The sequence below is a fragment of the Rhodococcus sp. WS3 genome, from assembly GCF_003797085.1.
Classification (GTDB): Bacteria; Actinomycetota; Actinomycetes; order Mycobacteriales; family Mycobacteriaceae; genus Rhodococcus_F; species Rhodococcus_F globerula.
This window is the reverse complement of the sequence record NZ_RKMA01000003.1, coordinates 1,217,501-1,414,746: the sequence shown is the minus strand read 5'-3', so window position 1 is coordinate 1,414,746 and position 197,246 is coordinate 1,217,501. Positions and strand designations below refer to the sequence as shown.

Genomic DNA, 197,246 nt, shown 5'->3' with positions numbered 1-197,246 from the left:
TACTAATAGGCCGAGGACTTACCACAAAGAAGCTACGCGTCCACTGTGCGGTATCTGAAACAACACACAGATACCTTGAATTCGATTCCCCATCATTCACCGACACTTGTCGGTGGGTGTGTGGAGGATCTGGTTCACGGTTAGTTACTGTGACAGTTTCATAGAGTTACGGCGGTCATAGCGAAGGGGAAACGCCCGGTCCCATTCCGAACCCGGAAGCTAAGCCCTTCAGCGCCGATGGTACTGCACTCGACAGGGTGTGGGAGAGTAGGACACCGCCGAACACAACTTGAGAAAGCCCCCCAACATTGTTGGGGGGCTTTTTCGTGTCCCCGAAACACCCCCCCGGGATCGAGCGAACGGTACACCCGTCGCCTCGGATCGACCGAACGTACCGTTCGCACCATCACTGGCGGGTTAAAACTCCGCAAACAGGGTACGTAGCGACGACAAAACTCATGGGATGTCAGTAGTTCGTGGCATAGTGAACAGCTATGGTTGGCCTCCGCAACTCCAGTGGCTCGCACCTGCGACTTGTGCCGACAGGATTGGATCAGCAAGAACCCGCTGCTTCACAGCAGACTCCCGCTGTGCCCGAACATCCCTCGATGAACTCGCGTGGACAGCGCCGTTCACTGCCGGCAGGTCTACGAATCTCGATTCGGCTTGAAGAGGTGTCCACGCAGATATCGCGGCGGTTGATTGTCGATTCCGATTTCACGCTCGACGATTTCCATGCCGTAGTTCAACGGGCAATGGGTTGGCACGATATGCATGGACATTCGTGGCGGAAGATCGGCACACGGTTTCCTGGTGATTTTCTGGAATACGCTCCGCGTAATCGTGTGGCTGATCGTCGTAGCCGCGGCCAGAGCGCAGTCGCCGAGAACGAGGTCCACGTTCACGAAGTTCTGATGTCTCCCGGTGACATGATCCAGTACCGGTACGGACGAGCCGGTGCGTGGCGGCATTCTGTGACTCTCGAATCGGTTGACGACGAGGCCGCGGACAAACCCGCGGTGTGCATCGAAGGTGTTGGTGCGTGCCCGCCCGAAGAATGTGCGGGACCTGAAGAATTCGAGCAACTATTGCGGGTGCTGCTTTCCGAGGAATTGCGCTCTCGGGAGTGGACTCTGGAGTGGGCACAAACCGATTTCGAGCCGAATAAGTTTGTGTTGGAGGAGGTCAACGAGCGATTGGCTCGTTGTGTCGGAACGGTGGCGCGCGAGTCCGCTATCGCGTCGTTCCCACGCACCTTCGATATCTGGAATCTTTTCGAATTGCTCGCGCCGGCTAGCGCACCTGAGTTGCATGACGTCTTTGCGATGGCGCGACTCGATGATCGGTCCGAGTCTTCGTCGCAGATACGTGTTGCTGTGGGCGCGCGGCTTCAGATGTTGCTGACGTTGATCGGTGACGATGGAATCGATGTCGAGTCATTTCTGTCGACGGTCGATGCGGCGCTGGACCAGCCGGAACTCGAGCCGGTTAATCTTCCCAAAGCTCAGCGTTTGTTTGTGCTGCTCCGAAGCTGGGGTTTGGCCAGGAAGCTGAAGGGCCGGATTGTCCTGACTCGCCGTGGGCGTTCAGCGAGTGCAGATGCAGACGTGTTGTGGAATTGCATTGTCCACGGGGTTCCCGTTGCGTCGGCGGGACCTGCGCGGGCGATTGAACTTCTTGTCTTGCTCGCTGTTGCCGCGGGGCTGGAGCCGTCGGATCGACATCACCTTGTTGCGGGAGCTCTTGGCCAGATCCGATCGTCCCCGGCGTTGGTTGCAGAGCCTGCGATTCCGGGGAAGTCTGCCGGCACTACGATCGAGGTTCTCGATCTGGTCGGCGCGATTGGATACGACCTGGTAGGGATGGTCTCGACGTCGGATATGCCCTGGGCGCAGTATCTTGCGCGGGCAGTCCTTCAGCGCTAAAAGTACCGCTGGAACGAACATGGGGTCCGAGCCTGAATCAGGCTCGAACCCCATGTTTCTGGCGCGACGTCAGATGTTGACGCCGTAGTCACGGGCGATGCCCGCTAGGCCTGACGCGTATCCCTGGCCGATTGCCCGGAACTTCCACTCGTTGTTGTGCCGGTACACCTCACCGAAGAGCATGGCTGTCTCTGTGGACGCATCTTCGGACAGGTCGTAGCGAGCAAGCTCTGATCCGGTGGAGAGGTCGACCACGCGAATGTAGGCATTGGTGACCTGGCCGAAGGATTGGAGGCGGGCGTCGGCGTCGTGGATCGATACCGGGAAGAAGATGTTGGTGACGTTGGGCGGTACCGCCGGGAGGTCGATGTTGATTACCTCGTCGTCTCCGTCGCCTTCGCCGGTGAGGTTGTCGCCGGTGTGCTCGATGGCACCGTCAGGGGACCGTAGGTTGTTGTAGAACACGAAGTGAAGATCGGAAAGTACCTTGCGTTCCGGGCCGGTGACCAACGCACTGGCATCAAGGTCGAAGTCAGCGCCACTGGTACTTCGTGCGTCCCATCCAAGTCCGACAGCGATTTTGGTCAGATTGGGTGCTGCTTTCGACAGAGATACGTTGCCGCCCTTGGCAAGTGTGACGCCCATTCAGGTTCCTCTCGTTCGAATGTGGTGATATCCGCATTCGTGAGTTCTGTGTTGTCCGTTCACAAATAACCATACCGTTCCCCGAGATTACGGGGTGGGACAAGCCTGGCGTTTACTCGAATAGCGAACGGATGTCTTCGGCGCCCAGAGTGGAACTGAGGAGTTCGTCGGAGTCCATCACGCTGGCGAACAGCGCGGATTTCTTGGCTTTGAGAGCCATCACCTTGTCTTCGATCGTGTCCTTGGCGATGAGGCGGTACACCATCACGTTCTTGGTTTGGCCGATGCGATGTGCTCGGTCCACGGCTTGAGCTTCGGTGGCGGGGTTCCACCACGGATCGAGAATGAAACAGTAGTCGGCCTCGGTGAGGTTGAGCCCGAAGCCACCTGCTTTGAGACTGATCAAAAACACTGGCGCAGCACCGGTTTTGAACCTTTCCAACACGTCGCCGCGGTCGCGCGTGCTGCCGTCGAGATAGCAGTGCTCGATGTTATCGGCGTCGAGGCGGCGGCGAACGGCGTTGAGGAAACCGGTGAACTGACTGAAGATCAAGGCGCGGTGTCCGCCGGCGATGACGTCGTCTAATTGCTCGAGAAGTGCGTCGACTTTGGCTGACGGGATCGTGGCGTGCTTGTCGTCGATCAGCGAGGCGTCGAGGCTGAGCTGGCGAAGTAGTGTCAGTGACGCGAGGATGGTGAAACGGTTCTTGTCGACGTCGGACAGTAAGCCGAGGATCTTCTGGCGTTCGCGTTGGAGATGCGTGTCGTAGAGCGCGCGATGCTTGGGGTAGAGGTCGATCTCGAGTACTTGTTCTTGCTTTGCCGGTAGGTCGCGAACCACCTGCTCCTTGGTGCGCCTGATCATCAACGGTTTGACACGTCGGCGCAGTTGTTCCAATCGCGCTGTGTCCCCGCCATTTTCGATCGGCCGACGGTACAGCTCGGTGAAGTGGGCGGAATTCGGAAAGAGTCCGGGAGCCGTGATCGCAAGCAGTGACCACAGTTCGGAAAGGTTGTTCTCCATAGGTGTGCCGGTGATGGCGAGTTTGAACGGCGTCTCGAGTTTTCGGGCGCACTGGTGGACTTTGGATTTGTGGTTCTTTGCGAACTGGGCTTCATCGAGGATGAGGCCCGACCAGCTGTTGGCAGAATAGGCGTCGGAGTCGAGGCGGAGCAACGCGTACGACGTGATGACGATGTCGGCGCCGATAACGATGTCGGTGAGATCGAGGTTCTGTCGTTTGAGTGTCCCGGTGACGATGACCGTACTGAGTTCTGGTGTGAATCTGGCTATTTCGGATTTCCAGTTGGAGACAACGCTGGTCGGGGCAACGATCAGAAAAGGTGGTGCCACCGGATCGGATTGGCGTGCACGGGCAATCATCGCCAGTGTTTGAAGCGTCTTGCCGAGCCCCATGTCGTCGGCCAGTATTCCGCCGAGTCCGTGTTCCAGAAGGAAATTGAGCCACCGGAATCCGTCGACCTGATAGGGACGCAGTGTGGCCAGCAATGTCGACGGAACATCCACGTGGTCGATGGAGGCATGGGTGAGCAACCCGTCGACCTGCTTTTTCCACTGCGCTGCTTGACGTTCGACGATTCCGAGCGACGTGAGATCGTCCCAGAGGCCGGCTTGGAACTTGCTGATTCGCAGCGGACCGTTGGGGCGGTCGAGGAGTGAGCGTGCTTCCGCGATGAGGCGTTGCAGTTCACGGAGTTCGGGTTTGTCGAGGCTGAAGTATGCGCCGTCGGGCAACAGCAGTTCGGTGGCGCCGATGCTGAGGGCGGCAAAGATGTCGGCAAAGGGTACTTCTTGGCCGTCGGCGTTGACGGTGACCCCGAGGTCGAACCAGTCCGATCCGGCGCTGTCCGGCGAAGCGCTGGTGGAGAGCCCGATGACAAGCGAATCATCGGTGGCGCGATAGTTGGCGGGTGTCCCGTCGATGGTGACGTCAGCGTCTGGATGGTCACGGAGCAACGGAAGGACATCGAGTGTGAATCGCATCGTGTCCAGACCCGCCAATGAACCGTGGACCAGTTCTCGCGTGTGTGGCCGAGTGGTGTCGGAGGGGCCGAACAGGGGGCTCACGGTGTCGAGGATGGATTGTTCCTTGGCGGGAGAGCGGCCGTCGAGTGACCCGGGATGTTCACCCACGCCTACGGTCAATCGATCGTTCCCGATGGTGTACTGCCACTCCCACGTCAGGTCAACACGATGATCATCGCCGTACTTCGCTCGCAGGTGAAGGACCGGACCGCTGATCTCGGGTGACGCGTACGAATTGTCGCTGGAGACGATGTCGGCAATTGAGCTGAGTCTGACCGCGAAGCGGGAGGTGAAGGTTTCGCGGTGTTCTGCCGGCACGTCGATGGCGTCGCCTGCGTTGATGAAGTCCTTGAGGGCGGGGGAGACGGAGGTGTTCAGCGGTGCCAACCGGATTCTGCCGTCATGGTCGACTGCGTAGATGCCGTGGACAGTGCTACCGATTGTTCCCCAGATCGGTGGGGTTGGCTCTGATGTTCTCTCGCCGTCGTTCGTGAAAAATGGGCGCGGTGCGACCTGAAGTCCGTTGTCCGGACCATGCGTCACGTCGATGCATACGTCCACTCCGTCATCGATCATGACTGGTCCGAGGCTCGGCTTGGCATGGAGGAGTGGGATGCCGGCCTTGCGCGCCTCGGCGAGCAACGCCCACAGGCCAGGACTGGGGAAGTCCGCCAGATCGAAATCGGTGGCGTTGTAGTGTCGGTACGCCGTCCTGGCACTGATCAGTAGGTGGATGTCATTGAGTATCCGGATGTGTTGCGCCGGGTGTTGGTGGAAGCTGCCCAGCTTGTTCCACGCGAGGCCCCCGGAAATCCATCCCCGCGCGCCTGGTTGCACGGGTTTGACCAGTAGTTGGTTTCGTGGGCCGTTGGTGCGCAGAGTGAATTGAATGCCGAGATCACTGGCGCCTCGTTCGACAGGATTCGGCCGAAGTAACGCCCGGATCGAGTCTTCCCAGTTCTTGGGCGCCGGTGGTTGTGAGGACCTCGCCGCGGCAGCTATGACCAGGGCAGCGACGTGCTTACAGTTCATGCGCACCGGGCACGTGCAAATGCCACGGAGGATCGTGGCGACGTTGGTGGTGTTGTTATGGGTGCGCCGGCTGAGGAAGACCGTAGATACGTACTCCTCGTTGCCGATTACCTCGCCTTCGAGAGTCTGGGTCGCCTCGTCCCACTCGAATTCGCGAACGGCTCCTTGGCGGAAAGAGTCGAGTCCGCGTTGAAATGTGGTTGTGCCGACTACAGCGCGGATTTGGTCCAGGTCGAGGACTAGGACTGATTCCGGCTGCATCTTTCCACCCTAATCCGCGAGTCCGACACCGCTGTGAAACAGCGGTAATGACCGCCGATTTTAAACTGGACGGTATGTTCACTTTGTCGGATTAGAAATTGGGAGTCTGGATGAATGTCCATGTGAACACGCGTGCCCGGATTGGGAAGCTCGGGGCCGCGCTGATCGCGGCGTGTGTCGCGACCGCGCCGCTGGTCGGTGCCGGTACGGCCAACGCGCAGCAGAGCACCGGCAGTATCGGAAGTTTCGATTTCGGATCGAGCGTTCCCGAGATATTTCGGGATGATCCCGGACCGCTTCCAGTTCTGCGCGACGACATAGTGGCACCGGCAATTGTGGGTGAAGTGCACACCGGAGCGCAGGCGTCGCGCCTGACTGTTGCGTCGCCGGCCTTGAAGCGCGAGGTGGGTGTCGAGGTGCTACTTCCGGCCGACAACTCGGTTCCGCGCCCGACGCTCTACATGCTGCAGGGCGTCGACGGCGGTGAGGGCTCGAACGGCTGGGTCACCATGGGCGGCGCCCCCGCGTTTTTTGCTGACAAGAATGCCCATGTCGTCATGATCAACGGGGGATCAGCGAGCTTGTTCTCGGATTGGGAGAACGAGGATCCGGCGCTCGGATTGCACAAGTGGGAAACCTTCATCGCGAAGGAGTTGCCACCGTTGATCGATGCTCACTTCGGGACCAACGGCGTCAATGCAATCGCCGGGACGTCGATGGGCGCACAGGGCGCGATGATGCTCGCTCATCGGTACCCGGATCTGTACCGCGGCGTCGCGGTGTTCAGCGGTTGCTATTCGACGATGGATACCTGGGGCCGAACCAGCGTGCAGGCGACGATTACCTCGCGCGGCGGTGATCCGGCCAATATGTGGGGAGAGCTCGGTGGGCCCGAGTGGGAAGCACATGATTCCGTGTTGAACGCAGAAAGCCTGCGCGGCAAGGAGATCTACATCTCCACTGCCAACGGCGCCCCCGGGGCGGATGAAACGCTGCAGACGCCGGAACTGCTCGAGCGGCTGGTTGTCGGCGGCGGGATCGAGGCTGCCGCAAAGGTGTGCACCAAGGTGTTCGATCAGCGATTGCGGTCACTCGATATCGACGCCACCGTGGACTACGAGCCCAACGGCACCCATGCGTGGGCGTACTGGCGTGAGCGCTTGCCGAAGGCGTGGCCGACGCTGTCGAAGGCTCTGGGTGTCTGACGGTACGTGCGCAGCTGTCGTTTCGCCGCTGATCAGGCGTGGTGCGATGGGCCAGCGGGTGAGTGTGTCCGAATTACACGGTATCTTTCAAATGACTGTATTTAATTGTTTGGGAGCCTGATGTCGAAGTGCCTGACCCCGCTCACCCCCGTGAGGCGGGCGGGAATCGTTGTAACCACTGCGTGTGTGTTCGGACTGCAGGTGCTCGGTATCACTTCGGTAGGCGCGACGCCGATCTCCGACAGTCTCGAGACGTTGGAATACGGTTCGACTGTGCCCGGGTCCATGCAGGGCGACCCAGGGGCACCAGCACAACTGTTGGACGGCATTACGGCCCCCGCAATTGTCGGAGAGAACGTGACTGGACCGCAGTCCGTTCGGCTGACGGTGGCATCTCCTGCTTTGCGGCGTGACGTCGGCGTCGAAGTTATTCTTCCCGCGGACAACTCTGCGCCGAGACCTACCCTGTATCTCCTGGACGGTGCCGACGCTCAGGAGAAGTCCAGTGGGTGGGTGCGGTACGGCGTCGCGCCGGATTTCTTTGCCGACAAGAACGTCAACGTCGTGATGATCAACGGCGGCAAGGCCGGCATGTACACGGATTGGGAGAACGAGGATCCGGCACTTGGACTGCACAAGTGGGAAACGTTCATTGCGAAAGAGTTGCCCTCGCTCCTGAACGCGAGATTGAACACCAACGGCGTCAATGCAATTGCGGGCATTTCGATGGGCGCGCAGGGTGCGATGATGCTCGCCCACCGAAATCCGGGCCTGTACAAAGGTGTGGCGGGTTTCAGTGGGTGCTACTCGACCACGGACACCTGGGGGCGCGCCAGCATCCAATCGACGGTCACGTCGCGCGGCGGAAACACCGACAACATGTGGGGGATTCCAGGCGGGCCGGAATGGGAAGCGCACGATTCGCTCCTCAATGCCGAGCAACTCCGCGGAACGGAAATCTACTTGTCCGTCGCGACGGGCGTGGCGGGCGAGAACGAAAATTTGCAGACGCCTGACTTGGCCGATCGTCTGGTCGTCGGTGGCAGTATCGAGGCGGTTGCACACATGTGTACCAAGGCTTTCGACCAGCGTCTCACCACACTCGGTATCGATGCCACGATCGACTACGAACCGACCGGCACGCACTCGTGGCCGTACTGGCGTGAGCGTTTCCCCAAAGCGTGGCCAACTTTGGCCAAGGCGCTCGGTATCTGACCAGAAAAAATGTCCCCACACCGATCGCGGTGCGGGGACATCTTTTGGTGTGGCCGAATTATGCGTCGACGAGTTCTTCGGCAAACGGATTACCGTTGCGAGGCGCGTTGAAGCGGGCCGTGTCGAGGATGCCTTCGCGCTTGGCCACGATCACCGGGACGAGTGCCTGCCCGGTGACGTTGACGGCCGTACGGCCCATGTCGACGATCGGTTCGACGGCAAGCAGCAGACCGACGCCGGCAAGTGGCAGTCCGAGTGTCGAGAGCGTCAGGGTGAGCATGACTGTTGCGCCGGTAGTTCCAGCGGTCGCGGCCGAACCGATAACCGACACGACAACGATCAAGAGGTAGTCGGTGAAGTTGAGCGGAACGTCGTAGAAGCCGGCAACAAAGATGGCGGCGATTGCGGGATAGATTGCGGCGCAACCGTCCATTTTCGTGGTGGCACCCAGCGGCACGGCAAACGACGCGTACTCGCGCGGCACGCCGAGATTGCGCTCGGTGACGCGTTCGGTCAGTGGGAGTGTGCCGATCGACGAGCGGGAAACGAAGCCGAGTTGAGTGGCAGGCCAGACGCCGGAGAAGAAGTTCCGAACCGAGAGGCCGTGTGCAGCAATGAGAGCCGGGTAGACGACAAAGAACACGATCGCCAGACCGATGTAGACCGCGGCGGTGAATACACCGAGCGATCCGATGGCGTCCCAGCCGTAGGTTGCGACGGCGGTGGCGATCAGGCCGGCGGTGCCGATCGGCGCGAGACGAATGATCCACCACAGCACCTTCTGGATGATTGCCAGGAGGGAAGCGTTGAACTCGAGGAACTTCTCTGCCTTGGCGCCGACCTTGAGCGCCGCGATTCCGATTGCCGCTGCGATGACAAGCAGTTGCAGAACATTGAAGCTCAGTGAGGTTGTCGCGACACCTTCGGTGACTGACGTCTTGGCACCCAGACCGAGGAAGTTGTTCGGCACCAGGCCCGTGATGAACGCCCACCACGATCCGGAGCTCTTCGGTTCCTTGGCAGATTCGACGGCAACGTCGGTACGCGAACCGGGATCGGTGATCAGGCCGACGACGATGCCGATGATGACCGCGATGAATGCCGTGATCGCGAACCACAACAGAGTCTGCACAGCCAATCGAGCGGCATTGGCAACCTGACGCAGGTTTGCGATGGAACTGACGATGGCGGTGAACACCAGCGGAATGACCGCGACCGTCAGCAGTTTGACGTAGCTGCTGCCGATGGTCTGGACAGTTCCGACGAGCCAGTTCACATTGCCGTCGGCGGCGTCAGGCATCGCGCGGGCAACCAGACCGAGAATGACACCGATAACCAGACCGGCAACAATCTGAGGTCCGAATGACGTTGCCCACGAGGGGAACCGGGTTTTTGATTCCGGCACGCCGGTAGAGGTGGAGCTGGGCATGACAATGCCTTTCAAAAAATTGAAGAGAGCGAAACGCGGCACGCCGTGAAGAAGTTCAGGCGGGGTTTCGTGAAAATGTTTCCTGGTACGCGTCTATCAGGCCGAGCGCGGACACATTGCGCTCGCCTGCAGGCGAAGGTCGACGTAGCGTCGAGAGGTCAGGAACAACACTGCGAAGACTCTACTCGCAGCTTCAACTACCGATGATTCCGGGCGGTCCATGGGTGTGCGTGAACGAGGGCCGGAGACTCGATGACTACTGTCGAGGTTCGGTAGGTGCACCGGTACCTGCGCGTCGGCTAGCGGAAGCGAGAGACCGATGAGCGTTCGACATGCCGAATATCCACGTCCGAAGCACTTCCTGGTGCATATAAGCGACACGCACCTCGTCGAGGGTGGGGACCTGTACGGCGCCGTCGACGCGACAGCTCGACTGCGGCAGATTCTTGCCGGCGTCGAGGCGTCAGGGGCGCGTCCGCGGGCGTTGGTGTTCACCGGCGATCTCACCGACAAAGGGGAGTCGGACGCGTACGAGACGCTGAAATCGATCGTGGAACCGGTGGCAGGCAGACTTGGTGCCGAGGTCATCTGGGTGATGGGTAACCACGACGATCGGGAACACTTCCGGACGCGGTTGTTGAACGAGTCACCGTCGACCCGGTCGGTCGATAGGGTCTACGACATCGACGGACTCCGCATCATCACGCTCGACTCCACTGTTCCCGGCCACCACTACGGATCGATCAGCGACGCCCAGTTGAATTGGCTGCGAACACAATTAGCGACTTCAGCGCCCGACGGAACGATTCTCGCCCTTCACCACCCGCCGATTCCCTGTATCCAGGATCTGGCTGTGCTGGTCGAACTACGAGATCAGCCGCGGTTGGCCGAAGTGCTCCGGGGAAGTGACGTGCGGGCAATTCTCGCGGGCCACCTGCATTACTCGACGACGGCGACGTTCGCGGGAATTCCCGTGTCTGTCGCATCGTCGGCCTGCTACACCCAGGACCTCAACGTAGCGGTCGGCGGACAGCGTGGCCGAGACAGCGCACAAGGCTGCAATCTCGTCCACGTGTACGCCGACACGATTGTTCATTCGGTAGTGCCGCTCGAGCGCGACGACGTTGTCCGCGACGATACGGTGGGTGAGGCCGTCAGCGCCCGCGACGCTGCGGCGCGTCTGGCGGACGCAGGCATTCGCATCGGTGAGCACAACGATATTGCCGTCGCGCAGTAGTATGCGTCAGGCCTCCCACGGCGCTTTGACGGGATAGTAGTTCTCGAGGAATTCGGTGACCTTACGGGTACGTAGTTCGAGATCGATTTCCGGTTCACTACCGTCGTTGAGGCAGAAGAAATCCATCGACCGGTCTTTGAGTAGTGAATTCATCTGTCGCAAACCGGCTTTGACAGTGGTGTCGACGTATTTGACGGTAGCCGACTTCTGTACGACGGAGCGGCCGCTCATCAGCGCGTAGTAGTGGTACAGCGAATTGGTGACCGAAATGTTGGTGCTTGCGCGGAAGGTACTCGCAGCGGTGGCCGCAAAATCGTCCGCGAATTCGCGTTCCATTTCCGCCATGACACTTTTGCGTAGCGGGGTGGCGGCATGCTCGAGGTGCCGAGTTGTCATCAATCCGAATCGCTCTTGTAGTAGACGTCGATTGACCCGGGCCGCATTCTCGAATCCGCTGCGATCGTCGTCGTTGTGTCCCAAACCTATTCGCGTATCCGCCTCGATGAACATGCTGATTCCACCGGGCGAGAAGAACATGTCGGGGCCGACGGATCTGCCGAAGAACATGTCGTCGTTCGAATAGAGGAAATGTTCGGAGAGTCCGGGGATGTGATGCAGTTGGCATTCGACCGCTTGAGAATTGTGAGTGGGCAGTACAGACGGGTCGGCAAAGAACTTTTCGCTGGGCATGAAAGTGACCCGAGGATCGTCGGCCAGCCAGGCCGGACGATCGGAATCGGTGGCGACAAAGATTCTTCGGATCCACGGCGCATACATGTGCACGGACCGTAGTGCGTACTTCAATTCGTCGATTTGACGGAATCGTGCTGCGGATTCGTCACCTTCACCGACAATGTAGTTCTGCATCCGAAGTGCGCGTTGCGCCTGAAATTCCTCGGACGAACCGTCCACCCAGGAAAAGACGAGGTCGATGTCGAAATTGATGTCGGAGGCATGGGCGGCAAACATGTTCTCGATCGTCGGCCACACCCGGCCGAAACGCTCCACCGTTCCACGAACTGCTTCTTCCGGACGCACCGTCCGCCGGGTCAGTGAATTTTCGATGGGCAGAACGATCTCGGTGTCGGACATCGACCACAGTTCGATCTGAAGTCCGATATTCGCGCCGTAGTTCAGGCCACTCGCCAGATGAACGCGCGGCCGAAACAGTCGAAAGATGCGGGCTTTTGGTGTGGAGGACAGTGCGCCGTCGGCTATCAAGAGCGCTGGACTCTTCTTCGCGTCGAGAGTCTTCGAATAGAAGGGTGTGTTCTGGCATCCGTCGATCAGCGCGCGGCGCAATTTCTTTCGGTTGGCCCAATTGACCGCGATGACTGCTCGTTCGTCGTTGCCGCGTACGAGGAGGTATTCGACACCGGCCGCGTCGAGAATATCGCGGATGAACAGCAGGTCCTCGATCATCGCTTCGAGCGGGGTTGTGGTGACGATAGGGAGGGCAAACCGATTCTTGAACCGCACAGTTTCCGGGCGGTCCTCCAATCGAGCGCGCACGGAGGACGAGACGGGTTTCACTGTGTCAGTGGTGTCCTGCTCCGGGGGTACGAAGTAGATGTCGTGCGGAGCGGGAGATTGTGTGATGACGTGCCTTTCGATGACAGGGCGCGCGGAGGCGGTGTCGTGCCAGTCTAGTCGGGAATTGGAGCGATTCGTGTTGGTGGGGAGTTTGCGCATACTCGGTACCGACACGCGAATTCGAATCCTCGAGAGTGAAAAGGATCGGGTGTCGGTTGTGGCAGGTGGCGCGTGGTTTCTGCCATCTTCTGGCATCTCGGGTTCATAGGGACCACGCGCTGTTCTCGATAGGGTCACAGCAGGTGCAGAGTTCCAGCGACAAGGACCGGCTAGCTGGACGGCAACCCTTCATGCCGATGGGGTGCCCCGGGATCACACCTGGCGACACGCGTGGTGTGTGTCGCAAGCGGCAGTTGCGGCACTACCCGTCAGTGAAAGAGGGCTGACGGTTCTGCGGCCGGCACTGTGCGCTCCCGAGTAGTCCTCGAACAGGAGTAGAAGCCGATGACCTCCACCCTTCCCATCCACCTCGCCGTAGCGCTTGACGGCGCCGGCTGGCACCCGGCGGCCTGGCGAGAACCCCATTCGCGTCCGAGCGAGCTGTTCACCGCGTCGTACTGGACCGATCTCGTTACTACAGCCGAACGCGGTCTGCTCGACTTCGTGAGTATCGAGGACAGCCTCTCCGTGCCGGGCAACCCGTTCGAGCCCGTCGGTGACGCGGTCGATCGTGTGCGCGCTCGACTGGACGCGCATCTCGTGGCGGCCAGGCTGGCACCGGTGACGCGCAATATCGGATTGGTTCCGACGATCACCACGACGCATACCGAGCCGTTCCATGTCTCCAAAGCTGTTGCAACGCTCGACTACACGTCGCGAGGTCGCGCGGGGTGGCAGGTGAAAGTCTCAGCGTCCGAAGCGGAGGCCACCCATTTCGGGCGGCGCGATATCCCCGCGTTGACCGAAGATGATCGGGCATTGCTGGTATCAGGCAACCTTCCCGATTTCGTACGGGATCTGTTCGAAGAGTCGGCTGAGGCCGTCGATGTGGTTCGGCGCCTCTGGGACAGTTGGGAGAATGACGCCGAAATTCGTGATGTGGAGCGGCGCCGGTTCATCGATCGAGACAAGTTGCATTACATCGACTTCGAGGGCAAGTACCTATCCGTGCGTGGACCGTCGGTCACTCCGCGGCCGCCGCAGGGGCAGCCCATCATCGCAGCGTTGGCGCATCAGCGCGTTCCGTACGAGCTGGCTGCTCGAACAGCCGATCTGGTTTTTGTGACTCCTCTCGACGATGGTCAGGTGCCCTCGATTCTCGCCGAAGTGCGTGCGGCGCAGGAACGGGTTGAGCGCTCGGGTGAACCGCTCCGGGTTTACGGCGACATTGTTGTGTTCTTCGATGCGGCAGGGGAATCGGGTCGAGAACGACTCGACCGCCTGGACAATGCGTCGGGTACCCCGTACCGCTCTGATGCACTGATCTTCACCGGCACGCCGGCTGAATTGGCCGATCACCTTCTCCGCTGGCAGCAGTTGGGGATCGAGGGCTTTCGTTTGCGACCCGGTGTTGCCGTGGACGATCTTGACACGATTGTGAATGACCTGGTACCAGAACTGCAGAAGCGCAACGTATTCCGTACAGCGTATCCAGATACGAATCTCCGCGGACTTCTCGGATTGCCGATCGACGTCCCCAACCGCTACGCCGCCGGCACTCCGGCTGCCTGAACAGACGAGGAATACTTTCATGAGTTCTCAGCAGCGTAAGCAGGTCATCTTGGGTGCCTACCTGGGCGGCGTCAACCATCACACGGCGTGGTGGGATCCGCAGGCGGGCAGCCAGATCGAATTCGACTCCTTCGAACACACCGCTAGAACCGCCGAGCGCGGAAAATTCGACTTCTTCTTCCTGGCAGAAGGACTGGCACTTCGCGAACGCGCGGGACAGATCTTCGATCAGGACATCATCGGCAGGCCGGATACCTTCACGGTGCTCGCCTCATTGGCGGCAGTAACCGAACACCTCGGATTGGCCGGCACCATCAACTCGACGTTCAACGAACCGTACGAGTTGGCCAGACAGTTCGCGACACTTGATCAACTGTCCGGTGGCCGCGCGGCCTGGAACGTCGTGACGTCGTTCGATGCCTTCACCGGGCAGAACTTCCGTCGCGGCGGTTACCTCGATCGCGCGCAGCGGTACGAGCGCGCCGAGGAAACCGTCGCACTCGTCCGTGAAATCTGGGATTCGTGGCGAAGTGACGACATCGTCGCAGACAAGGATTCCGGTCGTTTCCTCGCGCGAGCAGAGGCTGGTGAATTCGCTTTCCACGGATCACAATTCGATGTGAACGGTCGGTTCACTGTTCCGCGCAGTCCGCAGGGTCGCCCGGTCATTCTTCAAGCTGGTGTCTCGCCGCAGGGGCGGGATTTTGCGGCCGGCAATGCCGACGCGATCTTCTCGCCGTACGGGCAGCTGCCTGAGGCGTCGGACTTCTATCGGGACATCAAGGCCCGTGCTGTTGCAGCCGGGCGTGATCCGGGTGACATCAAGATTCTGCCGTCGGCGAGCTTTGTGCTCGGCACGTCCGAGGCTGATGCTATCGAGAAGTACCGTGACATTCGCGATCAGCAAGTAACAGGCCAGACTGCGTTGATCCTGCTCGAGCAGATCTGGAATCTCGATCTTTCGGGTTACGACCCGGAAGGACCGCTACCTGATATCGCACCGGATCCCGAAGCGCCCCCGATCATTCAAGGACGGGCATTCATCCATCAGGACCGATTCGAGACCGTCGCGAAGTTGCGCGCTGTGGCCGAGAACAAGAAGCTGAATCTGCGTGAGGTCGTGATCGATCAGTTCGAGCGCGGGCCGATAGTCGGTACTGCGCAACAGATTGCCGAAAAGATCGATTCGTTTGTGCAGAACGACGGTTCGGATGGATTCATCCTCGGTTCGCACCTTGTACCAACAGGATTGGACGAGTTTGTCGACGACGTAGTACCGCTGCTGCAGGATCGTGGCGTTCTGCGCGCCGACTACGAAGGAACGACGCTACGAGACAACCTTGGTCTGGCAATTCCGGCTGATCGTGCTCTTGTGGCGCCGCGATGACATGGGCGAGTAGCGCGTGGGGATCGGGGTACTCCGAAAACGTCGGCACCTAACGTCGACAGTCCTGGAGGAGGAAGACCATGCGTGTGAAAAGCCTGGTCGGAGCCGGCGCAGTGGCAGTTGCCCTGGTTGCCGGTCCCCTTGCCCAAACGTCTGCCCAAGCGTCCGCGGAAGGCTTTGTGGCTCCGGGCTCGGATAGCCTGCCAGACTCGCTGACCTGCGAGAGCGTCTTCGACGCCTTGGAGGATCAGAGCCCGGAGTGGACGGAGGAGGGGATCGACCAGGTCGAAGACTGGTGCGAGTCGATCACCGGTGAAGAGGACTGACCGTCAGCCGCGCGCTATGACGCGTCGTGAGAGTCGCCAGCGGCCGTCCTCCAGCTCGAACTCGTCTGCGTAACTTCCGACGCCACTGAGGCGAGGCGCCGTGGCGGTGTCGACGTAAAACGTCCACACCGCTTCGGCGCGGGCCGTGGTGTCCGACGTGACCTCGACGGCGACTGCGGTGGTCACGTGGCGGGTGAAGGTTCCCGGTCCCTGAATTCCCGCAGCACGGCGTTCGCGCACACCGGCAGCGATTTCCTCGCGGCCGCGTCGTACCTGGAGCGGCAACCCGCGGTCGGGGTTGGCCGGCATTGTCCATTCGGCCTGTTGGGTGAATTGTTCGACGTAATCGTCGACTGCTCCCGTATCGGCGAGGTGAGCGATCCGCGCGAGTGCGGTTCGGATCTGCTCGGCTGGGCTTTCGGGCTGCATCTGTCTCCTTGGTATTAGGGCGGACCTTCCGGACGCTACCGCGATGAGCTGGGAATAGTGGGCCCGGTCTCGTTGAGCGGGCCTATTATTCGTGAGTTCGAATCACCGTGAGTCCAACTATTTCCCCAACATAAGGGGAAATGATTAAGTGTGTTCACGAAGGCAAGTGCCTTGAATCTGACCGGAAGGTTTACCGTGTCCGTCCCTCTGCGATGTCTGCGCTGACTTCTTCAGCGCCACACCGGCTGGTGTAGCCCTCATTGCCCACTGAACTTCACGGTTCGGGTTCTTCGAGGCCACCAGGACGACCACTTTCCCTTTTGCGTGCCGCGCTCAGCGCGCGTCGCTGCGCACCCTCATACGAAGGACCACACCTCCGTGAACTCGTCATTTCCGACGGCCGGGCTTGATCGCCGTGCCTTTTTCCGTGGCAGCGCTATTGCCGCATTCGCAATTCTTGGTACCGGCTCACTGGCCGCGTGCTCCTCGGCTGTTGGTGAACAGCGTTCGGATGCAAGTGAATCGGTGGAACCAGTGCGCGGCGGCACGCTCACCCTGGCAATTCCGGACGATGTCAGCCCATCTGCTCTTTTGACCAGCACAACAATTGCCGGCACTACCATCTCCGGGCTTGTCTTCGAGACATTGACCCGCTACCCGATCGATTCCGTAGTGCCGCAACCTCTTCTCGCCAAGGACTGGAAGCTCTCGGACGACGGTCTGACGTTGACACTGAATCTGCGCGACGACGTCACCTTCCACACCGGCCGCCCGTTCACCTCTGCGGATGCGGAGTTTTCGCTGCGTACGTACGCCGATCCCAAGTTCTCCGCGCAGCTGCGCAGCACAGCAGCCGCCATCACCGGCTACGACTCCTCGGATCCGAAAAAACTGGTGCTGACGCTCGCGCACCGAACCGGAAACATCTTCGACCTCCTGGATCTGGCGCCGATCTTCGACTCGGAGACCTTCGACAAGGCGGTCAGCGGTGAATCCTTCATCGGGACAGGACCGTTCGTCTTCGCCTCGCGCACCCCGAACAGCTCGATCTCCTTCGATCGCAATCCGAACTACTGGGTTGCTGAGCGTCCCTTCCTCGACCGCGTCGAGGCTCGTATCGTCCCCGATTCACAAGCCCGTCTGACGTCTCTCAAATCAGGTCAGGTTGCGCTCGTCGCCCCGGGATCGTTGACCTTCCGTGATTCTCAGACAGTCGGCAAGACAAGCGGTTTCGCAACTTCAGCTCTCGACGGGGCGGAACTGCAGACGTATCTGGGCGCCAACGTCACGGCTGAGGGATTGACCGATGTACGAACCCGGAAAGCCGTGGCGTATGCCATCGATCGGGATCGCATCATGAGTGAGGTGTACCGCGACGCAGGCTACGCCGTGAACCTGCCGTGGCCGAAGTCGTCGCCCGCATACGACGCGGCCAAGAACTCCACGTATACGCGTGACGTTGCCAAGGCTCGGTCACTGGTGAGTGAGGTGGGAACACTGCCGACCATTCCGTTGACGTACACGGGTGCCAGCCCGGACTTCGAAGCGGCAGCTCAGATCGTGCAGGCCAATCTTGCTGAAGCGGGAATTCGCGTCGAGTTGGACCCAGTCGAGGCGACTATCTTCTTCAAGCAGTTGATCGGCGCAGAGTTCAAGGGGCTGTGGCTGACCAGTCACACCTTTGCGCAGTATGTTCCGTCGACGCTGACCGTCAGCGCCTACCCTTTCAATGCCGCGCACAATGCGTCGAAGTTCAGTTCGCCGGCATACTCCGCGGCCGCCGACTCAGCGTGGCAGGTGCCCGACGGCTCGAGCGACGCTGCAAAGAAGCTGTACGCGGACCTCGGCACCCAACTGTTGGAAGAGCTGTTCCTGATCGAGATCGGTGTGGTGGTTCCGCAGGTATCGGCTGCTTCCACCGTGCATGATCTTGCGTGGACCAAGGGCCGTCAGCCGCAGTTCGCCAGCACCTTCCTGGCCTAGGGGAGAACATGATTCGCTATGTTGTCGGCCGACTACCGTCGGCGGTAGTGGTTCTCTTTCTTGCATCGTTGTTGATTTTCTCGGTTATGCGACTGGTTCCCGGTGATCCGGCCTTGGCGCTGGCCGGTCCCGATGCCACGCCGGAAGCGATTGAGGCGATTCGTCATTCGCTTGGTCTCGACAAGTCGGTCCCCGCTCAGTACCTGTCGTGGATCGGCGATGTTCTGACGTTGGATCTGGGTCGGTCGTTTGTCCTCGGTGGTCAGATCTCGGATCTAGTGCTGGCCGGGTTGGGCAATACTGCGGTGCTTGCCGGCAGCGCATTGCTGTTAGCGGTAACGTTGAGCCTGATTCTCAGTGTGGCCGTGGTGGTCTGGCCGAAGAAGTGGCTGACCAGTGTGGTGAACGTGCTCAACACGCTCTCTGTCGCGCTGCCCAATTTTGTAACGGGTGTTCTACTGGTCCTGGTGTTTGCGGTGCTGATCCCGGTGCTGCCTTCCGGTGGTGTTCCTCCGGGCGGGTACCTGGCTCGCCCCGACATCATGCTGCAGTATTTGGTGCTTCCGGCACTGTGCTTGGCCTTGCCGGTCACAGCCGCTCTGACCAGATTTCTCTCGGAGGCCCTGCGCACCGAGATGGCGCAGCAGTATGTGATCACCGCTCAGGCTGCGGGAGTCACGCGCTGGAACCTGGTGACCCGCAGCGCTTTACGCAACGCGCTGCCGACCATGTTGACTGTCCTCGGAATTCAGACCGGGCATCTCCTTGGTGGAGCCGTGCTGGTCGAGGCCATCTTTGCCTGGCCGGGAATCGGTCAACTGATTCAGCAGGGAATTGGTCGGCGCGACTACCCCGTGGTGCAGGTGCTTCTGCTGCTCTCGGTCACGATCTTCGTGCTGATTCAGTTGCTGACAGACATCGTGCACGCCTACCTCGATCCGCGTATCCGCATTGGAGGACAGTAATGACTGTCGTTGATCAACGCCAGGACACGCAGACTCGACGTTCGCACCCGGTTCGTGACGCTCTGACTCACGGCCAGGGACTTGCGGGTGTCCTGATCGTGCTGGTCATCGCAGCGGCGGGCATCGCGGCCCCCTTGCTGACTAACTACGGACCCAACGAACAGATCGAGGGCGCAAACCTGTTGGGCGCCAGCGCACAACACTGGTTCGGCACTGATCAGGTGAACCGCGACGTCTTCACTCGCTCGCTGTACGGCATCCGCATCAACCTGGTCATTGTGCTTGTCGCGGTGCCGTTGGGTGCGATCATCGGCTCGCTTGCAGGCTTGATCTCTAGCATCAATCCGGTTGCCGATGTCATCGCTCAACGAATCTTCGATGTGATCCTTGCTTTTCCGCTGCTCATTCTCGCGATCACGCTGGTAGCGATTACCGGACCCGGTATTTTTCCGGTGGTCGCGGTGATCGTGGCCGCCGAGATCCCTATGTTCGGGCGCCTTGTACGTACCAGTGTGCTCAAAGTTCGCGAGCTACCGTTCGTGGAATCGGCCGAAGTGATCGGGGCCGGCCGTTGGTGGGTACTGCGTAAACATGTGCTGCCCAACGTGGTCGAACCGTTGAGCGTGCAGATCGCCCTGTCGATGTCGGTGGCCGTATTTGCCGAAAGTGCGATGAGCTTCCTGGGTATCGGCGTGCGACCGCCGGATCCGTCACTGGGGTCCATCATCTCCGATGCCATCCCCAATCTCGACGTCAATCCCGCTTACGCCGTCGGACCGCTGATCATCGTCTCCGCCTTGGTCTTGAGTTTCCTCCTGATCGCCCAGGCGCTCGGCAAAGCCCGTCGCATCTGACGCCGCCTAAACGACCACTTCAAGGACACAAGCATGAACGCAGTAAAGCAGCAGGCGGTCCTCGCCATCGAGGATCTGGTGATCCGGTTCGGTACCGCGGATACCCGACGTGAATCAACCACCGTTGTCGATCAGGTGAATCTCGAAGTGGCACAGGGTGAAATTCTGGCACTGGTCGGAGAATCCGGATCGGGTAAGTCGCTCACAGCACGCGCAGTCCTCGGCTTGTTGCCGGAAGGGGCTCAGGCAAGCGGCTCGATCGAACTCGGTGGTCAGCAGGTTCTCGGAGCTGACGAGGCAACCTTGAACAAGGTGCGCGGCACCCGCGCCGCAATGGTGTTTCAAGAACCCCAGACCGCACTCAACCCGGTCCAGAAGGTGGGGTGGCAGATTGCTCAGGTTCTGCGGGCGCACGGCAAGATATCCCGGGCCGACGCTCGGGCCCGTGCCGTCGAACTGCTGCGGATGGTGGAGATTCCGGAACCGGAGCGTCGGGTCGATTGGTATCCACATCAGCTGTCGGGCGGTCAGAAGCAGCGAGTAGTTATTGCGCTGGCTCTGTCGGGCTCGCCGGATCTGCTGATCGCAGATGAGCCGACGACTGCACTCGATGTGACGGTGCAGGCCGAGATTCTGCAGTTGCTGCGGGATCTGCGCGATCGGTCGGGGACGGCGATTCTGCTGATCACACACAACATGGGAGTCGTTGCGGATATCGCCGATCGCGTGCTGGTGATGAAATCCGGTCAGGTGGTGGAACAGCAGTCGGTTTTCGATCTGTTTGCGTCACCGCGGGCGAGCTACACGCAGGCTCTACTGGCAGCGGTGCCTCGGCTGCCGGAAGCCGAGCACGCCAAACCAGCAGTTGCGCTGGTCGATGATGTCGAGCGCGCGCTCACCGAGCCCATTCTCCGGTTCGACGACGTCTCGATCGTGTACCCGGCCCGTCTGGGTAACAAGGCGTTTCGGGCTGTTGATCAGGTGAGCCTGAGTGTGCGGCCTGGTGAAGTAGTGGGTCTGGTCGGTGAGTCGGGCTCGGGGAAAACAACTCTCGGGCGCAGCGCGCTGGGTGTCATTCGGGCTAGCAGTGGCACCGTGAGTTTCGACGGAACCGACCTGGGCACGATATCCGCAGCGAATCTTCGAGGTCTGCGTAAGGGTATGGCACTTGTCCATCAGGATCCGGCGGCGTCACTCGATCCCCGGCGGACCGTCGGGCAGAGCATCGGTGAACCCCTCGAAGTCCACCGCTTTGCTACCGGGGCCCTGCTTCGGAACAAGGTCGAGGAGTTGCTCGAAGCCGTTCGTCTCCCCAAGTCATTTGCTCACCGGGCACCGGGAGAGCTGTCCGGTGGTCAGCGCCAGCGGGTGGCGCTGGCGCGAGCACTCGCACTCGGACCACGACTGTTGGTTGCCGACGAGCCGACCAGTGCGCTCGACGTTTCAGTCCAAGCCGACGTTCTTTCACTATTTGCCGACCTACGAGAGGAATACAAGTTCGCATGCCTGTTCATCAGCCACGACTTGGCCGTCGTCCATCAGGTGGCCGACCGGGTAGCGGTGCTGCGCAGCGGGGAATTGGTCGAAGAGGGCCCCGCCGCGGAGGTATTCAGCTCACCGCGCCAGGACTACACCAGGAGATTGGTTGCAGCGGTGCCGCTTCCGGACCCGCTGCGCCAGCGCGAAGGACGGGGAACTACTCGAGTGGAGCCAAGCCTGACTGTTGCTGTCTGACCGATCCGCTCGCACGACACACAACCTTTCACTCTCACTTCACAGGAGAATTTCATGTCTATCACCGAACTCGAACGCGTCGCACTCACCCCTGAAGAGATCTACGCCGCAGGCGGAATCACCGTCCACAAGGTGGGTGAGCTGATTGGCGCACGCATCGACGGCGTTCACCTTTCGGGTGACCTGTCCGCGGAGACCGCGTACGCAATCAACTACGCACTCGCCGCCCACAAGGTTGTATTCTTCCGCGGTCAGCAGCATCTCGATGACGTGTCGCAGTATGAATTTGCCGGCACACTTGGCACGCAGACCACCACCCACCCGACGCTGAAGTCTGCTGACAACAAGCTGCTGGTTCTCGACGGTGCGGCCAGCAGCTGGCACACCGACGTCACATTCATCGACCGTATCCCGAAGGCATCGATCCTGCGCCCCACCACAATTCCCGAGTACGGCGGAGCAACGACCTGGGCTTCCACGACGGCCGCGTACAACCAGTTGCCGCATTCGCTGAAGGTTCTGGTCGAGAATCTGCGTGCGGTGCACACCAATGCGTACGACTACGCCGAGGTAGTCGACAAAGTGAAGCAAGGTAGTTCGCAGCGGGTCACCAACTACGGAGAGTTCACTCGCGAGATTTACGAAACGGAACATCCGGTGGTTCGTATCCACCCGGCGACGGGGGAGAAGACCCTGCTTCTGGGCCACTTCGTGAAGGAGTTCGTCGGACTCAAGCCGTCTGAGTCGGTTGCGCTGTTCCAGCTGCTGCAGGCACGAGTTATCAAGTTGGAAAACACAGTTCGTTGGGCCTGGGAGGCGGGAGATCTGGCGATCTGGGACAACCAGGCCACCCAGCACTACGGCGTCTCCGATTACGGAACCCAGGCGCGCAGCGTGCACCGGGTGACGTTGGCCGGCGACGTCCCGGTGGACGTCCACGGTGAATCCAGCCGCATCATCAAGGGCGACGCGTCCGAGTTCTCGATCGTCGCGGACATCGAGCGGCTCCCCGGGTTTGCCGCGAACTGATCTGATGTAGAGCGTCTGACAACGAAGCGCGTTTGGTGGCCGATTGTGTGGTCACCAAACGCGCTTCGTTGCGTTCAGGTCATTTCAGTACGTGCGGGCGAATAGCGCCGGTTCGGTGTCGGAAACCTGCGTAACCTGCTCGCGCGCAACCAGATGACGCAAATGTGCGGCGCCCTCGGACAGCGCCATGGTCTTGCCCAGCGGAGAAATATCCGACCACGGCTTGTACCACTTCATATGTGCCGCAACATCCCACACCGTCAGCTTCTGATCGCCGAATGCCTCGAGTAGGTGATCCAGACGCTCCTCGTGGTGCTCGATCAGCTCACCCGCGCGGCCACCCACGCTGTCGATCGGGATGCCGTGTGCGCCCAGGCCGCGTGTGATGTCCATGGTCTGGACGCGTCGTAGTGACGCGAAGAAGTCAGCCAGCGCGTCGCGTTCCTCGAGGGGATACGTGAAGTTGCCGACGTGCGGCGTTGTCTTCTGCAGGACGTGGTCGCCGGTGAACATGACGTTTGCGTCGTCGAGATAGAAGCAGACATGCCCGGGGGTATGGCCTGGTGTGTAGACAACGCGGAGTCCGCGACCGGTGAGGCTGATGATCTCGTTGTCCGAGAGGATCCTGTCGGGAGCGGAGTCCGCGCTCGTCGGCGGGTTTCCGTCGGCTGCCTGCCGGAATGCTTCGCGATCAGCTTCCGGGGCTCCGGCCTTGGCCATGTTGGACAGCTGGTAGGCCATCCACTCTTCGCCCTTGCTGCTGGCCATCTTGTTGAACAGGTCGTGATCGTCCTCATGCATCGCGATCCAGGCACCCGACGCCTCACGCACGCGCCCACACAGTCCGGTGTGATCCGGATGGAAATGGGTCACAACAACGCCTTCGATGTCGGTGACCGAATGACCGATCTCCGCCAACCCGGCATTGAGTCCCTGCCAGCCGTTGTCGTCGTCCCAACCCGCATCAACCAGGATCAGGCCGTTCGGGGACTCCATCGCGTACACCAGCGTTGCGCCGAGTGGGTTGTCGGTGATGGGCACCGGAATCTGGAATATGCCATCGCCGATGGCAGCTGCACCGTTCATCTGTAGTACCTCGTTTACCGATTAAGGAATCTGTTTCTATGTCCTTCATGTTTACCGTGCGCTCGATTAGCCCGTGACGCAGGTCCTACCTGACGGGAATGTGTGACCGTCGGAGTGCATTTCGGATCGGCGAGAGTTTAACCTTCCTACTTGTCGGTATTTGTGGAAAACTGTTGAAGCAGTGCATGTTTCGTTGTTCTTCCGGCTTGAGGGTTGCGCTGCCGCGGCGGTTCGCTGGAGGCAAGCGAACTAGCGTGTCGAGGGACAGGCGCCGTGCGGGGTCTCGAGAAAGACGGGTCATGCGTTTTCAGGTTCTGGACATCATCTTCAACCCACCCCATCCAGTGACCGGAGAGGAAGTAGCACCCTCTGACCGACTCAATCGCGTGGTCGAACTCGCCGTTCTCGCCGAAGAGCTGGGGATCGACTCCTTCTCGGTGGGGGAGCGTCACGCCGGCCCGGTGCTGTCCTCTGCGCCGACGGTCATCCTGGGTGCAATTGCGCAGGCTACAGATCGAATTCTGCTCTCGACAGGCGTCACCGTCCTGTCGTTGCTGGACCCGATTCGGGTGGCCGAGGACTTTGGAACCATCGACCAGCTCAGCCGCGGGCGCCTCGAAATCGTGATCGGCAAGGGAAACGAGGTGCTGCAGTACCCGCTGCTCGGACTCGATATCTCGAAGCAGTACGAATACCTGACCGAGAACTACGAACTCCTCAAACTGCTGATCAGCGAGGAAAACGTCAAGTGGGTGGGTACCCACCGGCCCTCCCTCGAGGACGCAACGACGCTACCGCGTCCGTACGACGGGCCCTTCCGCATCTGGCACGGGTCCGCGACCTCCTTCGAGGCAGTGGAACTTGCAGCGAAGTGGGGAGATCCCATCGTCACGGCCAATGCACTCCAGCCCCGCGAGAACTACAAAGTGCTCATCGACCACTACCGCGAGCAGTATCTCGCTCACGGCCACGATCCCTCCCGTGCGTACGTCGGTTCCGGCTCGGGTGGGCTGTTCCTAGCTGACACGACAGAACAAGCCGTCGAGGAATTCCGTCCCATCTACGAGGGTGCTGTCGCACAGGCTGACAAGCGGAAGCACGACCCCAAAGCAGTCGGTAAGTCCACGAGCTTCCGGACCATCGAGGAAGCCGTCGACCGTGGCCCCGCTTTGGTGGGCTCCTCGGAGCGCGTCGCCGAGAAGATCCTGGACTACTACGAGAGTTACGGTCACGACTTCCAGTCCGTGTCCGTCAATCACGTCCTCGACTTCGAGCAGCAGAAGGACACGTTGCGCCGTTTTGCCGAAGAAGTGATTCCCCTCGTGAAAGCGGAAGTGTCGACCAACCTGTGGAGCGTCGGCGACGAGGATCGGGCGAAGGGTTTCACCGCCGTCGACTGACCAGGTGAGCGTAGTCAGGTCCGACGCTGCGACGAGTCACAGCCTGCAGTAGCTTATTACCGACATCGTGGTCGGTTTTACACTGCAATGAAAGTTCTGTGAGTGGGAGTAGTGCGTTAACGTTGGGTGTGAACTCGCTACCCGCGACAGAACTGTCGGACACGCTCTGGGTCGATATTCTCCCGTGGCTGGACGACTACGTGTCTGACCGTGCCGCCTTGCTCGAACCGTTGGCACCGTCCCCGGACTGGTGGTTCAGTGAGTCGCCGTCGTTCACCGTTCTCGAGGTCGATCTCGAAAAACTGCTGTCCGAGTTGGCGTCGCTGTACATTTCCCACCACTCGTCGGCGGTTCTGAAGGAGAGTTTCCCGCTCCTCGATCCGACTGTGCCGATCAGTGCCCTCGCGCTCGATACACGGGCTGTGACGTCGCTGGCCCGTTTGGCCTCACAAGGGAACGTCGGCGACCTGCTGACTCACGCCACCGCTGAGATTTTTGGTGTTCGCGGAACCAGCGAGCAGACAGTTCACGATGTGGTTCTGAGCTTGCTGGTATGTGCGGTGATGACAGATCCGCGCTCGCGCATCGAGACGCCGGACGACGGAGCCGCCCCGCCCGCGATCACGGCCTTGCTCGACGATCTCGAGCAGCTGGCGATGTGGCGACGGGTCCGCGGACAGGATGCGCGTCCGCTCGTCACTGTCGAGATCGATGACGAGTCGCCGGAACCCATCCAGGAGCTGGCTGCCCGGATTTCTGCGTTGACACCCAACGATCTACCTGCCACGGATCGTACCGACGCGATGGACGAGATCGACAACCTTTTCTCGCAACTCGACGAACGCGAGTCGATAGTGTTGCGGGAGCGCATTGTGGCGCCGGTGCCGCAGCGACGCGGAGCGGTTGGCGCGAAGCTTGGTGTGGGTTCGGGACGGGTAGGGCAGATCGAGGCTGAGGTGAAAGCCAAGATCAACGACGCCTGCGGGTTCGGAACTGCCGTCGGAAATCTGCTTGCCAGCTTGCGGGTCGAGATTCAGCCGGTCGCGTTGCTCGAGCGCCTTCTGGAGCTGCATCCGAGCATTGCTGCCGAAGTGCCCGGGTATGGCGTTCCACTGTGGTTGGTTCTCGATCGAATCGACGACTACTTCGAGGTCACCGATGGTTGGGCCGCCGCGCCCGGCGTTGCGGCAGCAAAGAAGCGTACGCAGACATTGCTCGAGGACTTCGAATCACCCAACGGCGTAGTTGCTCTCGGCGACGTTGCCGATACGGTGTCGATGTCTGCCGGCGAACTCGAGAAATGGCTCACCTGGTGCGGAATCACCGTTGTTTCCGGGTCCGCGTTGACGAGGGCGCGTCGAATCTCCGACCTGGCAGTTGGTGCGCTGGAGGCACTAGGGACGCCGAAGACCGTTCCCGAGTTGGCTGCGCTGCTGAAGACGGATCGCACCGAACGGTCGATCGAGCGGGCCCTCGAATCGGATGATCGCGCCGTCCTCGACGCCGGTTTATGGCACCTTCAGGCGTGGGGTAGTGCGGATTCCATTGTGGAAGAGCCTGTTCCGGAGCGGAGCGAGTTCAACGTCGACGGCGACGGCATTGTGCGACGTAAGCGCACACGCGATACCGCTAAACCGCCGGAGCAGACGCGTCGCCTGTACCGCTCCGGCAATGTCTGGCGATACCGTACGGCGGTCACGGCCGAGCACTTGCGAGGTTCGAGCTTTGCGGTGCCCGCCGGCCTGGCGGTCGCAGCTGGTTGTGCGCGCGGCGAGAGCGTGGAGCTCGAGAGTCATCTTGGTGTGCAGGCTGTTCGGTGGAGTGGTGCTCAGCCGACCTTCGGCACGATCCGCCGGTTCCTGCGTGAGCTGTCTGCTGTTGTGGGCGAGGACATCTTGCTCGAATTGTGGCAGGACGGGACGTTCCGGGTGGTGCGTCCGGTTGTTGTGCATGCCGATGTCGATCCGTTGCGGCAGGCACTTGCCGAAATCGGAAACCGTGAACCGTTGCGCACCGCTGATCGGCACGTCGTGCGTATTCTTGCCGAGGCGGTGAGTCTTCCCGGGGAAGATCGGCCGCGAAAGCTGCTGCGCGCCTACGAAGATCGAGGTGAGGACACAATCCTCGATTTGTTGGAAGCGGCCTGGGTCCACTCCGACGTATCGGCGGACTCGGAGATCGGCGATGCCTGACATCTCCGAGGTCTCGATCGTCGGCACCCAGGCGCTGACGGCTGACGAATCTCTCGCCGGTGCAGTGGGACTGCACCACACCATCACCACGGCCCTCGCCGACCTGGTGGACAACAGCCTCGACGCCGGTGCTGCGCACGTGTTGATTCGCTTTGTGCAGGACGGGACTCGAATCGTCTCGATGCTGCTGATCGACGACGGCTGTGGAATGGATGCCGTCACCATCGATGCAGCGATGACATACGGGCGTCGACGCGATTACGGCGCAGCAGATTTGGGTCATTTCGGCGTTGGTATGAAGGCTGCATCGTTGAGTCAGGCGAGAGTGCTGCGGGTGTGGTCGAGGCGCTCGGGTAATTCCACCCAGGGCCGTGAGATCGACTCTGGGCAGGGACGCCAGGCGGTTTCGGTAATCGACGAGCGGGAGGCAGATGCTTTCTTCGACGCCGTCACACCTCGTTTTCCGTTCGAGGCCGGCACTATCGTCGAATGGCGCGGGATCACAACCTTTCTGATGTCTGCGAACGCGGACGAGCAGACCAGTTGGCTCGAGCAAACCATCAACGACGTGCGTAGCCACCTCGGTGTGGTGTTTCATCGATTGATCGAATCCGGCCGAGTTGCGTTGACTGTAGATGTCTTCGATGTCGAGGCTGGGCGGGCAGGGGCGTTGCGCTCGGTGGGCGCAGTTGATCCGTTTGCCTATCCGCGCACTGGTTCGCCGAATTACCCTCGACAACTGACTGTGTCGATCAACGGATCGACTCCAGTTGCTCACGCCCACATCTGGCCGGCGCGGAGCAATGCGCCGGAGTTTCGGCTGCACGGTGCACCAGGCAGGGATCAGCAAGGGTTGTACTTCTATCGACACGACCGACTCTTGCAGATCGGTGGCTGGAACGGGATTGTTCGCGGTCGTCCCGATTACGGATTGGCCCGCGTCTCGATCGACCTCGACGACAATGTGTTGCAGCACATAACGATCAACCCCGAAAAGTCGGGAGTCACTCTTGATGCCACTGCAACGGCGGCCATCGACGGCGGAGTATTCGCCGATGGAACGGCGAACTTCCGTTCTTATCTCGATGACGCCGAAAACTCCGTCCGCGCAGCGCGCAGCCATCAGCCCCGGCCCATCAGCGTCGTAGAACCTACTTCCGGTCTTCCCGAGGATGTGCTCGATTCTTTCAGCGACGCATTCGAATTCACTGTTGGCGCCGACCCTGTTGCCATTGGATGGCGAGCATTGGCACGGGATCAATTCTTCGAAGTAGATCTCAAAACCCGCACCTTGTGGATCAATGCGCGTTTTCGGCGCGACCTGCTAGGGCGCCGAAGTCTCGACAACACGGACGCACCGGTGCTGAAGTCGCTCATCTATCTGCTGGTCGGTGAAATGTTCGAGGGTGTCAGGATCAGCGCGCGGCAGAAGGAAAAGATGCAGGCGTGGCAGGAAGTCCTGATCTCTGCAATGGCGGCACATCGAGAGCAGGTAGCGCAGTGAGCGAGGAAGTCTTCCGTGCCGTGGCACGCGAACTGGGCGACGGGTTTCCACCTGAAAACGTTCTGTACCCGGTCAATGCGCGGTTGCGGGCCAGCTTTCCCGACGGGTTGACCATTGCCGACATCGTTGACGTCTTCCTGGACGACAGCGCTGTTGCCGTGCGTACGGCTCTGCGGTCACGATTGCGTCAGTGGGATGCCGAGAGTGTCGAAACGTGGGTAAGAGCCACCGCCGCGCAGAGCGACGAGCGTCGAACTCTGATCTACGAATTGCTCGGACTGCCCGCTCAGGTGCACGACGACCTCAGTGCGAGGTTTCCTCGCGACGGTGGACCAGTGGTCATTGCGGCTCAGCAGCCGTGGGATCCCTGGTACACCGCCGAGCGGCGGCGCGAGCATGACTTCTACTGGCGTGCGTACAAGCGTGTTCTGGCGGACAAGAATTGGGACGATGCGACGATCGGCAAACTGGATGTAGCCACCACTGAGGTCGTTCACAGGCTCGCCGACCCAACCCGGCCGGAGCCGTATCAGTCCAAGGGGCTGGTGGTCGGGTACGTCCAGAGTGGAAAAACGGCGAATTTCAGTGGGGTAGTGGCCAAGGCGATCGACGCCGGCTACCGATTGGTCATCGTCTTGACCGGCACGATCGAGATTCTGCGGAGCCAGACTCAGCGACGTCTCGACATGGAACTGGTCGGCCGTCAGAACATCAGCGCCGGCGTCGACGACGACTACACCAATGACGAAGATTGGCGCGCGGGGAACTTTCTCGAGCACGAAATCGATCCCAACAAGACAAACGAGATTCCGGCAATCCGTCGACTGACCACCTCGACCTTTGACTACAAGAGCCTGCTCGCGGGCCTGAGCGCATTGCACTTCGAAACCGTGGATCACTCCCTTCCGCTCAATGATCCGAAGAATCTGTACCCCAGTAATATTCGGATCGCCGTCGTCAAGAAGAACGTCTCGAGTCTCAAGAAGCTGGTCGCGGATCTGAAGAAAGTTCCCACCGAACTCGATCAGATCCCGGCCCTGATCATCGACGACGAGGCAGACCAGGCGTCGGTAAACACGATCGATCCGAAGAAGATGAAAACCGAGCAGATCGAGCGGACGGCGATCAATGGGCAGATTGCCGAGATCCTCGGACTTCTCAAGCGGGCTCAGTACATCGGTTACACCGCAACACCCTTCGCCAATGTGTTTGTCGATCCGGAAGACAGTGTCAACGTCTTCCCTTCGGACTTCATCGTCAGCCTCGAGCGGCCCGGCCCGTACATGGGTGGTGCGGACTTTCACGATCTCGACGATGTGGATGACGACGACAAGACGCCGGCCAATTCGAACGAGAAGGCATACGTACGGGATCTTCGAGCCGAGTGCGACGAGGATCGCTCAGCCGAGCAGTTGCGAGCGCTCGACTCGTTTGTCCTGACCGGGGCAATCAAACTATTCCGGGAATCGAAGGGCGCCAAGCCGTATCGGCACCACACGATGCTGGTGCACGAATCGGTGAAGCAGGCCGAGCATGACGCCGTAGCCGACGACTTCAAGGCTTTGTGGAAATCGGCCGGATACAGCCAGGCCAAAAGTCTTTCCCGGCTGGACAAGCTCTGGGCCGAGGACTTTGCGGTGGTGAGTGCGGCTCGGGGCAGTGAACTGGAAAATCCTGGTTCGTTTGCCGAGTTGGAGGAATTCATCGGCGCTGCCTACGACAAGATTTCCGAGGGTACCAGCCCCGTTATCGTGGTCAATGGTGCGGCCGAGAAGGACTACAAGCAGGATTCCCTCGACTTCCAGGAACGCGGCGTATGGAAGATTCTCGTCGGCGGTACGAAGCTGAGTCGAGGCTTCACGGTCGAGGGACTCACCATCACGTACTACACCCGCAGAACCGGCCAAGCCGACACGTTGATGCAGATGGGCCGATGGTTCGGTTTCCGCCCAGGATACCGAGACTTGGTGCGCCTGTTCATCGGTCGTACGGTCGGCGGACCAGCCGGTGCCGAGTACGACATGTACAAGGCGTTCGAGGCCATCGTGCGGGACGAGGAAGAGTTCCGGCGTGAGCTCGCCAGGTTCAGCGGCGTGAACGAGAACGGCGAACCGTGGGTCACGCCACGCGATGTGCCGCCGATGGTGTTTCAGCAGCTGCCGTGGCTCAGGCCAACGGCTCGAAACAAGATGTTCAACGCCGATCTGGTTTATCGAGGTATGGGTGGTGAAAGTTTCAGTTTCACGATGCAGCCCCCGCGAGGCGACGGTTCGATCAACGCTCGGCACTTCGACGCGGTTGCACCTTTGTTGAAGTCGTTGGACGCAACAGGGTCCTTCAATTTCGTTGACAAGGATGACGTTTCGCGATCGTTCACTGCGCGATACGGCATCGTCCCTGCCCATGTGGTGTTGGCAGCCGTCGACCAGTTCGAGTGGGCGAACGGGTGGGATTTCGGTCCCCACCGCGAAGCGCTCGCGGCGGCAATCGAATCCGGGTTGCTCGAGGATTTTGCCGTTCTTCTGCCACAGCCGAAGATGCGTGAGCCCATCGAGATCAAGGGCTGGCACGAGAAACTTCCGATCGTCAATCGCAAGCGTCAAGAGCGTGAGTATCGGACGGGCTTCACAGGCACCGCCGTTCGCGAGCGTGATGCCATCGAGCACATTGCCGGCAGCCCGAAGAAGAACGGCGGGCCCCTGGCCGGGGCACTGCACCGTAAGACTCGCGGCGCGTTGATTCTGGTTTTTGCCAATGATCCGGGTCCACGTCAGTTGAAGCGAGCACAGGCCGGTCCGGTGGACTCGCGCGATTTTGCGACGCTGTTCTCGTACGCGCTTCCGCACGCGGCGGAGCCGTTGGGGCGAATCGGTTTTCGGGTGAAGCAGTCAGGGACAGGGGCGATCGTCGATGCGAACTAGGTGTGTTGTGGTGGGAGACAGGAATGGGTTCTGATGGCTAAGACGATTGCGACGATCAACCTCAAGGGCGGCGTCGGTAAGACGACGATCACCGCGGGGTTGGCCGAGTTCATGTCACTCGAATTCGGTCAGCGCGTGCTGTTGATCGACCTCGATGCGCAGATCAATCTGACGACGATGATGATCAGTGAGGATCACTGGCTCGAACTCAACAAGCAAGGGCTGACCAGCGCAACCATTTTCCGTGACGCTGTCGATGGCACGTCGAACTTCGATCTGCAGGGGACAATTCAGAAGTCGGTCTCGCCGGTCAAGCGAGTGACGGGTGTGGATCTGCTTCCCTCATCTCTCGATTTGATCGAGCTGCAGGAGGAGATCAGTGCCCTTCGGGTTGCTGATCGGAACTCCACCAAGCCGGTCGAGTTGTTACGCGATGCCGTGGCTCCCGTGATGGATTACTACGACTACGTCTTGATCGACTGCCCACCCAATCTGGGCCCGATCACGCTCAACGGGTTGGCGATGGCCGACGGCTATGTCATTCCCACGATCCCGGATGTGCTTTCCACTTACGGCATTCCGCAGATCCAGACGCACATCGCCAAGTTCGGCAAGGAGATCGGCCGTGAGCTCTTCGAGTTGGGGTTGGTGATCACCAAGTACAAGTCCAATTCCGCCGTGCACCGGACCACCGTCAGGAATCTCCGACGCGACCCCAACGTCCCACACGTCCTGCCGGAGTATCTCGCGGAGTCGAATCAGATTGCCGCGTCAGCTGAGTTTCACCCGTACGGCACCTTGAAAGTGAAGTACGGCAACGCAGGTCAGTTCGATCAGATGCGTGCAATTACGCAGAACATTCTCACGGAAGCGCAGGCGAAGCTATGAGTGCGGGTATCGATGAAGCGCGTCGTCGGGTGCAGGTGCAGGAAACCGGTGCAGCGCTCCTGAAGTTGGGAGCAACCAACGCCTCGGCATCGGTGTTGCTGGCCAAGCTGGTTCAGGTAGTCGCGGAGGAAGCTGCCCGTACCCCGCGCTTCGCGAAGGCAATCGAAGACGCTTTTGCGGTTTCGTCAGATGGAGCAGTCGCGGTAGTAGCTGCGCCTGCGCCGGCACCTCGTCGTCGTGCTGCTGCACCGAAGGTGAAACGGGAGCCGGGGGCTTTCGACCCGTTCGAGGTCTTCAAGCTCGATGGGGAAGAGGTTCTCTTGGAGCGTCTTTCGGCCCTCGACGCAGACGGTATCAAGGACATCATCGCGGAACAGGAAATGGATACGCACAAGGAGACGGGTCGCAAACGCAAGGTTGATGTGCTCGCAGTCTGGACCGTTGAGAGGGTGAAGACTCTCACTTCGAAGGGGAATGCGTTCCGGTACGGCTAGTGACGCCTTGACTCTCTGGCCGATTCAGAATCCCCACCGACTGCAAACTTCTCCGGTTATGTACCCATCGCGGCATCCGAAGTAGGTCTGAATGCAACCCGACGTCGAGCATCCTGATTCGGCGACTCCTTGTTGGTTTTGGAGAACTTCAGCCGGAGTTGCAGGTCTCACGGTAGTAACCGGCACGGTTGCATTCGGATCTGGATATGAACCACCCGTGTACGGATTTCGGCAGACAGTCCCGTCACAATTGAAGGTATTTGCCTGGCGCTCGCTCTCCAAGTATTTGTTTCCTCCGAGTTGATCGAAGCACCACTGTGAAAACGCCATCGTTCCGTCGCTCATCCGCGCAGGGCCGGGTGTGCCCTGTAAACATTCGACCACGACCGGCGCCGCAGAAGTAGGCGCTTCGGTGGTGGGTGGACTGGATTCAACAGCCGTCGCGCCTACTGACGTGACCGCGACGTCGGATGTGCTTGGGGTAGTCAGGGGATTCGCTGTGGCCTCCGATCGAGGAGTGGACGAGGCCGCGGTCGTCGAGGGTGTGGTTTCGGCTGGCGGTGTCGAGCAGGCTGAGAGCGCCAGTAGACCTGCCAGCGCGACGAGTGTGCAGGCGTGCCGAGTCTTCATGAAAGCCGATTTGCGCCAGTATTTTTGACTCACCAATAGCTCCTGAGGTGTGGGTGCGATGCACTTGCTGAAAGTTGGTTGTGGTTGTAGTTCCTGGATCGCTGGCTTTGCGTATTTTGGCACGGTGCAAAAAAGACCAGCTAGCTGCTGAACCTCGGTGCTTGAGCCTGGATTCGCATATCGCTGAGCGTTAGGTTCGTCCGAACAACGGTCCATTCCCATCCGTTCGCCGACCGGCCGACTGAGTGCGTGAGTGCTGCTGATACGGAAGAAAACTCGCGCCCACCAGCGAAGATCGCACCGTCATGTCGAACGCGGGCTCGATGGACAAGGTTTTTCTTCGGTTCGCGATAAACAAGTTCGTCGTCGGGTTGCAACAATCCCTGTCTCAGGAGCATCTGTATTGTTTCGGTGTAGTGTTTTCGCTTGATTGCGAAATTTTGAGGCTGAGATTCTTCGGAAAGTGCTGCAACATATATCTTTTCGATTGTCAGAGGATCATGTTCGATGATGTTGAGGTAGGCAGGCAACAGTCGCAAACCTGATTCAACGTGGGACGCCCTGAGCTGACCTAGCCCGAAAAAACCTGACGGCAGGCTGGCAATTTGCACTGAGGTCAACACAGTGCCGATCGGCATTGATTCGAACACTTCGTTGACATGGCCGGCGATGTCCAACTGGGGCGGGGCAGGAGGTTGTATTCGAGGTCGACCTGTTGGCGTGGGGCGACTTGAAGGGACAGGGACGGGGACGGGGACGGAGAGGGGGTGCGGCCATTCTTTGCAGAAGGAATCGGCAAGTCTGATACTCCGCTGCAGAATTTGCTGAGGCCCGAAATCGAGTGGAAGCAGTTGGTTGATTCCAGATGGGGCGGTCTCCAGAATCAACGATCGTCGTGTCTCCCAAGACGCAGTGGAAGCTGGTGCGCCAAGCTTTTTCGGCATTAGAGTTAGGTTGCCTAGCGTGTCGAGAATTTCGCCTGGATTGTCCCGAACATTGTGCGCTAGAAGATATTCGATAGCCAGATCGGCGCCAGCAGGCTCTCCTGTAGGGGCTAGCGCTCGATTGCATCCACCGAGTACCAGTCGCATTCGTGCGCGGGTCAGTTGGCTGTACACAGGTTGTGTAAGGAGTACATCTTGAACGGCCTCGTCGGTCGGCCAATACCCGGACTCCGCGGACTGGTTTAGCAAGTACTGGCGGATCGTCGTAGTTGGAGGTTCTGCTTGGCGTTTCAACAAATGAAGGAGTTCAAGCATCATGCGGTTGTAGTTTTTACTGGTAAGTCTGCATACCATTCGACGAACCAGCCATGATTCGAGCAGTTGGAGGGCGGCACTTCTCTCGTGTGATGGATAGCTGTCAAATAAAAACAACAATACTGGCGTAACAACGGTTGTATCAAGGACATTCAGGCGGGAGAGGAAGAGTGTCTCATCGGCGCTTTCACCCCCCGATTCCGTAAGGTTCTCGTAAATTGTGCTGAATCGCTTGATCTCTGACATCAGATCCGGAATGTTGTCGCGACTAAGAGTCGCCGTGAAGCTTCGAAATTGAGTGAAGAGTGCTGGTGCCAGGATCTCCTTGCCCAGCCGCATCGTCAGATAGTGGGCGAAAAAGGCGTCGAGCCGCGATCGGTTCAGTCGGCCTTGCCGGATCTCTGATTTCCATGCCTTCGATTCCAACGGTTGCCAGTAGAGGTTGTAAAGGCTCTCGGGGTCATGGCCGTAAGACTCTGCTAGTTGGAATAGGAGATTCTTGATGAGATCGCTCGGAAGCAGGGGTGTGCCACGGTCATTGAGGCTCTCAAAGATCACTTGTGCATTGTCGTGCTGGCTGAGATTGATCACGACTAGCTGCAGCCCATCGCGGAGGACGTTTACCAGCGAATTGGCAGCGGCATCTTGGGCCTCGGATCCAACGAACTCATCGAGCCATTGGAGGGCACGTCGAAAGAAGTATCTGTATGCGTCAAGGAGTACCGAATCAGAATCGCTGTCGGTGAGTAGTTCGTCGATCTGGTGCTGGGTGTCCGCCACGATGATGTTTGAAAACGGACCACGATCGGTTAACGTCGGCCAGACTTTGAAGCGTGCATGGCGGTCAGTGGATAGTTCGTCTTGGTTACGTGTGAGCTGACGCAGTGCATTGATGTATCGGTCGGGAACACCTCGCGTCGTAAATGCATCTCTCACTGCTGCAAGTAGCACTTGCAATGTGGTGAGGCGCTGTTGACCGTCCACAACTTGACGCGACGGAATCGAGCCTTTCGTGGCCTTGAGATGATCCAGAACTACCGCCCCGAGGAAGTGAGGATTGGCGTCGTCGTCATCCGCGAATAGCGTCACCATGCTCGTGACGTCGTTCCATAGAGGCTCCCAGTTACGATCTTCTTTCCATACGTATGGTCTTTGAAAGATCGGGACGATCAGACACTCGTCCGAACCAAATATTTCTCGGATGGTGTGGGGTCGAGCATCCATTGCGCATCCTTGGTGTCGGTGTGTGGTGATATCTCTAGGGAACAAAATGACACGTTAGTCGAGCTGTCTGACATGAGGGAGGGGCGCCAAGTGCTAACCGTGTCGTCGCGCGTGCTGAACTTGCTACGGGAAGTCCCCGAGTCTTCGGTAGAGGAATTGGTAGGCCGGCTCGCGGAATCGAATTGCACGGCCAGTCTGGTGGAGCGAATATTGTTCGACCACCCGGACGTGTTTGATCATGACGGCGGCATGTCTCGCAAGTGGCATGTGCTGAGCGGGAGGGCGTTCCCGATCGCACGTAGCTACCTTGAACAGCCACTGAGAAAGTGGCAGGAACATGCGCTTCAGGAGTGGATTGTGGCGGGGCGAGGTGGCGTTGTAGAAGCTGTCACGGGGACGGGTAAGACGGCCGTCGGCGTCGCTGCGATTGCAGATGCGTATTCGAGAGGGCTCCGGAGCCTGGTTCTAGTGCCTGGAATAGACCTGATGGAGCAATGGCATTCAGTCCTTCAGCGAGCTGTCCCAAACACAAAAATTGGTCGGCGAGGTGACAAATTCAGGGATACGCTTGTCTCGCATCGCATTTTGATCTCGACCGTTCAATCCGCAGTTCGCGGTGAATCGTTCCCTGCTACTTCCGGTTGTCTGCTGGTGGCGGATGAAGTCCACCGTTACGGGGCTTCGGCATTTGCGCGGGCACTGACCGATGACTTTCAGGAGCGGCTCGGTCTGACGGCGACCTATGAACGCAGTGATGATTCGATCGATACAATACTGAGTCCGTACTTCGGATCGACCATCGACGGTTGTGACTACCGGCGTGGTTACGAAGAGGGGATCCTCGCTCCTGTCCGAGTAGTGAACATAGAGGTTCAGTTCACTCCGAAGGAGCGTCACGATTACGAAGATGCTGACGAGCGGGCAAGGTCCGCGCGCACGAAGCTGATCAACAACTGTGGCATCCCCGCCGAGACGTTCGGGCTATTCATGCAGGAAGTTGATCGACTATCGAACGACGACAATGCCGGTCCTGCGACATTTCTGGCGCGAAAGTTCATGAAGGCATTCAATGATCGACGCTCTATTCTCGCTCAGAGCCATGCAAAGCTAGATCTGCTCAGACAGATTGGTTCCGCAATGCGGGGACCTGCTCGGTCGATTCTCTTTTCTGAGACAGTGGCGGCCGCTGAAGCGGCGGCAGCGATTATCGCAGACCAAGGTGTTGCTGCCGAAGCGATGACTAGCGGGATGAAACCTGCCGAACGAGCAGCGTTGCTGGGACGATTTAGGGTCGGTGAGGTGGTTGCACTTGCGACGCCGCGACTTTTGGACGAGGGAATTGACGTACCAGAAGCAGAACTCGGGCTCATTCTCGCGGCAAGTAGAAGCCGGCGTCAGATGGTCCAGCGGATGGGCCGGATCATTCGGCCCAAACATGATGGTCGCCATGCGATCTTTGCAATTGTGTATGTCGAAGGTACCTCGGAGGATCCGGCGTCGGGTGCGCATGAAACGTTTCTTAGACAGATCTTGGACATTGCCGACGAGGTACGTTCAGTAAGCGGTGCAGATGCCGCAGCTTTGCTGAGTCGTTGGTTGTTGGAGCGCCCAGAAGACGTAGAAATGAACATTGCTGCAGAAGTATTAGATGCGGCTGTGAAAAGCGATCCGAACGAGTTCGATCCGGATCATGCAGACGTGATTGCGTCGGAGCCCAATAGCTGGACGAAGGAAGCCATCCTCGACGTTTTCGACGATTTTGAGGGGCTTGCAACTTGGGACGAACTGATTGAATTATTGCCCGATGACGAGATCCGAAAAACTCTTATGGCAGGAAACTTGGAAGGCCGCGTCAGCTGGACCTTGGTTGATGGCGTGTTGGTCGGTGACGGTGGGCAGGACCGGACGAGTCGGAAAGATCGTGTTGCGCGGTTATGGGCGCTCAGGGATGCCCGAGCAGCTCTCGCGCCCAATCCCGGACTGAAGCAGCTGCGCTGTGCTGCGAAAGGCACTCCGCTCGAGAGTGTTTCTCTTCAAAGGTTGGCAGAACTATGGGGGTCTTTGGCAGAAAGTAGCTCTCAGGTACTCGAATCACCGGTCGACCATTCGGTGCCCGGTGTCGAGGTCGTTGCTGATCAACCTCCCAAGCAAGAGGTCGAGCCTCCGAGTGATGAGGCACTTCGCGCCCTGATCCAAGCAATCGAAACTCAGGGTGGTAGAGCCACTTTGGTCGAGAACTCACGTCGGACTGCTTTGACCGTCATTGGCTCAGACGGTATCCGTCGCGTTGCGCGAGTGCTGGCCCGAACAGCCGGCGATTGGTTCGTAACGAAAGATGACGGAAATCGATCGCTCGATGACACTCATGCCACGTCGTGGATCTTTGTCGATCCCTCTGAACAGCCCCAGACTCATTACATATGTTCGGCATTCGATATCTCACGGTCAGTCCGAAACGAAATCGACGAGTGGATGATCGCGAATCCGGGACTGACACGTGAATTGCATCCGATTCCGCGATCGATCGTGGTGAGCGGCCAGGATCGCTGGGACTACATTGGCTGTGGCAGTGGTGGCATTGCCAAGACAAATATCGCAGTCCCACGAATCGCTCTGACATCGATGTCGACTGAAACTCCAGCGAAGCGTGTGACCAACTCGAATTCAGTGGGGCAGAAGTCATTGTCGCTGAGAGCAAGCACCCGGAAGGTCGTCGTACGGACGCTGACGAACAAGAACAGCATTCGCATCTACATGGATGTTGAGGGATACCGTGTTGTGGCGCTCTACGACTCGGTTGGAGGCGAAGTAAAGATCATGCGCGCTGCTGGGTTCCAAGTACTGGAAGGGCGAACGTTCGCAGATCCGGGTGGCGCGGCGACTGCTGCCAAATCAGTAATTGCCGGCGACGACGTCGAAGGCAATGGATGGATCGATTGGATAGTTGACGACGGATCCGGATTCTCGTTAGCACAAGCAGTCGGCAAAGGGCCGTGACGATGAGTAATTTGGCGAATCGCTCGGGTCGAAAACCGACGTGTCGGTCCCATGCGCGATGATATCCAGGTGAAATTGGTGCCCGCAGTCAAACAGCTGACGGGCGTTATAGGAGGTACCGAATGACTAGTGCGTTGAGCCACGCCGAGGCGTTTCGTCTGCCTGCGGACCACCGCTGGGTTGTTCTCGACGTCGAGACGTCAGGGATGCGGTCGGCATCGCACCGTGTGCTCAGTATCGCCGCATTAGTACTGCGTGAGGACGGTTCCGTAGAGCGTCAGTTCTCGACTCTGCTTAATCCGGGATGCGATCCGGGGCCCGTCCACGTTCACAGCCTCACTCCCGATCGCTTGGCTGGTGCGCCGCGTTTCGAAGACATTGCTGAGGAATTCGCCGACTTGCTCTCGGGTCGGACCATGGTGGCGCACAACGCGTCGTTCGACTACGGCTTCCTCGACGCAGAGTTTCAGCGTGCCGGTTTCGGTACCCCGATCGAGAAGCGACTGTGCACGTTGGCGCTCTCGCGTCGTTTGGAGCTCGATGTGCCCAATCATCGGCTCGCAACGTTGGCCGAGTACTGGAAGATCGAGCAACTCAACGCGCACGATGCGTACGACGACGCTCGCGTACTCGTCGAGGTTTTCGGGCGGAGCGCATCACTTGCTGACACTCTGCAACTTCCACTTCCGGTAGTCGGCTGTAAGGACCGCCGGGTCACGGCGCACCCACAACAGATCAAGAGAGTACCGTCGTCATTCGCGAATCCTGGACGTCTCGATCCGACGCGAGGGCTGGTCCAGGGCATGAAGGTAGTAATCAGCGGTCCGACCCGTACACCTCGGATTACGCTGGCAGCCCGCCTCACAGACGCGGGTTTCGATGTATTGAACACCGTGAGCCGACAGACGAGTGTTGTGGTGTGCGACAACGCGGCATCGCAGAGCGGGAAAGTGCGAAAGGCCGCATCCGACGGGATTCCCATTATCTCGGAGCAGCAGCTCGAAGACTTGTTGGCCCGTGCGCTGCCGGGTGAGATCAAGAACGACGGTGCCCTGGCGGTGGTGTCCACGGTCGTTCCAGAGCCCGAAACCGCGACGGCGCCTGTGGCTATCGAGGTCGAGCGTGGGGCTGTCCTAGTGCCGGAGATTGTCGAACCTGCGCAACCTCGTCCCGTCATCCGTCCATCGACCATTGCGACGGCATCGCCACTTGCGAATCGGAAGGCGAAGGCGTGGCAGGGGCGCCGTGTTCTGATTCTCGGCGGCAGTCATCTCGACGGCGTGATCATGCGGTCCCGCATCCTGCAGCTCGGTGCTCGCCCGTCTCTCAACTTCACAACCGCGGTCACCGAAGTTTTGGTGTTGGAGGGCGGTGAATCCGACAAGCGAATGGCACGGGTGATCGAACGAGGGCTTCCGCAGATCAAGGAAGCCGATGTTAACGAGTCCCTGGTTTCGGGCGCTGTTCCGGCGCACATGAAGCTCGAATCTCGCTTGTCTGCACCGATTTTGATGCGCGGCGAGGTCGTCGATCTTCCTGCCGCTCAATCGTCATGGTCGATCAACGTTGCGTGGCGGGCAGAGAACGTTGGAGACGAATTCGACGTTGATGTGGTGGCCTTTCTCCTGGACGGAACCAACAAGGTCGATTCGGATCAAGATTTTGTTTTCTACAACAACACCGTCGATGAGGACGGGGCGGTCGAGCTTTCCGTCGACGGTGACAGCGAGCAAAGTGTCCGCGCAGATCTCGATGCATTGCCTGAGGAATGCCGGCGTGTTGTCATTGCGGCCGCGGTCGACGGTGACAAGACTTTCGGCGACTTAGGAGCAGTCTCAGTCAGCATTGATGGTCCTGACGGAACATTTGCCACATTTGTACTCGATCTCGGAACGGTCGAACGAACCATGGTTCTCGCCGAGATCTACCGCCGCGGAGATGTTTGGCGCCTTCGGGCGGTAGGTCAGGGGCATAATCACGGACTTGGCGCTTTGGCTGTCGGCTACGGCGTCGAGGTGGACGACTGACCTCGATTTTTTTCTCTAGAAGGTGGAGTGAGGTCCAGTCGCATAGCGGCGGCTGCTTCGGCGTCTACATCCCGATGCTGGAGTAGTTCGATCAGGTCTTCTTGTCGCGGTTGCCCAAATGCCAAGCGGTAGAGGGCAACTCCGGCCTTGGATTTCTCCAGTCGAGGGCCGTCGATGCTCAACTCATAGGGCATCAGTTCGCGAATCACCTTGTGAGATCCAGAGTAGATCCAATCCGGTACCAGTCCGCCGAGATCTTCGTCCGGGATGGCGTACGCGGCCGTCCAGGGGTGGACGTCGTGAGCACCCAAAATGCTGATCCGGTGGCGCTCGACTAGGTTGCGCCGCACAGCATGGCCACGGAACCGGTTGACGCGACCGTCGCGTTGTTCGAAGTCAACGGGGTTCGACGGTGTATTCCAATGCACCACATGGTGACACCAAGGGTGGAAGTCGATTCCCTCTTGGCCAGCGCTGGTCGAGATGACGATGAACGGCCAGAACGGACTGTTGAATGCATGGCGAATAAGGGCAGGTCGAAACGACTCGTCGCTCTCTGATTTACCGCCGTACTGAACGGCAAGATGAGTTCGGAAGCGGATGTTATCGGCTTCGTCTATGGGGTCGTGCGACAGGCTCTGACCCACTCGAAGTGACATCGCCTCGGCTGCAGAATTAGCGATGGCGTAGATCTGATCGACGTCGAGAGGCTCACTGTCGTGGGTCGGCGTCAATTGTCCGAGATACTCGTCGAGGACTGCTTGGAGATTACCGTCGGCGCAGTACTGCAGAACCTGTCGCCAATACGGTAAGTCCGGATAGAGCTGCCGCAGAAGCACTGCGGATTGCCAACGATTGAACGTTGATCGGAGTCCTGACGCGATAGTGGCAGCAGCTCCCCAAATGTCGCCTTCTGCAACGCTCGGGGCAATCCGTAATCGTTTCAGCGACCGCCACGCGCAGTTCGCCGGAGAGTGCGCCGCCAGTTTGGCAGTAATCTCAACGAGGTCGGGCGGTATCCGACCGTCGGTCAGCGTTGTGGTGCTCTCGGCGAGGGCCAGGAATGGATCGAGATTAGTTGCTTCGTGGGTTGCCTCGGCATCTGAGTCATGATGCGACTGTAGGACATTGCGGAGCCATCCTTGATCGTCCGAGCTGAAATCGAACACGTCGAATTGCTCTCGATCGATATGCATCGGCCACGACCAATAGAAGTGTTGTGCCCCAGTCGCAGTCGAAGTTTCGCGACCATACGGAATAGCCGACTTAAGTCGCTCCGCCACGGTGGCTTCGAATGACACGGCATCAACCGGGTCGACGTGGTCTCGAGCAAGGGCGAGTGGATCCGACATTGTTGCGAGGTGTGGCATCGGCCAGAACAGGGCAAGTGTGGACATCTGCGGATTGGATCCGCGGTATTCGAGCGGTGAACCGATCGCCCGGAGGCTGTCGGGATCGTTGGGGACTATTGAGGAATGTCCCTGCATCAAGCGATGTTCCGCGTGATAGCTCAAGACCGACGCTACGGCAGGAGGAGTCGACGACCAGCTCGAGAACACGAGTCGCTTGGTGATCTGAGCCAGATTCGGATCTGCGAACGGACCACCGGCAGTCAGATACGGCAGGCTGGGTGGGATCCAAAGTAGTTTTTCCCAACCTTTTTCGACTGTATCGTCGCGGAACCTTCGAGTTCGTGCATTACCCGCTTCGATCTCACCGAACTTTCTGACAGAAGCGGTGTCGACGCGGCTGATGTCGAGTAGTTGCGACTCCCTATCACCCGAAGCTGCAGCGTACTTCCGGCCGAATTGGTAGTTGCTCATGAAGTTTACGAAGTAGGGCACGGATTTCCAGTAGTCCACGCTGAACTGCGCGTCGAGTTCCTTCGCGAGGCGACGCAGGGCCGCGTAGCCAAGCAGTTCTTGTGGATCGATTCCGGTAATCGTGGACCGTCGCTCCCGAACCATCGTGCTACCTGAATGTGTCGGGCGTTCCACTCGACACATCAAGGACAAGAGGATGATTCGCAGTTGATCTACCGTCTCAACGGCATCTTGACCTTCGACGACAGCATTTCTGAACTGTTCGAGCAGCCCCATTACGTCGCTGGATTCAACATGCTTCGACCCTTCTGCGAGGAAATCGATCGTCTTGGTGAAATCGGAGTAGTGATCGGCACCGGAATCGTCGGCCTCGGTAAATGGCTTGTACGGAGTCGCAGACAGAAGCAGTACCCGTGTCCCGTGGGGAGCGAACAGGTGCCGCGCAAGTTCGCCGGCGGATGTCGTCTCATCCATCAACTCTGTGAACCGCTGGAACTCGTCCATGATCACAAGATCGGGCGCGAGCGAATTTACGCTGGCATGAGCAAGTTCGTACCGCAGATCTGCAATGAGGGTCGTGATGGCGGAGTCTCGACCGGGATCGTTGATCGGCCTTTTCATCAGGTCGAACAACCTGTCGGCGATGGACGGTTCGCCTGCATTAATCGTGGCAACAAACGCTTCCAAGATCGACGGATCAATCGAATCGCCGAACTTCTCCTCGAAAACTGCGACGTCCCTTTCGAAGGTATCGAATGAAGCGACGGAACCCTGCAGGATCGTCAGCGCAGCCACGCGTTGGGTGGGGGAGAACTGGAACTCTCGATCGAGCAGTAGAAACAGCAATTGCCGCTCATCGGAACGACCAGTCCGTTGCCCCGTCTTGAATGATGTATCCGGAGTCAGCGAAACAAGATTGACGGGTACACGCAGGTTGTCTCCTACGGAGTCCAGTCTGCGGTTGTGAGTGGCAAGCAGTGTCAACCGGCTGGTGTGTGTGATTTCTTTGTTGTCGGTGACATTGAGACGTTCGAGATTCTGTCGCGCGAGGTCGATGTTGGAGCAGATGTACACGATGTTGATCTCGGTACCGGGCGGGCCTTGTTGAAGGTGTTCGATTGTGCGCGCAATGATTCCGCGCGCCACCATCGACTTGCCGAGTCCAGTTTCGTCTGCGACGAGAAAGTGGCGACTGGGATCCGGTTTGTAGAACTGCTCGAATACATGGTCAACGGTGTCCCGCTGAAAGTCGCGTAGTCCGGAGAGTATTGTTTCGGCGCGAAATTCCTGGTTCATGCGTTTCTCCGATTCAGAACGGTTGCGGAAGAGTGAATATCCGTCCAGAGCGCGGAGAATCCCGGCGGCAACAAGTCGCGACGTGTGTCGTCTCGATGGAGTCGGCGAATGAAGCCGTCCATATCGGTGAGGACAGCCGGGGCCGTCGCCAGGGCGAGTAGAAGTGACTCGAGAATGCCGGGGAGTGGTCCGGATTGGGAGCCTCGGCCGTGGACCATCTGGTCGAATGCTCCGCCTGCACCGTCCCCGCCGTTGGAGATGGACAGCATTAGCGCGATAAAGCGCAGAACATCCTCGGGCTTCTTCAGCTGCGATGCAAGGATTTCGTCGAGGCGCTCGTCAGGGTCGTTGATCAGGTTGGCAACAACCACTGTGCCGCCGGTCGATCCGCCAGGTTCGGTGACACGAACTGCGAGGAACGGCATTATGTCGACCAGCGTCAGCCCGGGGCTGATGAAGTCAACAGGATGGTCGGACGCCATGGCTACTGCCGATCCAGGGCGAGTGGTGAGTTCGATCGTGGCGGTGTAACCATCGGGAAGTGGCAGGGGCACATCAGTTTCGATCAGTAGGTCGAAGAATTCTCCGGCCGGTTGGACAGTTGCAGTGAACGGCGTTGATGCAATCGCTTGCAAGGTTTTGTCGAGTTCGCGGCGGACGGCATCGGCTTCATCCGGTTCCACGCCGCCGGTGGCTTCGTATGGGCTGATGATTGATCCGAGTCCGCTGCCGCCGAGCATGGCGCCGATTCCGAATTTCTTTTTCGCGCCGGTCATTTCGACCAGAATCTCGACGTTTTTGTTGAATGCAGCCGCGGTGGCATTGGCTGAACCTATGAAAAGTCTTGCCCAGTGATTGTATTCAACGATGTACGCCTTGGCATGCAATCCGCCCAGTACATTCGCCGAGTCTGATTCGGGTTCAGGAATACCTGCGTCAGAGTTGAGTACGTACGACGCGTTGAACCACTTCAGGGTTTCCGGGCGGAGCTGTTCCAGTGATTCCGCGCGGCTGATCACATCCGCGAACACACGTTCACCCGGAATTACAGTGTCGAACCCATCGTCGCCCAGGAACGGTGAAATCGCAAGGTGCCGAGTACCTTCGAAGTTTGGTGACGGTTTATGGCCAGGTACACCGAACACATGGAAGGCGATATCCGAGAGTCCCTCGGGTGCAGTCCATTCGGCATACCTGACGTCGTCGGCAAGTGTGTGCATACGTCCGCGTCGAGTCGGCTCCAACGGGGAGACAGTGGCATCGTCGGCTAGATAGTGAAGCAATGCCCTCAGTGGCTTGTTGGTCTTGTTTCGTGCGCTACCCATAGTGCCATCGAGTGCAACAACCATGTCCCAGGAATTGTCCCGCGTCAGGTTTCGGCTCTGAACGAGGAGCCGGAAACTGACAACTCCCTCGTCGTCGACGTACTTTGCCAACCAAATTTTCGGGTGAAAGAGAGTACCTGGGCGACTGCGGACGGCATGCACTGCGGGCTCGAGGAAGGCCATGAGTGCATTCGTCCGCTCCGGAACTCGAATGTGTCCGGCTTGGTGGAATATGTCGATAGCGTTGGCACAGATACGGATAGACGCCAGCATTGCAAGCGGATCCGTCGAATGGGACGGCGGCGCAAAGGAGAGTGCAGGTACCAACGCGGACTGTAGATCAAGGGTGAATGTAGTTCCCACCAGGTGGTCGAGCTTGGAGCCGGCCGGTGGCCGCAATTGATCCACCAGTGTGGCTCGTTCGTCAGGCGCGAGCATTCTTCAGTCCTTCGGAAATGTCGCTGAGTATTTGTGATGCTTGTGGCCAACGGAATTGGAGTCGGCTGGCACCCGACGCACCCTGCCAGAGACGCAGTTGTTTCTCGTTTGTCAGACGTGACTGCGCACCCTTGTTCTGAAACTCGCGATCGCTGATTAGTTTTCGCAAATCGACGGAATCTGCCGGAGTTCTCGCTCCAAGGTCGTTGATGCCGTCGATCCAGGTTTCGACAAATTGCTGCGTTCGCGGTGGTAGTGCTGGGAACCGGTTCCACAACCGCGACCGGTCCCAGGTCGGGGCAAGTGGGTGATTCCAGTAGCGGTCGCTCCACTGCGCGAGTTCGTCACGGTAATGCTGGGCAGGTGCCTCGACACTCGTCAGTTCGTGGTGCTCGTAGGCTTCGCCCACCATCAAGTTGTAGAGCAGTGACGCGCCGTGCAGAGTAAGCGAGAACAGCTCAGTGTCTTCGACGAGGTCACGAAGCTCCTGCGGTGCTCCATCCAGATCGAGATCCCAGAAGTAGTCGACGTCGAGGTCGGTCATCGTCGGTTGGCTCAGCAGATACGCGAGCAAGGAACCTTCACAGGTCACAACCATCCGCTCGCGAAGCCAGTTAGCCTCCGCCGTAGAGAGATCGAATCCTTGCTCCGTCACGTCCGTCGGAAACGATTCGGGTAGGGGGAGTGTCGACCACGGTGAGACGTCGCGCATTTCATCGTCGTTCGCCGAAGCCTTGCGAATCTGCAGTAGGTGCTGAGGGCGAGTGTCTTGGCGCAGGATCTTGTAGGTCTGCAGTGCATTCCAGTAGATCGCGGACGGGAGGACCCGCACAGCTGCGCCTGCGACGCGCCCGATCAGGCCCTGTGTGTGGCCGGCCTCGCGCAGTGCCAGCAGCATTTCACGCTGTTCGCGGTCTGCGGCTTTCACCAGTGCTGCACCCGACTTGCGCAGCGCTGCTCGTTGATACGTCCATGGAATCAGAACGAGGTAACGTGCCCGCGTCTGGACGGTGGAGATCCCGGGGAAGAGAAGGTCGGCAAGTCCGTCACGGAGCTGGCCGATTCCGAGATTGTCGAGAGTTCCAGGTTCGCTGAAGAGCGCAACCAGCTCGCGCATTCGTTGTTCTTCTTCAGCGGACGTATCTAGCCAGGCAATCAGCGACAAGTGAGCACTCCAAGATCAAAGTTGGGAACGAGCGAATTCACCCGATCTTGATCGGGTCGTAGTACAGAGCGGCGTCGGTTTCCTCAACTCTGACGGACACTTCATCGCCAACGCTGAGATACTCATCGACGTCGATCAATTTTGTTTCACCGAGGGTGTCACGAAGTGAGCGAGCACGAATCAATCCGCGGCGCCCATCGGGACCGACAGCCAGGGCGTATTTAGGTCCGGTCTTGGTGACTCGCGCAGATATCGTCGCAGGTAGATTGCGGATTCCATTCGAGACGGCGTCCGATCCGCGTTCTGATGGCTTCAGTGGAGAGGTTTGCTGATCGAGCTCTTCAGCGAGGCTGTCCGCCATTTCGTCGACTTGCGCCAGCAACCCTGCCATCTGTTTCGCATAGTTGTTGTGAAACTCGTTGGGTTTCAGTGCTTCTCCGGGTTTGTACATGTCTTCGTGAGTCAGCTCGCCCCATGCGTCTTGAAGTCTCGTTTTGATCTGAACTTCGACCTTCACATCGAGGTCGCCTTGGTGCGTTGGAACCCGAACCAGAAGAACGGCGTGGTACGCACGGTAGCCGCTGTCTTTTGGGTTCGAAACGTAGTCGAGGGGTTCTTCCGCGAAACGCATTGAACATTCAGGCGAACGGCAGGAAGCTTCGAGCGCTTTGCTGATTGCGAGCTGGTCTCGGGGACTTTTGCATAACACCTTGATGCCGACCAGATCGCCAAGGGCGTCGGCTATGGCTTCCGACGTGGTTGGTACTGCAATCTGGGCTTCGGCGATCTTGCGGCGCACTTTGTCGGCTGCGCGCTGGGGTGACTTGATACGTGCATTCTTGGCATTCATCCGGTCACGGTCGACATTGTCCAACAGCTCATCTGCGAGCGTTTCCAGAAACGTTTGTGTGGTGACGAGCGCGGCGTCCCAGGCTCGGGAACGCCCTTTGTAGAGCGCATTGACGAGCGTCTGAATGTTGTCTTGCTCCATTGAAGTCAACCCCCCGGTCAGTATCAAGATTGGCGTCGCCGAATCCCATTTGTGCAATACCTTAGCGACTGTGGGGCTATAGATACTGAGCGAGCAGGGTTCCGATTGCGGATGCGAGCTTGATGGGCACTGCATTTCCGATCTGCTTCGCGATCGCGGTTTTCGAGCCAACCCACTTGTAATCGTCGGGAAATCCTTGTAACCGAGCCGCTTCGAAGTGGGTGATTGCTCGATCCTCAGTGGGATGGATGTAGCGACCCTTTTCTGGTTTGAAGAATTCGGTGCGGATGGTCACCGATGGTCGGTCGGAATGGAGTCGTCCCATGACGTCGCCGGAACCAGTTGTGTGTTTTCGCCAGCACGGCGCCTTCAGCTCGTCGGGCAGATCGAATCTGTTTCCGCCGATCGGGATGCTTGCGAATCGATCCAGCGAGAGCTGCTCGAAGTTTCGAGTTAGATGCAGTTCGGTTGTTTTGAACTCACCGGGCAGCATCTTGCCGTCTTCCAATTCTACGAAGCGACCTTCTGGCAGGAGTTGTTCGGTTACATGGGCTTTGATCCCACGGAGAGCCTCGCCCACGGTGAGGTGTGCGTCGGCATGTGTTTTTTTGGGTTCGCCAGGATCTTCCATGTCGCGATGCCGTCCAATGACCACGACGCGTTTACGGGCTTGTGGCGCGCCGTAATCTGCTGAGTTCAGTGTGTGAGGTGTTAATACGTAGTCGGCGAGTTCTCCGCCGGACCCGGTAGTTTTGCAGAAGATTTGGAATTCTGGCGACTTCAGGAACTGTGGGACATTCTCCAGTACAAAGTACTTCGGACTGGCGAGGGCCACGGTTTTTGCATAGTGACGCCACATCTGATTTCTGGCGTCGTCAGCATCCTGACGACCAAGTGCGGAGAAACCTTGGCAGGGTGGCCCGCCGACAACGAGATCGACGTCGGGGACCGTGTGGGTTTGGAGCCAATCCTCGATCCGGCCTTGATGCATGACTTCACCGAAGACCTGTTTGTACGTTTCAGCAGCGGCTCGATCCATTTCGACTGCCCCTGCGACTCGGTATCTCGCACTGGATTCGTGGAGGCCCTGCGTCAGACCGCCGGCGCCTGCGAAGAGGTCGAGTACCTGGATCGTCGATTCGTTCGCGCGCACACGTGAAGGGTACCTGGTAGTGCCGACTGCGACGGCATGGCTAGGCGTCGGTCGTCTGTTCATTGGGGCTCGGGAGAATTGGCCGAGCAAGGTAATGAGAAATCGTCTGACAGGTGCCAGTGATCGATTTTCCTTGGGTCCAGGTGTTTGGCGTTGTTGCAACAGTCAGCGCTTACTGACCGATATAGATTGAAAGCGCTGCCGCGCTGGAAGCATTACTTTGATCGACGAATCGCGCACCGGGTGCGAGGGCGATCCCTTCGGAACATGACAATATTGACGCATTTGAACCCGAGATGATGATCCATCATTTCGGCTGTTGCGAAAGAGGTAGTGATGAGTGGGCCAGGGTGTGCAATGGAATTGAATGCTCCACAGCGCGAGGTTTCAGACGCTCCCATCGGTGAGCGATTGCTCGTCGTTGCGGGGGCCGGTCAAGGCAAAACCGAGGTGGTGGCGTCACGTATCGGCCGTCTGGTTGCCGAGGAGGAGTTGTCTGCTTCGACCGAAATCTTGGTGTTGAGCTTTTCGCGTGCCGCGGTACAAGCGGTTAAGTTGCGTTTGGATGCACGGGATATAGCCCGCGCGAATGTACGTACATTCGATTCACTGGCCGGCCGCCTTTTGCTGGATGCAGATATTGAACCTGTCGGTTCCTTCGAGGCGAGGATTCGCCAAGCGACGAAGTTGTTGACCGATGAAGACGACATTCCCTACGAGATCGAGACACTCCGACATGTGGTGATGGATGAGGTCCAGGACTTGGTGGGGGACCGCGCGGATTTTGTGCTGGCATTGCTTCGCAAGTTGAATCGTGATGTCGGTATCACTGCGCTCGGCGATCCGCTTCAAGGGATCTACGATTTTCAACTCGAGGATTCCAAGACGAAGACCCCGTCCTCTGCTGTCTTCGAAGCACTGCGAGATGAATTCGGGCTCAAGCAAGTTGGGCTAGGCGACAACTATCGTGCACGTGGGTTGGACCCCAAACAGGTTATCGAGCTGGGGGAAGTTCTGCGTGAGGTAGCAGACGCAGACGAAGGGCGAGCTGTCCTCGACGAATTTGAACAGAACCTCATCGACCGTGGAGACATCGAGGAATGGGCTTCATCAGTTCAACAAGAAGGCTCGCGCACCGCGATCCTGTGTAACACCAATGCTGAGGTCTTTCGGGTGTCGAGGTACCTGCGCGAAGCCGGTGTGGGCCATGTTGTTCGGCGAACTGCACAGGAATTTGGGGCCGCGAGGTGGGTCGCGCAGGCATTGGGTTCATTGGTCGGGCAGCGTATCCCCAGATCGGAGATCGAGGAGGCACTGGCGCTGTTCTGCTCACCAGAAGTTGCGGAGGATCGGTGGTATCTACTGAAGTCTGCAGAAGGTGATTCGCGAAACCATAATCAGCTCAATCTTTCTCGTCTGCGTACGTTGATTCGGTCGGGCGCAATTCCATTGACCTTGACCGAACCTGACCAGGCCGACGTCATCGTCTCGACAGTGCACAAAGCGAAGGGGCTCGAGTTTGAACGTGTCTTCGTTGTCGAACCGAATTTCTCTCGTAAGGACGAAGACCCGTGGGTAGTGATGCGTGGTCGGTACGTCGCGCTGAGCCGGGCACGCGATGACCTTTTTCTGTGCAGGATCCCGAAGACCTGGGCGAGTTTCAAGTCCGAGTTTTGGATGAGGGATCGGCTGATGGAGAAAGTGTCGAGCAAAAAGTCAAAGTACAAGCGAACGAGATCCGTCGAGTTCCGCTACAGCGATACCGATGTCGACGCTCCTGTAAGTGCAGGCCAGGTCAGTGCAGCAACAATCCAGTCGAATCTGCGTGACGACAAATTGTTGGGACAGAGACTCGAGGCGACTCTGGACCTGGACGTTTCTACGTCCGAACTGCCGATGTACTTGCTGACGACGGAAGATGGTCACACGATCGGACGGACCAGTGAGACCTTTAATGAGGAGTTCAAGAAGGCATTCAACCTGAAAGGCGGGTCGTGGCCTGCTTCGGTAACCGGCTTGTCGGTTGTCTCGGTGGAGACGGTGGCGGGAGATCCGGCGAAGTCGGAAAAGATGGATGTCAGCTTTGCAGGATTCTGGTTGGCTCCGCGAGTTTTTGGTCTGGCACAACCTGATTGGTCGAACATGGAGGAAATAGAGTGAGCTCATCAGTTGATTCCTCGCTTGACGAAAAGTATCGGTTCCGCGACGAGATGGTCGAGGAGTTGTCTCGTGACGTCATCGGTCCAGGGGGTGGTGCATCTGAAGTGATCAAAGAAGCACCGTTGGATCGGTACATCGTTGGTGTTTTGTGGCCGGCTGATGAGGTGTTGCAAGAAGAACCCGAGCCAGACGGAACTGAGCCGAGCGATCAGACTGCGACAGAAGACAGTCCGGTAGCTCAGGCGCGTATGCGATTTCCATCGTCGATGGGTCTCACCTTCTCAGTCAAGGTGGATGTTTCAACAACGGTCAAGATCTCCGCTAAGGCTGCGTACTACGTTCCGTTGGAATCGCGAGGCGACACTGGGGAGAAGCCGAAACGCAGCAGGGAAAGTGACTGGCAGCGGCATGACCTCGAGATTGCGCCGGTTGATCAGCGGGTGGATGTGCCGGGGACCTATCGGCCTGATATGCCGGAGGGGCTGGAGCTGTATGTGTATGTGCGACCCGCTCGTGAAGGTTCAGTAACGGTATCCGTCGCGTTGCGAAACACCCGCGAATCGGTGAAAGGTGAACTGCGGGACGGGAAAGCGTGGTTCCAAGTCGGGTTGACCATTGACACCGATTCGCCGGCGATCGTTGATCGCTCTCGTCAGCGCAACCTTGGACGTGACGCTGACCTTGACGGTGCGGCTCTCCTGTACCGAAATATGCGGACTTTCGCGATCGGTCACGGCTGTGCGGTCGAATGGGCGGGAGCAGATGCCGTAGGCGAGTGCATCGCGCAAGTTGCGACGACCTTCCTCCCAGCACATGAAGTTCCACGTGCGCGGCCGGGCACCCTTGATGATTCTGTCAATCTGCGTATGTCTTTCCTGTCCGACGCGCCCGATGCGGAGGTCTTGGGGAGCCTGCGCGCGATGTTGCGGCAGTATCGGCTGTGGATCGAAAACCTCGAGGCGACGCTCGACGACGGTTCCGCTGATGTCGAGACGGACCTGGTGGACATCGCACGCAACAATATGAAGGCAGCGAAGCAGGCGGCTGATCGGATCGATGCAGGAATCTCCCGCCTGCAGAACGATGCTGACACCATGCGGGCATTCCGTTTGTCCAACAAGGCTATGCAGTTGCAGCGTGCAAGACAGGTATGGGTTCGCTCGGGAGCTACTGGCATAGCTGATGAGGGCTTGGATCAGCAGTGGTATCCCTTCCAGATCGCGTACATTCTTCTTAACTTGCCTGGTCTCAGTGATTCGAACCATCCTGATCGTGACATCGCTGACCTTCTGTGGTTCCCCACAGGCGGAGGAAAAACCGAGGCATACCTCGGCCTGGTCGCGTTCTCGATCTTTCATCGGCGTCTGAAAGATCCGACAGCAGTCGGTGTGGCCGTCATTATGCGCTATACGCTGCGGCTGTTGACAATCCAACAGTTTGAGCGTGCGACCATGCTTGTGTGTTCTCTTGAAACTGTGCGGTTGGCAAACTCAGAACTGGGATCGCGCGCATTCTCTATCGGTCTGTGGGTTGGTTCAGGCGGCACACCCAATACTCTAGACGAGGCCAAGCGGTCGCTACGTGACTTGAAATCTGGTCGTGAGTTGACTGAGAAGAATCCCGTTCAACTTACTCAGTGTCCTTGGTGTGGAAGTGAATTGGACTATCAGAACTACTCGGTGAAAATTGCTCCAGAACGACACTTGCATATTGCGTGCGGATCGACTGGTTGCGACTTCGCGGGCGGCCTACCGGTGCACGTTGTCGACGAGGACATCTATCGGGCTCGCCCCGAGCTGATCCTGGGCACTGTCGACAAGTTTGCGGCAATGGCATGGAATGAGAACGTAGGCAAGCTTTTTGCTCGTGATGGAGTTGGCTATGCGCCGGATTTGATCATTCAGGATGAGTTGCATCTCATTTCAGGTCCGTTGGGCTCGATGGTCGGGCTGTATGAAACCGCGATTGACGCTGCCTGCGAGGTGAAGAATTTGGCGGAAGGGACAACTCGCGGCCGGGCTAAAGTCATCGCATCGACGGCCACTATCAGGCGTGCTGAGAAGCAGATCAGGTCGGTATTTGCCAGGGAGGCGGCGCAATTCCCGCCGCCAGGGATCGACCCAGATCAGTCTTTCTTTGCGGAACCGGCACCGCGTGACACGCACGGAACACGTCGATACGTGGGCATCATGACTCCGGGCACAAGCCACGCAACGCTGTTGGTCCGTGTCTATTCGGCGCTGCTACAGGCGGCAAAGGATCTCGAGGGAGACGACGACACACGCGATCCCTATTGGACCCTGCTGGGCTACTTCAACAGTTTGCGTGTTCTCGGAAGTGCGTATCTCCAGGTTGAAGGAGACGTTAGAGAACGTCTACGGGTTGTAGCCAATAGGAGCGAGGGAGACCCACGAGAGATTCGCCGACTGAATGAGCTCACCAGTCGTGTGCCATCCTCGGAAATTCCAGGTGCGTTGAAGCAGATGGAAAGAACGGTCAGCGACGGAACGCCAGACGACGTCGTGTTGGCAACAAACATGATTTCTGTGGGTGTGGACATCGACCGACTCGGACTGATGGCGGTGATGGGCCAACCACAATCGAGTGCCGAGTACATCCAGTCCACCAGCCGGGTGGGCCGAAAGTACCCGGGGCTGGTAGTCACAATCTTCAACTCCGCGAGATCTCGTGACCGTTCACATTACGAGAGCTTCATTCCTTACCACCAAGCTCTTTACCGGGCAGTGGAGGCAACCAGTGCGACTCCTTTCGCGGCGCGCGCCCGAGATCGAGGGCTGCACGGTGTTTTGGTTTCACTTGCGAGACTGCTGGTTCCAGGACTTGCTGCTGACGGTTCTGCGTATCTAGCGGAAGATAACTGGGACGGTCTCCGGCAGGTGGCAGACATCTTGGAGCGGCGGGTCGCAGAAGTGGCTTTGGAGGAATCCGACGATACGCGCGACCAGATCGACAAACTGCTGGAAGTTTGGGCTGAAGCCGGCGAACAAAAACCTCGCATGAAGTATCGAAATTCCAAGAATCTGGATGCGGCTCTATTGGTGGATCCCGCGACCGCATTGACCAACGACACGATCGAGTATTCGCAAGACGAGGCTCCCTGGCCAACCCTTCAGAGCATGCGCGACGTTGATGCAGAAACTGGCTTGTATCAGATTCCGATGAGGAGAAAATAATGACAACTGGCGCCAAAGCACGCCGCAGCCAGCTCCTGAGCACTTACGGAATTGGTGGTCTATTCCCTTCAGAATCAACAAGTTTCATGATCACCGGGTTGGACGACTGGAATGAGAGTCGAGCGCCGATCGTAAGTGAGCCGCGCCTTGCGCGCTCGTTGCGGGTTCGGGAGTTGAAGTCGCCGCCTGCAGGAACGGCTCGAGATGTCCCTGTCATCAGATTTCCCTACACGCAGGTATGCCCGTCTTGCCGCAGGATCGGATCGATCTTTGACCTCTCGGGGGACTGGAACGTCGCGAAATGTAGTAAATGTAAGGACAAATCTGACCTGGCGCCGTTTCGCTTGATCACTGCGTGCGTGAAGGGGCACATCGACGAATTTCCGTACCGCCGCTGGCTGCATAAAGGGCAGAGCAGTGAGGGCGATGAGCATGAGATGCATATGCAGTCTCTCGGCAAGACTTCGTCGCTGGCTGACTTAGTCCTGACATGTACCTGCGGAGTGAATCCGAAGTCCTTGGACGGAACTTTCGGCCCTAAAGCGCTTGTCGAATACGGTCCTTGTAAGGGTGCGCGGCCATGGCTTGGGGTCGAGCACAAGCAGGATTGCGCGGAGATCCCGCGGGTACTTCAGCGTGGTGCGTCGAATGTCTGGTTGCCTGCCGTGCGATCTGCGATCTCGATTCCACCATATTCGGAAGCACTTGCGAAGTTTGTAGACCGGCATTGGATCGCTCTGGCGGACCCCGAGGCCGTGACTGACAAACTTTTAGCGAATATCGCGGCTTCCTCGAACGGAAAGTTTTCGGTCGATCAGATCAACGCCGAGGCTGAACGTCGCCGAGGAGACGATGAGGATGAGGAACTTACGGAAGAAGCGCTCCGGAAGCAAGAGTATTCGGCGCTGATCGATGGCCGCGACGAGAGCCAAGGCTCCGACTTTGTCAGTATCAAAATGGATCGCGACTCGTCGCTGCCGGACTGTGTCACGGAAGTGCGTAAGGTAACCCGGCTGCGGGAAGTTCGTGCCCTGTACGGGTTTTCACGGCTCAATGGCGTGAATGAACTTGGCGCCGACGGTCTCTGTGAACTGTCGCATAGTCGAAAAAGCTGGCTTCCTGCGATTGAAGTCATCGGCGAGGGTGTGTTTGTAGCGTTTGATCGGACTCAACTCGATGATTGGGCGAAGAAGCGATTCGCTCAGGATCGTCGCAAGTCACTGAAGCGAGCCGCAGATCGACAGGCAGTCGAATTTGGGCGAACCGAGGCTGCCGAGGTCGACATCGTGAAGGTGGCGATTCATACGCTCGCGCATGTGTTGATCGATCAGCTGTCGCTTGACGCGGGGTATCCGGCGGCATCGCTGCGGGAACGGCTGTTTGTCGATGACGAGATGGCCGGGTTGCTGATCTACACAGCAAGTTCTGACTCGGCTGGCAGCCTCGGAGGCGTGGCTTCACAGGCTGAACCCGAGTCCTTCGCAAGTGCACTTCATGAAGGACTAATCCGACTGTCCTGGTGCTCGGCTGACCCGGTCTGTGTCGAGTCAGGTGCATCCGGAACTGACGCGCTGAACCTGGCAGCGTGTCATGCCTGTGTACTGGTTCCTGAGACATCGTGCGAGCTGAACAACACCTTTTTGGATCGTGCATTGTTGTTCGGTTCTCCCGAAGACAACCAGGAGAATGAAGGATTGTTCAGCACTGTTGTCGCTGCCGGCTAGGTATGCCATCACATGGTGGGGTGCTGAATGGCATCCCACCATGTGATGTGTCTGGCTGTTGCCTGGAGTGCTGCGGAGACGAGATTGTTTCGCGGGCTAATCTGATCTGGCTGTCCGATATGAGGAGTGACACGTGGCTGATATTGCCGCAGGTGAACGCGTAGTTGTTCGTGACGAGGAATGGCTCGTTCGAGCAGTCCGGAACACCGAAAGTGATGGGGCTCGCGTCGAGGTCACTGGGGTCAGTGAGTTGGTTCGTGATCAGGACGCGGTGTTCTTCGGAGCCCTCGACACGATTGACCGACTCGACCCGCGCGATGGCAAGCTCGTGATCGACGAGTCAGCGGGATTCCGACGTTCGAGGCTCTGGCTCGAATCTGTCCGACGAGGCAGTCCACTTCCCACCAGCGACACCCGTATCGCCGTAGGCGACCGGGCACTGCTTGACCGAATGGACTACCAGCTGCGGCCGGCCGCACAAGCGTTACAGAATCTCCGGCCCCGAATCCTCATCGGGGATGCGGTGGGACTCGGCAAGACACTCGAGATTGGTATCTTGCTGTCGGAGCTCATCCGGCGTGGTCGCGGCGAGCGCATCCTGGTTGTCACTCCACGAGCGGTGCTCGAACAGTTTCAGCATGAGCTGTGGACGCGGTTCGCAATACCTTTGGTGCGCCTGGACTCGAATGGAATTCAGAAGGTCAAGCAGACTTTGCCGAGTTCGCGAAATCCGTTTAGCTACTACAAGCGGGTCATCGTTTCGATCGACACACTCAAGAACCCTGCGAAGTACAAGCATCATCTGAAGGATCAGCAGTGGGACGCCGTCGTGATCGACGAGTGCCACAACTTGATCAACCGCACATCCCAGAACAACGAACTTGCCAGACTTCTTGCAGCACAGACTGATGCGCTAATTCTGGCTAGTGCCACGCCTCACAACGGGGAATCAAAGTCATTTGCAGAACTGATCAATCTCCTCGATCCAACCGCCATTGCAGATCGTGAGGAGTACACCGCCAAGGATATCGAGCACCTCTATGTCCGAAGGCACCGCAATTCACCCGACGTCAAGTTGGATGTCGCGCATCGGTGGAAGCAACGACGTACCCCACGCGTAATTGAGGTTGTTCCCAATGCGGCCGAGGTAGCTGTGTTGCGCGAACTCGAGGACGTATGGCTTCACCCGACCGGCGATTCTGTCGTCACGGGGCAAGGACGCCAGCTCTTTCCCTGGACACTGTTCAAAGCATTTCTCTCGTCCCCGAAAGCCCTCCGCGCAAGCGTCGGTCGACGGTTGAAGTCTCTCGACTCCGCATCATCTCCAGAGGCAAAAGCTCTGGTGCGCTTGGATGCTCTCGCCGAAGAAGCAGATCAACAAGGATCGTCGAAGCTCAAATCGCTCGTTGAGCATCTGAAATCCGTCGGAGTAGGGAAGGGATCTACGACCCGCGTCGTCGTGTTCTCGGAGCGAATCGACACCCTGACGTGGCTTGGGGTTGAGGTCTCGAAGGCGCTCAAACTTCCAGCCAAGGCAGTTCAGGTGCTGCATGCCGGACTTCCTGATGAGAAGGTTCAGTCGGTAGTGGAGGGCTTCGGCCAGGCCAATTCTGAGATTCGAGTCTTACTCGCTTCCGACATGGCTTCCGAAGGGCTGAACCTGCACAAGGAATGTCACCAGCTCGTGCACTACGACCTCCCTTGGTCGTTCATTCGGATTCAGCAGCGCAACGGCCGCATCGATCGCTACGGGCAAATGCATGAACCGCAGATTGCGGCGTTAGCACTCACCAGCGACTCCGATGACGTGCCGAGCGATTTGCGCGTGGTCACCAAGCTCCTTCTGAAGGAACACGAAGCCAATCTCGCGCTGGGTGACGCCGGAGTGCTCCTTGATGTGCATGACGCTGACATCGAAGAGAAGACCGTTATCCAGGCGATTCGTGAAGGGAAGGATCTGGATGACGTCGTTCCGGAGCCGACGCCTGCAGCCTTGAATCCGTTTGCGCAACTCCAAGTAACGGCCGGCAGCCATACCGGCGACCCGACACCCGAGCGCGCCCCACAGCGTTCGTTGTTCCAGGACGACGACAATTTCCTCGCGGACGCATTGAAGGACGTCGCGTCCGAACCCGGCGGCCGCGGCTTGGATATCGCTCGCGACGAAGATACAGACATGATCGCCTTCAACCCGCCGGCAGATCTTGTGCCGCGGTTTCGTGATCTGCCCTCTGAATATCTCGTCGAACAGAAAATTGTCGACCGCCTCCGAGTATCGGGGAGTGTTGAATTCGCCGAAGGCCGGCTCGATAAAGCTCGGAAGTCAACTGACAGTGCGTGGCCGGACGTCCATTTCCTTGCTCCAGTGCACCCGGTTCTTGATTGGGCGGCTGACCGATCGGTGTCTCGGTTCGGGCGCAACGAGATACCAGTTCTGTCAGGAGCTGTCAGCGAGCCAGTCTTCCTAACTCAGGCAGTCTGGTCGAATGCCAAGGGGCAAACGGCAATTGCGCACTGGGGTGCAGTTCGCGGGCTACCTGACAATCCCGAAGTCGGCGACTTCGACGAGACATTGGATCAAGCGGGCATCAGGGAAGGTGCCGCGAATGCTGGTTTTGGCGACGTGGATTTGGAAGTGTTGCAGGCCCTGGTCTCCGCTGCGGTAGATGCTGCGACTGAACACCTTCGTGACCGCCGCGACGATTTCGAAGCTGACTTGCTCCGGCGTATCGACGAGTATCGAAAGAGCCTGAAAGGTTGGGAACAAACAGTTCTCGAGATAGTGACGGACTCGGGACGGCGAACCGGATCGAAGCTCGAGATCTCCGAGACCCTCGACGAATCTTCCGCTCTCATCGACTCACTTGCTGCGAGCGGTGACCCATTTGTTCGCGTCGTTGCTGTGATTGTGCCGAAAGCAGGTCTGTAACCAATGTTCGATTCAGTCTCTAACATCAATGACTATCTATCTGAGCATTGGCTCGCCGAAGTCTTCCCCAACAAGCTGAAGGATCTTGCGAAAGGCTGGAAGGAACTCGATTCCCAGGGCAAGAACACTCCTGTTAAAGGGTTGTCGGCGATCAGCGGTAACTATCTGACCGCGCTAGGCAAACTGCCCGAGCCAGCTCAGACGGACCATGTCGCATCGGTGACAGACCTTCATCGAATGCTGCTCAGCGCAGTCGGTTTCAACTGCACCGAAACTGTTCTCGAAACCTTCCAGGGTGAAACGCCCATCGCCGTCCCATTGTTGGGACGCTTCGCCAGTGCTACTGCGACGGACGCGCTGCACATCCTCCAGGCCGTACCGGCTATCGACGCCGACGCTCTGTTCTCGGCCGATGCAGAACTGATTTCCCCTCTGCAACTGTCGATTACAGGTGCAAAGACCGAGCTGCTGGGATCAGTATCGAAGGCTGTCACTCAGCTCTTCGTAAGCGACCATGCTCCGCGATATCTCCTCGTGGTTGCGGGTAGCGTCGTACTCCTGACTGATGCCGCCCGCTGGTCTGAAGGCCGGTACCTGGCGTTCGATGTTGCAACGGCATTGGACCGTCGCGATGAGAAAGCGACTGGCGAGCTCGCACACCATGCTGGTCTTTGGTCTGCAGACGTGTTGCTCCCGAACGATGACGGTAAGACGGCACTGGACGCCTTCACCGAGGACTCCGAAAAGCATGCGGTAGGTGTCAGTGAGGATCTTCGTGAGGGACTTCGTATTTCGATCGAGAAGATTGCCAACGAAGTTCTTGATCAACGTCGTGCTGCCGGGCGGCCGGTCAATGGTATTCCTGAGCTTCCCAAGGAATTGACTATCCAGTCGTTGCGCTTTCTTTATCGAATCTTGTTTCTACTCTTCGCTGAAGCGCGACCAGAGCTTGGAATTCTGCCGGTCGGAGCACCCGAGTACGGATCCGGTTATGGCCTTGACCGCCTGCGCGAAATCACCCAGGTGCCGCTGACTGGAAAATCGGCTGGCGGACATCACCTGCATGAGTCGCTCAATCTTCTTTTTCGTCTCGTCAACAATGGACACGGTGCTGAGAATCGAAATGGCGATGGCCTCGTGTTCGAGGCGATGAGGTCGGACCTCTTCGATCCTGCGCGTACGCCGTTGATCGACGATGCGAAGATCAGCAACAAAGTACTGCAAGAAGTGCTGACTCTGCTTCTCCTGTCCAAGCCCTCGAAGAACAAAAACAAACAGCGTGGTTACATCTCCTATGCGCAGCTAGGCATCAACCAACTTGGGGCTGTGTATGAGGGCTTGATGTCCTACTCAGGCTTGATCGCCGATGACGATATGGTTGAAGTGGCGAAAGACGGCAATGCAGACAAGGGCTCGTGGCTCGTGCCGTCCACCAAGTCAGGCGACTACGACGAGGCGGATATTGTTTGGCGTGAGGATCGCCTAACCGGACGCAAAGATATCGTCCGACATCCGAAGGGCAGCTTCGTTTTTCGGCTCTCCGGCCGTGATCGACAACGAAGTGCTTCCTACTACACCCCAGAAGTGTTGACCAAGACTGTTGTCAAGCATTCGCTTGCCGAACTGATCACCGACGAGACGACTGCCGCAGAGATTCTCGAGTACCGGATCTGCGAACCAGCTCTGGGCAGCGGTGCCTTCCTCAACGAGGCGATCAATCAGCTCTCAGCTGAGTATCTGAACCGCCGCCAGACTGAGCTCGGCGAGCGTATCCAGCCGGAGGACTATGCGACCGAGCTGCAGAAGGTGAAGGCCTACCTAGCCCTACATCGTGCCTACGGTGTGGACCTCAACGCCACCGCTGTTGAACTCGCGGAGGTGTCGCTCTGGCTCAACGTGATGCACAAGGGACTGCAGGCGCCTTGGTTTGGATTGCATCTTCGACGGGGAAACTCCCTAATCGGGGCGCGTCGCGCAACGTATGACTTCACTTCGCTCGGGCGGGCAAAGAAGAGCTGGTTGAAGACGCCTCCGACTGATAGACCCTTGGCTGAAGGGCCAGTCGGTGATGGAGAGATCCACCATTTCCTTCTGCCTGCCGACGGATGGGCGGCAGTGGCCGACGCGAAGCAAGCTAAGGAATTGGCTCCGGAAGCAGTTGCAGCACTCAAAATGTGGCGTGCAGACGTAACGAAGAAGCCTAGTGCGAAGCAACTTGATCGCCTGCGTGCGCTGTCACGTCGGGTCGAACGGTTGTGGGAGCTAGCGCATAGACGCTTAGAGATCAGTGAGCGAGAAGTGTCACGGCACATTGACGTGTGGGGTTCCGAGGTCCCTGCTGTGCAGACTGCCGCAACGCGTGAGCAGGTCGAGTCCGAGCTGCTTGATCCTGAGGGTCCGTACATGCGGCTGCGGTTGGCGATGGATATTTGGTGCGCGATGTGGTTCTGGCCTTTGACAGGGTCGCTGGAAGATTCTGACAGCGGTGGGGACAACGACCCTGGTCCGCCAAATCTGGACGAATGGATGAAGGCGCTCGAAGGGCTGTTGGGTGCGGATGGAGTGGGTAGGCGTCTGGCTGACCAGGGTATGTTTCATGAGACGGTCGAGAGTTTCGATCAGCTGTCAATAATGGATAACCTCGAACGAAGTTTTTACGGAATGCTGCCGCTGTGGCAGCTAGTTTCGAAGCATGAATGGCTTGGAACGGTGCGCACCATCGCAGACGAGCAAGGGTTTTTTCATTGGGAACTGGACTTCGCCCATATCTTAAAGCGCGGTGGTTTTGATCTGCAGGTTGGAAATCCTCCGTGGGTGAGGCCTGTCTGGAGGGATGATGTTACGCTCGCTGAACATGACCCATTTTTTCAACTTGAAGAGAAAATTTCGGTCAAGGCATTTGATGCGCGAAGAGGTGAATTGCTTCGTGGTCCCAGTGTTCTTCGAAAGTATATTAGAGATTTAGTTTCGTGGGCTGGAACGGTAGAACATCTCGGTTCTGACGTAGATCATCCGGTGCTAGTGGGAATGAAAGCCAATTTATATACAAACTTTATGGAAGTAGCGTGGAACAATTCGACGAAACATGGTGTTATTGGATTGATTCATCCTGAGAATCATTTGACTGATCCAAGAGCGGGTGTACTGCGGAAGCAGGTTTACAGCCGATTGCGTCGGCATTGGCAATTCGTCAATGAGCTAATGCTCTTTGAGGAGATAGGGCATCCCGTGACCTACGGTATCCATATTTATGGGTCCCAGTCCACGGTAAATTTCCTTCAGATCTCCTCGCTATTGCACCCCAAGACGGCCGACCAGTCAATTGACCACGACGGATCTGGTGAGATACCGGCGATTCAGTACCCTCGGGGCGGATGGGACCTGCGACCTCACGCCGCTCGCGTTGTACAGGTAGATGAATCGGTATTGGCATCTTGGGCGACATTGTTTGATCCCCCGGGGACGCCGGCACTTGAGGCTCGAATTGTTCGACCATTGACTCGTGAGCATGTCGAGGTTTTGACTCTGATCGCCCAGCAGGATACGCGTCTCAGTGATCTTGGATATTCGATGATGCTCTGCTTTGATGAGGCGAAAGCGAAGAAGGATGGATATATCGAATGGCGGACTGAGCGTCAATTATCATGGTCTGAGGTTATCTATCAAGGTCCTCATTTTACCGTCGGAAACCCGTTCGCGAAGGATCCTAATGAATTCTGCAAGAGTAAGGGGGATTATTCGGCATGGGATCTCGAATCTCTTCCTGAATCTGCTATTCCGCGAACAAATTATCAACGTGCGTGCAGTCGAAGTGCGTATGAAGTCGGGATTCCCCGTTGGGGAAAGCGATTGGCAACGGACTATTGGCGCGTAGCTTGGCGTCGAATGACTCAACCTGGAGGTGAGCGATCTTTGCATGCCGCTATCGTCCCTCCGGGAATGGCGCATGTCGATGCTGTTAATTCACTTGCAATTTTTCAAACTGATTCCAGATTTGAGAATTCAAACGGTCCGGCGGTATCGGACATCCTGAAAACCGTGCTAGTCGCGGGATTGTGGGCATCTCTACCCTTTGACTATCTAATCAAGATTAGCGGGCGGACAGATGTCCGAGCGGAGTTGATTGACAGGTTCCCTGCGCCAACGGGTCATGCTGCTTGGCCCTATCTGTTGCTACGAGTCTTGCGCCTGAACTGTTTGACGAGAGAGTATTCACCATTATGGGAGGTATTGCAGCGAGAACTATTCAGCGATGATTCTTGGACTCCGGCTTTCCTCGCGTTGCCACAGATCGGAGGCGTCGAGGTCCCGTGGACTATGGCGACCCCGTTGCGGACGGACGCGGAGCGTCGGGCTGCACTAGTAGAAATTGATGCGTTGGCTGCGCTCATGCTGGGACTGACGCCAGACCATCTCGTATTGATCTTTCGCGCACAGTTTGCAGTGCTACGGAAATATGAATACGAGATGGTCTTTGATTCGTGTGGGCGAAAGATTGCTAGGGACCACCAAGTTAAGGGAGCCAAACAGCAAAAGGACGACTATAAACTGCTGCAGGCCTACCTCGAAGGCGAAGACTGTGGTGATCTTCTCGATCGCTACGCGCCCTTCCCCGCGGATGAGGACCACGATGAGCCGTGGTTTTACAAACCCGATCGCGAAGCTGAGATGCGCAGTGCCTACGCGGAATTCGAGCGGAGGCTTGGGCTAGATGGTTAAGGACGCCGCGCCGACGTTCCCTTCGCTGTTGGCAGAGGAAACACGGGATTCGATCACGGAGTACCTGTCCACCACCTTCTCGCTGGCAGATGCCCAGGCGGGCAAGGCGCTCAGTGAGTTCCTTCGTGATCCCGAGACCGGGATATTCCGTGGGCCCTACCTCAAGCTCCGCACGCCATACCAACAGGTGGAAAAGAGTTGGAGATCGCCGCTGGAATGGATGCCAAAGGGGTTCCTACCTTTTCAGCATCAGGCGCAGGCATTCGATCGGCTTTCGACGCATGGGCGAGGCGCGCAGCCCACGATCGTGACCACCGGAACTGGTTCGGGCAAGACGGAGTCCTTCCTCGTCCCGCTTCTTGACCACGCGCGGCGATCGGCAGCCCGAGGCGAGCACGGGATCAAAGCGATCATCCTGTACCCGATGAACGCACTGGTCACTGATCAGGCTCGTCGTCTAGCGAACTACCTCCACGACGATCCTCAGCTCAGTGAGGTCACAGCCGGCGTGTACATCGGCGGCGAGGGCCGGCGAAGAACCCGCACCCGCAATCAGCTGGTCGACCACCGCGACGAGCTACGGAAAAACCCGCCCGACATCCTGCTCACCAACTACAAGATGCTCGATCTTTTGTTGCTGCGCTCCGGCGATAAACCTTTGTGGAACAACGCTGCTGCAACGCTGCAGTACCTGGTGCTCGATGAGTTTCACACCTACGATGGGGCTCAGGGAACCGATGTAGCGATGCTCATCCGACGGCTCGGCGCGAGAACCGGTGTGGCGGAGGACGGACGACCACTGGGGCGCATAACTCCTGTGGCGACATCTGCGACACTTGGTGGAGGTACTCGCTCGGATGAACTGCGAGAGTTCGCTGGAACGATCTTCGGTACCGAGTTTGCACCAGAATCGCTGATCACCGAAACCTCATTGTCTGCTGCAGATGTTGTGCCACACGTCGATTTTGGGCTTGAGATCCCTTCGGTCGACGCGATCCTGGATGCTCCGGAGGTAGATGCCTCAGTCGCCGGATCATGGGAACCGTTGGCGCGAGCCGTGCTTCAACCCTCGTCGGAACCTGGCGCGCACGCGGCTGAGATCGACTATGCCGACCCGGTGGAAATTGGCGAAACTCTGCGGACTCATTTCCTGACTCGCGTTGTGATTGACACTCTTGGTGGTGAGCCCCTCACGCCGGCTGATGCGGTCACGAGGATCACTCAGGCCGGTGTCCTCCCTTGGGGGGTGCATAACTCGACGAAACCTCTCGAGGTGCAGCAGGCGCTGCTCAAGTTCCTTGCGTTGATGTCCGTTGCGAGAATCAAGGATGACAACGGCAACCTGCGGCCGATGATCAACGTTCAGGTTCAGCTGTGGGTGCGGGAACTTACCCGCATGCTCCGAAGCCTCAGTCGCGAAACCAGATTCGATTGGTGGCATGACGGGCTACCAACCGAAGGCACGTTTCTGCCCGCGGCACACTGCCGCGTATGCGGACACTCCGGATGGATTGCAACGACAACAGAACTCGGTGACGAGCTCGGCCATGATCCCGTCACAATCTGGCGAGACAGTGCCCGGCTGACCACCCGATTTAAAACACGTGCCCTGCTCCTCGCCGACGAAAGTGATAAGGGCGTCAGTTACCTCGACCCAGATACACTTGAAATCGGTTCAGTCCCGAGTGCGAATGCTCTTGCGGTCCATTGCACTCCAGACGAAAAGGCGGCATTCGATCAGACATGCCCCTCGTGCGGCGCGAAGAACGCAATCCGATTCATGGGATCGAGTGTTGCCACGCTCCTGAGTGTTGGGCTCACCAGTGAGTTCGGATCCACTCTTCTAGCCGATAGCGAGAAGAAGACCCTCGTCTTCACCGATTCGGTGCAGGACGCCGCACACCGTGCGGCATTCATTGAGGGTCGCGCGTTCCAATTCAACTTTCGATCCGCTCTGCTGGGCGCGACTCACGGCGAACGGACAACTCTCAAGGAAACGTCCGATCGACTTGTCGCCGACATTCCCGTCGATCAGCTTTACTCGATCACTCCGCCGGACTTTGTACGTCGTACGGGAGTCGATGGCGCGTGGTTGGAGAACGATCCAGAAGGGTGGATGCGTGAACTGTTGGGAGTGCGGATCGCCTTCCAAGCGCAACTGGAAGCAGGGCTGAATGCCCGCGTGGGTCGTACGCTCGAGCTCACTGGCGCGATGGCCGTCGATGTTGACGTCGATCTGCCGCTTTTTTCGCAGCGCGCTCATGATATTCACCAAAACCTGCCACAGCTGAGCCTGAATCTGAGCGGGGGACCGTCAGGTCAGCTCAGTCTTGAGGTACCTGACCAGAGACCACAACAGCTCGAGCTTGAATCTGAGTCCGTGGGCGGCCCTCGTTATGACATCTGGATCTTGGGGTTGTTGGAGCATGTTCGGGTGAACGGCGGTGTTTACCACCAATGGCTCACGCGCTACATCCGTGATGAAGGCAGGCGCTGGTCGATTTGGGGCGGTAGCGCTGAGGGAATGCCTAAATTCCCGCTTGGGCGACCGGCTCCCGGCTTTTTGACCACCGGTGCGGCTGGTGACACAGACTTCATGGCGGTCAATCCTCGGGGTGAGTCCTGGCTTACTGATTGGACGAGGCGGTGCCTTGGAGTGACGGCGCCTGAAGCTAGAGCGCTACTTGCAGACGTGATCGACTCTCTCGCAAGCGAAGACGGGCCACTCGAACGAACCAGTGGCGAAAAGGGATCCAAGGTTTACGGCATCACGCCGGACCGGATCATTCTGGATCCCAACGACATTGCCCGGTTGCAATGCCCGATCTGTCATCACGTGCAGCCCAGCTCGAAGCAGCGGCAGTCACTGTGGACCGGGGCTCCGTGCCCACGAATGCGGTGCCCGGGCACTCTGGGTTTAGTTGAGATGGAATCCGAGAACTTCTACCGGAAGATGTATCAGTCGGGACGTATTCGCCGCATCGTCAGTGCGGAGCACACCGGACTGCTCGATCGGGAAGAGCGAGAGGAAGTGGAGGCGCGCTTCAAGAGCGGTGGCTCGCCTGTTGACCCCAACATCCTCGCATGTACGCCGACACTGGAACTCGGTATCGATATCGGCGATCTCAGTACCGTCGCACTAGCCTCGCTGCCACGGTCCACCGCGAGCTATCTTCAGCGGATCGGACGTGCCGGCCGTTCGACAGGCAATGCGTTCGTTCTCGCTGCCGTGCCCAGCTCGCCCCGTGACCTCTACTACTTTGCCCAGCCAGGCCACCTGCTCGCCGGTGAGGTGCTGCCGCCTGGTGCGTACCTCAATGCGACGGAGTTGCTCTATCGGCAGTTCTTCGCATTCGCGTTGGACCGCCTCGCAACTGGTGGTCTCGGCGTCGTACCTGTGATGCCACCCAAGCTCAGTGCAGCGTTGAGCGGAGGTATGGCGGATGGAGCGTGGCTGCGCGCTGTGGTCGACGCTGCGACTGCGGACGCTGACTCCCTGAGCTCAGAGTTCCTTGGGCTATTCGGTAAGAAGCTTGTGCCGGAGGCGCAGTCCGCGGTGAAGGACTTCGCTGGCGGAGGGCTGCGTGAGAGCGCGGCGCGAGTAGCGCTGGCGTGGCAAACGGATTCTGACGAAATTCGCAGCCGTCTCAACGATCTCGCCAAAACTGTCGCGGAGATCGACAAGCATGGTCATCTCGACGACAAGCAAAAGGATGACCGAAAGCGCTGTATGGGGGAGTCGCGAGCACTTGGCGATCAACTACGTGAGCGCGGACGTCAAGAGACGTTGACCGGCTTGAGTGGGGTAGGCCTACTGCCGAACTACAACCTGCTCGACGATTCCACCACGCTCGACGTGCACCTCTGGTGGACCGCAAACGAGGATGACTTCCCAGAGCCGCAAGCACTCGACCTCACCTACGAACGAAGCAGCAGTAGCGCACTCACCGAGTTGGCGCCGGGCGCATACTTCTACGCTAGCGGCAAACGAGTGGAGGTCGATGCCGTCGACGTCGGGCCGCTCTCGCAACCACTGTGGGCCAACACCAGGCTGTGCCCGTCGTGTGGTTGGGGGACAACCAACGCGTCGGCGCCACTGACCGCATGTCCGCGATGCCACAGCTCAGCAGTGACCGATGCCGGTGCAGTGCACAAGGTTCTGCCTTTACAGCGGGTGTCAGCGGTGCACCGGCTCGACGATGTTCTGATTGATGAGGACGCTGACGACAGAACCAAAACCTACTTCGGCCGTGTTACCGGGGTTGATATCGACCCCACGGACATTGTCGACGCATGGAAGCTGAAAGAGACCGTCTTCGGGGCCGAGTACGCACGTTCCGCGGTAATACGTTCGATCAATGTGGGTCTAGGTGATGTGCCTGGCAACGAGACGATCATTGCCGGAGAGACGCTCTCGGCAGCAGGATTCGCCACGTGTTCCCACTGCGGCGTCGTCGCTAAGAAGGCGACCGAAAAGGATAAGGCCCGCCACCGGGGCTACTGCGCGACCAGGCGGGGTACAGCTGAAAAATGGGAGAAGCTGCTGCTCTCTCATGAACTGAAAACGCAAGCTGTCCGGCTGTTGCTGCCGGTTTCGTTGCTGCATTTCGAGACGACAATGACATCCTTCAAGGGAGCGTTGCTGCTCGGACTGCGGCGTGATTTCGGTGGCGACCCCCAGCACCTTGCGGTTGTTGCCTCAAGCATGAGTGACGGTATGGGTTCGGTGAGGCGCTTCCTCGTCTTGCATGACACTGTCCCGGGCGGCACCGGCTACCTCGACCGCTTTGGGCAGCCTGAACGCTTGCGGCATATTCTCACCCTCGCACGGGATGTTCTTGCGGCATGCCCGTGCAGACTAGAAGGCCGTGCCGCATGCCACCGATGCTTGTACGGAGTGCTTCAGTCCCGTGAAATGCCCAATGCGTCAAGAGAATCGGCATTAGGATTGCTCGACAACTTTCTTCAAGATTGGGATGTCGAGAAGATTCCGACCGTCAGCACAGTCGACATAGCCAAAGTTCAACTCAGCGAACTGGAACTGCAGTTCCGTGAGGCACTCAAGGAACGGATTGCGTCTCGAGAAGGATGGTCAATCGAAGCCGCTATTGGTTCCAAGGGCGAAGAGCTCGACTTGCGACTTGCGAATCCCGACGGAGAGCCCCGGCGGTGGCGAATGCGCCCGCTGGTCGACGTCAAATCAGGATCGATAACGACGCAACCGGACTTCCTCCTGACACGAAGCGATGCGCAGGGTTGCGACGTTGCAGTCTACCTGGACGGCGCGAAATTCCATGCGAGCGTTGAGCACAACCGAACCGATGACGACGCGGTGAAGCGGGATGCATTGCGTCGCGACGGCCGGCGAGTGTGGTCGATATCCTGGGACGATGTTCAGGCCTTTATTTCAAATTCTCTGAAGGCTGCAGTTCCGGACCTTGTTCACCAACAGATACAGAATACTGCGAGTGTTGGCATCGACGATCCCCGTTTGAAACTGTTGTGGGGCAACCCGATCGACTTCATGATCGAGTACCTGGCTGATCCCGACGCTGCAGTGTGGGGTGATGGCGCACAAGGGACCGTATTGGCCATTGTGAATCCGGGAAGACACGGATCGGATGCCCCGATCATGGTGAAACCGGGAAGCTTTGAGACGAGCCTGAATTCATTCCTCGGTGGCACCAAAGCGGATTCAGAATCAGACGGAACAGTCATGTTGGTACCCCGTACCGGCTTGAGCGGATTGCCGCTGATCGTGGTTGCCGATCCCACGGACCATGTGGCCACAACGGGAGTACTCAGCGTGCTGGATGACCGCCACGCAGAGGTTGGTGGTCCCGAGCACGCAGCGCGATGGCGCGAATGGCTGCGGTGGGCGAACGTTCTGCAATTCCTGACTCTTCCGCGTTTTGGACATCAGATGCCGATGCGGATGGTGGAGATATGGACTCGACGTTGCGTTGATCCGTTGGTGCAGTCGCACATTCCGTTGTCAGCTCCTGCGCAATCCGCGACTGCCAGCCAGATCGCCGAACTGACGCCTGAATGGGCTGTTGTCCGGGACTACACGGACCCAGTCCTTGCAAAGCTGATCGAGATCATGGCTGCAGCCGCCATGGATGTGCCAGAAGCCGGTGCAGAAGTGGGCCCAGATCAAAGTATCTGGCAGGTTGAACTTGCGTGGCCCGCTGCAAAGGTTGCCGTCGTCGTTGATATCGACGATGACCGTGACCAATGGCTCGCGAAGGACGGATGGACAGTACAAACCGTCGAGGACGAGAACGTTCCGGATACGCTTGCCCGCGATCTGGAGAATGCCGTGAATGGGAGTAGCAAGTGAAGACACACGTCCTGATGCATGACCTGTTTCAAGACTCCTATGACAGCCTCGACGGCAGCGTGCGCAGTCGTGTACTCAGTTTCATGGTGAAGTTGCAGCAGGACCCGGATGCAACCGGGCTGGATTTCAAGATCCCGAAGCTCGCAAAGACCAAACATGTGCGTACCGCTCGAGTCACTGACAACTATCGTGCTGTTCTCATTGCTGCAGGGGAGGATTCGGAAACCAGCACCTTGTACCTCGTCGCAGTGAAGAAACATGACGATGCGTACGAGTACGCCAGCAAGCTCACGCTTCAGGTAAACCCGAAGACTGGTGCGGCCGAGCTGTTCGACTCATTGGCTCTTGACGAAGCCGTGGACAAAGCGCGACAGGTTCAGCAGTCGACCGATACCGTCAAACCTTTGATGCCTGCGAAGGTCAGTCAGAAGGACCTGGAACGATTTGGCGTCGAATCCGAGATTGCCGAGCAGTTGAAGAAGGTGTCGGACGAGGACACCCTGGAATCCATTGTCACTGCACTACCTTCGTCGCAAGGCAGTGCTGTGCTTGATTTGGTGTACGGCAAGAGCCCGGATGATGTGTGGGCAGATCTCGTGGTTGACGAGCCTGGTGAAGTCGACGTCGAGGATCTCTCCGCTGCACTGCAACGACCGCTGTCACGACTGAGCTTCACAAGCTTCGATGGTGAAAATGAAGACGAGCTTCGGGCAGTTCTCGAAGGAGACTTCGCGAAGTGGCGCGTGTGGCTGCATCCACTTCAGCGCAAACTCGCGACGCACAAGGGTTGGAACGGCCCCTTCCGTGTTACGGGTGGAGCTGGCACAGGCAAGACCGTAACGGCAATTCACCGCGCGAGATTCCTTGCTCGACAGCTAGATTCGCAAGAAGCCGTGACGAAGGTTCTGTTCACTACATTCACCAAGAACCTTGCTCGGACAATTGAATCCCAGCTCAAACAGCTGGCCGGACCCAAGGTCCTGGATCGAGTTGATGTAGTCAACATTGACGCCTTGGCCCGACGGGTTGTCACCGCATCAGATGCCGGACGCATTGCAGTCGCAAACACGAAGTTTGTGTCCTCCGATAGTTCCGAGGTGAGAGAACTATGGTCTTCCGCTGCCCTGGTTGCCACGGGAACCTGGGACGCCACCTTCTTGGCCGATGAATGGTCGCAGGTTGTCTTGGGCAATGCGATTGTTGATGAAGCCGGCTATCTCAGAGTGCCACGAAGCGGTCGGAGTCAGCGTCTGAGCCGGCCTCAGCGCGCTGACGTTTGGAAGGTGATCGAACAATTCGAAAGCCTTATGCGGTCACAAGGGTTGATGACCTTCACTCAGCTGGCCTCTCAAGCAGCCGCAATATTGCTGTCCGACACGACGCTTCGCGACCAAATGGGGTATCGACACGTGGTGGTCGACGAGGCACAGGATCTTCATCCTGCTCATTGGAAGATGCTTCGTGCCTTAGTGCCTACGGATGCTGACGACATGTTCATCGTCGGTGACGCACACCAACGCATCTACGGTCGACCGGCACCGCTCTCTCGCTTCGGAATTGAGACGAGAGGCCGATCGCGCCGCCTCACAATCAACTACCGAACATCGAAAGAAATTCTGCAATGGTGCTTGGGAGTCGCAGACACTGAAGTCGACGACCTCGATCTGGCATCGGACACCCTCGCGGGAGCACGGTCAGTCTTCGGTGGGCCGGCGCCTGAGATCCTCATACGCAAGAACATCGCGGACGAGAATAAGGGTCTTTCTGCTCAAGTGCAGAAATGGGCCGGCGAAGGCTTCAATCTGTCCGACATTGCAGTCTTCGCGTTGGACAAAGACAGCGTCAAAGACCTAGCTGAATCGCTCCAATCCTCGGGTATTCAGAGCGTCATCGTGACTGATCGTTCAGACGAGGACAAGAGTGGAGACGCAGTCCGAGTGATGACGATGCACCGGGCGAAGGGGCTGGAGTTTCGTGCTGTCGCAATGTGCAGGCTCGGTGAAGGCGAATTCCCGCCCTTCTATGTCAAGAGGTTGACCGGGGTGGATCGGGTTCAAGGGGAACTGAAGCTGCGTCGGATTCTTTATGTGGCAGGCTCGCGCGCCCGGGAGCAACTGGCGCTGTTCGGCACAGGGAAGATTTCCGACTTGGTGGGAGAAGCATTGTGAGTGAACTGAGTCCGGAGATAGAAGGTGTGCAGACTCCAGGAACCTGGCGAGTTTCGGACGGTACTGCTGTCCCGTTCAAGGACGCCACGTCGGCGTGGGCTGCCGCTGCTTTTGACGTTCTCGTGGATGTTGCGTCGAACTATCACGCGTTCATCACCTACAAGGATCTTGCCGAGAAAGTTCAGGCGAGCACCGGGATTCGGAGCCGCTCGCAGATGCGAAACTGGATCGGTGGTGTGCTCGGTCAGGTTGTCGACCGAGCCGCCGCCGAGGGCCTACCATCGCTGACTGCATTGTGTGTCAAGCAGGATCAGAGCGTTGGTGATGGGTACCGCTACGTACTCGAAGTCGCTGGACTCGAAATTCCTGAAGACCTCGATCAACATGCAGCTGAGGCGCGGCTCGAGTGCTACAAGTACTTCGGTGCCGTTATCCCCTCAGATGGCGGCGCTCCTGCTTTACCGCCGGCGGTCATCGCCCAGAGGCGGAGAGCGAAACCTCAACCAGAACCGATTGCTGCCTTGTGTCCGACCTGCCGGGTTCAGCTGCCGCGCTCGGGTATCTGCGACGATCACTAGCGTGCTCGAATCGTTGTTGGAGTGCGTACTACTTGGATGACGTCGTTTAGAAGTTCAGAACAGCGTGGGCATCGTACGTTCGCCGTGACGGGCCTCTTGAACTCGCGCATTCCAGCGCTTGATCAGCCACATTTCGATCAATTCGGGGCGTGTTTGGGCACTGGTTGCCCACGAACCAAGAAGTTGGTTGTAGCGGTGGTACCTGCGAAGTGTGAAACCGCTGACCGATGGATCTTCCAGCCAGCCTTCGTGAATCAGGGTCGAGACACCGAATTGGTCGATCAACTGGGCACGGCTACCTGCCTCTGATACCTCAGCGGCCCACATGAATGCAGCAAGGAGAGAAACTCCAACACCAGGTGTCACGGGCCACCCTGACCAGGTGCCGCGGTGGATGGCTGGCAACGTGCGAGTTTTCAAGCAGTAATCGAGGATGGACTTGATCGGCTGTAACGGATCCTCGCCCTTTCCGACTGGTGCGCCGAATACGTCGGGAAATCGGCGTTTGAAGCGACGTCCCGGATGAGCGCTTTGCCACGACGCGCAGAGAAATAGCAGTCCGAGACCGTCGTGGGTCGCGATAATGAGTTCGCTGCCAGGTCGAAGGTCATTTCGCTGTACGGTTGCCATTCCCGCGGTGACGATTCTTCCATCGTCATTTCGACCGCGTAGCTGAATTTCGTGCCCGGAATCCCGCAGGTGGGAGTTCCACCAGTCGAGGTCGACGCTGGCTTCGTCGTCGAGGATATGCAGATCGTAAGTTCTTGCCTGGCACCAGTGAACGCATGCCTCTGGCGGTTCGAATCCAGCGTCTCCGATCGGCATGTGGCGATCCTGGCACGTTTTGTGACCGTAGTGGGGTAGCCGCGCTTGCACTTCACGGTATTGACTGAATTAGTGTTTGCCGTCGAAGGTTGGATTCTGTCGCTTCCGGCAGTCCCTGCAAGCGACGACAAACGTCAACGCGCGTACACCCCTGCAATCGCAGAGATGCACGCGCGCAATATAAATCGTGGGCCGCTAGCTACTTGCTGGGCGTCGAGGCGACTGCCGTGATGCCAAGCTCACCGTCGGCGTCATCGCCGCAATCGCAGTCACAATCGTCGCCGCAGCCACCGGTGTTGCATTCGCCGGCGTAACTGTCGTCATCTTCGTCGCAGTCGAGGGTGCCGCCGAAGGACTCTGCAAAATCGTCGTCGAGCTCGTGAGTGAAGGCGTGAACCTCGTCGACCAGGTTGAGGAGATGCTGCGGGGCGAAGGGGTCCGCATCAAGCATCGTCGAGACCAGCAGGTGGTCGCCACTGAAGGCGAAGCGCAGCCGCGGCCATTCCTGTGCGAGTTCGATCAGCTGCGTCGCAGCATGGGCGGGATTACCGAGGCCCGTGAGGACCGAGGACCAGACGTTGATCTGGGGGCCGTCATCCGCGACGGTCACGTAGACGACAAACCCGTGAACCGGCACGACAATGTCGCCGTCGTCGTCGGTGTCGGGCTCGCTGCCCAGCAGTTCGGCGAGGGTCTGAACGCACAGGCGAACCAATTCGTCGCGCTCGTCCGTCACTAGGGCAATGGCGCCGTTGATGTGGAGGGGCTGTTCGGCGGTCGTGTCGTGGTCGCTCATGGATCCTCATGTTCCGTGCCAGTCCGAGCAGGCGCTTGGCACTGTTTTCGTGCGGTGGGTGTCAGGTCTACGGTAGTCGGCGCACACTCTTGTCCGCGTAGTGGATCATCCAATAGTGTCCCTTTCGACGGGCGCTGAGTAGAACTTCGCCGGCGCAGAGCGACGTGACTCGAGTCCCGACAAATCCGGCAGTGTTGTGGCAGTGAGTATCTCGGCTTGTCGGTAGGTAGATCTAGTCTCCATAAATGACGGGTCAGCGAGTTCGACGAGCTTCACATCTGCGTTTGGTGCCTGCATTTCAAGCGGCACAAACCGTCCGTACGCCGAGGCAGATGCGGAATCAGCGTCGACGGCCGGAGGTGGCGAACTTTGTCCTGCGGATCGAACTTGATTGCGTTTCGCCACCCATTTGGCGACGGTTTTCGGTGCCGTCGAATATCGAACTCGACCAACTGCATTCGATCGTCCAGGCGGTCATGGGATGGGGAGATCAACACGCACATCAGTGGGTGAGCGTCCATCATTCAACGAGCAATGGCCCAGATCGGTATATCGCGCGCGAGGTGATCCAGTACGACGGATACCAGGAAGACGAGTTTGGTGAGGACGAAGTCCGGATCGACGAGGCGGTCACCGCGGTAGGGGAGTACGTCCGATACGAGTACAACGTACGTGCCAAGTGGAGTCACACGTTGTTTCTCGAGCAGATTGTCGAAGACCAGCCGATTTCTGCGCCATCCTGTCTTGACGGCGCGAGAGCGTGCCCGCCGGAGGATTCTGGCGGTCCGGTCGGGTATCTCGAGTTCCTGAACGCGCAGGTGAGTACCGGGCTGTTCGATCCCGAACGTTTTGTTCTCACAGAGTCCAATGCGGCAGTCACCACGTCGGTGGCACTGCATAGGTCACCGCCTGTGGGCAGCTCGCTGTTCGAGAAGTTCTTGCGCCGCCTGTCTGTTCATTCCGCGCCGAAACTGTTTGCCGCAGTTGCCAAAGCGGAGCTAAGTGGTGGGTATGACAACTACTTCGAGACGATGTGTGAGGGAGCAACCCGCCAGTTGCTGTGGCTGCTGAACTCCGCGCGAGGCGGTGGGATTGTGTTGACGGCGTCCGGGTCACTGCCTCCGGACCTTGGTGCGTCTGCCCGAGACGAACTCGATTGGGACAGTGAGTGGACCGATGCCGCGGGAGGGAGTGACTCGCAATTAGCAGTCCTCGTTGAAGTCGCAAAGACACTGAGATTAGTCCGAAAACTCCGAGGCACACTGATTCTTACCCGCCTCGGTGCGTCGGTGATTGCGTATGAAGGCGAGTTGTGGCGCCACATCGTGATGGCCATGCCGTTGGGAAAGGGCGAGCTGGCGCAGGAAGCCGGCCGAATTCTGTTCCTTACGTTGGCTGCCGGCCTGTCGGAGTCCGAACGTAGTGAAGTGATGATCGAAGGACTCACGGCATTGGGTTGGTCGACAACAGACGGAACACTCCTCGGCGACGACGATTGGATGTGGATGGTGAGAGGCACTCTCCTGTACCTGCGAATGATCGGGGCGATTGTCTCCAATCCGTTGGACCAGCATGTTTCCGCCGATCCTGAGTGGGGCCGACGTTTTGCCAGGATGGTTCTGTCTAAATAATTACCCGATCGAATCGACCGTCGATATCAATCGATGCAGAGTTGTTATATGTGCTGGAAGCGCATGATTTCCCGGCGACGGAATCCCGAATATTTTCGGGTGGCAAAATATGCGAGTTTTTGTTCGAAATTGCCATCATGCTAGGGTCGATCCTCATTTGTTGAATTGCGTGGTCGAGCCAAAAGCTTACGCAGAAGATTTATTTTGTGGAGGTTGGGTTTCGGAAAAGACGAAGTGCGTGTTGCTAGTCAATTGAATATGTGACCGGTGTTGGTATGACGGTCGCTCCTAGGGCGTGCAGAAGCGAAGCGCAAAGATCCTGAACAGGGGTTTTTGCGCGTTGTTCTGCCGATTATGTGCGAAGGATGTGGCATGTGACGGGGTCCGACATGGTCCAGTTCAGTACCTTGGTAATTGTTTCACTGCTTGTTGCTTTTTATGGTGGAACATTTCTGATTTCTCTTCGTATTGGTAAGAAGCAGGAAAATGCCGACGGTTTTATGACCGCCGGAAACAAATTAGGATTTGGTGTTTCGGCCGCGAGTATGACGGCCACTTGGATTTGGGCGTCGTCGATGTACGCATCCGCCACTTCTGGCTACACCTACGGAATCTCCGGCCCCATTCACTACGGTTTGTGGGGCGCGTTGATGATTCTCTTCATTTATCCCTTTGGCCAGCGAATTCGTAAAGTAGCGCCGAAAGCCCACACTCTGGCCGAGGTCATGTACGCGCGGCACGGACGCTCGAGTCAGTTGATGCTCGCAGGTTCCAACATCGTCGGCAGTCTTATCAGTTTGATGTCGAACTTTCTCGCTGGTGGTCTGCTGATCGCGTTGCTTTCGCCGTTCAACTTCATTCAGGGTGTGTTCATCGTCGCGCTGGGCGTCCTGCTGTACACGTTGTGGTCAGGTTTCCGTGCTTCGGTGCTGACCGACTTCGTTCAGCTGATCGGAATGCTCGGTGCGGTAGCGGTTTTGGTGCCGTTCATCTTCTTCGCAGCGGGGTTCCCGGCGGCCTTCGAATCCGGCGCAGGCAACCTCACTGCTGAGCAGGGCAACTTCTTCTCGAGCGTTGCCTTCTTCGAACAGGGTGCGCCGTACATCGCGGCAGTTCTTGCATACGCAATCGGCAACCAGACCATCGCCCAACGACTCTTCGCGGTCCGCGAAGACCTGATCAAGCCCACCTTCATCACCGCAACTGTGGGATACGGCGCAACGGTCATCGGTGTCGGAATGCTGGGTGTTCTCGCGCTGTACCTCGGAATCGAGCCAACTGATGGTGACGTCAACAACCTGATTCCGCAGATGGCCGCGTCGTACCTGCCCGGAATTTTGCTTGCTGTCTTCTTTGTCATGATCATCGGCGCGCTGTCGTCGACGGCGGACTCGGACCTTGCTGCACTCTCGTCCATCGTGATGACCGACGTGTACGGCCAGGCTGTCGCCGGCAAGGCTAATGCGAACCCTCGACGGATGCTGCTTATCGGCCGAGTAACGATGATTGTTGCGACGGCGGCGGCTATCTCCTTGGCAAGTCTGCAATTGAGCATTCTGGATCTGTTGGTGTTCGTCGGCGCGCTGTGGGGCGCTTTGGTGTTCCCGGTTATTGCGAGCTTCTACTGGGGCAAGGTCACCAACAAAGCCTTCACTGTGTCGGTGCTGGTGGCTCTTGCTGCCTTCTTGCCCGTCCGATTCAGTTGGGTGCCGATGGATGGGATGTTCGGGATACTCTCCGACATCGTTGCCGTTGTCGGTATCGGAGTGGTGCTGGGGCTCATGACATTTGGATTCTTCGGTCTGAAGGTTGCGCAGATCGTCGGTGGCCTGGCGATCGTGCTGTCCGCGCCGTTCGCGATCGGCTTCCTGCACGACTACCCAACGCTCAGCGGATCTTTGGTGGCCTATGCCGTAAGTACCGTCGTGTGTTTTGCGATGTCCGTCAATCAGCGTGAGACGTTCGATTTCGAACTGATCAAGCAGCGGACGGGAGACTTCGACGAGGAAGAGTTTCCTGCTGTGGGAGCGTCCGGAAAGTAACCGTCGAGACAAGTGGAAGGGATACGAATGAGTACAGCTCTACTGACCGTTTATGTTCTGATCTGGCCGGCGTTGGTGCTGGTTGTCTTGGGAGTCATCAGCAAGGGATTCTTCAAGGATTGGGCAACTGCTCGCCGCAACGGTGAAGATCTGGTCTAGCTGTTCACGCCGCCACCGACGCACTTGCTGTCGGTGGCGGCGGTCATATTGCGTCGGACACAGGGGTCGGCGTTATAGTTGCTCAGTGCAACACAACGGAGCAATGTCGCTCACCGGGCCGCCGGCCGTCCATGACGAGCTGGTGCATCTGACGCGACAGCTGATGACGGGGGATCGGCATTCCGACGATCAGCCGTCCATCGCGCAGCACTCGTTCCTCTCGTTCATCGGCCGCAATGACGGCTGCCGGGCAACAGAGATCTCCGACGTTTTCGGCGTCAACCGCTCGACCATCTCGCGCCAAGTGCGTGGATGCATCGACTCAGGCTGGGTGTATGCCGATCCGGGACCCGTTCGCTTGGGCAATCCGCTCCACCTCACTGACGAGGGTCGCAAATATCTCGACGCCGCCGATGCGCGTCGACTCGACCAAGTCGTCAGCAGGCTGCACGATTGGACTGAGTCCGAGATCGAGGAATTCGCCCGTGCACTTCACCGCTTCAGAATCAGCACAGAATCGCAGACCGACGGAGATGACACCCTGTGAGTGAGTACAGCGCCAAAGCCCAGTTCACTATCTCCGACAACGAGTCGGTGGTGCACACAGTCTTCACTCACGCCGAGCGCACCCCGAACCTCACGGTGTTCTCGCGGCCTATGGGCAACGGGTGGGTCGACGTCTCGGCGAAGGAATTTGCCGAGCAGGTCATGGGCGTGGCAAACGGGTTGATTGCCGCCGGTGTTCAGCCAGGGGACCGCGTCGCGCTTCTGTCGGCCACTCGCTACGAGTGGACGCTTTTCGACTTCGCCATCTGGGCGGCCGGCGCTGCGACGGTTCCGATCTACGACTCGTCATCGAAGGGCCAGGTTGCTTGGATCCTCGAGGATTCCGAGTCCGTCATGGCCATCGTGGAGACGGGGACGCACGAGCAGTTGTTCCAGGATGCGCCCCCTAGTCTGCGCGCTGTCATGCAGATCGACGCCGGCGCTGTGGCAGAGCTGACCAAGCAGGGCATCGACGTCGACGAAACCGAGCTGAAGAAGCGCCTCGACGGTATCCGCGCTGACGACCTTGCATCGCTCGTCTACACATCCGGTACGACGGGGCGGCCGAAGGGCTGCATCCTCACTCATCGGAATTTCTTGTCCGAGGTGCGCGGCATTCTGACTGCGTCGATCGGTAAGGTCGCGGTTCCGGGAAACCGAGTTCTGACCTTCCTTCCCCTGGCACATGTACTTGCTCGTGCAGTGTCCTTGGCGACGTTCGAAGCTGGTGCTGCGCAGGCGCATTGGTCTGATTTCTCGAACATTACAACGCAATTCGAGCGGTACAAGCCCAATACGATCCTCGGCGTCCCGCGGGTCTTCGAGAAGGTTCGCGACGGTGCGGCGCGGAAGGCGGAATCCGGCGGCAAGGTTCCCGGTGCAATATTTGCTTTTGCAGAAGCAACGGCCAAGGAGTACAGCCAGTCTCTCGACGCCGGTGGCCCGTCCCTGGTGCTCAAGGCGAAGCATGCTGTCGCAGACAAGCTTGTGTACTCGAAGCTGCGCGCAGCACTCGGCGGCGAGTGCTGGTTCGCCATTTCCGGCGGCGGTGCACTTACCCCGGAACTCGGCCACTTCTTCCGTGGGCTCGGCGTTCCGATCTACGAAGGTTACGGACTCACTGAAACCACGGCAGCGCACTGCGTCAACATTCCCGGGGCTCAGAAGATCGGCACCGTCGGGCAGCCTATGGGCGGCAACGGAGTTCGCATTGCCGAAGACGGCGAGATCGAGCTCAACGGTGGAGTGGTCTTCAAGGGTTACTGGAAGAACGAAAAAGCCACCGAAGAGTCCTTCGACAACGGTTGGCTCCGCACCGGCGATCTCGGTGAACTCGACAGTGACGGTTACCTTTCCATCACCGGCCGTAAGAAAGACCTTCTGGTGACGGCAGGTGGCAAAAACGTTTCACCCGGCCCGATGGAAGACCGTATTCGGTCGCATTCCATCATCTCGCAGGCCGTGGTCGTCGGCGATGGAAAGTCTTACGTCACGGCACTTCTGACGGTTGATCCCGAGGTGTTCGAGAAGTGGAAGGCCGATAACGGCAAGCCCGCCGAAGCAACCGTCGCTGAACTGCGTGACGACAATGATCTTCGGGCAGAAATGCAGAAGGCGATCGATGACGCCAATTCGGCTGTCTCGCATGCCGAGTCGATCAAGAAGTTTGTGATTCTCGATCGGGATCTCACTGAGGAAGACGGTGAAATGACGGCAACCCTCAAGATCAAGCGAAACGTAGTCGTCGACCGGTTCTCCAAGGAAATCGAAGGTATGTACACCAAGAGCTAGGAGCGCTTGGGGAACTGCTCGCGGTAGGCCATGACGTCGTCGAGTCGGAATCTGCGGTGGGTTCCGCGTAGCTCGATCGGGAGCTTGCCGGCATCGGCAAGCTTGCGGACATATGTGTCCGAGACGCCGAGAATTTCCGCAGCTTGAGACGTTGTGAGTAGTTCGGCAACGGCACCGAGCGCAACACTGTCACCGTTGGCGAGGTATTTCAGCAGCGCTACGACGGCATCGCCCACTGAGGCCGGGACGTCGATTGTCACGCCGTCGATCACGAGCGTCGTCGTGGCAGTTGAGGTTTGAGCGAGCGCTGACAGCGCGGTCTTGATCTTTTCTGCGTCGGCGCTACCGACTGCTGAAATTACGTGGTCAATGCTCACGTCGAGCTCCGATCGAAGTAGTTGTCACATGAGTGTTGTCAGGCGATGGCGAAGAAGGCCGGCGAGAAGTTCTGTTGTCCTTGCATCGAATCCGATCTCGGTGCATCGCTCGGCCCAGCCGTGTGCAGCTTTGACCAGCGCGTCGATCATTCGGGTTACCGCGCGTTCGCGAAGTCCGAGCCGTAGTCCGGCGTCGATGAAGTTGGCGCGGGTCAGGCGATTGGCGCGCCCGTACAGGTTCATCGCCATCGGATCATTCCAGCCGGTGTACGGCTGAGTGCTGAGTAGATCGTAAGCCGGACTCGGTTGCCACAATGAGTTCGGCGCGTAGATCGATAGGTTCTTTCCGTGTAAGTCTCCATTGCCGATGATCCATGAAAAGACTACTGTGCGAAGCAATTCCAGTGTGGATGCAGATTTGGAGCCGCCGCCCGCTTCGCAGGCATCGGTTAGCGCCGTGATGGCAGTCTCGGTTTTCATCCGGTACTTGGACGCCGGATAGATGCCGGCAACTTGGCATGCATCCTCTTGAGCGATGCGGTGGCCATCGCGGCGGTCGAAACGCTCGACAAGTAACGCACTCCTGCCGTCGGCGTCGTGGAGAAGTCGAGTGGTCGGCACGCGTAGCCCACATGCTGCCGCCATTCTCATGAAAAAGTGTTCGTTCTCCGACAACAGTGGGAATCCAACGGGCGGAGTGAGTTTGAGGATCGCGGGCCCGGAGGGAGTGTTTGTCGGTACCGACCACATATTTGCACTGACCTTGGGTTGGACTCCGGAAAGTGCAAGCGGATCTGCGTCGACCGAACCGGCGAGGCGATTGAATAGGCTGTGGAAGTTGGCGTCTCGTTCCGGCGCAAACATCGGTTGCGGTTCCGGTGGGACACTACCAGCGGGCACGATCCGCACATTTCCGATGGTGTCGGCGCCGACGGCCAATAGCAGAGTCAGATGGTCGTCGATCGAGGTTTTGGTCGAGGAAACTACCGCGCCGAGGCGAACACCCTCCGGGAGAAGGCCTGCGAAGAAGGGGGGAACCGCACCGCCGGTGGTGACCACGGGGTAGTGCCCATTCGCGAGCAACGACCATGACACTGAGTGAGATCGGATCGATGACTCGGTCGATGACAGCGTGCTGTAGTCGAATTCGATCGTGTCGTTTGTTTGGCGTGTGAGGGTGGCAACCTGCACGTCGTCGATGTAGACGTCTGCATTGTCGATGTCCGTCAGCGTCGTGCTGAGAGGGCTGCTCATTGAGGCGCCTCGAGTTCGGCGATCGTGATTGGCTGCAGGCGCAGTCCGAGGGCGTCGGCAATTTCGACGATTGATGCCAGCTTCACGGATCCGGTGCCGTATTCGAGCGCTTGAACGCTGGATCGGGACACCCCGGCTAGGTCGGCGAGAGTTTGCTGGGTGAGTCGGAGTTGGACCCTGCGTTCGGCAAACAGCTCGCCTATGCGTGCAATTTCAGGCATAGGACTGCTGCGCGTCGGTGAACTTCTACGTGGCTGACTCATTGCCGCTCCTATGCCTTATTTTGCAAGCATAAGTCAGGGTGGGGTTGCAGGGCAATCTCAAATGCTCGTTATGCTTGCATTTTCGTGCATTAGCTTCCCCGTAGCAGGGTAGTCGAGGAGATCGCCCATCGGAGCGTCAACCTACCGACAGAGTTGGTGTTCCCCAGCTTTCAGACCAGCCTGATCGGAATTCAAGTCGTTTGGCGAGAAGAGTTTTCGGGTGTCGCTCGAACCTAGCTCCCAATATTGCTGTGACTCGACGTAGCATCCTGAATGTGGCTAGACGATCGGTAACAGTGAGATTTGATTCAGAGGAACTCGAGGCTCTCGAGGCGCTCCGGGAGCTTACGGGCGCGGACATATCCAGCGTCGTGCGCGAAGCAGTCATCGAGCACGCGAAGCGATGTGCCAGGCAGGCGCCGCCGCGCGATATCGGCGACAAGCGTAAGTCCCTGACCTTGAACGATGCCTTCGCGCGATACTCGGCGATGTGTGTTGAGCAGGAGCGGGAAGCCTCCTAAACCAAGGAGCGGTGGAGACATGACGTCCCCACCGCATTTCCCGGTTGTTGAACTATGAACGAACTAGAATCTTGACTGCTGTGTCGTTGTGTTCGATCAAGGTTGTGAAGCCTTCTGAAATCAACTCTTCGAGGTGAATGCGTCCGGTGATGAACGGGGCGAGGTCGACAACTCCGTCCTGAACCATTTTGATGACAGCTTCATGATCGCGGACGTACGCGATTGTTCCTCGCAGATCGATCTCTTTGAGGACGAGCTTCTGCATGTCGATGGTCGCGGGCTTGCCCCAAATTGACACGTTGACAACCACTCCCGCGGGTCGAACGGTGTCGAGCATGGTGTCGAGCACTGCGTTGACACCGGCACATTCGAATCCGATATCCGCGCCGATGCCATCGCTGATCTCGAGAACGCGGGCCTTCACGTCCTCGCTGCTCGGATCGATGACATAGTCAGCGACACCGCTGGACAGTGCCTTTTCTTTACGCGCACCGCTGAGTTCCGTGACGATCGTTGTTGCGCCAAGACCTTTGAGTACTGCGGCGACCAGCAGCCCGATAGGTCCGGCGCCTCCGACTATCGCGATGTCGCCACTTTGGGCGCCGCTACGAACGACGGCATGGTGTGCAACGCTCAACGGCTCGATCAGCGCAGCTTCGTCCAATGGGATGTTGCCGATCTTGTGAACCCAACGTCGGTCAACCACAACCTTTTCGCTGAGTCCGCCACCGCCGCCGGCCAATCCGATGAATCCCATCTGAGTGCACAGGTGATAGTTGCCGGCTTTACACGGAGCACATTCGTTGCAGACGAAATACGGTTCAACGACGACGTTTTCGCCCACTTCGACGTCGGTCACGCCTTCGCCGACTTCTTCGACAGTGCCCGAGAATTCGTGCCCCATAGTGACCGGCGCGTTCTCATGAGAGAGGGGGTGGGGGTGGCCGGGCGCCGAGATGAAGATTGGACCCTCGAGGTACTCATGGAGATCGGTGCCACAAATCCCGCACCAGGCGACCTTCAATTTGACGGTACCTGGCCGCACTTCGGGCTCGGGAATGTCTTCGATTCGGATGTCTTTCTGACCGTGGAACCGTGCTGCCTTCATAGATCCGCACCTCACTTCGTTGTGAATCCGCTGGTAGATCAACGCTAGGACTCCGATGGTGGGGTGTGAAGGGTTGCAATGGATTGCAATGTGGTGGAACGGGGAGCGTGTCCAATGGTGTCGTCGATGATCTGACAGTGGGGAATGAAGTTTGATGTGCGCACTCGCCACCTAGACTGCAGTCATGTTTTCGAACGAAGTTAGCCGTCGGACCTTTGTCGTGGGAGCTGCAGCCGCGGCTGCCTCAACGCTTGGAATGACGAACGCGTCGGCTTCCGTTCCAGCTTCAGTGAATCCGACTATCACTGCGCGCCAAAGGTTCTTCGGACCCGAGAATGTTGATCCAGCGACCGGCGACGTTGACTCGTCAAAGACGATTCTTTCGTGGTTCGGTGTCACGAATTTTGCGATGGCCATCGCGGGCAACGTCGTTCTACTGGACGCATGGGTTCCTCGAGGCGAGTTCTCGAACTATGTGCCGACCAGCCCTGAAGAACTGGCCGCGCTAGCTCCGAGCCACATCCTGATTGGTCATGGGCATTTCGATCACGCCGCTGACGCTGCCGAAATTGCCTCGATGTGTGGAGCAACCATCGTTGGAACAGACGAGCATTGCAGTCAGATCGCAGAGCAAGCCACAACTGAGCTCCGAACGTTGCCGCTGGATTCTGACCGAACTGACTTCTCGCTATCCAACGGTGTTGCCGTGCACTCTGTTCGACACTTGCACTCCGCGCTGCGTGCCCCGCGAGGCGAGCAACCACCACTTGTTCTTGTGCCCGATTTCAGTCCGGCCATCGAACATCCGCCGACACCTCACGACACTGCACACCTGGCATCGCATTTCAACGACGCCGAGGGTGGATCGTTGCTCTACCAGTTCGTGATCGGTGACTCCGTACTGACGTGGCACGACAGCACAGGGCCGCTCTTCACCGACGCTCCGGAGATCCTGGACGCTATGCGTGCGTTGCCTGTGTCCACAGTTCAGATCGGGTCTATTCAGGGTTACAACCAATACACGAACGGGCTCAGTGACCCGCTCGACTACATCCAAGCACTGCGGCCTTCGCTCTTCGTTCCGGCGCACCATGATAATTGGCTCGCGCCGCTCTCCGCGCCGGCCGTCGCGTACGAAGAGCGGCTACGTCAGGCACTCGCAGGCTTGCCGACGTCACCCGAACTATTACTGCTCACCGATCCGGCAGACTATGTCCAGCCATCGCGGCTCACGTTCGACATACCGATGAAGTGACTGACGTCGATTCAGATTCAGTGAATGTGCTCCTGCCAATCAGCTGGCACTCGGCCGGCCGGACCAGGAACCGGCTGGTTGGTGGGATGCGAAGTGGGCGAGGCTAATTCAGGTCCGTCGTAGGCTTCCTGAGTTTCGAAGCTCCAGAACCAATCCTCTCCAGGCTCGAAGCTCTGCATGAAGGGGTGCTTGGTAGCCGCGGCGTGAGCGCTGGCATGTTGTGACGGGGATGAGTCGCAGCATCCGATGTGACCGCACTGAGCACATCGACGCAAATGGACCCACCAACCGCCAGCAGCGTCGCATTCGACGCACCCGGCACCGCTCGGCGGCACACTCGGATCAATTCCAGCTGGAAGTCCGTCGGTCATGGTCAGTCCCTTCGTTGAAGTGGCTCTGCTTATTCATCGTGCGCCCCGAGTCGGGCGTGCGCTACTCGGCGTCGTCGGCGTGGTTGCGCTCTGGTCCGGCGATCGGCAGGAGAACGCGGAAGCGGGTGTCTCCGGGTTCGGATGTGACCCGCAGTTCACCATGATGTTTGCCGACAACGATTCGCCATGAGATATCCAGACCCAAACCCGTTCCCTCACCGACAGGTTTGGTGGTGAAGAAGGGCTGGAAGATTCTGTCGATGACGTCGTCGGGGATTCCCGATCCTGTATCGCAGATTTCGATGCAGACTCGATCGCCGTCGCGGCTGGTGCGAACAGTCAAGGTCCCAGTGCCACCCATAGCAGCGACAGCGTTGTCGATCAGATTGGTCCACACTTGATTGAGTTCGCCTGCATACGCATCGATGGGTGGGAGTGCCCGGTCGTATTCCTTGACGACGGCGATGTCACCGATTTTCTGTCCCAACATAATCAGCGTGCTGTCAAGCAATTCGTGAACGTCGATGGTCTGGAAGGGCGCGCGGTCCATTTGCGAATACTGTTTGGCCGCACCGACAAGCGTGGAGATTCGGGTGGTGGAATCGGCGATCTCGTTCATCAGTAGCTCAGACTCGATGGTGTAGTTCAACCAACGGATTGCCCCCTCGAGCACGGACTCGTCCACTGCTGCGGCAACAGTCTCCAGCCAGTTGGTGTCGAGGCCAGCTTGGACGAAGGTTGGTGCTAGGTCCCAACCTTCGCGGATGGAATGGTCCTCGAACCATTCACCCAGGGAGTCTTCTCGATCGGATGCTTCAAGGGGCGTGAGCGTCGGAGCCTTGGCAACAACTTCGGCGACTTCCTCTTGCATATGCATGAGGGTGACAAGTGAGTCGCGATCGTAGAAGCCTGAGGCGATCATCCCCAGTTTGCGCCGCATACCGGCGACGCGTTCGCGCAACGACGCGGTCGCCCGCACTGCGGCGGCTGCGGGATTGTTCAGTTCGTGGGTCAATCCGGCGGAGAGGGAGCCGAGGGCGAGAAGACGCTCACGTTGATCCATGATCTGGCGGGTGTTCTGGTTCCCGAAGAACACTCCTTCGAGAAGGTGTACAGCCATCGGAAACCATTCGCGCACTACAGCGCCGAACTTGTCGGCGTCGAGAACGAAGAAGGTCGACGGCTTCGTTACGCGCAGCGACGCGGAATAGATTTGCGGGACACGATCACCCAAGTACGACGTCCAACCGCCGGAGTAGACGCCTCTCTGGGAGGTGCGCACCATCTCGATGTCTTCGCCGCCGGAGAGTTTCGACATGATCAGCTCGCCCTCGATCAGGACGTAGAAGCACGATGCCGGGTCGCCTTCGAGGTAGACCTGGCCGCGGTCGATTTCAGTGATGTGGCCACTCTGGCAGAGTGTTTCGAGTTGATCGTCGGTGAGCTCCTCGAACAGGAACAGTGTGCGAAGAAGTTCTGGACTGCATTCTGGGACAGACATCAAATCTCCCTATTGTTGAGCGAGATAGCGGTGGACGAACATCACGGCCATCGCTCCTTCACCGACAGCCGATGCGACCCGCTTGGCTGATTCGGCATGCACGTCACCGGCGACAAAGACTCCGGGAACACTGGTTTCGAGGTGGTGGGGTGCTCGGTCGAGGGGCCACCCTTGCGGTGTGATGCCGTCGGCGGCGAGGTCGGGGCCGGCGACGATAAATCCATGTCGATCGCGAACAACAACGTCGCCGAGCCAATCCGTCAGCGGAGCGGCGCCGATGAAGATGAACAGCCAATGTGCGTCGACGATCTCTTCTTCACCAGTTGCTCTGTTCAGCAGCGTGATTCGCTCGAGGTGATCGTCACCGTCAGCGGCGATTACTTCGGTGCAGGCGCGAACCGATATCTTCGGATTTTTCTCGATCTGCTGAATCAGGTAGTAGGACATGGATGCTTCGAGTGAAGCGCCCCGGATGAGGATCGTGACGGATCGTGCACCGCGTGAAAGATAAACAGCTGCTTGGCCGGCGGAGTTTGCCCCACCCACGATGTAGACATCCTGCTCGCTACATCGCGCGGCTTCGGTGACAGAAGACCCGTAATACACGCCTCGGCCGGTGAACTTGTCGAGACCGGGAGCCGAAAGTTGACGGTACGAAACACCCGTAGCCAAGATGACAGAATGCGCATCAACGGATGTGCCGTCGTCGAAACGAACTGTGCGGGCAGAACCGTTGATTTCGAGACCCGTCACATCGCGGGCTGTGATGACCTCAGCGCCGAACTTTGTTGCCTGCCTCCGCGCGCGATCGGCCAACTGTGATCCGGAAACACCGTCCGGGAAGCCGAGATAGTTCTCGATACGCGAGCTTTGACCGGCCTGTCCACCTGTGGCGCGTCGTTCGATGAGGACAGTTCGCAAACCCTCCGAGGCTCCATAGAGAGCAGCACCCAACCCCGCCGGTCCACCGCCGATGACAACCAAATCGTAGAAGTCCTCGGACAGGGTGGTGCTCAGGCCGAGTTTGTCCGCGAGTTCGGTGTCCGTCGGCTCGATCAGTACGTCACCATTGGGAGCAATGACGACGGGAAGGTTTAACTCGTCGACCCCTGCGGCGGTGAGGAGTCGTTGTCCTTCAGGCTCGTCCGACATGTACCAACGGTATGCAAGTTGGTTGCGTGCCAGGAACTCTCGAACGTCAGAGGATCGTCCCGACCAACGATGGCCGACGACTTTGGTCTCCTCGGCAGGGTGGTGACTGGAGCCGGCCCAGGCGTCGAGGAGAGCGTCGATGACCGGGTAGAGCTTTTCTTCCGGTGGGTCCCAGGGTTTGAGCAGGTAGTGATCGAGGTCGACGACGTTGATGGCGTCGATCGCGGCCTCGGTATCTGCATACGCAGTGAGCAGAACGCGTCGAGCTATCGGGTAGAGATCCATTGCCTGCTCGAGGAATTCGATTCCGCTCAAACCGGGCATGCGGTAGTCGGCGACGATAACGGCGACAGCATCTCCGCGAAGCTTCATTTCGCGCAGAGTTTCGAGCGCCTGATCGCCCGATTCGGCGCGGATGATCCGATATTTCTCGCCGTAGCGTTTACGAAGGTCGCGGACGACGGCGCGGGAAACCCCGGGGTCGTCGTCGACGCTGAGGATAGCTGGTTTGGCAGGTGCTTTCGGCGCGTTCACTCGTTGCCCTCCCGACGTTGTAGTCAACCCCTCCAGTATGCGACTGTCACGAGCAGCGTCAATCGCTGCGGATGCGCTGCAAGCGAACATGGCGACGTGAACTGGGAATTTGTCGGTAGCGGGAACCGATTGAGTTTCCGGCGCATCAAATAGAGTGAGTTCATACCGAAGGGGGCCCGATGAGAATGTCGATGGGGGGTCGGCTTCTCGTGGCAGGGATATTGGTATGGGCTCTGGTCGGATGCGGCTCAGCCGTGGAGGGGGAGGCTGAGCCGCTATCCGGTCAAGCGGGATTATTCGATCCGTGTACGGACATTCCGGATTCTGCGATCAGGGGCGTCGGACTTGATCCGTACACGAAGGAGGTTGACATCGAGGGTGTTGAAATCCCCGGATGGAAGATCTGCTCGTGGAAAGGCCCGTGGTACTTCGTTGTCATTTTTTCGAACATGCACTCATTGCAAGATATTCGGGCGAACACCGATTTCACCGGATTTCACGAAGTTGAAATCGGCCAGAGGCAAGGTGTTCAGTACTCCAGTGCTCAGGATCAAGTTGGTGCGTCCTGCTATTTCGCGACGCAAGTTAAACAAGGTTCGATCTGGCTTCAAATCTCCCGGATGGGCCTGCGTCCGATCGAGGAGCCTACATGCGTGCTCATGCAGAGATATGGTTTGGAACTTGAAACTTATTGGCCAAGTTGATGATTGAATTACTGGACAAGGGGAAGTGAAGTGGCTAATCCTGACGGATCCCAACTGTCACAGTGGCTGACTTGGGAAGACGGAATCGAAGGCGGCGCCATTGCGGTGGACTTTGAGGTGGCCCGCAAACTCTGTGATAGCTGCAGCGCATTGCGTGCGGAGTTGGAAATGGCCCTTGGGGAGGTCGATTGGGTATCAAATGTTAAGGGAATGGGCACGCTCCAATCAGGTATTGATTTGGCGCGCAAATTCTCCCTGAAAGCGTCTGGAGGCGAGGACTCGCTCGAGAAGTCGCTGCTCAGTCACATCGAGGTTCTCAATGAGATGGAAGCGTGCTTTCAGGAATGCGTGACGCGCTATCTCGCTGTGGAGGCGGAGAATGCGGGTCGTCTGGCGCGACATGAAGTGTCAGGATCCTAGAATTGGCGCGGCTTCGACTTATGCTGGCAGCCATTGTCATTGGGTTGTTTTCGGTGGGGTGTGGCTCAACCGTCGAGGGTGTGCCTGAGCGTGCATCTGGTCAGGAGGGATTGTTCAACCCCTGTACGGACATTCCGGACTCGGTGATCGAGGGAGTGGGTCTTGATCCGGCTACGGAAAGCATCGATATTTTCGGCGTCGAACAGCCAGGGTGGAAGATTTGTGCGTGGGACGGATCTTGGTATGGATTAAGCATTCTGTCGACTCGATACACGACAGACGACATTCGCAAGAATCCTGACTACGTCGACATCGTCGACATAGAAATCGATGGACGGACGGCGATCGAATATCGAAAGGTCTCTGACGTGGTGGGGGAAGGATGCTACGTGGTGTTCTCAGCGGATCAGGGATCAGTTTGGGTTCGGGTTCAAAGCACTGGATTAGAGCCACAAGAGATGCCCAGTTGCGACATGGCGAGGGCCCTAGCAGATGGTCTCGTGAGCTACTTACCGATTTGATCTCCGATCGGAAATCGCGTGAACAATTCAGCAGTTCGAGGGCTAGATCAAAGGGGGCGCAATGACTTGGTCAGAGTGGGCGGAAAATGTGGGAGATCCGCGGCTGGCAGTTGATCCGAACGTCGCTCGACAATTGACTGCAGCATGTAAGGCGCTGCTGGGCGAGTTCAAGGACATGAAATTGAGGTTGAGTGATATGACCGATGCTTCTGGGATGGGAACTCTGGAATCGGGACGTGCATTGGCAGACAAGTTCTCACAAAAGGCCGTTGGTGGCGGGGACTCGTTGGAGAAAACACTCGACAGCCACATCGCTGTGGTGAAGGAGATGCGAGCCTACTTCCAAGCCTGCATCGACCGCTATGAGTCCGTGGACGACGACAATGCCAACCGCATGGCGCGGCATGAAGTATCGGGATCATAGATTGGCGCGGCTTCGACTTATTCTGGCAGCCATTGTCATTGGGCTGTTTGCGGTGGGGTGTGGTTCAACCGTCGAGGGTGAGCCTGAGCGCGCGTCTGGTCAGGAGGGATTGTTCAACCCCTGTACGGACATTCCGGACTCGGTGATCGAGGAGGTCGGTCTCGACCCTTCGACGGAGCTCATCGATATTGACGGTGTAGAGCAACCAGGATGGAAGATGTGTATGTGGAAATCGACGTGGTACTTCTTCACGATCATGTCGACGAAATACACGCTTGATGATGTGCGAAGCAATTCGGATTACACAAAATTCGATGAGTCGATAATTGCTGATCGAGTCGGACTGTGGTTTCAGCGGGAATCTGACGAAACCATCGACGGGTGCTACCTAGCGTTTGCGGCATCTCAAGGTTCGGTGTGGCTCAACATCGAAGCAGACGCGGGGACGCCGCACCAAGGCTCTACCTGTGGACTTGTCGAAAGTTTTGCATTGCAGCTTGTTTCGTCCTTGCCCCGATAAATCTCCGAGAGTAGGTCCAGTGGCGAGTCAGGAATCTGGCGAACTGTTCGTAGATCCGAAAGTGGCCAAACCAATGGTTGCAGCGTGTGACGCATGGATAGGTGAACTTAAGTTGATGGTCGTGCTCTGCGAGCGACTCAGCGACGTCAAAGGCATGGGAACTCTGGAATCGGGGCGCGCCTTGGCAGACAAGTTTGCAAAGAAGGTCATTGGTGGCGAGGACTCGCTGGAGAAATCTCTCGACAGCCACATCACTGTGGTGAAGGAGATGCGAGCCTATTTCCAAGCCTGCATCGACCGCTATGAATCCGTGGACACGGAGAATGCCGCCGTCCATGGGAGGCTCGAGATACCCGGATAGGCACAAAAAATCTCGCTGAGCCGGAGGGCATCCGACTCAGCGAAACTGTGGAACGACTAGGCGGTGGGCAGAGACTTCAGCGAGGTGACCGTAGCGTCCACGGCGCGGGCTGCTTCGGCACCCTTCTTCACGAAATGGGTGCTGAAGTAGTCGACATGCTCGGCATGCTCGTGGAAGTTGTGCGGCGTCAGAACGACCGAGAAGACCGGAACATCAGTATCAAGCTGCACTCGCATCAAACCATCGATGACGGCGGTCGCCACAAAATCGTGGCGGTAGATGCCACCGTCGACGACGAGGCCAGCAGCAACAATTGCCTGGTAACGGCCCGTCTGCGCTAAACGGCGCGCATGCAGCGGGATCTCGAAAGCGCCCGGCACCTCGAAGAAATCGACTGAATCGCGGGCGTAGCCCAAACCGACTATTTCGTCTGTGAATCCGTCACGTGCACGGTCCACGATGTTGCGATGCCACGTCGCCTGAATGAACGCGATGCGCTGTCCCTGGATGTCACTCATAACGACAAAACTACTGCACCAGGAAGCGTCGTCGCGAATGCATGTCTCAATCTTGCTGCCGCGGGAACGCTGTGGAGCGCCCCCAGCCGGCGTCGTTGGTGAGGTGTTCGAGCAGCGGCTGGATTCGGTAGGGAAGAGGATTGGTCAGCGCGATCGTGGTGGTGGAATGAGTGACACCCGGAAGGCTGACGATCTGCTCCGCCAACTTCTGTAGCGCAGCGTGGGTGGAGGTGGCTACGCGCACCAGCAGATCTTCGCGTCCCGTGGTGGCGTGAATTTCGATCACCTCGGGCAACTCGGCCAAGCTCCTAGCGATGGCGCTGATCTTTCCCTGCTCCAGTTCGAGGCCCACAAATGCCTGGATGGGGATGCCAACTTCGGGGAGATCGAGATTGGGGCGGAACCCGGTGAGGATTCCGCCTGATTCCATGCGCTTCATCCGGGCCTGGACAGTGTTCCGGGCGACTCCCAACGAGTTGGCGAGTTCGGCGACACTCATGCGCGAATCCTTGCTGAGCAATCCGAGTAGCTGGACGTCGAGCTTGTCGATGCTGAGCACTTTGTGAACCTTTCCTCAGTGATCGAGGTCACTGGATGATCGTATTGCTTAGTTCAATAGATTTGTATTGACCAAATCGTAGCTCAGGAAGAGCATTGGTTCTACGAATTGCTCAGCGGAACAGTTTGCGTAGATCACTGTACCCATCGACGATTCGTCTCGATCTCACGCCTGTGTCGTACAAGTCCTTTGGAAAGGTCTATCTCACAATGACTCTCACCGCCGAGCCTGTGAACTCCGCCCACATCTCCGACGACACTGCCGGCGTATTCGATCGCGCAGACTATCTTCGCGATTACCCGCACGAGCAGGTGAGCTTCTTCCAGGATCCGGCGAGCGGACTCAAGGCGATTGTTGCAATCCACTCCACGACGCTCGGGCCGGCGCTCGGCGGCACCCGCTTCTACCCGTACGCGGACGAATCGTCTGCTGTCACAGACGTTTTGCGGCTCTCTCGCGGAATGACCTACAAGGCCGCAGTTGCGGGTGTTGATCTGGGCGGCGGAAAGGCCGTCATCATCGGCGACCCGGCAACGGCGAAGTCTGCCGAATTGCTCGGCGCCTACGCAAAATTCGTTCAGACACTCGGCGGCCGCTACATCACGGCCGGAGATGTGGGAACCAACTCGGACGATCTCGACGTGATCGGGCTCGGAACGGACTTCGTAGTGGGTCGCAATGCGAAGGCCGGTGGCTCGGGCGACAGCGCGCCGATGACGGCCCTCGGCGTTTTCCAGTCACTGTTGGCGGCTGCGCAGGCTCACTGGGGCTCGCGTGATCTGGCCGGAAAGACGGTGGGAGTCGAGGGCACCGGCAAGGTTGGGTACGAACTCATCAAGCTGCTCCTGGCCGACGGCGCGACCGTGCTGGCAACTGATGTCAACGCGACGGCACTCGACCGCGTGAAGGCGGATTTCCCGCAGGTGCAGATCGTGGACAGTGTCATCGACGCCGATCTCGATGTTTATGCGCCCTGCGCAATGGGCGCGACGCTTTCGCACGCCACAGCAGAGGCAATCACAGCCGCGGTGATCTGCGGCGCAGCCAACAACCAGCTGACCGAACCCGAGGTCGAGTCCGTTCTGAGCGAGCGCGGCATTACGTGGGTACCTGATTATGTCGCCAACGGTGGTGGCCTCATTCAGGTTGCGGGCGAGCTGAAAGAGCATACGGCTGAGCAGGTCAGGGCTCAGGTGGAGAAGATTTTCGACACGGTAGCCGAGATTCTTGCCAAGGCGAAGGCTGAAGCAATCCTCGCGGGCGATGCAGCAGACTCCGTCGCCGAGGCGCGTATCGCACAGGCAGTTCGTTTGCGCACGGCGAGCTGAGACGCCCCGCGCGAGGTCATTAATTCGGCCGGTCCCGGCTAGTGTGGAACCAGACAAGCAGATGTGCAGAACTGGAACACGCGAGCCGGGACCGGCCGCAGTGCGTCGAACGCCCTATCCGCTCCATGTCCGACGCCGGAAGGGCCTTTGATGACCGAACAGTACGTTGTGTGGACCGAGAACGATACTGAGCGCCGTGCGCTCTGGGGGTCCACGAGCGGGGCACCGGCCCCCAAGCGGATACTGGTCGCAGACGACACGATGAAGGCGGACGAAGCCTACCGATTGGCTTGCGAGGGAACAGCCCTTCTATGGCGCGGTGACTTCCAGAACGCGCGTCAACTGTCCAAGGCTGTGGCTGCCCGGATGGATCGCAAACCGCGCAGAGACTCGGATGATCCGGCACAGGCCTTCCATCTTCACCGCCAGACACAGGGCCGGCGCGCACAGATTCTCGGCATGCTCCTGATTCCCCTCGACGCGGATCTCTCGATCCCATTGCGTCGTGCGCCCGACGCACACGTGGCGTTCACCGAGGCATTCGGCGTCACGGATCAGCCGTCGGTTCGTTCGCTGCGTGATCTGTTGGGTGCAATCGGCGCGCACGAGTGGAACCGCAAAGGCGTTCTGATTCCCGCGTTGGACGCTCGGATCCATCCGGCATTCGGAGTGTTCTCGCCCGTGCGCGGTGAATACATCGACCTGGTGGCCGCTGCGCCGTTGCCGTCGACTGAAAGCGCTTTCGACATCGGCACCGGCACGGGGGTGTTGGCCGCTGTGCTCGCTGCGCGTGGAGTCACAGAAGTGACGGCGACGGATCAAGATCCCCGGGCCCTGCAGTGCGCGCGGTCCAACCTCGACAGGTTGGGTTACAGCGATCAGGTGACAGTGATCGAGGCGGATCTGTTCCCGGAAGGTGTTGCGCCACTGGTGGTCTGCAATCCGCCGTGGATTCCGGCCAAGGCAACCTCACCGATCGAGTACGCGATTTACGACCCGGCCGGAGCGATGTTGAAAGGCTTTCTGACCGGAGTGGGGGATCATCTCGCGGAGGGCGGCGAGGCCTGGCTGATTCTCTCCGATATCGCCGAACACCTGGGCCTGCGCACACGGTCCGAACTGCACGCGATGATCGCAGCAGGTGGATTGACGGTGATCGATCGCATCGACGTCAAACCGACGCACGCCAAGGTGAGTGACCGAACGGACGCTCTGCATGCCGCGCGTGCGCGTGAAACCACCTCGTTGTGGCGGCTTCGTCGGCGCTGAATTTTCGACGTCAGGACGGGTCGTCGAACAGCGTTTCCTGAGTGGGGTCGGCAAATAACCCCATTTGTTCGGGCTGCGGTTTTGCCGGCGGATCCGACTTGGCATCGGGCAACACAACCAGACGAAGTGCACCGCGCAGGCGATCGACCATGCGTTCCCACGTACTGACCTGGTCATTGAATCCGGCGGCTTCTTCAGCGTCGTCGCGGCTGTGTGCGTCGACGGCTTGGCTCCGCAACTGGATCTGCCACTCGTTGCTGATGTGCAGCAACTGCAGGATCAGGTCGCGGTCGCGTCCGCACACGTCGGCGACGGCCTCAAGGTCATCGGCAACGTCGAGATCGAGATGAAGCAGCGTCTCGAGTTCCGGCGGCAGATCTTCCATGGTGAGCTCAGGCTGAAGTGTGCCAGACTCGCCGCCCTTGTTCGCGAAGAAGAGATCGCCGCCCAAGCGCGACGCGAACTCGTCGTCGACGGTACGAAGGAACGACGTCAACGAGGCGCACGTATCGGTGAGATGTTTGGGCACAAACGGTGAGCCCGCGACTTCGAGGAAGACGGACAACCTGTCGTCGATCAGAACGAACTTGATCCGGGACCATTTGCGGTTGAGGTCCGCGATGACCTCGCTGGCGCGGGTGCGATCGCTGATGTCCTGTACCAGCGGTGAGAACAGTTGAACGTCAAGCGAATCCGAGAGCGGTCCGACGAACATGACGGTGGAGCCGACGCGAATGGGGATGTCTCCGTCGCTGTCGCGTTCGGGGAGACTGCCGAGCATGGGAACCAGGGCAAGGGTGACAAGTTCTTTCAGATGGTCGACGTCGTTGGGCAGGTACGCCGCACCGGGATCGAGCAGCGGTAACTCGTCGACGGTGGTGACCGACGGATCGAAATCCGGTGTCAGCTGATTGCCGGTGAGATCACTGGACAGAAACGCCGGGTGATGGACGCCGAAAACCGTGCGAAATGCCGCAACGGTCATCGAAGCCAGTTGGTCCGACCAGTTCTGCCTCTTGTCAGCGCAGAAGGCGGGGGAGCTGTTGTCGGTATCGGGACCGTCCGACGGGGGAGCCCAGCCGAGCGCGACGAGAGTCTCGAGGCCGGACTCGTCGAGGGCGAACCGCGGGTGCAGGAAATTGTTGGAGGGAACCTCGCACCGCACCATGTCGGTGTCCCAGATCAGGAACTGGACGCAGGGCGCTCCGCCTTCAGCGGTGTCGATGTCGGAGGTTGCAGCCTCGACAGCAAGGACGTCACCGTCCACCATGATCGAGATGTGGTCGGCCAGGCGTGCCTGAAATTCCGCCCACGCTCGGTCGACACTGATATCGAGGTCGAATCCGTGCACGGCCATCAGTCACCTCCTAACGCAACGCTGAGACCTATACGGTAACGCGAGGTGCCGACAAAGCAGCTGTTTGCAGGTAGGGGATGTAACGCCGGTCACCGTGATAGTTCACGGCGAATGTCTCAGTCTCCGCTGGACGGGCGCTCTGAATCGATGGTGACGACCGGGATTCCTGTGCTGGTCGGGACCGTCGTAGAAGTCACGGTTCCGGACGGGCGCGCGCTCGACGGCGTCGCTGACGCAGGAGTGGACGAAGCAGGCGTCGATGACACCGCAGTGGTGGAACTGGTGCTTGATACAGCAGTGGTGGACGTTGTCGTCGACGCCACTACGGATGTCAGCGGTACGTTGCGCGGGGCCGTGAGCTCGGGTGCGACCTGCCACGTCGGTGTCGGTGGAATCACGACGGTAGGTACGACTATCGAGGTGTAGAACGAGGCAGGTTCGATATCCGCAAGTGAGTCGACGGTGACCGTGGATACCAGCGCTGGCGGGGTGACGATCGGGCCGCCGCCAAATGCTCCGGCTGCTCCACCGAAGAGGAAGCCGGAAGCGACAGAAATGCCGGCAACTGTGAGCGCGCCGACCATGACAGTTCTGTCTCTCATGCACAACCTGTTCTCCGGGAGCAGTACGCAAAGCACTGTAGGCGAAATCGAACAGTAGTGGCACATCGAAAACTATTGGGTGGGACGCGAATAAGTGTGTTGTAGAACACAAAGGCCGCTTCATGTACAAAACCCCGGGCGTTGAACGCCCGGGGCCTCGCGGCGAAACAAGCTATGCCGGGATGGTCAAAACCTGGCCGGCGTTGATGAGATCCGGGTTGGCAATACCGTTGGCATCGGCGATGCGCTGGTACTGGTTGCCGTCACCGTAGAAGCGTTCGGCAATCGCCCAGAGGGTGTCGCCGCCTTCGACCGTGTAGGTCTGCGCTGCCGGAGCGGCGGGAGCCGGTTCGGGCTCCGGTGCTGCCGTGGCAGGCTCCGGGGTGGGCTCAGGTGCGGGAGCTGCGACGGCGGTGTCAGTGGACCACAGGATGCGGTCGCCTGCGGACAGAACGACGTTGCGATCGTCCTGCACCGAGAGGGAGACCCCTTCGTTGCCGGAGGTCTGCGATGCCCAGACTGCGTCCCCGTTCTTGTAGAGGACGAAGTTGCCGTCAGCCTGCACGTCCGCGCGGTTAGCGCCCGATCCGTTTGTGCCGGCTGCCCAGACTGCGCGGCCGTCCTCGGAGAGAACCAGGTTGCCGTCTTCCTGCAGGGTGAGGGCGTAGGAACCGTTGTCGGACTTGAGTTCCTGGCCGATAGCGAGACTCTGGCCTGACTGCAGTGTGCTCACACTGTCCCTTTCCAAATCTGTTGCGGTGGGGTCCTGCCACGCAAGCATCACTCGCCAGTTACCTTGCGGTGAGTGGTTGCGTAGGCGGTCCACACTACGTTACCGGAGAGTTTTGTGGAACGTCCGACACACATACTTGAATTTCGGCGAGCGCGATCTCTCTGGTAGTGAGCAGTTTTGGTCGCCGAGAGATTTTTCCGAGGGTTGACCTGGGCGTCGATCAATCGGTCTGGCCTGAACTCTCGGTGAACTGCGTGTGACTCTCAGCTTATCTTCAGTAATCGCCAGGAGGGGACTGATCGGACAACGCGGCCAAAGTCTCGCTGTGCAGCACCCGGAGCAATTCGCGCTCGACCGCGGCAAATTCTGGCGAGGTGATCATGTCCAGTTCGCGGGGACGCGGAAGTGGCACGTCGACGACGCGTTTGACCGTGGCGGGCCTTGCGGAGAGAACGACGACGCGATCGGACAGATAGATGGCCTCACGAATGTCGTGGGTGATCATCAGAACTGTCCACCGATACTGCTGCCACACATCCTGGAGCCAGGACTGCATTTCGGTTCGGGTCAACGAGTCGAGGGCGCCGAACGGTTCGTCGAGCAGCAGAACGGGCTTGCCCTGAACTACGGTGCGCAGCAGGGCAGCCCGCTGGCGCATGCCTCCCGACAGCTGCGACGGAGTGGCATCCTCGAAACCCGACAGTCCGAAGGCGGCAAACAGCTCTCGTGCCTTGTTGCGTGCGGTTTTCCGCGGCACACCCTGTACTTCGAGTCCCAGTGCGGTGTTGTCGAGAACCGAACGCCACGGAAACAGGAGATCCTTCTGAGGCATGTAGGCAGTCGGGATGCCGCTTCCCGAGTCCGGTAGACCAACGGAGATGGTTCCCGACGTGGGTGTTTCGAGTCCGGCTAAGACATTGAAGATGGTGCTCTTGCCGCATCCACTCGGTCCGATGATCGACACGAATTCGCCTGGGGCAGCGTAGAACGACACGTCGTCGAGAACCTGTCGCGTGTCTGCCCGGGTGCTGAATTCCTTGCTGAGTGAGGCCACGTCGACAATGCGTTCGGTGCTCATCGCGGTGTCCTTTCGCTCAGAGCCCACGGCGCAACGACGCGTTCCACCGCAAAGGTCAGTAGGTACAAGGTGACACTGATCAGAGCGGTCACCAGAACCGCAGCAAGGACCAGGTCGGTGCGGAAGGAATTCTTCTGGGTGCTCATGTAGATGCCCAAACCGGAGGTCGCGCCGACGTATTCGGAGAACACCGCCCCCACGACGGCGTAGGTGATACCGATGCGCAGCGCCGTGAAGAACCGTGGAATTGCCGACGGGAGTCGCACGTACCGGAATTCTTGCCAGCGGGAGGCACCCATGCTGCGCAGGAGCGCACCGGCTTCACGATCGGCCGCGGCAAAACCCTCGATCAAACCGATAGTCATCGGGAAGAACGTTGCCAGCGCGATCACCAGAACCTTCGGCAACAGTCCGAATCCGAACCAGATGATCATGAGTGGGGCGATCGCGATGATCGGCAACGTCTGCGAGACGACAAACAGTGGAACCAACGCGCGCGAGAGCCATGGTGAAAAGTCCACCACCACAGCAAGAATCCATGCGAGTGCCAAAGAGACGGTGAATCCGATCAGCGTCACCTGAAGCGTCGACAACGCATGGCCGGAGATCACGTCGCGGTTGTTCCACCCCTGCGAGAGCACTCGGCCTGGCGACGGCAGAACTTGGGGACGGATGCCGCTGACATCGACGTAGATCTGCCAGGCCGCAACGAGCAAGATCACCACGGCGAGCGCAGGCAACGCTCGCCGTGTGACGGATCCCCATCGAGTCGCCACTTCAGGGCGCGTCGAGGTACTCATTGGTGAAGTATTCCGACCAATTCGGTTTCTGAGTCAGCGTATTGCCGTCCGGGCCTGCCAGTAGGCCGTTGTCGAAGAGGAAACCCGAATAGCCGGACCATGTTTCGAGATTCTGGGTTCCGACAACGCCGTTTGCGTCCAACATGTAATCAGCGGCAAGCATCCGTTGGCTGTCCCGCACGAGGTCCTCGTCGGTGAAGGCGCCGGGATTGGCATCGATGAGATCCTGTGCAGCGCGATCGGGATCCTCGGCGGCGGTCTGATATCCGCGCTGCACGGCCTTGACGAACTTGGCAGCTTCCTCGGGGTGATCCTTCATCCACTGCTGATTACCGTTGATCACAATGGAATACGCGTCGGGAAATCCGTAATCGGTGTACTGGAAGTAGCGCATCGGGGTTCCGTTGCGCTCCGCTTCGAGACCTTCCCACGCAAAGTAGGACACCGTGAAATCAGCCTGCCCCGAATACACAGCTTCGTAGGCCGACGTACCCAACGTGACGGTCGTGAAGTCGCCGGTCCCGCCGTCATTGCGAATCACCTGTTGCAGCGTTTCGACCTCGCCGGGATCGCCGAAGCCGGCGTAGACCTTGCCGTCGAGATCTCGCGGACGGGTGATGTCCGATCGGTCGGCTTTGACGCCGATTCCCGTGGCACGGTGCTGAAGTGGCGCGATGACGGAGACAGTGTCCGCGCCCGCAGCGCGAGCGAACGTCGCCTGGCTCTGGGTGCTGATCCCGAACTCGGCGTTGCCGGCATCCACCAGGGTGTCGGGGGAGGTGTTGTTGTAGGGAAGGATCGACACGTCCAGTCCAGCGTCGTCGAAGTAGCCCTCCTGCATCGCGACGTAGAGCCCGGTGTGGTTGGTGTTGGGAGTCCAGTCGAGTGCAAACCGGATGGCATCCGAAGATTCTGTGCCACTGGAACATCCACTGATCATGGTCAGTGTGGCTGCGAGAGCTGCGGTCGTGGCGAGAACACGCCTTACCGAGATCATGACGCGGGCCAAGGCTGCGGGTGCAATGCCGAATCCCAGAACATCAGCTCGAATCGACTTGCGATTCGGAACGCCTCGCTCATCGCTTCTCGATCTGCTTCGGTAGCGGCGTCGGCTGCTGCGTCGACGAGCTCCCGTGCCTTCGCGACGGACTCGTGGAACTCCGGCGCGTCGTAGGTGCTGACCCACTGCGCGTAGGGATGCGTCGGATCTGCATCCAGAACTTCCCGCGCTGACGCGGCCAGGTCGCGGCCGACCTCGGCGTAAATCCAGAAGCAGGGGAGTGCCGCAGCGGCCGAGACGGCGTACGGCGCGGTGGCGGCAGTCGCGATCAGATAGGACACGTATCCCAAGCAGGCTTGTGAATGCTCGAGCCGACTGGTCTCGGCCGGCAGAATCCCGCCGGTGAGAAGGCCGTCATGCAGTGACGACTCGACCGTGGCTGCCGTGGATGCGGAGTTGGACCAGAATCCCGCTGCCTGCGGGTTCGGGGCGTGAGCGGCAACAAGAGACAGCGCTTGGGAGTACCCCTCGAGATAGAGCTTGTCTTGCTCGATGTAGGTGCGGAACGCGTCGAGCGGCAAGGTGCCGTCGCCGAGTCGGCGCAGGAATTCGAGTGAGTCGATGGACTCCCGCAGCACTTTGGTCTCGTCCCAGAGGCGGTCGGTGAATCGGCCCGAAGTCGATTCGATGAGCGCCGTGTTCGAGACGGACGTATTTTCGGCAGAACTGTATGCAGGCTGTGTGGTAGCCATGACATCCCTTCGTCAGCATTACCTGATCAGGTTCCCGGGTTTGATCTCAGCCCCGCCCATGCGGAGCACCCCGTGTCAGAACAAGGCGACCTTAACACCGCCGCTTTTCGTTGCTCGTCCCCACCTCTCGGAAATTGGTAGGTTTGGGACAGATTCTCTCAAAGTCGAGGTCGTGAGGAGATTCAGGCATGGACACCGAGATTCGACCGGGAGACACAGGCCAGAGCACCCTTGTCGTCCATACCCCAGCCGGTGACGTCCGGGGATATGCCGATGGTTCGGTTTTCGCCTGGAAGGGTATCCCGTACGCGGCCGCCCCGACCGGGGAGCGAAGGTTCCGAGCGCCACTACCGGCCGAACCATGGGACGGCGTGCGGGATGGCCGCGCCTTCGGTCCCATCGCACCGCAGGGGCAAAGCCCGGCGGTGCCGATAGATCGGGCGTTTGTGGTCGACGAGGATTGTCTGTCTGTCAATGTGTGGGCGCCACGACCAGACGGCACGCCGCGGCCGGTCATGGTGTGGATTCACGGCGGTGCCTATTGTCTGGGTTCGGCAGCCCAAAGCATCTACGACGGTCGGCACCTGGCGGAGACCGGTGACGTTGTTCTCGTCTCGTTCAACTACCGCGTCGGCGCGATGGGGTTCCTTGACTTGTCTTCCTTCTCGACACCGGACGTGGTGTTCGAGTCGAATTGTGGCTTGCGCGACCAGATTGCAGCGCTCGAGTGGGTGCGCGACAACATTGCTGCGTTTGGCGGTGACCCGGGTGAGGTGACGGTATTCGGGGAGTCGTCGGGTGCCGGTTCCATCACGACGTTGATGACGTGCCCAACAGCCGAAGGCCTATTTCATCGCGCGATCGCTCAAAGCCCGCCGGCCACATCGGTATACGGACGTGATCGCGCGCGCTCGGTGGCACTCCGCTTCCTCGAACTTATTTCGATTGCCCCAGTCGATGCCGGCGATCTGATCGACGCCGATCTCGAACTGATCATCAAGGCCGGTGACGAACTGGTCAACGAAATCCCGACCCGCATTCCAGGCACCCTCGCCATGGCCCCAGTGGTGGATCGAGATCTGGTGCCGCACTACCCCGTTGCAGCTTTCCAGAAGGGGTATGCCCACAGAATCCCACTGATCATCGGATCGAACAAGGACGAGGCGTCGATCTTCAAATTCATGAAATCGCCGTTGATGCCGGTGAGTGCGCAGTCGGTGGAGGCGATGCTGCAGGCGCTGGCCGACGACCACCCGGACATTTCGCCGACGCGGCTGGCCGAGATCATGTCCGCCTATCCTGATCACGCCAAACCCAGCGGTGCCTTGGCGCTCTCGCGTGACGCGGCGTTTCGGATGCCGACACTATGGATTGCCGACGCGCATGCACGGCACTCGCCGACGTGGCTCTATCGATTCGACCACGCCACGCCCATGCTCAAGGCCGCGCGCATCGGAGCTGGGCACGCAACCGAATTGCCGTATGTTTTCGGCAATTTCGGAACCCTGGACGTCGATCCGACATTCTGGTTGGGTGGACGCAAGGCTGCAATGGAGGTGGCCGGTCGGATGCAACGACGGTGGCTGGCATTTGCCCGGCATGGAGTGCCGGCCGCGCTCGACGGGTCCAAACACTGGCCGCCGTATGACGAAGAGGCTCGATCCACGCTACTGATCGATTCGCCGGACTCGTTGGTCCACGACGCTGACGAGGTGCTGCGCATCGCCTGGGGGACCGAGGTGATGGGATTCAAATAGCGGTCAGGGGTGATCGAGTTCGCGCAGCACCGGAAGCGCAGCGCACACGATCGCGATGACAACGATCGGAATCGACAGTGCCACAAAGGTTGATGCAATACCGAGCTGATCGAGAAGTGGGCCGACAACGAGGTATCCGAGTGGACCGGCGGCGTAGGCCGTCGACGTCATCACACCGACAACCCGGCCTCGCATGTGCTCGGGGCTGCGAGTCTGCATGGCGTAGTTGGCTATCGGCCCCACCGGGCCGTACACAAGACCTTGCAGGCCTGCCAGGACCAGAATCACCCACAACGGCGGGAGCAGGGCCATCGCGAGCATGGCAACGCCGAGCACGCCGACTGCACAGATCATGATCAGTCGCCGAGACATCAGGGGAGCAAGCGGCGCGTACGCCAAGGCGCCCACGATTCCACCGATCGCCAACGCCATCAACACCGACCCGAGCTGTGCGGGTTGATCGAGCTCGGTGAAATACACGGGGAAAACAACACTCTCCACCGGCATGTACAGAGCCACGACGGCCATGTCGACCAGTGCCAGAGTTCGGAGAAGCTTGTTGTTCCACACGAACTTCAAGCCCTCGAGTGTGCCGTGCCAGATGGACGCCGGACGTAGGCCGGGGTCTGGTGTTCCGGCGTCGGCCAGACGGATGAAGGCAACGACGATGATCGAAAGCACGAACCCCGCCGCAGTCACCCAGAGGGTGCTGACCGCGCCGATCGTGGCGATCAGGACGCCGCCGACTCCGGGACCGATCAGATACGCGACGTTGTAGTTCGCCTCGTACAGGCTGTTGGTCCGATCGAGCCTCCACCCCGCGGCGCGCGTCGCCGCCGGCAGCATCGATTCTCGCGCTGCCATGCCGGCCGGATCGAATGTTGCACCGAGCGCAGCGAGAGCGGCAATCACCGGAATGCTCAGACCTGAGGTGACCGCGAAGATGGGAATGGCCGAAGCCGACACAGCAGACAACGCGTCGGACACCAGCGATGTGCGCCGACGACCGAATCGATCGACGAGAGTGCCGGAGAACAAACTTGCGATCAGTAGTGGCACGGCGGCGGCACCGGCAACAATTGCCGCGTCGGTGGCGCGCCCGGTGCGCTCGAGAACGAGCCAGGGGATGACCACCATGGAGATGCCGTTTCCGATTGCGGAGAACAGCGTCGCGAGGTTGATCAGAACCAACGGAAGGTAGTGGATCTGTTCGGACGTGCCCGCGCGTCCGAGTCGGGGCGTGACAGTCACGGACATTCCTTCCGGGCAGCGGGGCAGCAAAAGTGCTGTTTCCACCAACACTGCCCGACGCGCGTCATGTCCGCGACTGATTTTTGACGGCTCGCTCGGCCTCGGGGTCAGTTATCCCCGAGGCAACAAGCGAGTTACAGGAGGATCTGAAACTCCGGATTCTGCGCGACGAACTTTTCGACGTACGAGCAGGATGGGACGATCTTCTTGCCGTCCGACTGCGTTTGTGTGAGGGCTTGCCGCACGACGACGGCAGCGAGCCCACGGCCACGGAACTGCGGGTAGGTGACGGTGTGGTGGAAATCGCGCACACCATCCGATTCGGAATACTCCGCAAAACCTGCGAGTTCGTCGTCCGAATAAATATCGAAGCGGCTCTCGTCGACGTTGTGCACGATCTTGTCGGTCATTGTTGGTGGCTCCGTATCGGTGAGGGATGTCTCCTCGACGGTACCCGGGTCTGTGGACGGCGCGGGAGGCGCTTCGAGTCAGCGCTCTTCGATTGCTGCTCGCCCAATTGGACAGCCGTTCAAAGCTGATCGTGTAGGGCGTTGTGTCGTCAGAAATAGGCTGTGTACTAGGGATTCTTGGTGTGAAGATGCCTGGGAAAACGGCGATACACGTGATTTGCTACCGTAACGATCCCACCTGATGAGATAGTTGAAAAAGATTTTTTCGCAACCGGGCGTGTTGCTCTCATGGGGGCCGAAAAAACGGGCAAATCGCAGGTCAGGCCGACTGGCTCCAGATATGGACCAATGTCGTGAAGGCGATGGCCTTAGGTCTCGAATAGGCACTGACACGGCAACGTTTTCCAGAGCGCAACCCAAACGAAGCCTTGGGGGGTTAGCGTGTGCATCGTCGGGGATAAACGAAGCGTTACAGGGTCACCGGAAAAAAGGTCTCGGGTGTATCCAGGCAACGGGCAGTCGTCACATCGTCGTCGAACACTTCGAGGAAGGAACGCACATGATTTTCGGACAGCGTGAGTCGAACAGTTACCTGGCTGCAATATTTTCGTACGACTTCCTCGATGAGCACATCGGATACGAGACGATTGCACGCATTCACCGCGGCGAGATCGATGACTGGATCCGCGACCTTGCGGCATCCGGACTCTTTTCCGCGGCCGAGGTTCGAGCGGCAGAACTCGCGTGGCACAAGAACCCACGACTCCTTCTCGACGCGCTCCTCGAAGATGCGGACGAAGTGTCGGTCAAGCGGTGGGAAATCGCGTGGGCGCGACTCGATCGCCAGTCACATAGCGTTCACCCGGCGCCCGTCGCCGAGCACGGTTGAAGGGCAACTGACGACTGAGGTCGTCAGATGACGTCTGCCTCGCCGCCGTCGACAACCACAACCTGCTGATCGCTCAGCACCCTAAACGGAATCCGTTCTTTTGTAAGTATGGCGACTGTTCGTGCCGTGGCCGCAGGATCCTCGAGTACAGAACCACCGCCGTGCGGAACAATCGCGAAATCGACGAGTCCGAGCCCGGTCCACACCGGCTCGATTCCGCACGTGGCCAGTACATCGGAGGGATCATCGGTGACGTCCAACCCGGTCAAGGTCGGTGTGGCCACAGCAGCGCCGGCGCTGTATCCCGCGTAGGCAAGATCTCCATTACGGACAAGGCGTTCGAGGACGTCGTCCGCTCCCGTCCGCGCTAACTGCGCCCGCAGGACAAAGGTATTTCCGCCGCGGACCCAGACGCAGTCGAACGTCCGCAGTGCGCGCTCCAGTGCGTCGGGTGAGTGAGCGTAGTCGCGGATGTCGAGTTCCTCGGCGTCGTATCCCGCTCGGCGTAGTGGTGTCAGTTCGCTGGTAACCGCGGACGCTCGGGCGGCTGCCGGCCAAGCGTCTGCGGCCGCCGCGATGACGGCGATCCGAGCGCCAGGGCCGACCAGTTCCGCGAACCGTGTGTGGTGGTCGCCGAACCGGTACGACGCCAGGAACAACTTCATCGGACGGCGTGGTTCAGATCGTGAACGCAAGGTTGTCGAGGATGCGTTTGCCGAGCGCGTGATCGCCTACGATCGTGACCTCGTCAAGATGATCAGCCGCGCGGACCCGTCCGCAGGCAAGTCTCGTGAAGAGCGCCGAACTCATCCGCACGGTCACGGTGGGTGGCCCATCGAGCGTGGGAACCAGAGCGGCGCGACCGTCGACGGCGATGTGTAGTTCGCGGGTCAGCGGGCCGCCGAGATCGAAGGTGATGCGCGAGCCGTCCGGTGCCTTGCCCCGTTTGCCGACAACAAATCCGAGGGAACTCGAGATTTCCTTGAACGCCATTTCCGCGCGCGGACCGCCCTCGTCTCCGGGAGCCCTGATGGCGTCGCGGATGTCGAGCTCGTGTAGCCAGCAGTCGAACAATCGGATTCGCATGAAGCGGCCGTACGGCGCCGGGCCGACGGGAGTGGAAGACTCTGCATTCCAATCGGATTCGCTCAAAGTGCGAAGGGTAGCGGTGCGAGCAGACGTGATCTCGCGGTACTGCTCGAGTAGTTGCGGCGACGGGACCCGTCGAAGTCCCTCGACCCAGCGCTCGTTGAATGCGCCGATCTCGTTGTGAACGTGGGGGAGGGCGTGAACGTTGACGTCTGTGGTCGGCGGTTCGATTCCCGAGAGCAGCGATTCGGTTCCGATCAGGTGCGCGGTGATGTCGTGCACCGTCCACCCCGGCAGATTGGTGGGGGAGAACCAGGCGTCGCCGTCGAGGGCGGACAGAAGCGAGTCGATGACCTGCCATTGCTCGATCAACAAACCGGTGACGGATTCCTGGGGCCAGTCGCTCATAAGACTTTTCTCCGTAGATTTCGATGGTTCACTGACTTCTCACTGTAGGGCGAGAAAGTTCGGCCGCCGAGCCAACGGTGCCGTTCTGCCGAAATCGAATCGGACCGCGCCGCCTTGTGATAGACCGGGGTGGACGGACGAGAAGCTGATTGAGGAGTGCGCGTGTTTCCTGGAAATTTTGTTGCTTCCACACCGGACAAGCCGGCGATCATCCGTCCGTCGACCGGTGAGTCGATCACGTACCGGGAACTCGACGAGCGGTCGATCGCACTCGCCCGGCATCTGCGCGGGCTGGGGATGAAGCCTGGCGATCATGTTGCGCTCATATCGAACAACGACTTGCGTGCGTTCGAAGTGTATTGGGCCGCACTGCGGTCCGGCTTCTACATCACCGCAGTCAACTGTCACCTGACGGCGCAGGAGTCGGCGTACATCGTCGACGATTGCGAGGCGAAAGTACTGATCGCGTCCGCTGGAGCAGCACACGCTGTTCCGACAGATCCGGCGCTGACGCCGCGAGTTCTCCACAGATTGGCGTACGGGGGTGAGCTGGCGGGATTCGAGGACTACGACGCGGCTGTCTCGGCGCAATCGACGGAGCCTTTGGATTCGCAACCCCGCGGCACCGACATGCTGTATTCCTCGGGAACAACCGGTCGCCCCAAAGGGATCAAGGGAGACCTCCCGGAAGGCGAGGTCGACGTAACGATGGATCCGTTCACCGCGGTGTTTGCACCGATGTACGGATTCGATTCCAGCACAGTCTATTTGTGCCCGGCGCCGATCTATCATGCTGCGCCGCTGCGGTTCTGCGGAGTCATCAACTCGGTGGGCGGCACTGTGATCTTGATGGACAGCTTCGACGCCGAGACGGCGCTGTCTCTGATCGGCGAGTACGGCGTCACGCACAGCCAGTGGGTGCCGACGATGTTTGTGCGGATGCTCAAACTGCCCGAGGAGACACGACTCGGATACGACGTGTCGAGTATGAAGGTGGCCATTCATGCCGCGGCGCCGTGCCCGCCGGAGGTCAAGGCGTCGATGATCGACTGGTGGGGTCCGGTGATCAACGAGTACTACGCGTCGACGGAAGGCGCGGGCGCGACATTCATCAACAGTGAGCAGTCGCTGTCGCACCCAGGTTCGGTCGGTCGCGACGGAGTAATGGGAATTGTCCATATCTGCGACGATTCCGGCGCGGACCTTCCCGTCGGTGAGATCGGCACAGTCTTCTGGGAACGTGAGAAGCTGCCGTTCCGCTATCACAACGATCCGGAGAAAACTGCGTCCGCGCAGCACCCCGATCATCCGAACTGGACCACGAGCGGCGACATCGGGTACATCGACGACGAGAGGTTCCTCTATCTGACCGACCGGGCGGCATTCACCATTATTTCGGGTGGCGTCAATATCTATCCGCAGGAGTCGGAGAATGTTCTGACTCTCCATCCGAAGGTTTTCGACGTCGCGGTAATCGGAGTTCCCGACGAGGAGATGGGCGAACAAGTCAAGGCCGTCGTCCAGTTAGTAGACGGAATTGAACCTTCGGCAGATGTCGCCGAAGAATTGCTGAAGTACGTGCGCGACCGCGTTTCGCATTTCAAGGCGCCGCGTTCCATCGACTTCGCCGACGAATTGCCTCGAACTGCCACGGGAAAACTTGTCAAGCACAAACTGCGATCCCACTATGTGAATAGTTGACCAATCGTTACACGATTGTGCGGAGATAGTCGGCCAGTACCGACGCGTGGCTGTGGGCGAGGTCCTTGCTCGCCGTGAGCAGCACGATGGGGCGCGTGTCCGCTGTGGGTGTGACGCGCTCCAGGTACTCGCGGACGGGACGTGCGTCGAGTTCTGCGAGATATTTCGCGGAAAACGTGTCGAAGCGAGTCGCGTCGTGGCCGTACCACTTTCGTAGTTCGGTAGAGGGTGCCAATTCCTTGGCCCAGTCGTCGAACGGCAACTCGTCGCGTCGTATCCCGCGCGGCCAGAGTCGATCCACTAACAGTCGCACTGACTTTTCGGCGTCGGACATTTCGTAGACCCGTTCTACGAAATGTCCGACGCTTCACGATCGACACCTCATGCATCGATTGTGGTTCACATCGTGGAATAGGTCGACACCCCGATGTGATGGGGCTCACATTATAATGACTTGTATCTAGGTAAAGATACTGTTCGGACTCGATTCAGATGAAGAAAGTAGTTCTCCGTGTTCACTTTCCACGGAGAAGTCTGGCTAGTATCAGTCACCATTCACCCAAAAGCGGGTCATCTTCCGCTCATCCCATGTTGGCCGCCGCTCATCGCAGCAGGCGAACCACCAACCGCAGAAGGTAATGGAACAAATGGAAACATCGAAGAGCGCACAAGTGCGTCCGTCGGTCGGCGTCCCTCGGGAGTCGAGTGACGGTGAGCGTCGGGTCGCGTTGGTGCCGAAGATCGTGGCGGCTCTGATCGGGAAGGGCGTCGACGTTGTTGTCGAGTCCGGTGCCGGTCTGGGTGCGTTGATCCCGGACGAGCTGTACACCGCTGCCGGTGCGAAGATCGGCGATCCGTGGACCGCTGATGTTGTTGTCAAGGTCGCGCCGCCGTCGTCGGACGAGATCGGCAAGATCAGCTCCGGAGCCAAGTTGATCGGGTTCCTGAACCCGCGCAACGCGGACAACCGCATCGCCGAGCTCAAGGCTGCCGGGATCGAGGGATATGCGGTCGAGGCTATTCCGCGTATTTCCCGCGCCCAGGTGATGGACGCTCTGTCCTCGCAGGCAAATGTGTCCGGTTACAAGGCTGTGTTGCTGGCGGCGTCGGAGTCGACGCGATTCTTCCCGATGCTCACCACGGCCGCCGGTACGGTCAAGCCCGCGACGGTGCTTGTTCTCGGTGTCGGTGTTGCAGGTCTGCAGGCACTGGCCACGGCCAAGCGTCTCGGTGGCCGCGCCACCGGCTACGACGTGCGACCTGAGGTAGCCGATCAGGTGCGCTCGGTGGGCGCTCAGTGGCTCGATCTCGGTATCGACGCAGCCGGTGAGGGCGGATACGCCCGTGAGCTCACCGACGACGAGCGCGCGAAGCAGCAGCAGGCTCTCGAAGACGCCATCAAGGGATTCGACGTTGTGATCACCACGGCGTTGGTTCCGGGTCGTCCCGCTCCGCGTCTTGTGACCGCGGCCGCTGTGGAGGGTATGAAGCCCGGCAGTGTTGTCGTGGACCTTGCCGGTGAGACGGGTGGAAACTGCGAGTTGACCGAGCCGGGTCAGACCGTCGTCAAGCATGGCGTCACGATTTGCTCGCCGCTGAATTTGCCGGCGTCGATGCCCGAGCATGCCTCGGAGCTGTACTCGAAGAACATTTCCGCGCTGATCGAACTGATGTTGGTGGAAGGCGCACTCGCGCCCGATTTCTCCGACGAGGTACTGGCCGGTGCGTGCGTCACCCGTGAAGAGAAGGGCGCCTGATGTACACATCGTTGTTGTCGAATATCGCGATCCTGGTGTTGTCCGGGTTCGTCGGTTTCGCGGTGATCTCGAAGGTCCCGAACACTCTGCACACCCCGCTGATGTCGGGTACCAACGCCATCCACGGCATCGTCGTTCTCGGCGCGCTCGTGGTTTTGGGCAAGGTGCACGATCCGTCCATCGGGTTGCAGATCATCTTGTTTGTCGCACTTGTCTTCGGAACGGTCAACGTTGTCGGTGGCTTTGTGGTCACGGACCGCATGCTGGCGATGTTCAAGGCCAAGCCCGCCGCCAAGGCTGTTTCGAAGGATGGTGACCAGTAATGGAATACCTGGTCAATGGTTTGTACATTGTCGCGTTCTCGATGTTCATCTACGGTCTCATGGGTCTTACCGGCCCGAAGACCGCGGTGCGCGGCAACCAGATCGCCGCAGTCGGCATGCTCATCGCCGTCATCGCGACTCTGATCTCCATCCGTGACACGGAGATGGGGAACTGGATCCTCATCGCAGCCGGTCTGATCATCGGCGTTGTGCTCGGTGTTCCGCCGGCGCTGCGCACGAAGATGACGGCCATGCCGCAGCTGGTGGCACTGTTCAACGGTGTCGGCGGCGGTACCGTCGCGTTGATCGCGTACGCAGAATTCCTGGACTCCGATGGTTTCACGGCGTTCAAGCACGGTGAGTCCCCGACGGTGCACATCGTCATCGCATCGCTCTTTGCTGCCGTGATCGGTTCGATCTCCTTCTGGGGCAGCGTGATTGCGTTCCTGAAGTTGCAGGAAACTTTGCCGGGTCGTCCGATCGGCATCGGCAAGTTGCAGCAACCCCTCAACGCTCTGCTGCTCATCGCCGCTGTTGCGTTCTCAGTGATCATCGGTATCAAGGCGATCTCCCCGGAAGGCCCGACCAGTTCCCTCTGGATCGTCGGTGTCCTCGTGCTCTCGGGCATCCTCGGCTTGATGGTGGTGCTGCCTATCGGCGGCGCCGACATGCCCGTCGTGATCTCGCTGCTCAACGCCCTCACCGGTTTGTCGGCTGCTGCAGCAGGTTTGGCGCTCGACAACCAGGCCATGATCGTGGCCGGCATGATCGTCGGCGCGTCGGGCACCATCTTGACCAACCTCATGGCGAAGGCCATGAACCGTTCCATCCCGGCGATTGTTGCCGGCGGCTTCGGTGGCGGCGGCGGAGAAGCCGCATCCTCCGACGGTGTCGTGCGCACCGCGAAGGCGACCTCCGCGGCCGATGCTGCTATCCAGATGGCGTACGCCAATCAGGTGATCGTGGTTCCCGGTTACGGTTTGGCCGTGGCGCAGGCTCAGCACGCCGTCAAGGACATGGCGAAGTTGCTCGAGTCGAAGGGCGTCGAGGTCAAGTACGCCATTCACCCCGTTGCCGGTCGTATGCCCGGTCACATGAATGTTCTTCTCGCCGAGGCGGATGTCTCGTACGACGCGATGAAGGAAATGGACGACATCAACGACGAGTTCTCCCGCACCGACGTCACGTTGGTGATCGGCGCGAACGACGTCACCAACCCGTCGGCGCGTAATGATCCGAACTCGCCGATTCACGGTATGCCGATCCTGAACGTGGATCAGTCGAAGTCCGTCATCGTGCTCAAGCGTTCGATGAACTCCGGCTTCGCCGGTATCGACAACCCGCTGTTCTTCGCCGAGGGCACGTCGATGCTCTTCGGTGACGCGAAGAAGTCCGTCGCCGAGGTCACGGAAGAACTCAAGGCTCTGTAAGTTTTTCTGCTTCAGAAAAGGGCGCCTACTCACGAGGGTGAGTAGGCGCCCTTTCGGTTTACAGGTGGATGCTCCGATCGCGGGAGAATGCGATGGCTGCCGTATCCGGTCGTGCTGCTTCACGTTTCGCGGCGACCGGCGAGTGCTCCATCAGAATGGCTGCCACACAACCCCAGGCTGCTGCGATCAGGAGTCCGGCAACCACACCGAATATTCCGCTCATCTCGGTGGCGACCACACTGACCGCGACCGCGGCAACTCCTGAGATGCCCAGTCCGACAATGACGGGTCGCCACCGCGGCGCAGAGATCAGAACAGCCGAACCGTACAACGCTGCTGCGGCAACAACATGCCCGCTGGGAAGCAAGGCCGTCGGCGCATCCGTGAGCCATGAACCCAGCGCAGCACTGGTCAGATTTGCGCCCACCCCGAGCATGAGTATGGCGCCGATACCGTACGGCAATGTGCGGATCATCGATACCGCGGCGAGGGCGGCGGTGGCCGTCAATACCGCCGTGACGTCCACGATGCGGACGATCTGATCGGCAATGGATCTCAACGATTCCGGAACAGTGACCGTCGGTGAATCAGGTCGGAGAAAGTACAAAATACCGAGCGCTGCGGCACACAATGCGGCAAGGGCGAGGAAGCGGGTTGTAGCGGACGGGGAGTGGGGGGCGGAGGTCGAGACGGTCACATGTCCAGCATCCCTGCTTTGTCTGTGACAAGCGTGAGGATCAGCTGTGATCTCGGTGGGTGGTCGAAGAATCGCGACGAACGACACCGGCGGACAGTGCTGCGACCAGCACACAGAGAAGTGGGATGAGCATCGCTGTGGTGAGTGGCACAATCTGTGTCGCCCAGCCGATCGTCGCGGGGCCGGCAAGAAACCCGATGTAGCCCAAACCCACAACCCGAGACATGTTGGTACCAGCAGATCCTGAGCCCAGGTTGCCGGCGGTCGTGAAGATCTGGGGGATGCATCCGGACAGTCCGGCGCCGAAGAGTGCCCAGCCGAACAGCGTGAGCGGAAGCCACCCGGACAGAACGACTGTCAACATTCCCACCGAAGCGATCATGGCGCCGTAGCGAACAACCGCGACGGGGCCGAGTGCGGCACTGATTCGATCTGCCGTGAATCGGCCGACTGTCATCATCGCCGAGAAAGCTCCGAAGGACAGGGCTGCAACGGCATTCGAGACGCCGAGATCTTCCTTGACTTGTAGTGCACTCCAATCGTTTGCCACACCTTCGGCGAGCATGAGGACAAACGCCAGTGCGCCCAGTGCAAGCACCTTGGCAGAGAAGTGGCCGTGCGGTTGTTCCGTTGCGACGTCGTCGGCGTGGTGCAGGGCACGGGGCAGCAGTGGCCGGGAGCAGATTGTGACGGCACCAAAGCCGACCAGTGATGCGGCGGTCAGCGTAACGGAGGGTGCAAGGCCGAGTGCCAGAGTGCCCGCTCCGATGACCGAACCCACCACTCCGCCAACAGAGAACATGCCGTGGAACGCGGACATGATCGGCCGCCGGTACAACTGTTCGGCCTCGACAGCTTGGGAATTCATCGAGACATCCAAGGCACCGTTGGCAAAACCGAAAGCCACCAGTGCAGCGCCCAATTGCCACGCGTTGGTGGCAAATCCCGGACCGAGCACGGCGGCGGACAGGCCGGTTCCCGCCAGGATTACCATCCTTCGGCTCCCGTAGCGGTCGGCGAGCGGGCCACTGAGCTGCATGCCGGCAATGGCGCCCACGGCAAGCAGGAGAAGCAGAGACCCCAGCGTGGAGTGGCTGATGCCGACGCGGTGCTCGATCGACGGGATGTGCACCACCCACATCGCGAGCAGGAAGCCGTTGATACCGAAGATGCCGAAAATGCCGGCGCGTGCGCGAATCAGAGTGGGAGAGGGGGCGATGCTCACCGTGACAGTCTGCCAGGGCTGAGAGTGCGTCACAGATGGGCGAGTAGGACCGCGGGGTCGGCGAGCATCGACGCCACGAGCGTGAGGAACTGCGACGCCTGTTGTCCGTCGAGGGCGCGATGGTCGAATGTCAGCGAGAGCGTCGCAACATGTCGAATGACAATCTGCCCGCCGCGAACCCACGGTCGCTCGTTCACGCTCCCCAGAGCGAGGATGGCAGCCTCGCCCGGATTGAGGAGTGCAACACCACCGTCGACGCCGAAGACCCCGACATTGGTGATCGTGACCGTGCCGCCGGTGAGATGTTCGACGTCGGTTCGGCCGGCGCGGGCCGTCGACGTCAGTTCGGTGATGAGGCGTGCGATTTCTCGTAGTGTCAGGCTGCCTGCGTCTTTGATGTTGGGAACGAGGAGTCCGCGGTCCGACGCCACGGCAATCCCCAGATTGATCCGTGGATGCACAACACTGCGTTCGGCCGCCTCATCCCACGTCGCATTGATACTCGGGTGCGACGCGATGGCAGTCACCAGAGATTTCGCGGCAAGAGTCAACGGCGTGACCGAGCAGTTCTCGAAGTCTGCGGATGTGCGCAGTGTGTCTAATAGTTCCATCGACGCGGTGACGTCGATCGTGACGAATACCGTTGCCTGGGGTGCGCGGGCGCTGCCGGTCATCGCCCGTGCCATCTCTCTGTGCTGCGCGGGTGCGGGCGGGACTCGCTTGCGTCGGCGGCTTGCATGAGCCGTCGCCGGACCGTAGCCGACCAGGACAGGCGGAGTCGACACATTCGCACCAGCCGGGTCCGTACTCTCGATGCGAATGATCGCCGCCCCCACTGGCACGGACTCGCCGGGTTCGGCAAGAAGTTCGGTGACAACTCCGGCGTACGGCGACGGAATTTGGACTTGTGCCTTGGCGGTTTCGACGTCGGCAATCACCTGATCGATGCGCACGTGTTCGCCGACATCAACGTGCCACGACACCAATTCGGCGCTTGTGAGACCCTCACCGAGATCGGGAAGTCGGAACTCCGCGGTAGTCATGCGGCCAGCACTTCATCGAGTGCGTCGAGGATTCGATCCGCGTCCGGTAGGTGGAACTGTTCGAGTTTGGCTGGGGGATAGGGGATGTCGAAACCCGTCACGCGTCGCACAGGAGCCCTGAGGTCGTAGAAGCACTCGTATGCGGCATGCGCGGCGATTTCGGCGCCCATCCCGAGAAACATCGGTGCTTCGTGGACGATGACAAGCCGCCCGGTCCGTCGTACCGACTTGTCGAGCGTGTCGAAGTCGATCGGGGAGAGTGATCGAAGGTCGATCACTTCGAGGTGATGGCCTTCGTCCTCGGCGATGTCCGCTGCTTCCAAGGCTGTAGCCACCATAGATCCGTAGGCAACAACAGTGGCATCGCTGCCGGGGCGGATTACCCGCGCACTGTGCAGTGGCAGTGGCGGTTCCGCTCTCAGATCCACCTCAGCCGAGTCCCAGTAGCGCCGCTTCGGTTCGAGGAATACCACCGGATCGTCGGACTCGACGGCTTGCCGGATCATGTGGAACCCGTCGGCCGGATTGCTCGGGTACACCACCCTCAGCCCCGCAGTGTGGGCGAAGTAGGCCTCCGGTGATTCCGAATGATGTTCTACGGCACCGATTCCGCCGCCGCTGGGAATGCGAATCGTGATGGGTGCGCGCACGCGTCCCTGGGTGCGGTAGTGGATCTTCGCGACTTGCGAGACGATCTGGTCGAAGGCCGGGTAGACAAATCCGTCGAACTGTATTTCGCACACCGGCCGGTAGCCGCGCAGCGCCAGGCCGAAAGCAGTTCCCACGATGCCGGATTCGGCGAGTGGCATGTCGATGACTCGGTTCTCGCCAAAATCCTTCTGCAGTGCATCGGTGACCCGGAAAACGCCGCCGAGCCGGCCGACATCCTCGCCGAGGATCACGACGTGGGGGTCACTCTCGAGTGCGCGTCGTAGCCCGGTGTTGAGGGCGGTCACCAGATTGACGAGCGTCATGACACGACCTCCTGATTGTCGAAACTTGCCAGATACTCCTGGTGCTGCGCACGTTCGTGATCGATCAACGGATGGGGTCCGGTGTAGACGTGATCGAACAGTGCCGAGGGCGGTGGATCAGGAAAGCCGATTGTGTTGCGTCGTAGAACGGAATCGACTTCGTCGGCAGCCGAGGCAATCTCGGTGGCTACCTTGTCATCGAGAAGTCCGCGCGAGGTGAGAAACAACCGCATCCGCTCGATCGGATCGCGGGCCCGCCACTGCGCCATGTCCGTGTCGGAGCGGTACCTCGATGGATCGTCGGAGGTGGTGTGTGGACCCATGCGGCAGGTGATCGCTTCGATGAACGTCGGCCCGCTTCCCTCACGGGCGTGGGCCAGCGCCTTCCGAGTGACTGCCAGGACAGCGAGTACGTCATTTCCGTCAACGCGATACGACGGGATGCCGTAGCCGTCGGCGCGGTGCGAGATCGGTGTGCGGGACTGCAGTGAGACCGGTTCGCTGATGGCCCACTGATTGTTCTGACAGAAGAAGACAACACCGGCGCGGAAGCTGGCGGCAAATCCCAGTGCTTCGGCGATATCGCCCTGGCTGGTGGCGCCGTCACCAAAATAGGCGATGGTGGCGATTTCTGCGCCGTCGAGGTGAGCACCCAGTGCGTAGCCTGTTGCGTGAAGTCCCTGGGATCCGACAACGATTGCCGGGTTGGTCACATTGAATTCTTCTGGGTCCCAGGCAGAATGGGCACACCCGCGCCACAAGACCGTCAGCGCGTGGGGCGGAACTCCGCGGCAGTAGGCGACGGCGTGCTCACGATAGGAGGTGAATGCAAAATCGTCAGGCTCCAGAGCGCGTGCTGATCCGACCTGCGCGGCTTCCTGGCCCAAGAGCGGTGCCCATAAACCGATTTCGCCTTGGCGTTGAAGTGTTACCGCGGTGGTGTCGATTCGGCGACTGATCACGAGGTCGCGGTACAACGACAGGTAATCGTCTCGATCCAGGTTTGCGATCAGACGGTCGTATTCCGGTCGGCACACCCGCGCGCCGTCCGGTTGAATGAGTTGGACTGGATAATCGAGGTTGTCGATCATCGTGAGTTCACCTCGGTTTCTGCTCCTGCCCGACGCGCCTTGTGGGCGATTCGAGCAATCCCGATGCGATATTCAGTTTTTCAGTGCTGTACTTCCAGCATCCCCCTCGACGCAGAATCCGCAAGTACTTGCGGGTTTCGAAGAGGGACAGACCGTCACAGTTTCCGAACCGGTGGGTAACAAAGGTGTCGGAACCACCCGCCGCAACGATTTCTCCGGCTAGCATCGGTGCGGTGAACGCAGTCGGACTGAACGAAGATGCTGTTTCAGGGTGGATCGCCGAGCTGGGCGTCGGCGCCACCACGCCACTGACTTTCGAGAGGATCGGCAACGGTCAATCCAATCTCACGTATGCCGTCACCGATGCCGGCGGTGCACGGTGGGTGCTGCGCAGACCTCCGCTCGGCACCTTGTTGGCCTCGGCGCATGACATAGTGCGTGAGCACCGAATCCTGTCGTCGCTGCAAGGTACGGCCGTCCCGGTGCCCAAGATCATCGGAATCACCGAGGATCCGGCTGTGACGGATGCGCCGCTGGTTCTCATGAGTTACGTCGACGGGGTTGTCATCGACGGTGTACCGGTTGCGCAGAAATTGACGGTAGAGCAGCGGCGGAATGTCGGGTTGGCGTTGCCCAAGGCTCTCGCCACTATCCACGGCGTAGATCTCGAAGAGACTGGATTGGAAGATCTGGCCAGTCGTAAGCCGTTTGCGGAGCGGCAGCTCAAGAGATGGTCAGCGCAGTGGGAAAAGTCGAAAACCCGAGATATCCCCGACGTGGAGCGGCTCGCGGACATTCTGCACCGAAACATTCCCGAGCAGACCGAAGTCACCCTGGTTCACGGCGATTTCCACCTCAACAACATCATCACCGATCCGGCTCGAGGCCAGGTGCTGGCAGTGGTGGACTGGGAACTGTGCACGCTGGGTGATCCACTGGCGGATCTTGGTGCGCTACTGGCGTATTGGCCCGAAGCGGGCGACAAAGTTGCCGGGCCGTTCATGGCGTCGACGCTCGAAGGTTTCCCCACTCGCGACGAACTGGTCGACGCCTATGTTGCCGCCACCGGTCGCGACGTGTCGGCCGTGGGCTACTGGCACGTGCTGGCGCTGTGGAAGCTGTCGATCATCGCCGAGGGAGTACTGCGCCGCATTCTCGACGACCCACGCAACCGCGCCGAGCACGGCGGTCCGACCTCGACTCTGATCGACGGAGTTGTTGCGCGCGCAGTCGAGACCGCCGAAAAGCTGGGATTGCACTAAGCGGGGCTGACCTCATTGGCAACAAGCGAACCGGCCGCCTCTTTGATCGCGGCCGGTATCGCGACCGGTGTGCGAGTGACTGCGTCGACGTAGACGTGGACGAACCGTCCCGTTGCAGCGGCGACCCATCTCCCCGCGGCGTCTTCGTGGAAGATCGCGAGCGCGTACACGATGCTCTTGGTGCCCAACTTTTCGATCGAGATGCCGACCTGCAACTGCTCCGGGAACGTGAGTTCACTCAAGTACCGGCACGATGTCTCCGCAACAACCCCGATGGCCGGCAGCGTGCGGATGTCGACGCCGGTGGCGGACATGAGCCACGCATTCACAGCTGTGTCGAAGTACGAGTAGTAGGTCACGTTGTTGACGTGGCCGTAGTGGTCGTTGTCGTCCCAGCGGGTCGGTACCGGCCAGCGGACGGGAAACTGCTCGATCGAGATGACGGTATCTGCTGCGCTCACGATCTCGACCTTAGCGAGGTCAGTGGACCACTCGTCAGCACGGCCCGGACGATCAACCCGACGAGGAGTGCCCAGAATGCCGATCCGATTCCCAGAACGCTGACGCCGGACGCGGCGATGAGGAACGTGACCACCGCACCTTCACGTTCGGTGGCGTCGCTGAGCGCAGCGGTCAACGACGCTGCCAAGGTTGCCATGAGTGCAAGCCCGGCAACGGTTTCCACCACTCCGGCTGGGGCCGCAGCAACAAGAGCTGCGACTGCGGCAGAACCTGCGGCCAGCACCAGGTAGGCCCAACCGGCTGTGCTCGCCGCGATCCACCGCCGCTTCGGATCAGGGTGCGCTGTCGGCGCTGCCGCGAGGGCGGCGCTGATCGCGGCGAGGTTGATGGCGTGCCCGCCGGCGGGGGCGCCGAGAACGGTGCCCAGGCCGGTCACGACCATGGACGGTCGCCACGGAACGGTGTATCCGAACGACTTCATCACCGCCACACCGGGGATGTTCTGCGACGCCATCGTGACGATGTACAGCGGAATTGCAATCCCGACCAGTGCCTGCCACGACCACGACGGCATGGTGAGATCGACGCGGGGAATCATCGCACCGACGTCGAGCGTGTTGTTGTCGGTGGTCGTCAGACTGATGCAGATCACGACGGCTGCGGTCAGAAATGCCAGTGGAACCGCCCACCGTTTGGAGAACCGTTGTGCCGCAAGCCAGACCACGATGACCGGCACTACCGCCAGCGGTGCGTCCCGGACCGCGAATATCGGAGCCAGGCACAGGGGGAGGAGAACCCCGGCGAGCATTGCCTGTGCCAGCGGTGTCGGGATCGCCGCGATGATCTTGCCCAGTGTCGGCCACAGTCCCGTGAGAACAATGGCAATTCCGACAACGACAAATGCGCCGACCGCAGCCGGCCATCCGCCGTGCACCGCGCCGGCGCCGGCCAGCAGCGCCGCACCAGGCGTCGACCAGGCCAGGGTGATCGGGATCTTGTACCGGCGGGAAAGCCACAGCATGCCCAGTGCCTGAGTCACACACAGAACCAACAGACCTGATGCAGCCTCGGTGGCGTTGGCGCCCACGGCGCTGAGGCCGGTGAGGAGTACTGCGAACGAACTGGTGAATCCCACGAGCGCTGTCACGATCCCCGCGCTGATGGGCTGTGCGTTGCTTACCGTCGCTTCCGGTTCGGTCGTAGATGGGGAGTCCGACATGGTCAGTGATTCTGCCCGACGCCGGAGCAACGGTTCTCAGCGATCCGGCCGGATGGGCGCTGTGACCGCTTTGCCGTAGATGAGGTGAGTCTGCGCGTGCCACACTTCCGGATGGGCGGCCAGGTGATCGATCAGCACCCTCTGCAGATGGGCACTGTCGCGCACGGCGACGTGGAGAAAGAAGTCTTCCGGTCCCGAGACATTGAACAGCGCAAGCGTTTCCGGAAGCGCCAGCGCATCGGCAGTGAACCGGTCGACAAGATCGCGGCGGTGGGGACGCAATTGCACGGCGATGATCGCCTGCATCGACCGGCCAACGGCGGCCGGGTCGACAACGGCATGGATTCCGCTGATCGTTCCGTTTGCCCGCAAGCGCCGCACACGTTCGTGGCACGAGGACGTCGCCAGTCCCACTCGGTCGGCCAGAACCTTGTTGGTGATCGACGCATCTTTCTGCAATTCGGCCAAAATCTTCCAGTCCACCGAATCCAGAGGCTCATTCTTCGTCATTCTCCGGATTGTATCCGGATCTGTTTTGAACTATCCGGATCCAGTTGCACACTCCCTCTATGAACGCATGTGTCGAATCCGCTCGGGTGTGAGGCAATTCGGATGAGTACCACACGGAGACACCGATGAGTACCACTCAGTGGCTTGCTTTTGGCTCCCTGCTTTCCATCGTCTTGTTCACACCTGGCCCGGATTTTGTCCTGATCCTGCGGCATTCCCTGGCAGATCGTCGGACCGGTGCCGTGGTCGCGGCGGGCGTTATCACGGGATTGGTTGTCCATACGGCGGCCGCGTCGCTCGGCTTGTCGGCTCTGGTCGCGACTCGTCCGCAACTGCTCTCGGCCCTCACCTATGCCGGCGCGGCGTATCTGACCTGGTTGGGGATCTCCGCAATTCGTAGTGCATTCAAAGCTCGAAGTGGTGGCGACACGTTAGTGGCCGCGTCGGAGCCGACCCCGCCGCTGCGGGCATACCGTTACGGGTTCCTGTCCAACCTTCTCAACCCGAAGGCGCTGTTGTTCTTTCTCGGCCTGCTTCCACAGTTTGTCGAACCAGGCGAGGGCGCGGGCCTGCGTACCCTGACGTTGGCCGGCGCCACAGTGGTTGCCGCCGCGCTGTGGTGGGCAGTCGTGGTGGTGCTCGCGGCAGGTGCCGGACGTAAGCTGCGGCGACCTGGCGTCGGAAAGCGCATCGACGTGGTGAGTGGAGTCCTACTTGTCGCGCTTGGTGCTTTCTTCGGTGTTGCCTGAGACGATCGTGCAAGTATGAAGGACATGACTGCACCCGTTCTTGTCGATGTCACCGAACTGGCCTCACTGATCGAGGCCGGCGCGGCGCCGGTCCTGCTCGACGTTCGCTGGGCGCTGGGTGATCCCCACGGAGCCGAGCACTTCCAGTCAGGGCATATTGCCGGAGCGGTCTTCGTGGACCTCGACACCGAACTGGCCGCTCCGGCGTCGAGGGAATCGGGGCGTCATCCCTTGCCTGCCATCGAGGACCTGCAGGCCGCGGCACGTCGATGGGGGATCAACGACGGAGATTCGGTGGTCCTGTACGACGCGACGGGAAACACCGCAGCGGCGCGCGGGTGGTGGCTGTTGCGATGGGCCGGACTCGCTGATGTCCGTCTGCTCGACGGTGGGTTGCAAGCCTGGGAAGCGGCCGATTTCCCGGTTGCGGTCGGTGCCGGTTCAGCAATCACCGAGGGCAACGTGACGCTCGACGCCGGACATATGCCGGTTGTCGATATCGACGAGGCGGCCGGGTGGTCGGCGAGCGGTGGTGTGCTTCTCGACGCGCGAGCCGTTGAGCGGTACCGCGGCGAGGTCGAGCCGATCGACCCAGTGGCCGGGCACATTCCCGGTGCGGTCAGTGCACCGACCGGTGAGAACATCGACGGCAATGGAAAGTTTGCCGGCACCGTAGCCTTGCGTGAGCGGTTCTCCGCAGCGGGTGACGGGGACCGCTTTGCCGTGTACTGCGGATCGGGAGTGACTGCGGCGCATCAGATTGCGGCCCTGGCGATAGCGGGCTACGACGCAGCCTTGTTCCCCGGTTCGTGGTCGCAATGGTCCAACGACAGCTCGCGCCCGATAGCCACTGGAGCGTAGTTCTCAGCTGTCGTCTCGTCTGATCAGTGCGGGGACGAAGAACCAGAGCGTGGTGAACATGACGGCGGCGCAGGCGGCCAGAATCTTTGCGCCGACGCCACCCACAGCGATCTCGGCGATCAGGAGCACGGTGCCGGTCATGGACGCCGCGAGAAAACCGGTGCCGCACAAGGCGAATCGGTTGGATATGGTCAGGATGCGCTGACGGTATCCGCCCCGAAAGAGGACTCGATGCCACACTGCCGGTGCCATCAGTAGGCCGAAGGAAATGGCAACCAGCATGACCGTGACCAAGTGAATGGTTTTGATGTACGTCGATTCGTCCTCGTAGCGCTCGGTGAAGGCCACGGCCAGCAGAAACGCGAACAAGATCTGAACACCGGAGAGAGCGACTCGTAGTTCTTGCAGCAGCTCGTTGAAGTTCCGAGCGAGTTGCACGGGAGGGCTCTCCCCGGTGTCGTTCATAGTGTCGAGTTTGTCACGCCCGCGAGTATTCAGAGGCGCGTTGGATCTGTTCGGCACTGGGGCGGACCCCCGTGTACAGCGCAAACTGCTCGGCAGCCTGGAGTGCGATCACCGAGGCGCCCGTGATCACCGTCTTGCCGAGTTCTTCTGCCAGGAGGATCAGGGGAGTGTTCTCTGGCATTGCCACCACGTCGAAAACGACCTGCGCGCCGCGCACCACGACATCCGGGAACGACAGCGCGTCTGCTTCGGGGCCGCCCGCCATCCCGATCGGAGTGGCGTTGATCAGAACGCCGGGACGCAGATCGTCGAGGTCTTCCCGCCACTGGAATCCGTACTGCGAGGCGAGCGCGTCACCGGCAGACTTGTTGCGCGCCACCACGGTGACGTCGGTGAAACCGGTGTCGCGAACCGCCGCGACGACGGCTTTGGCCATGCCGCCGCTGCCGGAGACCGCGACGGAGAGTGATGTGTCGACCTTGTTCTCGCGCAACAGGTTTGCCACAGCCTGGTAGTCGGTGTTGTAGGCGTGCAGGATGCCGTCCTCGTTGACGATGGTGTTGACGGAGTCGATTGCGGACGCGCTGTCGTGCATGACGTCGACATGAGCGATCACCTGCTCCTTGAACGGCATCGACACTCCGCAACCGCGGATGCCCAGTGCGCGGATACCGGCAACCGCTGCGGGAACGTCAGTGGTGGTGAATGCCTTGTAGACGAAGTTGAGGCCCAATTCCTCGTACAGATAGTTGTGGAATCTGGTGCCGATGTTGCTCGGTCGTCCGGATAGCGACATGCACAGAAGTGTGTCCTTGTTGAGGTCGACAGTCATGGCGTCAACTCTAATCCGGGCTACCGTGAACTTCAGGGCCGTGATGAGACCCATCCACGCCGGGATCTGCTCCGAATACGAGGTAACCGATCCCACGCATCACTCGTACCGAGCAGAACCGAGACGCATATGGTCACTGACAGCATCGAGGAACACCCGGCCGCGCAGTCACGGCCGCGTCGCAGGTTTGCAGCCCGTGCCATCTCCGGTGTACTTGCCGTAGCCGTGGTTCTGGGGGTAGGCCAACTGGTCGCCCTGCTGATCAATCCGGACTCCTCGCCGTTCTATGCAGTCGGTTCGACCACGGTGGATCGAACGCCGGCATGGGCACGCGAGTTTGCGATCGAGACCTTCGGGACCAACGACAAACCCGCGCTCTTCATCGGAATGTCGATCCTGATCGCGCTGCTCGGCGCACTAGCGGGCGTACTCGAGCGTCCCCGACGCCCGGTGGGTAGTGCGATCCTGATTGCTCTCGGATTGGTGGGCGTCTATGCGGCCTTGAACCGTCCGACGGCTGACGCGATGTACGCGTTCCCCACGATCGTGGGTGTTGTTGCCGGCGTCGTCACGCTGAGGTTGCTGATCGGGCAACTCGACGTAGCGCCCTCGCCTGGTGTTCCCGAGACGTGGCTGCCGCGTCGACAGTTTCTGATGCTGGCCGGGGTTGCCGTTGCCGTCGCTGCGGCGGCCGGTGCTGCCGGAAAGTTCGTGGGGCAGCGCATCGCCGGGGCTTCCGCGAACCGTGCGGACTTCGTCGTTCCGACTGCTGCCTCGGCAGCGCCACCGATACCGGCCGCCGCGAACATCGGTGTTGCCGGTGCGTCGACGTACATCACCCCCAACGACGATTTCTATCGGATCGACACGGCACTTCTTGTCCCGCAGCTCACGACGGACTCGTGGGAACTGCGCATCCACGGCATGGTGGACCGCGAGCTGACTTTGTCGTTCGACGATTTGGTCGCCCGGACACCGATCGAACGGGTCATCACCTTGACATGCGTGTCCAACGAGGTGGGCGGCAACCTCGCGGGCAACGCCACCTGGATCGGCTACCCGATGAAGGACATCCTCGAGGAAGTGGGCGTGCACCCGGACGCGGACATGCTGCTCTCGACCAGCGTCGACGGATTCACTGTCGGCACCCCGGTTGAAGTGGTGACCGACGGACGCGACGCCATGCTTGCCGTGGCGATGAACGGGGAGCCGCTGCCGTTCGAGCACGGATATCCGGTCCGTCAGGTCGTGCCCGGTTTGTACGGTTTTGTCTCCGCGACAAAGTGGGTCACGGAGTGGGAACTCACCAGGTTCGACCAGGTGGACGCCTATTGGACGCAACGAGGATGGGGTGCGCAGGCGCCGATCAAAACGGCGTCTCGGATCGAAGTGCCGGCGTCCTTGGCGCCCGTGAATGCCGGGCAGATTCAGATGGCGGGAACAGCGTGGGCCCAGCATCGCGGTATCAAGGCGGTGGAGGTTCGTGTCGACAACGGGCCGTGGCAACCCGCAACCCTCGCGCAGGAGTATTCGATCGACACATGGCGTCAGTGGTCGTGGATGTGGGACGCGGCGCCGGGGTTGCACACCGTGCAGGTCCGAGCGATCGATCTGGATGGAAACGTTCAGGTCGAGGAACGGACTCCGCCCATCCCTGGCGGTGCAACGGGCTGGCACACAAGGTCTTTCACGGTGAAGTAGGTCAGCAGCGCGCTTCTTCGAGTTCGCGCAGCGTTGTGTGGTCGGCTCGGCTGATCGGTAGTCCGTAACTCACGGCTACGGCGAGGTACTTCCAGGCGTAATAGCAGTGGTACGCAGGATTAGGTGGGAGCCACTGCGCGGGAGTGCTGTCACCTTTCGACTGATTGTCACTTCCCTTGACTGCCAGCAGGTTCAATTCCGTGTCGTTGGCGAACCGCAGGCGCAGGTCCATCGGCCACGTACTTGCCCCGAAATCCCAAGCCGCGGCCAGGGGATAGACGTGGTCGATCTGGACTGCACTTGCCTGGCTGCGATCGAACACGATTCGATCACCGGAGTACGGATCGGTCATCACACCGGACAGTACGACGCAATCGCGGGTTCCGGGCTTGAACGTTTTTTCCGAAAGGTCCTGAGCCAGAACGTTGTTACGGGTATCGCAGCCGTCGTGACCCATCGGGGCTTCCTGGTCGTCGGACCACGCGGGGCCGAAGACACACGCCTGTCCACTCTTGCAGCCGCGCTGATATCCGCCGGGGTGCGGGCGCTGATCGACGACGGATACCCGGTTGAGCAAATCCTCGAGCTGAGTGGTGGTGGGGCTGCCCGGTGCAGAACTCTCGTTGCCGATCCAGCCGCAGGACGTAAGCACACAGGCGAGGATCGTGACCACTATCGCCCACGAACCCCTGCGTCCCACCGTGCCCCTCTCGCTTGACCCTCTCACTTGATCGAGATTCAATCACCAGGTTCCGACAGATCGGCTTCGGATGCGTGGTCGAACTCGATTACCACTTTGCCCGCGCTGTGCCCACTCTCCACAGCAGCAAGGGCTGAGCCGGCCTGCTCGAAGGGAAAGCGCTGCCTCACGGCGGGGTCGAGGGAACCATCGGCCACCAACTCCGCGACCGCCGTGAACACCGCGGTGGTGCGCCGACGCTCTACTCCGCTGCCGCCCAGTTCGGTAGCAGCGACGGAATCGGCGATGCTGATAAGCGGGGCGCCCGGACGCCGCAATGAAGCGGCCCTCTGGAGGGGCTCCCCGCCGACCAGATCGAAGACACCGTCGACCCCGCTGGGCGCGAGGGCGGCAACGGCATCTGCCCACAGATCACCGGAGTCCACCCACAGCGATCCGGTTTCCTCGACGGCGTCCTGCTTGGCTGCGCTGGCCACGCCGAGCACAGTGATGCCGCGCGCTCGGGCCAAGGTGAGCGTGCTGGTCCCGACTCCACCGCCCGCGCCGAGCACCAGCAGCGTGGCGCCGGCCGCGAGGTCTAGATCGTGAAGGGCGTCGAACGCGGTTCCGCAGGCAACGGGTATCACGGCGGCGTCGGCCCAGGACGCCGCGGTCGGTTTGCGTGCGGCCTGGGAGGCATTGAGCACGGTCGCCTCGGTATATCCGCCGAATCCTGTTGCGGTGGAGCCGAACACCTCGTCGCCGACGTCGAACTCCGTGACCCGTGGTCCCACGCTGGTGACGACACCTGACACCTCGCGGCCGAGCACTGCCGGCAGTGTCACCGGCACGGTGTCCTTGCGGGTTCCTGCCCGGACCTTCCAGTCCGCCGGATTGACGCCGGCAGCGCGGACGGACACCACAATCTGCCCGGCGCCAGGTGGCGGCAGGGAAACGTCGAAGAACGATTGAGTCTGCGGACCGCCGTACTCGGTGAAACCGTATGCCAGGACCATGACAACAGCCTATGTCGGTAGCACCTGATTGGATGGTCGGATGCTGCATGGACTCTGGTCACCGGGATCGGGGCTCAAACTGTGGGTAGACGGACACGAGGGCGCCGGGGTCGATGATCCCCGCGACCCGGTCAGTGCTGTCCTGCACCGAAAATTCCGTCATCGAGTAAGTATCGCGATGCCTTCCGTGCCGGGTGGGCCGCTGCAGAGTGAGTACGCGGCGGTGGCGCTGGCACCGGGTGATGCCGTTGACCTGCTGCTTCGGATCAAACCTGCGGACGGCCGGGTTGCCGGCGACCTGCATTACCTTGTCCACGTTGTTCGGGGGATCGAGCGTTGGGTGCGGGCAGGGCGGGTTGTTCCCGAACTGGGCCGTGCCGAGGGCAGTTGGTGGCCGCGCTGGCGGCTGCTGATCGACGAGCGTCAGCGCGCGTGGCTGGGTGAGTTGGTTGTTGCGATGCCCCCGGTGCAGCGCGCAGTGGGATCACCTCGAGCTGTTTTGGACGACGTTGTTCTCGAACTGACCGATTCGGTTGTTCGCCGAGTGCTGGGCGAGTCGGTCGACACTCCCACGACCGGGCTGTGGGCGGCATTGGTCCGCGGCGACGCATTCGACAACGCGGAATTGCGAGTTGCGTCGTCTCTGACGCAATGGCGCGGCACTCTCACCGCACATGAGCCCGACTTGGTCCTGCGGTTGATCGAACCGGAACTGAGCGAGGACGCCGATATCGATGCGGAAGCACTCTGGCGACTGCAAGTGTGCCTTCGGCCGGAAGGTGAAGCCCCCGAACGGATCAGGCTGCACCGTGCCGATGCCGCGCGCCTGCAAGTAGGTAGCCGAAAACTCGAGGAAGCCATCGCCGCCTACCCTCGCTTTCGGGATGTGCCGCGCGACGACGACAGCTTGGACCTTCTACTGCCGACAGCTGTGGTGATGGATCTGGTCGGCCACGGCGCTATCGCCTTGCAGGAGAAGGGAATCACGCTCCTGCTGCCTCGGGCGTGGAGCGTCGTGTCGCCGTCGTTGCGCGTGAAAGTCACCTCGGCATCCTCACCGATCGTCGCCGAGAATCGTACGGTCGGCCTGGATCAGTTGGTGGAATACGACTGGGAGTTGGCGCTCGGAGACAAAGTGCTCACGCCGGAAGAAATGGCGCGCCTGGTCGACGCGAAGTCGGATCTTGTTCGCTTGCGCGGTGAGTGGGTCCAAGCTGACCGGGAGGTGCTTGCCCGGGCCGCTCGTTTTGTCGGCGAGCGCCATGCGAGTGGCGACCGGGCCATCATCGAATTGATCAAAGACCTGATCGCCGACGACCTCAAAGATCTTCCCGTCGAAGAAGTGACGGCAACGGGGTGGGCGTCGGCGCTGCTGAACAATTCGGTCGAACCGGCAGAGGTTCCGGTTCCGGCAGAAGTCAAAGCGGTACTGCGGCCTTATCAGCGGCGAGGACTCAACTGGTTGGCGTACATGAGCGCTCTCGGGTTGGGTGCGGTATTGGCGGACGACATGGGGTTGGGAAAGACGCTCCAACTGTTGGCGCTGCTTGCGCACGAGAAGTCCACGACGCCAACGCTGTTGGTGTGTCCGATGTCGGTGGTCGGTAACTGGCAGCGCGAGACGGCGCGGTTTGTTCCGAGCCTGCGGGTGTACGTCCATCACGGTTCCGATCGCGCAACGGGCGCGGCGCTCGAGGCCGCAGTACGCAGCCACGATCTGGTGATCACGACGTACGCGTTGATGACGCGTGACGTCGCTGCCCTGAAGGATCTCGATTGGCGTCGCGTTGTGCTCGACGAGGCCCAGCACATCAAGAATGCCAAGACATCGCAGGCGCGCGCCGCTCGCAGCATCCCGGCGGCACATCGGGTCGCATTGACCGGAACTCCGGTGGAAAACCGGTTGGACGAGCTGCGATCCATCCTCGACTTCGCCAACCGTGGTGTGCTCGGTTCGGAACAGATGTTCCGCAAACGCTTTGTCGTGCCGATCGAACGGGAGAAGGACGAACTTGCCGTTTCGCGGCTGCGCGCCGTCACGTCGCCGTTTGTCCTGCGGCGAGTCAAGACCGATCCCGCTGTCATCTCCGATCTTCCGGAAAAACTCGAGATGACGGTCCGCGCAAATCTCAGCGAAGAGCAAGCTGCTCTCTATCGCGCGGTAGTCGACGACATGATGGCCCAGATCAAGGGCACGGAAGGTATGAAGCGCAAAGGCGCAGTGCTCTCCGCTCTCACCAAACTCAAGCAGGTCTGTAACCATCCGGCGCATTTTCTTCGCGACGGATCTGCGGTGATGCGCCGCGGTCAGCATCGTTCCGGCAAACTCGGATTGATCGAAGACATCGTCGAATCGGTGACTGCGGAAGACGAGAAGGTGTTGCTGTTCACGCAGTTCCGCGAGTTCGGGGAACTGGTGGTGCCCTACCTGTCCGAGCGGTTCAGCACGGGGGTCCCGTTCCTGCACGGCGGTGTGTCGAAGGCCGGCCGTGACACCATGGTCGAGGAGTTCCAGAGTGTCGGCGGTCCGCCGATCATGGTGCTCTCGCTCAAAGCCGGCGGAACGGGACTCAATCTGACCGCCGCGAATCACGTTGTCCATATGGATCGGTGGTGGAATCCCGCGGTCGAGAATCAGGCCACCGACCGTGTGTTCCGCATCGGTCAAAATCGAAATGTCCAGGTCCGCAAGATGGTCTGTGTCGGGACATTGGAAGAACGGATCGACACGATGATCGACACGAAGAGCGAATTGGCCGAGCTGGCCGTCGGAACAGGGGAGAACTGGGTGACGGAGATGAGCGTCGAACAGCTCGGTGAATTGCTCCGACTCGGTGACGACGCGGTAGGCGAATGAGTCCGCGTCGTGGAGGTCCCGATTTCAGTGAATACACGGGCGCGCGTAAGCGAGCGGCGCCGATCAAGTCTCGCCCCGCTTTCGGTCGGACGTTCTGGGGCAAGGCATTTGTCCGGGTCATCGAGCAGATCGGTGACAAGGGCCGGGTCTCGCGGGGTCGAACTTTTGCTCGCACAGGCAAGGTCTTGCCGCTCGATATTCGGCCGGGACGCGTAACCGGCGAGGCCTGGGGGACACAGCTCGAACCGTTCACCGCCACTCTCGCAGTCAGCACTCTCGACAACACGGATATCGACGACATCATCACCAAACTCCGCCGGGTCCCAGGCTCATTGGCCTCGCTGGTCTCCGGGGTGGTTCCGGACATGCTCGCCGCGCAACTCCTGCCGGACGGGCCGGGTGCTTTCCAATTCGACTGCACCTGTCCCGACGAGGGATGGCCGTGTAAACATGCTGCGGCCGTGGCCTTCCTGACTGCCGAGCGGATCGATACCGATCCGCTGCAACTTCTGATCCTGCGCGGGGTCGATCTCAGCGATCTGATCGGGGGAGTGGAAGACGAGACCACGATCGCGGTCGACGTAGAAAGCTGGTTCGGGGACTCGTCCCTTCTGCCAGGATTGCCGCGAGTCGAATTCCGGGCTGCGATAGACGATCTGGACGTGAACGCGTTGCGGGCCTCGGTGGCTGCGCTGGGATTGGATGTGGCACAGCAAAACGTCGCGCTCGCCGAACTGCGGGCAATTTACCGGCAATTGGACTCCTGAGCTCAACCACTAGGATCCCGGTGCCTGTTCCAGTATCGTGAGGTGGATAGGTCCGGTAGGGACCTGTCGACGATAGATTCTTTCACTTCACGAAAGGGGCAGCCGCCGTGATGCCCGTACATCTGCGCGACAGCGCTATACCCAAACACGAGCAGTTACGAAACATTTTGCTGCACAAGTGCACCCGCGAGTTGCAGCCGGGCGACTTGATGACCAGTGAGCGTAACTTGATGCAGGATTACGGCGTCAGCCGAATCACGGTTCGTGAGGCGATCGGTCAACTCGTCAACGACGGCTATCTTGTGCGCGTGCGTGGCAAGGGAACCTTTGTCGCTCACCGCCAGGTTCAATCCAAGCTGCACCTCGCGTCGTTCACCGAGGAAATGCGAGCCCAGGGACACGTTCCCACCACTGTGGTCCTCGTCAACGAGGAAGACACCGTGCCCGATGCCACGGCGTCGGCGCTCGGAATGGAGCCGGGATCGTTGGGCTACCACGTCAAACGCCTGCGCTTGGCAGACGGTGAACCGGTGAGTGTCGACGACGGTTGGTACAACCCACAGCAATTGCCCGGGCTCACCGACCTCGACCTGACCGGGTCGATCTACCGTGCGACGGCCGACAAGTACGACAAGCCGATCGACCGCGCGGAACAGACCGTCAGCGCCGACGGTGCAACCATCGAGATCGCCACTCTGCTCGGGACGAAGAAGGGGGCACCCGTTCTGTACTTCGATCGAGTGTCCTTCAGCGAGGGCGCGCCGATCGAGCACACGTGCAGTTGGTACCGCTCCGATCGTTATCAACTGCAGATGGAAGTACAGGGAAACGAACGAGCGGGCACACGCGCCTGATCGCAACCCGAACAGCAGGCGGGCGCATCCTCTTTCGAGGGTGCGCCCGCCTCGCTCGTATTCAGGCAGACCAGTCGAACAAGATGTCGCCGGTCTTCACTTCTTCTCCCACAGAAGGGGATTCGACGGTATCGGGTTTGGAGTCCATGACTACAACCGGGCAGATTGCCGAGTAGCCGGTGGTATCGATGAACGCCGGATCGAAGCTGACGACAGGATCGCCGGCCGCGACGGTGTCACCCTCGGATGCGATGAGCGTGAAGCCCTTGCCTTCGAGTTTGACGGTGTCGATTCCGATGTGAACCAGTACGCCCGTTGCCTTCTCGCCGAAGATGACGAATGCGTGGGGATGGAGTTTGAGGATCTTCCCGGCGATGGGTGCGACAACGGTGAGGTGGCCCTGGTCGCGGGCGGGTTCGAGGGCTACCCCTGATCCGACCATCTGCTGGGCAAAAACCGGGTCTGGAACGTCGGCAAGTGCAAACACACGGCCGGGAAGCGGAGCGAGGACGGAGACGGTCACAGGATGTCCCCGATGTCCTCGGCGAGGATGTCGGCCTCGGGTCCGACGATCACCTGGACGACGGAGCCGGCCTTGAGCACACCATGCGCGCCTGCGGCCTTGAGAGCGGCTTCGTCGACCTTGGCGCCGTCCTTGACCTCGGTGCGCAGGCGGGTGATGCACGCTTCGATTTCGACGATGTTCCCGGCGCCGCCGAGGCCCTTGATGATTGCTTCCGCTTTCGACATTGCTGCTCCTGTGTGTGGTCGTAAATGCGTCGGTTGTTGTCGCTGGTGAAGCACTCTGGCTGATAGCGGGACGTGAGTCAACACGTAACTTAAATCACATTCCGGTCTTGACATCTGCGCTTCATCAGGCAAAACTACAACTGGTTATGACCGGACAGTACCCGTTAGCGGTGCAACGCCACAACAGTTTCGGCAAAACGATTTTCCGGCTCCTCGCGGTGGGCGAGGTGTCCACTTCGCGTACCTAAACCAGCAGGCCGACCCGTTGCGGCCCAGCGAGCAGAGAAGGTCAACGATGACGCTCGACGACACTCCCAAGAAGGAATCAACGTTCTTCGCCGGCGTCCAACGCCTCGGCCGAAGTTTGATGTTGCCCATTGCCGTTCTCCCGGCAGCCGGCATCCTTCTGCGACTCGGCCAGGACGACCTGCTCGGCCGGTTCAGTCCGCTCGAGAGCGCGGCCACGGTGATTTCCGCTGCCGGTCAAGCCGTGTTCACGTGGCTGCCGCTGATCTTTGCCGTCGGCATTGCGATCGGGTGGGCCAAGAAGGCAGACGGATCCACCGCCCTTGCCGCGGTGGTCGGGTACATAGTGATCGACGGTGTCTTCAAGGCCATGTCGCCGATCGTTCTCGAAGGAAAAACCGATCCCAACGGGGATCAGTCGTTGATCAATTACGGCGTACTCGCCGGCATCGTGATGGGTCTACTCTCCGCAATTCTGTGGCAGCGCTTCTATCGAACAAAACTGCCCGACTACCTCGGATTCTTCAACGGCCGACGTTTGGTTCCGATCCTGACCGCCGTTACCGGCCTGCTCGTCGGCGTCCTCATGGCGTTCTTGTACCCGCTGTTCAACTCCGGACTGAACTGGGTCGGTGAAGCAGTTGCCTCGAATACCGTTGTCGGCGGCGGCATCTACGGCGCAGCCAACCGTCTGCTCATCCCGACCGGCCTGCACCACATCCTCAACTCGGCAGTGTGGTTCCTGATCGGCGACTACCAGAACGCCAGCGGTCAGATCATCCGCGGCGACCTCAACCGGTTCTTTGCCGGTGACCCCACTGCCGGGACGTTCATGACCGGATTCTTCCCGATCATGATGTTTGCCCTGCCGGCTGCGGCGTTTGCCATCTGGCGCAATGCCAAGCCCTCTCAGAAGAAGCTTGTCGGCGGCATCATGCTCTCCACCGGCCTCACCGCCTTCCTCACCGGCATCACCGAGCCCCTCGAATACTCGTTCATGTTTGTTGCGTGGCCGCTGTACGTCATCCACGCGCTTCTGACCGGTACGTCGATGGCGTTGGTCAACGCACTGGGAATCCACGACGGATTCACCTTCTCAGCCGGCTTCTTCGACTACGTCCTGAACTTCGGCAAGGCCACCAACGCCTGGATGCTCATCCCGATCGGACTTGCGTACGCGCTCATCTACTACTTCCTCTTCAGCTTTGTCATCAAGAAGTGGAACCTGCGCACGCCAGGCCGCGAAGAAGAGGCCGAAGTTGCGGCAGGCGAGCCTGATGCTGCGCTCCTCGAAGCCGAAATGGCGCTCGCTGCCGAAGGCGACACCCGGACCGACGCACCACTCGTCGCGGAAGTGGAGAAGAAACTCGACAAGGAACTGGAAGGGCGCTGACGCATGACAACGGCAACAATCACCGAGCGGAACCAGATCAGTGCACTCGGAGTCAGTGCCGGAGTCGTCTGCGCACCCTGGTTGAGTTTCGCAGTGCCCGAACGTACTTCGGCGCAGGATCCGATCACCGGCGAGCCGGAGTCCGAACTGGCCAGAATTCGATCGGCGCTCGACACCGTCAGTGCGGAACTCCTGCGCCGCGCGGAATCCGTCGACGGTGTCTCCGCGGACATCCTGACCACGTCGGCGGCGATGGCACGGGATCGGGCCATCGTCGGCGCGGCGCAGAAGAACCTCGAATCAGGTCTGCCGACAGCACATTCGGTGACGGTTGCCTTCGACGGATTCTGCGCCAAGCTCGACGCGGTTGGCGGGTACATGGCCGAGCGGGCAACAGATCTGCGTGACCTCGCTCAGCGGGTGGTCGCAGTGCTGCGCGGCGAACCGATGCCAGGAATCCCCAACCCCGGTTACCCGTACATTCTGGTGGCCCGGGACCTGGCGCCCGCCGACACGGCAACGCTCGGCGACACCGACGTGGTCGGATTGCTCACCGCAGAGGGCGGGCCAACCAGTCACACCGCCATCCTCGCCAAGTCGCTCGGCATTCCGGCGGTGGTGAACTGCGCGGATACCGATCGGCTGGTCCCGGGTGCTGTTCTGATCCTCGACGGTTCGAGCGGGACGGTGACGATCGATCCGAGCCCCGAGCAGTGCAGTGAGGTCGCCAGGGAAGCATCGGCCCGTGCTGCTCGCGCCGCGACTGCCAGCGGTCCCGGACGTACCCGCGACGGTTTTGCCGTGCGCTTGGCGGCAAACATCGGGACCGTGGCCGATGCCGAACGTGCGGGCGCCGCCGACTGTGAGGGTGTTGGCCTGTTCCGTACCGAATTCTCGTATCTCGGTCGCCACGATGCACCCTCCGTGGCGGAGCAGACCGCAACGTACAGAGCTGTTTTCGAGCACTTTGCCGGACGCGCCGTTGTGGTGCGGACCCTCGATTCCGGTTCCGACAAACCGTTGCCCTTCCTGGATCTCGGGGTCGAGGAGAATCCGGCGCTCGGAATTCGGGGGCTCCGCGTGGCAAATCTGTATCCGGACACTCTGGTAACCCAGCTCGACGCACTGGTTGCGGCTGCCGATGCAACCGGCGCGGATCTGCGCGTCATGGCACCGATGGTCGCGACGGCCGATGAAGCTGCGGGCTTCGCGGAACTCGCCCGATCCCGTGGGGTCGGCAAGGTGGGCGCGATGATCGAGGTTCCGGCTGCGGCCCTGCGCGCAGGAGATCTCCTCGAACATCTGGATTTCCTGAGTATCGGAACCAATGACCTGAGCCAGTACACCTGTGCGGTCGACCGGATGACGGGCAGCCTCGCACACCTGCTCGACCCGTGGCAGCCGGCAGTCCTCGACCTGATCGCGATGGTCGGTCAGGCCGGAGCCGTCGCAGGCAAACCTGTTGGTGTGTGCGGGGAATCGGCGTCGGATCCGCTGTTGGCGCCGGTGTTGGTCGGTCTCGGGGTGTCGAGTCTGTCGATGTCCGTCGCAGCGATCGGGGCCGTTCGCGCGGAACTGTCGGCGCTCGATCTCGAGGTATGCCTGCAGATGGCGTCGGCGGCTCGTAATGCCCGAACGCCGGTCGACGGCAGGGCGGCGGTCGCGAGCATCAGGAATTCCTCGTGACCGAGTCACTCGTGCTGCGCGGCACCGTTGTCGGCGGTTCCTCCGGGAGCATCGACGACGGCATCGTTGTGGTCGACGGTGAGCTGATCAGCTGGGTGGGGGCGGCGAAGGACTATGCCTTAGCTGATGGCCCGGATCCCGCTGATGTTCCGGACGCAACCGACTGCGTGATACTTCCCGGGCTGATCGACGTCCACAGTCACGGCGCCGCGGGAGCGGGTTTCCCCAACACCGACGCGGCGGGCGCCCGAGTGGCCGCGTCGCATCACCGTGAGCACGGGACGACGGGTCTGCTGGCAAGTTTGGTGTCGGCGCCCCGTGCGGATCTGATGCGCCAAGCCGCGATGTTGGCCGACCTGGTTGAGGACGGCGAGATTCTGGGTATCCACCTCGAAGGGCCGTTTATCAACTGTGTTCGATGTGGTGCCCAGGATCCCGCAGCGATAGTTTCCGGGGACCCTGACCTGCTCGAAGAGGTGTGCAACGCGGCCCGCGGGCACGTGCGTTCGATGACTCTGGCACCGGAGACGGAGAATTTCGGGAAACTGCTCGACGTCATGCGTCGACGCGAAATTCTGCCCAGCTTCGGACACACCGACGCCGATGCGGCGACTACGTCGACCCGGATCGGACAGGCGGCTCGCAGCGGTCGGGTGAGCGCAACACACCTGTTCAACGGGATGCCGCCGTTGCATCACCGTTCGCCGGGTCCGGTGGCGGCGTGCCTCGCGGCCGCCGGGAGAGGAGAGATGGTGGTGGAACTGATCGCCGATGGAGTGCATCTGGCTCCGGAAACGGTGTCCATGGTGTTCGATGCCGTCGGCGCAGACCAGATCACGCTGGTCAGTGATTCCATGGCTGCCGCCGGAATGGCCGACGGAAACTATCAACTCGGCGCTCTGGATGTGGTGGTGAGCGGTGGCGTCGCCAGACTTGCCACATCCGACGGTTCGGACGGGGCCATAGCCGGCGGAACGGCACGACTGCTGGATGTGCTGCGTAGCACCGTGTTCGACAGCGGAGTTGAACTCGCCGATGCCGTCACCGCTGCCACTCGTACCCCGGCAACACTGCTGGGACTGCACGATTCACATGGATCGCTGACTGCCGGCTACCGCGCCGACATCCTGGTCACCGATCGTCACCTGCGCCCGGTGCGCGTACTACACGGCGGTCGGGCCGCCGGAAAGGAAATCTGATGGAAATTGTCATCATGCCTACCCCGCTGGAGGTCGACTCGACGGCAGCAGACATCGTCGAAGGCTATGTCCGACGCGGTGCTACGACGCTTGGGCTCGCAACAGGTTCGTCGCCGATCGGGACGTACCGCGAGCTGGCGCGTCGTCACCGGGTGTCGGGACTGGACTTCTCGCAGGCTCAGGCATTCTTGCTCGACGAGTATCTTGGACTGCCGAAAAGCCATTCGCAGTCGTACTATTCGGTGATTCGCGCCGAATTCGTCGACCACGTCAATCTGGATCCGGAGCGGGTGTTCAGCCCAGACGGTGAAGCAGTAATTCCCGATGCCGAAGTGGAACGCTACGACCGTAGTATCGCCGAAGCCGGGGGAGTGGACGTCCAGTTGCTCGGAATCGGCACCGACGGACACATAGGTTTCAACGAACCCGGTTCCGCTCTGTCGTCGCGAACCCGGGTCAAGACGTTGACGGAGCAGACGCGAATCGACAACGCTCGTTTCTTCGAGCGTCCTGACGATGTTCCTCATCACGTTCTCACCCAGGGCCTCGGAACTATCAGTGATGCACGGCATTTGGTGATGATCGCGACCGGCGAAGGCAAGGCCGACGCGATTGCTGCAGCCGTCGAAGGCCCGTTGACGGCATTTTGCCCGGCTTCGATCCTGCAGTGGCATCGCCACGTCACGGTGGTCATCGACGAAGCTGCTGCCGGGCGGTTGAAGTTGGCCGACTACTACCGGTACGCGCTCGAGAACAAGCCACCCTGGCAGTCGTACTGACATGAGCGCTCTCGAACTTGCCGTTCAGGATGTTCGTGGGGCGCAGATCGCACTCGCCGTGGGGGCGGCGCGTGTTGAACTCTGTGCGGCACTGGGGGCAACCGGTGGTCTCACCCCCAGCTACGGATTGATCGAAGCAGTTGTGGCAGTGGGTGTTCCGGTGCATGTCCTGATCCGGCCACGGGCTGGTGGATTTGTATACTCTGCCGACGAGATGGTGGTGATATGCCGTGACACACGCGCCGCAGTGGCAGCAGGTGCGTCCGGGATAGTGATCGGCGCTCTGACCGAAACCTCCGCGGTCGATGTCGACGCGATGCGTTCGATCATCGACTGCATCGACCCGTCAACTGTCGAAGTCACCGCACACCGCGCCGTCGACGTGGTGCCGGACAGAAATGTGGCACTCGACATCTTGGTGGATCTCGAAGTAACCCGGGTCTTGACGTCGGGCGGTGCCCCGACCTGCGCCGAAGGGCTGGCGGAGTTGGGGACCCTGGTCGATCACGCCGCGGGGCGGATCCAGATCATGGCCGGTGGCGGCGTCCGGATTCCCGATATTGCCGCAATTGCGGCGACCGGAGTCGACGCGATCCACTTGTCCGCTCGCGCGATCGTCGAAGGTTCCGGTGGGCCGGGCGGTGGTAGCGGTGGATATGAGGTCACTGACCGGGAAATTGCGCTGTCCGCGGCTTCGGCCCTAGACATACATGGACATCCAACTATAGGATGGTAGACATACTCGGCGCTGCTTCTCGGGCAGTCCACAACGAGCAAGGAACGGGTTAGCACAATGGTTGACAATGCGGCAGTTCAAGAGTTGACGCACTTCGTCGGTGGCAAGCGGGTTCCCGGAGCTTCCGATCGATTTGCAGACGTCTTCGATCCCAACACCGGTAAGGTTCAGGCGCGCGTCCCGCTCGCAAGCAAGGCCGAAACCGAAGCCATCATCGCCAATGCAGAAGAGGCGCAGAAGGTCTGGGCTGCTTTCAACCCGCAGAAGCGCGCCCGCGTGCTCATGAAATTCCTCCAGCTCGCTCAGGCTGAGATGGACTCCCTCGCTCGTCTCCTCTCGTCCGAGCACGGCAAGACCGTCGCTGACGCCAAGGGTGACATCCAGCGTGGCCTCGAGGTCATCGAATTTGCCGTCGGTGCTCCGCACCTGCTCAAGGGCGAATTCACCGAGAGCGCAGGCACGGGTATCGACGTGTACTCGATGCGTCAGCCGCTGGGCGTCGTTGCCGGCATCACGCCCTTCAACTTCCCCGCGATGATCCCGCTGTGGAAGGCCGGCCCGGCCCTCGCCGCAGGTAACGCCTTCATTCTCAAGCCGTCCGAGCGTGACCCCTCCGTGCCGCTGCGCCTGGCCGAGCTGTTCCTCGAAGCCGGACTGCCCGCTGGCGTGTTCAACGTGGTCAACGGTGACAAGGAAGTTGTCGACGTCCTGCTCACCGACGACCGCATCAAGGCTGTCGGTTTTGTCGGCTCCACGCCGATCGCCCAGTACATCTACGAGACCGCCGCAGCTCACGGCAAGCGTGCACAGTGCTTCGGTGGTGCCAAGAACCACGCGATCGTCATGCCCGACGCAGACCTCGACGAGGTTGCCGACGCCCTGATCGGTGCCGGCTACGGCAGCGCCGGTGAGCGTTGCATGGCCATCTCCGTTGCCGTTCCCGTCGGCGAAGAGACGGCAGATGCGCTGGTTGCCAAGCTGAAGGAACGCGTCGCGAAGCTCAAGATCGGTCGCAGTGACGACGAAGGTGTCGACTTCGGACCCCTCGTCTGCCAGGACGCCCTCGACCGCGTCAACAACTACGTGCAGATCGGCATCGACGAGGGCGCAACGGCAGTCGTCGACGGCCGCGGCTTCACCCTCGAAGGCCATGAAGGCGGATTCTTCGCCGGCGCAACCCTGTTCGACAACGTTACGTCGGATATGCGCATCTACAAGGAAGAAATCTTCGGACCCGTACTTCAGGTTGTGCGCGCTGCCGATTACGAAGAGGCACTGCGTCTTCCGACGGAACACGAGTACGGAAACGGCGTCTCCATCTTCACCCGTGACGGCGATACCGCTCGTGACTTCACGGCCCGCGTCAACGTCGGCATGGTCGGCGTCAACGTGCCGATCCCGGTCCCGATCGCGTACCACACCTTCGGTGGCTGGAAGCGCTCCGGCTTCGGTGACCTGAACCAGCACGGTCCCGACTCCTTCCGCTTCTACACCAAGACCAAGACGGTGACGCAGCGTTGGCCTTCCGGCAAGAAGGAAGAGACCAATCACTTCGTCATCCCCACGATGAACTGATCGGACTACCTTCCATGTTTACTCTGACCGATGACGAGCGGGCGATTCGTGACACTGCCCGCGACTTCGCGGCCGAGCATCTGGCACCGAATGCGGTGGAGTGGGATCAGACCAAGCATTTCCCGGTGGACGTTCTCCGCAAGGCGGCGTCCCTGGGGATGGGCGGGATCTACATTCGCGAGGATGTCGGTGGCAGTGAACTGACCCGCGTCGACGCCGCTCGGATCTTCGAGGAGCTCGCCAAGGGAGATCCGTCGATCGCCGCGTACATCTCCATCCACAACATGGTCACGTGGATGATCGACCAGTTCGGCAACGACGAACAGCGCCACAAGTGGGTACCCGGACTCTGCTCGATGGATCAGTTGGGCAGTTACTGCCTGACCGAACCCGGTGCAGGTTCCGACGCGGCCGGCTTGAGCACCAAGGCTGTTCGCGACGGCGACGACTACATCCTCAACGGTGTCAAGCAGTTCATCTCCGGCGCAGGGACTTCCGATGTCTACGTCGTGATGGCCCGAACCGGATCTGCTGGTGCCAAGGGAATCACGGCGTTCATCGTGCCGAAGGATGCGCCTGGCCTGTCCTTCGGTGCCAACGAGATCAAGATGGGCTGGAACGCACAGCCCACTCGTCAGGTGATCATGGAGGACGTGCGCGTTCCCGCCGCCAACATGCTCGGCGAAGAAGGCAGCGGATTCCGCATCGCGATGAAGGGCCTCAACGGCGGTCGCCTCAACATCGCGGCGTGCTCGGTGGGCGGCGCACAGGCGGCGTTCGACAAAGCCGTCGGATATCTGGTGGACCGCAAGGCTTTCGGTTCGGCGTTGATCGAATCGCAGGCTCTGCAGTTCCAGCTCGCCGATATGCGGACCGACCTGGAAGCTGCGCGAACCCTGCTGTGGCGCGCTGCCGCAGCTCTCGACGAGGGCGCACCCGATGTCGTGGAACTGTGCGCGATGGCGAAGCGCTTCGCGACCGACAACGGTTTCGACGTGGCCAACCGGGCGCTACAGCTTCACGGCGGGTACGGCTATCTTGCTGAGTACGGGATCGAGAAGATCGTTCGCGATCTTCGCGTTCACCAGATCCTCGAAGGCAGCAACGAGATCATGCGTGTGGTCATCGCTCGCAGTGTGATCGCAGGGCAGGGAAAGCAGGGAGCAGCATGACCGAAGAGAACGAAGTTCTGATCGAGAAGCGCGACGGGCTGGGACTCATCACCCTCAACCGTCCCAAGGCGATCAACGCGCTCAATCACTCGATGGTGACGGCGATGGCCGCGGCACTCGAGGCCTGGAAGTCCGACGACGAGGTCAAGGCCGTTGTCCTGACCGGTGCAGGCGAACGTGGCTTGTGCGCGGGCGGCGACATCGTCTCGATCTACCACGACGCCAAGGACGGCAAGACCGGTTCGCTCGACTTCTGGCGCGACGAGTACATCCTCAACGCCGAGATCTCGAACTACCCGAAGCCGTACATTGCAATCATGGACGGCATCGTCATGGGCGGAGGTGTCGGAGTGTCCGCACACGGCGACGTCCGCATCGTGACCGAGCGTTCCATGATCGGAATGCCCGAGACCGGAATCGGATTCATCCCCGACGTCGGCGGAACGTACCTGCTCTCGCGCGCTCCCGGAGAGCTGGGAACACACATCGCGCTCACCACGGCACGCTTGAGTGCCGGCGACGCCATCGCGACAGGATTCGCGGATCACTTCATCCCGTCCGAGAACATCGAGACGTTCATCGAGGCGATCGCATCGTCGACGGTAGAGCAGGCCGTTGCTCAATTTGCCGAGCCCGCACCGGTTTCGGAACTACTGGCACAGCAGAGTTGGATCGACGCCGCGTACTCGGCAGACAATGTCGTCGCGATTGTCGAGCGACTGCGCGCCAGTGGAATTCCCGAAGCGGAGAAGGCCGCCGAGCAGATTCTCGGTAAGTCGCCGATCGCGCTGGCCGTCACGTTGCGTTCACTTCGTCACGCCAAGGGTGCCGACAGTCTCGAAGACGTTCTGAACGAGGAGTTCCGGGTGTCGACGGCGTCACTGAGTTCGCACGACCTCGTCGAGGGCATCCGCGCACAGGTGGTCGAGAAGGACCGCAACCCGCAGTGGCTGCCCGCGACCCTCGCGGACGTCACCGAAGCCGCCGTGGACGCGTATTTTGCACCCCTCGGCGAGCAGGAACTCGGCCTCACCCCTCAACCGCAAGGCAACTGATCACCGCCGAAGGAGCATCACTAATGAGCACCATTGGATTTATCGGACTCGGACACATGGGTGGACCGATGGCGGCCAACCTCGTCAAGGCCGGACACACGGTAGTCGGGTTCGACCTGGCACCGGCTGCCCTCGAGCAGGCGGTCAAAGACGGTGCATCGGTAGCGGATTCGGCTGTCGATGCGGTGCGCGACGCCGACGTCGTCATCACGATGCTGCCGAGCGGCAAGCACGTTCTGGGGCTGTACGACGATCTGCTGCCCGTCGCTAAGCCGGGCACACTGTTCATCGACTGTTCGACGATCGACGTCGCCGATGCCCGCGAAGCACACGAGCGGGCAGAGGCCGCCGGACACCGTAGCGTCGACGCCCCGGTCTCCGGTGGTGTTGTCGGCGCAACCGCCGGAACCCTCGCATTCATGGTCGGCGGATCCGAAGAGGACTTCCAGGCCGCGTCTCCATTGCTGGACGTGATGGGCCGCAAGGTCGTTCACTGCGGCGACGCCGGTGTCGGTCAGGCCGCGAAGATCTGCAACAACATGATCCTCGGTGTCTCGATGATCGCGATCAGCGAAGCATTCGTTCTGGGCGAGAAGCTCGGACTGAGCAACCAGGCACTCTTCGACGTCGCATCCAACGCATCGGGACAGTGCTGGGCGCTCACGTCCAACTGCCCGGTACCAGGACCGGTGCCTACCAGCCCGGCCAACAACGACTACCAGCCGGGTTTTGCGGTCGCGTTGATGGACAAGGATCTCGGTCTGGCAGCAAATGCCCTGCGTACCAATGGTGTTGACGCCGAACTCGGTCTCAAGGCTGCTGAGCTCTACAGCCAGTACCATGCCGCGGGTGCCGGTGGTCAGGACTTCTCTGCCATCATCAACGACATCCGAGACCGTTCGACCGAAGGACAGCAGTGACCGACTTCAACACCATCATTCTCGAGCGTAAGGGCCGCGTCGGCGTCATCACGCTCAACCGTCCCAAGGCGCTCAACGCACTCAACTCCGAGCTGATGAACGAGGTTGTTGCCGCGGTAACCGACCTCGAAGCGGACAACAACATCGGTGCCATTCTGATCACCGGTTCCGAGCGCGCATTTGCCGCCGGCGCCGACATCAAGGAAATGCAGTCCAAGACGTACATGGACGCGTACGTCGAGGATTTCTTCACCCCGTGGGATCGAGTTGCCGCAGCTCGCAAGCCGCTGATCGCCGCTGTCGCCGGATACGCACTCGGCGGCGGTTGCGAACTCGCGATGCTTTGCGACTTCATCATCGCCGCGGATAACGCCAAGTTCGGCCAGCCCGAGATCAAGCTCGGAGTTATCCCCGGAATCGGTGGCTCACAGCGTCTTACCCGCGCGGTGGGCAAGGCAAAGGCCATGGAAATGTGCCTCACCGGACGCAATATGGACGCCGAAGAAGCCGAGCGCGCCGGCCTGGTGTCTCGCATCGTCCCGGCGGCAGATCTGCTCGACGACGCACTGAAGACGGCAACCACGATTGCCGAGATGTCCCTGCCGATCGCGATGATGGCCAAGGAAGCGGTCAACCGCTCCTTCGAGTCTTCCCTCGCCGAGGGCGTCCGCTTCGAGCGTCGGGTCTTCCACTCGACCTTCGCTACCGAAGATCAGAAGGAAGGCATGGCCGCATTCGTCGAGAAGCGGTCAGCTGAGTTCAAGCACCGCTGACAAGTCCCCACGATCCTGAAGGATTCTGCTCGCTCAGCGAGTGAAATCCTTCAGGATCGTTGTGGTTTCACCCCTCGAAATCGCCAGCGGTCTTCCGCAATTCAGTGAGGATTGTCACTAATTGCGTGAGCTTGTCCGGTTCCAAGCCTGGGTTCGCAAAGACCTTGGCATTCAGCAGTTCCGTAGCCTCGAGCGCCAGTGCTCGGCCGGAATCCGAAATCTCGATGAGTGTTGTACGACGATCGCTGGGGTGAGGGACACGTCGTACCAATTGCGCTTTCTCGAGGCGATCCACCGCATTCGTGACGCTGGTGGGGTGAACCTGCAAGCGTGCGCTGGCCTTCGTCATGGGCAGTGCGCCCGACCTCGTAAAGGTAAGCAGTGTCAACAACTCGTAGCGAGCGAACGTCAACCCGAGCGGTTTGAGCACTTCCTCGACTCGCGCCATCATGATCTGCTGCGCCCGCATCACCGACGTGACAGCGGCCATCCCGTCGGCAACGTCACTCCAACCGTGCTCGGTCCATTGCCGATGTGCCTCTTCGATGGGGTCGATGGGAAGCGGCGAAAGGGGAGGCATACGTTCGATCATCCCATGCCTGCCAGAGCCTGAGCGCCTTGTCTGATTATGTGTCGCGGGCCGTCACATCTGTAGAGTCCTCCGAGTGATTTCAATCCTCGTCGCGGGTGGCGTCTCGTTGTTCGTCGCTCTGTTCTTGACGCCCTTCCTTATCCGGGTGTTGTCCAAACAGGGGCTCGGGCATGAGATCCGCATCGACGGTCCGCAGAGCCATCAGGGTAAGCGCGGTACGCCGTCCATGGGCGGCATCGCGATTATCGCGGGCATGTGGGCCGGGTACCTGGCTGCCCATGCCATCGGTTTCGGTTCGCGCCTGCCCAGATTGTCCGCGTCGGGATGGTTGGTGCTGGCGCTGGCAACATCGTTGGGCGTGGTCGGCTTCCTCGACGACTTCATCAAGATCCGCAAGAAACGCAACCTCGGATTGAACAAGACGGCGAAGACCGTCGGACAGTTGGCGAGCGCCATCATTTTCGGTGTGCTGTTTCTGCAGTTCTCCAACAGCAAGGGCGTAACGCCCGGCAGTCAATATCTCTCCCACGTTCGAGATATCTCGGTGTTCTCGATGGGAACCATCGGGTTCCTGATCTTCTTCTGCGTGCTTGTCTTTGCGTGGTCCAACGCCGTCAACTTCACCGACGGTCTCGACGGCCTCGCAGCCGGGTCGATGGGCATGATCCTGGGCACTTACGTTGTCATCGCAGGATGGCAGTACCGGAACTCCTGCGTCCTCGATCCTGTTGCCGGGTGCTACGACGTTCGCGACCCACTCGACCTTGCGATAGTTGCCGCAGCGGCGGGTGGGGCGTGCCTCGGGTTCCTGTGGTGGAACGCGGCGCCGGCTCAGATCTTCATGGGCGACACCGGTTCATTGGCACTCGGCGGTTTGGTTGTCGGTCTTTCGGTCACCACACACACCGAACTACTGATGGTCATCATCGGCGCCCTGTTCGTGGCCGAGATCCTGTCGGTGATCATCCAGGTGCTTGTGTTCAAATCGTCCGGCCGACGCGTATTCAAGATGGCCCCGATACATCATCACTTCGAGTTACTCGGTTGGCCCGAGACAGTGGTGATCGCTCGCTTCTGGATTTTCGTGGCCATTTCCTGCGTGATCGGACTGGCGACCTTCTACAGCGAATGGTTTGCGGCTGCCGGCTAGACCTGAGCCGTGCGGCTAGTCGCCACTAGAGCGATCAATCCCACGGAAACACAGGCCGTCATCGTGACGGCGAGCGCAGTACTGGTGTTTCCGAGCAGTCCGACAGCCGGGGCGATGGCAGCGCCCACACCGAACTGGAACGCGCCCAGCATCGCGGCAGCCGTTCCGGCTGCTTCTCCGTGACGGGAGAGTGCCAGTGCCGGGGCGTTCGGTAGAACAAATCCCACCGCGCCGAGCATGACCCACAGCGCGATCACAAATCCGATCAGGCCGCCAAGGTCGAGCGCCGCGACGACGATGACCAAGACTCCAGAGGCAACTGCAGTGACAAGCGCCGACCGGGTGATCTGCTGCGGCGTCCAGCGATCCAGCAGACGGACGTTGACCTGTGACGCGCCGATCAGTGCAATGGCGCCGGCGCTGAACAGCAGTGCAAACTCCTGCTGATTGAGGCCGTACTGGTCCTGATAGACAAACGAGGCACCGGAAACGTACGCGAACAGAGACGCCATACCGACGCTGGAGACCAGCGTCAGGACCATGAAGGTGCGATCACGGAGAAGCGATCCGTACATCTGGAGAACTGATCGCACGCCGCTGGCGCGCCGCTTCTCGCGGGGCAGAGTCTCCGGAATCCCGAAGGCGCCGATCATGGCCGTGCCGACACCGATCAATGCAAGGACAACAAAGATCCCGCGCCAATCGAGCGCGACCAACAGTGCGCCGCCGATGCTGGGGGCCAGAATCGGTGCGACGCCGAGAACAAGCATCAGCCGACTCATGACGACGGCGACAGTATTGCCGCTGTACAGATCGCGCACGATCGCCATCGTGACCACAGCGGCAGCAGCGGCGCCCATTCCCTGGAACACCCTTAGGATGCCGAGAACAGCAATCGTGGGCGCAAATACGGCCAGCAACGACGCGACGATGTGCACGCCGATGCCGGCGAGCAATGGTTTCTTGCGGCCGAGAGTGTCCGAGAGCGGGCCGACGAGCAATTGCCCGAGGGCCAGTCCGATCAACGTTCCCGTGATCGTCAGCTGGACCGTCGACGACGAGGTGCCGAGGTCGTCGGCGATATCCGGCAACGCCGGTAGATACATGTCGATGGTGAAGGGGCCGAGCGCCGTCATGGATCCGAGAGCAAGGATCTTTCCGATGCTCGGCTTGCGTTCGACCGTTGTCGGCGAAGCAGCGGGATCCACGGGTGGTGCGGTGGCGGTCTTCTCGGCAGTCACGAAGCAAGTCAGCAACAGGACGGTCCGATTTGTTCCCGTCGGTCAGGGAAGTGTTCGGAAGGACCCCGACCCGACGATCTCGTCATCGGCTTCCACGGTGTAGTTGTACGTCGTATCCGGGGCGAGACTGGAGACGATGCTCAGCGTCCGCAGACCGGTACGCGTTGTGTAGTTGTACACGTAGAACGGGCCTTGGGTGGCTGTGACCCGGAACGTAGTCCGACTGGTTCCGGCAGGAATAGTGACGACTAGATTTGCGCCGATCCTCGTCGGAGTCAGCGTGTAGTTCCACACCGCCGGTGGTGGTGTTGTCGTAGTCGTAGCGACCGGCGTTGTTGTAGTCGTGACCGGCGCCGTTGTCGTGGTGATCGGGGGAGGGCTGGTTGTTGTTGTCGTCGGCTGGGTCGCAGTCGGCTCGGGGGTAGCGGCGACGGTGGTTGTGGGAACCTGATTGTTCGGGGCGTGATCGTCCAGGTGACGCGCGAGAACCGTGCCGAATGTGCCGGAGAGGTTGTGGCCGAGGCCGGCGGGAGACTCGAGATCCGTCGTAAAGCCCTGTGCCGAATACCAAGCCGACCCCTTCTGTGCGTCGAGCACGGCGTTGTAACCGTCGCTGACGTTAGTGCCGTTGTCGGCGGCCCCGGTGTACCAATGCATGGGAAGGTTGGCGATCAGGCCGCCGGCAAAGGGCTGCGCCGAGACGCGTGGCACGCCGCCGCCGCCGAAGACCACAGTGCCGCCGCCGTCGATCTTGCTCGAGTACTTCGGTAGGAAGAACTGAGTGATGAACTGGGAGCCCCCGCTGTAGCCGACGAGCCAGATGTCCTCGGTGTCGATGTTGTAGCCCGTTTCGAGAGTGTCGAGCAGGTTTGCGACAAAGTCTGCGTTTGCGCTCCCGTTTTCCCACCACGTAATTTCGCCGGCAGAGTCCGGGGTGCGCACGGGGACGGTGATGTAACCCCGTGAGCGGGCTTGTGCCACGATGCCCGACGGGCCGCCGAGGCTGTACGACGAGGTGGGGTTCGCGAATTCGTACGCCCCGTCTCCGTGGAACTGCAGCACCAAGCCGGCGGCATGGTCTTGGGGAATGCCCGCGGCGTACACGTGGTATTTCGACGAAAGACCGTTCGACGCGGTGAACGGCTGGAAGGTCCGGTCCGAATAGGCCATGCCGGTGCCGTTGGTGCTCTCGGCCGAGGCGATAGGTGGTGCAACGACGATCGCAGCGAGACCTGTCAATGTGGCCAGTGCAGCTGCGGCCAGGGCAGTCGCGGCCGTAAGTCGTGCTCGGGGCATCGGTGCTGCCTTTCGTCTCGGGGGCATGGCGTAACTTGCGTCACTCCAGCCCCGAGTGAACCATGCCTGTTCTGGTACGGCACAGTCGGTATTTCCCAAGCGAGTACCCCTCCTTTGGCGGTCAGTAACCCAGCAAAGAGGGGGCTAAGCCCCCGTGCGCCTTTCTGGTAGTGCCCGCTACCGGAAAGGCACACAGGGGCGTAGCCCGAATCACGCTGATCAAAACTGTGGTTCGGCGGCGGCATCGAGGGCATAGTTACTTCATGACGCGGGTGTGGCCGAGTGGCTAGGCACCGGCCTGCAAAGCCGTTCACGTGGGTTCGAATCCCGCCATCCGCTCGAATGACAAGCGGGGCCGACAAAAGTCGGCCCCGCTTGTTTCTCGCCGACCATCTGGCGAGTGTTCTGCAACGATCAGCTGTTCACCGGAATAAGCTTCAAGGCCTTCTGGATCGCTGCAAGGACGTCGATGACTGTGCTGAGCGTGCTGATGGAACCCACGAATGTCCTCCGAGTGTTGAAGTGCTCGGCGTTGTGCCGTGCAGGAGAAAGTTAGCAAGCCTGACGGCTTTTTGGGCGGTTTGCCGCTTTCGGAAGAATGAAATCTGGGTCAACATACAAAAACTGGCCGGACTCCCCGAAGGCCGGCCAGTTTTTTGTGAAGCGTGGTGATCAGCTGAAGGCGGACACCGCGGTGAAGAAGGCGATGGCAGCGGCACCGAGCTTGAAAACCTTGGTGATGTCATCGAGGGTGACGCCTTCGGGCAATACGTCTTCAACAGACTGCATGTCGTAAGTCCTTACGTTTGTGGGAACTGTGGTCCAGTACCGCTGCAAGCAAGATACCTAACGTCACGCTTCCGTGGACGGTGGACCGGGTCACAAATGTAACGAATTGCACTTAAAGTCGTGTTATGACGCGCCCGGTGCCGAGATTACGAAGGTACACACGCTCTGGATTGTCGTTTGACGTCCGCGATGAAGGCCCACTAGACGGGCCGGTAGTTGTCCTACTTCACGGATTTCCGCAGGATTCGACGTCCTGGGATGGGCTGGTGCCGTTGCTCCATGCCCGGGGCTATCGGACGCTCGCGCCGGATCAACGTGGCTATTCGCCGGAGGCCCGGCCGAGCGCTCGGAGTGCGTATCGCCGCAGCGAGCTTGCCGCCGACACTGTTGCCCTGATCGACGCAGCCGGCGGCGCCCCGGTGCACCTGGTCGGCCACGACTGGGGAGCCGCCGTGGCTTGGCAGGTCGCGGCCGAGCGCCCGGACTTGATCCGCACCTTGACGGCGTTGTCGGTTCCGCATCCTGCGGCGTTTGTCCGAGCATTGCTGACCAGCAGTCAAGCCCTGCGATCGTGGTACATGCTTGCCTTCCAGCTGCCGATACTTCCGGAATGGATACTGCGCCGAACCGCTGACACAATCCTGGTCAGGAGCGGGCAGAGCCCCGAGTGCGCCCGCCGTGATCGGGACGCGCTGGCCATGCCGGGACGTCTACGCGGTGGCCTGAATTGGTACCGTGCATTGGCGTTCAGCAGTCCGAGCGCGGGTTCCGGACGCATCAACGTGCCGACCCTGCACATCTGGAGCGACGGCGACATCGTGCTCGGGAGAAAGGGAGCCGAACTCACGACGCGATTCGTGGACGGCCCGTACCGATTCGAAGTTCTTCGCGGCGTGAGCCACTGGATACCCGACGAGGCACCGCAGCAACTGGACCGGTTGCTCGCAGAGCACCTGCAGAAGTGACCGCTAGCGGCCGACGTCGGATCCCTGAGCGTCGGCGATCAGAATCGCAGCGTCCTCGGGGAGCAGGAAACCGCTGTCGACGGCACGCCGAGCGGCGTCGGAGAAGGCGGTGACGTACACGTCGTGGCTTGGGTAGAGCTCAGTGAGTGTCGCCGCGTCGAAGGCGACGGTTGCGCCGTTATGCGGCACATGGGTCAGTTCGCCCGTCAACGTGGCAATCGGGACGTCGAGTTGAGGAGTGCGCACGCCGCCGGTCGCGTTGCCGTGCCGGTCTCGCAGCACCGCATTGTCGGCAGTGTCGATGACGGGTGCTGAGGTGGGTGCCGCGCCGCCCGCAGCCCACTCACGCAGCCCGCGCAAAGCGGCGTTGGCGACGTAGCGCTGCGGTCCGTCGTTGACGATCGGGAACAGGGCTGCCAGATCCCTGATGTCGGAGAACTGCCGAACATACTGTGGATGAAGGATTTTCAGAGAATAGGCGTCGGAGTGCGCTGTGCCGGCGATTTCCCAGGTTCGGATCATGTCGGTGTCGGGCTGACGGGCCGCGACAAAACTGGTGGGTCCTGGTCCACCGCACAGTTCGAAAAGCTCGGTCTCGGTGATCAACTGGAAAACCGGAACGTCGAGATCCGTGCGCACGCGGGCAGGCGCCGGATCCATGAGCATCATGCCGTCGCCGCGCGGAGCTCCGATACCTCCGCGCGCGTGAATGATCATGCCGTCGAAGACTCGTGCATGAGAATGAACGGCGTTGGCGTAGGTCAGCATGCGGAAACCTGACTGTGACTGCCCGGCTGCGAGCAGTTGTGTCGGAATCAGGCCGCCAAGCGGATCGACATCGCCGGGCGCACGTAGGGCAGCGCCGACCTGAGAAAAGATGTCGTAGGAGTAATGGTCACCGGGGTGATCAAGTGCGCCGTAACGCTCGGGATCCCAGGTGAGAAGGCCCACGACCCCGTCTCCGAGGCCGCTGCCTCCGGTGCTGGTGATTCCGGCAGCCTGCGCGGAAACACCCACCCACGCATACCCTCTCGTGATCTCCTGGTTCATGTGTCCGAAGTCGACATCGATATCGGTGTTGCCACTGACATTGAGCCACTCGACAACCACGGTTCCGTTGAACCGGCTGGGGTCGGTAGGTGTGCGTACAAGGATCCGGGTGGTAAACGGTGCGGTGGGTCCTTCCGTTACCGACCACTGACCGTCGGACGCCCAGTCTTCTGCGGCGACGTACGACACGGCATCGCCGCTGACAAAAAACTCTCGTTCGACGTACCCTGCCGCCGCGATATCCAACGATGTCGACGTACCGGGGAACCCGTGGGATCCGCCGCCGATCGGTCCGGAAACAAGTGCAGATCGGTTGAGATGCAGAGTCATCGCGAGCGGGCCCTCCGGTTTTCGGCTACAACCGACGAGTTCGGTTCTCGCGGATGATCACACAGTGGAGGGCCCGTCGCCGAGACTTTTCCCGATGAGCGGGACGCGTCAGCGCACCCCGAATCGCTCCTCGACTTGCTCGGCATTCAGGCCGAACTCCTCCAGGGTGTACTTGTGTGCAGGTTTGCGTGCACCGGAACGACTTTCGTCATGCATTGCCTCCATCGACTGTTGGGCGGTGGAGGTCAACGGAAGGTCGAAGTGGGTGTAGATGTTCTCGACGGTGGCGAGTGGATCGGCAACAAAATCCTGGTAGTCGACGTCGATGAATTGGGCGGGATTGTGGTGGGCCCGTGCCGCGTCGAATTGTTCGAGCCCTCGGGCCCACAATTCGAGCTGGCTTTCGCCGATCACCTTGTCGGTGAACGTATTCGACCACCCCTCGGTGGCTTGCGCAGCGAGGCTGCAGACCGACGGAATGATTGTCGTGGGGGAGCGGTGCGTCTGGACGATCAAGGCGTCCGGGTACACAGCCATCAGTTCGTCGAGTGCAAACAGGTGGCTGGGGTTCTTGAGAACCCATCGACGATCCTGATCCGGGAGACCGATCAGCTGCAAGTTCTTCTTGTGGCGCGCATAGGCATTGGACCATTCCTGGCCCTTCAGCCAGTTCGAGTACGTGGGTAGGTTGGCCAGGCACTCGTACGAGACCGACTTGAAGGTCTGCCGGAGCAGTTGCCAGCATTCTTCGACTTCACTGGCGGACATGTAGTGCACACCCATGAACTCGGGGTGTTCGACGTGGTGTTGGCCGAACGTCTCCTCGATCTTGGCGAACACCGGGTTCGATGCCCACGTATCGCGTGGCGGGCGAGGCTGCGGAAACTCCGTCAGCCACATTTCGAGACCCTGATGCGCGGGGTCGACCGTCAAGAGTCGGTGCAGCGCGGTGGTTCCGGTGCGGGGCAACCCGGTGACAAAAATCGGGCGTTCGATCTTGACCTCGGCATGCTCCGGATGCTGCTTCCACGCAGATTCACTGAGGAGGCGGGCAACAAGTGCACCGCGGAGGAAAACGCGAGAGATTTTGCTGCCGAACGGAGTCAGGTCCTCGTCGCGGTCGTACGACTCGAGGAGAACCGACAGAGCTTCGGTGTAATCGTCGACGCCGAAATCGGTGAGCCCCGTCATCTTGGTTGCGGATGCATGAAGATCTTCGACGGTTCCGACGTGTGTGCGCTCAGCCATGATGCTCCTAGTGATGGAATTCGCCGCAGTTGACGTCGATACATTGGCCGGTGATGGCGCTGGCCATCGGCGATGCGAGGAAGATTGCTGCGTCGGCAACCTCGTCGGTGGTGGGGAGGCGCTTCAAATCGGTGTTGGCCGCAGTGTGCTCGTAGATCTGCTCGACGGTCATACCGAACTTTTCAGCTTGATGGGCGAAGTAACCTTTGAGGGTGTCACCCCAGATGTATCCGGGTGCAATCGAATTGACGCGGATACCCTGTGGGCCGAGTTCGGTGGCCAAGGACTGAGACATCGCGAGCAGTGCCGACTTTGCCATCTTGTAGCTGCCGTACCGCTCTTGAGAGTGTCGCAGAACCATCGAGTTGATGTTCACTACCGAGCCCGTCGACTCCGCCAGCGGCGCTGTGAAGAGTTGCGTCAGTCGAAGTGCGCCGAGAACGGTGAGTTCGATGCTGTCGCGGATGTGCTGATAGTCGGTGCGCGCCAATGGCTTCATCGACGGCACGGAAAAGGCGTTATTGATCAGCGTGTCGACTTTGCCGTAGGCGGAGAGGGATTCGGCCACCAGGTTTTCGGCGGACGCCTGATCGGTGATGTCGGTGGCGACGGTGACAGCGCGTCCACCCGCGTCGACTATCTCCTTGGCAACGTCGTCCAATCGTGACTGCGTGCGCGCTGCGAGAACAAGATTCGCACCCGCCGAGGCACACCGTAGTGCCAGAGCACGGCCCAGTGCCGGGCCGACTCCGGAAATGACAACTACTCGGTCCTTCAGTAATTCGGTCATCTGTTACCCCAGCATTCGGTTGTCGATGGCGGCCTGGCGCTGAGCGATTCGCTCTGCCCATTCATCGGTAGTGATGGCGTTGGTGTCGAAATGTGGTAGGTGTTTCGGAATATCCTCAACGGCAACGATTTCGACGGTGGGACCGTCCTCGGGTGTCAGTTCACGCGAGACCCGCTGCCAGCGGAACTGCAGGATCCCGCGCGGGTGGCCGACAGTTTCGACCCAGTTGGTGACGCCGGGATTCTTCTCGCTCACCACCATTCGGATCTTGCCGTCCGGGTCTACCTGAGCCTGGCCGTTGTTGAGTGACGTTTGGTGATTGATGTAGTCGAGCGAGATGTACCACAGGCTGCCGAGTTGGAAGCCCTGGTACGGCGCATCCGAGGCCGGAACGGTGATGACCATGGCCTGATCGTCGGTGAGTTCGTAGTGCCCCACCGAGGAGTACTGCGTGGCAAGACCACCCGGGGTCAGGCGAGGTTCGGTCATGGTGTTGACCGGGAGCTTCAGGTAGAACCACTCCGGGAACTGCAGCCACGTCTTGACCCGCGTGACCAGTGCTTTCCCGGCCCGCGCAAAACGCTTCTCGGTTTCGTCGGCGGTGAGCGGCGCGGGCGCCGTGCCGATCGAATCCGTCCGCTCGATCCGGATGACTCCGCGTTCCTGGCTCCAGTCGCTGTACACCTCTCGCGCGACGAGCTGTGACGATCCCGGTGCAAGTGTGTAGTAATTGGCGCGGCCATCGGCCGGCCCGGGGCCGAACCACACGACAAAACTGCCGTCGTCGGCGATCTCGAGCTCGCGGTCGTCGAACGCAATCTCGCTACCGGGCACGTTCGAGTTGGTGTAGTTGCCGCTCAGGACCTGGAAGCTGAGATCGGCTGTGGTGCCGCGCTTTCCTGTGACCTTGTATTCCTGATCGTCGTTGATGCGGGCGCCGAAGTACAACGTGTCGGGGTTGTCGAGCCCCATTTTCGTGAAGGGGCCGGTTCCCTGGATGAAACTGGGGTGGGTTTTCTCGGCGGCCCAGGCTGCGTGCATTGTCGCGATGACTCCACCTGCCAGGTACTGGTAGCCCTCGAGCAGGTCTTGTTCGGATCTGATGTGCGGGGCCGTCTCGATGAGTTTTTCGGCCTCGGCGATGGCCTGGGCAAACGGGTCCGTCAGCACGCTGGCTCCTCACAGTTCCGGCAGTCTTGCCGGCCCAGAGCGTCGTGGTACAAATATGTACCTATGGGGTAGATCTTGGTATTCTGACAATAGAACGCGTTCTAGGGAGTGGTCAATGGCTGAATTCGAGAAGCCGCATTCGGCGGGCCGTCAGTCTCCACCTACCGAACGCGTCGTGCAGGTGCTCGACTACCTGGTGGCGCGTCCCGACCAGCGTTTCGGGTTGTCCGAACTTGCCAGGACGCTCGAGATCAGTAAGCCGACCGCGCTGGGAATCCTGACGGTGTTGGCGGATCGTGGATATCTGACGCGCGACGACGCCGTGAAGACCTACGGGCTGGGTCCGGCGCTGATTGCGGCGGGCCGGGCGGCGCAACGTGGATTTGCCGTCGGCCCGATTGCCCGGGCTCAGCTGGAGAAACTGAGCGCTGAATTCGATACGACCTGCACTGCGTCGGCGGTGGTCGGCGACCGGATCAGCGTTCTCGAAGTCACGGGGCCGGAAGGTATACGGAAAGCGGCAAAGGTCGGTCAGGTGTATCCGTTCGCTCCGCCGGTCGGATTGATGTACGTGCTGTGGGGAAGCGATCATGATCTCGAGAGTTGGCTGGCGCGGGAACCGAGCCTTCCGGTGCGCCTCGATCGGGATCGGTTGTTGACTGTGGTGCGCGACTGCCGTGACGCGGGATATCTCGTGGAGAGTCTCGATCCGATCGGTCAACGCCTGCATACGTTGATGGCAGGTGTTGTGACACATGATCTTCCGTCCGAGGTGCGGGAATTGCTCGGCGAAATGGTGTCGAGTCTGGGGGAGCGGGTCTATCTCGGGCGAGACATCAGCTCGGACGACGAGCATCCTGTTTCGTTGATCGCGGCTCCCACTTACGACGCCGAGGGTCATCAGGCGTTGGTGTTGACGCTCTATGTTGGCGGTTCGATTACGCGTTCCGAGATCGAACGACGCGCAACGGCGTTGGTGGCGGCTGCCGATGCCGTGACTGCTGAGGTGGGTGGGCGGGCTCCGGTTCGCAGTCATTGACCGCTAGGTAGAACGAGTTCTATTCTGTGAATGCGTTCATTCTCGAACCAGTCCGGTACAAAAATGTACCGGCACCGAGTAGGAGCTGAAGCGATGCCAGCACTCCAGACCCCGCCCGCTTACGAGCTGTCCCACCTACGGGCGCTCGAGGCCGAGGCAGTCCACGTATTCCGGGAAGTTGCCGCGACTTTCGAGAAGCCGGTGCTTCTGTTCTCCGGTGGCAAGGATTCCGTGGTGATGCTGCATGTCGCGGCCAAGGCCTTCTGGCCGGCGCCGTTGCCGTTTGCCGTCATGCATGTCGACACCGGGCACAACTTCGACGAAGTAATCGAGTTTCGTGATCGAACCGTGGACCGGTTCGGATTGCGCATGGTGATCGCCAGCGTGCAGGACGACATCGACGCAGGTCGGGTCAGTGAGGAGACCGGCGTCGGGGCGAGTCGCAATCGTCTGCAAACTCACGCACTGCTCCGCGGTATTCGGGACGGGAAGTTCGACGCCGTATTCGGTGGAGCTCGCCGGGACGAAGAGAAGGCGCGAGCAAAAGAACGAGTGTTCAGTTTCCGGGACGAATTCGGCCAATGGGATCCCAAGATGCAGCGACCGGAACTGTGGAACCTGTACAACGGCAAACATCGTAAGGGCGAACATATTCGGATCTTCCCGCTCTCCAACTGGACCGAACTCGACATCTGGCAGTACATCGAGAGCGAGATGATCAATCTTCCGGAGATCTACTACGCCCACCGAAGGCAGGTAGTGCCGCGGGACGGAATGCTGTTGGCGCGCACACGATTCCTCGAACTGCGGCCGGGGGAGGAATCGTACGAAGCGTTGGTGCGTTTCCGGACTGTTGGCGACGCCACCTGCACTGGGTGTGTGGAGTCGTCCGCCGAAACGGCCGCTGCAGTCGTCGAAGAGGTGGCCGCGAGCCGGATCACCGAACGCGGAGCAACCCGGGCGGACGACCGAATCTCCGAGGCCGGCATGGAAGATCGAAAGAAAGAGGGGTACTTCTGATGCCGCAACTCCTCCGAGTCGCGACCGCGGGCAGCGTCGACGACGGTAAGTCGACGCTCATCGGCCGATTGCTCTACGACTCCAAATCAATCTTCGAAGATCAGCTCGAGGCGGTCGAACGCAGCAGTCGTGAACGCGGTGACGAGTACGCCAATCTCGCACTGCTCACCGACGGATTGCGCGCCGAGCGCGAGCAGGGCATCACTATCGATGTGGCACACCGATATTTTGCCACTCCGCATCGCAAGTTCATCATCGCGGATACACCCGGGCATGAGCAGTACACCCGGAACATGGTCACCGGTGCGTCGACAGCCGACCTCGCCCTGATCCTGGTCGACGCGCGCAAAGGTGTGCTCGAACAAACACGTCGGCATGCGTTTCTGTCGACTCTCTTGGGAATTCCGCACCTCGTGCTGTGTGTGAACAAGATGGACCTCGTTGGGTGGTCGCAGGACCGGTTCGAGGAGATCAAGGAAGAGTTCCGGCAGTTCGCGATCAAGCTCGACGTCCACGATCTGTCCTTCATCCCCGTATCGGCGCTGTTGGGGGACAACATCGTTGCGCGTACCGAGAACATGTCCTGGTACGACGGTCCGTCGCTGCTACACCATCTCGAGCAGGTGCACATCGCGTCGGATCGCAATCTCATCGATGCGCGATTCCCGGTGCAGTACGTCATCCGTCCGCAGCAGCAGACCGATGCAGATCTTCACGACTTCCGTGGATACGCCGGGACAGTAGCCAGTGGAGTCTTCAAGCCAGGCGACGAAGTAGTAGTTCTCCCTTCGGGTTTCACGTCGACGGTCAAGGCCGTTCACGGACCGGGCGGAACGGCGATAACCGAAGCTTTCGCGCCGTCCGCCGTCTGCATCGAACTCAGCGACAATCTCGACGTCAGTCGCGGAGACCAACTGTGTCGGATCAACAACCGGCCACAGGTAGGCCAGGAGATCGACGCAATGATCTGTTGGCTCACCGACCAAACCACACTGTCGGAGAACAACCGGTACTCGTTGCTGCACACCACTCGTTCGACCAAGGCACAGATTGTGCGCCTCGACTACCGCCTCGATGTCAATACACTGCACCGCGACGAGAACGCGGAGGCGCTGTCCCTCAACGAGATCGGGCGCATCGCCATCAAAACGCAGCAGCCGCTGATGTTCGATCCCTACCGTCGTAATCGCGTCACCGGCAGCTTCATCCTCGTGGACGAGATCACCGGAAATACCGTCGCAGCGGGAATGATCAACGGCCCGACGCTCAAGGATTCACACGTCGTCTGGCACAGCTCCGAAGTCTCCCGAGAGGAGCGCGCGACAGCAGGCGCCACCGTGTGGCTTACCGGCCTCTCGGCTTCCGGGAAATCCACGATCGCAGTGGAACTCGAACGCAGGCTGGTTGCGGCAGGTACCCCCGCCTACCGACTCGACGGGGACAACCTTCGACATGGACTCAATGCCGATTTGGGATTCAGTGCACAGGACCGCGCCGAGAACGTGAGGCGGGTGGGATCGGTGGCGCAGTTGTTCGCCGATTCCGGCGCAGTCGCCGTGGCCTGTCTGATCAGTCCGTACCGAGAGGATCGGGACCGCGTCCGCGCTGCTCACAAAGCTGCAGGTCTGCGTTTTGTCGAGGTGTATGTCGATACTCCGATCGAGCAGTGCGAGGCGCGGGATCCCAAAGGCATGTACGCAAAGGCGCGGGCGGGGGAGATTACGGGCTTCACCGGCGTCGACGATCCCTACGAGGTCCCTGAACACGCCGAACTGGTAATTCGGCCCGAAGACGGAACGCCTGCCGAACTGGCACAGCGAATTATGGAAGTGTTGGCCAGGTGAGCGAACCAACGCACAGCCGAACTGCCGACGCCGAGTTGGCGAAGCAGTTGGCAGAAGCCGCCGGAGCTATCCTTCTCGGTATTCGAGCCGAAGGTCTTGGCGCCGGTGACGGCCGGGAATTGGGCAGGCGCGGGGACAAAGCGGCCGACGTCTTCATCCTCGACCAGTTGGCCGAGGCCCGTCCTGGTGACGCAGTCCTTTCCGAAGAATCCGCCGACGATCGCACCAGGCTCGAAGCCTCGCGCGTCTGGATCATCGACCCTCTGGACGGATCCAAGGAATACGGGATGCCCGCTCGCTCCGATTGGGCTGTGCACGTCGCGCTCTGGGAACGAGGACACGGCATAACTGCGGCGGCGGTGTCGCAACCAGCCCTTGGGCAGGTGTACTCGAGTAACGACGCAGTGTCGGATGCACCGGCCAACCAGCCACTTCGCATTGTTGTCAGCGGCTCGCGCCCGCCCGCGTTTACCGATGCGGTGGCGGCCGAGCTTGGCGCAGAGGTTGTGCACATGGGCTCGGCTGGTGCCAAGGCGATGGCCGTCGTGCGCGGCGACGTCGACGCCTACCTCCACGCCGGTGGGCAGTGGGAATGGGATTCGGCTGCGCCCGTCGGTGTAGCCCAGGCTGCGGGGCTGCACTGCAGCCGCATCGACGGTTCGCCGTTGTCGTACAACGAATCTCATCCGTATCTGCCGGACCTGGTGATCTGCCGACCAGAGCTGGCCGAGTCGATTCTGGGTGCAATAGCCAAGCACTCCACGGAGTCTGCCGTCAGCGGACGCGTCGCGATGGCGCGGGAGTACGTGAACGCGTTGCTCACTCACGACGCAACCAAGGTCCGTTTTGCCGCCGACGCGTGGCGCGTGGAGAATGGTCAACGAACCGGTGACACCGGCGCTTTCATCAGCAATGAACTCGAACAGGGGAAGCAGTACCGCGGAATTGTCGCCATACGTGAACTCGCGCTGCGTGAGTGGGGCGAAAGCGTCGTAGCGCGGTATCTGATGGACCTCGGAACCCCGGGCCAAGCGCCTGCTGTCACGGTGTTCATCACCGAGTACTTCGGAATGCCGGCAGGGGAGATCGAAAGCATCATGGCAATTATCGAACCGCACCCGAAAAAGGATGACGCACAATGACACCCGATACTTTGGTCACCGAATTCTGCAAGGAATGGGCCGACGCCGACATCGCGAAGATCGTCGACTACTTCACCGATGACATCGTCTACCACAATATTCCGATGGAACCCGTGGTCGGGCGCGAGGCCGTCCGGACATTCATCGAGCAGTTTGTGGGTGCCTTCGGCAACATCGACTTTCGGACCAAGCGTCAGGTCTCAGGCGGTGACGTAGTCATGAACGAGCGCATCGACGTCTTCAGCATCAACGGCGCGGAGGTAGCGCTACCGGTGATGGGCGTGTTCGAAGTCCGTGACGGGAAAATCAGCGCCTGGCGCGACTACTTCGACATGGCGCCGATCACGGCGGCAGCCGGCCAGGGCTGATTGTTCACTACGCCAGAATCGGGTGTGGGTAGTCCGGTGAGCGGTGCTGGAACCGGGTGATGGCCGGATTCACGATGACGCCGTCACGGATTTCGATGGCCCGCTCCAAGGTCTCGTCTGCTTTCCACGCCGTCTCTCCTGCCATGACGGCAGGTAGGTAGGGGAGAAGTGATTCGCTGATCTCCCACGATGCGGAGTTCCACAGGTACGACGGGCTGTGATCGACGCCGTAGTAGGTGATGTTGTCACCGACGATGAAGGTCGGCTCCGCGAACGAGGTGGGGCGAGCCCAGCTGAATCCCATTCCTTCGTCGCACGAGACGTCGACGATGAGGCTGCCGGGTTGAAAGTTCACGAGGTCTTCCTCGGTGAGGAACGTCAGCGGTGTATCCGTGTTCTGCAGTACACAATTGACGACGATGTCGTGCTCGGCGAGGAAGCCGGGAACCGGCACGCTGTGATTGTCGATCATCACGTGACTGCCGCGAACATCGCCGTTGTTGTTGTCGAACGAGACCATCCGAGCCGAGTGGATGGGGGAGCTGACGGCGGTGACGCCGCGTTGGGTCAGCACGTCGACTTCATGGATACCATGCGCCTTGAGTGCCGTGACGGCGCCGCGGGCGGTGGCACCGAAACCGATGACGGCAGCGGTGAGGCGTCGCCCGTAGTCGCCGGTGGAACCGATCAACTGCAAGGCATGGAGAACCGAGCTGTAGCCCGCCAACTCGTTATTCTTGTGGAAGACATGCAAATTGAAGGATCCGTCGCTGTGCCAGTGGTTCATGGCCTCGAAAGCGATGAGAGTCAGCTTCTTGTCGATCGCGATCTGGGTCAGTTCGGTGTCCTGCACGCAGTGCGGCCAGCCCCAGAGCACCTGGCCGGTGCGGAGTTCGGCCAGGTCGGCCGCCAACGGTTTCGGTAGGAGAACCACATCGGTTTCCGCCAAAATTTCCTTGCGCGTGCGGATTCCGGCCACCAGGCCCGAGAGGGTGTCGTCGGAGTACCCGAAGGCATGGCCGTAGCCCTCTTCGAGGTAGATGCGCGAGCGAAGTTCAGCGTCGATCCGATCGAAATGGGCAGGGTGGATCGGCAACCGGCGTTCTGCCGGTTTGCTCGACTGTCCGATGACTCCAAGGGTGCGTACGTTGTTCAATTGTGTATCTCTCGATAGGAGCAGGTAGAGATGTCAGGCAGGAGCCTGAGGGAAGAGCAGAAGCCGCAGGAACGCTGGCAGAATGCCTGGACCAGGACCGCCTGAGGGCGTGCTGGGTGCGCTGCTGTCGATCGCCGACGGCGTCAGAAAAGCGCGTCGGTACCAGGCCAGTCTAGCCGGGTTCGTTGATCGCCCGGGGTTCGGGCATGCGACGGTACGGTCGAGTGAGTAAGGGCTATTGCGCGCGCAGGTGTGAATTCAGCACGGCCAGTTGAATTTTGCTGGCATCCGAGTGGACATCGCGCCCTTTGTCGGTGACGTCGATGAAGACTCCGCGCCGGTCAGCCTCGCACAGTGCTCGCTGAACCAGTCCGGCCTTCTCGAGACGGGCGACGCTGCGGGAGAGCGCACTGGGACTCAGGTACATCTCCGAGGCCAGATCCTGCATCCGTGGACGCTCACACGAGGTGTCCATGAGTCGGTCGAGAGCCTCGAAGTCGCTCATGCTCAGGCCATGCGCAGACTGCATCTGGCGATCGAGTTCGCATGCGATGTCGTTGTAGCTGGTCGACAGCGAGCGCCAGGTGTTGCGCAATTCGGATTCCGACGTCACGACCGCATTCTAGTTGAAGACTCGATTACGTGCAATTGCATTAAATGCTTGTGCATTAAGTGCATGTGCATCTATTCTCGCTGACGTGACTTGCACAGACTCGACACTCAAACCATTCGATTCGCCGGAATCCCCGGGTTCTACGGAATCCACGGATCCGGCCACAGGGGAGGGTTGGTCCCTCAAGCTGTGGGGCATCCTCGCGGTGCTCTGCCTCGTGTTGTTCCTCGACGGTCTCGACGTGTCGATGGTGGGCGTCGCTCTACCGTCCATCGGCGATGAACTGGGCCTGTCCACTACTTCGCTGCAGTGGATCATCAACGGCTACGTCCTCGGATTCGGCGGACTGCTGCTACTGGGTGGACGCACCGCCGACCTCCTCGGGCGTAGGAAGGTCTTCCTGATCGCTCTCACCGTGTTCGCAATCGCCTCGCTGGTCGGTGGCCTCGTCGACAACGGAACACTGCTGATCGCATCACGATTCGTGAAGGGGCTCGCTGCCGCGTTCACCGCTCCGACCGCGATGTCCATCCTCACCACGACGTTCAAAGAAGGCCCGGCCCGTAACCGGGCGCTGTCCGTGTTCTCGGTATTCGGTGCCAGCGGCTACTCGTCCGGACTGATTCTCGGCGGGCTGTTGACCAGCGCCGGTTGGAGATTCACGTTCCTGATGCCGGTGCCCTTCGCTGTCATCGCGCTGATCGGTGGGTACTTCCTCATTCCGCGGGACCGTCCCGCGGACAACGGCGGACACGACCTGGTTGGCGCCGTCACGTTGGTGACGGGAATGCTGCTCACGGTCTACACGATGGTCTCGGCTCCGACTCGTGGTTGGGCGCACCCGATGACTTTGGGGTCGTTTGCCGTGGCAGCGGTGCTCTTGGCGACGTTCTTTGTCGTGGAGAAGAAGGTGGCACATCCGCTTGTGCGCCTTGGACTTCTGCGCGTCGGCAGCATCGTCCGCGCGAATCTCGCCATCATCGCGCTCTTCGGGTCCTATCTGAGCTTCCAGTTCATGATGACGATCTTCCTGCAGTCCGCCCTCGGCTGGTCGCCCCTGAAGATGGCGATGGCACTGCTCCCCGCCGGCATCATCGTTGCCTTCGGTTCGCCGTTTGTCGGACGGTCGGTCGACCTGTACGGCAGTGCCAGACTCATCATCGCGGCACTGACGTCGCTGAGCGTCGGGTACCTCTGGTTCCTGTTTGCCGGGAGTGATTCACCGTCATACGTTGTGGCAATTCTGCCCAGCGTCATTCTGCTCGGCCTCGGATTTGCCTTGGGTTACACCTCGATCATGGCTCAGGCAACCTCTGGCGTCGACGACTCGGAGCAAGGTTTGGCCTCGGGTCTGGTGAACACGTCGGCTCAGGTCGGTGCGGCCCTTGTGCTGGCACTGACGACGGCTCTGGTCACCGCTGGCTCGCATACCGCGACTGGCGCGGGGACTGCCGGGTTTCAACAGTTCCATCCCGGACTGATCCTGGTTACCGGCGTCGCGCTGGTGGGCTTGGCCATCACCGTTTCGCCCTTGGTACGGGGAAGATCGGTGCGTGGCAGGCGCGCCGATGCGGAGAAGGAGTTGACGCCCGTCTCCTAGTAAAAAAGTTCAGCCGCGCAGGAGAATTCCTGCGCGGCTGAACGTGTGAATCGTGGACTAACGCGAAGCGGACCCAACAGCACTGTCGAAGTCGGCAGTGCTCGCCTGCGAGCCGAGGATCATGGCCAGGCGCACCAACATGCCTTCACGATCAGCCGGCTCGGCCTGATCGAGTGCGTTGGAGAGTGCCAACCACACGTGCTCACGACGGGCATCGTCTCCGACCGCTGCAGCTGTCACTGACACTGCTGCGTCGAAGTGGGTCGGCGCAGTTCCGGCGGTGAGATGCTTGGCTACATCGCCCAATTGTGCGGGATCGCTGATCCGGCACAGCACCAAGCCGTCGGGGCGGATCACGAAGATCTCGCCGACGCGAGCACCGAGTGCAGCCGCGAGGTCGCCGCTAGCGTCGTCGACCGTGGCATCGGCACCGCCCACGGTGATTACCCGCACGGTTTCCGGTGCAAGTGCGCGAGCAAGAACGTCGGCCTGCGCGGCGAGTTCGGAAGCCAATTCAGCCGACAGGCCGAAGGCCAGCACACCGAATCCCGTACCGCGCAAACGATTCAAGGAGGTTTCCGAGCCGCCCGCCGAGACCTCGACGATCCTGTCTTCGAGCGGATCGCCGGGCAGGACGCCTTGGGTGCCGGGAGTGGTTGGCCACGTCAGCGGTGAGAGGTGGGCGTGTGTTGCGCTCGACTGGCGCGGATTGATCAGGTGCGCAAATTCGCCTCGAGTGGTGGCGAGTTCGAGCACCGCGTCGCGAGTGGTTCGGTGTCCGTGGCTACCCGGGGACATGATGAGCGTCGACTTGCCTGCATTGTCGACGTTCTGCTGCCACGCGCTGCGACGTTCCGTCGAGTACGCGTCGAGGATGGCGGTATCGGACGCTTCGTTGATGACGGAGGCCAACTGCCACACCAGGGTTTCGGCGTCTTCCATGCCGGAGTTGAGGCCACGAACACCGAAGATAGGGACGAGATGCGCTGCGTCGCCGGCAAACAGCACGCGGCCGTGCGTGAAATCTTCCAAGGCCAGTGCATGAGCGCGGTAGAAACCGAACCACTCGAGGGTCCACGGGATGTCGCTCTGCAGCCATTCGAGGTGGCGCGTGATGCGGTCGCGGATGCGATCTTCCTGCGTCTCCGCTTCGGGATCGTCCGACGCGTCGAGTTGGTAGTCGATGCGCCAGATGTCACGCGGCTGGCGGTGCATGATGATCGTGGAACCCGGGTTGCTCGGCGCGTCGAACCACACCAGACGCTCGGCCGGTAGTTCCGATTCCCAATGAATGTCCGCGATGACGTAGTTGCCCTCGTAGCTGTTGCCCTGCAGGCGGATTCCGCTGAGTTCGCGCATCTTGCTACGGCCACCGTCGGCGGCAACGACCCAGGCGGCACGCAGTTCGCGAGTTCCGAACGCGGTGTCGACGGTCAACGTCACCTCGTCGTCGCCGGTTGCGATGCCCGCGATCGACGACGACCAGTGGAAGTTCACGAGGGGGTGAGCGAGCAGCTTGTCCGTCATGATCTGCTCGAACTCGGATTGCGACACGTTGACCATGGGGCCGCGCGCGTCGTGATCGGCGGAGGCCATACGGAAGTGCAGCACTTCCTGATCACGGTAGTAGCTCCGGCCACCCACCCACGGCAGAACGATGTCTTCGAGTTCGGCGCCGAAGCCGAGACGCTCGGCAACTTCGAGGCTGTGCCGCGACACGCAGATCGCGCGGCTGCCGAACGAAACCTGATCTGCCGCTTCGAGAATTGTGACGGGAATGCCGCGCTGGGCCAAGCCCATGGCAACGCCCATGCCGACGGGGCCGGCGCCGACGATCACTACCGGGAGCGCGTCGGCCGACGGAGCCAGGGACGCAAAATCCTCGGCGGCGTACTTCTTCGGATGAAAGTAAGTCGACATGATCACGAGGCTTTCTGTGCGGCAGAAGGTTCGGGGAGCAACAGGATCGAGACGAGGCTGATCACGGCGATTCCCACGAAGTAGACGGTGATGGCGAGCGACGTGCCGAATCCGGCAAAGAGTGCGGTGGCGATCATCGGGGCCAGGCCGCCGCCGAGGATGGCACCGATCTGGTAGCCGAGCGACGCTCCGCTGTAGCGGATGTGGGCGGGGAACAGTTCGGCGAACAGCGCGGATTGTGGGCCGGCGCAGCAGCCGAGCGTGAAGCCAAGGCCGATCATCGCAAACAACATCGCCGGGATGATCGCGGTGTCCATGAGCGGGAAGAATGCTGCCGCGGCGACGACCAACGCGATGGAGCTACGGATGTAGACGGTTCGGCGTCCGATCGAGTCCGACTTGTGCGCGCTGAATGCCATTCCGGCCATCCAGAAGGGGCAGGACGCGATGAGCAGGAACAGCATCGTGGTCTTGCTGAATCCGAGTTCCTTCTCGCCGTACTTGAGGACGTACACCATGTACGCGTACGCGATTCCGTTGGTGGCGATGAAGGTGCCACCGGCGAGCAGCACGGTCTTCCAGTGCTTGGTCAGCACCTCGAGGATCGGCAGTGTCTCCGCAGGAGCGTCGTCCTTGGACGCGGTGAACTCGTCACTTTCCTCGAGTCCGAGTCGAATCCACATCGCGACGCCCACCAGAACAGCGCTGAGCAGGAACGGAATTCGCCAACCCCAGGAGTTGAAGGTGCTGTCGTCCATGAACGCGGCGAGCGGCAGGTACACGAGGTTGGCCATCAGCACACCGGCCGGAACGCCGATCTGCGGCGCCGCGCCGTAGAGGCCCTTCTTGCCTTCTGGTGCATTTTCGGTCGCAACCAGGACTGCTCCACCCCATTCGCCGCCGACGCCCAGGCCCTGGATGAAGCGGAATGTCACGAGGAGGACGGGCGCAAAGACACCGATCGAGTCGTAATTCGGCAGCAGGCCGATGGCAACGGTCGCGCCGCCCATCAGGAGCAGCGAGAGTACGAGCATGGACTTGCGTCCGATGCGGTCGCCGAAATGTCCCATCACGATTCCGCCGATGGGGCGCGCGATGAATCCTACGGCGAGTGTCGCGAAGGCGGCCAAGGTTCCGGCGAGTTCGGACGTGCCGGGGAAGAACTGCGTGCCGAGTACAAGCGCCGCAGCGGTGCCGTAGATGAAGAAGTCGTACCACTCGATGGCGGTGCCGACAAAGCTGCCGAGGGCGGCTTTGCGCGCTTTGGCGCTCGCGGCAGCGCGCACCGTATGCGGCGTGGCGGTGGAGGTCATGAATTGCCTTTCGACATGAATATCGCTTGAAGACACAATGACGCGCGCCACAACACTTGAAAAGCTAAAGAATTGGAGGTTCTTCCACGGAAAAATGATGGAAGGAGAGATTTGTCCTGGTCGGGTCGTTATTGCCGATCGTCCTGCTGTGAAACGAATTCTATAAAACTTCGTGCCACTCGACTGAGGCGCGCGTCCTGGTGCCAGGCGAGCACTACGTCCACCGAAGGAACTGCAGGCGATCCGATCGTTTTAACGACTACCTCGAGGCCCTCGTACGTAATGTCCATCTTCGGGCGTTGGAGCAGGAGCGTCCAGCCGAGACCGCGCCCGACAAAGGCTCGCGCCGTCTCGAAGTTCCCGGTTCGGTAGGCAACGTCCGGGACGAACCCGCCGAGGCGACACACGTCGAGTGCGTGTTTGGTGCTCGGTGGCGCGTTGAGGAGGACCATCGGAAACTTGGCGAGATCAGGGAGATGAATGGGGTTCTCCGATTGCGCCAACGGGTGCTCGGCGCCCAAGACGATCAGAGGTTGTCGGGTGGTCAACGGAATCGTGCGCAGTTCCGACGAGAGATCCAGGTCGTACGCGATCGCAAGATCCAACTCGCCGTTTTCCAGATGGGTCTGCAGTCGGTTCTGGTTGTCCTCGCGAAACTCCACCTGTGTTGCCGGGTAGGTGCGTGTGAAGCCGGCGATCATCGACGGCAGAATTGTCGGCCCCAATGCGGGGTAGCACCCGATCGCAATGGGCCCGGAAACGGTGCCGGCAGTTCCGAGTGCGTCGGACTCGAGTTCGTCGGCCTGTTGCAGGAGGGCGCGTGCGCGCACCAGAACGGATTCGCCGGTGCGAGTCAGTTGAACGCCGAATGATCGACGACGAACGCACAGTTGAACTTTCAGGGCGCGTTCGAGTTCGGTGATGGACGCTGACAGTGCCGAGGGGGAGAGGTGCATGAGATCGGCGGCAGCGGTGATGGTTCCGGTCTCTGCTACCGCCACAAACGCGGCAAGCTGACGCATCGTGTAGGTCGGGGCAGAATCGCGGCGCGGCATGCTGCCAACGGTAGTCGCTGAGAAATGAGGCCCGAAAAATGTGGCACCGAGACGCGCAGCCGGTAAGAAAACCTGCGCTGTCGTGGTGCCCCCGGCAGGATTCGAACCTGCGGCCTTTCGCTCCGGAGGCGAACGCTCTATCCCCTGAGCTACGGGGGCGCACCGATAAAAATCGGTGTGCCGACTTGGGCTGCGTTAGCGTAGCGCATCACACCCGCATGTGGTCAAACCGGCCCCACATAAGAATGCGTCGAGCGTCGGTAACTAAGACATCCGTGCGGTTTGCACCTAGGCTCGCCTCTGGGCACAGGTTCGGGCGGACCGCTCGGGCACCCTCGTGAAGTACGGGAGTCGACGATGACCGATCATCAGTATTCCGACGACGATCTCGAGCTGGACCTGCAGTGGTGGGCAGCCGCGAACTATCTGACCGTCGCGCAGATTTACCTGCAGGACAACACTTTGCTGCGAGAACCGTTGCAAGCGAAGCACATCAAACCCCGACTGCTCGGGCATTGGGGAACCAGTCCGGGTTTGTCGATGATCTACACGTTGCTGAATCGGCACATCGTTGCCACCGACGCGGATTGGCTGTACGTGACGGGGCCCGGACACGGCGGACCGGCATTGGTCGCGTCGACGTACCTGGAAGGGACGTACTCGGAGATCTATCCCGACGTACCGGCGGACGGTGAGGGTATTCATCGGATGTGCCGACGGTTCTCGGCTCCTGGCGGTGTGCCGAGTCACGTCAGCGTGCAGACTCCCGGCAGCATTCACGAAGGTGGCGAGTTGGGGTACGCGCTCGCACACGCGGCGGGCGCCGCGTTCGACCATCCGGACTTGTTGGTGGCATGTGTCATCGGTGACGGTGAGGCGGAAACGGGTCCGTTGTCGGGATCGTGGAAACTCCCGGCCTTCCTCAATCCGCGTCGCGATGGAGCGGTGCTGCCGATCCTGCACGTCAACGGCGCCAAGATCGCGGGACCGACGGTGTACGGGCGCAGCAGCGACGAGGATGTCAAGGCGTTTCTCAGCGGTCAGGGGTGGGATCCCGTTGTTGTGTCCGGAGATGATCCCGGTGCGGTCTTCCCGCAGTTGTACCGAGCAATAGTCAATGCTCACAACATGATTCGTGATCGGCAGGCGAAGGCGCGCGGCGGCAAGGAGTGGTCGGGTAAATGGCCGGCGATTGTCCTGCGCACGCCCAAGGGGTGGACAGGGCCGCACACGGTTGACGGGAAATTGGTGGAAGGTACCCACTGGGCGCATCAAGTGCCGCTGTCGGGAGTGCGCACCAACGAAGCGCACCTGCGCCAACTCGAAGAATGGATGCGTTCCTACCGGCCGGACGAGTTGTTCGACGCAAACGGATCATTGCGACCCGACCTGGCCGCGTTGGCCCCTGCCGGCGACAAGCGGATGGGCAGCACGCCGTACGCCAACGGTGGGCGCCTGCGCGTCGACCTTCCCGTGCCGGCCCTCGAGAAGTACGCGCTCCCCATCGAATCGCCGGGTTCGACGTTCCACGAGACCACCCGGGTACTCGGAGAATTGCTCCGAGACATCTACGCCGCCACCGAAACCGACGACGGCGGCGGAATCTTCCGACTCTTCTGTCCGGACGAGACGTCGAGTAACCGACTCGGCGCCGTCTTCGAGACAACAGAGCGCTGTTGGCAATTGCCGATCACCGAATTCGACGACGGACTCTCCACAGACGGACGAGTCATGGAAGTGCTCAGCGAGCACCTGTGTGAGGGTTGGCTCGAAGGCTATCTGTTGTCCGGCCGGCACGGAATGTTCGCCAGCTACGAGGCCTTTGCGATGGTGAGCGTCTCGATGCTCATCCAGCACGCCAAATGGCTCCAACATGCAGTCGAATTGCCGTGGCGCGCTCCGGTGGCGTCGCTCAACGTACTGCTCACAAGTACGTGTTGGCGTAACGATCACAACGGTTTCAGCCATCAGGGCCCGGGAATGATCGACGCCGTGATTCCTTTGGCGCCCAGTGTTATCCGTGTGTGGCTGCCGCCGGACTCCAACACGTTGCTGTCGATTTCGGATCACTGCCTGCGCAGCACTGATCACGTGAATCTGATCGTCGTCGACAAGCAGCCACATCTGCAGTACCTCACACTCGAGCAGGCACACGCGCACTGCGCTGCCGGTGCTTCGGTGTGGGAGTGGGCGGGAACGGAAGTTCACGGCGAAGAGCCGGATGTTGTGCTCGCGGCAGCGGGAGACGTTCCGACACAAGAAATTCTTGCCGCCGCCCAACTGCTCCGAGAGCACACTCCGGACCTACGGGTGCGGGTGGTCAACGTCGTCGACCTCATGGCGTTGCTGACGCCGACCGAGCACCCACACGGATTCGGTGAGCGAATCTTCCTCGATCTGTTCACCGCGCAGACCGACGTCGTGTTCGCGTTCCACGGCTACTCCCGCGCAATTCACGAGCTCATGCACGGGCGGCCGTCGCCGGAGCGTTTCCACGTTCGGGGATTCAGTGAACAAGGAACCACCACAACACCGTTCGACATGGTCGTGCTCAACAAGATGAGCCGCTACCACCTGGTGATCGAGGCACTACGACGCTCGAAGCGGCGAACGGCCGGATCTCCGGAGCTGGCCGAATTCTGTCGGTCGCAGCTGGAGAAGCATTCCCGCTACATCGTCGAACACCTCGAGGACATGCCGGAAATAGAAAACTGGACCTGGTCCTGAAGTAGATCAGGACCAGGCCCAGTTCGGGTCTGGAAAAGAGCCGGATTAATTCATCGGCAGTGGAGCGGCTCCGCGCGCGGCCAGCATGCTGGTCATCAGTGCGGACTCGCTTTGCTGCGTGTCGACCATCGTCTGTGCCAGGGACCGCACCGGGCCCTCGGTGGCATCGGCTGCGGCGTACTCCATCATCGGGAGTCCGCCCTCGTGGTGACGCAACATCAGCTGCAGGAACAGGACGTCGAGTTCGGTGCCGGACGCGGCGCGCAGTGCGGCCAGGTCCTCGGGTGACGCCATGCCCGGCATGGTGTCGACCGGGCCCGAATGATCCATGTCCATCGTGCTCGAGGTCCCGTGCGAACTGTGCCCAGACGAGTCGGACGACATCCACTCCATGTACGGGCCGACCTTGCTGAGGGGTTGGTCCCACATCGTCAGCCAGGCCTGCATCTGGCCGAGCTGATTCTGCTGCGTGGTCAAGATGTCGTAGGCCACCGTGCGTACGTCGTTGTCGGTGGACTTCGTCAGCGCGATGGATGCCATGTCGACGGCCTGGCTGTGATGCACGCTCATGTCCTGCGCAAAGCCCACATCGACGGAGTCTGATGCCGGGACAGTCAGTGAGGACTCGGCGTCTGGACCCAACATGTTGGTGAGCGCACCAAGGGCGAAGCCGATTGCGATAGCGCCGATCAACCCGATGATCAGCAGCGCGGTGCGCTGACTGGGCTTCGACGGCTGGTCGGTGTCTGGCACGTTATCCACCCGCGGGAATCTGCTCGTCGGTAGCTGCCGTGGTGCCTGCGCCGTCCATCGGAACGGCGTCGGGGCCCGGAGCGGTGGGATCGAACGGTGACGTTTCCGGACTGAACAGCGGGTTGGAGCAGCTGGCGCCGACCTCGGGGTAGGTATTCGGGTTCTGGTTCAGCGCGGTGATGAACTGGTCGATGCGCTCGTCGTCGGCGTTGTCGACTTCGAGGCGATGGCCCCACGACTGGAGCGAGATGGGGCTGCTCTGGCCCGGGTACGGCGACATCAGCATGTAGGACTTGCCGCTGACGCGTGTCGCCAAGCTGTCGATCTGGTCCTGGTCGACAAGATCGGGGTTGTACGAGATCCAGATGGCGCCGTGCTCGAGGGAGTGGACTGCGTTCTCGGTCCGGATCGGGTCTGCATACACGGTGCCGGTGCAGTTCGCCCACGTGGAGTCGTGCGGTCCACCGAACGGCGGGGTCTGGTCGTAGGCGACGCGCTGCGTGGCCTCGACGTGCTGACCGGCCGGGTACTCGATCTTGAGGACACCGTCGATCTTGTCGGACGGATCCTTGTTCTCCGAGCTGTACTTATAGGGCTCCAGCGCCTGCTGCTCCTCGACCTTCGGCCACAAGTTGACGGCGAGCACTGCAATCAGTGCAAGCACGAGCGCACCGGCGCCGATCGTCAGCCACGGGATCTGGCGAGGGGCGGGAACGCCTCCCTTGCCTTTCTTGGCCGGACGGCCACCCTTGTTGGCAGCCTTGATGGCTTTGGCTGATTTGGCCCCGGATTTATTATTGGGACCGCGACTATCCGAACCGCTTGGCATCGATTGGGCTCTTTCGGTGTGTGGGCAAATATGCAGCAGACCCTCCCGTCGGACGTACGTGACGGTAGCTCGGGCATTACCACTGTACTTTCCGAGTCTGAGGGCAATCTGGGAGAGTGGCGTGCGACACGCCCAAATCGGTCGTCAGCCTACCCGCAGGCGGCCCGGCGCGAGGCGAGTCTCCACCTCGAGTGTGCAGGCAATAAGATGAATACCTGTGACTCCAGCTGACCTTGCCGAACTGCTCCGCGGAACCGCTGCGAGCGTCCTAGCCGAACGCGGCCTCGACGTCTCGGTGCTCCCAGAAACCTTGACAGTCGAGCGTCCTCGCAACCCCGAGCACGGCGACTACGCCACCAACATTGCCATGCAGGTAGCCAAGAAGGTCGGCACGAATCCGCGCGAGCTGGCGGGCTGGCTTGCCGAAGCCCTCACCGCAGCCAACGGAATCGAATCCGCCGAGATCGCCGGACCTGGCTTCCTCAACATCCGGCTGGACAAAGACGCCCAGGGCGCGATCGTCGTATCGGTTCTCGAAGCCGGTCCGTCGTACGGCTCGGGCGATTCCCTCGCCGGCAAGAAGATCAACCTCGAATTTGTCTCCGCCAACCCCACCGGACCGATTCACCTCGGTGGAACCCGTTGGGCCGCAGTCGGAGACGCGCTCGGACGCATCCTGTCCGCGCAGGGCGGCCTGGTCACACGTGAGTACTACTTCAACGACCACGGCGCCCAGATCGATCGCTTCTCGCGTTCGCTGATCGCCGCGGCCAAGGGTGAACCGGCACCCGAGGACGGCTACGCCGGCGCCTACATCGCCGACATCGCTCGGACCGTCATGGAGCAGCGCCCGGACGTCATGGACCTGCCTGCCGACGAGCAGCAGGAAACCTTCCGCGCCATCGGCGTCGATCTGATGTTCACGCACATCAAGCAGACGCTCCACGACTTCGGTGTCGACTTCGACGTGTACTTCCACGAGAACTCGCTCTTCGAATCCGGCGCAGTCGAAAAGGCAGTCGAGTCCCTGAAAAGCTCGGGCAACCTGTTCCACGAGGACGGTGCCTGGTGGCTCAAGAGCACCGACTACGGCGACGACAAGGACCGCGTTGTCATCAAGAGCGACGGCAACGCTGCCTACATTGCCGGTGACATTGCTTACTTCCAGGACAAGCGCGCCCGCGGCTTCGATCTGTGCATCTACATGCTCGGCGCCGATCACCACGGATACATCGGTCGGCTCAAGGCCGCCGCTGCCGCATTCGGTGACGACCCGGACACCGTCGAGGTCCTGATCGGACAGATGGTCAACCTCGTCAAGGACGGCTCCGCCGTCAAGATGAGCAAGCGCGCAGGCACCGTCATTACCCTCGACGACCTGGTCGAAGCCATCGGCGTCGACGCGTCGCGTTACGTCATGATCCGCTCGTCCGTGGACTCCAGCATCGACATCGACCTCGATCTGTGGACCAAGACCAGCAGCGAGAACCCGGTCTACTACGTCCAGTACGCGCATGCCCGCCTCTCCGCGATCGCCCGCAACGCCGCAGACCTCGGACTTTCTGCCGACGCGAGCCACCTCGCCCTGCTCACGGTCGAGCAGGAGGGCGATCTCATTCGCACGATCGGCGAATACCCTCGCGTCGTGTCCAGTGCAGCGAACCTGCGTGAGCCCCACCGTATTGCTCGCTACCTCGAAGAACTCGCGGGTGCGTACCACCGCTTCTACGGCGCGTGCCGCATCCTTCCGCAAGGCGACGAAGACGCAACCGACGTGCACCGCGCGCGTCTGGCACTCTGCGCCGCCACCAGGCAGGTCCTGGCCAACGGCCTCGAACTGCTCGGCGTCACCGCACCGGAGCAGATGTGAACGCGCACCCCGCCGGCCCCAAGCATGCCGAGCAGTTGCAGGCCCCCGGTCTGCCCGACCGTCCCACCAGTCCCGAGGCTTTCGGTGAACTCTCGCCGCAGGTGTGGCCGCGCAACGCGGCTCGCGGCGACGACGGCGAAGTAACCCTGGCAGGTGTCAAGGTCAGCGAGCTTGCCGAGAAGTACGGCACGCCGCTGTTTGTCATCGACGAAGACGATTTCCGTTCACGCTGCCGCGACATGGCCCGAGCGTTCGGCCCGGATGCCAAGGTGCATTACGCATCCAAGGCATTCCTGTGTGGTGAGATCGCACGCTGGGTTGCCGACGAAGGTCTGTCACTCGACGTGTGCTCCGGCGGCGAATTGGCAATCGCACTGCACGCCGATTTCCCGGCCGAGCGAATTGCCATGCACGGCAACAACAAGTCCGTCGCCGAGCTGACGGCCGGTGTTGCTGCCGGTGTCGGTCACGTCGTCCTCGACTCTGCAGTCGAGATCGAGCGCCTCAACCGCGTCGCCGGTGAGGCCGGAGTTGTCCAGGACGTGCTGATCCGCCTGACCGTCGGCGTCGAAGCGCACACCCACGAATTCATCTCCACCGCACACGAAGATCAGAAGTTCGGATTCTCGTTGGCCGGGGGAGCGGCAATCGACGCAGTGCGCCGCGTCTTTGCCGCCGACAACCTGCGCCTCGTCGGACTGCACAGCCACATCGGCTCGCAGATCTTCGACGTCGACGGCTTCGAGGTGGCAGCCCATCGCGTCATCGGGCTGCTTCGCGACGTCGTCGCGGAGTTCGGCGTCGAGAAGACCAAGCAGATCTCGATAATCGACCTCGGTGGCGGCATGGGAATTTCGTACATCCCGTCCGACGACCCGCCGCCCGTCGACGAACTCGCAGCCAAGCTCGGCCACATCGTGCGCAACGAATCGGCACTGGCCGGACTGCCCGAGCCGACACTGGCCGTCGAACCCGGCCGCGCCATCGCCGGACCAGGCACGGTGACGCTCTACGAGGTCGGCACCATCAAGGACGTCACGGTGGGCAGCGCACTGACACGCCGCTACATCAGCGTCGACGGCGGCATGAGCGACAACATCCGCACATCGCTCTACGGTGCGGAGTACGAAGCCAAGTTGGTCTCACGTACATCCGAGGCCGATCCTGTTGTTGCACGTGTTGTCGGAAAGCACTGTGAATCCGGTGACGTCGTCATTCGGGACACCTGGATGCCCGAGGACGTCGGACCTGGTGATTTACTTGCGGTAGCAGCGACCGGTGCATACTGCTATTCGATGTCGAGCAGGTACAACCTGCTCACCCGCCCAGCCGTGGTGGCGGTGCGTGACGGAGTTTCACGCGTGATTCTGCGGAGGGAAACAGTGGAAGATCTGCTCAGCTTGGAGGTATCGCAGTGACGAGCCAATCGGCGCATCGCGCTATCGGTGTGGCCGTTCTCGGCCTCGGTAACGTCGGAAGTGAAGTCGTCCGCATCATTCGTGAGCAGGCCGAGGAGCTCGAAGCTCGTGTCGGCGCTCCGTTGGAACTGCGGGGAGTTGCCGTTCGTCGTATCGGCTCCGACCGCGGAATTCCCGAGGACATGCAGACGACGGATGCAGAATCTCTCGTCGCTCGCGAGGACGTGGACATCGTCGTCGAGGTGATCGGCGGAATCGAGCTGCCGCGAAAGCTGATCCTCTCCTCGCTCAATTCGGGCAAGTCCGTCGTCACCGCCAACAAGGCGTTGCTCGCGGACCACACCGGTGAATTGGCGGAGGCAGCCGAAGCAAACTCGGTCGACCTGTACTTCGAGGCGGCAGTCGCCGGCGCGATCCCGGTCATCCGCCCGCTGACGCAGTCGCTCGCAGGCGACCGGGTCAACAAGGTTGCCGGAATCGTGAACGGCACCACCAACTTCATCCTCTCCGCGATGGCCGAAACGGGCGCGGACTACGAGGAAACCCTCGCCGAAGCCGGCCGCCTCGGATACGCGGAAGCCGATCCGACCGCAGACGTCGAAGGCTACGACGCCGCAGCAAAGGCCGCGATCCTCGCGTCCATCGCGTTCCACACCCGCGTCACCGCCGCCGACGTGTACCGCGAAGGAATCTCCACCATCACCTCCGCGGACCTGGCGTCGGCGAAGGCACTCGACTGCACGATCAAGCTGCTCTCGATCTGCGAGCGAATCGTCACGCCCAAGGGCAAGGAACGGATCTCCGCGCGGGTCTACCCAGCGCTTGTTCCGCTCACTCACCCGCTCGCCACCGTCAACGGCGCATTCAATGCCGTTGTCGTGGAAGCGGAAAACGCCGGCCGACTCATGTTCTACGGCCAGGGCGCAGGCGGCGCTCCCACCGCTTCCGCGGTGATGGGTGATCTCGTGATGGCGGCGCGCAACAAGGTTCACGGTGGCCGCGGCCCCCGCGAATCCAAGTACGCCAAGCTCAAGGTCGCTCCGATGGGCGACATCCTCACGCGCTACTACGTGAACATGGAGGTGGCGGACAAGGAAGGCGTGCTGTCCGCAGTCGCCGCCGAGTTCGCGAAGCACGGCGTGAGCATCTCCGTCGTCCGTCAGGAAGGTGCCGGCGCCGGCGCTCGACTGGTGGTCGTCACTCATGTAGCAACCGACGCGGCTCTCTCCGAAACCGTGGCGGCCCTCAACGAACTCGAATTCGTCACCGCTGTGACCAGCGTGCTGCGACTGGAAGGCACTGAACAATGACCGGCATCGTCAATCCCGTCCACAAAGCTTGGCCGGGACTCATCGAGGCATACCGGGATCGTCTGGCAATCGGCGACAACTGGAAGACCGTCACCCTGCGTGAGGGCGGCACCCCGCTCCTGCCGGCCGGTCATCTCTCCGAAATCACCGGTTGCGACGTCTACCTCAAGGTCGAGGGCCTCAACCCCACCGGTTCGTTCAAGGACCGCGGCATGACGATGGCCGTCACCGACGCCCTCGCTCGTGGCCAGCGCGCCGTGCTCTGCGCCTCCACCGGCAACACCTCTGCCTCGGCTGCCGCGTACGCCGCCAAGGCCGGAATGACCTGCGCCGTCCTGATCCCGCAGGGCAAGATCGCCATGGGCAAGCTCGCTCAGGCAGTCATGCACGGCGCCAAGATCATTCAGGTCCAGGGCAACTTCGACGACTGCCTCGAACTGGCACGCAAGACCACTGCGGAGTTCCCGACCATCGGTCTCGTCAACTCTGTGAACCCGGTACGCATCGAAGGCCAGAAGACCGCGGCATTCGAAATCATGGACGTCCTGGGCAAGGCTCCCGACGTTCACGCACTCCCGGTCGGAAACGCCGGAAACATCACGGCGTACTGGCGCGGATACTCCGAGTACTACGCGGACGGTCTGACCACGGTCAGGCCCCGCATGCTCGGCGTGCAGGCAGCCGGAGCCGCACCGCTGGTCAACGGTGCGCCCGTCAAGGATCCCGAGACCATCGCCACCGCAATCCGGATCGGTTCTCCCGCATCCTGGAACGGCGCTGTCGCGGCCAAGGAAGAGTCGAACGGCGCATTCCGCGCCGCAACCGACGAGAAGATCCTCGAGGCCTACCGTCTGATCGCTGCCACCGAAGGCGTTTTCGTGGAGCCGGCGTCGGCAGCGAGCGTTGCCGGGCTCCTCGCAGCCCGCGCCGAAGGATGGCTGGAGCCCGGACTGACCGTCGTGTGCACCGTGACCGGTAACGGCCTCAAGGATCCCGATACCGCTCTGAAGGGCATGCCGAACGTCGAGCCCATCGGTGTTGATCCCGTTGCCGTTGCGGCTGCCCTCGAGCTTGCATAGTGTCCGTGGACTCGTCAACCACTCCGCGGAATCCGGTATCTGACATGACCAGAACCCTGCCTGTCGGTATTTCGGTGACCGCACGCGTCCCGGCCTCGAGTGCAAACTTGGGGCCGGGGTTCGACACCCTCGGCTTGGCTCTGGGGCTGTACGACGAAATCGTGGTCACCACAACGGATTCCGGCCTGAATATCCAGGTCGAAGGTGAGGGCGCCGCAGACGTGCCCTGGGGCCCTTCGCATCTGGTCGTTCGGGCCATCGAGCGCGGACTCGAAGCTGCCGGTGTGTGGGCCAGTGGCCTGGATGTGCTGTGCCGCAACGTGATCCCGCATTCGCGTGGGCTCGGTTCGTCCGCGTCGGCGGCAGTGGGCGGACTTGCTGCCGCAAACGGATTGGCCCGTGCACTCGACGCCGAGATCGGCCTTACCGACGAGCAGTTGGTCCAGTTGTCCTCCGAGTTCGAAGGGCACCCGGACAATGCGTCGGCGAGTGTCCTGGGCGGCGCAGTGGTGTCGTGGAGTTGCCCGTCCATCGTTGATGGCGACGAGCCGATCTACTCGGCCGCAAAACTCGACGTTCATCCCGATATCCGTGCAGTAGCACTGGTTCCGGAAGAACGATCCTCCACCGCGCACACCCGCGGACTGCTTCCCGAGATGGTTCCGCACCAGGATGCGTCGTTCAATGCAAGCCGCAGCGCTCTGGCCGTCGTCGCCCTGACGACGCGTCCGGATCTGTTGATGGCAGCCACCGAAGATCGTCTGCATCAGAGCCAGCGCGCGCCCGCGTTGCCGTTGACAACACGATGGATCTCGATTCTTCGTGAGGCCGGTATCGCGGCTACCGTTTCCGGCGCAGGCCCCACCGTGCTCGCGCTGAGCACGGAACCGTTGCCCGAGCAGTTGGCTGAGGCGGCGCGAGCCGACGGTCTCCGAGTTCTCGAACTCGAGATTGCTTCCGGTGTCGAGGTTCGTCCGACCCTGGACTGAGTTGGCTCCCGCCCGGTTGCCAGGGAAGTGAAGTGACACACGCGGGTTTCGGATAATCTTGCCGGACTCGTGGATCGGCGCTATCCTGGCAATGTCCGTACATCGTGCGCGTCAGTCGCCGGTGCATCATCAAGGGGCCAAACTCCTACCCAGTCGGGAATTGGGGTCCACAATCCTTGACGTGATCCTCGCACTTGTACCTTCTCGGGAAGGTCTGAATCCTCGACGGCACAATCCGTCGATGTTTCGTCAGTCGCGGCAGGTGTGCGACAGCATGTCGGTTTGAAACAGGGGCGGTTCGAGCACCGGTTTCCGACGGCCATGTTGATGACGGGCAAGCCGGTAGTTCTTGACATGCAACTCTCGACATGCAACTAAGTACGGCACCTCCGAGTTCGGTAATCAATCGAAACTTCGGGACGAACCCTCGACTCTGCGCCGCGCAAGTGAGGGAAGGAAAGGACCTCCGTGACCGATACGGACCTCATCGCCACCACTGCACCCAAGGCGAATTCCGCTGGGGCGCAGTCAGGCGACAATTCTCAGGCGTCATCTTCAGCACCCAGTGGTGCGGTGGCGACCTCCACGAAGCGTGCCGACGCACGTCGTGGCGCCGGGCTCTCCGGCATGGTGCTCACCGAACTGCGCAGTCTTGCCGGTGAACTGGGCATCAAGGGCACTTCCGGGATGCGCAAGGGCGACTTGATCGCCGCGATCAAGGAACGTCAGGGCGGCAGCGCCAAGGCGGCACCCGCTCAGAGTGAACTCACGCTCGACGACGCACCGGTTACCCGCACACGCGCCAAGAGCACCCGCGCCGCGCGCACCGAAACTGCCGAAGCTCCGGCTCCTGTCGAAGCTCCCGCAGCCGAGCCCGCCGCAGCAGCACCAGCCACGCGTACCGACACGTCCGAAGAAGCCGAGGCGGGAGCCCCTCGTCGTGGCCGTCAGCGTCGCGGCGCTGCACGTCGCGCCGGTTCACCCGACCAGGGCGAGCTGAACATCGAGCAGGAGTCGGCACCGGCTGCTAACGCACCGGCCGCTGTAGCACCGGCAACTGAAGCACCCGTCGAGCGTAAGCAGAACGAGCGCGCCGAGACCCGGACCGATTCCGAACAGTCCGGCTCTGCCGAGCAGACCACCGAGCGTCCCCGCCGCGAGCGCAACAACCGCGACAACCAGGGACAGCGCGACAACCAGGGACAGCGCGACAACCAAGGTCAGCGCGATAACCAGGGCCAGCGCGGTAACCAGGATCGTCAAGACCGTCAGGATCGCGGAAATCAGAGCAACGCCGGCCAGAACAATGCGGGCCCGCGCACTGACAACCGCAACAACGGTCCGGACGACGACGAAGAGGGTGGCCGCGGACGTCGCGGACGCCGCTTCCGTGAGCGTCGTGGCCGTGGCCGCGAACGCGGCGAGGGCGGTGCACCCAGCGAGTCACGCGAGACCGAGATCCGCGAGGACGACGTCCTGCAGCCGGTAGCCGGCATCCTCGACGTACTCGACAACTACGCGTTCGTGCGTACGTCGGGATACCTCGCCGGACCCAACGACGTCTACGTCTCCATGAACTTGATCCGCAAGAACGGTCTGCGCCGCGGCGATGCCATCACCGGTGCTGTCCGGGTCTCCCGTGACGGCGACCAGAGCAATCAGCGTCAGAAGTTCAACCCGCTGGTGCGTATCGACACCGTCAACGGTGGTGATGTCGAGGCTGCGAAGAAGCGTCCCGAGTTCAACAAGCTCACGCCGCTCTACCCGAACCAGCGTCTGCGTCTCGAGACCGAGCAGAACATTCTGACGACGCGTGTCATCGACCTGGTGATGCCCATCGGTAAGGGCCAGCGCGCCCTGATCGTGAGCCCGCCCAAGGCCGGTAAGACCAGCGTGTTGCAGGCGATCGCCAACGCCATCGCGACCAACAACCCGGAGTGCTACCTCATGGTCGTCCTCGTGGACGAGCGTCCCGAGGAAGTGACCGACATGCAGCGAAGCGTGAAGGGCGAGGTTATCTCCTCGACCTTCGACCGCCCGCCGGGAGACCACACCTCGGTCGCCGAGCTCGCCATCGAGCGCGCAAAGCGTCTCGTGGAAATGGGCAAGGACGTCGTGGTTCTGCTCGACTCGATCACTCGATTGGGTCGTGCGTACAACAACTCGTCGCCCGCGTCGGGACGCATCCTCTCCGGTGGTGTCGACTCCACGGCTCTGTACCCGCCGAAGCGTTTCCTCGGTGCTGCCCGCAACATCGAGCACGGTGGCTCGCTCACCATCATCGCTACCGCGATGGTCGAGACCGGTTCCACCGGCGACACCGTGATCTTCGAAGAGTTCAAGGGCACCGGCAACGCCGAGCTCAAGCTCGATCGCAAGATCGCCGAACGTCGTGTGTTCCCGGCTGTGGACGTCAACCCGTCCGGTACGCGTAAGGACGAGCTGCTCCTGAGCCCCGACGAAGCCGCTGTGCTGCACAAGCTGCGTCGTGTGCTGTCCGGGCTGGACTCGCATCAGGCCATCGATCTGCTGATCGACCGTCTGAAGAAGAGCAAGAACAACCTCGAGTTCCTGATGCAGGTCTCCAAGACCGCACCGGGCGCAATCGACGACTGATCTTCGGTCACGAAAGAAGAACCCCACAGCCGATTTGGCTGTGGGGTTTTTCGCGTCTGTGGAACAAACTGACGGGGGAGTGCGTTATGGAATTCGTACAGCCCACTTCCTTCAGCAAGTTCAGACGCGGATTACCGGCTCTACCACCACGTCTGGCATACTGAACGGCCGAGTCCGGTTCCGGTTCACGATGTCGATTGGCGACGTCGACCCGGCGACCATTGAAAGGGACACCATGAAGGCAGGAATCCACCCAACCTACGTAGCGACCACCGTCGTTTGCGGTTGCGGTAACACGTTCGAGACTCACAGCACCAAAGAGTCCGGACGCATCAACGTCGAGGTTTGCTCGCAGTGCCATCCCTTCTACACGGGCAAGCAGAAGATTCTCGACACCGGTGGACGCGTTGCTCGCTTCGAGGCTCGCTACGGCAAGCGCGCAGACAGCAAGGTTCAGACCGAAGACTAGCTGTTCCGCCGACGCCCGATCTGCAATTGCGGATCGGGCGTCGGCTTTTTTGTGCCTGCACTCGGTTTTGCGCGTTTCCCGGGTAGTAGCGTCGAATTATCTTTAAGCGCGCACCGTAGGAAACGAAAACTCAGAGCGGAGCGAACCATGGCAGGCGCAACCAAGCCCTCGGCCATCGACGACATCCTGGCAGAACATGCCGGTCTCGAAGCGCAGATGTCCGACCCGGCGCTGCACAACGACCCGACGGCCGCCCGCCGTGTCGGAAAGCGGTTCGCCGAGCTCTCGCCCATCATGTCGACGTACAACAAGCTCACTGCTGCGCAGGACGATCTGGAAGCCGCGCGTGAACTCGCTGCCGACGATTCCAGCTTTGCCGCGGAGATTCCGGACCTCGAGGCCGAGGTCGCACAGCTCGAGCAGACGCTGACCGATCAACTTGCCCCGCGTGATCCCCACGACGGTGACGACATCGTCCTCGAAGTGAAGTCGGGTGAAGGCGGCGAGGAGTCGGCACTCTTTGCTTCCGACCTGGCCCGCATGTACGTCCGCTACGCGGAACGTCACGGCTGGCGCGTCGAAATCCTGGATGCGACGGTCTCCGATCTCGGTGGATACAAAGAAGCAACCATTTCGATCAAGAGTAAGTCCGATACCCCAGACGGCGTATGGGCACGACTCAAGTTCGAGGGCGGCGTTCACCGCGTCCAGCGCGTGCCCGTCACCGAATCGCAGGGACGTGTGCATACTTCCGCCGCCGGTGTCCTGGTGTACCCGGAACCCGAAGAGGTCGAACAGGTTCAGATCGACGAGGGTGACCTGCGCATTGACGTCTACCGCTCGTCCGGCAAGGGTGGCCAGGGCGTCAACACCACCGACTCCGCGGTGCGAATTACTCACCTGCCCACCGGAATTGTGGTCACGTGCCAGAACGAACGCTCGCAGCTTCAGAACAAGGCCCGCGCCATGCAGGTGCTGGCCGCTCGTCTGCAGGTTGTCGCGGAGGAAGCCGCAGACGCGGAAGCTTCCGCCGGACGCCAGAGCCAGGTCAGGACCGTCGACCGCTCGGAACGTATCCGCACCTACAACTTTCCCGAGAACCGCATCACCGATCACCGCATCGGATTCAAGTCGCACAACCTCGACGCCGTTCTCGACGGAGAGCTTGATCCGCTCCTCGACGCACTGGGCAAGGCGGACCGCGAGGCCCGCCTCGCAGCCGAATAGGCGGGCGACATGACAACTCGTGAATTTCTCAGGCGTGGCAGGCTGTACGCGTGAGCAGACTCCCACTCCGTTTGGCGCTGATCGAGGCAGCCAAAGAGCTCGACGCGGCCGGCGTACCCAGCCCACGTAATGATGTCGAACTGCTGGCGTCGCATCTGCTCGGGGTAGAGCGCACCCGCCTAGGCCTGATTCCGTTGGTCGACCCCGAGGTGATCGAGGCGTTCAACGGCATGGTGGCGCAGCGCGCGAAGCGAATCCCGTTGCAGCACATCATCGGCAGCGCGTCGATGGGCAATATCGACGTTGCCGTCGGTCCGGGTGTGTTCATCCCGCGGCCCGAAACCGAGTTGCTGATGGGCTGGGCCCTCTCGTTCCTCGAAGGATGCGGCAGTAGGCCTCCGGTTGTCCTGGACCTGTGCACCGGCTCGGGCGTGCTTGCGCTGTCCATCGCCGAGGCAAGGCCGGACGCTGTGGTGCATGCCGTGGAGAAAGAGCCCGCCGCGCTGGCGTGGGCGCGTCGCAACGCCGCGGACCGTGAAACAGCGGGGGATACCCCGATTCATCTTCATCAAGGTGATGTCACCGATCGCAATCTGCTGCAGGCTCTCGAAGGCAAAGTCGACCTCGTCGTCTCCAACCCGCCGTACATTCCCGAAGGGGCGCAGCTGCAGCCCGAGGTCATGGATTACGACCCGCACACGGCTCTCTTCGGTGGTCCGGACGGTTTGTCCGTCATCAAACCCATGATCAGCAACATCGCACGCTGGCTGCGGATCGGCGGCGCCGCCGGGATCGAGCACGACGACACCAATGGCGACGGCGTCGCGGCACTGTTCTCCGGTCGACGGGTGTTCGGCGAAGTGGAGCAGCATCCGGACCTGGCCGGTCGCCCCCGTTTTGTTGTCGCGAGACGCGTCGCCACCGACGTGGAAGCCCAGCGTGAGCGAGACCACGGAATGCCGAGTGACAGGATGGTCCAGTGAGCACCGTTTACGACTGTAGTGAAATTGATACCCGTACGGCAGGTCTAGCTGCCGCTAAGAATGCACTCAAAGCCGGCCGCTTGGTTGTCCTTCCGACAGACACGTTGTACGGATTGGCTGCTGATGCGTTCGACAGCGAGGCCGTCACGAGCCTCCTCCGTGCCAAGGGGCGCGGCCGGGACATGCCGGTTCCCGTTCTGGTCGGATCCTGGAACACCATCGACGGACTCGTCTACAGCGTCCGTCCGCAGGCACGCGATCTCGTTCGCGCATTCTGGCCGGGCGGGCTGAGTCTGGTTGTCGAACAAGCACCCTCACTGGCCTGGGATCTCGGCGATACGCGCGGAACGGTCATGCTTCGCATGCCGTTGCACCCCGTCGCATTGGAATTGCTGCGCGACGTCGGACCGCTTGCCGTCTCGAGCGCCAACATCTCCGGACGCCCACCGGCCACCACGGTCGACGAGGCTCGTGATCAGCTAGGCGGCTCGGCCAGCGTCTACCTCGACGGTGGACCGGCAGCACACGCGGTGGCGTCGACGATCGTGGATCTGACCGGCGACTCGCCCCGTATCCTGCGGGTCGGCGCCGTGTCAGCGGAAGATATCGCAGACGTGTTGGGCACCACGCCGGAAAGCCTTGTAGAGGGAGTTTCGTAACGATGGTCGGTGCCCGCCAGAACACGGGTGATTCTCCCCAGTGATCACGACGCACCAGGCCACCGAAATCCTTGCGCAGTCCAGCGGGGGAACGGGCGTACCGATCCGAGAACTCCTGCTGGTTCTGTGCACCGCTGCTGTGGTCACCTATCTGGCTACCGGCGCAGTGCGGATCCTGGCCATTCGCTTCGGAGCGGTGGCGATACCGCGCGACCGTGACGTCCACGTTCAGCCGACGCCTCGTCTCGGTGGTGTCGGAATGTATGTGGGTTTGGCTGCCGGGCTACTCTTCGCGCAGCAATTGCCTGCTCTGACACGAGGATTCGAGTTCGACAGTCATGACGTTCAAGCGGCGCTGGTGTCCGGCGGTGTCATAGTCCTGGTGGGGATCATCGACGACAAGTGGGGACTCGACGCCCTCACGAAGTTCGTCGGTCAGGTGACTGCTGCAGGAATCATGGTGGTGATGGGCGTCAGTTGGTTCATCATCTACAACCCGTTCGGTGACGGCGGATCGACCATCATTCTCGACCAGATCCAATCGGGCCTGTTCACGGTTGCCGTTGCCGTCGCAACTATCAACGCCATGAATTTCGTCGACGGTCTCGACGGTCTGGCGGCGGGACTCGGCCTTATTGCCGCGGTCGCGATCCTCCTCTTCTCGATCGGACTCCTGCACGATCAGGGCGGTGATGTCAGCGTGTACCCGCCGGCGATGATCGCCGCTGCTCTCGCCGGAGCGTGCCTCGGATTTCTGCCGCACAATTTCAATCCGGCACGGATATTCATGGGTGATTCCGGATCCATGCTGATCGGACTCATGCTTGCCGCGATTTCGACGTCCGCGTCCGGCCGGATTCCGCTGACGGCATACGGCACGCGCGATCTTGTCGGTCTCCTCGCGCCGTTGCTGCTGGTCAGTGCTGTGATGTTCATCCCCATGCTGGACATGCTGCTTGCGGTCATCCGCCGCACGAGGGCAGGTGTGAGTCCGTTCAGTCCGGACAAGATGCATCTGCATCACCGGTTGCTGCAGATCGGTCACACCCATCGCCGAGTTGTGCTGGTCATCTACTCGTGGGTGGGGGTTCTTGCGTTCGGCGCTGTGGGATCTTCGCTGCTGGATCGACAGTTGGTTGTTGTCCTCGTGGCGGCCGGGTTACTTGCGGCATTCCTGTTCACGGCGATCCCGTCACTGCGCGATCGCCGGCAGGAGCGAGGGTAGGGAACTTTTCCGATCCATTACCCTTGAGCATCGTGACGAACACCCCGCAATCAGTGCCGGCATCGCAGCCCATTCCCGATTCGACCGCAGCAATGCGCTCCGCAGTGAAGTGGGGCGTGATCGGGCTGGTTGTGCTGACCATTGTCGGTTCCCTGCTCGGGTGGCTGATCGGCGGTAAGGAAGGCCTGTACGGCGCGCTTCTCGGCGCCGCCGTCGGCGGTGGGTTCATTCTCTTCACCGCACTGGGCGTTCTTCTCACGTCGAAGCTGCCGGCCCTGACCGCTGGTGCAGTTCTTCTCGGGACCTGGTTGCTCAAGATGATTCTGGCAATTGTGGTGCTCGCGATTCTGAAACCGCTCGACTTCTATGACAAGACGTCGTTGGTACTGGTCATGGTATTTGCGTTGGTTATCGTCCTCGGGGCGGAAACATACGGTGTTCTCGGAACCAAGACGCCGTACGTGGACCCCACCCCGAGCGCCCCGGTCAACGACGAAGAGTAGTACTACAAATCGTAACGAACCGCCCCTTCAGGTACCCCATCTACACAATGTCGTAGATGACTTGGTAGGGTCAGCGTCAAGCGAGAGCAAAGGCAGGCTAGGTAACCCTCAGCCGACGATGCCATGTGCTCGCAGGTGGCCGATATTCTGGGCCACTGAGTCGACGAGAGTCGCCGACACCGACAGAAGCCAGGCCCCCGCGAGGGTTCTCCAGCAACTGACGAATGCGCGAGTCGAACTTGTCGACTTGTAGATCGTCAATGTCCGATCGAACCGCAGTCAATGATGGCTGCGGACCGACTACGGGAGAGAACGCTGAGCGTCACCACCCTGGCCGCCGTGGAGTTCCACGCGCCGTCACTAGACGATTTTTTCCCCGAATCAGTACTGATTCACGCGGGTCCGTTCGAGCTCGACCGACTGATGCTCATCCGCATTCTGATGTCGGTGTTGGTAGCAGCGTTCTTCGCAATTGCGATGCGCAGCCCGCGGTTGATTCCGCGTGGTGTGCAGAACGTAGCCGAGATCGCGTTGGACTTCGTTCGCGTGCAGATCGCTGAAGACGTTCTCGGTAAGGAACAGGGCAAGCGATTCCTGCCCGTCATTGCCACGATCTTCTTCGTCGTCATCGCCAACAACGTCTCCGCGATCATCCCCTTCTTGAACATCTCACCGAACGCGCGTATCGGTATGCCGTTGGTTCTCGCGGCACTCGCATACATCGTCTTCAACTACGTGGGCATCAAGAAGTACGGCTTCTTCAAGTACGTGAAGAGCAGCATCGTTGTGCCCGGCGTTCCGACTGCCCTGCACTTCCTGCTGATCCCGATCGAGTTCATCTCGACGTTCGTCCTGCGCCCCTTCACGTTGATGGTTCGTCTTATGGCCAACATGTTGGCCGGCCACATCCTGCTGGTGCTGTTCCTCGGAGCAACGAACTTCTTTGTCCTCAACGGCGGCTTCCAGGCACTCTTCGGTGTTGCCTCCCTGGCCGCGGCTATCGCCTTCACCTTCTTCGAAATCCTGGTGATCGTGCTGCAGGCCTACGTTTTCTCTCTGCTGGCCGCGGTCTACATCGACCTCGCCTTGCACGCCGAAGATCACTGACCACACCACATTTCAGCTACACCAAGAACTGAGCCTTTCGTCGACACCGGCGAAGGTCAACTGAAAGGGAATGGAACACCATGAGCGTCGCTTACCTGGCACAGGAAGTTGCCGAGCAGACCATCACCAACAAGGGTTATGGCGCCATCGGCTACGGCCTCGCGGCAATCGGCCCCGGCATCGGTATCGGCATCGTTGTCGGTAAGGCAATCGAGGGCATGGTTCGCCAGCCTGAGATGGCCGGACAGGTTCGTACCACCATGTTCCTCGGTATTGCATTCACCGAGGCCCTCGCGCTGATCGGCCTCGTCGCCGGCTTCATTTTCTAAGAGACCGACATGGCAGCCACCATTACTCTGCTCGCGGCCGCTGAGGGTGAGACTCACAACCCTCTCGTGCCCGCGACGTACGACATCGTATGGTCCATCGTCTGCCTCGTCGTTGTCGGTTTTGTCTTCTGGAAGTTCGTACTTCCGATGTTCCAGAAGGTCCTTGCCGATCGCACCGAGCAGATCGAGGGCGGGATCAAGAAGGCCGAAGAGGCACAGGCCGAGGCAAAGGACGCGCTAGAGCAGTACCGCGCGCAGCTTGCCGAAGCTCGCACCGAGGCCGCGCAGATCCGTGAGGAAGCGCGCACCCAGGGTCAGCAGATCATTGCTGACATGAAGGTTCAGGCGCAGGAGGAGAGCGATCGCATCGTGGCCGCAGGCCACAGCCAGCTCGTCGCCCAGCGTCAGCAGATCGTCGCTGAGCTCCGCTCGGATCTCGGCAAGACCGCTGTAGACCTGGCCGAGAAGGTCATCGGAGAGTCCCTCGCCGACGACGTGAAGCGTGCCGGAACGGTTGATCGATTCCTCAACGAGCTCGACGCCGTCAGCGCTGATTCAGCCAGGAAGTGAGCAACATGTACGCAGCGAGCCGTGAATCCTTGGCGCAGACGCGTTCTGCGCTGAGCAGCGCCCTGGGCGCAGTCTCTGCAGGTGCCGCTACCGCGGCCGCTGCGCAGGCTGGGTCCGAGCTCTTCTCGGTGGTCGAGGTACTTGACGGCCAGCGCGCTCTTCGCAGCGCGCTGGCTGACGCTTCGGCACCGGTCGCTGGTCGCCAGGGCTTGGCTGAGCAGTTGTTCTCCGGAAAGGTCGGCGCGGAAGCGCTGGCAACCGTGAAAGCAGCTGCAGGCCAGGATTGGTCAGCGGGCCGCGACTTGGTCAACTCGCTCGAACTGCTCGGCCGCGAAGCTCTGCTCCGCGCCGCAGCAGATCAGGGTCAGTTGGACACCGTCGAGGACGAGCTGTTCCGTCTCGGCCGCATCGTGGCAGGGGATCCCAGCCTGGAGCAGACGCTCTCGGATCTGTCGGTTCCCGCAGCCCGCAAGCGTGAGTTCCTTTCGCGCCTGCTCTACGGCAAGGTCACCGCGGTCACCGAGGCACTTGCCGGACAGGCCGTCGGCCGGTTGAAGTCTGCACCCGCAGACACATTCGACCAGCTGTCGAATCTTGCCGCCGCGCAGCGTGATACCGCTGTTGCCCACGTGCGCAGCGCTTCGGCGTTGAGTGCGGAGCAGACGGATCGTTTGACGAGCACACTTACCCGCACCTACGGGAAGCCGGTAACCGTGCACGTCGAGATCGATCCCGCACTTCTCAGCGGCTTGGTCGTCCGGGTGGGCGACGAGGTCATCGACGGTAGTGCAGCGGGACGACTCGCAGCACTGCGGAAGAACCTCAAATAGTCCTTCAGCCGAACACACACTCCAGATCTTTTCGAAGACCAGATACCGAGAGCAGGAAAAACATGGCGGAGCTGACGATCTCCTCCGACGAGATCCGTAGCGCGATCGACAACTACACCGCGAGCTACTCCCCGGAGGCCTCCCGTGAGGAGGTCGGCACAGTGACCGACACCAGTGACGGCATTGCGCACGTCTCTGGCCTGCCTTCGGCTATGTCCAACGAGCTGTTGGAGTTCCCCGGTGGAATCGTCGGCGTCGCGCTCAACCTGGATGCCACCGAAATCGGTGCAGTCATCCTGGGTGACTACCAGAACATTCAAGAAGGCCAGGAAGTAAAGCGCACGGGCGACGTTCTGTCGGTTCCCGTCGGCGACGCTTTCCTCGGCCGCGTCATCGACCCGTTGGGTGCTCCCATCGACGGCCTCGGCGAGATCGAGAGCACCGAAAACCGTGCACTCGAACTGCAGGCCGCTTCGGTGCTCGAGCGCCAGCCGGTCGAAGAGCCGCTCCAGACCGGTATCAAGGCTATCGACGCCATGACCCCGATCGGCCGCGGCCAGCGCCAGCTCATCATCGGCGACCGCAAGACCGGCAAGACCGCGGTCTGCATCGACGCGATCCTGAACCAGAAGGCCAACTGGGATTCCGGCGATGTCAACAAGCAGGTTCGCTGCATCTACGTTGCCATCGGTCAGAAGGGCTCCACCATCGCGGGCGTCAAGGCTGCCCTCGAGGAGAAGGGCGCGATGGAGTACACCACCATCGTTGCTGCTCCGGCTTCTGATTCCGCAGGCTTCAAGTGGCTCGCACCGTACACCGGCTCGGCCATCGGCCAGCACTGGATGTACCAGGGCAAGCACGTTCTGGTCGTGTTCGACGACCTGACCAAGCAGGCAGAGGCGTACCGCGCCATCTCGCTGCTGCTGCGTCGCCCGCCGGGACGTGAGGCATACCCCGGTGACGTCTTCTACTTGCACTCCCGTCTGCTGGAGCGTTCGGCGAAGCTGTCCGACGCACTCGGTGGCGGCTCGCTGACGGCTCTGCCGATCATCGAGACCAAGGCAAACGACGTCTCGGCATACATCCCGACCAACGTCATTTCCATCACCGACGGCCAGGTCTTCCTCGAGTCCGACCTGTTCAACAAGGGCGTTCGCCCCGCGATCAACGTCGGTATCTCGGTCTCCCGCGTCGGTGGCGCTGCACAGACCAAGGGCATGAAGAAGGTTTCCGGTTCGCTGCGTCTGGAACTGGCTCAGTTCCGTGAGCTCGAAGCGTTCTCCGCCTTCGCATCCGATCTCGACGCTGCCTCCAAGGCTCAGCTCGAGCGCGGTGCCCGTCTGGTCGAGCTGCTCAAGCAGGATCAGTACAGCCCGATCCCCGTCGAAGACCAGATCATCTCGATCTACCTCGCCGGCGAAGGCACCTTCGACAGCGTCCCGATCGGCGACGTCCGTCGCTTCGAGAAGGAACTGCTCGAAGACCTCAAGCACTCGGCTGCAGGCGTTTACTCCAGCATCAACGGCGGTAAGGCACTCGATGCCGACAACGCTGCTGCGCTGATCGCTGCAACCGACAAGTTCAAGGAAGGCTTCATCGCATCCGACGGAAGCCGGGTCGTGAACGAAGCCGAGGCCGACGCTCTGGGCGCAGACGAGGTCGCGAACGAGCAGATCAACGTCAAGCGCAAGACCGTCAGCAAGTGACGCACGCGCCCATGACACTGCGAATTCCGAAGGGAGAGTGATTGATCGATGGCAAGCATTCTCGAATTGCGGTCCCGTATCAAGTCGGTCAACTCGACCAAGAAGATCACCAAAGCACAGGAACTGATCGCGACTTCGCGTATCACGAAGGCTCAGATTCGCGTCGCCGCATCCAAGCCGTATGCCGAGGAGATCACGAAGGTACTCACCGAATTGGCGAGTGCGTCTGCTTCGCTCGATCACCCGCTGCTCAACGAGCGTCCGGAGCCCAAGCGGGCTGCGGTGCTCGTTGTCACCAGTGACCGCGGCATGTGTGGTGGCTACAACTCCAACGTCCTCAAGCAGGCAGAAGAGCTCATGGCTCTGCTCCGCACCGAGGGCAAGGAGCCGGTTGTCTACGTGCTCGGTTCCAAGGGACTCGGTTACTACACCTTCCGTGGCCGCGACATCGGTGCTGCGTGGACGGGCTTCTCGCAGGATCCGGGTTACTCGGATGCCGCGAAGGCCAGCCGCCACCTGGTGGAGCTCTTCATGGCAGGTTCGGGCAACCAGGTCGACGCTCCGAACGGCGAAGGCACCATCGAGGGCGTCGACGAACTCCATATCGTCTACACCCGCTTTGTGTCGATGCTGACCCAGACCCCCGAGGTTCGCCGTATGGCTCCCCTCGAGGTGTCCGTGTCCGAAGAGCGCATCGAACTCGGCGACGACATGCTGACCAACGGTCACGACGACGACCACTCCACCGGTCCCGTCGCTGACTTCAGCTTCGAGCCCGAGCCGGAGAAACTGCTCGGCGCACTTCTGCCGAAGTACGTCAGCACGCGTATCTTCTCGTCGCTTCTCGATGCTGCGGCATCGGAGTCGGCAGCCCGTCGTACCGCTATGAAGGCCGCGACGGACAACGCAAACGAACTGGTGAACACGTTGAGCCGTCAGGCCAACCAGGCTCGCCAGGCCCAGATCACCCAGGAAATCAGCGAGATCGTCGGCGGCGCCAACGCGCTCGCCTCGAGCGCAGGAAGTGACTAGCACATGACCGCAGCAGTAACCGAAAACAACGGGGCAGGTTCGGCTTCGGCCGTAGCCGGCCGCGTCGTGCGGGTCATCGGTCCCGTCGTGGACGTTGAATTCCCGCGTGGCGCTGTTCCTGAACTGTTCAACGCCCTGAACGCCGAGATCACGCTTCCCTCGGTCGCCAAGACGCTGACGCTCGAGGTTGCTCAGCACCTCGGTGACAACCTGGTCCGCACCGTCTCCATGCAGCCCACCGACGGCCTGGTCCGCGGCACTGCAGTGACCGACTCGGGCAAGCCGATCTCGGTTCCCGTCGGTGACGTCGTCAAGGGCCACGTGTTCAACGCACTGGGCGATTGCCTCGACACACCCGGCCTCGGCCGTGACGGCGAGCAGTGGGGCATCCACCGCAAGCCACCAGCCTTCGATCAGCTCGAAGGTAAGACCGAGATCCTCGAGACCGGCATCAAGGTCATCGACCTTCTCACCCCGTACGTCAAGGGTGGAAAGATCGGTCTGTTCGGTGGTGCCGGCGTCGGCAAGACCGTTCTGATCCAGGAAATGATCACGCGTATCGCTCGCGAGTTCTCGGGCACCTCGGTGTTCGCAGGCGTCGGTGAGCGTACCCGTGAGGGCACCGACCTCCACCTGGAAATGGAAGAGATGGGCGTCCTCCAGGACACCGCCCTTGTCTTCGGCCAGATGGACGAGCCGCCCGGAACGCGTATGCGCGTCGCCCTGTCCGCACTGACGATGGCGGAGTACTTCCGCGACGTTCAGGGCCAGGACGTCCTGCTGTTCATCGACAACATCTTCCGCTTCACGCAGGCAGGTTCCGAGGTTTCCACCCTCCTCGGCCGTATGCCTTCGGCAGTGGGCTACCAGCCCACGCTTGCGGACGAGATGGGTGAGCTCCAGGAGCGCATCACCTCGACCCGTGGTCGTTCGATCACGTCGCTGCAGGCTATTTACGTGCCCGCCGACGACTACACCGACCCCGCGCCGGCTACGACGTTCGCGCACCTCGATGCCACCACCGAGCTCTCGCGCCCGATTTCGCAGATGGGTATTTACCCCGCTGTGGATCCGCTGAGCTCGACCTCCCGCATCCTGGAGCCCGGCATCGTCGGTGCCGAGCACTTCCGCGTTGCCAACGAGGTCAAGCGCATCCTGCAGAAGTACAAGGAACTGCAGGACATCATCGCCATCCTCGGTATGGACGAGCTTCAGGAAGAGGACAAGGTCCTCGTGGGCCGCGCCCGTCGTATCCAGAAGTTCCTCGGCCAGAACTTCATCGTTGCCGAGAAGTTCACCGGTGAGCCCGGCTCCGTCGTGCCGCTTCGCGACACCATCGAAGCCTTCGACCGCGTCTGCAAGGGCGAGTTCGATCACCTTCCCGAGCAGGCATTCAACAGCTGTGGTGGACTCGACGACGTCGAGGCTGCAGCCAAGAAGATGGCCGGGAAGTAGTCCACGATGGCTGAGATGACCGTAGAACTCGTTGCCGTCGAGGAGCGCTTGTGGTCGGGTACGGCGACGCTGGTCAGCGCTCAGACGACTGAGGGCGAGATCGGCATCATGCCTGGGCATGAGCCGGTTCTCGGCCAGCTCATCGAGGGCGGCACCGTGTCGATCACGTCTGTCGACGGTGAGCGCATCGTCGCAGCAGTTCACGGCGGTTTCCTGTCGGTGACGGCTACCACCGTCACGATTCTGGCCGAGTCCGCGGACATGGCCGAGGACATCGACGTGAGCGCTGCCAAGGCAGTACTCGCTGACACCCAAGCCGACGACGAGGCGATTGCGGTCGCCAAGGGTCAGCTTCGGGCAGTCGAGCGCGCGTAGTTAATCAGAGCAAAGCCGCGACGGGAGCCGACGAACAGTGACATTCGGAATGACTGTGTTGATCATTCTGGTTGTGCTGCTCGCGGTTCTCGTCGCGGCTTTTCTGTACCGTCTGGTGATCCTGCGCCGCGGTGGTACGGCAGCGCTTCTTCGTGTTCTGCCCTCTCCGGGGGACAGCGGGTGGCGACACGGAATCATTCGCTACGGCGAAAGCTCCTTCGTATTCTTCAAACTTTCTTCTCTCCGGCCCGGTCCGGATTCACGTGTCGACCGTCAAGGCATCGAGGTCGAGAGCCGTCGCTCTCCCTCCGGTACCGAATTCGACATCATGAGTGACGACATCGTTGTCCTGCGTCTGCGTGATGGGTCGTCGAACTACGAAATCGCTTTGGACAGTGGAGCGTTGACCGCGTTCCTGTCCTGGGTGGAATCTCGGCCAGACGGGCGTGCCCGCAGGCGACGTACCGCCTGACCGGAGGTGCGGCGTCAGGCGCCGGCGCCTGGCTTCCAGAGAACATCACCGTTCGGATTGGCAACTCTTCCCATGATGAAGAGCAGATCCGACAATCTGTTGAGGTATTTGGCGGGCAGAACGCTCGTGTCGTCAGGGTGCGCATCGATAGCCGACCACGCCGCTCGTTCGGCTCGGCGAGATACGGTCCGAGCAACGTGAAGTAGAGCTCCCAACGGCGTTCCGCCGGGAAGAATGAACGAATTCAACGGTGCCAGTTCATCATTGAGCTCGTCGCACCAGCCTTCGAGGCGATCGATGTATGCCTGGGTAACGCGCAGCGGCGGGTATTTGGGATTCTCGACGACCGGGGTGGACAGGTCGGCTCCCGCGTCGAAGAGGTCGTTCTGAATCTGGCGAAGTATCGCCGTCAGACTCTCCGATGGATTGCCGAGTGCCAACGCAACACCGATCGCGGCATTGGTTTCGTCGCAATCCGCATATGCGGTCAGGCGCGGGTCGTTCTTGGACACGCGCGAAAAGTCGCTCAGTCCTGTGGTGCCGTCGTCGCCGGTCCGGGTGTAGATCTTCGTTAGGTGAACACTCATACGCCAACGGTACCGGCGCGGAGTTTCGACGGTTGTGGCTCTAGGCTGTGAACCGTGAGTGAGCACTTTCTTGTAACCGGGGGTCAGCGCCTCGAAGGTGAAGTTTCAGTCGGGGGCGCCAAGAACAGTGTGCTGAAGCTGATGGCTGCAGCATTGTTGGCCGAGGGCACTACCGTCGTGACCAACTGCCCAGACATCCTCGACGTTCCGTTGATGGCGGACGTGCTGCGAGGCCTGGGGTGCGAAGTCGAACTTGAAGATTCAGAAGTTCGGATCACGACGCCGGCCGAACCGAAATACCACGCCGACTTCGACGCCGTGAAGCAGTTCCGCGCATCGGTCTGTGTCTTGGGACCACTCGTAGCGCGCTGTCGCCGGGCCGTGGTTGCCCTTCCCGGTGGCGATGCGATCGGATCGCGCCCACTCGACATGCATCAGTCGGGACTCCGCCTTCTCGGTGCCCACAGTGAAATCGAGCACGGATGTGTTGTGGCGCAGGCCGATGACCTGCACGGCGCAAACATCCGCCTCGTATTTCCGTCGGTCGGTGCTACCGAAAATATCCTCATGGCTGCCGTTCTGGCGCGCGGTGAAACGGTCATTGACAACGCCGCCCGTGAACCGGAGATCGTCGATCTGTGCAACATGCTGAACCAGATGGGGGCAAAGGTCAGTGGCGGGGGTTCCACGACGCTCACCATTCAAGGTGTTCGCAAACTGGAACCGACCACACACCGGGTCATCGGTGATCGCATCGTTGCAGCAACCTGGGGCGTCGCCGCGTCGATGACCAGGGGAGATGTACGCGTTCGTGGGGTCAACCACAAGCATCTCGGGTTGGTCCTCGACAAGCTGCGAACTGCAGGCGCCGAAGTGACACCGGAAGTCGACGGTTTTCGAGTTGTCCAACGTGAGCGGCCCAAAGCCGTCAACTTTGCGACGCTCCCGTACCCGGGATTCCCGACGGACCTCCAGCCCATGGCCATCGGACTGGCAGCAGTGGCAGAGGGAACGTCGATGATCACAGAGAACGTCTTCGAATCCCGTTTCCGGTTCGTGGAGGAAATGATCCGTTTAGGCGCAGACGCCCGGACCGACGGTCACCATGCCGTAATCAGGGGAGTGCCGGTTCTGTCCAGCGCGCCGGTGTGGTCTTCGGACATTCGCGCCGGAGCTGGACTTGTTCTTGCCGGCTTGGTGGCAGA

The 197,246-nt window shown here is 60.5% G+C and carries 160 protein-coding genes, 2 tRNA genes, 1 rRNA gene, 1 pseudogene and 2 riboswitches (1 of these 166 cut by a window edge); of the genes and pseudogenes, 99 read left to right on the top strand and 65 right to left on the bottom strand.

What is annotated here, in order from left to right; genetic code table 11:
* The first annotated feature begins 167 nt into the window (after positions 1 to 167).
* Together rrf and EEB13_RS27680 are read left to right on the top strand one after the other, a co-directional pair.
* A 5S ribosomal RNA gene (rrf, locus tag EEB13_RS27685) occupies positions 168 to 284 on the top strand.
* Positions 285 to 590: 306 nt separating this feature from the next.
* Entirely contained in the window at positions 591 to 1,925 is a 1,335-nt protein-coding gene (locus EEB13_RS27680; protein ID WP_261984660.1) for a plasmid pRiA4b ORF-3 family protein, read from the top strand.
* 69 nt (positions 1,926 to 1,994) lie between these two features.
* On the opposite strand, the gene EEB13_RS27675 is transcribed toward EEB13_RS27680, so the two are convergent.
* Positions 1,995 to 2,570, bottom strand: coding sequence for a TerD family protein (locus tag EEB13_RS27675; RefSeq protein WP_033235982.1), 576 nt, complete (start codon positions 2,568 to 2,570; stop codon positions 1,995 to 1,997).
* 112 nt (positions 2,571 to 2,682) lie between these two features.
* Positions 2,683 to 5,910 (bottom strand): DEAD/DEAH box helicase, encoded by a 3,228-nt coding sequence (locus EEB13_RS27670; protein WP_141486669.1) that lies wholly within the window; start codon positions 5,908 to 5,910, stop codon positions 2,683 to 2,685.
* Between the two features lie 110 nt (positions 5,911 to 6,020).
* Here EEB13_RS27670 and EEB13_RS27665 point away from each other — a divergent pair, with 110 nt between their 5' ends.
* Positions 6,021 to 7,115 carry an alpha/beta hydrolase gene (locus tag EEB13_RS27665; RefSeq protein ID WP_141486668.1) on the top strand — a complete coding sequence of 365 codons (1,095 nt, stop codon included), beginning with the start codon at positions 6,021 to 6,023 and terminating at the stop codon, positions 7,113 to 7,115.
* 120 nt (positions 7,116 to 7,235) lie between these two features.
* Positions 7,236 to 8,330: an alpha/beta hydrolase gene (locus tag EEB13_RS27660; RefSeq protein ID WP_141486667.1), complete on the top strand. Its 1,095-nt coding sequence runs from the start codon at positions 7,236 to 7,238 to the stop codon at positions 8,328 to 8,330.
* Between the two features lie 58 nt (positions 8,331 to 8,388).
* On the opposite strand, the gene EEB13_RS27655 is transcribed toward EEB13_RS27660, so the two are convergent.
* Positions 8,389 to 9,759 carry a dicarboxylate/amino acid:cation symporter gene (locus EEB13_RS27655; RefSeq protein ID WP_033236112.1) on the bottom strand — a complete coding sequence of 457 codons (1,371 nt, stop codon included), beginning with the start codon at positions 9,757 to 9,759 and terminating at the stop codon, positions 8,389 to 8,391.
* 319 nt (positions 9,760 to 10,078) lie between these two features.
* Here EEB13_RS27655 and EEB13_RS27650 point away from each other — a divergent pair, with 319 nt between their 5' ends.
* Positions 10,079 to 10,996 (top strand): phosphodiesterase, encoded by a 918-nt coding sequence (locus tag EEB13_RS27650; RefSeq protein ID WP_141486666.1) that lies wholly within the window; start codon positions 10,079 to 10,081, stop codon positions 10,994 to 10,996.
* A gap of 6 nt (positions 10,997 to 11,002) precedes the next feature.
* Here EEB13_RS27650 and EEB13_RS27645 read toward each other — a convergent pair whose 3' ends face one another.
* Positions 11,003 to 12,418: a stealth family protein gene (locus tag EEB13_RS27645; protein ID WP_045071533.1), complete on the bottom strand. Its 1,416-nt coding sequence runs from the start codon at positions 12,416 to 12,418 to the stop codon at positions 11,003 to 11,005.
* A gap of 412 nt (positions 12,419 to 12,830) precedes the next feature.
* Positions 12,831 to 12,944, top strand: a riboswitch (SAM riboswitch).
* A gap of 89 nt (positions 12,945 to 13,033) precedes the next feature.
* On the opposite strand from EEB13_RS27645, the gene EEB13_RS27640 reads away from it, so the two are divergent.
* From EEB13_RS27640 to EEB13_RS27630, 3 genes are all read left to right on the top strand, one after another.
* Positions 13,034 to 14,260 (top strand): LLM class flavin-dependent oxidoreductase, encoded by a 1,227-nt coding sequence (locus tag EEB13_RS27640; RefSeq protein WP_141486665.1) that lies wholly within the window; start codon positions 13,034 to 13,036, stop codon positions 14,258 to 14,260.
* Positions 14,261 to 14,279: 19 nt separating this feature from the next.
* The gene (locus EEB13_RS27635; protein WP_045071480.1) at positions 14,280 to 15,647 is read left to right on the top strand and encodes an NtaA/DmoA family FMN-dependent monooxygenase; all 1,368 of its coding nucleotides are present in this window, start codon (positions 14,280 to 14,282) and stop codon (positions 15,645 to 15,647) included.
* An 80-nt stretch (positions 15,648 to 15,727) separates the two neighbouring features.
* Positions 15,728 to 15,973, top strand: coding sequence for a hypothetical protein (locus EEB13_RS27630; protein ID WP_095888570.1), 246 nt, complete (start codon positions 15,728 to 15,730; stop codon positions 15,971 to 15,973).
* 3 nt (positions 15,974 to 15,976) lie between these two features.
* On the opposite strand, the gene EEB13_RS27625 is transcribed toward EEB13_RS27630, so the two are convergent.
* Entirely contained in the window at positions 15,977 to 16,402 is a 426-nt protein-coding gene (locus EEB13_RS27625) for a nuclear transport factor 2 family protein (protein ID WP_116104351.1), read from the bottom strand.
* A gap of 378 nt (positions 16,403 to 16,780) precedes the next feature.
* Between EEB13_RS27625 and EEB13_RS27620 the strand changes: the two genes are divergently transcribed.
* The 5 genes from EEB13_RS27620 to EEB13_RS27600 are packed head-to-tail and all read left to right on the top strand — an operon-like array spanning position 16,781 to position 22,967.
* On the top strand, positions 16,781 to 18,385 hold the full coding sequence (locus tag EEB13_RS27620) for an ABC transporter substrate-binding protein (protein ID WP_141486664.1): 1,605 nt from the start codon (positions 16,781 to 16,783) through the stop codon (positions 18,383 to 18,385).
* Positions 18,386 to 18,393: 8 nt separating this feature from the next.
* Positions 18,394 to 19,350: an ABC transporter permease gene (locus EEB13_RS27615; RefSeq protein WP_141486663.1), complete on the top strand. Its 957-nt coding sequence runs from the start codon at positions 18,394 to 18,396 to the stop codon at positions 19,348 to 19,350.
* The gene (locus EEB13_RS27610) at positions 19,350 to 20,204 is read left to right on the top strand and encodes an ABC transporter permease (protein ID WP_033236003.1); all 855 of its coding nucleotides are present in this window, start codon (positions 19,350 to 19,352) and stop codon (positions 20,202 to 20,204) included. Before EEB13_RS27615 ends, EEB13_RS27610 begins: the two co-directional genes overlap by 1 nt.
* Positions 20,205 to 20,237: 33 nt before the next feature.
* The gene (locus EEB13_RS27605; protein ID WP_045071468.1) at positions 20,238 to 21,938 is read left to right on the top strand and encodes an ABC transporter ATP-binding protein; all 1,701 of its coding nucleotides are present in this window, start codon (positions 20,238 to 20,240) and stop codon (positions 21,936 to 21,938) included.
* 54 nt (positions 21,939 to 21,992) lie between these two features.
* Complete coding sequence (locus tag EEB13_RS27600) at positions 21,993 to 22,967, top strand: TauD/TfdA dioxygenase family protein (RefSeq protein WP_045071467.1); 975 nt, start codon at positions 21,993 to 21,995, stop codon at positions 22,965 to 22,967.
* An 84-nt stretch (positions 22,968 to 23,051) separates the two neighbouring features.
* Here the strand turns inward: EEB13_RS27600 and EEB13_RS27595 are convergent, their stop codons facing one another.
* Positions 23,052 to 24,053, bottom strand: coding sequence for an MBL fold metallo-hydrolase (locus EEB13_RS27595; RefSeq protein ID WP_033236007.1), 1,002 nt, complete (start codon positions 24,051 to 24,053; stop codon positions 23,052 to 23,054).
* Positions 24,054 to 24,352: 299 nt separating this feature from the next.
* Here EEB13_RS27595 and EEB13_RS27590 point away from each other — a divergent pair, with 299 nt between their 5' ends.
* The 6 genes from EEB13_RS27590 to EEB13_RS27565 all read left to right on the top strand — a co-directional run bounded on the left by EEB13_RS27590 (position 24,353) and on the right by EEB13_RS27565 (position 33,452).
* On the top strand, positions 24,353 to 25,453 hold the full coding sequence (locus tag EEB13_RS27590; RefSeq protein ID WP_033236008.1) for an LLM class flavin-dependent oxidoreductase: 1,101 nt from the start codon (positions 24,353 to 24,355) through the stop codon (positions 25,451 to 25,453).
* 128 nt (positions 25,454 to 25,581) lie between these two features.
* Positions 25,582 to 27,645 carry a hypothetical protein gene (locus EEB13_RS27585; protein WP_261984659.1) on the top strand — a complete coding sequence of 688 codons (2,064 nt, stop codon included), beginning with the start codon at positions 25,582 to 25,584 and terminating at the stop codon, positions 27,643 to 27,645.
* Complete coding sequence (locus EEB13_RS27580; RefSeq protein ID WP_141486661.1) at positions 27,638 to 29,149, top strand: ATP-binding protein; 1,512 nt, start codon at positions 27,638 to 27,640, stop codon at positions 29,147 to 29,149. Before EEB13_RS27585 ends, EEB13_RS27580 begins: the two co-directional genes overlap by 8 nt.
* Positions 29,146 to 32,070, top strand: a complete 2,925-nt coding sequence (locus tag EEB13_RS27575; protein WP_141486660.1) for a Z1 domain-containing protein — start codon at positions 29,146 to 29,148, stop codon at positions 32,068 to 32,070. Before EEB13_RS27580 ends, EEB13_RS27575 begins: the two co-directional genes overlap by 4 nt.
* 33 nt (positions 32,071 to 32,103) lie before the next feature.
* Positions 32,104 to 32,958, top strand: coding sequence for a ParA family protein (locus tag EEB13_RS27570; RefSeq protein WP_141486659.1), 855 nt, complete (start codon positions 32,104 to 32,106; stop codon positions 32,956 to 32,958).
* Positions 32,955 to 33,452, top strand: a complete 498-nt coding sequence (locus EEB13_RS27565; RefSeq protein ID WP_141486658.1) for a hypothetical protein — start codon at positions 32,955 to 32,957, stop codon at positions 33,450 to 33,452. The genes EEB13_RS27570 and EEB13_RS27565 overlap by 4 nt, the downstream gene beginning before the upstream one ends.
* Before the next feature lie 770 nt (positions 33,453 to 34,222).
* Here EEB13_RS27565 and EEB13_RS27555 read toward each other — a convergent pair.
* Positions 34,223 to 36,565 (bottom strand): DUF262 domain-containing protein, encoded by a 2,343-nt coding sequence (locus EEB13_RS27555; RefSeq protein ID WP_141486657.1) that lies wholly within the window; start codon positions 36,563 to 36,565, stop codon positions 34,223 to 34,225.
* A gap of 99 nt (positions 36,566 to 36,664) precedes the next feature.
* Here EEB13_RS27555 and EEB13_RS27550 point away from each other — a divergent pair, with 99 nt between their 5' ends.
* Positions 36,665 to 39,562 (top strand): DEAD/DEAH box helicase, encoded by a 2,898-nt coding sequence (locus EEB13_RS27550; RefSeq protein WP_187328630.1) that lies wholly within the window; start codon positions 36,665 to 36,667, stop codon positions 39,560 to 39,562.
* Between the two features lie 122 nt (positions 39,563 to 39,684).
* The gene (locus EEB13_RS27545) at positions 39,685 to 41,589 is read left to right on the top strand and encodes a TerD family protein (protein WP_141486655.1); all 1,905 of its coding nucleotides are present in this window, start codon (positions 39,685 to 39,687) and stop codon (positions 41,587 to 41,589) included.
* Here the strand turns inward: EEB13_RS27545 and EEB13_RS27540 are convergent.
* The 5 genes from EEB13_RS27540 to EEB13_RS27520 all read right to left on the bottom strand — a co-directional run bounded on the left by EEB13_RS27540 (position 41,565) and on the right by EEB13_RS27520 (position 49,843).
* Positions 41,565 to 44,708: a helicase-related protein gene (locus EEB13_RS27540; RefSeq protein WP_141486654.1), complete on the bottom strand. Its 3,144-nt coding sequence runs from the start codon at positions 44,706 to 44,708 to the stop codon at positions 41,565 to 41,567. The genes EEB13_RS27545 and EEB13_RS27540 overlap by 25 nt on opposite strands.
* Positions 44,705 to 46,471 (bottom strand): phospholipase D family protein, encoded by a 1,767-nt coding sequence (locus tag EEB13_RS27535; RefSeq protein WP_141486653.1) that lies wholly within the window; start codon positions 46,469 to 46,471, stop codon positions 44,705 to 44,707. The genes EEB13_RS27540 and EEB13_RS27535 overlap by 4 nt, the downstream gene beginning before the upstream one ends.
* Positions 46,458 to 47,588 (bottom strand): DUF6361 family protein, encoded by a 1,131-nt coding sequence (locus EEB13_RS27530; RefSeq protein WP_141486652.1) that lies wholly within the window; start codon positions 47,586 to 47,588, stop codon positions 46,458 to 46,460. The genes EEB13_RS27535 and EEB13_RS27530 overlap by 14 nt, the downstream gene beginning before the upstream one ends.
* Before the next feature lie 85 nt (positions 47,589 to 47,673).
* Positions 47,674 to 48,627: a RelA/SpoT protein gene (locus EEB13_RS27525; RefSeq protein ID WP_141486651.1), complete on the bottom strand. Its 954-nt coding sequence runs from the start codon at positions 48,625 to 48,627 to the stop codon at positions 47,674 to 47,676.
* Positions 48,628 to 48,703: 76 nt separating this feature from the next.
* A complete protein-coding gene (locus tag EEB13_RS27520; protein ID WP_141486650.1) occupies positions 48,704 to 49,843 on the bottom strand; it encodes a DNA cytosine methyltransferase in 1,140 nt (379 codons plus the stop codon).
* 294 nt (positions 49,844 to 50,137) lie between these two features.
* On the opposite strand from EEB13_RS27520, the gene EEB13_RS27515 reads away from it, so the two are divergent.
* From EEB13_RS27515 to EEB13_RS27480, 8 genes are all read left to right on the top strand, one after another.
* Positions 50,138 to 51,940: a UvrD-helicase domain-containing protein gene (locus EEB13_RS27515; RefSeq protein ID WP_261984657.1), complete on the top strand. Its 1,803-nt coding sequence runs from the start codon at positions 50,138 to 50,140 to the stop codon at positions 51,938 to 51,940.
* Entirely contained in the window at positions 51,937 to 55,134 is a 3,198-nt protein-coding gene (locus tag EEB13_RS27510) for a helicase-related protein (protein ID WP_261984656.1), read from the top strand. The genes EEB13_RS27515 and EEB13_RS27510 overlap by 4 nt, the downstream gene beginning before the upstream one ends.
* Positions 55,134 to 56,858 carry a DUF1998 domain-containing protein gene (gene drmB / locus EEB13_RS27505; protein ID WP_141486648.1) on the top strand — a complete coding sequence of 575 codons (1,725 nt, stop codon included), beginning with the start codon at positions 55,134 to 55,136 and terminating at the stop codon, positions 56,856 to 56,858. Before EEB13_RS27510 ends, drmB begins: the two co-directional genes overlap by 1 nt.
* A gap of 133 nt (positions 56,859 to 56,991) precedes the next feature.
* Positions 56,992 to 59,787 (top strand): DEAD/DEAH box helicase, encoded by a 2,796-nt coding sequence (locus EEB13_RS27500; RefSeq protein ID WP_141486647.1) that lies wholly within the window; start codon positions 56,992 to 56,994, stop codon positions 59,785 to 59,787.
* 3 nt (positions 59,788 to 59,790) lie between these two features.
* Positions 59,791 to 64,506 (top strand): restriction endonuclease subunit M, encoded by a 4,716-nt coding sequence (locus EEB13_RS27495; protein WP_141486646.1) that lies wholly within the window; start codon positions 59,791 to 59,793, stop codon positions 64,504 to 64,506.
* Complete coding sequence (locus tag EEB13_RS27490) at positions 64,499 to 70,849, top strand: DEAD/DEAH box helicase (RefSeq protein ID WP_141486645.1); 6,351 nt, start codon at positions 64,499 to 64,501, stop codon at positions 70,847 to 70,849. Before EEB13_RS27495 ends, EEB13_RS27490 begins: the two co-directional genes overlap by 8 nt.
* Positions 70,846 to 73,017 (top strand): UvrD-helicase domain-containing protein, encoded by a 2,172-nt coding sequence (locus EEB13_RS27485; protein WP_187328629.1) that lies wholly within the window; start codon positions 70,846 to 70,848, stop codon positions 73,015 to 73,017. The genes EEB13_RS27490 and EEB13_RS27485 overlap by 4 nt, the downstream gene beginning before the upstream one ends.
* Positions 73,014 to 73,595, top strand: a complete 582-nt coding sequence (locus EEB13_RS27480; protein WP_187328628.1) for a hypothetical protein — start codon at positions 73,014 to 73,016, stop codon at positions 73,593 to 73,595. The genes EEB13_RS27485 and EEB13_RS27480 overlap by 4 nt, the downstream gene beginning before the upstream one ends.
* Positions 73,596 to 73,649: 54 nt before the next feature.
* Here the strand turns inward: EEB13_RS27480 and EEB13_RS27475 are convergent, their stop codons facing one another.
* Together EEB13_RS27475 and EEB13_RS27470 are read right to left on the bottom strand one after the other, a co-directional pair.
* On the bottom strand, positions 73,650 to 74,420 hold the full coding sequence (locus EEB13_RS27475) for a hypothetical protein (protein WP_141486644.1): 771 nt from the start codon (positions 74,418 to 74,420) through the stop codon (positions 73,650 to 73,652).
* A gap of 199 nt (positions 74,421 to 74,619) precedes the next feature.
* A complete protein-coding gene (locus EEB13_RS27470) occupies positions 74,620 to 75,216 on the bottom strand; it encodes a T3SS (YopN, CesT) and YbjN peptide-binding chaperone 1 (RefSeq protein WP_141486643.1) in 597 nt (198 codons plus the stop codon).
* Positions 75,217 to 75,461: 245 nt separating this feature from the next.
* On the opposite strand from EEB13_RS27470, the gene EEB13_RS27465 reads away from it, so the two are divergent.
* The 5 genes from EEB13_RS27465 (at position 75,462) to EEB13_RS27450 (ending at position 81,385) form a co-directional block, all read left to right on the top strand.
* A complete protein-coding gene (locus tag EEB13_RS27465) occupies positions 75,462 to 76,847 on the top strand; it encodes a plasmid pRiA4b ORF-3 family protein (RefSeq protein ID WP_261984655.1) in 1,386 nt (461 codons plus the stop codon).
* A gap of 389 nt (positions 76,848 to 77,236) precedes the next feature.
* Complete coding sequence (locus EEB13_RS27460) at positions 77,237 to 78,889, top strand: sodium:solute symporter family protein (protein ID WP_179300873.1); 1,653 nt, start codon at positions 77,237 to 77,239, stop codon at positions 78,887 to 78,889.
* Positions 78,890 to 78,916: 27 nt separating this feature from the next.
* Positions 78,917 to 79,048, top strand: a complete 132-nt coding sequence (locus EEB13_RS31825) for a putative transporter small subunit (protein ID WP_045071446.1) — start codon at positions 78,917 to 78,919, stop codon at positions 79,046 to 79,048.
* Positions 79,049 to 79,133: 85 nt separating this feature from the next.
* The gene (locus EEB13_RS27455; protein ID WP_095888595.1) at positions 79,134 to 79,595 is read left to right on the top strand and encodes a MarR family winged helix-turn-helix transcriptional regulator; all 462 of its coding nucleotides are present in this window, start codon (positions 79,134 to 79,136) and stop codon (positions 79,593 to 79,595) included.
* A complete protein-coding gene (locus EEB13_RS27450; RefSeq protein WP_045071440.1) occupies positions 79,592 to 81,385 on the top strand; it encodes an AMP-dependent synthetase/ligase in 1,794 nt (597 codons plus the stop codon). The genes EEB13_RS27455 and EEB13_RS27450 overlap by 4 nt, the downstream gene beginning before the upstream one ends.
* On the opposite strand, the gene EEB13_RS27445 is transcribed toward EEB13_RS27450, so the two are convergent.
* Genes EEB13_RS27445 through EEB13_RS27435 form a run of 3 tightly spaced genes read right to left on the bottom strand, consistent with a single transcriptional unit; the run spans position 81,382 to position 83,279 of the window.
* On the bottom strand, positions 81,382 to 81,762 hold the full coding sequence (locus EEB13_RS27445) for a helix-turn-helix domain-containing protein (protein ID WP_033236025.1): 381 nt from the start codon (positions 81,760 to 81,762) through the stop codon (positions 81,382 to 81,384). The two genes, EEB13_RS27450 and EEB13_RS27445, sit on opposite strands and share 4 nt — an antisense overlap.
* 24 nt (positions 81,763 to 81,786) lie before the next feature.
* The gene (locus EEB13_RS27440) at positions 81,787 to 83,016 is read right to left on the bottom strand and encodes a type II toxin-antitoxin system HipA family toxin (protein ID WP_141486642.1); all 1,230 of its coding nucleotides are present in this window, start codon (positions 83,014 to 83,016) and stop codon (positions 81,787 to 81,789) included.
* Entirely contained in the window at positions 83,013 to 83,279 is a 267-nt protein-coding gene (locus tag EEB13_RS27435; RefSeq protein ID WP_033236027.1) for a helix-turn-helix domain-containing protein, read from the bottom strand. The genes EEB13_RS27440 and EEB13_RS27435 overlap by 4 nt, the downstream gene beginning before the upstream one ends.
* A gap of 296 nt (positions 83,280 to 83,575) precedes the next feature.
* Here EEB13_RS27435 and EEB13_RS27430 point away from each other — a divergent pair, with 296 nt between their 5' ends.
* Positions 83,576 to 83,800, top strand: a complete 225-nt coding sequence (locus EEB13_RS27430) for a hypothetical protein (protein ID WP_033236028.1) — start codon at positions 83,576 to 83,578, stop codon at positions 83,798 to 83,800.
* A gap of 52 nt (positions 83,801 to 83,852) precedes the next feature.
* Here the strand turns inward: EEB13_RS27430 and EEB13_RS27425 are convergent, their stop codons facing one another.
* Entirely contained in the window at positions 83,853 to 84,908 is a 1,056-nt protein-coding gene (locus EEB13_RS27425) for a 2,3-butanediol dehydrogenase (RefSeq protein WP_045071434.1), read from the bottom strand.
* Positions 84,909 to 85,092: 184 nt separating this feature from the next.
* On the opposite strand from EEB13_RS27425, the gene EEB13_RS27420 reads away from it, so the two are divergent.
* Entirely contained in the window at positions 85,093 to 86,163 is a 1,071-nt protein-coding gene (locus EEB13_RS27420; RefSeq protein WP_141486641.1) for an MBL fold metallo-hydrolase, read from the top strand.
* 17 nt (positions 86,164 to 86,180) lie between these two features.
* On the opposite strand, the gene EEB13_RS27415 is transcribed toward EEB13_RS27420, so the two are convergent.
* The 3 genes from EEB13_RS27415 to EEB13_RS27405 all read right to left on the bottom strand — a co-directional run bounded on the left by EEB13_RS27415 (position 86,181) and on the right by EEB13_RS27405 (position 89,721).
* A complete protein-coding gene (locus EEB13_RS27415) occupies positions 86,181 to 86,534 on the bottom strand; it encodes a UBP-type zinc finger domain-containing protein (RefSeq protein ID WP_141486640.1) in 354 nt (117 codons plus the stop codon).
* A gap of 61 nt (positions 86,535 to 86,595) precedes the next feature.
* Positions 86,596 to 88,035 (bottom strand): ATP-binding protein, encoded by a 1,440-nt coding sequence (locus tag EEB13_RS27410; protein WP_141486639.1) that lies wholly within the window; start codon positions 88,033 to 88,035, stop codon positions 86,596 to 86,598.
* 9 nt (positions 88,036 to 88,044) lie between these two features.
* Positions 88,045 to 89,721 carry an FAD-dependent oxidoreductase gene (locus EEB13_RS27405; RefSeq protein ID WP_141486638.1) on the bottom strand — a complete coding sequence of 559 codons (1,677 nt, stop codon included), beginning with the start codon at positions 89,719 to 89,721 and terminating at the stop codon, positions 88,045 to 88,047.
* A 179-nt stretch (positions 89,722 to 89,900) separates the two neighbouring features.
* On the opposite strand from EEB13_RS27405, the gene EEB13_RS27400 reads away from it, so the two are divergent.
* The 6 genes from EEB13_RS27400 (at position 89,901) to EEB13_RS27375 (ending at position 92,671) form a co-directional block, all read left to right on the top strand.
* Positions 89,901 to 90,425 (top strand): DUF3558 domain-containing protein, encoded by a 525-nt coding sequence (locus tag EEB13_RS27400; protein WP_051730671.1) that lies wholly within the window; start codon positions 89,901 to 89,903, stop codon positions 90,423 to 90,425.
* A 30-nt stretch (positions 90,426 to 90,455) separates the two neighbouring features.
* Complete coding sequence (locus EEB13_RS27395) at positions 90,456 to 90,845, top strand: hypothetical protein (RefSeq protein WP_261984654.1); 390 nt, start codon at positions 90,456 to 90,458, stop codon at positions 90,843 to 90,845.
* A 20-nt stretch (positions 90,846 to 90,865) separates the two neighbouring features.
* Entirely contained in the window at positions 90,866 to 91,366 is a 501-nt protein-coding gene (locus tag EEB13_RS27390; protein ID WP_141486637.1) for a DUF3558 domain-containing protein, read from the top strand.
* Positions 91,367 to 91,427: 61 nt separating this feature from the next.
* Positions 91,428 to 91,790: a hypothetical protein gene (locus EEB13_RS27385; protein ID WP_261984653.1), complete on the top strand. Its 363-nt coding sequence runs from the start codon at positions 91,428 to 91,430 to the stop codon at positions 91,788 to 91,790.
* Positions 91,729 to 92,310 (top strand): DUF3558 domain-containing protein, encoded by a 582-nt coding sequence (locus EEB13_RS27380; protein ID WP_315985039.1) that lies wholly within the window; start codon positions 91,729 to 91,731, stop codon positions 92,308 to 92,310. Before EEB13_RS27385 ends, EEB13_RS27380 begins: the two co-directional genes overlap by 62 nt.
* Before the next feature lie 19 nt (positions 92,311 to 92,329).
* Positions 92,330 to 92,671 (top strand): hypothetical protein, encoded by a 342-nt coding sequence (locus tag EEB13_RS27375; protein ID WP_261984652.1) that lies wholly within the window; start codon positions 92,330 to 92,332, stop codon positions 92,669 to 92,671.
* Between the two features lie 56 nt (positions 92,672 to 92,727).
* Here EEB13_RS27375 and EEB13_RS27370 read toward each other — a convergent pair whose 3' ends face one another.
* Both EEB13_RS27370 and EEB13_RS27365 read right to left on the bottom strand, forming a co-directional pair.
* On the bottom strand, positions 92,728 to 93,189 hold the full coding sequence (locus tag EEB13_RS27370; protein WP_033236033.1) for a 6,7-dimethyl-8-ribityllumazine synthase: 462 nt from the start codon (positions 93,187 to 93,189) through the stop codon (positions 92,728 to 92,730).
* 46 nt (positions 93,190 to 93,235) lie between these two features.
* Positions 93,236 to 93,748 (bottom strand): Lrp/AsnC family transcriptional regulator, encoded by a 513-nt coding sequence (locus tag EEB13_RS27365; protein ID WP_033236034.1) that lies wholly within the window; start codon positions 93,746 to 93,748, stop codon positions 93,236 to 93,238.
* Positions 93,749 to 93,957: 209 nt separating this feature from the next.
* Between EEB13_RS27365 and EEB13_RS27360 the strand changes: the two genes are divergently transcribed.
* Positions 93,958 to 95,076, top strand: coding sequence for a Glu/Leu/Phe/Val family dehydrogenase (locus tag EEB13_RS27360; protein WP_095888749.1), 1,119 nt, complete (start codon positions 93,958 to 93,960; stop codon positions 95,074 to 95,076).
* 150 nt (positions 95,077 to 95,226) lie between these two features.
* Positions 95,227 to 96,345, top strand: coding sequence for a methyltransferase (locus EEB13_RS27355; RefSeq protein ID WP_092807485.1), 1,119 nt, complete (start codon positions 95,227 to 95,229; stop codon positions 96,343 to 96,345).
* A 10-nt stretch (positions 96,346 to 96,355) separates the two neighbouring features.
* Here the strand turns inward: EEB13_RS27355 and EEB13_RS27350 are convergent, their stop codons facing one another.
* The 7 genes from EEB13_RS27350 to EEB13_RS27320 form a co-directional block, all read right to left on the bottom strand.
* Positions 96,356 to 97,702 (bottom strand): T3SS (YopN, CesT) and YbjN peptide-binding chaperone 1, encoded by a 1,347-nt coding sequence (locus tag EEB13_RS27350; protein WP_141486635.1) that lies wholly within the window; start codon positions 97,700 to 97,702, stop codon positions 96,356 to 96,358.
* Between the two features lie 116 nt (positions 97,703 to 97,818).
* Positions 97,819 to 98,304, bottom strand: coding sequence for a hypothetical protein (locus EEB13_RS27345; protein WP_141486634.1), 486 nt, complete (start codon positions 98,302 to 98,304; stop codon positions 97,819 to 97,821).
* Positions 98,305 to 98,476: 172 nt separating this feature from the next.
* Positions 98,477 to 99,085, bottom strand: coding sequence for a LysM peptidoglycan-binding domain-containing protein (locus tag EEB13_RS27340; protein ID WP_187328626.1), 609 nt, complete (start codon positions 99,083 to 99,085; stop codon positions 98,477 to 98,479).
* A gap of 226 nt (positions 99,086 to 99,311) precedes the next feature.
* On the bottom strand, positions 99,312 to 100,115 hold the full coding sequence (locus EEB13_RS27335; RefSeq protein ID WP_141486632.1) for an ABC transporter ATP-binding protein: 804 nt from the start codon (positions 100,113 to 100,115) through the stop codon (positions 99,312 to 99,314).
* Positions 100,112 to 100,915, bottom strand: a complete 804-nt coding sequence (locus EEB13_RS27330; protein WP_045071416.1) for an ABC transporter permease — start codon at positions 100,913 to 100,915, stop codon at positions 100,112 to 100,114. The genes EEB13_RS27335 and EEB13_RS27330 overlap by 4 nt, the downstream gene beginning before the upstream one ends.
* Positions 100,893 to 101,912: an ABC transporter substrate-binding protein gene (locus tag EEB13_RS27325; RefSeq protein ID WP_045071414.1), complete on the bottom strand. Its 1,020-nt coding sequence runs from the start codon at positions 101,910 to 101,912 to the stop codon at positions 100,893 to 100,895. Before EEB13_RS27325 ends, EEB13_RS27330 begins: the two co-directional genes overlap by 23 nt.
* Positions 101,909 to 102,667 (bottom strand): TenA family protein, encoded by a 759-nt coding sequence (locus tag EEB13_RS27320; RefSeq protein ID WP_141486631.1) that lies wholly within the window; start codon positions 102,665 to 102,667, stop codon positions 101,909 to 101,911. The genes EEB13_RS27325 and EEB13_RS27320 overlap by 4 nt, the downstream gene beginning before the upstream one ends.
* Positions 102,655 to 102,750: riboswitch (TPP riboswitch) on the bottom strand. (Overlaps the previous gene by 13 nt.)
* Before the next feature lie 105 nt (positions 102,751 to 102,855).
* Here EEB13_RS27320 and EEB13_RS27315 point away from each other — a divergent pair.
* On the top strand, positions 102,856 to 104,424 hold the full coding sequence (locus EEB13_RS27315; RefSeq protein ID WP_141486630.1) for a carboxylesterase/lipase family protein: 1,569 nt from the start codon (positions 102,856 to 102,858) through the stop codon (positions 104,422 to 104,424).
* Between the two features lie 3 nt (positions 104,425 to 104,427).
* Here EEB13_RS27315 and EEB13_RS27310 read toward each other — a convergent pair whose 3' ends face one another.
* Both EEB13_RS27310 and EEB13_RS27305 read right to left on the bottom strand, forming a co-directional pair.
* A complete protein-coding gene (locus tag EEB13_RS27310; protein WP_261984651.1) occupies positions 104,428 to 105,675 on the bottom strand; it encodes an MFS transporter in 1,248 nt (415 codons plus the stop codon).
* A 134-nt stretch (positions 105,676 to 105,809) separates the two neighbouring features.
* Positions 105,810 to 106,085 (bottom strand): GNAT family N-acetyltransferase, encoded by a 276-nt coding sequence (locus EEB13_RS27305; RefSeq protein WP_045071408.1) that lies wholly within the window; start codon positions 106,083 to 106,085, stop codon positions 105,810 to 105,812.
* Positions 106,086 to 106,644: 559 nt separating this feature from the next.
* On the opposite strand from EEB13_RS27305, the gene EEB13_RS27300 reads away from it, so the two are divergent.
* Positions 106,645 to 106,974, top strand: a complete 330-nt coding sequence (locus EEB13_RS27300) for a hypothetical protein (protein ID WP_033236037.1) — start codon at positions 106,645 to 106,647, stop codon at positions 106,972 to 106,974.
* 23 nt (positions 106,975 to 106,997) lie between these two features.
* On the opposite strand, the gene EEB13_RS27295 is transcribed toward EEB13_RS27300, so the two are convergent.
* Positions 106,998 to 107,639, bottom strand: coding sequence for a Type 1 glutamine amidotransferase-like domain-containing protein (locus tag EEB13_RS27295; protein ID WP_141486629.1), 642 nt, complete (start codon positions 107,637 to 107,639; stop codon positions 106,998 to 107,000).
* A 13-nt stretch (positions 107,640 to 107,652) separates the two neighbouring features.
* Entirely contained in the window at positions 107,653 to 108,471 is an 819-nt protein-coding gene (locus tag EEB13_RS27290; RefSeq protein WP_141486628.1) for a maleylpyruvate isomerase family mycothiol-dependent enzyme, read from the bottom strand.
* A gap of 162 nt (positions 108,472 to 108,633) precedes the next feature.
* Here EEB13_RS27290 and EEB13_RS27285 point away from each other — a divergent pair, with 162 nt between their 5' ends.
* Entirely contained in the window at positions 108,634 to 110,172 is a 1,539-nt protein-coding gene (locus EEB13_RS27285) for an AMP-binding protein (RefSeq protein WP_141486627.1), read from the top strand.
* A gap of 7 nt (positions 110,173 to 110,179) precedes the next feature.
* Here EEB13_RS27285 and EEB13_RS27280 read toward each other — a convergent pair.
* Positions 110,180 to 110,524, bottom strand: a pseudogene (locus EEB13_RS27280) (DUF488 domain-containing protein); the annotation flags it as partial.
* A 295-nt stretch (positions 110,525 to 110,819) separates the two neighbouring features.
* Here EEB13_RS27280 and EEB13_RS27275 point away from each other — a divergent pair.
* From EEB13_RS27275 to EEB13_RS27265, 3 genes are read left to right on the top strand one after another with little or no spacing between them, the layout of a single operon-like run.
* Positions 110,820 to 111,929, top strand: a complete 1,110-nt coding sequence (locus tag EEB13_RS27275; protein WP_045071404.1) for a Re/Si-specific NAD(P)(+) transhydrogenase subunit alpha — start codon at positions 110,820 to 110,822, stop codon at positions 111,927 to 111,929.
* On the top strand, positions 111,929 to 112,252 hold the full coding sequence (locus EEB13_RS27270) for an NAD(P) transhydrogenase subunit alpha (protein ID WP_138872692.1): 324 nt from the start codon (positions 111,929 to 111,931) through the stop codon (positions 112,250 to 112,252). Before EEB13_RS27275 ends, EEB13_RS27270 begins: the two co-directional genes overlap by 1 nt.
* A complete protein-coding gene (locus tag EEB13_RS27265; protein ID WP_141486625.1) occupies positions 112,252 to 113,682 on the top strand; it encodes an NAD(P)(+) transhydrogenase (Re/Si-specific) subunit beta in 1,431 nt (476 codons plus the stop codon). Before EEB13_RS27270 ends, EEB13_RS27265 begins: the two co-directional genes overlap by 1 nt.
* A gap of 58 nt (positions 113,683 to 113,740) precedes the next feature.
* Here EEB13_RS27265 and EEB13_RS27260 read toward each other — a convergent pair whose 3' ends face one another.
* The 5 genes from EEB13_RS27260 to pdhA form a co-directional block, all read right to left on the bottom strand.
* Complete coding sequence (locus EEB13_RS27260) at positions 113,741 to 114,379, bottom strand: hypothetical protein (protein ID WP_092807509.1); 639 nt, start codon at positions 114,377 to 114,379, stop codon at positions 113,741 to 113,743.
* A gap of 40 nt (positions 114,380 to 114,419) precedes the next feature.
* Positions 114,420 to 115,520: an MFS transporter gene (locus EEB13_RS27255; RefSeq protein WP_245006186.1), complete on the bottom strand. Its 1,101-nt coding sequence runs from the start codon at positions 115,518 to 115,520 to the stop codon at positions 114,420 to 114,422.
* 113 nt (positions 115,521 to 115,633) lie between these two features.
* Positions 115,634 to 116,647 (bottom strand): dihydrolipoamide acetyltransferase family protein, encoded by a 1,014-nt coding sequence (locus EEB13_RS27250; RefSeq protein ID WP_141486624.1) that lies wholly within the window; start codon positions 116,645 to 116,647, stop codon positions 115,634 to 115,636.
* On the bottom strand, positions 116,644 to 117,621 hold the full coding sequence (locus EEB13_RS27245) for an alpha-ketoacid dehydrogenase subunit beta (RefSeq protein WP_141486623.1): 978 nt from the start codon (positions 117,619 to 117,621) through the stop codon (positions 116,644 to 116,646). Before EEB13_RS27245 ends, EEB13_RS27250 begins: the two co-directional genes overlap by 4 nt.
* Entirely contained in the window at positions 117,618 to 118,712 is a 1,095-nt protein-coding gene (gene pdhA / locus EEB13_RS27240; protein ID WP_141486622.1) for a pyruvate dehydrogenase (acetyl-transferring) E1 component subunit alpha, read from the bottom strand. The genes EEB13_RS27245 and pdhA overlap by 4 nt, the downstream gene beginning before the upstream one ends.
* Before the next feature lie 233 nt (positions 118,713 to 118,945).
* On the opposite strand from pdhA, the gene EEB13_RS27235 reads away from it, so the two are divergent.
* Positions 118,946 to 119,974 (top strand): phosphotransferase family protein, encoded by a 1,029-nt coding sequence (locus tag EEB13_RS27235; protein ID WP_045071389.1) that lies wholly within the window; start codon positions 118,946 to 118,948, stop codon positions 119,972 to 119,974.
* Here the strand turns inward: EEB13_RS27235 and EEB13_RS27230 are convergent.
* From EEB13_RS27230 to EEB13_RS27220, 3 genes are read right to left on the bottom strand one after another with little or no spacing between them, the layout of a single operon-like run.
* Positions 119,971 to 120,435: an acyl-CoA thioesterase gene (locus EEB13_RS27230; RefSeq protein WP_033236050.1), complete on the bottom strand. Its 465-nt coding sequence runs from the start codon at positions 120,433 to 120,435 to the stop codon at positions 119,971 to 119,973. The genes EEB13_RS27235 and EEB13_RS27230 overlap by 4 nt on opposite strands.
* Positions 120,432 to 121,655: a benzoate/H(+) symporter BenE family transporter gene (locus EEB13_RS27225; RefSeq protein ID WP_141486621.1), complete on the bottom strand. Its 1,224-nt coding sequence runs from the start codon at positions 121,653 to 121,655 to the stop codon at positions 120,432 to 120,434. Before EEB13_RS27225 ends, EEB13_RS27230 begins: the two co-directional genes overlap by 4 nt.
* A gap of 36 nt (positions 121,656 to 121,691) precedes the next feature.
* Entirely contained in the window at positions 121,692 to 122,165 is a 474-nt protein-coding gene (locus EEB13_RS27220; protein ID WP_045071385.1) for an Lrp/AsnC family transcriptional regulator, read from the bottom strand.
* Between the two features lie 125 nt (positions 122,166 to 122,290).
* Here EEB13_RS27220 and EEB13_RS27215 point away from each other — a divergent pair, with 125 nt between their 5' ends.
* Complete coding sequence (locus EEB13_RS27215; protein ID WP_116104311.1) at positions 122,291 to 122,914, top strand: LysE family translocator; 624 nt, start codon at positions 122,291 to 122,293, stop codon at positions 122,912 to 122,914.
* 24 nt (positions 122,915 to 122,938) lie between these two features.
* Complete coding sequence (locus EEB13_RS27210) at positions 122,939 to 123,775, top strand: sulfurtransferase (protein ID WP_033236133.1); 837 nt, start codon at positions 122,939 to 122,941, stop codon at positions 123,773 to 123,775.
* Positions 123,776 to 123,778: 3 nt separating this feature from the next.
* Here the strand turns inward: EEB13_RS27210 and EEB13_RS27205 are convergent, their stop codons facing one another.
* A complete protein-coding gene (locus tag EEB13_RS27205; protein ID WP_033236054.1) occupies positions 123,779 to 124,240 on the bottom strand; it encodes a DUF6328 family protein in 462 nt (153 codons plus the stop codon).
* 13 nt (positions 124,241 to 124,253) lie between these two features.
* On the bottom strand, positions 124,254 to 125,072 hold the full coding sequence (locus tag EEB13_RS27200) for a shikimate 5-dehydrogenase (RefSeq protein WP_033236134.1): 819 nt from the start codon (positions 125,070 to 125,072) through the stop codon (positions 124,254 to 124,256).
* Positions 125,073 to 125,201: 129 nt separating this feature from the next.
* Here EEB13_RS27200 and EEB13_RS27195 point away from each other — a divergent pair, with 129 nt between their 5' ends.
* Entirely contained in the window at positions 125,202 to 126,773 is a 1,572-nt protein-coding gene (locus EEB13_RS27195; protein WP_033236055.1) for a molybdopterin-dependent oxidoreductase, read from the top strand.
* Between the two features lies 1 nt (position 126,774).
* Here EEB13_RS27195 and EEB13_RS27190 read toward each other — a convergent pair whose 3' ends face one another.
* On the bottom strand, positions 126,775 to 127,473 hold the full coding sequence (locus EEB13_RS27190; RefSeq protein WP_033236056.1) for an HNH endonuclease family protein: 699 nt from the start codon (positions 127,471 to 127,473) through the stop codon (positions 126,775 to 126,777).
* A 38-nt stretch (positions 127,474 to 127,511) separates the two neighbouring features.
* Positions 127,512 to 128,468, bottom strand: coding sequence for an NADP-dependent oxidoreductase (locus EEB13_RS27185; RefSeq protein ID WP_141486620.1), 957 nt, complete (start codon positions 128,466 to 128,468; stop codon positions 127,512 to 127,514).
* Positions 128,469 to 128,508: 40 nt separating this feature from the next.
* Here EEB13_RS27185 and EEB13_RS27180 point away from each other — a divergent pair, with 40 nt between their 5' ends.
* From EEB13_RS27180 to EEB13_RS27170, 3 genes are all read left to right on the top strand, one after another.
* A complete protein-coding gene (locus EEB13_RS27180) occupies positions 128,509 to 131,325 on the top strand; it encodes a DEAD/DEAH box helicase (protein WP_033236058.1) in 2,817 nt (938 codons plus the stop codon).
* Complete coding sequence (locus EEB13_RS27175) at positions 131,322 to 132,092, top strand: SWIM zinc finger family protein (RefSeq protein ID WP_033236059.1); 771 nt, start codon at positions 131,322 to 131,324, stop codon at positions 132,090 to 132,092. The genes EEB13_RS27180 and EEB13_RS27175 overlap by 4 nt, the downstream gene beginning before the upstream one ends.
* A gap of 107 nt (positions 132,093 to 132,199) precedes the next feature.
* Positions 132,200 to 132,946 carry a GntR family transcriptional regulator gene (locus tag EEB13_RS27170; protein ID WP_045071374.1) on the top strand — a complete coding sequence of 249 codons (747 nt, stop codon included), beginning with the start codon at positions 132,200 to 132,202 and terminating at the stop codon, positions 132,944 to 132,946.
* Positions 132,947 to 133,007: 61 nt separating this feature from the next.
* Here the strand turns inward: EEB13_RS27170 and EEB13_RS27165 are convergent, their stop codons facing one another.
* On the bottom strand, positions 133,008 to 133,469 hold the full coding sequence (locus tag EEB13_RS27165; RefSeq protein WP_141486619.1) for a PTS glucose transporter subunit IIA: 462 nt from the start codon (positions 133,467 to 133,469) through the stop codon (positions 133,008 to 133,010).
* Positions 133,466 to 133,696, bottom strand: a complete 231-nt coding sequence (locus EEB13_RS27160; RefSeq protein ID WP_045071371.1) for a glucose PTS transporter subunit EIIB — start codon at positions 133,694 to 133,696, stop codon at positions 133,466 to 133,468. Before EEB13_RS27160 ends, EEB13_RS27165 begins: the two co-directional genes overlap by 4 nt.
* 295 nt (positions 133,697 to 133,991) lie before the next feature.
* Here EEB13_RS27160 and EEB13_RS27155 point away from each other — a divergent pair, with 295 nt between their 5' ends.
* The 10 genes from EEB13_RS27155 to EEB13_RS27110 are packed head-to-tail and all read left to right on the top strand — an operon-like array spanning position 133,992 to position 145,230.
* Entirely contained in the window at positions 133,992 to 135,335 is a 1,344-nt protein-coding gene (locus EEB13_RS27155; protein WP_033236061.1) for a PTS transporter subunit EIIC, read from the top strand.
* A 3-nt stretch (positions 135,336 to 135,338) separates the two neighbouring features.
* Positions 135,339 to 137,021, top strand: coding sequence for a phosphoenolpyruvate--protein phosphotransferase (gene ptsP / locus EEB13_RS27150; protein ID WP_033236062.1), 1,683 nt, complete (start codon positions 135,339 to 135,341; stop codon positions 137,019 to 137,021).
* Entirely contained in the window at positions 137,018 to 138,220 is a 1,203-nt protein-coding gene (locus EEB13_RS27145; protein WP_033236063.1) for an N-acetylglucosamine-6-phosphate deacetylase, read from the top strand. Before ptsP ends, EEB13_RS27145 begins: the two co-directional genes overlap by 4 nt.
* Positions 138,220 to 138,999, top strand: a complete 780-nt coding sequence (nagB, locus tag EEB13_RS27140; RefSeq protein WP_045071364.1) for a glucosamine-6-phosphate deaminase — start codon at positions 138,220 to 138,222, stop codon at positions 138,997 to 138,999. The genes EEB13_RS27145 and nagB overlap by 1 nt, the downstream gene beginning before the upstream one ends.
* Before the next feature lies 1 nt (position 139,000).
* Positions 139,001 to 139,735, top strand: coding sequence for a copper homeostasis protein CutC (locus EEB13_RS27135; RefSeq protein WP_033236065.1), 735 nt, complete (start codon positions 139,001 to 139,003; stop codon positions 139,733 to 139,735).
* 57 nt (positions 139,736 to 139,792) lie between these two features.
* Complete coding sequence (locus tag EEB13_RS27130) at positions 139,793 to 141,310, top strand: CoA-acylating methylmalonate-semialdehyde dehydrogenase (RefSeq protein WP_033236066.1); 1,518 nt, start codon at positions 139,793 to 139,795, stop codon at positions 141,308 to 141,310.
* Between the two features lie 14 nt (positions 141,311 to 141,324).
* Positions 141,325 to 142,482 (top strand): isobutyryl-CoA dehydrogenase, encoded by a 1,158-nt coding sequence (locus EEB13_RS27125; protein WP_141486618.1) that lies wholly within the window; start codon positions 141,325 to 141,327, stop codon positions 142,480 to 142,482.
* Positions 142,479 to 143,537 (top strand): enoyl-CoA hydratase/isomerase family protein, encoded by a 1,059-nt coding sequence (locus EEB13_RS27120; RefSeq protein ID WP_033236068.1) that lies wholly within the window; start codon positions 142,479 to 142,481, stop codon positions 143,535 to 143,537. Before EEB13_RS27125 ends, EEB13_RS27120 begins: the two co-directional genes overlap by 4 nt.
* A 23-nt stretch (positions 143,538 to 143,560) precedes the next feature.
* On the top strand, positions 143,561 to 144,457 hold the full coding sequence (gene mmsB, locus EEB13_RS27115) for a 3-hydroxyisobutyrate dehydrogenase (protein WP_033236069.1): 897 nt from the start codon (positions 143,561 to 143,563) through the stop codon (positions 144,455 to 144,457).
* Positions 144,454 to 145,230 carry an enoyl-CoA hydratase gene (locus tag EEB13_RS27110; protein WP_033236070.1) on the top strand — a complete coding sequence of 259 codons (777 nt, stop codon included), beginning with the start codon at positions 144,454 to 144,456 and terminating at the stop codon, positions 145,228 to 145,230. The genes mmsB and EEB13_RS27110 overlap by 4 nt, the downstream gene beginning before the upstream one ends.
* Positions 145,231 to 145,297: 67 nt before the next feature.
* Here EEB13_RS27110 and EEB13_RS27105 read toward each other — a convergent pair whose 3' ends face one another.
* Complete coding sequence (locus EEB13_RS27105; RefSeq protein WP_033236071.1) at positions 145,298 to 145,810, bottom strand: MarR family winged helix-turn-helix transcriptional regulator; 513 nt, start codon at positions 145,808 to 145,810, stop codon at positions 145,298 to 145,300.
* Between the two features lie 85 nt (positions 145,811 to 145,895).
* Between EEB13_RS27105 and mraY the strand changes: the two genes are divergently transcribed.
* A complete protein-coding gene (gene mraY, locus EEB13_RS27100) occupies positions 145,896 to 146,972 on the top strand; it encodes a phospho-N-acetylmuramoyl-pentapeptide-transferase (protein WP_095888632.1) in 1,077 nt (358 codons plus the stop codon).
* On the opposite strand, the gene EEB13_RS27095 is transcribed toward mraY, so the two are convergent.
* Both EEB13_RS27095 and EEB13_RS27090 read right to left on the bottom strand, forming a co-directional pair.
* Positions 146,969 to 148,180 carry a multidrug effflux MFS transporter gene (locus EEB13_RS27095; RefSeq protein ID WP_051730677.1) on the bottom strand — a complete coding sequence of 404 codons (1,212 nt, stop codon included), beginning with the start codon at positions 148,178 to 148,180 and terminating at the stop codon, positions 146,969 to 146,971. The two genes, mraY and EEB13_RS27095, sit on opposite strands and share 4 nt — an antisense overlap.
* Positions 148,181 to 148,255: 75 nt before the next feature.
* Positions 148,256 to 149,509, bottom strand: coding sequence for a hypothetical protein (locus EEB13_RS27090; protein WP_141486617.1), 1,254 nt, complete (start codon positions 149,507 to 149,509; stop codon positions 148,256 to 148,258).
* A 268-nt stretch (positions 149,510 to 149,777) separates the two neighbouring features.
* Here EEB13_RS27090 and EEB13_RS27085 point away from each other — a divergent pair.
* Both EEB13_RS27085 and EEB13_RS27080 read left to right on the top strand, forming a co-directional pair.
* Positions 149,778 to 149,848 (top strand) — tRNA-Cys (locus EEB13_RS27085).
* A gap of 575 nt (positions 149,849 to 150,423) precedes the next feature.
* Positions 150,424 to 151,263 (top strand): alpha/beta fold hydrolase, encoded by an 840-nt coding sequence (locus tag EEB13_RS27080; protein ID WP_141486616.1) that lies wholly within the window; start codon positions 150,424 to 150,426, stop codon positions 151,261 to 151,263.
* 3 nt (positions 151,264 to 151,266) lie between these two features.
* On the opposite strand, the gene EEB13_RS27075 is transcribed toward EEB13_RS27080, so the two are convergent.
* The 4 genes from EEB13_RS27075 to EEB13_RS27060 all read right to left on the bottom strand — a co-directional run bounded on the left by EEB13_RS27075 (position 151,267) and on the right by EEB13_RS27060 (position 155,851).
* Complete coding sequence (locus EEB13_RS27075; protein ID WP_141486615.1) at positions 151,267 to 152,643, bottom strand: alpha/beta hydrolase domain-containing protein; 1,377 nt, start codon at positions 152,641 to 152,643, stop codon at positions 151,267 to 151,269.
* Positions 152,644 to 152,751: 108 nt separating this feature from the next.
* The gene (locus EEB13_RS27070) at positions 152,752 to 153,891 is read right to left on the bottom strand and encodes a sulfotransferase family protein (RefSeq protein ID WP_141486614.1); all 1,140 of its coding nucleotides are present in this window, start codon (positions 153,889 to 153,891) and stop codon (positions 152,752 to 152,754) included.
* Positions 153,892 to 153,898: 7 nt separating this feature from the next.
* Positions 153,899 to 154,681: an SDR family oxidoreductase gene (locus EEB13_RS27065; RefSeq protein ID WP_033236077.1), complete on the bottom strand. Its 783-nt coding sequence runs from the start codon at positions 154,679 to 154,681 to the stop codon at positions 153,899 to 153,901.
* A gap of 3 nt (positions 154,682 to 154,684) precedes the next feature.
* On the bottom strand, positions 154,685 to 155,851 hold the full coding sequence (locus tag EEB13_RS27060) for a hypothetical protein (RefSeq protein ID WP_141486613.1): 1,167 nt from the start codon (positions 155,849 to 155,851) through the stop codon (positions 154,685 to 154,687).
* A gap of 115 nt (positions 155,852 to 155,966) precedes the next feature.
* Here EEB13_RS27060 and EEB13_RS27055 point away from each other — a divergent pair, with 115 nt between their 5' ends.
* From EEB13_RS27055 to EEB13_RS27035, 5 genes are all read left to right on the top strand, one after another.
* The gene (locus EEB13_RS27055) at positions 155,967 to 156,890 is read left to right on the top strand and encodes a helix-turn-helix domain-containing protein (RefSeq protein WP_141486612.1); all 924 of its coding nucleotides are present in this window, start codon (positions 155,967 to 155,969) and stop codon (positions 156,888 to 156,890) included.
* A 93-nt stretch (positions 156,891 to 156,983) separates the two neighbouring features.
* The gene (cysD, locus tag EEB13_RS27050; protein ID WP_092807641.1) at positions 156,984 to 157,910 is read left to right on the top strand and encodes a sulfate adenylyltransferase subunit CysD; all 927 of its coding nucleotides are present in this window, start codon (positions 156,984 to 156,986) and stop codon (positions 157,908 to 157,910) included.
* Positions 157,910 to 159,754 carry an adenylyl-sulfate kinase gene (gene cysC, locus EEB13_RS27045; RefSeq protein WP_141486611.1) on the top strand — a complete coding sequence of 615 codons (1,845 nt, stop codon included), beginning with the start codon at positions 157,910 to 157,912 and terminating at the stop codon, positions 159,752 to 159,754. Before cysD ends, cysC begins: the two co-directional genes overlap by 1 nt.
* A complete protein-coding gene (locus tag EEB13_RS27040; protein WP_141486610.1) occupies positions 159,751 to 160,896 on the top strand; it encodes a 3'(2'),5'-bisphosphate nucleotidase CysQ in 1,146 nt (381 codons plus the stop codon). Before cysC ends, EEB13_RS27040 begins: the two co-directional genes overlap by 4 nt.
* Positions 160,893 to 161,264 (top strand): limonene-1,2-epoxide hydrolase family protein, encoded by a 372-nt coding sequence (locus EEB13_RS27035; protein WP_141486609.1) that lies wholly within the window; start codon positions 160,893 to 160,895, stop codon positions 161,262 to 161,264. Before EEB13_RS27040 ends, EEB13_RS27035 begins: the two co-directional genes overlap by 4 nt.
* Before the next feature lie 7 nt (positions 161,265 to 161,271).
* Here EEB13_RS27035 and EEB13_RS27030 read toward each other — a convergent pair whose 3' ends face one another.
* Together EEB13_RS27030 and EEB13_RS27025 are read right to left on the bottom strand one after the other, a co-directional pair.
* Entirely contained in the window at positions 161,272 to 162,420 is a 1,149-nt protein-coding gene (locus tag EEB13_RS27030) for a N(5)-(carboxyethyl)ornithine synthase (protein WP_095888641.1), read from the bottom strand.
* A gap of 235 nt (positions 162,421 to 162,655) precedes the next feature.
* Entirely contained in the window at positions 162,656 to 163,033 is a 378-nt protein-coding gene (locus tag EEB13_RS27025; RefSeq protein WP_092807575.1) for a MarR family winged helix-turn-helix transcriptional regulator, read from the bottom strand.
* 85 nt (positions 163,034 to 163,118) lie between these two features.
* Here EEB13_RS27025 and EEB13_RS27020 point away from each other — a divergent pair, with 85 nt between their 5' ends.
* Entirely contained in the window at positions 163,119 to 164,633 is a 1,515-nt protein-coding gene (locus EEB13_RS27020; protein WP_141486608.1) for an MFS transporter, read from the top strand.
* A 57-nt stretch (positions 164,634 to 164,690) separates the two neighbouring features.
* Here the strand turns inward: EEB13_RS27020 and EEB13_RS27015 are convergent, their stop codons facing one another.
* From EEB13_RS27015 to EEB13_RS27000, 4 genes are all read right to left on the bottom strand, one after another.
* Positions 164,691 to 166,553 carry an FAD-dependent monooxygenase gene (locus EEB13_RS27015; RefSeq protein ID WP_141486607.1) on the bottom strand — a complete coding sequence of 621 codons (1,863 nt, stop codon included), beginning with the start codon at positions 166,551 to 166,553 and terminating at the stop codon, positions 164,691 to 164,693.
* A gap of 2 nt (positions 166,554 to 166,555) precedes the next feature.
* Positions 166,556 to 167,866, bottom strand: coding sequence for an MFS transporter (locus EEB13_RS27010; protein ID WP_033236087.1), 1,311 nt, complete (start codon positions 167,864 to 167,866; stop codon positions 166,556 to 166,558).
* 128 nt (positions 167,867 to 167,994) lie between these two features.
* A complete protein-coding gene (locus tag EEB13_RS27005; RefSeq protein WP_033236088.1) occupies positions 167,995 to 168,921 on the bottom strand; it encodes a LysR substrate-binding domain-containing protein in 927 nt (308 codons plus the stop codon).
* An 83-nt stretch (positions 168,922 to 169,004) separates the two neighbouring features.
* Positions 169,005 to 169,080: transfer RNA gene (locus EEB13_RS27000), tRNA-Arg, on the bottom strand.
* A 198-nt stretch (positions 169,081 to 169,278) separates the two neighbouring features.
* Between EEB13_RS27000 and EEB13_RS26995 the strand changes: the two genes are divergently transcribed.
* Positions 169,279 to 171,648 (top strand): phosphoketolase, encoded by a 2,370-nt coding sequence (locus tag EEB13_RS26995; RefSeq protein WP_141486606.1) that lies wholly within the window; start codon positions 169,279 to 169,281, stop codon positions 171,646 to 171,648.
* Between the two features lie 45 nt (positions 171,649 to 171,693).
* On the opposite strand, the gene EEB13_RS26990 is transcribed toward EEB13_RS26995, so the two are convergent.
* Complete coding sequence (locus EEB13_RS26990; protein WP_410055782.1) at positions 171,694 to 172,401, bottom strand: DUF305 domain-containing protein; 708 nt, start codon at positions 172,399 to 172,401, stop codon at positions 171,694 to 171,696.
* Position 172,402: 1 nt separating this feature from the next.
* Positions 172,403 to 173,230, bottom strand: a complete 828-nt coding sequence (locus EEB13_RS26985; RefSeq protein ID WP_095888645.1) for a DUF3105 domain-containing protein — start codon at positions 173,228 to 173,230, stop codon at positions 172,403 to 172,405.
* Positions 173,231 to 173,447: 217 nt separating this feature from the next.
* On the opposite strand from EEB13_RS26985, the gene argS reads away from it, so the two are divergent.
* From argS to EEB13_RS26880, 21 genes are all read left to right on the top strand, one after another.
* Positions 173,448 to 175,100 carry an arginine--tRNA ligase gene (argS, locus tag EEB13_RS26980; protein ID WP_045071326.1) on the top strand — a complete coding sequence of 551 codons (1,653 nt, stop codon included), beginning with the start codon at positions 173,448 to 173,450 and terminating at the stop codon, positions 175,098 to 175,100.
* Entirely contained in the window at positions 175,097 to 176,518 is a 1,422-nt protein-coding gene (gene lysA, locus EEB13_RS26975; protein ID WP_033236093.1) for a diaminopimelate decarboxylase, read from the top strand. Before argS ends, lysA begins: the two co-directional genes overlap by 4 nt.
* A complete protein-coding gene (locus EEB13_RS26970; RefSeq protein WP_033236094.1) occupies positions 176,515 to 177,828 on the top strand; it encodes a homoserine dehydrogenase in 1,314 nt (437 codons plus the stop codon). Before lysA ends, EEB13_RS26970 begins: the two co-directional genes overlap by 4 nt.
* Positions 177,825 to 178,907, top strand: a complete 1,083-nt coding sequence (gene thrC / locus EEB13_RS26965) for a threonine synthase (RefSeq protein ID WP_033236095.1) — start codon at positions 177,825 to 177,827, stop codon at positions 178,905 to 178,907. The genes EEB13_RS26970 and thrC overlap by 4 nt, the downstream gene beginning before the upstream one ends.
* Positions 178,908 to 178,951: 44 nt before the next feature.
* Positions 178,952 to 179,896 carry a homoserine kinase gene (gene thrB, locus EEB13_RS26960; protein WP_033236137.1) on the top strand — a complete coding sequence of 315 codons (945 nt, stop codon included), beginning with the start codon at positions 178,952 to 178,954 and terminating at the stop codon, positions 179,894 to 179,896.
* Positions 179,897 to 180,364: 468 nt separating this feature from the next.
* Positions 180,365 to 182,512 (top strand): transcription termination factor Rho, encoded by a 2,148-nt coding sequence (gene rho / locus EEB13_RS26955; RefSeq protein WP_116104285.1) that lies wholly within the window; start codon positions 180,365 to 180,367, stop codon positions 182,510 to 182,512.
* A 235-nt stretch (positions 182,513 to 182,747) separates the two neighbouring features.
* The gene (gene rpmE, locus EEB13_RS26950) at positions 182,748 to 182,981 is read left to right on the top strand and encodes a 50S ribosomal protein L31 (protein WP_033236138.1); all 234 of its coding nucleotides are present in this window, start codon (positions 182,748 to 182,750) and stop codon (positions 182,979 to 182,981) included.
* Positions 182,982 to 183,128: 147 nt separating this feature from the next.
* Positions 183,129 to 184,208, top strand: a complete 1,080-nt coding sequence (prfA, locus tag EEB13_RS26945) for a peptide chain release factor 1 (protein ID WP_033236097.1) — start codon at positions 183,129 to 183,131, stop codon at positions 184,206 to 184,208.
* 50 nt (positions 184,209 to 184,258) lie between these two features.
* Positions 184,259 to 185,191 (top strand): peptide chain release factor N(5)-glutamine methyltransferase, encoded by a 933-nt coding sequence (prmC, locus tag EEB13_RS26940; protein ID WP_033236098.1) that lies wholly within the window; start codon positions 184,259 to 184,261, stop codon positions 185,189 to 185,191.
* The gene (locus EEB13_RS26935) at positions 185,188 to 185,850 is read left to right on the top strand and encodes an L-threonylcarbamoyladenylate synthase (protein ID WP_033236099.1); all 663 of its coding nucleotides are present in this window, start codon (positions 185,188 to 185,190) and stop codon (positions 185,848 to 185,850) included. The genes prmC and EEB13_RS26935 overlap by 4 nt, the downstream gene beginning before the upstream one ends.
* Before the next feature lie 40 nt (positions 185,851 to 185,890).
* The gene (locus EEB13_RS26930; RefSeq protein WP_033236100.1) at positions 185,891 to 187,075 is read left to right on the top strand and encodes a glycosyltransferase family 4 protein; all 1,185 of its coding nucleotides are present in this window, start codon (positions 185,891 to 185,893) and stop codon (positions 187,073 to 187,075) included.
* A gap of 23 nt (positions 187,076 to 187,098) precedes the next feature.
* Complete coding sequence (locus tag EEB13_RS26925) at positions 187,099 to 187,578, top strand: glycine zipper family protein (protein WP_033236101.1); 480 nt, start codon at positions 187,099 to 187,101, stop codon at positions 187,576 to 187,578.
* A gap of 282 nt (positions 187,579 to 187,860) precedes the next feature.
* Entirely contained in the window at positions 187,861 to 188,685 is an 825-nt protein-coding gene (gene atpB, locus EEB13_RS26920) for a F0F1 ATP synthase subunit A (protein WP_045071318.1), read from the top strand.
* 80 nt (positions 188,686 to 188,765) lie between these two features.
* Positions 188,766 to 189,014: an ATP synthase F0 subunit C gene (locus EEB13_RS26915; RefSeq protein WP_033236102.1), complete on the top strand. Its 249-nt coding sequence runs from the start codon at positions 188,766 to 188,768 to the stop codon at positions 189,012 to 189,014.
* A gap of 9 nt (positions 189,015 to 189,023) precedes the next feature.
* A complete protein-coding gene (locus tag EEB13_RS26910; protein ID WP_033236103.1) occupies positions 189,024 to 189,584 on the top strand; it encodes a F0F1 ATP synthase subunit B in 561 nt (186 codons plus the stop codon).
* Positions 189,585 to 189,589: 5 nt separating this feature from the next.
* Entirely contained in the window at positions 189,590 to 190,414 is an 825-nt protein-coding gene (locus EEB13_RS26905; protein ID WP_033236104.1) for a F0F1 ATP synthase subunit delta, read from the top strand.
* A gap of 62 nt (positions 190,415 to 190,476) precedes the next feature.
* On the top strand, positions 190,477 to 192,120 hold the full coding sequence (gene atpA / locus EEB13_RS26900; protein WP_033236105.1) for a F0F1 ATP synthase subunit alpha: 1,644 nt from the start codon (positions 190,477 to 190,479) through the stop codon (positions 192,118 to 192,120).
* A gap of 48 nt (positions 192,121 to 192,168) precedes the next feature.
* Positions 192,169 to 193,152 (top strand): F0F1 ATP synthase subunit gamma, encoded by a 984-nt coding sequence (locus tag EEB13_RS26895; RefSeq protein ID WP_033236106.1) that lies wholly within the window; start codon positions 192,169 to 192,171, stop codon positions 193,150 to 193,152.
* 3 nt (positions 193,153 to 193,155) lie between these two features.
* Positions 193,156 to 194,607, top strand: a complete 1,452-nt coding sequence (gene atpD, locus EEB13_RS26890) for a F0F1 ATP synthase subunit beta (RefSeq protein WP_003941349.1) — start codon at positions 193,156 to 193,158, stop codon at positions 194,605 to 194,607.
* 6 nt (positions 194,608 to 194,613) lie between these two features.
* Positions 194,614 to 194,982, top strand: coding sequence for a F0F1 ATP synthase subunit epsilon (locus EEB13_RS26885; RefSeq protein ID WP_033236107.1), 369 nt, complete (start codon positions 194,614 to 194,616; stop codon positions 194,980 to 194,982).
* A gap of 49 nt (positions 194,983 to 195,031) precedes the next feature.
* The gene (locus EEB13_RS26880) at positions 195,032 to 195,454 is read left to right on the top strand and encodes a DUF2550 domain-containing protein (protein WP_033236108.1); all 423 of its coding nucleotides are present in this window, start codon (positions 195,032 to 195,034) and stop codon (positions 195,452 to 195,454) included.
* Between the two features lie 14 nt (positions 195,455 to 195,468).
* Here the strand turns inward: EEB13_RS26880 and EEB13_RS26875 are convergent, their stop codons facing one another.
* Entirely contained in the window at positions 195,469 to 196,041 is a 573-nt protein-coding gene (locus EEB13_RS26875) for a cob(I)yrinic acid a,c-diamide adenosyltransferase (protein ID WP_045071314.1), read from the bottom strand.
* 54 nt (positions 196,042 to 196,095) lie between these two features.
* On the opposite strand from EEB13_RS26875, the gene murA reads away from it, so the two are divergent.
* Positions 196,096 to 197,246, top strand: the 5' portion of a protein-coding gene (gene murA, locus EEB13_RS26870; protein WP_033236110.1) for a UDP-N-acetylglucosamine 1-carboxyvinyltransferase. Its footprint extends 109 nt past the window's final position; the window shows 1,151 of its 1,260 coding nt (coding positions 1-1,151); its start codon is at positions 196,096 to 196,098; its stop codon lies off the right edge, out of view.

Bases quoted from the DNA above. Each gene is read 5' to 3' on its own strand.
- EEB13_RS27675 (WP_033235982.1), bottom strand. From the start codon at position 2,570: ATGGGCGTCACACTTGCCAAGGGCGGCAACGTATCTCTGTCGAAAGCA.
- EEB13_RS27245 (WP_141486623.1), bottom strand. From the start codon at position 117,621: ATGACGCTCGTCAATCTGGTGACCGCCCTCAACACCGGGCTACGACGC.
- EEB13_RS27065 (WP_033236077.1), bottom strand. From the start codon at position 154,681: ATGACCGAATTACTGAAGGACCGAGTAGTTGTCATTTCCGGAGTCGGC.
- EEB13_RS27625 (WP_116104351.1), bottom strand. From the start codon at position 16,402: ATGCAGCCCGAAAGCCCAGCCGAGCAGATCCGAACCGCACTCGCGCGG.
- atpA (WP_033236105.1), top strand. From the start codon at position 190,477: ATGGCGGAGCTGACGATCTCCTCCGACGAGATCCGTAGCGCGATCGAC.
- EEB13_RS27605 (WP_045071468.1), top strand. From the start codon at position 20,238: ATGAACGCAGTAAAGCAGCAGGCGGTCCTCGCCATCGAGGATCTGGTG.
- ptsP (WP_033236062.1), top strand. From the start codon at position 135,339: ATGACAACGGCAACAATCACCGAGCGGAACCAGATCAGTGCACTCGGA.
- EEB13_RS27460 (WP_179300873.1), top strand. From the start codon at position 77,237: ATGGTCCAGTTCAGTACCTTGGTAATTGTTTCACTGCTTGTTGCTTTT.
- EEB13_RS27475 (WP_141486644.1), bottom strand. From the start codon at position 74,420: ATGCCGATCGGAGACGCTGGATTCGAACCGCCAGAGGCATGCGTTCAC.
- EEB13_RS26885 (WP_033236107.1), top strand. From the start codon at position 194,614: ATGGCTGAGATGACCGTAGAACTCGTTGCCGTCGAGGAGCGCTTGTGG.
- EEB13_RS27490 (WP_141486645.1), top strand. From the start codon at position 64,499: ATGGTTAAGGACGCCGCGCCGACGTTCCCTTCGCTGTTGGCAGAGGAA.
- EEB13_RS27380 (WP_315985039.1), top strand. From the start codon at position 91,729: ATGAGTCCGTGGACGACGACAATGCCAACCGCATGGCGCGGCATGAAG.
- EEB13_RS27555 (WP_141486657.1), bottom strand. From the start codon at position 36,565: ATGGATGCTCGACCCCACACCATCCGAGAAATATTTGGTTCGGACGAG.
- EEB13_RS27135 (WP_033236065.1), top strand. From the start codon at position 139,001: ATGAGCGCTCTCGAACTTGCCGTTCAGGATGTTCGTGGGGCGCAGATC.
- EEB13_RS27650 (WP_141486666.1), top strand. From the start codon at position 10,079: ATGAGCGTTCGACATGCCGAATATCCACGTCCGAAGCACTTCCTGGTG.
- EEB13_RS27655 (WP_033236112.1), bottom strand. From the start codon at position 9,759: ATGCCCAGCTCCACCTCTACCGGCGTGCCGGAATCAAAAACCCGGTTC.
- EEB13_RS27195 (WP_033236055.1), top strand. From the start codon at position 125,202: ATGGTCACTGACAGCATCGAGGAACACCCGGCCGCGCAGTCACGGCCG.
- EEB13_RS27250 (WP_141486624.1), bottom strand. From the start codon at position 116,647: ATGACTACCGCGGAGTTCCGACTTCCCGATCTCGGTGAGGGTCTCACA.
- cysC (WP_141486611.1), top strand. From the start codon at position 157,910: ATGCCGCAACTCCTCCGAGTCGCGACCGCGGGCAGCGTCGACGACGGT.
- EEB13_RS27360 (WP_095888749.1), top strand. From the start codon at position 93,958: ATGACTCTCACCGCCGAGCCTGTGAACTCCGCCCACATCTCCGACGAC.
- EEB13_RS27565 (WP_141486658.1), top strand. From the start codon at position 32,955: ATGAGTGCGGGTATCGATGAAGCGCGTCGTCGGGTGCAGGTGCAGGAA.
- EEB13_RS27105 (WP_033236071.1), bottom strand. From the start codon at position 145,810: ATGCCTCCCCTTTCGCCGCTTCCCATCGACCCCATCGAAGAGGCACAT.
- EEB13_RS27330 (WP_045071416.1), bottom strand. From the start codon at position 100,915: ATGAGTACCTCGACGCGCCCTGAAGTGGCGACTCGATGGGGATCCGTC.
- EEB13_RS27090 (WP_141486617.1), bottom strand. From the start codon at position 149,509: ATGCCCCGAGCACGACTTACGGCCGCGACTGCCCTGGCCGCAGCTGCA.
- EEB13_RS27220 (WP_045071385.1), bottom strand. From the start codon at position 122,165: ATGACGAAGAATGAGCCTCTGGATTCGGTGGACTGGAAGATTTTGGCC.
- EEB13_RS27005 (WP_033236088.1), bottom strand. From the start codon at position 168,921: ATGCCGCGCCGCGATTCTGCCCCGACCTACACGATGCGTCAGCTTGCC.
- EEB13_RS27600 (WP_045071467.1), top strand. From the start codon at position 21,993: ATGTCTATCACCGAACTCGAACGCGTCGCACTCACCCCTGAAGAGATC.
- atpD (WP_003941349.1), top strand. From the start codon at position 193,156: ATGACCGCAGCAGTAACCGAAAACAACGGGGCAGGTTCGGCTTCGGCC.
- EEB13_RS27540 (WP_141486654.1), bottom strand. From the start codon at position 44,708: ATGAACCAGGAATTTCGCGCCGAAACAATACTCTCCGGACTACGCGAC.
- EEB13_RS27035 (WP_141486609.1), top strand. From the start codon at position 160,893: ATGACACCCGATACTTTGGTCACCGAATTCTGCAAGGAATGGGCCGAC.
- EEB13_RS27630 (WP_095888570.1), top strand. From the start codon at position 15,728: ATGCGTGTGAAAAGCCTGGTCGGAGCCGGCGCAGTGGCAGTTGCCCTG.
- EEB13_RS27205 (WP_033236054.1), bottom strand. From the start codon at position 124,240: ATGAACGACACCGGGGAGAGCCCTCCCGTGCAACTCGCTCGGAACTTC.
- EEB13_RS27465 (WP_261984655.1), top strand. From the start codon at position 75,462: ATGACGGGTCAGCGAGTTCGACGAGCTTCACATCTGCGTTTGGTGCCT.
- prfA (WP_033236097.1), top strand. From the start codon at position 183,129: ATGGCAGGCGCAACCAAGCCCTCGGCCATCGACGACATCCTGGCAGAA.
- EEB13_RS27355 (WP_092807485.1), top strand. From the start codon at position 95,227: ATGACCGAACAGTACGTTGTGTGGACCGAGAACGATACTGAGCGCCGT.
- EEB13_RS27610 (WP_033236003.1), top strand. From the start codon at position 19,350: ATGACTGTCGTTGATCAACGCCAGGACACGCAGACTCGACGTTCGCAC.
- EEB13_RS27520 (WP_141486650.1), bottom strand. From the start codon at position 49,843: ATGAACAGACGACCGACGCCTAGCCATGCCGTCGCAGTCGGCACTACC.
- EEB13_RS27345 (WP_141486634.1), bottom strand. From the start codon at position 98,304: ATGAGAGACAGAACTGTCATGGTCGGCGCGCTCACAGTTGCCGGCATT.
- EEB13_RS27275 (WP_045071404.1), top strand. From the start codon at position 110,820: ATGGAAACATCGAAGAGCGCACAAGTGCGTCCGTCGGTCGGCGTCCCT.
- EEB13_RS27015 (WP_141486607.1), bottom strand. From the start codon at position 166,553: ATGTCGACTTACTTTCATCCGAAGAAGTACGCCGCCGAGGATTTTGCG.
- EEB13_RS27125 (WP_141486618.1), top strand. From the start codon at position 141,325: ATGTTTACTCTGACCGATGACGAGCGGGCGATTCGTGACACTGCCCGC.
- EEB13_RS27210 (WP_033236133.1), top strand. From the start codon at position 122,939: ATGACTGCACCCGTTCTTGTCGATGTCACCGAACTGGCCTCACTGATC.
- EEB13_RS27470 (WP_141486643.1), bottom strand. From the start codon at position 75,216: ATGAGCGACCACGACACGACCGCCGAACAGCCCCTCCACATCAACGGC.
- EEB13_RS27255 (WP_245006186.1), bottom strand. From the start codon at position 115,520: ATGTGGGTGGTGCACATCCCGTCGATCGAGCACCGCGTCGGCATCAGC.
- EEB13_RS27570 (WP_141486659.1), top strand. From the start codon at position 32,104: ATGGCTAAGACGATTGCGACGATCAACCTCAAGGGCGGCGTCGGTAAG.
- EEB13_RS26905 (WP_033236104.1), top strand. From the start codon at position 189,590: ATGTACGCAGCGAGCCGTGAATCCTTGGCGCAGACGCGTTCTGCGCTG.
- EEB13_RS27080 (WP_141486616.1), top strand. From the start codon at position 150,424: ATGACGCGCCCGGTGCCGAGATTACGAAGGTACACACGCTCTGGATTG.
- EEB13_RS27410 (WP_141486639.1), bottom strand. From the start codon at position 88,035: ATGTCTGTCCCAGAATGCAGTCCAGAACTTCTTCGCACACTGTTCCTG.
- EEB13_RS27495 (WP_141486646.1), top strand. From the start codon at position 59,791: ATGTTCGATTCAGTCTCTAACATCAATGACTATCTATCTGAGCATTGG.
- thrB (WP_033236137.1), top strand. From the start codon at position 178,952: ATGACCAGAACCCTGCCTGTCGGTATTTCGGTGACCGCACGCGTCCCG.
- EEB13_RS27535 (WP_141486653.1), bottom strand. From the start codon at position 46,471: ATGCTCGCGCCTGACGAACGAGCCACACTGGTGGATCAATTGCGGCCA.
- EEB13_RS27070 (WP_141486614.1), bottom strand. From the start codon at position 153,891: ATGGCTGAGCGCACACACGTCGGAACCGTCGAAGATCTTCATGCATCC.
- EEB13_RS27340 (WP_187328626.1), bottom strand. From the start codon at position 99,085: ATGCTTGCGTGGCAGGACCCCACCGCAACAGATTTGGAAAGGGACAGT.
- EEB13_RS27120 (WP_033236068.1), top strand. From the start codon at position 142,479: ATGACCGAAGAGAACGAAGTTCTGATCGAGAAGCGCGACGGGCTGGGA.
- EEB13_RS27425 (WP_045071434.1), bottom strand. From the start codon at position 84,908: ATGAAGGCAGCACGGTTCCACGGTCAGAAAGACATCCGAATCGAAGAC.
- EEB13_RS27265 (WP_141486625.1), top strand. From the start codon at position 112,252: ATGGAATACCTGGTCAATGGTTTGTACATTGTCGCGTTCTCGATGTTC.
- EEB13_RS27305 (WP_045071408.1), bottom strand. From the start codon at position 106,085: ATGACCGACAAGATCGTGCACAACGTCGACGAGAGCCGCTTCGATATT.
- EEB13_RS27335 (WP_141486632.1), bottom strand. From the start codon at position 100,115: ATGAGCACCGAACGCATTGTCGACGTGGCCTCACTCAGCAAGGAATTC.
- EEB13_RS27055 (WP_141486612.1), top strand. From the start codon at position 155,967: ATGGCTGAATTCGAGAAGCCGCATTCGGCGGGCCGTCAGTCTCCACCT.
- EEB13_RS27670 (WP_141486669.1), bottom strand. From the start codon at position 5,910: ATGCAGCCGGAATCAGTCCTAGTCCTCGACCTGGACCAAATCCGCGCT.
- EEB13_RS27390 (WP_141486637.1), top strand. From the start codon at position 90,866: ATGCTGGCAGCCATTGTCATTGGGTTGTTTTCGGTGGGGTGTGGCTCA.
- EEB13_RS27215 (WP_116104311.1), top strand. From the start codon at position 122,291: ATGAGTACCACTCAGTGGCTTGCTTTTGGCTCCCTGCTTTCCATCGTC.
- EEB13_RS27400 (WP_051730671.1), top strand. From the start codon at position 89,901: ATGAGAATGTCGATGGGGGGTCGGCTTCTCGTGGCAGGGATATTGGTA.
- EEB13_RS27635 (WP_045071480.1), top strand. From the start codon at position 14,280: ATGAGTTCTCAGCAGCGTAAGCAGGTCATCTTGGGTGCCTACCTGGGC.
- EEB13_RS27525 (WP_141486651.1), bottom strand. From the start codon at position 48,627: ATGGAGCAAGACAACATTCAGACGCTCGTCAATGCGCTCTACAAAGGG.
- EEB13_RS27325 (WP_045071414.1), bottom strand. From the start codon at position 101,912: ATGATCTCGGTAAGGCGTGTTCTCGCCACGACCGCAGCTCTCGCAGCC.
- EEB13_RS27010 (WP_033236087.1), bottom strand. From the start codon at position 167,866: ATGACCTCCACCGCCACGCCGCATACGGTGCGCGCTGCCGCGAGCGCC.
- EEB13_RS27180 (WP_033236058.1), top strand. From the start codon at position 128,509: ATGCTGCATGGACTCTGGTCACCGGGATCGGGGCTCAAACTGTGGGTA.
- EEB13_RS27155 (WP_033236061.1), top strand. From the start codon at position 133,992: ATGACGCTCGACGACACTCCCAAGAAGGAATCAACGTTCTTCGCCGGC.
- EEB13_RS27580 (WP_141486661.1), top strand. From the start codon at position 27,638: ATGCCTGACATCTCCGAGGTCTCGATCGTCGGCACCCAGGCGCTGACG.
- atpB (WP_045071318.1), top strand. From the start codon at position 187,861: ATGATGGCTGCGGACCGACTACGGGAGAGAACGCTGAGCGTCACCACC.
- EEB13_RS27615 (WP_141486663.1), top strand. From the start codon at position 18,394: ATGATTCGCTATGTTGTCGGCCGACTACCGTCGGCGGTAGTGGTTCTC.
- EEB13_RS27595 (WP_033236007.1), bottom strand. From the start codon at position 24,053: ATGAACGGTGCAGCTGCCATCGGCGATGGCATATTCCAGATTCCGGTG.
- EEB13_RS27640 (WP_141486665.1), top strand. From the start codon at position 13,034: ATGACCTCCACCCTTCCCATCCACCTCGCCGTAGCGCTTGACGGCGCC.
- EEB13_RS27515 (WP_261984657.1), top strand. From the start codon at position 50,138: ATGGAATTGAATGCTCCACAGCGCGAGGTTTCAGACGCTCCCATCGGT.
- EEB13_RS27185 (WP_141486620.1), bottom strand. From the start codon at position 128,468: ATGGTCCTGGCATACGGTTTCACCGAGTACGGCGGTCCGCAGACTCAA.
- cysD (WP_092807641.1), top strand. From the start codon at position 156,984: ATGCCAGCACTCCAGACCCCGCCCGCTTACGAGCTGTCCCACCTACGG.
- drmB (WP_141486648.1), top strand. From the start codon at position 55,134: ATGACAACTGGCGCCAAAGCACGCCGCAGCCAGCTCCTGAGCACTTAC.
- EEB13_RS27295 (WP_141486629.1), bottom strand. From the start codon at position 107,639: ATGAAGTTGTTCCTGGCGTCGTACCGGTTCGGCGACCACCACACACGG.
- EEB13_RS27665 (WP_141486668.1), top strand. From the start codon at position 6,021: ATGAATGTCCATGTGAACACGCGTGCCCGGATTGGGAAGCTCGGGGCC.
- EEB13_RS26880 (WP_033236108.1), top strand. From the start codon at position 195,032: ATGACTGTGTTGATCATTCTGGTTGTGCTGCTCGCGGTTCTCGTCGCG.
- EEB13_RS26995 (WP_141486606.1), top strand. From the start codon at position 169,279: ATGACCGATCATCAGTATTCCGACGACGATCTCGAGCTGGACCTGCAG.
- EEB13_RS27175 (WP_033236059.1), top strand. From the start codon at position 131,322: ATGAGTCCGCGTCGTGGAGGTCCCGATTTCAGTGAATACACGGGCGCG.
- EEB13_RS27075 (WP_141486615.1), bottom strand. From the start codon at position 152,643: ATGACTCTGCATCTCAACCGATCTGCACTTGTTTCCGGACCGATCGGC.
- EEB13_RS27290 (WP_141486628.1), bottom strand. From the start codon at position 108,471: ATGAGCGACTGGCCCCAGGAATCCGTCACCGGTTTGTTGATCGAGCAA.
- EEB13_RS27315 (WP_141486630.1), top strand. From the start codon at position 102,856: ATGGACACCGAGATTCGACCGGGAGACACAGGCCAGAGCACCCTTGTC.
- EEB13_RS27530 (WP_141486652.1), bottom strand. From the start codon at position 47,588: ATGCGCGAGCTGGTTGCGCTCTTCAGCGAACCTGGAACTCTCGACAAT.
- EEB13_RS26910 (WP_033236103.1), top strand. From the start codon at position 189,024: ATGGCAGCCACCATTACTCTGCTCGCGGCCGCTGAGGGTGAGACTCAC.
- EEB13_RS26895 (WP_033236106.1), top strand. From the start codon at position 192,169: ATGGCAAGCATTCTCGAATTGCGGTCCCGTATCAAGTCGGTCAACTCG.
- EEB13_RS27415 (WP_141486640.1), bottom strand. From the start codon at position 86,534: ATGACCGACGGACTTCCAGCTGGAATTGATCCGAGTGTGCCGCCGAGC.
- nagB (WP_045071364.1), top strand. From the start codon at position 138,220: ATGGAAATTGTCATCATGCCTACCCCGCTGGAGGTCGACTCGACGGCA.
- EEB13_RS27645 (WP_045071533.1), bottom strand. From the start codon at position 12,418: ATGATCGAGGACCTGCTGTTCATCCGCGATATTCTCGACGCGGCCGGT.
- EEB13_RS27225 (WP_141486621.1), bottom strand. From the start codon at position 121,655: ATGTCGGACTCCCCATCTACGACCGAACCGGAAGCGACGGTAAGCAAC.
- EEB13_RS27320 (WP_141486631.1), bottom strand. From the start codon at position 102,667: ATGGCTACCACACAGCCTGCATACAGTTCTGCCGAAAATACGTCCGTC.
- EEB13_RS27350 (WP_141486635.1), bottom strand. From the start codon at position 97,702: ATGGCCGTGCACGGATTCGACCTCGATATCAGTGTCGACCGAGCGTGG.
- rpmE (WP_033236138.1), top strand. From the start codon at position 182,748: ATGAAGGCAGGAATCCACCCAACCTACGTAGCGACCACCGTCGTTTGC.
- EEB13_RS27590 (WP_033236008.1), top strand. From the start codon at position 24,353: ATGCGTTTTCAGGTTCTGGACATCATCTTCAACCCACCCCATCCAGTG.
- EEB13_RS27385 (WP_261984653.1), top strand. From the start codon at position 91,428: ATGACTTGGTCAGAGTGGGCGGAAAATGTGGGAGATCCGCGGCTGGCA.
- thrC (WP_033236095.1), top strand. From the start codon at position 177,825: ATGACCGGCATCGTCAATCCCGTCCACAAAGCTTGGCCGGGACTCATC.
- EEB13_RS27370 (WP_033236033.1), bottom strand. From the start codon at position 93,189: ATGAGTGACATCCAGGGACAGCGCATCGCGTTCATTCAGGCGACGTGG.
- pdhA (WP_141486622.1), bottom strand. From the start codon at position 118,712: ATGATCGACAACCTCGATTATCCAGTCCAACTCATTCAACCGGACGGC.
- EEB13_RS27440 (WP_141486642.1), bottom strand. From the start codon at position 83,016: ATGAGCAGCCCTCTCAGCACGACGCTGACGGACATCGACAATGCAGAC.
- EEB13_RS27300 (WP_033236037.1), top strand. From the start codon at position 106,645: ATGATTTTCGGACAGCGTGAGTCGAACAGTTACCTGGCTGCAATATTT.
- EEB13_RS26875 (WP_045071314.1), bottom strand. From the start codon at position 196,041: ATGAGTGTTCACCTAACGAAGATCTACACCCGGACCGGCGACGACGGC.
- EEB13_RS26985 (WP_095888645.1), bottom strand. From the start codon at position 173,230: ATGCCAAGCGGTTCGGATAGTCGCGGTCCCAATAATAAATCCGGGGCC.
- EEB13_RS27200 (WP_033236134.1), bottom strand. From the start codon at position 125,072: ATGACTGTCGACCTCAACAAGGACACACTTCTGTGCATGTCGCTATCC.
- mmsB (WP_033236069.1), top strand. From the start codon at position 143,561: ATGAGCACCATTGGATTTATCGGACTCGGACACATGGGTGGACCGATG.
- EEB13_RS26915 (WP_033236102.1), top strand. From the start codon at position 188,766: ATGAGCGTCGCTTACCTGGCACAGGAAGTTGCCGAGCAGACCATCACC.
- EEB13_RS27660 (WP_141486667.1), top strand. From the start codon at position 7,236: ATGTCGAAGTGCCTGACCCCGCTCACCCCCGTGAGGCGGGCGGGAATC.
- EEB13_RS27545 (WP_141486655.1), top strand. From the start codon at position 39,685: ATGACTAGTGCGTTGAGCCACGCCGAGGCGTTTCGTCTGCCTGCGGAC.
- EEB13_RS31825 (WP_045071446.1), top strand. From the start codon at position 78,917: ATGAGTACAGCTCTACTGACCGTTTATGTTCTGATCTGGCCGGCGTTG.
- EEB13_RS27420 (WP_141486641.1), top strand. From the start codon at position 85,093: ATGTTTTCGAACGAAGTTAGCCGTCGGACCTTTGTCGTGGGAGCTGCA.
- EEB13_RS27130 (WP_033236066.1), top strand. From the start codon at position 139,793: ATGGTTGACAATGCGGCAGTTCAAGAGTTGACGCACTTCGTCGGTGGC.
- EEB13_RS27160 (WP_045071371.1), bottom strand. From the start codon at position 133,696: ATGTCGAAAGCGGAAGCAATCATCAAGGGCCTCGGCGGCGCCGGGAAC.
- EEB13_RS27270 (WP_138872692.1), top strand. From the start codon at position 111,929: ATGTACACATCGTTGTTGTCGAATATCGCGATCCTGGTGTTGTCCGGG.
- EEB13_RS27435 (WP_033236027.1), bottom strand. From the start codon at position 83,279: ATGAGTCAGCCACGTAGAAGTTCACCGACGCGCAGCAGTCCTATGCCT.